Origin of the sequence: Acidovorax radicis (assembly GCF_020510705.1) — a bacterium.
GTDB classification, from domain to species: domain Bacteria; phylum Pseudomonadota; class Gammaproteobacteria; order Burkholderiales; family Burkholderiaceae_C; genus Acidovorax; species Acidovorax radicis_A.
Genome location: NZ_CP075184.1, coordinates 3,831,822 through 4,060,960, shown reverse-complemented (window position 1 = coordinate 4,060,960; position 229,139 = coordinate 3,831,822). Strand labels below are relative to the sequence as shown.

Here is a 229,139-nt window from a genome sequence, read left to right as displayed (position 1 = left end):
CAATGAGCTAGTGCGCCTGGGTGCGAAGATCCAAGTCGATGGCAAGGTGGCCGTGATCGAAGGCGTGGGTTCCACCACCAGCCGTTTGTCGGGCGCCACCGTGATGGCCACCGACCTGCGCGCCTCGGCCAGCCTGGTTATCGCGGGCCTGGTGGCCGACGGCGAAACCGTGGTGGACCGCATCTACCATCTGGACCGCGGCTACGACTGCATGGAAGCCAAACTGCGCGGCATTGGCGCGGACATCGAACGGATCACCGCATGACCATGATCACCCTGGCGCTTTCCAAAGGCCGTATTTTTGAAGAAACGCTGCCGCTGCTGGCCGCAGCCGGTATCGAGGTGCTTGAAGACCCCGAGAAGTCGCGCAAGCTCATCCTGCCCACCAACCAACCCAACGTGCGCGTGGTGCTGGTGCGTGCCACCGACGTGCCCACCTATGTGCAGTACGGAGGTGCCGACATCGGCGTGACCGGCAAGGACACACTCATTGAGCACGGAGGCCAGGGCCTGTACCAGCCGCTGGACCTGCGCATTGCCAAGTGCCGCGTGAGCGTGGCCGTGCGCAACGACTTTGACTACGAGCGCGCCGTCAAGCAGGGCTCGCGCCTGAAGGTCGCCACCAAATACACCAGCATCGCCCGCGACTTCTTCGCGACCAAAGGCGTGCATGTGGACATGGTCAAGCTCTACGGCAGCATGGAACTGGCGCCGCTCATCGGGCTGGCCGATGCCATCGTCGATCTGGTCTCCACCGGCAACACGCTCAAGGCCAACCACCTGGTAGAGGTTGAACGCATCATGGACATCAGCTCCTACCTCGTGGTCAACCAGGCCGCGCTCAAGCTCAAGCAGGCGCCGCTGCGCCGCATCATCGATGCGTTTGCCTCGGCCATACCGGCCGAAAAGAACTGACCTTCATCCCAACGACTGACACTATGACTTTGGTAGCTGCTCCCGCCCGTCTGTCCACCGCTGCGGCCACTTTTGAGGCTGAATTTGCAGCCCGCCTGCATTGGTCTGCCGACACCGACGCGGCCATCGAGCAGCGCGTGGCCGATATCCTGGCGGATGTGCAAAAGCGCGGCGACGCCGCGGTGCTGGAGTACACCGCCCGCTTCGACGGCCTCAGTGCCCCCAACATGGCGGCGCTGGAGTTGACGCAAGCCGACTTCAAGGCCGCTTTCGACGCCATCCCGCAGGCCCAGCGCGACGCGCTGCAGGCCGCTGCCAAACGCGTGCGCAGCTACCACGAGGCGCAGAAGAAGGCCTCCGGCGAGAGCTGGAGCTACCGCGACGAAGACGGCACCTTGCTGGGCCAGAAGGTCACGCCGCTGGACCGCGTGGGCATCTACGTGCCAGGCGGCAAGGCCGCGTACCCGTCCAGCCTGCTGATGAACGCCATCCCTGCCCATGTGGCCGGTGTGCAGGAAATCATCATGGTTGTGCCCACGCCCGTGCGCGGCAGCGTGGCCACGGGCGGAACGGGCGAGGGCACCTCGACGAAGGGCGAGCGCAATGAGCTGGTGCTGGCAGCCGCCTATGTGGCGGGCGTCACCCGCGCCTTCACCATCGGCGGCGCGCAGGCCGTGGCCGCGCTGGCCTACGGCACGGCCAGTGTCCCCAAGGTCGACAAGATCACCGGCCCCGGCAACGCCTACGTGGCCAGCGCCAAGAAGCGCGTGTTTGGCACTGTGGGCATCGACATGATCGCGGGCCCGAGCGAGATCCTGGTGCTGGCCGACGGCAGCACGCCGCCCGACTGGGTGGCGATGGACCTCTTCAGCCAGGCCGAACACGACGAGCTGGCTCAGTCCATCCTGCTGTGCCCCGACGCCGCCTACCTCGACGCCGTGCAGCGCGAGATCGACCGCCTGCTGCCCACCATGCCGCGCGCCGAGATCATCGCCAAGAGCCTCACCGGCCGGGGCGCACTGATTCTGACGAAGGACATGGAAGAAGCCTGCGCGATCAGCAACCGCATCGCGCCCGAGCACTTGGAGGTCAGCAGCACCGACCCACACCGCTGGGAGCCGCTGCTGCGTCACGCGGGTGCGATCTTCCTCGGTGCCTACACCTCCGAAAGCCTGGGCGACTACTGCGCCGGCCCCAACCACGTGCTGCCCACCAGCGGCACGGCACGTTTCTCTTCGCCATTGGGTGTTTACGACTTCCAGAAGCGCAGCAGCCTTATCGAGGTGAGCGAGGCCGGTGCCCAGGTGCTGGGCACCATCGCCGCCGAGCTGGCCTATGGCGAGGGACTGCAGGCCCACGCGCAGGCGGCCGAGATGCGATTGAAGTAAGGTATGTCTCGCAACATTGGTCATCCTCTGTTGCGGCGGATGAAGGGTCACGTGACTCTGACATGTTCAATGTCGCACGTGCGAATCCGCAATCTCTCTCTTCAGTTTGACCCTGAGTCGCTTGAATTCGTAGCTGACTTCTCTCCTCACCGAGCAGCCGTTGAAGAGCTTGAAGCGGTAGAGGACTTCGCATCGCTGACGTTTGAAGACTTGTTTCTGTGTGATGAGGCAGGTGATTTCGAATTTACTTCGCGCTCGGCGATTGAGGTGTGTCCACAAAAGTCTTGGTCTTGGCTTTGCGACTTCTGGTTCGGACTGGAAGAGTCGGACCAGTCCAATCCATGTCTGGTCACGTTCGCGGCAGCGAATTCGGTCGTCCGGTTGGACGCGCTTACACCGCTAAGCGCGCAGCATCGCTTTCAATACCACTGGGGAATTGCGCTGTGCGATATTCCTTTGCCATACAGCGTTTTTTCCGAGGGGGCTGTGTCAGCAGTATTCTTTGACAAGCATGCTTTGGCGAGGGGTGTTCTTTGTGCATTTAGCGACTCCGATTTTTCCCAGCAAAGCGACCGCATCAAGGCCGCGCTTGAACTCGTTTGCGGGCAGCCCCTCAGTTCGGTGATGGAGCGCTCTGGGGATTCGCTGACTTTCTATGGGTTGCCAGAAAAGAGTCGTTACAACTATTTGCCACTCCTATCTAATAGAAATTTTGAACAGGCGAGCCGTCTATGCATTGCATTGATTGACGGAGTGCTAGCTTTGTCAGACGAGTACTTTGACAAGATCCGTCCTGCTCAGCAATTCACTGTTCTTGGCAAGAATTCAGCCGTGCCCGTTGAAGTGCGCTTCTTGCAGTTGATGATGTGTGTCGAGGCAATGGACGGCAAGTACACGCTCGAAACCGAGGCGTCCAGCAACTTGCTGGGTATCAGTGCAACCGCAGCTTTTTTGTTAAATAGCTTTCGACATCAACTTACGCACGGACTTGGTGGATACCAGAAGGCCTTTATTGCGGTATCGCAGAACAAGTTCCGGAATCAAGACGGCGCACTGAAACGTGCTTTGATGGAGTGCATCCCAGTTCCTCCAAAAGAGAGCGCGTCTAACTGGGAGGAGTTGAGGTCACATCGCTTGCTGCGCCCTATCGAGAATCAAATGCTTGCGATGGAACTGGCGCTGAAATCCGATGGCGTGCACACGGATCAATGCAACTTCGCGCTGTTGTGGTTGCGGTTAGCGGAGCGATTGGACGCATTCTGGTGCGCCTACCTTGGAGTGCCGCCAGAACTATCGCAAAGTCGATACTCACCCTTGCCTGTTTTGTCGCAGGTAGTTCTGGAGACTGTGGCTTCGGAACAGGAGGCTGCGAATAGCTCTGATGCGAATCGTCAAATTGACGAACTCCGAGAGAAAAATAATGCTTTGAAGGCCGAAAAGCTCGAACTTCAAAAAAGGCTGCGGGAGCAGGGGGCTCTTCTGCGGTCGTGTAGGACTGCGCTTCAGCAGGCTGTTTGCGATGCCAAGAGCTGATGACCCGGCTGTGGCCTTGGTAGTTCGTTCAACTCACACTGATGCTCCGTTTGCCAGTTGAACTGGCGCGCTCCTGAAAGGCTGCGAAACCGCGATAGTTTTTTGTGGGCATGCGGCGCCTTCTCCAGCCCGGTGTTGCGCCCAGATCAGCCGTGCAGGCCGGTGGCCTTCGGCACTCACACGCAGCCGCACGGGCCCGGTGAACGACAGGCGCTGACCCGCCTCCAGAAAATAGTCCTCCAGCAGGCCATCACAGGTCACCCAGACGCGGCCCCGTTCGACTTCGAGCAGGGCGATGTCGCCCGCACGGAAATCCAGCACCTGGACCGCCTGCAGCGGCGGCAGGGGCTGGCGCTTCCATCGCAGGTTGAGGGGCACCGCAGGCTGGGTGGGCAGCGTGGGCGACGGCGGGGTGGGGGTGTGCAGTGTGTTCATGCCTTCACTGTGCGGCCAGCGGCCGCGCGTCACCAGCCACAGGCGCGTGCGATCTGGCCCAGTACAGAACAGCGAACCAGCCCATCTGTACTGTACGCACTGGGTCGTTTCTGTACTGTCTGCTTGCCAAGGTGCCAGTACAAAATGCAGCATGGCCACCGATGACGCACCCCCGCTGTACCTTCAAATCGCCGAGCAGCTCGCGCAGCTGATCCGCAACGGCACCCTGGCGCGTGGCGAAAAGCTGCCCTCGGTGCGCGAGCTGGCGCGCCAGCACGGCGTGGCGCAGACCACGGTGGTGCAGGCCTACCACTGGTTGGAGGATGCGCGCCTGATCACCGCGCGCCCGCGCTCGGGCTTTTTTGTGGCGGCGCGGCCGGTGAGCCTGCCCGAGCCCAGCACACCGCGCCCGATGCGCCGCCCACGTGAGGTGTCAGTGGACTGGCTGGGCCAGCGCATCCTGGGGCGCAAACAGCCGGTGGACATCATCTCGTACAGCAGCGGCACGCCCGGCCCCGAGCTGTTCAACCCCGACCGCGTGCGCCGCGCCGTGGTGCGTGCCGCGCAGCGCCACCGCAACCTGCTGTGCACCTACCCCGGTTCGTCAGGCCACGAGGATGCGCGCCGTGCCCTGGCGCGCTACGCCGTCAGCCTGGGCTGTAGCCTGGACCCCGAGAACATCGTGATCACCGGTGGCTGCATGGACAGCATTGCGCTGTGCCTGCGCGCCGTGACGCAGCCGGGCGATGTGGTGGCGCTGGAGTCGCCCACGCATTTTTCGTTTCTGGAGGTGCTGCAGGGCCTGCACCTCAAGGCGCTGGAGATTCCCACCCACCCGCGCAACGGCCTCTCGCTGGATGCGCTGCAGCTGGCGCTGGACACCCAGCCGGTCAAGGCCGTGATGGTGGTGCCCACGCTCAGCAACCCGCTGGGCAGTTGCATGCCCCAGGCCGAGCGCAAGCGCCTGGTGCAGATGGCGGCGCGGCACGACATGGCGGTGATCGAGGACGCGATCTACAACGACCTGGTCGAGGTGGATGAGATGCGGCGCACCGTCAAGTCGTACGACACCACCGGCCATGTGATGCTGTGCGACTCGTTCTCCAAGACGCTGGCGCCTGGCCTGCGCCTGGGCTGGCTGGAGGCCGGCCGCTGGGCCGACAAGCTGCGCGCCATCAAGGACCTGCAGGCGGGTGGCCAGTCCGCCGTGCTGGAGCTGGCCCTGGCCGACCTCATCACCCAGGCGGGCCACGCCGCCGCCATGCGCCAGCTGCGCGCGGCCGTGGCGGCGCGCATGGACGAGGTGCGCCATGTGATTGCCGCGCACTTCCCGCAGGGTACGCGCGTGAGTGACCCGCCCGGCGGCCTGCTGCTGTGGCTGGAGCTGCCGCGCGCGCTTGATTCGGTGCAACTGCACGAAGCCTGCCTGGCCCGGCAGATCCTGATCGCACCCGGCACGGTGTTCAGCGCCAGCGGACGGTTCCGCAACTGCCTGCGCATCGGCGTGGGAGGCGACTGGACGCCCGCCCACCTGGAGGCGCTGCGCACCGTGGGTGACATGGCGTGCCAGATGCTGCAAAGCGGGGCACCCCGCAAGGCGGCTTGAATGTGGTGTTTTAATCAACACGAAGTTCGTGGCGCACGAAGTTCGTGTAATATTTAACCCATGAAAAACATCACCGTGACCATGGACGACACCGTTGCCGAATGGGTGCGCGTGGAAGCCGCCAAGCGCGGCAGCAGCGTGTCCCGCCTGCTCGGTGAATGGCTGGCCGAAAAGATGCGCCAGGAAGACGCCTACGCCCAGGCCATGCGCGAGGCGCTGGGGTTTGAGTCCTGGGGCGCGTCCAGCGGACCGTACGTGCCCCGCGAAACCCTGTTTCTGCGCTGAACGGGGCAGACCACATGGCCACCGTCCCCATCTTTGTCGATACCGAAATCCTGCTCGCCAGCGTGGACGACCGCGATGCCGAGCGACAGGCGCGGGCGCGTGAATGGATCAGCTTTTGCTGGCAGACGCGCAGCGGCCGCATCAGCTCGCAGGTGCTCAACGAGCTGTACAACCAGGCCATCCAGCGTTTTGACGGCCCCCATGTGCTGCAGCAGGTGCGCGCCCAGGTGCGCCGCCTGCGCGTGTGGCTGCCGCCGCACCTGGACTCGTACACCGTGGACGGCGCCTGGGATCTGCAGGACCGCTACCGCCTGGGCTACTGGGACGCACTCATCCTTTCGTCTGCCCACCAGCAGGGCTGCCGCTACCTGCTGACCGAGGCGCTGCCGCATGGCGAGCCCCTGGACGCCGTGCGCCCCATCAACCCGTTTCTTGTTTCCCCCAACGAACTGGACACTGCCGAATGACCCACGCTGATCCATCTTCCCCTCTCCAGGCCCTGGCCCGCATCCGCCCCGACGTGCGTGCGATGCATGCGTACGGCGTACAGCCCTCCACCGGCATGCTCAAGATGGACGCGATGGAAAACCCGTTCCGCCTGCCGGCCCATCTGCAGGCCGCGCTGGGCCAGCGCCTGGGTGGGCTTGCGCTCAACCGCTATCCCGGCGACCGCCTGCTTGATTTGAAGGCCGCTCTCGCCAAGTACGCGGGCATGCCCGAAGGCTACGGCATCGTGCTGGGCAATGGCTCGGACGAGCTCATCACCCTGCTGGCGCTGGCCTGCGCACAACCGGGCACGGGCCAACGCGCCACCATGCTCGCGCCCATGCCGGGTTTTGTGATGTACCCGCTGTCCGCACAACTGCAGGGTCTGGACTTTGTCGGCGTGCCGCTCACGCCCGACTTTGAGCTGGATGAGCCTGCCATGCTCGCTGCCATTGCCCAGCACCAACCTGCCATCACCTACATCGCCTACCCCAACAACCCCACGGCCACGCTGTGGGACGAGGGCGCGGTGCAGCGCATCATCGACGCTGCGGGCGCGCAGGGCGGCATCGTGGTCATGGACGAGGCCTACCAGCCCTTTGCCAGCCGCACCTGGATCGACCGCATGCGCGCAGAGCCCGCGCGCAACGCCCATGTGCTGCTCATGCGCACGCTCAGCAAGTTTGGCCTGGCGGGCGTGCGCCTGGGCTACCTCATCGGGCCCGCCGCATTGGTGAGCGAGATCGACAAGGTGCGCCCGCCCTACAACGTGAGCGTGCTCAACTGCGAAGCGGCCCTGTTTGCGCTGGAACATGCCGAGGTCTTCGCCGCCCAGGCTGCCGAAATCCGTGCCGAGCGCACCACACTCATCGCCGCGCTGCGCCAGATGCCAGGGGTCGAAAAGTGCTGGGACAGCGAGGCCAACATGGTCCTCTTGCGTGTGGCGGATTCCGCCAAGGCCTACGAGGGCATGAAAAACCGCAAGGTGCTGGTCAAGAACGTTTCTACAATGCACCCATTGCTGACCAACTGCCTGCGCCTGACGGTAGGCAATGCCGAAGACAACGCGCAGATGCTGGCCGCACTCCAAGCCTCCCTATGACTTCCTCCGCACTCGTACCTTCTACATCGGCTGACCCGATGGCCGACCGCATTGCCGAGGTCAGCCGCAACACCGCCGAGACGCGCATCAGCGTGCGCATCAACCTCGACGGTACCGGCCAGGCCAAGCTGCACACCGGCATCGGCTTCTTCGACCACATGCTCGACCAGATCGCCCGCCACGGCCTGATCGACCTCGACATCGATTGCGAAGGCGACCTGCACATCGACGGCCACCACACCGTGGAAGACGTGGGCATCACGCTGGGCCAAGCGTTTGCGCGCGCCGTGGGCGACAAGAAGGGCATCCGCCGCTATGGCCATGCCTACGTGCCGCTCGACGAAGCGCTGTCGCGCGTGGTGGTCGATTTCTCAGGTCGCCCCGGCCTGCACGTCGATGTGAAGTTCACCGCGGGCAGCATCGGCCAGCTCGATACACAATTGGTGTACGAGTTCTTCCAGGGCTTCGTGAACCACGCGGGCGTCACGCTGCACATCGACAACCTCAAGGGCATCAATGCCCACCACCAGTGCGAGACCATCTTCAAGGCGTTCGGGCGCACGCTGCGCGCGGCGCTGGAGCGCGATCCGCGCTCGGTGGGTGTCATCCCCTCCACCAAGGGTTCTTTGTGAGTTTTTTAATAAAATCGGGCGCTAGCGCTTGATGTATAAGCGCTGGCAGCTATGAATATGGAAGCAAAAACCGTTGCGGTCGTGGATTACGGCATGGGCAACCTGCGCTCCGTGTCGCAGGCCGTGCAGGCCGCCGCCGAGGGCACGGGCTGGACCGTGGTCGTCACCCAGCGCCCCGAAGACGTGCGCGCTGCCCAGCGCATCGTGCTGCCAGGGCAGGGCGCCATGCCCGACTGCATGCGCGAGCTGCGCGAATCGGGCCTGCAGGAATCGGTGCTCGAAGCCGCCGCCACCAAGCCGATGTTTGGCGTGTGTGTGGGCATGCAGATGCTGCTGGACCACAGTGCAGAGGGCGACACACCGGGCCTGGGGCTCATCCCTGGCGACGTGCTCAAATTCGACCTGGCAGGCCGCACCCAGCCTGATGGCAGCCGCTTCAAGGTGCCCCAGATGGGCTGGAACCAGGTGCGCCAGATGCCCCACGCCCGCCATGGTGGCGGCGTACACCCCGTGTGGGCGGGCGTGCCCGACAACAGTTACTTCTATTTTGTGCACAGTTTCTACGCTGTGCCGCAAAATTCGGCCCATTGCGCAGGGCAAACGGACTACGGCGGTTTGTTCGCTGCGGCCATTGCACGCGATAATATTTTTGCCACCCAGTTTCACCCGGAGAAAAGCGCGGAGCACGGCCTGGCCCTGTACCGCAATTTTCTGCACTGGAATCCCTGATTTTTTCTTAACCGCCACCCGTTCGGGCCGAGCTGCGTCTCGCCCTTTATCCCCCGAACTCCACCACCATGCTGCTCATTCCCGCCATCGACCTCAAGGACGGCCACTGCGTTCGCCTCAAGCAAGGCGATATGGACCAATCCACCACCTTTGGCGAAGACCCCGCCGCGATGGCCCGCAAATGGGTGGAGCAGGGTGCCCGCCGTTTGCATCTGGTGGATTTGAACGGTGCCTTTGCGGGCGTGCCGAAGAACTACACCGCCATCAAGTCCATCCTCAAAGAGGTGGGCGACGAGATCCCGGTTCAGCTGGGCGGTGGTATCCGTGATCTGGACACCATCGAGAAATACATTGACGGCGGCCTGCGCTACGTGATCATCGGCACGGCAGCGGTCAAGAACCCCGGGTTCCTGAAAGACGCGTGCAGCGCCTTTGGTGGCCACATCATCGTGGGGCTGGATGCCAAGGACGGCAAAGTCGCCACCGACGGCTGGAGCAAGCTCACCGGCCACGAAGTGGTCGACCTTGCCAAGAAGTTCGAGGACTGGGGCGTCGAATCCATCATCTACACCGACATCGGCCGCGACGGCATGCTGTCGGGCATCAACATCGACGCCACGGTGAAGCTGGCCCAGGCGCTGACCATCCCCGTCATCGCTTCGGGCGGCTTGTCGAACATGGCCGATATCGAGCAGCTTTGCGCCGTGGAGAGCGAAGGCGTCGAGGGCGTGATCTGCGGCCGCGCCATCTACAGCGGCGACCTCGACTTTGCCGCGGCCCAGGCCCGGGCCGACGCGCTGGGCGCTGCCTGATGCATTGCCGGCTGTGACGCCGGCATCGGGCGGGCGTGTTCTATTTAGCCCGAGGTTTTCTGGCCATCAGAACCACGAGGCGGGCACCCAGTCGAACCGGACGTCGAGCGGCAGCTGCTGGATGTGATAGCTCTCTGGCAGCGGTGTCACGGCCTGTAGCCGCACCACAATGGACGTGGTGCGCGGCGTCAGAGGGGATACCCGGTCGGCGGGGGTGCCCTGTACTTCCGGTGCCAGGCCCACGACTTTGGCCCGCACCCTTCCCCCGTCCATGAAGCGCAATGTGGCCTCGCGGCCCAGTTGGGCATAGCGCGCCTCTTTGGCCGGCAGGTAGGCGTAGACCAGGGGCTCGGCGTTCGTTTGCACAACAGCGATGTCGGTGCCTGGTGCAACCCAGTCGCCCTTGTGCACCAGGGTGCGCAGCACTTTGGCGCCCGCAGGCGATGCCACAGCTGTCGTCGCGGGCACGGGTGAGGGCGCCGTGGCCTCGGGCTTTGCCGCCAGGTTTGGCGCCGACGGCGCCTGCGTTTCAGTGGGCATGCGCTCCTGCACCAGCAGGGTCCGGTGTTCGCGGATGTCGGCGCGGGCCCGGCTGACTTCGACTTGGGCCTGCAGCGCTTGCAGGCGTGCGTTGTCGACCTCCTGGCGTGTGGCTGCGCCCTGGTTCCACAGGTCCTGCATCCTTTGGAGGCGGGCTTGCTGAATCGCCAGTTGGTCCTGTGCCAGCTGGTGTGCTTCATTCAGCATCGTTTGGCGTGCGTGCTGATTTTGTAGCAGCTTGGTGGGGGCCGGGGCCGGGGCCGGGGCCGGGGCTACCAAGGGGAGAGGCTGCACCATTTTTTCCTTGGCGGGGGCTTCGAGTTCCGCCACGGGCTGGCCTGGCTGAAGGGTTTCCCCCACCTGGGCAATGCGCACCACCCGCCCCACGGAGGGCGCCCGCACTGTGACCTGCTCGATCATCACCTGCGCGGGCGTTGTTTCCCACCAGTAGGCAACGCCAAAACGGGTCAGCAGATAGGCGGGTGGCAGCAGCACCATCGCGAGCAGCAAGTACCAGCGCCAACGCGGGACTTTGCGCTTCGATGCGGCGTAGCGGACTGCCAGCCCATTGGTTTCCTGCGCCGATTCCGGCGGAACATCGAACTGAATCTTCACGGCCGGGCCTCTCTATAGTCTTCTAACGACTGCACCACGATGCCGGCGAAGCCTGGCACGGGCGCGAGTTGGTGCATCAGATTGCGCCAGCGCTGCAGCGATGCCGCGCGGCCTGCGTTGAAACTGCTCTCCGGGCTGGGCAGTGCGCGTTCGATGCTTTGTGCCACCCACAGGCGCAAGCCTGACGGTGCTTGCAGCAGGGGGCGAACAATGGTTGCTGTGCGCTCTGGATTGTTGACATACACCATGGCCACCAATTCGCTGACGCCCGCCGCATGCAGCTGGCGTGCAAAGGCGGGGTCACGCAGCTCGCGGTAATGGGTGGTCAGTGCCATGGGCCACTGCGTGCGTGAGCGCACCGCACGCAGCGTGTCGAAGAGATAGGTCTCCCAGCGGCGTTGCTGGCTGGCCGGAAGCTGGCTGCGTTCCAGGTCCAGGTGCAGGCCGTCGAAGGGCAGGTCACGCAGCGTGTCTATCAGCGCCAACAGTTGGGGCCTCTCTTTGGGGAGCACCCAGGCGGGATCACCCAGTAGCAGGTCGATACGCAGATGCAGGGCATGTGCCCGGGCTGCAAAGGCGTTGAGCTGAGCGAGCCCGCCGGGCTGGCTCAGGGCGCGCAACTGGGCTGCCGTGAATGACAAGAGAAGACGCTGGCTGCCAACGGGTATGTCTTGCAGGCGCTCTGGCTGGTCCAGCAGCGCCTGGGCCTGCCAGACATACCAGCCCAGGCCGGCCTGGGTCTGGATCTGGATCTGGATCTGGATCTGGGCAGTGCTCACCGCGTCAGCGGTATCTGCGGTGAGTGCTGTCAACGTGGCGGTCAGTGGGTCGAGGGGGGCGGGCGCGCTCTCGGGCGATTCCAGCGGGCAGTCACCGCCCAGGCTCAGCACCTCCAAGGCGGCCAAATCGCGCCGCTCCGCGCCGTCAACGGTTTGCATGGCGGCTTGGTAGAGCGCGTAGCGCGCCGTCAGCAGTTTGGAATAGCCGTCGCCGTCAAATGCATCCACGCGCAACCGTGCCACGCGCACCGTTTCCAGCGCCGCTCGCTGGCGCAGCGCGTAGCTGGTCACTTCTCTGCTGCGCAGCCGGTAGTTGGCCAGCGCTTGCTGGCTGGATGCCTCGAACTCGCTGCGCCGCAGCAGCAACAAGGCCTGCGCACGGTCGCTGTCGCGCTGGGCCCGGGCAAGCGCTGCGTCGCGCTGCGCACGCCATTGCAGTGGCACGGAGAAATTCACGCCCACGCGGGTGCTGTGGCCTGGCTGGCCGCCCAGATCACGGCTGACGGACTGGGCCACCGACAGGCTGGCGTCCACCCCTTCCAGGTGCGCTTGCTCCTGCCGCCGCAAGGACGCGTCCACGTCGAGCTGAGCCAGCCTCACGGCGGGATGTTGGTCGCCTTGTGTTGCCACGAACTGAGGCGCCAGGCAGGCTTGCGGCCACAGCGGTTCCCGGGTCTCGACGGTGAGACGGGCTTGGCCCGTGAGGCGCGAGAGGTCGGCGCTGGCCAGCTGCTGTGCGGTGTCCTGGCTGTCGTATGCCGCCTGCACGCTGTCGAACAGCTGGATCAGCTCCAGCCGGTCGGCTTCCAGCAGAACCCCGGCCTGGCGTCGGCGCAGCAGCTGGTCTTCAACGCCCGAGCGTGGTTGCAGAAAGGCCTGTGTGATGCGCGCGCGCTGGTTGCTGCGCAGATGGCGCACATAGGCCCGGCGCACCGATTGCACGGCCTCATGGTCGACCTGAAGGCGCTGTATCCGGCTCTTGGTGAGGGCTTCATCTGCCTCGCGCACATCGCGCTGCTGGGCTGCGCGGCTGCCCAGCAGCGGCCAACGCACCCCCACTTCCAGTTGGGCTCGCCGGTAGTCGCGGCTGAGGGAGTCGGTCACCGCTTCACGCGTGTTGTCCAGGGCGGCCCCGCCAAAAAGCTGGGCTCCCTGGCGCGCTTCGGCGAACGCGCTGCGTTGTTCGGCCACTGCCACTTCGGTCTGGGCAAGTCGGGCCGCAGGGGCCTGCGTGCGCGCCCATGTTTCCAGCTGCGTCAGGGACGCGGGTGTGCCGCTGGCTTGAGGCGTAAAGGCCAGGGCCTGAGAGGCCTTCAGAACTGCCGCAGGGGGGGCTTCATGTGCGTTGGCCGCAGCCTGCGCCCATGAGCATGCGAGAGCGAGCGCTGCGACAAGCGTGGCGTGGAAGGGGCGAAGAAGGAGCATGTCAGAACTTCGTCTTGCGCAGCACCCACCAGGGCGCCATGGAGGAGTCGAGATGGGACTTCATGAACATCTCTTGCATGATGGAGAAAGAGCAATGCACGCGGTTGGCAAAGGCGAACAACGGAAACAGTGGCAGGAACAACAGATATTCCAGATCGTCCCGGGGACGCTCAGATACGGCAACCACGTAGAGCACAAAATAAAACACCAGGGCGAAAAAATAGGCGAGGTATATAAACGCCAGCCCGCCCAGCACCGCGCCCACAGGCAGCGTGAACAAGCTCATCCCGGTGTAGGCAACGATCATGAAAGGCATCACCAATTGCATGATCAAGCCGTTCACCAGCACAAAAAGAAAGTTGCGCCAACCCAGCAACCGTGGCCGCAGATTGAAACGGAACTTGCGGATGAAGATGTAGAACATGTCCCCGTCCCAACGCAGGCGCTGGCGAAAGAAGACGCGCCATGTGTGGGGGGCGTCGGTATGGCCTACGGCATGGGGATCGAACGCGATGCGCAGGTTGGGATGCCGGCCGAAGTACTGCTTGATGCGTGTCGTCATGTCCAGGTCTTCGGCTGAGCCGGCGTCCCAGCCGCCCAGATGGCGCAGAAACTGGGTGCGAAACACGCCGAATGCGCCCGAGATGTTGTTGACGATGTTGAACTCTGACAGGCCGGTTTTGCCAGCTCCAATGGAGAGCATGTATTCCAGCGCCTGCAGCCGTGTAACCAGGGAGCGCTTGGCGTTGCGCACCCGCAGGTTGCCCGCCACGCCCACCACGCCCGGGTCGTCAAAATGCCGCGTGGCGTTGCGCACCATGTCGTTGTCGAACGAGGTGTCGCCGTCCAGTGCCATCACGATTTCGCCGGTGGCAATCGCGAGCCCCGCATTCAGCGACGACACGCGCCCACCGCGTTGCCACTTGGGCAGCACGATCAGTTTGCGCCGTGGCGTGTCGGCCAACAGGGCCTGGGCACCGCGAGCGGCCAGCAGGGTGGGGCGGTTTTGCAGCGCGCCGTCGATCACGGGAATGATTTCTATGAACCCGGGGTACAGCTGCTGGGCCAGGGAGTGAATGGTCTTGCGGACATCCTCGCCCTCGGAATAGCAGGTAATGACGCAGGAGACGCTTGGGTAACGCTCGCGTTGGTGGTGCGGCAGGTGTTCACGCAACCCGTACTTCACCATGCCCACTGTCACCAGAAAGTAAAACGGGGCCTCCAGTAAAACCACGAACGGAAAGAACTTGAGGGCCAGCTCCAGCCAGTTCTGCTGGCTGGAGCTGGCAAACAGCATGCTGAAAGCGACAACCGCATACTCCAACATGCGATCAGGCCTGCTCTTGCAAGCGTGTCATCAAGGTGTCGGCCTGGTCGCCGGGACGTAAATCTTTCGGGATCTGGACGTGGCGTATGCGGGCGATCAGTGAGGGGCCGGCGTTCGAGGAGGCCTGGTCTGCCAGGGCGCTGCGAAGCCGCTGGGCCAGCCCTTCGGGTGCCGAGAACGGCAGAAAGAGCCAGAGCTTGTCTTCCTGTGTGCGCGTGGTGATGTCTGACGTGCGCAGCAGTTCGTGCAGGCGGCGTGCAAATTCATCCAGCAGCAAAAATACCCGCGCTGCGCCGCGTTTTTCGATGAGATCAGTGGCGTTGAGGAACTCCACCAGCATCAGGCCGAACTGCATTTCGGCATGCCGCGTGCTGGTGACCAATGCCCAGTCGAGCATGCGGCGAAAATGGTAAGGCTCCACGTAGTTGGCAGTGTCGAGTGCAGCGAACGATTCATGGATCTGCCCGGCGCGCAAGGCTGTGCGGCCATGTGCGCTCAACCGCAACGCGGCGATTTCACGCACATCCAATGCACTGGGATCGGATGTGGCATGGCAGTCCAGGCACCTTGCCTGCACCGAGGTTTCTACAAAGACATGGTGGCAACTGCCACAAGCGTATTGCGTGAGCGGCCGGTCATAGTCCACGCCGATGTGACGCAGTGCAGCATTGCACTGGGGGCAGGTGAGCGCGCCATCGTTGTTGAAGTCGTTTGCGGGCGCGATGTGGCCGCACGCAAAGCAATGCAGCGAAGGCTCCTTGCGGATGTGCAGGCTCGAGCAATGGGGGCAGATGTCGATGTAGTGGATGTGCGCACAACCGCACACACGGCAATGCCGGGTTCGGTCGATCAGGGTGGTCGGCTCGAGGAGCTTGCGCCGCACCAGTGTGACCAGGCAGTTGGCGGCGTCTTCGCCCTGCTGCGCCAGGGCATCCACCGTGGGGTAGCGATAGAGCGTGGCATTGCTGCGTTCGCACAGTGGCTGCAGTTCGGCATTGTCCCGGAGATACAGGAAATAGAGCACGCGCTCGTCAAGGCGCATGTCTTCCGTACGCAGTCTGAGGCTGCGGCGCACGGCCAGTGAGCGCTCGCTGATCGCCACCGCATCGGGGTACGGGGCGATCCCATCGACCAATAAGGGCGCTTCGTCCATCCCGGGGGGCACCAGCACCGGACGGTCCCACCAGACGCTTCGGCGAATCTGGACGATCATCGCATCCGCTATTTGCGCGCTCCACCCGTCCAGATAAAACCCCAGCGGCGACGCTCCAGACGCTGTGTACGCGTCCCATGAGGCGAATACCAAGGAATCCGGCTCCGCATGGGAGGGTGTGCCGGTGGGGCGCAGCACTACCATTTGCGCAGCGGGCGAGGCGAAATCGGAGGGGGAAGTCAGGGTGGACACGGGAATATCGGTGCGTGACGCGTTAAGAGGGCTGACATGGTGGCGTTGCCTTGGCGACGGTGAAAATGGGGCGACCCCACTGAATGGGAAGGCGCTGCGCCGCAGGAGGCAATGCAGACATGCTATTTTCCGCACCGCGAACGGTATTGGCTTTAGGCAAAATCAATGGCGCGCATCATAACAATGGGCCCCTTTCGAACCGATCCGGGGGCCAGGTGTATGGGGCAGCGGACATAGGTGGCCGTAGGCGGGAAGAAGTGGTGCAGGGCCCAGGCCCCGGCGCCTGTCTGCCGCCGTACAGCCGTACAGCCGTACAGCCGTACTTATCATTTTGAGGAGACCCATTTCGTGATTCTTGTCACCGGCGGCGCCGGCTTCATTGGCTCTCACACCTGCGTAGCGCTGGCAGCGGCAGGCATGCCGTTCCTGGTGCTGGACAATCTTTGCAATAGCCGCCGCTCGGTGCTTGAGCGTGTGCAGCGCATCACCGGCGCCCCCGTTCCCTTTGTCGAAGGCGATATACGCGACGCTGGATTGCTCCAGCGGGTGCTGGAGCAGCATCCCATTGATGCGGTGATCCACTTTGCAGGGCTCAAAGCCGTAGGCGAGTCAGTGCGTGAGCCTCTGCGTTATTACGACAACAATGTGGCGGGTACGGTGAATGTGCTGCGTGCGATGCAGGCGGCCAACGTGCGCACCATGGTGTTTTCCTCGTCCGCAACGGTATATGGCGAACCGGCTTCTGTGCCCATTCGCGAGGAAGCGCCGGTTTCTGCGCAGAACCCCTATGGCGCCAGCAAGCTCATGATGGAGCAGGTGCTTGCCGATGTGGACACCGCCGAGCCCGGCCAGTGGCATATCGCGCGGCTGCGTTATTTCAACCCTGTCGGTGCGCACGAAAGCGGCTGGATCGGCGAAGACCCCAGGGATGTGCCCAACAACCTGCTGCCGTATGTGGCGCAGGTGGCGGTGGGCGCCCGCGAGCGCCTGAGCGTGTACGGGGGCGACTACCCCACGCCCGACGGCACGGGCGTGCGTGACTACATCCACGTCTGTGACCTGGCAGAAGGCCATGTGGCGGCGTTGCGTTATCTGCGCAGCCACACGGGGGGGCTGACGGTGAATCTGGGCACTGGCAAGCCAGTGTCTGTGCTGGAGATGGTGCGGGCGTTTGAGCGGGCCAGCGGCCGCTCGGTGCCTTACCAGGTGGTGGAGCGCCGCCCTGGCGACGTGGCCCAGTGCTGGGCCGACCCCGCCCTGGCCGGGCGGCTGCTGGGCTGGCATGCCCACCATGGTCTGGAACGCATGTGCGAGGATGCCTGGCGCTGGCAAAGTGGTGTGGCCGCAAGCCTGCAAGGGTGAGGCCTCGCAGGCGCCACACCGACAGGCGTGTGGGTAGCCCGCGAGGCAGTGGACAATCGGTGTCGCAAAAGCGGTGTGTTTGTTTTTCTTGGCCTCCCAGGTTGCGTCGGCCGTGCCACCCGGTAGAACGCTCTGCAGCGAGATACTCACATCAACCAAGTCAACGCGCGGTGGAATTCCACCGCTTTTTGCCATTTTTTCCCTCTTACTTCATACCATTCACGCGCCATGCTTGCCAAACGCATCATCCCCTGTCTTGACGTCACTGGTGGCCGGGTCGTCAAGGGCGTCAACTTCGTCGAACTGCGCGACGCAGGCGACCCTGTCGAGATCGCCGCGCGCTACAACGCCCAGGGCGCCGACGAGCTCACCTTTCTGGACATCACGGCCACCAGCGATGGGCGCGATCTGATCCTGCCCATCATTGAAGCCGTCGCCAGCCAGGTGTTCATTCCGCTCACGGTAGGCGGGGGCGTGCGCACCGTGGAAGACGTGCGCCGCCTGCTCAATGCGGGCGCGGACAAGACCAGCTTCAACTCGGCGGCTATCGCCAATCCCGACGTGATCAACGCAGCCTCCGCGAAATACGGCGCGCAGTGCATCGTGGTCGCCATCGACGCCAAACGCCGATCCGACGCGGATGCGCAGCGCCCCGGGGCCGACGGCCAACCCGTCGGGCCGGGCTGGGACGTGTACAGCCATGGTGGCCGCAAAAACACCGGGCTTGACGCCGTGGCCTGGGCCACCGAGATGGCGCGGCGCGGCGCGGGCGAGATCCTCCTGACCAGCATGGACCGCGACGGCACCAAGGCGGGCTTTGACCTGGCGCTCACGCGTGCCGTGAGCGATGCGGTGAGCGTGCCCGTGATCGCCTCAGGCGGCGTGGGCAACCTCGACCACCTGGCCGACGGCATCCAGATCGGCGGTGCCGACGCGGTATTGGCCGCCAGCATTTTTCACTATGGCGAGTACACCGTGGGCCAGTCCAAGCGGCACATGGCAGAGCGTGGTATCCCGGTGAGGTTGTGATTGTTTTGCTATTTATTTTATAGCTTTTAGCGCTTATCCCATAAGCGCTACTGCCCGAAAAGGCTTCAAATGGTGGCGCTGACCACTTGGGCTGTCGTTCAAATCACCGACAATGCCGCCCATGAACTGGCTCAACGAAGTGAAATGGGATGCGCAGGGCCTGGTGCCCGTGATTGCGCAAGAGCAGGGCACGGGCGACGTGCTGATGTTTGCGTGGATGAACCGTGAGGCCCTCGCGCAAACCGCAGAGCTCGGCCGCGCTGTGTACTTCAGCCGCTCGCGCAAGAAACTGTGGTTCAAGGGCGAAGAGTCGGGCCACATGCAGACGGTGCATGAAATCCGCCTGGACTGCGACAACGACGTGGTGTTGCTCAAAGTCACCCAACTCGGCCACGAGCCCGGCATTGCCTGCCACACCGGGCGCCACAGCTGCTTCTTCAGCGTGCTGCGTGATGGCGTGTGGCAACCGGTTGATCCGGTCTTGAAAGACCCCGGTTCCATCTACAAGTAATGTCTATGAGTTCCAACGATTCCCTCGCCCGCCTGGCCGCCGTCATCGAAAGCCGCAAGCCCGCCAATGGTGGCGATCCCGAAAAGAGCTACGTCACGCGCCTGCTGCACAAGGGGCCGGACGCTTTCTTGAAAAAAATTGGTGAAGAAGCCACCGAGGTCGTCATGGCCGCCAAGGACGTGGACCACGGCGCCGACAAATCGAAGATCGTCTACGAAGTGGCCGATCTGTGGTTTCACTCGATGGTGGCCCTGGCCCACTATGGCCTTACGCCCGCCGACGTGTTGACCGAGCTCGAGCGCCGCGAGGGCACCAGCGGCATTGAAGAAAAAGCCTTGCGCAAGGCCGTTGCGCGTTCCACCGACGAGGGGGCTTCATGAGCGACATCATCGACGTGCAAACCCGGGAGCAGAAGGCGCAAGACCTCAAGTCGATAGGCTGGGTCAGCTACATCCTGCACCTGATCGTGGCCGTTGGGGCGGTGCTGCCGGGTGCGCAAGCCAGTGCGCTGCTGTTGGTCATTGCGCTGGTGATCGATCTGGTCAAACGTGGCGATGCCGAGGGGACTTGGCAGTCCAAACATTTTTCGTGGCGTATTCGCACAGTAATCTGGGCGGGCGTGCTGTACATCGTCACAGCGCCGTTTTGGCTGCTGGGCTTGTTCCTCTTCAACCCCGCGTGGATTCTGATCTCCATCTGGTTCCTGTACCGCATCGTGCGCGGCATGGTTGCAATGAGCAAAAGCCAGGCGGTCGATGACTGACGTGGGCGTGCCCCGCGTGCGCCTGAACCTGGCGTTGCAGGGCGGGGGATCCCACGGGGCGCTTACCTGGGGCGTGCTGGACGCACTGCTCGAAGACGGGCGGTGGCAGCTCGATGGGGTCAGCGGCACCAGTGCCGGCGCCATGAACGCAGTGGCGTTGGCGCATGGTTTTGCCCAGGCGGCCCAAACCTACAAAGACCCCGAAGAAGCCCACCAAGCGGGCTGCGCGCTCGCCCGTGAGTCGCTCGCGCGCCTGTGGGAAGGGGTGGGTGCGCTGGGTAGCCTGACCTGGGGCACGCCGCTGTCGGCAGCCAACCCCCTGATGGGCATGATGTCGCAGTGGTTCTCGCCCTCCCAGATCAACCCGCTGGGATTCAATCCCTTGCGCAAGCTGCTGGAGCGCGAGGTGGATTTCAGCCTGCTGTGCGCCACCCGCGCGCGCGTGGCCGGCCCCAAGGTCTTTGTGTGTGCCACCAATGTGCGTACGGGCCGTGGCGAAATTTTTTCTGGCCCCCGCCTGAGCGCCGACGCCGTGATGGCATCGGCCTGCCTGCCCATGATGTTCAAGGCCGTGGAGATTGAGGGCGAGCCCTATTGGGATGGTGGCTACTCAGGCAACCCCGCGCTGCATCCGCTTCTCTATCTGACCGAAACCGCCGACATTTTGCTGGTGCAGATCAACCCCATTGATCACCAGGGCGTGCCCACTACCGCTTCTGAAATCATGGACCGCATGAACGAGGTCACGTTCAACGCGAGCCTGCTGGCCGAGTTGCGCGCCATCGAATTTGTGCGCCGTCTGCTCGCCGAAGGCAAGTTGGACGCGCGTCGCTACAAGAGCGTGCGCATGCATCGCATCGACGGCGGTTCGGTGCTCGCCCCGTTTGGCTCCGACAGCAAGTTGCGCGCGGATCTGGCCTTTGTACGCCAACTGTTTGAACTGGGCCGTGTGGCCGGGCAAGCGTGGATTCACGTGCACCACAAGGATGTGGGCGTGCGCCCTACGATCAAAATCGCCGACAATGCCTGAGCCCCCGAGTCCGTCAAAAGCCGTGTACGAACCTGTATTCCCTTTGCCCACAATGCACGATCCGAACTGCCTTTTCTGCAAAATCACCGCGGGTCAGATCCCGTCGAAGAAAATCTATGAAGATGAAGAAGTCTTCGTCTTTCACGACATCAAACCGTGGGCGCCGGTCCACTTCCTGATGGTCCCCAAGCGGCATATCCCTTCGATGGCGCAGGTCACCGCAGCTGACGCAGGAATACTTGGGCGCATGATGGCGCTGGCGCCAAAACTGGCACTGGAGCAGGGCTGCAATCCGTATCCGGACGGTGGTTTTCGCGTCGTGGTAAACACGGGGCTTGAAGGTGGGCAGGAAATCCACCATCTTCATCTGCATGTGATGGGCGGTCCGCGCCCATGGCTCAAAGGCTGAACCAGGCTGACGGTGTCGGCGGCGCGTTCCTTGTGGCGATGCTGCAGTGGCGAAATCCTGTCATCGCCCCCGTCTAAAATGATTGCAATTCGTTAGGAGATATCTCATGGGCTCTTTTTCCATCTGGCACTGGCTGATCGTGCTGCTGATTGTGGTCATGGTGTTTGGTACCAAGAAGCTCAAGAACATGGGCTCTGATTTGGGGGGCGCCGTCAAGGGCTTCAAGGACGGCATGCGCGATGGCTCAGCCGACGCCCCTGCCACGCCACCTGCTGGCCAGGTGGCCAACAACCCGGCCACCGACAAGACCACCATCGATGTCGAAGCCAAGCAAAAAAGCTGAGCTGGCGGTGGTGGCCTGTCCCCGCATTGGCGCTTGATCCATGATTGATATTGGTCTGTCCAAGATGGCGCTGATTGGCGCCGTGGCGCTCATCGTCATTGGCCCGGAGAAGCTGCCGCGTGTGGCGCGCACCGTGGGCACCTTGCTGGGCAAGGCACAGCGGTATGTGGCCGACGTGAAGTCGGAGGTCAACCGGTCCATGGAACTTGACGAACTCAAGAAGATGAAGGACACGGTGGAGACCGCTGCACGCGATGTGCAAAATTCCATCCAGACCAGCGCCAGCGAGTTCGAGAAAGACTGGGCCGACGCGACTGGCACCGCCAACGCAGCGTCGTCGTTTGAGCCGTCCACCGTGGTGCCCGCCTACAAGCACCCTGGCAAGAACTGGCGTCTCAAGCGCGGTGCGATGCCCCAGTGGTACAAGGCCAAAAATGGCGTGCGCACCAAGGCACAGTCGGGCGCGGCCCGTGTGGCGCGCTACCGTCCCCAAAAATTCCACTGATCTGCATCCTGTGCCTCGCGCACTGAATGGGCGTTTCGCACGCCCCTGAAAATCCACCATGTCCGACACCCCCTCCCAAGAAGACGAGCTGGCTGGCACCGAGCAGCCGTTCGTGCAGCACCTGATGGAGCTGCGCGACCGGCTGATCAAGGCCGTCATTGCCATTGGCATCGCGGCAGCGATCCTGTTCTTCTTTCCGGGCCCTGGTGCCTTGTACGATTTTCTGGCGGCCCCGCTGGTGGCGCATCTGCCCAAAGGGGCCACGCTGATCGCCACATCGGTTATCTCGCCTTTTATGGTGCCACTCAAGATTCTGCTCCTGGCGGCCTTCCTGGTGGCTCTGCCGGTTGTGCTGTGGCAGGTCTGGGCGTTCGTGGCGCCGGGCCTGTACTCGCATGAGAAAAAACTGGTGTTGCCGCTGGTGGTTTCGAGCACGCTGCTGTTTTTTGTGGGCGTGGCGTTTTGTTACTTCTTGGTGTTTGGCCAGGTGTTCGCTTTCATCCAGAGTTTTGCACCCAAGAGCATCACGGCGGCGCCAGACATCGAGGCGTATCTGAGCTTCGTACTGTCCATGTTCCTGGCTTTTGGCCTGGCGTTCGAGGTGCCGATTGCGGTGGTGGTGTTGGCCCGCATGGGCATCGTCAGTGTGCAAAAGCTGCGCGAGTTTCGCGGCTATTTCATCGTGCTCGCTTTTGTGGCCGCAGCCATCGTGACGCCGCCCGATGTGGTGTCGCAGCTGTCGCTGGCGATCCCTATGTGCCTGCTGTATGAAGTGGGCATATGGGCGGCGCAGATTTTTATCAAACATACCCAGGCACCAGATGCCGAAGAGGACTCCGCGTCCTCTTCGACATCGTCCTGACAGCGTCACTCGGGGCCCGCAACGGGTCCTGCGCGCAAAACCCCTATGGCTCTCTTGCCCGGACGGGGTGCTCATAAAAATATAGCTGCTGACGCTTGTGTATCAAGCGCCAGTAGCTTTTTTTATGCCAATGTATTGGTTGCGATGGACTGGGTTGACAGCCCTGGGTGGGGCGGGAGCCTGACACGGTGCCGTCCCGATAAAACACCCATGCGGTTCGAGGCATGTCGGGCTGCCTTCCTTGACTGAAATGGGGCTTTGGCAAAGCCCCACACGCCGCTGGCCAACCGGCAGCCAGCGAGAGCAACGCTTAACGCCTCACGTTGCGCTGTGGCCGCGGGCGCACACCCGGGGTGATGCTCAGCTCCACCTGTTTGTCTGCGCGTTGGATTTCAAAGGTGGAGGCGGTGCCTGGCTTGAGGGCCGCTACAGAGGTCAGTAGTTCGGATACCGTGCCGACGTTCTTGCTGTCCACGCGCACGATCACATCGCCAGGGCGCATGCCCGCCTGGGCGGCTGGGCCGTCTTGCAGCACGCCGGTAATGATCACACCTTCAGTGGCCTTCTTTACGCCGAAGGTCTCGGCCAGCTCGGGCGAGAGTTCATTGGGCTCCACGCCAATCCAGCCGCGCGTCACCTGGCCGTCCTTGACGATGCCGTCGAGCACCAGCCGCGCCGTGGATACCGGAATGGCGAAGCCGATGCCCATGCTGCCGCCCGAGCGCGAGTAGATGGCGGTGTTGATGCCCATCAGGTTGCCGTTCACGTCCACCAGCGCTCCGCCCGAATTGCCGGGGTTGATGGCCGCGTCAGTCTGGATGAAGTTTTCAAACGTGTTGATGCCCAGCTGGCTGCGGCCCAGTGCACTCACGATGCCGCTGGTCACGGTCTGGCCCACGCCAAACGGGTTGCCAATGGCCAGCACCTGGTCGCCCACGTCCAGGGCGTCGGAGTTGCCCAGCACGATGACGGGCAGCTTGTCGAGTTCGATTTTCAGGATGGCCAGGTCGGTATCTGGATCGGTGCCGATGACACGCGCCCGCGCTCGGCGGCGATCTGTCAAGGTCACTTCGATTTCGTCGGCCCCTTCCACTACATGGTTGTTGGTCAGGATGTAGCCGTCAGGGCTCACGATCACGCCGCTGCCCAGGCCCGCTTGCGCCTGGCTTCCCTGGTCGCCAAAGAAAAACTGGAACCAGGGATCGTTGCTGCGTGAATTGCGAACTTCCTTGCTGGTATTGATGCTGACAACGGCCGGTGCCGCCTTGCGGGCCGCGCCGCTGAAGCTGCCGGTGGCGGGTTGTGACGTGGGGCTGGCCGGGGCCTCCAGCAAGGCGATGCCCGCCCCTGAGCGGGTGGTGCCCCGGCCCAGCCATTCGGGCTGGAGCGTGGCAACAACAAAATAGGCCGCAACGAGCACCGTTACGGTCTGAGAAAACAGCAGCCAGAGTCGTTTCATGAAATGTGAACAAGGGTGGGGCAATAGGGAGGGGGAGGGTGGCCTGCGCCAGGGCCTTCGTGTACGCATTGTCTCCGAATGTGGGTGGGGCACCGCGCGGGGTAACGCGCGCGACAATAGGCCGATGAGCATTTCCCGCACCCAACTTCTGCAGGCGTTTGATGGCCTGCTTCAACCTGAGCGCTTCAAGGATTACGGCCCCAACGGCCTCCAGGTCGAAGGCAAGGCCGAGATCCAGCGCGTGGTGAGCGGCGTGACGGCCAGCCGCGCGTTGATCGAGGCGGCCATTGCTGCGCAGGCAGACGCCATCTTTGTGCACCATGGCTTGTTCTGGCGCGGCCAGGACGGTCGCATTACCGGCTGGATGAAGCAGCGCCTTCAACTGCTGCTCGTGCACGACATCAACCTGTTGGCTTACCACCTGCCACTGGACGCCCATGCCGACCTGGGCAACAACGCGCAGCTCGGTCGTGTGCTGGGGCTCGCCGCCGATGCCCGCTTTGGGGAGCAGGACCTCGGGTGTATTGGGCCCGCCATGTTTGCCAGCAGCCAGGCGCTGGCAGACCATGTGGCCCAGGCGCTGGGCAGGCATGTGACGCTGGTGCAACCCGCTGGTGCCGCCGCGCAGCCTATCCGGCGCGTGGCGTGGTGCACGGGCGGCGCGCAGGGTTATTTCGAATCTGCCGTGGCGGCCGGCGCCGATGCTTTCATCACCGGAGAAATTTCAGAGCCCCAGGCGCACCTTGCGCGGGAAATGGGCGTGAGTTTCATCGCTGCGGGCCACCACGCTACCGAGCGGTATGGTGCCCCGGCTGTGGCGTCGCATGTGGCTGCGCAACTGGGGTTGGCGCACCAGTTCATCGAGATCGACAACCCTGCGTAGGGCGTCTTGCCTGTGCATGGTGCAGATCTGAATGCTCATCTATTGATAGCTGTTAGCGCTTATGGGTAAATCGCTTCAGGCCAATTTCATTAATAAACTGATAAAAACCATGCACACCATTGCCATCACCCAGGGGGACCCTTCAGGCATCGGGCCCGAGATCGTGGCCAAGGCATTCCGCGACGCTCCCGATGAATTGCGCCATTGTTTTGTGGTGGGTGACGTGGCCACCTTGCGGCGCGCGGCGCAGGTCATCGTGCGCCCGGGTGTGCCCATGGTGCCGGTGGCTCGCATCACCGAAGCGGCCGACGCTTTGGACGTGCCCCCCCGCTGCGTGCCGGTGCTGCAGGTGCCGGCCATCAGCGGCCCGCCGCCCTGGGGCCAGATCAGTGCCGCTGCGGGGCGTGCGGCAGCCGACAGCGTGCTTTGGGCCACACGCGCGGCATTGCGCGGTGAGGTGGCTGCGCTGGTCACAGCCCCGTTGCACAAAGAAGCGCTGGCAGCGGCAGGGGTGCTGTTTCCGGGTCATACCGAGCTGCTGCAGGCGGAAGCCGCCGCGCACCAGGGCGTGGCGCTGGCCGATATGCCGGTGCGCATGATGTTGGCGAACGACGAGTTGCGCACCGTGCTGGTCAGCATTCATGTGTCGCTGCGCGACGCCATCGCGGCCGTCACCCACGACAACGTGTTGCGGACGCTGCAGATCACCCATGCGGCCCTGTCACGCAGCCTGGGGCGTGCACCGCGCATGGCGGTCGCAGGGCTGAACCCCCATGCGGGCGAGGGCGGGCTTTTTGGCCGCGAAGAGATCGAAATCATCGCGCCTGCCATTGCTGCGGCGCAGGCATTGGGCCTCGATGCTCGTGGCCCGTTTGCACCCGACACGGTGTTCATGCGGGCTCGCAGTACGCCGCTGCGCGAAGGGGAGTTTGATGTGGTCGTCGCGATGTACCACGACCAGGGCCTGATTCCGGTGAAATACCTCGGCGTGGACAAAGGCGTCAACGTGACGCTGGGCCTGCCGTTGGTGCGCACCAGCCCCGACCATGGCACGGCATTTGACATTGCGGGCCAGGGCGTGGCGGATGCCTCCAGCCTGGTTGAGGCGGTGCGCATGGCCCGCAAATTGGCGTCGTGACAACGGTGCGTTTGATCTGGCGCAGCAAAAAATAAAAAACCCGCATGCACCAGAAGTGCAGCGGGTAACGCTGGAGCGGGATGAAAACAGCGATTAGCGTTTGTTGAGGCTGTCGCGAATTTCGCGCAGCAGCACGATGTCTTCGGGCGGTGCGGCGGGGGCGGCAGCGGCCGGTGCCGGCGCTTGGCGTTTGAGGCGGTTCACCTGTTTGATCATCATGAAAATGATGAACGCCAGGATGATGAAATTGACGGCCACGGTCAGGAAGTTGCCATAGGCAAAAACAGGCACTGCGGCTTTCTTGAGGGCATCCAGCGTCATGGAGGTGCCCGCAGGCACCGGCCCCAGCACCACAAAAAGATTGGAAAAATCAAGCTTGCCAAACACCAGGCCGACGACTGGCATGATGAGGTCGGAGACGATCGAATCGACGATCTTTCCGAAGGCTCCGCCAATGATGACGCCCACTGCAAGGTCTATCACGTTGCCTTTGACGGCGAACTCTCTGAACTCTTGCATCATTCCCATGTTGTTACTCCTTATATTGAATGGTGAGGGCTGAGTATTGCTCAGCGCAATGACCTGTCAAGGCAGTAAGCACATGGAAATACCCATTTTCACTCCGCTACAATTCGCGGTTGACCCTAATAGCGATGTAAATCGAGGACCCCCATGAGTGACACTCCAATCGACTCCAGCAAGCGGACGTGGCTGATAGCGTCCGGCTGCGCTGGCGCGGTGGGCGGCGTGGCAACCGCCGTTCCTTTCGTGAGTACTTTTCAGCCGTCAGAGCGAGCGAAGGCCGCCGGTGCAGCTGTTGAGGTGGATATTTCCGCGCTCAAGCCCGGGGAAAAGCTCACCGTGGAGTGGCGCGGCAAGCCCGTCTGGATCATCAAGCGCACGCCCGAGCAACTCGCCCTCTTGCCATCGCTGGATGGGCAATTGGCCGATCCGAAGTCCGAGCGCAAGCCTTCCGAGCTGACGCCTGAATACGCGCGCAACGAGGCTCGGTCCATCAAGCCTGAGATTTTTGTGGGTGTGGGCATTTGCTCGCACTTGGGGTGTTCGCCCTCCGATAAGTTCCAGCCCGGCGCGCAGCCCTCGCTGCCCGATGACTGGAAGGGCGGCTTCTTGTGCCCTTGCCATGGCTCCACATTCGACATGGCTGGCCGCGTCTTCAAGAACAAGCCCGCGCCTGACAATCTTGAAGTGCCTCCGCACATGTATCTGTCCGATACGCGCCTGATCATCGGTGAAGACAAGAAGGCTTGACGGAGAACCACATGGCCCACGAATTCAAAGAAATTTCTCCCAACGCCTCGGCTGGCGCCAAGGTCACGAACTGGTTTGAGAACCGGTTCCCGACGGCGTTCGATGCCTACAGGGTGCACATGTCGGAGTACTACGCTCCGAAGAACTTCAACTTCTGGTACATCTTTGGCTCGCTGGCACTGGTGGTGCTGGTCATCCAGATCGTGACCGGCATTTTCCTGGTCATGCACTACAAGCCCGACGCAAGCTTGGCGTTCGCTTCCGTGGAGTACATCATGCGTGATGTGCCCTGGGGCTGGCTGATTCGCTACATGCATTCCACAGGTGCTTCTGCGTTCTTCGTCGTGGTGTACCTGCACATGTTCCGCGGGCTCATTTACGGCAGCTACCGCAAGCCGCGCGAACTGGTCTGGATTTTTGGTTGTGCCATCTTCCTGTGCCTGATGGCTGAAGCCTTCATGGGCTACCTGCTGCCTTGGGGCCAGATGTCGTACTGGGGCGCCCAGGTGATCGTGAACCTGTTTGCTGCCATTCCGTTCGTCGGCCCTGATCTGGCGCTCTTGATCCGTGGCGACTATGTGGTGGGCGACGCAACACTCAACCGGTTCTTCAGCTTCCACGTGATCGCAGTGCCGCTGGTGCTGCTGGGCCTGGTGGTTGCTCACTTGCTGGCGCTGCACGATGTGGGCTCGAACAACCCTGACGGTGTGGAAATCAAGGGCCCCAACGCGCCCAAGGATGCCAATGGCAAGCCACTCGATGGCGTGCCTTTCCATCCCTATTACACGGTTCACGACATCTTTGGCCTGAGTATTTTCTTGATGGCCTTCACGGCGGTTGTGTTCTTCGCTCCGGAGTTTGGCGGGTACTTCCTGGAGTACAACAATTTCATCCCGGCTGATCCGCTCAAGACGCCTTTACATATTGCGCCGGTGTGGTACTTCACGCCGTACTACTCCATGCTGCGTGCCATCACCAGCGAAATGATGTACGCACTGATGGCTTGCGTGGTGCTTGGTGCTGGCTTTGGTGTGGTCAAGGCAAAGCTCCCGAATTTCATCAAGGTGGGTATCGCTGGTGCTGCTGCCGTCGTCGTGGTGCTGATGCTGTCGATCGACGCCAAGTTCTGGGGTGTGGTTGTGATGGGTGGCGCCGTGGTCATCCTGTTTTTCCTGCCTTGGCTGGACAACAGCCCGGTCAAATCGATTCGTTATCGTCCTAGCTGGCACAAATACCTGTACGGCGTTTTTGTGATCATCTTTGTGATCCTGGGCTACCTCGGTGTTCAGCCGCCATCGCCGATCGGCGAGCGTGTATCGCAGGCAGGGACCTTGTTCTACTTCGGCTTCTTCCTGCTGATGCCTTGGTGGAGCCGTATCGGCGAAACCAAGCCTGTGCCCGACCGCGTGAACTTTGTGGCGCACTGAGCCTGGAGATAGCAACAATGAAGAAAATCATCCTCACGTTGATCGCCGCAGTGGGCCTGGCCGCTGGCGCTGCCCATGCTGCTGGCGACACCCTCGCCTGGGACAAAGCTCCCAACAAGACCAATGACCTGGCTTCGCTGCAAAACGGCGCCAAGGTGTTTGTCAACTACTGCCTGAGCTGCCATTCGGCTGCCTACATGCGCTTTAACCGTCTGCGCGACATCGGGCTGACCGAACAGCAGATCAAGGACAACTTGTTGTTCACGACCGACAAGGTTGGCGAGACCATGAAGGCCTCGATTGATCCGAAGCAAGCCAAGGAGTGGTTCGGTGCGAATCCTCCCGATCTGACCGTGATCGCGCGTTCGCGTGCGGGCCATGGCGGTACGGGCGCTGACTATCTGTACACCTTCCTGCGCACGTTCTACCGGGACGAAACCAAGGCCACGGGCTGGAACAACCTTGTATTCCCCAATGTAGGTATGCCCCACGTCCTGTGGCAACTTCAAGGGGACCGTCGCCCCGTGTTCGAAGCACATGAGAGCCATGGCCACAACACCGAGGTTTTCAAGGGTTGGGAGCAAATCACGCCAGGCACGATGACGCCTCTGCAGTTCGATCAGAACATCGGTGATCTGGTGAATTACCTGCAGTGGATGGGGGAGCCTGCACAGAATACGCGCTGGAGAATCGGCGTCTGGGTGTTGATATTCCTGGGTGTCTTCACGGTCATTGCCTGGAGGTTGAATGCAGCCTTCTGGAAGGACATCAAGTAAACGCTGGATCCATCACAAGCACCCTTCGGGGTGCACTTGGATTTTTTACAGAGTGGGCGCTTTTGGCGTCCCACTCTTTTGATTTTTAGGAGTCTCCCACCATGATGGTGCTTTATTCGGGTACGACCTGTCCCTTCTCCCACCGCTGCCGTTTTGTCCTGTTTGAAAAGGGCATGGACTTTGAAATTCGCGATGTGGACCTGTACAACAAGCCCGAAGACATCAGCGTGATGAACCCGTATGGCCAGGTGCCTATTCTGGTAGAGCGGGACCTGATTCTGTATGAATCGAACATCATCAATGAATACATCGATGAACGTTTCCCGCACCCGCAGCTCATGCCTGGTGACCCAGTGGATCGTGCCCGCGTTCGCCTGTTTCTGCTGAATTTCGAGAAAGAGCTGTTTGTGCACGTGAATTCTCTGGAATCACGCGCCACCAAGGGCAACGAGAAGGCGCTGGAAAAGGCACGTGCGCACATTCGTGACCGCCTCACGCAACTGGCGCCAGTGTTTTTGAAGAACAAATACATGCTCGGCGACAATTTCTCGATGCTCGACGTGGCCATTGCGCCACTGCTGTGGCGTCTTGACTACTATGGCATCGACCTGAGCAAGAACGCGGCTCCGCTGCTCAAATACGCGGAACGTATCTTCTCGCGTCCGGCCTACATTGAAGCGCTGACACCTTCCGAAAAGGTCATGCGCAAGTAACCTGCAGTTCTCCAGCTTTTATTCATTTCACGCAGATCACTTCACTTTCATGACCGCACAGGAATCGACATCCACGCGCCCCTATCTCATTCGCGCCCTGTATGAGTGGTGCACCGACAACGGGTTAACGCCCTATGTTGCGGTGCGTGTGGACGATTCCGTGCAGGTGCCAAGGGAGTTCGTGAAGGACGGTGAAATTGTGCTGAACATCAGTTTCGACGCGACAAGCGCGCTGCAACTGGGCAATGATTTCATTGAATTCAAGGCGCGATTCGGCGGAAAACCCCGTGAGATATTGGTTCCGATAGGGCGTGTCATTGCCATCTACGCCCGTGAAAACGGGCAGGGTATGGCATTTCCGCCCCCTAACGACGTGCTTTCCGGCGCGGCGGACATTGCGACTGCCCTGGCGGATGTGTCGGCATCGTCGGACGCGATTACCCCACTGCCAACGCCCGACGATCGCGTGGTGCAACTCGTTGCGGTCGATGAGGCGAACAAAGACAAGGGAGACGATGCGCCGCGTCCTCCTCCCACATCGGGTGGTGCCAGACCCTCTCTCAAGCGGGTTAAATAGCAGCACATTCGAATTTTGGGCTCAAATCGCAGGGTAGAATCCTGCGTTCGCCGGTTTAGCTCAGTTGGTAGAGCACCCGCCTTGTAAGCGGTAGGTCGTCAGTTCGATTCCGACAACCGGCACCATCTTTTTTTGATTCGCTGCACTCAGTGCCTCTGAAGCAACCTGTCAGGTTTGAACTTTCAGGCGAATCGCGTTAACCTCCCACCCCCGAGTGCGCAAATGGGCCTGCAAGGCAGGTAGCAGTTGGCGTATTTTTGCTGCAGCTGCGTTGCTTTTGACGAGCAGGCACCAGTTGTCTCCATCAATGGGGCCCGCCTGCACGGCAGGGCGCAGTGCGGCGGGGATCAGCAATTCAATGGCTTTAAGCCGATCACTCGAGTCACGTGTCAGCGCTGTGAGCCTGGCCAGCGTGGGGGATTCCTCGCTGGCTTGCTGTAGCGTAACGGCATGGTGGCGGCGATTCATGGGGTGTGATGTGGCGTCTGTGGACGCGGAGAACTCGTAGTGCATTTGATTATCACGGACGCGAGGCTGGCACGCAGCCGAGCCATTCATCTGTCAGGAACGCGGCTGCTGCTGGCTGGTTTGGCGATATCACTGTGCCTCATGCTGGTGGCTGCAACCCTGTACCACTGGGTCTTTCTCAAAGGCGCCCGGGAGGGCTGGCCGATCGCGGGTTCGCTGATGGGGCTGGTGGCCAAGGATGAATTCGCCGAGCGTGACCGTTTCATGCGTGCCAACCTCGATGCCATGGCCCGCCGCGTTGGGGAAATGCAGGCGCGCGTGGCGCAACTCGAATCGCTGGGTGATCGCGTCCTCGGCCTGGCGGGCATGGCCCCTACGGATTCACGGAAAGCCGACGGACGGGGTGGCGTTTTGGTGAGTGCGCATAGCCTGTCGATGGAGGAGCTTCAGTCCACCTTGGACGAGTTGGAGCGACTGACCAACCAGCGCGTTGATTTAATGACCGTGCTGGAGTCCCGCCTGTTTGATCAGCACATTCGCAAAAAGATGATACCCACGCGTGCGCCGGTGACAGGGCGAACCGCAGGTTCCGGTTTCGGATGGCGCGTGGACCCCATCACGGGCCAATCGGCACTCCACACGGGTCTCGATTTTCAGGCCAGCACAGGAACGGATATTCTCGCTGCGGCGGGTGGCGTGGTGGTCACGCAGGAGTTTCACCCCGCTTACGGAAATATGATCGAAATCGATCATGGCAACCAGCTGGTCACTCGATACGCCCATGCCTCTCGTACGCTGGTGAAGCAAGGTGATATCGTGCGCCGCGGGCAAAAGATTGCCGAGGTGGGCACCACCGGGCGATCGACCGGGCCGCATCTGCATTTTGAAGTGCTGGTGCAGGGCGTTTTTCAGGATCCACAGAAGTTCCTGAGTGCCGGTGGGGCTGCCGTTGAAGCCCAGGTGGCGGCGCTGCAACCCGGGCCGTCGGCTGCTCCGACGGTGGCACCTGCATCGGGCAGGTAAAATCGCGGATCTGGTGTTTTGGCCACGTGTTGCAGTGCTTGCAATCGCGGTCAAAGCACCCACCTGAACTCAATTCATATTAGGGACTTCGGTCGCTTGACGCGCTGATTGCAGCGGGCCAAGCGGTCTTGCTCGCATGGCCACCAACTTTCTCACCAAAATATTCGGCAGCCGTAATGATCGGCTCCTCAAGCAGTACCGCAAGACCGTCGACCGCATCAATGCGATGGAGCCCGAGTACGAAAAGCTGTCGGATGAGCAGCTCCGCGCAAAAACGCAGGATTTCAAGGAGCGCGTTGCCCGGGGCGAGTTGCTGGACGACATTCTTCCCGAGGCCTTTGCGGTGGTCCGCGAAGGTTCCAAGCGCATCATGAAGATGCGGCATTTCGATGTGCAATTGCTCGGCGGCATGGCGCTGCATTTTGGCAAGGTTGCAGAAATGCGCACTGGCGAGGGCAAGACGCTAACGGCTACGCTGCCCGTGTACCTCAATGCGCTTTCCGGCAAGGGCGTGCATGTCGTGACGGTGAACGACTACCTGGCCAATCGCGATGCGCAGTGGATGGGGCGGTTGTACAACTTCCTGGGGTTGACGGTAGGTATCAACCTGCCCAACATGCCGCGCGAAGAAAAGCAGGCCGCCTATCGCGCGGACATCACCTATGGCACCAACAACGAGTATGGTTTTGACTACCTGCGCGACAACATGGTGTACGAAGCGAACGATCGCGTCCAGCAGGGCCTGAACTTCGCGATCGTGGATGAGGTGGACTCCATCCTGATTGACGAGGCGCGCACGCCGTTGATCATCAGCGGCCAGGCTGAAGACCACACCGCGATGTACGTTGCCATGAACAAGGTGGTGCCGCTCTTGACGCGGCAAGAGGGCGAGGCAGACCCTCGCACGGGCGAGGGTGTCACCAAACCCGGTGATTTCACGCTCGACGAAAAGACCCACCAGGTATTCCTGACTGAGCAGGGCCACGAGAGCGCCGAGCGCATTTTGGCCAGCCAGGGTTTGATCGCAGAAGGCGCCTCGGTCTATGACCCCGCCAACATCACGCTCATGCACCACCTGTATGCGGCGCTGCGGGCCAATCACCTGTATCACCGCGACCAGCACTACGTGGTGCAAAACGACGAAATCGTGATCGTGGACGAATTCACGGGTCGACTGATGTCTGGCCGCCGATGGAGCGAAGGCCTGCACCAGGCGGTGGAGGCCAAGGAAGGCGTGAACATCCAGGCCGAGAACCAGACGCTGGCTTCCATCACGTTCCAGAACTATTTCCGCCTGTACAACAAGCTCGCCGGCATGACCGGTACGGCCGACACCGAGGCCTATGAGTTTCAGGAAATCTACGGCCTCGAAACCACCGTCATTCCGCCCAATCGCCCGAGCAAGCGCGATGACCAGCTGGACCGCGTGTACAAAACCACACGCGAGAAATACGAAGCAGCGATCAAGGACATCCGCGAATGTCATGAACGCGGCCAACCCGTGCTGGTGGGCACCACGTCGATCGAGAATTCCGAAATCATCGACCAGTTGCTGAACAAGGAAGGCCTGCCGCACCAGGTGCTCAATGCCAAGCAGCACGCCCGCGAGGCAGACATTGTGGCCCAGGCCGGGCGCGAAGGCATGATCACCATCGCCACCAACATGGCAGGCCGTGGTACCGACATCGTGCTCGGCGGCAACATCGAAAAGGATGTGGCGGCGATCGAAGCCGATGAGACCCTGTCGGAAACCGACCGCGCCGCCAAGGTCAGCGCCTTGCGCGAGCAGTGGAAGATCGACCACGAGAAGGTCAAGGCCCTGGGTGGCCTGCGCATCATCGCCACCGAGCGCCATGAGTCGCGCCGCATTGACAACCAGCTGCGTGGCCGCTCGGGCCGCCAGGGCGACCCCGGCTCTTCGCGCTTCTACCTGAGCCTGGACGACTCGCTGATGCGTATCTTCGCTGGCGACCGCGTCAAGGCCATCATGGACCGCCTGAAGATGCCCGATGGTGAGGCCATCGAGGCCGGCATCGTGACCCGCAGCATCGAGTCGGCCCAGCGCAAGGTGGAAGCCCGTAACTTCGATATCCGCAAGCAGCTGCTGGAGTACGACGACGTTGCCAACGACCAGCGTAAGGTGATCTATCAGCAGCGCAATGACATCCTGGACTCCATCGACCTGTCAGAGATGATCTTCGCCATGCGCGAGGATTGCATGACCGATCTCGTGCGCCAGTATGTACCTGCCGAATCCGTGGAAGAGCAGTGGGACTTGCCCACCCTCGAACGGGTGTTGGCCGATGAATGGCACGTGGTGATCCCGCTGCAGCAGGAAGTGCAAGGCGCCAACGTCATTACCGATGACGAGATTCTCGAGAAGGTGGTGCGTGCAGCCCATGCGTCTTTCGACGCCAAGGTCGAGCAGGTTGGCCGCGAAAACTTCACGCAGTTCGAGCGCATGGTGCTGCTGCAGAATTTCGACTCCAACTGGCGCGATCACCTGAGCGCGCTGGACTACTTGCGCCAGGGCATTCACCTGCGCGGCTATGCCCAAAAGCAGCCCAAGCAGGAATACAAGCGCGAAGCGTTCGAGCTGTTCCGCCAGCTCATCGACCAGGTCAAGAACGAAGTCACCAAGGTTCTCATGACGGTGCAGATCCAGTCGCCTGCGCAGCTGGATCAGGCTGCGCAAGACATGGAAAACCGCGCCGAAAGTATCGCCAACGTGACCTATACAGCGCCCACCGAAACGGGTGGCGTGGAGGTCACGGCAGACACGCAAGGGGCGACGCAGGCAGCGTTGCCGGAAGGCATGCGGGTTGGCCGCAATGACCCATGCCCTTGCGGCAGCGGTAAAAAATACAAGCAGTGCCACGGCAAGCTGGCCTGAGCTTGGGCCCAATGATCTGGGCGGCATCGTCCCAGGGGTTTTGGTCCGGGGCCGGTCAAGCCGGGGCTAAAAATGGGTTGAGATTCTGACAAGAACCACATAACACGGGCTGCGGCCCGTGTTGTCATTTGTGCGGCGCGGTTTTCCGGATAATCGGCCGCAGTTTTTTAGAAAAGGCCAGCCTCCATGCCAGTCAATCTTGTTGCCCCTGTCGCCGCTGATCTTCATCCGATCGCGGGCATCCGTATCGGTGTTGCCGAAGCCGGTGTCCGCAAAGCCCATCGCAAGGACCTCACGGTGTTCCTGCTCGATGAGGGGGCGAGCGTCGCGGGCGTGTTCACGCAGAACCGCTTTTGTGCCGCCCCGGTGCAAATCAGCCGCGAGCACCTCGCTGGCGGCCAGGCAATTCGTGCCATGGTCATTAACACCGGCAACGCCAACGCTGGCACGGGCACAGACGGTCTGGCACGCGCGCGTGCTACCTGTGCGGCACTGGCGCGCCAGTTGCAGCTGGACCCGCAGCAGGTGCTGCCGTTTTCCACGGGCGTGATCATGGAGCCATTGCCGGTTGATCGCATTGAGGCCGGCCTGCCCGCAGCCATTGCCGATGCGCAGCCCGACCATTGGGCGCGTGCTGCCGAGGGCATCATGACCACCGACACCTTGCCCAAGGCGTGCTCGGCCCAGGTGAAGATCGGTGGTGCCACCGTGTCCATCACGGGCATCAGCAAGGGCGCGGGCATGATTCGCCCCAACATGGCCACCATGCTGGGTTTTCTGGCCACCGACGCCTGCGTGGCGCCAGCGGTGGTGCAACAGCTGGCCCGCGAGTTGGCCGATGGCTCGTTCAACCGCGTGACTATCGACGGCGATACCTCCACCAACGATTCGTTTGTGGTGATCGCCTCCAACAAGGCCAGCCATGCGCCCATCACGTCGTTGGGCAGCGCCGAAGGCCAGTCCCTCAAGGCTGCGATGCTGGCTGTGGCGCAGCAATTGGCACAAGCCATCGTGCGTGATGGCGAGGGCGCTACCAAGTTCATCACGGTGCGGGTAGAGGGCGGTAAAACCGGCGACGAATGCCGCAAGGTGGCCTATGCCATTGCCCACTCGCCGCTGGTCAAGACCGCTTTTTACGCCAGCGACCCAAATCTAGGCCGTATCTTGGCGGCCGTGGGTTATGCCGGCATTGATGACCTCGACCAAACCGGCATCGACCTTTATCTGGACGACGTGCATGTGGCCGTGCGCGGGGGGCGTAACCCGGACTACCGTGAGGAAGACGGACAGCGCGTCATGAAGCAAAGCGAAATTACCGTGCGCGTTGTGCTCGGCCGTGGTGACGCGGTGGACACGGTATGGACGTGCGACTTCAGCCACGAGTATGTGACGATCAATGCCGACTATCGCTCCTGATTTAATAGCTGGTAGCGCTTTCCAATAAAGCGCTAGAGGCCAAAATGAACGAAAAATTCGAACACCTCGTCGCGCGCGCCGAACAACTCATCGGCCGCATCGAATCCATCTTGCCGCAGCCCCTGGGAGCTCCCGACTGGAGCGCGGCCGTTGCGTGGCGCTACCGCAAGCGCAGCAGCGGCCATGGCACCCTGGAGCCTGTACGCCATGTGGCGGCCATGCAGCTGACCGATCTCAAGGAAATTGACGGGCAAAAGGACAAGATCGAGCGCAACACGCTGCAGTTTGTGCAAGGCAAACCTGCCAACAACGTGTTGCTGACCGGGGCGCGCGGGACGGGCAAGTCCTCGCTCATCAAGGCCTGTCTGAACGCGTATGCCGCGAACGGGCTGCGCTTGATTGAAGTAGACAAGGCAGACCTGATCGACTTGCCCGACATCGTGGACGTCGTCTCTGACCGGCACGAGAAATTCATCATCTTTTGCGATGACCTGAGCTTTGAAGACGGCGAGCCGGGCTACAAGGCGCTCAAGTCGATTCTGGACGGCTCGGTGGCGGCATCCACCCCCAATGTGCTGATTTACGCCACCAGCAACCGGCGTCATCTTTTGCCCGAGTACATGACCGAGAACCTTACCTACACTCACACGGAGGACGGCGAGGTGCATCCCGGCGAAGTGGTGGAAGAGAAGATTTCGCTGTCCGAGCGGTTTGGTTTGTGGGTGAGTTTTTACCCGTTCAGTCAGGAGGAATACCTGACCATTGCCGCGCAATGGTTGTCCTCCTTGGGTGTGCCCGAGGCCTCGATCAAATTGGCGCGGCCCGAAGCGCTGGTCTGGGCGTTGGAACGCGGCTCGCGCAGCGGCCGTGTGGCCTATCAGTTTGCGCGCGATTATGCAGGGCGGCACAGTGGCTGACTCCGTGCACCAGACTGCGCCCGAGGCGCGAAAACACACTGAAGTGGCGGTGGGTGTCTTGCTGCGGGGGGATGGCGAAATGCTGCTATCTACCCGCCCGCCGGGCAAACCCTACGCAGGCTACTGGGAGTTTCCGGGTGGCAAACTTGAAGCCGGTGAAACGGTCGAACAGGCGCTGCGCCGCGAGTTGACGGAAGAACTCGGCATCACCATCGGCCCCGCCAGCGTCTGGAAGGTGACGGAACATGACTACCCACATGCCTTGGTGCGCCTGCATTGGTGCAAGGTATGGGCGTGGACCGGGGAGTTTGAAATGCGTGAAGGCCAGCAAATGGCTTGGCAACAATTGCCGCTGACGGTGACCCCCGTGTTACCGGGTGCCTACCCCGTCCTGCAGTGGCTGGCCGAAGAGCGTGGGGGCGTGTTGTCGGCCCAATCACTGCAAAAATAATAGCTGGTGGCGCTTATCAAATAAGCGCCACAGCCCAATTAGCCTACAAATTCAACGTGTACCGAGCCGATCAATGCGACTGGGTGCGCGGATCTCCATAGGGCGCGTCCATGGGGGGAGCCTCGGTCGGCATGCGGAAGTCTTCGCTGGCCCAGGCACCAAGATCCACCTGCTTGCAGCGTTCGCTGCAGAACGGGCGAAAGGCATTGGCGGGGCTGTAGATGCTATCGCCACCGCAGGTGGGACATGCAACGATTCGTGCACGCGCAGTCGTGCTTTCCGGGGGCGTGGTGTTGGCCATCCTGGTTTTCGTCCTCAAAATTCCTGACTGTCTCGTGCCAACGCTGGGGTGGGGGTGGATGCTCAGGCACAGAGGGTCAGTTCAAAGGCCGCGTCTTCCGGGCAGGCATGCAGGCGTGCATCGTCCAGTTGGCGCATGAGCCTCACGGAAACGATCAACCGGTTACCGCTGATTTCCGGGATCAGATTCAGCGCCGGGTCGATGCGCAGTCGCAGCAACTGAAACGTGCGGCCTTGTGGCAGGTTCTGCTGAAACTGACCACGCTCGGCAGCCACCTTCTGGGGCACCCCCGAATCACGCAAGAGCTTGAGCAACACGTAGATGGATTCCGCCAGTGGAGCCAATGTGGACGCCCACTCTTCCAGCGCATGCTGGCGCGCATCGGGTGCGTGGTGTTGCCACGCATAGTAGGCCGGCAGATCGAACCCGCAGGTGCCCCCTGGGATGCCGATGCGGCTGCGAATGCTCATGAGCCAGTCGTTCTCGGTCAGCGCGTGGCCCGACTTGCCGGCCTGGGTGTTAAGCGCGACAAAGCAGCGGTCAAGCTGGGCGATCACCGCATCCAGTGCCGCTTCTGAGATGGAAGGGTTGCCTCGGTAACTGTCGAGCTGGTGCTTGTGCTTTTCGATGTCTTTGAGAACATCGGATTTAAGGTCGGCCCGGGCCGCCACGTCCATGATCTCGAAGATCGTGACCAAAGCAAAATGATGATCGAGCGCTTGCGGACGTGGAATCAACTCCCCCAACCGGCGGAACAATTGCTCAAGCCGCAGATAGGTTCTGAGGCGCTCGTTAAAGGGGTATTCGTAAAGGATCACGCTGGCGGGTTCCTGGTGCCTCAGGGAGTATTCGGATGCTGCTGGCACGCGGCATAGGGCTCAAAAGCACAAACGACTTCGCCCGCATCATAGCCCGAACAGCCGCGCTGCCTGTCCGACTTGATCCTGTAAAGCGTCCAGAGAACAATCGGCATCGTTGGTGATCACAACATCTGCAATGGCGCGACGCGTGTGGCGGCTTGCCTGGGACGCAATAATTCCGCGAACAACGTCTAGGGCGAGATCGCTGCGGCGAACGACGCGCTCTAGTTGGGTGTCGGTAGAACAGTCCACCACCAGCACCGCATCCAGTTGACGTGCCCATCGCCCTGATTCTGCGAGCAGGGGGATGTCATGCACGATCAACGGGGCACCGGCCGCCACGGCTTGCTGCGCATGGAGGCTGCTTTGTTGCGTGACCAAGGGGTGAATGATGGATTCCAGTTGTGCGCGGGCATTTGGCTGCCTGAATACCAATTCGCGCATTCTTGGCCGGTCTAGTGCCCCCGATGCATCAACATACTCGTCGCCAAACGTGGCGCGTATGGCTCCCATCGCTGCGCCGTGGGGGCCCGTCGCCTCTCGGGAAATCTGGTCGGCATCGATCAACACGGCACCCAGCGTGGCCAGCATATTGCCGACGGTGCTTTTTCCACTGCCGATCCCGCCAGTCAATCCAATGCGCACCGGGTGCGTGTGAGCGGCCGCCATCGAAGGCTTACAACCCAAAAAGCTTCAGCACGGTGCCAAGAATGGCCTGGGGACCAAAAACCATCGCCGTGAAACCCGCTCCCACAAGGAATGGGCCGAACGGAATATAGCCACCTTCTCGCAGACTGTTGAAGATCTTCATGGCGATGCCAATGATGGCGCCAATGACTGAAGACATCAGGATGATGGGCGCCAATGCTTGCCAGCCGAACCAGGCGCCGAGGGCTGCGAACAGTTTGAAGTCTCCGTACCCCATGCCCTCTTTGCCAGTGGCGAGCTTGAAGCCCCAATACACCAGCCAAAGCGACAAATAACCCGCGACTGCCCCCATCACGGATGCGTAGAGTGGCACATCGATCCATTGCATGGCGGCTGCCAACAACCCAGCCCACAACAAGGGCAGCGTGATGTCATCGGGGAGCAGCGTGGTGTCCCAGTCGATGAAGGCCAACGCCACCAGCGCCGCAGAAAAAGCGCACCAGGCCACCCCTGCAGGGCTTACACCCCATCGATAGATGCAAAAGAAAAACAGTGCGCCGGTCGCGATTTCGACCAATGGGTAGCGAACACTGATGCGTGTTTTGCACGCCGAGCAACGACCCCGCAAAAAGAGATAACTCACAACGGGGACGTTCTCATACCACTGAACCAAGTGCCCGCAGGAGGGGCAACGTGATCGCGGTGTCATCAGATTGAAGGTTTCGTGGGCGGGTTCCGTCACGTCTTGCCCTTGATCAGCAGCGTTCATTTGCGCGAGCTCAGTGGCCCATTGACGCTCCATCATTTTTGGAAGGCGGTAAATGACCACATTCAAAAAACTGCCCAACAGCAACCCGATCACGCCGCCGAAAGCGGCATCCCACCAAACGTCCAGAAACATTACACAACCTGCCCGAGCTTGAAGATGGGCAGATACATGGACACCACAATGCCGCCGATCAGTGTTCCCAGAAACACGATGATGATGGGCTCCATCAGACTCGATAAACCGGCCACCATATCGTCCACTTCGGCCTCATAAAAATCTGCGGCTTTCCCAAGCATGTGGTCGATGGAGCCAGACTCCTCACCGATGGCACACATCTGGAGCACCATGGACGGAAAAACGTTTGCGTTACCCATGGCCGCTGTAAGGCTGGTGCCCGTGGAAACTTCCTGCTGAATTTTGTCGGTCGCCATAGCGTATACCGAATTACCTGCTGCCCCTCCGACCGAATCGAGCGCTTCTACCAAAGGCACGCCAGCGGCAAACATGGTGGACAGTGTCCTGGTCCAGCGCGCAATGCACGATTTATTGATCAGTGCACCGAAAACAGGGATTTTCAGCAGCAATCGATCCATGAACATCTGCATTTTTTCGTTGCGACGCCATGCCTGCATGAAGAAATAAAAACCGCCACCGATGACGCCAAAAATCAGCCACCACCATTTGACAAAGAATTCGCTGATGGCCATCACGAACAATGTGGGCGCGGGGAGATCGGCTCCAAAGGAGGTGAATACTTCCTTGAACGCAGGAATCACGAAAATCATGATCACCGTTACCACAACGAACGCCACAATGACCACGGAGATGGGATACATCAATGCCGATTTGATCTTCGACTTGATCGCTTCGGTTTTTTCCATATAGGTGGCGAGCCGGTCCAGCAAGGCCTCCAAGATACCCGCAGCCTCGCCGGCTTCTACCAGATTGCAGTAGAGGCTGTCGAAATACATGGGATATTTTCTAAAGGCGCCGTTCAACGAGGTCCCAGTTTCGATATCTCCTCGGATATCGTTCAGCAGCTTGGTGACACTGGCATTGGTGTTTCCTCTGCCGACGATGTCGAACGACTGGAGCAATGGAACGCCAGCTTTCATCATGGTTGCAAGCTGGCGTGTGAAGAGGGCAATATCTTTCGGCTTGATCTTTTTGCCGGAGCGCATGCGGCGCTTCTTGATTTTGGTGGGAAAAACACCTTGTCGGCGCAATGTCGCCTGGACCTGGTTTTCACCCGATGCCCGTACCTCACCCCGGACAATTTTTCCGTTCCTGTCTTTGCCTTCCCACTCGAAGACAAAGTCCTTGATATCATTTTTTTTTGTTGTGGTAGCCATGCTGCCCTCGTCAGTGGATGCTATTCATTGGTGACGGCCAGAACTTCTTCAAGAGAAGTGAGCCCCAGTTTGGCTTTTTGAAGTCCCGATGTGCGCAAGGAGCGCACGCCTTCTGCACGTGCCTGTTCGGCAATTTCCAGCGCACTTCCATCCTTCAGAATGATGCGTTGGATTTCTTCGGTAATCGGCATGACCTGGTAAATACCCAGTCGACCTTTGTACCCATTGTTGCAAGCGCTGCAACCAACGGGCCGATATGTTACCCACGAACCATCGATTTCTTCTTCTTTATAGCCCGCATCCACCAAGGCTTCATGAGGAATATCTGCGGGTACTTTGCAATTGGGGCATAGCCTTCGTGCCAGTCTCTGGGCTGTGATCAATATGACGCTCGATGCAATATTGAAAGGGGCAATGCCCATATTGCGCATGCGCGTCAACGTGGTCGGAGCATCGTTGGTGTGTAGGGTCGAAAGTACCAAGTGCCCTGTCTGCGCTGCCTTGATCGAAATATCGGCCGTTTCAAGATCCCGAATTTCACCCACCATGATGATGTCGGGATCCTGGCGTAGAAAGGATTTCAAAGCCACCGCAAATGTGAGTCCCGCCTTTTCATTGACGTTCACCTGATTAACGCCAGGCAAGTTGATTTCAGACGGATCTTCTGCGGTGGCAATATTGACGCCAGGCTTATTCAGAAGATTCAAGCAGGTGTACAGGGACACGGTTTTTCCCGAGCCGGTAGGTCCTGTGACCAGAATCATTCCGTAGGGGCGTCCAATGGCCTGCAGCAGGCGTTCTTTTTCTACGGGTTCGTAACCCAGCGCATCAATACCCAGCTTTGCGCTGCTGGGGTCCAGGATACGAATAACAATTTTTTCGCCAAACAAGGTGGGCAAAGTGCTGACTCGGAAATCAATCACCCGATCCGGGCCGACTTTTAATTTCATGCGTCCATCCTGTGGAACGCGTTTTTCTGAAATATCCAGCCGCGAAATCACCTTGATGCGCGAGGCGAGTTTGTCTTTAATGGCGATGGGAGGGGATGCAATCTCTCTCAATTCGCCGTCAATCCGGAAGCGAACGCGATATTGATGTTCGTAAGGCTCGAAATGCAAATCGGATGCGCGCATGTTGAAAGCATCCAGCAGCATCTTGTGCAGAAACTTGACGATAGGCGCATCTTCGACTTCAGTGACGCCTGTGTCTGATTCTTCGGGCGCATCTTCTATCGATACGTCGTCAAACTCGAAGTCGCCTCCACCGCTGATCAGCGTATCCATGGATTCACTGGTGGATTTTGTCGTTGCATCCACCAGCCGACTCAGCTTGTCATACTCGGCAATAATCCAGTCCACACCCATTTGGGTCGTGAATTTGATTTTTTCAGCCGCCTCCTGGTCCGTCGGATCAGCCGTTGCGACGATAAGGCGGTTATTGCGCTTGCTCAGGACAACAACACGATAGGCCTGGCATATCTTGTTATCCAGCAGTTCTTTGGGTAACCGCAGGGGGTCAATCGCATCCAGGTCGAGAAGTGGTGCGCCAAAGACTGCGGAAACAGTATGGGCTAAATCGGCGGCCGATACTGCTCCCGAACCTGTTAATTCAGCAATAAAGCTGCTGCGACTAATTTGTGATTTTTTGTAAATGTCTTCGGCTGACTTTTGGGTCAACTTGCCAGCAGACATCAAAGCCCGCCCCAGGCCTGGAAGGGCGACTGCAGAGGCTTCTTTGGGGGCGGTATCAACAGCGGCCATGTAACCGGTAATGAGTTAGGTGTGGAAAAGAAACCATCCTATCATCACCGACTGCACCACAGGGTGCGCCGCGCAGGCTATTGGTAACTGCGCCACAGAAGCAACGCTGTTCTGGTAATTGCGAGTGATTTATGGTCGGGGTGAGAGGATTCGAACCTCCGGCCTCTACGTCCCGAACGTAGCGCTCTACCAGGCTAAGCTACACCCCGCCGACTGCGATAGCGCGCATGGTCGCCAAAATCGGCGTTTCAGTTGCGGCGCTCAAGCAGCTGTGCTGCCAATTCTAGCAAGCTCGCAGAGTATGCATTGGTGGGCAATTGCTCTGCGGCAGACATGGCTCTGCGAGCCTCGGAGAAGGCGGCTGCGCGTGTCACTTCGAGCGCTCCCGTGGCGCGCACGATTCCAACGATCTCTGCCAGTTGCTCCGTGGAGCCCTGCTCGATGGCGTGGCGAACAGTTTGTGCCTGCTCAGGGGTGCCCCGCTGCATGGCTGCGATCAGTGGCAACGTGGACTTGCCTTCCCGCAGGTCATCGCCCAGGTTCTTTCCCATCTCCGCGGCGTCGCCGTCATAGTCCAGGACATCGTCGATGATCTGAAATGCCGTCCCCAGCGCCTGCCCGTAGGTGGCGCAGGCTTCTTCAATGGCGGGGCTGCTTTGGGCCAGTACCGCACCGATCCGTGCGCTTGCCTCAAACAGCTTGGCGGTTTTGGACCGGATCACGCGCAAATAGCCTGCTTCGTCCAGTGATGCATCGTGCATGTTCATCAACTGGAGCACTTCGCCTTCGGCGATGACGTTGGTGGCCTGCGAGAGGATCTCCATGATCCGCATGCTTCCCGTATCCACCATCATCTGAAAGGATCGGGAATGCAAAAAATCGCCCACCAGCACGCTTGCCGGATTGCCAAATGTCTCGTTGGCGGTGGCGCGTCCGCGTCGCAGCGTAGATGCATCTACCACGTCGTCGTGCAGCAAGGTGGCGGTATGAATAAGCTCCACCACCGCTGCAAGGCTGAATCGGTGTGCGCCTTCGTAGCCCAGAGCCCCGCAGACCATCAGCAACAGTGCGGGGCGCAGGCGCTTGCCGCCGGCAGCAATGATGTATTGCGATATCTGGGCAACCAGCGGGACACTGGATGTCAGGCGCTCACCGATTACCTTGTCAACCTCGCGCATATCGTTGGCAACGAGCGTGAGGGGGGATGCTGCGGGGGCGGTATGGTCAGTCAAGATGATGGTCACAGAAAGTGACGAGATTATAGAAAGCCGGGGCCGCTTGCACGGCAAGGAGGCCGTGGCTTTTGTGTCAGAAGACCGCTGGACTAGCCGAGCAGACCGTGCTGTGCTATATTCTTGGGCTCTGCAGAAATTCGTCTGCAGAACTCATATCAAGAGGTCAACATGTACGCGGTCATAAAAACCGGCGGCAAGCAGTATCGCGTTGCTTCCGGCGAAAAAATTAAAGTAGAACAGATTGCTGCGGACGTAGGCCAGGAAATTGTGATCGACCAGGTTCTGGCTGTCGGAAACGGCGCTGAACTGAAGGTCGGTACGCCCCTGGTGTCCGGCGCAACCGTGAAAGCCACCGTTGTGGCTCACGGCAAGCACGACAAAGTGCACATCTTCAAGATGCGCCGTCGCAAGCACTATCAAAAACGCCAAGGTCACCGTCAGCAGTTCACCGAACTGCAAATCGGCGACATCGCTGGTTAAAGAAGGAGCTTAAGTCATGGCACAGAAAAAAGGCGGCGGCTCTACGCGAAATGGGCGCGACTCCAAGCCAAAGATGCTGGGTGTCAAAGCGTTCGGTGGTGAACTGATCAGCGCTGGCTCGATCATCGTGCGTCAACGCGGCACACGTTTCCATCCCGGCAACAATGTTGGCGTGGGCAAGGACCACACGTTGTTTGCCCTGGTGGACGGCCACGTGTCGTTTGGCGTCAAGGGTGCATTGTCCAAGTCCACGGTCAATGTGACTCCTGCCTGAGGTTTTTTCCTCTCGCACTCATCGAAGCCCCGCTTTGCCGGGGCTTTGTTGTTTGGTCGGTACGATGTGTACCGCACCAGACATCTGCGCTGCCGGAAAGGCGCTCCGGCGTCGCTGTTTCGCCAAAATTGCTCATTTGCGATGTGGTACAGCGCCCTTTTGTAAACTGGATATCCCATGAAGTTCGTCGATGAAGCCTTTATTGACATTGCCGCCGGTGATGGTGGCAATGGCTGTGTGTCGTTCCGGCACGAAAAATACAAGGAGTTCGGCGGGCCCAATGGTGGTGACGGCGGGCGCGGTGGCCATGTGTTTGCGGTGGCCGATCCCAACCTGAACACGTTGGTGGATTTTCGCTATTCGCGTCGGCACGAAGCCAAGCGCGGCGAGCACGGCATGGGCTCGGACATGTTTGGCGCCGCTGGCTCCGATATCACGCTCAAGATGCCTGTGGGCACCATCATCACCGACGCGGAAACCGGTGAGGTTCTGTATGAACTGCTCAATCCAGGCGAAGTCATCACCATCGCCAAGGGCGGAGATGGCGGGTTTGGCAATATGCGCTTCAAGAGCGCCATCAACCGTGCGCCTCGCCAGAAGACGCCTGGCTGGCCCGGTGAAAAGAAGAACCTGAAGCTCGAGCTGAAGGTTCTGGCCGATGTGGGGTTGTTGGGCATGCCCAATGCGGGGAAATCCACCTTCATCACGGCGGTTTCCAACGCGCGCCCCAAAATTGCCGATTACCCATTCACCACGCTGCACCCCAATCTGGGTGTGGTGCGCGTCGCACCCGAGCAAAGTTTTGTGGTGGCAGATATCCCTGGTTTGATCGAAGGGGCCTCCGAAGGTGCAGGGTTGGGACACCAGTTCTTGCGCCATCTTCAGCGCACGCGACTGCTGCTGCACATAGTGGATCTGGCGCCCTTTGACGATGCCGTGGATCCAGTCGTGCAGGCCAAGGCGATCGTGAATGAACTCAAAAAGTACGACGAAAAGCTGTACAACAAGCCCCGCTGGCTGGTGCTGAACAAGCTGGACATGGTGCCCACTGAAGAGCGTGAAGCACGCGTCAAGGATTTTGTGAAGCGCTTCAAATGGAAGGGGCCGGTGTTCCAGATTTCTGCGCTCACCCGCGAGGGATGCGAGCCGTTGATCCATGCGATCTTCCGGCATGTGCAGTCCGAGCAACGTATCGAAAACGAGCCGGTGGAAGTGGACCCTCGCTTTGCGGGCGACACGGCAGCGTGACACGATAGCGCCAGTGGGCTCGTCGATGTTGTCGATTGATAGCTATATTTTTAATAGCTGCTGGCGCTTTATTTATAAGCGCTAGAGGCCAAAAAGAATCAAAAAATGGTTTCCAGCGTATTGCGAGATGCACGCCGCATTGTGGTCAAGGTGGGCTCCAGTCTTGTTACCGATGAAGGCCGTGGTCTGGATGAGTCCGCCATTGGCGAATGGAGCCGTCAGCTGGCGGCGTTGGTGCGTGGTGACGGTGGCACACGGCGCGAGGTGGTCATGGTCTCCAGCGGCGCAATTGCCGAAGGCATGAAACGCCTGGGCTGGACAACGCGACCACAAGAAATTCACGAGCTGCAAGCGGCTGCTGCTGTCGGGCAAATGGGTCTGGCGCAGATGTATGAGACCAAATTGCGAGAGCAGGGCATGGGCAGTGCCCAGGTTTTGCTCACCCATGCAGACTTGGCAGACCGTGAGCGCTATCTGAACGCGCGGTCGACGTTGCTCACGCTACTGCGTTTGGGCGTGGTACCGGTGATTAACGAAAATGACACGGTTGTCAACGACGAAATCAAGTTTGGTGACAACGACACTTTGGGTGCGCTGGTGGCCAACCTGGTCGAAGCCGATGCCTTGATTATCCTCACGGATCAAAAAGGGCTGTACACCGCTGACCCACGCCGTGACCCCTCTGCGCAGTTTGTGCACGAGGCCAAGGCAGGTGATCCGACGCTGGAAGCGATGGCGGGCGGAGCTGGCTCCAGCATTGGCAAAGGGGGGATGATCACCAAGATACTTGCTGCCAAACGAGCCGCAGGGTCGGGGGCTTCCACCGTCATTGCCTGGGGGCGCGAGCCGGATGTACTGGTACGTCTGGTGGGCGGGGAGGCGCTTGGTACCTTGCTCGTCGCACAAACACAGAAAAAGCAGGCCCGAAAACAATGGATGGCTGACCATCTGCAACTGCGCGGTGCGGTGGTGGTGGATGCCGGGGCGGCCGCCAAGGTGCGTGATGAGGGTAAAAGCTTGTTGCCCATCGGCATGACGGCTGTTGAGGGCGATTTTTCGCGCGGCGACGTGATCGCTGTGCGTGACCCGTCGGGCACAGAGATTGCCCGGGGCCTGGCCAACTATGCAGCAGCAGAAGCCCGGCTACTCTGCCGCAAGCCCTCTGCCGAATTTGAAAAGCTTCTTGGCTACGTGGCAGAGTCCGAGATGGTGCATCGAGACAACCTGGTGCTCGCGCAGGTGTCTTGAGCCCGGGGTCGATCTTGCTGGCGGGGCCGGGTTTTGCCCCGCTGCGTATGCAACGCTGCTGCAGAGATTCGCAGTTTTGATATTTCCCGCGATTACTGCCCCGCTTTGATTGTTCCAAGAAAAACGCCTGCATTTGCAGGCGTTTTTGTCCGGTGGCGTTTCAGCGAGGCCCGCTCGTGATGGAGATGGAAGCGGGCAATTCATCAAGCGCCGCTGGCGTGCTGTTTTGGGGGTCGGGGTCGAAGCTCGCCCCAGGCGGCAGCTCCATGCCTGGATTGATAAGCAGCGAACTTGCACGGTACATGCCTGCTCCTGCATGCTCACCTTCCCTGGTGCGCATGCCGCTGCGCAGATAGCGGTTGCGCTGCTCCTGGCGAGGCAGATAGCGGGCAAGTTCGGTGAGCGCCATTTCATAGACGCCACGTTTGAATTCAACCACCACATCCAGCGGAACCCAATACTCGTTCCATCGCCAAGCGTCGAATTCCGGGTGGTTGGTCGCCCGAAGATTCAGATCCCAGTCGTGCCCCATCAGTTGCAGCAAATACCAGATCTGTTTTTGTCCCTTGTAATGTCCGCGTGCATCGCGGCGGATGTACCGGTCAGGCACCTCATAGCGCAACCAGTCCCGGGTGCGGGCTACCACGCGCACATGGTTCGGCATCAATCCCACCTCTTCATGCAACTCCCGGAACATGGCTTGTTCAGGGGTTTCTCCCCTGTCAATACCACCCTGCGGAAACTGCCAGCTGTGGGTGCGTATGCGTTTGCCCCAAAACACCTGGTTCTTCTGGTTGAGCAGGATGATGCCGACGTTCGGCCGAAAGCCGTCCCGGTCAAGCATAATCAAACCCCAAATTTTTAAACTATGTCCATTATGCACTGCACCTTGTGTGCGGCAAGTGGGCTGCGGTGCTCCCCCCGAAATCGATCCGATGAAAGCCTCCCAATTCTTTATTTCCACCCTCAAGGAAGCTCCGGCCGACGCCGAAGTGGTCAGCCACAAACTCATGATGCGGGCGGGGCTGATCAAGAAGCTGGGCGCGGGCATCTATAACTACATGCCTCTGGGGCTGCGCGTGATCCGCAAGGTCGAAAACATCGTGCGGGAAGAAATGAACCGTGCGGGTGCCGTGGAGCTGTCCATGCCCGTGGTGCAGCCCGCCGAGCTATGGCAGGAAACCGGGCGGTTCGAGAAAATGGGACCGGAGCTGCTTCGCATCAAGGATCGCCACGGCCGCGATTTCGTGGTACAGCCAACCAGCGAAGAAGTGATCACTGACATCGCGCGACAAGAGCTGCGCAGTTACAAGCAACTGCCCAAGAACTTCTACCAGATTCAAACCAAGTTCCGGGACGAACGCCGCCCCCGTTTTGGCCTCATGCGTGGGCGTGAGTTCATCATGAAGGACGCATACAGCTTCGACCGCGATCAGGATGCTGCCAAAGCCAGCTACCAGGTCATGGCCACAGCCTACCGCCGGATCTTCGATCGTTTTGGCCTGACTTATCGTGCCGTGGCGGCAGACAGTGGTGCCATCGGTGGCGACCTGAGCGAAGAATTTCAGGTGATCGCTGCTACGGGTGAAGACGCGATCGTCTACTGCCCCCAAAGCGACTATGCCGCCAATATGGAAAAAGCCGAGGCCCTCGCGCCTGTTGCTCCTCGCGGCGCAGCCACGCAGGTGCTGACCAAGACAGCCACTCCCGGCAAGAGCACCTGCGCTGATGTGGCGGACATGCTGGGCGTGCCGCTGGCTACCACCGTGAAGTCGCTGGTGCTGGCCACGGACACCACCAACGAATCGGGCGAAATCGTCAAAAGCCAGGTCTGGCTGCTGCTGCTGCGTGGCGACCACGAGATGAACGAGATCAAGACCGCCAAGGTGCCTGGGCTCGACGGCTTCCGGTTTGCCACGCTGGGCGAGATCGAAGAGTACTTTGGTTGCAAGCCCGGTTATCTGGGCCCCATCGGCCTCAAAAAACCCGTCAAGCTCGTCGTTGATCGCGAAGTGGCTGTCATGGCCGACTGGATTTGTGGCGCCAACGAAGCCGATTTTCATATGACCGGTGTGAACTGGGGCCGTGACCTGCCTGAGCCAGATGTCGTGGCCGACCTGCGCAATGTGGTGGCGGGCGACCGATCGCCCGATGGCAAGGGTGAACTTGCCATCGAGCGCGGGATCGAAGTGGGCCATGTCTTCTACCTTGGCACCAAATACAGCCGCGCCATGAACGCGACCTTCCTTGATGAAAACGGCAAGCCCCAGCCGCTGGAAATGGGCTGCTACGGCATTGGCGTGACCCGCCTGCCCGCAGCTGCCATCGAGCAGAACCACGATGAGCGCGGCATCATCTGGCCCGACGCGATTGCACCGTTCACCATGGTGATTTGCCCGGTAGGTATGGACCGCAGCGAGGCGGTCAAGACCACGGCCGAGTCACTGTATGCACAATTGTTGGCTGCAGGCGTGGATGTGATTCTGGACGACCGGGGCGAGCGCCCCGGCGCGATGTTTGCCGATTGGGAGCTGATTGGTGTGCCGCACCGCGTGACCATCGGCGACAAGAGCCTCAAGGAGGGCTTGGTGGAGTATCAGCACCGCCGTGACGCGGCGCCAACCAAGCTGGCCGTTTCCGACATCATGGCCCACGTGAAGGGCTGTATGACAGTATGAGTGCGCAACCAAAGACGATCATGGTGCAGCCCCCCGGTGCTTGCGGTGGCCTGTCGCGACGCGCCTGCATTGTGTCGCTGTCGTCCTTGGCGGCGCCCGCTGCGTGGCTGACCGCGCCGCAGGCTGCGCATGCGGGTGGGCAGGTAGAGGAGCCGCTGATGGACTCGGTGCGTACCGCACTGAGCTCTGCCGTTGGTAACCAAGCACCGCCCGAACCAGAGTTTGTCAGCACGGAAGCACGGTTGCATTATTTGCGCTGGCTGGGGACCCAGAGCGACCGCCTGCGCCGCCGCAAGCCTGAGTGGGAGGTGCGCCGCGATTTTCTGCAGACCGTCTGGTATGAGTCCAAACGTGCGGGGCTGGATGTCTCGTTGGTGATGGGGCTCATCCAGGTCGAGAGCGCGTTTCGCAAGTTTGCGGTCTCCAGCGTGGGCGCGCGGGGCTATATGCAGGTGATGCCATTCTGGACACGTGTGATCGGTGATGGCGATCCGGGCAAACTGTTCCACATGCAGACCAATCTGCGCTTTGGCTGTGTGATCTTGCGGCACTACATCGACCGGGAAAAAGGCGATCTGTTCATGGCCCTGGGGCGCTACAACGGTAGCCGTGGCCGGTCACCCTATCCTGATGCGGTGTTCAGCGCACAGCGCAACTGGCTCTTCACCGACAAGCCGCAGCAAACACCCGCCGCCTGATGCGGATTCAGCGCGGTGATGGGTCGTGTGGCCCGGCCGTTGGCCTAACCAGCGACAACCGGATTGGGGGCGCACGCTGGGGTTTGGTCGGGCATGGGAAACACGGATGCGCTAATCCGGAGCACCAACCGTTTCGACCGAGGATGCGGCCGGGGCAACCGGGCCGCCCTGTGCGTTCAGGCGGGACACCATGACCTGGTCGATGCGGAAACTGTCCACGTCGAGCACTTCGAATTTGTAGCCCCCCCAGCTCACGCTGTCCGTGCGTCGCGGCACGCGGCGCAGCATCACCATCAGAAAGCCTGCCAGGGTTTCGTACTCCTCGCTGTGGGGTAGCTCGTCAAGCGACAACGCGTGCAACACATCCTGCACGGGCGTCACACCGTCGATCAGCCAGGAATTTTCATCACGCTGCACGATCTGCTCTTCGTCGGCCGGCCCCACCAGATCGCCCATCACGGTGCTCATGACGTCGTTCAGGGTGACCACGCCCACCACCAGGCTGTATTCATTGACGATCACGGCAAAGTCTTCATGCACCTGCCGGAACTGCTCCAGCACTTCCGACAGCGTGAGGCGGTCGGGCACGATGAGCACCTTGCGCACCAGGCTGTCGTCGGCAAGGGAGATAGGCTGGCTGTTCAGTACGCGCTGAAACAAATCTTTCGCGTCCACATAACCCACCACGTGGTCGATATCGCCCTCGCACACCGGGTAGGTTGAAAAGGGCTCGGCCGCAATCCGCAGGCGGACCACCGCGTCGGGATCGTCGCGCAGAAAAAAAGCAATGCGGTCACGCGGAGACATGGCGCTGGACACCATACGGGTGTCGAGCTCGAACACGTTGGTGATGACCTGCTGCTCGCGCGCTGCCAGCACGCCTGCACGCGCACCCGCTTCCATCATGGCCAGGATGTCGTCGGACGTGATGCGATCGTCGCGCAGCGACGACAGCCCGAGCACGCGGAACAAGGCGTCGGCCCCACGGCTGTAAAACCACACCAGGGGACGCAGCAATGTGGTGCACCAGGCCATGGGCTGCGCAAGCCTCACGGCCAGCCGCTCTGGCTCTGCCATCCCCAGCCGCTTGGGGAAAAGATCCGCAAACAGGATGAACAGCGAGGTGATGACGACGAATGACGCCAGGAAGCCGGCTTTCTGCGCGCCCGACTCCGAAATCCACAACGCAAAAAGCGCGCTGAAGTGGGGGCTCAACGCACCTTCCCCCACGATACCGCCCAGAATCGCCACGGCATTCTGGCCCACCTGCACCACCGTGAAATAGTCCCCTGGCTGCTCTTGCATGCGCAACACGCGGTCCGCACGGGCATCTCCTTCATCGGCCATCTGGCGCAAGCGCAGGCGGCGCGCGGCCGCGAGCGAAATCTCGGCGATGGAAAAAAAGGCGCTGGCTGCAATCAGCAGTCCGATAACGAGGAGGCTTTGAAACAAGGTCATGGTGCGAAACGAAGGGTGGCGCTGCGGCACACCGGTCTGCAGAGTGTATCTGCGTGTTTTTCGCCACGGCATGCGCTGGCGCACCCAGACGGTGCCCGCGCGCCAAGGCAACACCTGTCGCGCCGAATGACCTGTCTGCACAGGTCTTTGCTGCCCGGTGCCGGCCAGCGTTAAGGCCCCATAGCGGGCCCCATAGCAGGCACCACGCTGCAGCCGCGCCGCGTCTGGCGCGGTGCCCCACCCAAGGGTAGATCCGGCCTACTGCATGAACCCGATACGCCCGCGCCCCGCAGCAGTCCGTGGCAAGTCTGCAATCTCTACGGTGGACCGACGGTCCAGCCGGGCGTTGCCGAACCCGGTCATCAGCGCACGCCGCATTTCGCGCGGCGGCATGTGCGCCAGGTGGTCCAGCACGTCATTCAGCGGTTCTGCGTCGAGCAGGCGCCCCCAGTCATGCCCGGCGCGGATGCCCTGGTACAGGTTGCGCGCGATGGTCCGCGCTTGCGCGAGCGTGGGCGCCTCCACCTCGAAGACATTCATGCGGTTCAGGATCGGGTCTGGAATACCCCGGGCGTCATTGGCCGTGGTGATCCAGATCACCTGACTGGCGTCGATGGCCACCTCGGCAAACTCATCCGTGAAGCTTTGCGCCGTGTCGACCTCCAGCAGGCTGTACAGCGCGCCGAGCGGGTCGTACTGCGCATCGCTGCTGGCTTTGTCGATCTCGTCCACCACGATCACCGGGTTGGCGTATTCGCCCTCCACCAGCGCTTCAAACACCTTGCCGGGCCGCGCGCCCTTCCATTGGGCGGACGAGCCCGACAGCAGCCAGCCCGCCGTCATGGAGCTCATGGGCAACAGGTTCATGCCCGTGCCCAGCAGCGCGGCCAGGTGGCGTGCAAAGTGGGTCTTGCCAATGCCGGGTGGGCCCAGCAGCAACATGGGCGTGACCTCCAGGCCGTCGCTGCTGTCCTGCGCCAGCGCCTCGTGGCGCTTTATGTCGTCCAGCACCTCGGTGAAGTTGGGCAACTGCTCATACAGGCTGGCCATGTCGGGCACGCCCGAGGGCTTGACCTGAAAGCGCTCCGGGCCGCGTTCCAGCATGCGTTCGTACACGGTGCGCAGGGTTTCATATTCGCGCTGGTTGCCCGACTCCTGCAACCGTGCGAGCTTGCGCTCGACGTCGCCGGGGTGGAACACATTGCGCATCTGGGCCACCGGCAAGCGCAGGGCAGGTGGCTGGGGAACAAGGCTATGGCTGGTCATCGCATGCTCCTTGGATTCCATTGCCCAACCAGCGGCTTTCTTGGCTGGCTAGCCGTGATCGAGAAATGGCGTGGGGTGGTTCACGCAATCATTCAAGCACACAACATGCCCGCTTCACTATCGGAAAAAGCCCCCGAAAGGTGCAGTTGTTGCAGGCAAACAAAATATCAATGGAGCACAAAAAAAGCAGAAAAAGCGCAAAAAAAGGCCGCTTGAAAGCGGCCGTTGTTGTTGTCGGCGGTGCGAGCGCGGCGCGCAGGCCACGCTGTGGCTATCAGCCCTCGGTGCCCAGCACCTGCTTGAGTTCGCCCGACTCGTACATCTCCATCATGATGTCCGAGCCGCCGATGAACTCGCCCTTTACGTACAGCTGAGGGATGGTGGGCCAGTTGCTGTATTCCTTGATGCCCTGGCGGATCTCTTCGTCTTCCAGCACGTTCACCGTGACCAGGCTCTTGGGGTCCACGCCGCTGGCTTTCAGAATCTGGATGGCACGGCCCGAAAAGCCGCACATGGGGAAGCTGGCGTTGCCCTTCATGAACAGCAGGACGTCGCTGGACTTGACGAGGGTGTCGATGCGTTGTTGGGTGTCGCTCATGGGAATGCTCCTAAAAAAAGGTCTGCACGGCAGGTGGCGCCGCAGTGTGGTGGCTTGGCGTGATTATTTCACTGTCTGGACCATGGGCCAGCACCCGCCGGTACATCGCGCGATGCCGGCAAGGTCATTGCGGCTTTGCACCTGCGCGAATCCTTGGGCTTTGAGCAGCGCTTGTACCGCCGCAGCCTGACCGTAGCCGTGTTCCAGCAGCAGCCAGCCACCGGGTACAAGGTGCCGGGGCGCCTGGGCCACGATGCTGCGAATGTCGTCCAGGCCATCGGGCCCGCTGGCCAGTGCCTGCAGGGGCTCGTGGGTCAGGGCGGCCAGGTGGGGGTCTTGCGCGGCGATGTAGGGTGGGTTGGAAACGATGAGATCGAACGGGCCGCGCGGGCTGCCATCCATGCCCGTGTTCGTGGTGGCATCTGCAACCGTTCCGTTGCCGTTGCCCAGCCCTTCAAGCCAGTTCGCTTGCGCAAACCACACGGGCAAATTCAGCCGCGTGGCATTGGCCTGGGCCACGGCCAGCGCCTCGGCGCTGGCGTCCACCGCCAGCACGTGGGCCGTGGGGCAGTGGTGCTGCAGGGCCAGTGCAATGGCGCCGCTGCCGGTGCCCAAGTCCACGATGTGGGGTGGAGTTTCTGGGAGGGAGCGGCCCGCCAACACTTCCAGCGCCCAGTCCACCAGGGTTTCGGTGTCGGGCCGTGGGTCCAGCACGCGGGCGTCAACCTGCAAGGGCAGTCCGTAAAACTCTTTGTGGCCTGTCAGGTAGGCCACGGGCTCACCGGCCGCGCGGTGCTGGCACAGGGCCATGAACTCGCCATAGGCGGGCGCATCCAGCACGTCGGTGTCGTGTGCCAGCAGCCAGGCACGCCCTGCATCCGCGCGGCGCAGGGCGTGCAGCAGCAGCAATTGCGCGTCAATGCGCGCCAGGCCCTGTGTGTGCGCCTGGGCCAATGCCTGTGCCAGGGTGGGAAAGGTGTCGTTCACTATAATTTTGATAGCTTCTAGCGCTTTATGGATAAGCGCTAGACGCTAATTTCATTCAATATTTCTCTGGCGTCACGTAGCAGGCGCAGGGGGTTGTCAACCCGCCGTGCTGTTCTCCAGCTCTTCGAGTTGTTCGGCCTCGCGGGCATGCGCCAGGGCCTGCAGCACGTCGCCCAGATCGCCCTCCATCACGTACAGCAGTTTGTAGAGCGTGAGGTTGATGCGATGGTCCGTCAGGCGCCCCTGCGGGAAGTTGTAGGTGCGGATGCGGTCGCTGCGGTCGCCGCTGCCGATCAGCCCCTTGCGCAGCGCGGCCTCTTTGGCGGCGCGTTCGCTGCGGTCTTTCTCCTGGATGCGCGCCTGCAGCACTTGCAGGGCCTTGGCTTTGTTGGCGTGCTGGCTGCGGCCGTCCTGGCATTCGGCCACGATGCCGGTGGGCAAGTGCACCACGCGCACGGCCGAGTCGGTCTTGTTGATGTGCTGGCCGCCCGCGCCCGATGCGCGGAAGGTGTCGATGCGCAGGTCGGCCGGGTTCAGCTTGATGGCCTCGTGCTCGTCGGGCTCGGGCATCACCGCCACGGTGCAGGCGCTGGTGTGGATGCGGCCTTGCGTTTCGGTCGCGGGCACGCGCTGCACGCGGTGGCCGCCGGATTCGAATTTGAGAGCGCCATAAACACCGCTACCAGAGGGGCCCGTTCCAGGCTGGCCTTCGAAGCGGAGCACGATTTCTTTGTAGCCACCCAGCTCGGCGGCGTTCTCGCTCACCACCTCGACCTTCCAGCCCACGCGGTCCGCATAGCGCATGTACATGCGCGTGAGGTCGCCCGCGAACAAGGCCGATTCGTCGCCACCCGTGCCCGCGCGGATTTCCACGAAGGCGTTGCGTGCGTCGTCGGGGTCTTTGGGCAACAGCAGGCGCTGCAGCTCGTCTTCAAGCTGCAGCAGCTCGGCCTCGGCGGCGGCGATTTCTTCCTGCGCCATTTCGGCCATGTCGGGGTCGGCCAGCATCTCGCGCGCGCTGGCCAGGTCGGCCTCGCGCTGCTGGTAACGGGCGTAGCGGCCGGCCACCTGCGTCACCTCGGCGTGCTCGACGGAGATGCGGCGGTATTGTGCCATGTCGCTCATGATGTCTTCGCGCGAGAGCAGAAAGTCGAGTTCGCCCAGGCGCTGTGCGTAGCGCTCCAGCTGGCTTCGGAGAAAGGGCTTCATGGCGTTCTGGAAAAGGAATTTGCTACGGATTTGGTAGCTGGTAGCGCTTATGGATAAAGCGCTGGAGGCCGATTTTGCTTGAAATCGGGGCGGCTGCGGAGCGGGCGAGCGCCGCTACAAGCCGTTGTTGGGGGTCTTGCTTTGCGAGCGCAGGAACAGGCGCGAGACAGTCTGGGCCGTCTGGGCGCGCATCTCGGCGTCGCCCGCGCGCAACTCGGCCAGGGTGCCATGCAGCATTTTTTGCGTGATGCCGCGCGAGAGGGCTTCGAGCACGGCATCCACATCTTCGCCCTTGGCCAGCAGCTTTTTGGCGCGCGCGATTTCCAGGGCCCGCCATTCGTCCGTCTGGGCGTTGAGTTGCTGGATCAGCGGCACTACGCCACCGCCGGCACCCAAGGTGCCGGTGGGGCTGCGCAGATCCATCCAGTGCATGAAACTTTGCACGCCCGCGTCGATGATCGCTTCGGCCTGGGCCACGGCGGCCTGGCGGTTGGCCTGGGCGGTCTGCACCACGGTGGCCAGGTCGTCCACGGTGTACAGGTACACATCACCTAGGGCCTTGACTTCGGGCTCGATGTCGCGCGGCACGGCCAGATCGACCATGAACATGGGGCGGTGGCGGCGCTTCTTGAGCGCGCGCTCGACAGCGCCCAGCCCGATGATGGGCAGGCTGCTGGCGGTGCAGCTGATGACGGCGTCGAACTCGTGCAGGCGCTCGGGCAGGTCAGCGAGGCGCATCACCTCACCGCCAAAACGGGCGGCGAGCTTTTCGCCGCGCTCGAGCGTGCGGTTGGCAATGGCGATGGCTTTGGGGTTCTTGGCGGCAAAGTGCGTGGCGCACAGCTCAATCATCTCGCCCGCGCCGACAAACAGAATCTTGGTCTCGGAGAGGTCTTCAAACAGCTGGCCCGCCAGGCGCACCGCTGCCGCTGCCATGCTGATGCTGTGGGCCCCGATTTCGGTGCTGGTGCGCACCTCCTTGGCCACGGCAAAACTGCGTTGAAACAGCTGGTTGAGTGTGCTGCCCAACGCGCCGGCGGTCTCGGCGGCACGCACTGCGTCTTTCATCTGGCCCAGGATCTGGGCCTCGCCCAGCACCATGGAGTCGAGCCCGCTGGCCACGCGAAACGCATGGCGCGCCACCAGGCTGTCTTCCAGCGTGTAGGAATGCGAGCGCAGCAGCGCGGGGCTGACGCCGCCGCTTTGGGCCAGCCAGCCCAGCGTGTGGTCCATGGCAGGCTGGTGGGCGGCGCAATAAATCTCGGTGCGGTTGCAGGTGGAGATGATGGCGGTCTCAATGCCCGGGTGGGCGCCGGTGCTGCACAACGACTGCCGCAAACCCTGCAAAGTGGGGGCGATCTGGTCGAGCGCGAACGCGAACCTGCCGCGCAGATCGAGCGGCGCGGTGGTGTGGTTGATGCCGAGAGCCCAGACTGCCATGACCGCCATTATAAAATTGTTGTCCGCAACAGGTACGAATGCTTGTTCAAGCCTTGATGTGCGTCAATCCAATGGGTCCGCTCGCAGTCGCCAACCACCTCCTCAACTTCATCGCCCCCGCCGCCGCTTTGGCGCTGGTGCTGGTGTTGTGTGGGCGCTGGGTGGGCGCGCGGGCCGCATCGGGCATGTCGGCCGGGCGCCAGTGGTTTGTTGTTTTTGTGATCGGTGTGCTGGTTCTGGGCGGAGGGCTGGCTTTGTGGGGGCACGATGGCAAGATGCTGACCTATGCCGCGCTGGTGGTGGCCACGGCCAGCTGTCAATGGGTGCTGGTGCGTGGCTGGAAGCCCTGAGCCCCGAGCCCCTAGAGCCCCTCCCGGACTGATCGCACGTGGCGGGTGGCCATCCACTTGCACCACCCGGCAGATACAGCAATAGATACAAAAATAGATATGAAAACAGCTGCTAGCGCTTATGGGGTAAGCGCTAGTAGCTATCAATAGCAGAGCAATTGCCTGTCTGGCCCCTCTGGTTAACCCCTGCCGCGTGTGCTGCCCGCATTGTCCGCCGCGCCCTGGATCTGTGGGACGGCCACCGTGGGCAGGGTGTCGGCCGATGCCTCCAGGCTGCCCGCCACCCCGGGTGATACGGCCATGGTCGCGGGGGGCGACAGCGCCAGCCCCGCGTCGCGCAGCCCCGCCAGGATGCTGAACAGCAGGTCGCTGCGCACGCCGCCCACGTTGCGTGGGTTGCTCACATAACCAATGGCCAAAAAGGTGAGTGTGCCGCTCTGGATGCCTTCGAGTTGCACGACGGGCTCGGGGGTCAGCAAAATACCTTCGTGTTGGCAGAACGCTGCAAGGATCACGTCGCGCATGCGTTCGGCGTCGGTATCAAGCGGCGCAGGCAGGCGCAGCAGCACACGGCCCGGCGCACCCGTGAGCGTCATGTTGCGCACGGTTTTGGTGATGAACTCGGAGTTGGGCACGATCACCGTCGACCGGTCGCCCAGCTGGATCTCGGTGGCGCGCACGTTCACGCGGCGCACGTCGCCCTCGGTGTCGCCCAGCACCACCCAGTCGCCCACCTTCACCGGCCGCTCGGCCAGCAGGATCAGGCCCGAGATGAAGTTCTGCACGATGGCCTGCAAGCCAAAGCCGATGCCCACCGACAGCGCGCTCGCCACCCAGGCAATGCGCTCCACGCTGATGCCCAGCCCCGCCAGCGCGACGGCAACCACCAGGATGCCCCCCACGTAGCCCATCAAGGTGACGATGGAGCTTTGCATGCCGGGCTCGAGCGTGGTGTTGGGGAAGTACCGGTCGCTGAGCCAGCGTTTGACCACGCGGATCACCACCAACCCCGCCACCATCACGGCCAGTGCTGTGAAGAGCGCCTGCGGGGCCAGCGTGAAGTCGCCCACCTTCAGGCTGTGATCGACCGATGTGCCGCGCCGAAAGACTTCGTCCGGCCCGGTGCCAAAAGGCGCCATGAGCGCAATCACCATGTAAAAGAACAGGGCCACACGTGCGATGCCCGAGACCAGCACGGCAGCCTGGTCCAGCAGCCGTGCGTCGATCCCCAGCCCCTTGTGCAGGCGCCCGCCAAAGTGGCCTTTGGACGAGAGCAGGGCGTCGCACAGATCATCGACGAGCTGGAACAGCAGGTAGGTCGTGGCAAAAACCACGCCCGTCCAGACCATCTGCCGCGCCAGCGTGCCTGCTAGCGCGACATAGCCAAAGGCCAGCAGCACCACCGAGGCGGCCGCCGCGATCCCGGCACACGCCATGACGAGGCCCACCCACAGCGGGCGTTCTGGTAGCGGCTCGATGGGGTTGTCGTTTTTGGCGCCATCGCCATTGCCGTCGCCACCGCTACCGTCATCGCCGTCGTTGGTGGGTGACGGGGCGGCTAGGGGCGTGGCGCGGGTATGGCGCAGCGCCAGGGCCACCAGGACAGAAATCAGCAGCGCCAGAACCACGTGCACCGTGACTTCCGCCGCCAGGCTGGCGCCCACGATGCTGTTCACCTTGGTCACCAGCCCGCCCAGGGACACCACCAGCGCCAGCCACCAGGGGTAGGGGCTCAGGCGCCGCGCCATGTCGTCGGGGATGTCGGGCAGCCGCCACGAGCTGCGTCTGCGCGACAGCAATGCATGCCCCAGGCCCACCACAAAGGTGGCAAACACGGCAAGCCCCACCGTGGCTGGCGCCAACTCCTTGAGGGCGTTGCTGAAGTTGTCATTCACCTCCAGCCCGCTCCAGGCCAACTGGGCTGCCGTGCCGACCAGTAGCACATACACCACCACCGACGTCGCCGCCAGCAGCGACCGGCGCAGCCGGCCCGCAGGCAGTCGTGTGGGCGCCAGGCGCACCAGCAGCCGCTCGGCCAGCCACGTGCCGGCCACGGCGAGCAAAAGCGCGGCGGCGAGGCTGCCCAGAAAGCTGCCGCGATGGCCGGGCTCCATGGCGGTGGCTGTGAGGGCGCGCAGCTCATCGGTCAGCACGTGCAGCCGTGCCGTGTCGCTGGGCAATGCACTGCGCAGGTTGCGCCAGAAAGCCCGGCTCAGCGGCGAATCGACGCGGGCCGTGAGGGAGGCCTGAAACTGCTCGCGGCGTTGGCGGATCAGCTCGGTGCCGCGTTGCTCGGCATCGACGCTGATGAGCCGTGCCAGCTTGGCTTCTGCGTCGATGGCGGCGCGTTGTTTGGCCAGGCTGGCCCGTTGCCCGGCCACGTTGGGGGCGTCCGGGGCGGCGCCTTTTTCAGGCGTGGGGCCCAGGCCCGCCAGGCGGGAGTCGATGTCGGCAAGGTCTTCGGTGCGGCGCTTGACGATCTGCTCCGCCGCTGCTCCGATGGCATTGGTGTCACCCAGCAGCTTGCGGCCATCGTCGTCTTCGCCGAGTTTGAGGGGCACGGCGTCGAGCTGCTTGCGCAGCTCGTCCACGCTGGGCAGCGGGGGCTTGTCACCGGTGGCGCGGCTGGCCGAGGATGTGGGGGCGCTGGCCGTGTTGGCCCCATTGGTCTGCGCCAGCGCATGGGCGCTCCAGCCCACCAAGCCCAGGGCCATGGCCAGGCACAACAACGCATGGAAGGCGGCGTGCAGGCGTGGTCTGCGGGGTGTCTGCGCCGTCGCGGTCTGGCTGGGCATCGGGGGTGTCGATGGCCATGGGGCGCAGCGGCGGGGTGGCTGGGACGGACTGGGGGGCTCTGCCCCGTGGCGGGGCGTCGTTGGCGACGGTTGCGATGTCATCCGCTGATTGTCTGCCGCCCCTGGCCCGCCCCTGACAACAATTTGTAGTCTCACGCCGTGCGCCATGGTGCGCCACCGTGCGCGGCCATATGCGGCCGTGGCGCGTCGTGTGATTGAAGGAGGGGGCGGGGCGACCCCGGGGCCTGAGGGCCCAAGCCCTTGCTCAGACGGGGCTGAACAGGTCCACGCGGTCGGTGATGATGCCGTCGGTGCGCAGGTCGGTGAGCCGTTGGGCGGCCCACTCGTCGTTCACGGTGTAGCTCAACGCACGCATGCCTTCGCCGTGGACCCTGGCCACCAGGGCGGTGTCCCACAGGGCGTGGTTGCACACGATGGCCACGCAGCCCAGCGCGCGCGCTTGCTCCAGCCAGCCATCCCACAGCGAGTCGACAAGCAACGCGCGCGGGATGTGGGGGGCGGTGCTGCGGGCTCCCGCCAGCGCATCGGGCTTGAAGGACGAGAACAGCGGCTGCACGGCCTGGCCCTGCCAGAGCTGTGCACACTGCGCGCCCACCACCTGTCCGGTTTTTTCTTCGACGCCCGGCGTGGGTTTGATCTCGACGTTCAGAAAGTAGCCATTGGCGATGCAGAAATGCGCCAGCGCCTGCAGCGTGGGCAGCGGCTCGCCCGCGTGCGCGCGGGAGTGCCAGCCGCCAGCGTCGAGCTGGGCCAGCGTGCCCCAGTCCAGGTCACCGCCTGTGCCGCTGCCGTTGGTCGTGCGCTGCAGCGTGGCGTCGTGCATGAGAAAGGGCACGCCGTCGCGGCTGAGTTTGGCGTCGCATTCGAACATGCGGTAGCCATGCTGCGCGCCCAGGCGAAAGGCTGCCAGGGTGTTCTCGGGAGCCAGCTTGCCGGCACCGCGGTGAGCGACCCAGCGGGGGTAGGGCCAGTGGGGCAGGGGCGCGACGGCCTCGTGAGGCGCGGTGGTAGGGTGGGTTTCGGTCATGCAGGCTCTCCGAATTTCAGCAGGTTGCCGTGGGGGTCTATCACGTACAGCTCTTTCATGCCCCAGGCGCGCATGGTGGGAGCGGCGAGCGACAGGCCGCGTTGTGTGAAGTCTGCGTGCAGCGCGGTGGTGTCGCCGCGCACGTAGCACGAGGTGTTTTCTGCGATGGCACGATCGGCGCAGAGCCAAAAATGCAGCTCGCAGCCATCGCGGGCCATGATCAGATAGTCAGGCGCCTGCTGCTGGCAGGTAAACCCCAGCCGCTCGGCATAGAACTGGCGCGACTGCGCGATGTCCAGCGACGCCAGCACCGGTATGGTGAACCGAATGCCCGCCATGGCGATCAGGCGGCGATGCGCTTGCCGGTGGTAACGTCAAACGCGTGCAGGCGATCCTGGCGGGGCATGACGTGGATCGTCGAGTCTGGTGCGGGCGCGTGGGTGCCTTCTTCGACGCGCACGATCATCTGCTCGCCGTTGATGCGGCCATAGATCAGGCGCTCGGCGCCCAGCAGCTCTACCGTCTCGACCTTGACCTCCCAGCCCTCGTTGCGCACATCCAGGTGTTCGGGGCGGATGCCCAGGATGGTGCCGGGCTTGGCGCTTGGCGCGTTTTTCAGCAGGTTCATGGGCGGCGAGCCGATGAAGCTGGCGACAAAGGTGGTCGCGGGCGTGTGGTAGACCTCTTCGGGCGTGCCGAACTGCTCCATGTTGCCGGCGTTCATCACGATCATGCGCTGCGCCAGCGTCATGGCCTCGACCTGGTCGTGGGTGACGAACAGGCTGGTGATGCCCAGCTCGCGGTGCAGCTTCTGGATTTCGAGGCGGGTCTGGGCGCGCAGCTTGGCGTCCAGATTGGACAGGGGCTCGTCAAACAGAAACACCTGGGGCTGGCGCACGATGGCGCGGCCCATGGCCACGCGCTGGCGCTGCCCACCCGAGAGTTCGCGGGGTTTGCGTTCGAGCAGGTGACCCAGTTCGAGGATCTTGGCGGCCTTGTCCACGCGCGCCCGGATTTCTTCCTTGGGCACCTTGGCGATCTTCAGGCCGTACGCCATGTTGTCGAAGTTCGTCATGTGGGGGTACAGCGCGTAGTTCTGGAAGACCATGGCGATGTCGCGCTGGGCCGGTTCCAGGTCGTTGACCACACGGTCGCCGATGCGCAGCTCGCCGCCCGAAATCTCTTCCAGGCCCGCCACCATGCGCAGCAGGGTGGACTTGCCGCAGCCCGAGGGGCCCACGATGACGACAAACTCGCCGTCCTTGACCTCGGCGTTGACGCCGTGGATCACCTGGTTGGCCTTGGGACCGTGGCCGTAGCGTTTGACGATATTGCGAAGGGAGATGGATGCCATGATTGCAATGAGTGGTGACTTACGCAAAGAAGGATGCAGCGAGGTTCTGCGCTGGGGGGCGAGCGGCGTGCATCGGCTTGTGGTACGTAAGTGGTATTGATTTGATAGCTGCTTGCGCTTATGGAATAAGCGCTGGGCAGTGTTTTGGTGCTTATTTCTCGGTATCGACCAGGCCCTTGACGAACCAGCGCTGCATGAGCACCACGACCAGGGCAGGGGGCAGCATGGCCAACAGGGCGGTGGCCATCACGATGTTCCACTCGTTGCCCGCATCGCCGCCGGCAATCATGCGCTTGATGCCGATCACCACGGGGTACATGTCTTCCGAGGTGGTCACCAGCAGTGGCCACAGGTACTGGTTCCAGCCGTAGATGAACTGAATCACGAACAGAGCGGCGATCGACGTGCGCGACAGCGGCACCAGGATGTCCTTGAAGAAGCGCATGGGGCCGGCACCGTCCACGCGGGCGGCTTCGACCAACTCGTCGGGCACCGTGAGGAAGAACTGCCGGAACAGGAATGTGGCCGTGGCCGACGCAATCAGCGGCACCGTGAGCCCCGCATAGCTGTTGAGCATTCCGAGGTCCGACACCACCTGGTACGTGGGGCCGATGCGCACTTCCACCGGCAGCATCAGCGTGATGAAGATGAGCCAGAAGCAGATGCCCTTGAACGGGAAGCGGAAGTAAACGATGGCGAAGGCCGACAGCAGCGAGATCGCGATCTTGCCCACGGTGATGACGATGGCGGTGACAAAGCTCACCCACATCATGCGGGCCACGGGGGCTGTGGAGCCTGCGCCCGAGCCGCCGCCAAACAGGGCGTCGTGGTAGGTCTGCCAGAAGTTATTGCCGGGCAGCAGGGGCATGGGCACTTGCACGATGTCTTGTGCAGTGTGGGTGGATGCCACAAACGCCAGGTACAGCGGAAAGCCGACGATGATCACGCCCAGCACCATGATGAGGTGCGAGAACGCGGTGAGATAAGGACTACGTTCAACCATTTCAGTACTGCACTTTCTTCTCAACGTAGCGGAACTGGATCACGGTGAGCACCACCACGATCGCCATCAGCACCACCGACTGCGCGGCCGAGCCACCCATGTCCATGGCCTTGAAGCCGTCGTAATACACCTTGTAAACCAGGATGGACGTATCGCGCCCAGGGCCGCCCTGGGTGGTCGAGTCGATGATGGCGAAGGTGTCGAAGAACGCATACACCACGTTGATCACCAGCAAAAAGAACGTGGTGGGCGAGAGCAGCGGGAACTGGATGCTCCAAAAGCGCCGCCATGGGCCGGCACCATCAATGGCGGCCGCTTCAATGAGCGATTTGGGAATGGACTGCAGACCCGCCAGAAAGAACAGGAAATTGTAGGAAATCTGCTTCCACACCGCTGCCACCACGATGAGCGTCATCGCGTGGTTGGAGTTGAGCATGTGGTTCCAGTCAAAGCCCGACTGGCGCAGCATGTAGGCCACCACCCCGAGAGAGGGCGAGAACATGAACATCCACAACACGCCAGCCACGGCCGGGGCGACTGCATAAGGCAGCAGGAGCGCCGTTTTGTAGGCCAGCGCACCTTTGACGATGCGGTCGGCAAAGATGGCCAGGATCAGCGACAGCCCGATGCCGCTGGTGGCCACCAGGATGGAGAAGAACGCCGTGGTCTTGAAGGATGCCAGGTAGCCCGGGTCTGAGAACAGATTTCGGAAGTTGTCAAAGCCCACCCACTCCCGGGAGAAGCCAAAGGTGTCCTGCATCTGAAACGACTGCACCAGGGCCTGGCCCGCAGGCCAGAAAAAGAAAACGCTGATGATGGCTAACTGAGGTGCCAAAAGCACCCAGGGTAGCCACGCAGAGCGAAAGAGAACGCGTTTTTCCATGTCCAGACTCTTAGAGCGTGTTGTGTGCTTGGTGTGCCCACAAAAAGCCGGGTAAAGGCCCGGCGGCCAAAAAGACAACCCGCCGCCCCAGTAAACCGGGTGGTTTACGGGGCGGCGGGCTTGAGATGTCACCCGCACCAAAGTGCGGGCGACACCAACAGAGGCTTGTCAGTGCTTACTTGTTGGCGCGTGCGAAGCGTGCCAGTTGCTCGTTGCCGCGGGTGACGGCGGTGTCCAAAGCTTCCTTGGGGGTCTTCTTGCCCGCCCAGATCTGTTCAGTTTCTTCGTCGATGATGGTGCGAATCTGCACGAAGTTGCCCAGGCGGATGCCGCGCGACTTATCGGTGGCCTTGCGGATCATCTGCGTCACGGCCACATCGGTGCCAGGGTGCTTTTCGTAGAAGCCGGAGGCCTCCGTCAGCTTGTAGGCTGCCGTCGTCACAGGCAGGTAGCCCGTGCGCTGGTGGCTGGCGGCCTGGATCTTGGTGTCGTTCAGGAAGTTCAGGAAGTCGGCCACGCCCTTGTACTCTTCAGGCTTCTTACCGGACATCACCCACAGGCTGGCGCCACCGATGGCGGTGTTCTGGGGCGCACCCTTCACGTCGGGGTAGTACGGCAGCGTCGAGATGCCGTAGGCGAACTTGGCCTCTTTGGCAACGCGGGCATACAGGCCGGCGGACCCGGTGATCATGGCGCATTCGCCCGAGGGGAACGATGCGTCGGGCGCGTTGGCGCGACCCTTGTAGACAAAGCTGCCTTCCTTGGATGCCTTGGCCAGGTTCTCAAAGTGGCGCACATGCAGCGGCGTGTTGATCATCAGCTGGGCGTCGTTGCCATCAAACCCGTTGTTCTTGGATGCGAACAGCGTGTTGTGCCACAGCGAGAAGCTTTCCAGTTGTGTCCAGCTGATCCAGCTGGTGGTAAATGGGCAGCTATGGCCGCTGGCCTTCAGCTTGGAGGCTGCGGCAAACACTTCGGGCCAGGTCTTGGGCGGCTTCTCGGCATCGAGGCCCGCCTTCTTGAAGGCGTCCTTGTTGTAGTAGAACACCGTCGTGGAGCTGTTGAGCGGGTAGCTCAGCATCTGGCCGTTGGGTGCCGTGTAGTAGCCGGCCACGGCCGATACGTATTGGGTGGGGTCGAACTTGAAGCCGCCGTCGTTGAGCACCTTGGCGACGGGCACGATGGCGCCTTTGCTGGCCATCATGGTGGCGGTGCCTACTTCAAACACCTGCAGGATGTGAGGGGCGTTGCCCGCACGGAAGGCGGCAATGGCGCCCGTCATGGATTCGTCATACGAGCCCTTGTAGGTGGGCACCACTTTGTATTTGGTCTGGCTGGCGTTGTATTGCTTGGCCAGGTCGTTGACCCAGTCGCCGAGCGCAGAGCTCATCGAGTGCCACCACTGGATCTCGACCGGTGCCTGTGCTTGAGCAGGCGCACAGACAGAAAGAGCGACGGCCGCAGCGAGCGCCAGATGCTTGAATTGCATGTATGAATCTCCAAGAATGACGAAATGCACAAGAGCCGGACCTTAGTCAGCTTTTGTGACGAGAGTGTGTCGTTGTCGCACAGCGCGGACGTCTGTAACAACGGGGGAAACCCCGTGGGGATTCCCAAGGGGTGTAATTGTGACTCTTTTGTGACAATGTTTTAACCATTTGCCGAGTGCTGCAAGGTTTTGTGCGATGCACCATGCTTGGTGCATAGTGGCATCTGCCACTTCGCCGGGCGGCCTGTTTGTAACGCCACCCTGTCTTTTTACTGAACCTCAGAACTGCCATGACCACCAATTCGCTGGACAAGAACAAGATCAAATTTTTGTTGCTTGAGGGCATCCATTCCTCTGCGGTGGATGTGATTCGCGGTGCGGGCTACACCCAGATCGAGACAGTGCAGGGCGCGTTGCCTGATGAAGAACTCAAACGCAAGATTGCCGACGTGCACTTTGTCGGCATTCGTTCGCGCACGCAGTTGACCGAAGAGGTTTTTGCCCAGGCTCACAAACTGGTGGCGGTGGGCTGCTTTTGCATCGGCACCAATCAGGTGAACCTCAACGCGGCCCGCGAGCGTGGTATTGCGGTGTTCAATGCGCCGTATTCCAACACCCGCTCGGTGGCCGAGCTGGTGCTGGCCGAGGCCATCTTGCTGTTGCGCGGCATCCCCGAGAAAAACGCAGTGGCGCACCGCGGCGGTTGGCTCAAGTCGGCCGACAACGCGTATGAGATTCGTGGCAAGACCCTGGGCATCGTAGGGTATGGCTCGATCGGCACCCAGCTGTCGGTGCTGGCCGAAGCCCTGGGCATGCATGTGGCGTTTTTTGACGTGGTCAACAAGCTGCCGCTGGGCAATGCCCGCCAGGTGCAGCATCTGCACGATCTGCTTGGCCAGAGCGACATCGTGAGTCTGCATGTGCCCGAGCTGCCGTCCACCGAAGGGATGATCGGCGCCGCCGAGATCGCCGCCATGAAACCCGACGGCATCCTGATCAACGCCGCGCGTGGCACGGTGGTCGATATCGCGGCCCTGGCCGATGCGCTCAAGGCCAAGAAGCTGCTGGGCGCCGCCATCGACGTGTTCCCGGTGGAGCCACGCAGCAACAAAGATGAGTTCCTGTCGCCCCTGCGCGGGCTGGACAACGTGATTCTCACCCCCCACATCGGCGGTTCCACCATGGAAGCGCAGGCCAACATCGGCCTGGAAGTGGCGGAGAAGCTCGTGAAATACAGCGACAACGGCACCAGCACCTCGTCGGTCAACTTCCCTGAAGTGGCGTTGCCCGCACACCCTGGCAAACACCGCCTGCTGCACATTCACCGCAACGTGCCGGGCGTGTTGTCGCAAATTAACCAGATTTTTTCAGACAACCACATCAATATCGCCGCCCAGTATCTGCAGACCAACGAGGCGGTGGGCTACGTGGTGATCGACATCGATGCCGCCTCGTCCGATCTCGCGCTGGACAAGCTGGCGAAGGTGGTTGGCACGTTGCGCACGCGGGTGTTGTTCTAAGCGCTCAGCCCAGCGGGTGCGGGCCTTCCTGGCCCGCACCGGGCAGACGGCAGACGGGTGTCATAAAATCACGCCCCCGAGTCATGGGCGCGCAGCGCCCAACCCAGGTAGATCCCCCATGAATGTTCCGATAGTGTTGGCTGCCTTGCAGGCGCAGGCTGCCGAGCCTGCGCGTCTGCGCGAGATTCCCTATAACTACACTTCGTTCTCCGACCGGGAGATCGTGATCCGCCTGCTGGGATTGCCCGCGTGGGATGTGCTCGACCAGTTGCGCACAGAACGCCGCACGGGCCGCTCCGCGCGCATGCTTTATGAGGTGCTGGGCGACATCTGGGTGGTGCAGCGCAATCCCTACCTGCAAGACGACCTGCTGGACAACCCCGCGCGCCGCAAGCTGCTGGTGGATGCCCTGCAACACCGCCTCGCCGAGATCGACAAACGCCGCACGCCCGACGACGACGCCGGGCGCGACCGCCTGGTGGGCGAGCTGGTGGTGGCTGCGCGTGGCGCGGTGGAGCATTTCAACGCTGCGTTCGAGCGGGCCGCGCAACTGCGCCGCCAGATCCACAAAACGCTGGGCCGCCTCACGGCCAAGGACAACATCAAGTTCGACGGCCTCTCGCGGGTCTCGCACGTCACTGACGCCACCGACTGGCGCGTGGAATACCCCTTCGTCGTGCTCACCCCCGATACCGAGGCCGAGATGGCCGGTCTGGTCAAAGGGTGTATCGACCTGGGCATGACCATCATCCCGCGTGGGGGTGGCACGGGCTATACGGGCGGCGCCATTCCGCTGACCTGGAACAGCGCGGTCATCAACACCGAAAAGCTCGAAGCCATGACCGAGGTGGAAATGCGCCGCCTGCCGGGCATGGACCGCGAAGTCGGCTCCGTGTGGACCGAAGCCGGTGTGGTCACCCAGCGCGTGGCCGATGCGGCCGAGCGCGCGGGGTTTGTGTTTGCGGTGGACCCGACCAGTGCCGAGGCCTCGTGCATCGGCGGCAACATTGCGATGAACGCCGGTGGCAAGAAGGCCGTGCTGTGGGGCACCGCGCTGGATAACCTGGCCAGCTGGCGCATGGTGACGCCCGAGGCGCAGTGGCTCGAAGTCACGCGCCTGGATCACAACATGGGCAAGATCCACGATGCCGAGATGGCCTGCTTCGAACTGCAGTATTTCGAGGCCGACGGCAAAACGCCCATTCGCACCGAGCGCCTGGACATTCCGGGCAAGACCTTCCGCAAGGAGGGCCTGGGCAAGGACGTGACGGACAAGTTCCTGTCGGGCCTGCCTGGCATCCAGAAGGAGGGCTGCGACGGCCTCATCACCAGCGCGCGCTGGGTGGTGCACCGCATGCCCGAGCACACGCGCACCGTGTGCCTGGAGTTCTTTGGCAATGCCAAGGACGCCGTGCCCAGCATTGTGGAAATCAAGGACTTCATGTTCGCCGAGCAAAAGCGCAGCGGTGTGCTGCTGGCCGGCCTGGAGCATCTGGACGACCGCTACCTGAAAGCCGTGGGCTACGCCACCAAGAGCAAGAAGCACGGCGGCGGCCTGCCCAAGATGGTGCTGTTCGGCGATATCGCGGGCGACAACGCCGACGATGTGGCGCGCGTGACCAGCGAGGTGGTGCGCATCGCCAACTCGCGCAGCGGCGAAGGCTTTGTCGCCATCAGCCCCGAGGCGCGCAAGAAGTTCTGGCTCGACCGCAAGCGCACGGCGGCCATCAGCCGGCATACCAACGCCTTCAAGATCAACGAAGACGTGGTGATTCCGCTGCCGCGCATGGCCGAATACACCGACGGCATCGAGCGCATCAACATCGAGCTGTCGCTGCGCAACAAGATCAAGCTGTGTGACGCGCTCACCGACTTTTTTGAACGTGGCAACCTGCCGCTGGGCAAACAAGACGACGCGAGCGAGATCCCGTCGGCCGAGCTGCTGGAAGACCGCGTGGCGCAGGCCCTTGCCCTGGTGGAAGATGTGCGTGTGTTGTGGTCAGGCTGGCTGCAAAACGTGGAAACGCTGTTCCCGCAACTGCAGGACCACACCCTGCGCGCCAGCTGGAAAACCCAGCTGCGTGCGCCGCTGCAGACCATCTTTGCGGGCGCAGCCTTCAAGCCCTTGCTCGACGAGGTCACGTCCATCCACAAGCGCGTGCTCAAGGGCCGCGTGTGGGTGGCGCTGCACATGCACGCGGGTGATGGCAATGTGCACACCAATTTGCCGGTCAATAGCGACGACTACGAAATGCTGCAGACCGCGCACCAGGCGGTCGAACGCATCATGGTGCTGGCCCGCAGCCTGGACGGCGTGATCTCGGGCGAACACGGCATTGGCATCACCAAGCTGGAGTTCTTGACTGACGATGAACTGCGCCCGTTCGCCCAATACAAGCAGAAGGTGGACCCGGACGGACGCTTCAATAAAGGCAAGTTGCTCCGAAATCAGGAGCTTCCAGCGCTTGGTGGACAAGCGCTAGAGGCCAATTTGGCTTCAAAACCCCTGTTGCATGCCGATTTGACCAACGCCTACACGCCGAGCTTCGGGCTGATGGGCCATGAGTCACTGATCATGCAGCAGAGCGATATCGGCGCCATTGCCGACTCGGTGAAGGACTGCCTGCGCTGCGGCAAGTGCAAGCCAGTGTGCGCCACCCATGTGCCACGCGCGAACCTGCTGTACAGCCCGCGCAACAAGATCCTGGCGACCTCGCTGCTGGTCGAGGCATTTTTGTACGAAGAGCAGACGCGCCGCGGCGTCTCCATCAAACACTGGCAGGAGTTTGAGGACGTCTCCGACCACTGCACCGTGTGCCACAAGTGCTACAACCCCTGCCCGGTGAAGATCGACTTCGGCGACGTCACCATGAACATGCGCAACCTGCTGCGCAAGATGGGCAAGAAGAGCTGGCGCCCGGGCAATGCCCTGGCCATGGCCATGCTCAACGCCACCAACCCGGACACCATCAAGCTGCTGCGCTCGGCCATGGTGAACGTGGGTTTCAAGGCCCAGCGTATGGCGGTGGACATCCTGCGCAAGGTGAGCCGCAAGCAGACCGCACACCCGCCCGCCACGGTGGGCACTGCGCCCGTGAAGGAGCAGGTGATCCACTTCATCAACAAGAAGCTGCCCGGCGGCCTGCCCAAGCGCACCGCGCGTGCGTTGCTCGACATCGAGGACAAGGACTACGTCCCGATCATCCGCAACCCGCAGGCCACCACGGCCGAGACCGAGGCGGTGTTCTACTTCCCCGGCTGCGGCTCCGAGCGCTTGTTCAGTCAGGTGGGCCTGGCCACGCAGGCCATGCTGTGGCATGCCGGCGTGCAGACCGTGTTGCCACCGGGTTACCTGTGCTGCGGCTACCCGCAGCGCGGCAGCGGGCAGTTTGACAAGGCCGACAAGATGATCACCGACAACCGGGTGCTCTTCCACCGCGTGGCCACCACGCTGAACTACCTGGACATCAAGACGGTGGTAGTGAGCTGCGGCACCTGCTACGACCAGCTGCAGGGCTACGAGTTCGACAAGATCTTCCCTGGCAGCCGCATCATCGACATCCACGAATACCTGCTGGAGAAAGGCATCACGCTGCCTGGTGGCCAGGGCGGTTACCTGTACCACGAGCCTTGCCACAACCCCATGAAGCTGGGCGATTCGATGAAAACCGTCAAGGCGCTCGTTGGCGACAACGTGATCAAAAGCGAGCGCTGCTGTGGAGAGTCCGGCACGCTGGGCGTCACCCGCCCCGACATTTCGACCCAGGTGCGTTTTCGCAAGGAAGAAGAAATCAGGAAGGGCGAAGCCCAGCTGCGCGCCAACGGCAGCGTTTCCGAGCAGGCCAATGTGAAAATCCTCACCAGCTGCCCCAGCTGTCTGCAAGGCCTCAAGCGCTATGAGGACGATCTGCAGAACGGTCTGCTGGAGGCCGACTACATCGTCATCGAAATGGCCAATCAGCTCTTGGGTGAGAACTGGTTGCCCGAATACGTGCAGCGTGCCAACAACGGCGGCATCGAGCGCGTGCTGGTGTAGCCATGAAGCTCCCCCTGAGTCGCTTCGCTCCCTCCTCCTCTCTCGCTGCGCGGGAGGGGAACGACGCCCTCGCTGCGGGGCGGCCCTTGCTCGGCGTCCCTGACTTTTGGCCACGCCAGGCTCACGCGTTATGGGCCTTGATCGGCGCCATAGGCCATTGAAATGGTGCAACCAATTTGTCCTTTGTGCGCTGAAGACGGTGGACAGCTGGTCTGGCGCGGTGAAAAATTGCGCGTCATCCGGGCCGATGAAGCGGGTTTTCCCGCCTTCTACCGTGTGGTGTGGAACGCCCACGTTGCCGAGTTCTCCGACCTGAATGCCAGCGACCGCCAGTGGTGTATGGAGGCCGTTGCCGTGGTGGAGCAGGCGCTGCGCCAGCACCTGGCGCCCACCAAAATCAACCTGGCGGCCTTGGGCAACATGGTGCCGCACCTGCACTGGCATGTGATTGCACGCTTTGACTGGGACAGCCATTTTCCGGCGCCGGTCTGGGCGGCGGCGCAGCGGACCAGTCCGGCAGCGCAAGAGGCCGCTGTGCAGGCTCTGTTGCCAGCGCTGGAGGCGCACTTGCAGTCCCAGCTGGCGCAGTGGGCGACCGGGTAACCTTGCTGGCAGCGTGTGCCGAGGCGGGTGGGACAACGGCAGCCGTCGTTTCTGACAACAGTTTTCTCAAGGTGATTCCATGGCAGGTTTGAAAGTGGGTGCGCCCACGCCGCAGGCCCTGACGGTGCATGAACAGTCGCGCGTGCTGGAGGTGGGCTTTTCGGATGGCACCACGTTCCGCATCCCGTTTGAGCTGATGCGCGTGTATTCGCCGTCGGCTGAAGTGCAGGGCCACGGCCCGGGGCAAGAGGTGCTGCAGACGGGCAAGCGCAATGTGACGCTGGTCAACCTGGAGCCGGTGGGCAACTATGCCGTCAAGCCCACGTTTTCGGACGGGCATGACAGCGGCATCTTCACCTGGGACTACCTCTACGAACTGGGCCAGCAGCAGGATGCGCTGTGGGCGCAGTACACCGGGCGGCTGGCCGCCGCCGGTGCCGACCGCGATGCGCCCATGGCGCCAAAAGGTGGGGCAGGGGGCCATGCCTGTGGGAGCCACTGAGGCTGCTGGCGGGGCGCATGCCGGGCCAGGCGCAGAATTTGCCCGCAGTCCCCGTGGTTCAATATGCTATTGAATATATAGCTGTTGGCGTAATATATATAAGCGCTGGCGGGTGTTTTTGTTCTGATAGCTTCGTTCAAATTGCGACACATGCCCCAATCCGGTGCGGGGTTGTCGCTGTACCTCTGGCGCTCGCGCGCCTAGCATGTTTCTATGAGCACTACGCATTTTGGTTTTCAGTCGGTGGACGAGCAAGAAAAGGCGCGGCGCGTTCGCGGCGTTTTCGACTCGGTGGCATCCAAATACGACGTGATGAACGACCTCATGTCGGCAGGCCTGCACCGTGCCTGGAAGGCCTATACGGTGATGGTGGCCAACCTGAGCGAAGGCAGCCAGGTGCTCGACATCGCAGGCGGCACGGGTGACCTGGCGCTGGCGTTCTCCAAGAAGGTGGGCGCATCGGGCCGCGTGGTGCACACCGACATCAATGAAGCCATGCTGCGTGTGGGCCGTGACCGGCTCATCAACGAAGGTGTGGTGTTGCCCACGCTGGTGTGCGACGCCGAAAAGCTGCCGTTCCCCGATGCCCATTTCGATGTGGTGAGCGTGGCCTTTGGCCTGCGCAACATGACCCACAAAGACAAGGCCCTTGCGGAGATGTGCCGCGTGCTCAAGCCCGGTGGCAAGCTCTTGGTGCTGGAATTCTCAAAGATCGCCAAACCGCTGGAGAAGGTCTACGACTGGTATTCCTTCAAGGTGCTGCCCCGGCTGGGCAAGCTGGTGGCGGGCGATGACGCCAGCTATCGCTATCTGGCCGAGTCCATTCGGATGCACCCGAGCCAGGAAGAGCTCAAAACCCTCATGCAGCAAAGTGGCTTTGGCCATGTGGACTATCACAACATGACTGGCGGCATAGCGGCTTTGCATGTTGGAATCAAGTGCTGAGCGTATCGCTCGGTCATTAACGGAGACGAAAAAGTCATGATGAAACTGTGGTCGGTGGTGTTGGTGGCAATGCTTGCGGTCGTGCATTTCGATGCCGAAGCCCGGCGAATGGGTGGCGGCAAATCGGTGGGCCGACAGTCGAGCAACGTGACCCAGCGCGAGTCGGCAACGCCGTCCGCAGCACCCGGCGCCCCCGCTCAAAATGTCACCAACTCTGCCGCAGCCAAACCAGCGACCGCCAACCCTGCGGGCGCTGCAGCTGCGGCACCCAAGAAGCCTTGGGGCGCCATGCTGGGCGGCCTGGCTGCCGGTCTGGGCTTGGCATGGCTGGCGAGTTCGCTCGGCCTGGGCGCCGGGTTTGGCAACATGCTGATGATGATCTTGCTGGCGGTGGCCGCGTTTGCCATCTTCCGGATGGTGATGCGCGCGCGCAATGGTGCCGCCAGCGGTGCCGGGGCAGGCGCGGGCGGATCCCCCTTCGCCTTTCAAGGGGCCGCAGCCGGTGCCACCACGCCCGCAGCGGCGCAGGTTCCCCCGCAGTACAGCCCCAACAATGTGGGCAACGATGCTTCGGCGCGCCCCTGGGAGCGCAGCAGCATGGCGTTTGATGCCACACGTGCCGCACAAGGTGGTGCAGGCGCCGGACTGGTGATTGGATCGGGGTTGTCGGGCTCGCAGAACTGGGGCGTGCCCGATGGTTTTGACGCGGAAGGTTTCCTGACTGCCGCCAAGCGTAATTTCGTCACATTGCAGGCAGCCTGGGACCGCTCTGACATCGGCACTTTGCGCTCCATGATGACCGACAGCATGCTGGACGAGATCCGCACCCAGCTGACCGAGCGCGAAGCCCATCGGGGTGCGCAGCCCAACCACACTGATGTGGTCATGATCGAGGCACAGCTGTTGGGTATCGAGGACCTGGGCGACGGCTACATGGCCAGCGTCGAGTTCTCCGGCATGATCCGCGAGGAGCCTTCGGCGGGCCCAAGCCCCTTCCGCGAGGTCTGGAACATGACCAAACCCAAGACCGGTCCTTCGGGCTGGCTGGTGGCAGGCGTGCAGGCTCTGCAGTAAGAACGTGTTCACGATCTCGCAGGAGCCGCGTTGGAGCGCAATCGGGATGAGTGGATGCTTCGGGTGCGCCGCATGGGCTCATGCCCATGCAAGCAGCCGGGGCGTCAAAATCTCCAAATTCATCGGCCCGATTTCGCTCCAACCCTTCGGGCAGTGGTCTTTGCGGGCGGTCTGCTGCGTTGCGGCGCTTGTGGATAGCTGGGTGGATAGCTGGCTATCCACTGCGCTCCGCGCCTTGCATCCCATCCCGCAAAGACCGCTGCGCGGCCTCTGGGAGATCGTGACCACGTTCTAAAGACTGGGCCCCCTGCGTCAGGGGCATTCGAGTTCAGGGAATAATCGGGGACTATGGCAACACCACAGTCCCCTTTCTCTTTCCTGGACGGCATCTTTGAGCGCGTGGCCGCTGGCCCTCAACCTCCACAATGGCTGGTGCATGAAGTGCAGCAGCGTATGGTGCTGTTTCTCAACCATGTCCTGATGCAGGAGAAAGAGGCCATGGACCGCCTGGTGCGGCAAAAGGGCCGCGTTGCGCGTGTGCAGTGGCGAGCGTATTCGCTGGCGTTGGTTGTTACGCCCGCAGGCCTGTTCAATGTGTCGCCTGACACCGCAACACCCGACCTGCGGCTGGAAGTGACGCAGACCTCTCCCTTCACCCTCGCTCAGGACGTGCTGCGTGGCGATAAACCCGCCATCCGCATTGAAGGCGATGTGCAACTGGCCGCAGAAATCAACTGGCTGGTGGATCACGTGCGCTGGGATGTGGAGGACGATCTTGCGCGTGTGATTGGTGATGCCCCGGCACACACGGTGGCGCAGCTGGCGGGCCGCGCTGCGCAGGCCCTGCGCCAGTTTGTAGGGTCTCGCATGGCGGCAAACGATGTGGCGCCTGCGCCGGCCCCATCCCCTGCTCCATTTGTGCCTGCCACGCCCGCGCCCTTTGCGGCCCCTGCTGCCGCACCCCGCGTCGACATATCTGCCGCTTCGGCGCCGTTGTCACCGACTGGCGGCGCCGACCGGGCCGACGCATGAAGCGCATTGTCCGGGGGGCCGCCATCCTGTGGGTGGTGTTTCGGTTTGGCCTGGATGGCCTGGTACTCGACAGCTTTCAGAAGCCTTGGCTGCGGATCATTTCGCGCATCGTGTCGGTGGGGCGCAATCTGGATGCTCCGCGCGGACAGCGCCTGCGTGAAGCGCTGGAGCGCCTGGGCCCCATCTTCGTGAAGTTTGGCCAGGTGCTGTCCACCCGGCGCGACCTGCTGCCCCCGGACATTGCCGACGAGCTGGCCCATCTGCAGGACAGGGTTCCCCCGTTTGACCCCAACATCGCCATTGCCACCATCGAGCGTGCATTTCGCCGGCCGGTGGACGAGGTGTTCACGTCGTTTGACCGCGTCCCTGTGGCCAGCGCATCGATTGCGCAAGTGCATTTCGCCACCTTGCTAGACCGCCAGGGCATCGCGCGGGAAGTCGCGGTCAAGGTATTGCGCCCCGGCATGCTGCCGGTGATCGAGAAAGACCTGAGCCTCATGCGCCTGATGGCCGGATGGGTCGAAAGCCTTTCGGCCGACGGCAAGCGCCTCAAGCCACGCGAGGTGGTGGCCGAGTTCGACAACTACCTGCACGACGAGCTGGACCTGGTGCGCGAGGCCGCCAACGCCGCGCAGCTGCGCCGCAACATGCAGGGTCTTGATCTGGTGCTGATCCCCGAGATCTTCTGGGACTTCTGCCACCACGAGGTCATGGTGATGCAGCGCATGAACGGCGTGCCTATCAGCCAGGTCGAGCGCCTGCGCAACGCAGGGGTGGACATCCCGAAGCTGGCGCGCGACGGGGTGACGATTTTCTTCACCCAGGTGTTTCGCGACGGGTTTTTTCATGCCGACATGCACCCGGGCAACATCCAGGTGAGCCTGGAGCCCGCAACGTTCGGGCGCTACATCTCGCTCGATTTCGGCATCGTGGGCACGCTTACCGAGTCCGACAAGGAATACCTGGCGCAAAACTTCGTGGCGTTTTTTCGCCGCGATTACAAGCGCGTGGCCGAGCTGCACATCGAAAGTGGCTGGGTCCCCCCCGAGACGCGCGCCAACGATCTGGAGTCGGCCATTCGCGCGGTGTGCGAGCCTTATTTCGACCGGCCGCTCAAGGAAATCTCGCTGGGCATGGTGCTCATGCGCCTGTTCCAGACGTCCCGGCGCTTTCAGGTGGAGATCCAGCCCCAGCTGGTACTGCTGCAAAAAACCCTGCTCAACATCGAAGGTCTGGGCCGCCAGCTTGACCCGGAGCTCGACCTGTGGAGCACCGCCAAGCCGTTCCTTGAAAAATGGATGCTGGAGCAAATGGGGCCGCAGCGGGTGTGGCGCGAGCTGCGCGCCGAGGCGCCGCATTACGCCAAGATGCTCCCCGAGCTGCCACGGCTGATCTATGACGCATTGCGCCGCCGTCCTGCGGATCAACAAAACGTCCTGCGCGATTTGCTGGAGGCGCAAAAACGCACCAACCGCCTGCTGCAGTCCATCATTTATGGCGGTGTGGGGTTTGTGCTGGGCCTTCTGGTCATGCAGCTTTTCGTGCGGATCCGCATTTTCTGAGCGCCTGCGGGCCAGAGCCACCGGACGGATAGACGGCGCCGTTTGCTGCAGGGTCAACGGCGTGAAGGTTGCCTTCATAATGCGCGGCAACATTTTTTAACTCATGGGGTGCGGCCAAGGGGCGCTTTGTGTCCTTGGCGGCCGTCGCCAGTGCCTGAAAAAGGCGTTGCGCGCCCCGATTTTCTTTGCACCCCGTTCTGCAGCTTCGGAGCAGCGCCATGTTGTTGTCATTCATCGTTCTGTATCTGATGGTTTCCATCGGTGTCGGCCTTTATGCCGCGACCCGTGTGCACAACACCGCCGACTATGCGGTGGCCGGGCGCAGTCTGCCGCTGGCGGTGGTGATCGCCACCACGTTTGCCACCTGGTTTGGCTCTGAAACGGTGTTGGGCGTGTCCGCCCGGTTTGTGGATGGAGGGCTGGGCGCTGTGGTGGAAGACCCGTTTGGGGCCTCCATGTGTCTGGTGCTCGTGGGCCTCTTTTTTGCCTACAAGCTATACCAGAAGAACCTCATCACGCTGGGCGACTATTACCGCCAGCGCTATGGACGCGTGATTGAGGTGTCGTGTTCGGCCATCATCATGTTCAGCTACCTCGGCTGGGTGGCCGCACAGATCACGGCGCTGGGCCTGGTGTTCAACTTGCTCACGCAGGGCGCGGTGTCGGTCACGATGGGCATGATCATCGGCACCCTGATTGTGTTGGTCTACACCTTGTATGGTGGTATGTGGTCGGTGGCCATGACCGATTTTTTCCAGATGATCGTGATTGGCCTGGGGCTGATCGCCATTGCCTGGTACGCCGCCGATCTGGCGGGCGGGGCTGGCAAGGTGATGGCGTTTGCAGCGCGTGAAGGCAAGTTCCACTTTTTTCCAGAAGGGGGCGTCAAAGATTGGACCTTCTTTTTCGCTGCCGCCATCACGATGATGTTGGGTTCGATCCCGCAGCAGGACGTGTTTCAGCGTGTGATGTCCTCCAACAGCGCCGAGACTGCACGCAAAGGCCCTGTGATTGGCGGGATGCTATACCTGTTGTTCGCGTTCATCCCGATGTTCGTGGTCACTGCAGCGGTGATGGTCATGCCCGAAACGGCGCAGGCCTTGCTCAAGGACGACCCGCAAAAGGTTCTGCCCACCCTGGTGATGGAGCGCATGCCGCTCATGCTGCAGGTGGCATTTTTCGGCGCGCTGCTGTCGGCCATTATGTCCACCGCGTCGGCCACGCTGCTGGCGCCTTCCACCACTTTTGTAGAGAACATCCTGCACAACCTGCGCCCTGGAATGACCGACCAGCAGACCTTGAGAGCAATGCGGATCTCTGTGCTGGCTTTTACCGGCTGCGTGCTCACGTATGCCATCACCATGCAAGGCACCTCGATTTATGAATTGGTTTCAGGTGCTTACCAGGTGCCGTTGGTGGGGGCCTTTGTGCCGCTGGTGTTCGGTTTGTACTGGAAACGCGCTACCACCCAGGGGGCTTTGATGGCTGTGAGCATGGGGCTCGGTGTGTGGTTGCTGTTTGTGGCCAGCCCGATGTTGGCAGAGGCATTTCCTCAGCAACTGGCTGGCGTGCTGGCGGCGCTGGTTGGCATGGTTGCCGGTTCGCTGGCGCCACAGTGGATTGACGACCACAAGGGGCACGTGACCCACTACGAGGGCAGCGCCGGTTGAGGGCCGTGGCCTGCCCGGGTAGCGCCAGCGGCGGGGATGGCGCAGCCGCCTATAATTAAAGGTTTTGCACGTTTGCTCAACACTCTGACATGCCTATTTACGCCTACAAATGCGGCTCCTGCGGCCATGCCAAGGATGTGCTGCAAAAAATCTCCGACGCACCGCTCACGGTCTGCCCCGCCTGTGGGGCCGAGGCATTCACCAAGCAGATCACCGCTGCCGGCTTTCAGCTCAAGGGGTCTGGCTGGTACGTGACCGATTTTCGGGGTGGCAGCAGCAATACCGGGGGGGCAGCGAGCCCTTCCGGCGACTCCAAGCCGGCGTCCAAGAGCGAAGCCGCAGCGCCTGCCAGTTCGGGCGATGCTCCTAAAAAAGAAGCTGCCAGCGCAGGTACATCCAGCGCAGGCAACACTTCTTCTTCCTCATCTACATCCTCAAGTTGAACCACCCCATGGCTTCCGTGCGCAAATGGCTGTTGACGGGTCTTTTGGTGATCGTGCCGGGCGTCATCACGGCGTGGGTGCTCAACTGGATTGTGGGCACGCTCGACCAGACGCTGCAGATCCTGCCTGGCGCATGGCAGCCCGACAAACTGCTGGGCTTTCACATCCCGGGGTTTGGCGTGCTTTTAACGCTGTTGATTTTGCTGGTGGTGGGTGGCATTGCCAGCAATTTTGCGGGCCGCAAGCTGGTGCAGTGGGGCGATGCACTGGTCAGCCGGATCCCGGTGGTGCGCTCCATCTATTCCAGCGTCAAACAGGTATCGGACACGCTGTTCTCCGAAAGCGGCAATGCCTTTCGCAAGGCCGTGCTGGTGCAGTGGCCGCGCGAGGGGGTGTGGACCGTGGCTTTTGTCACCGGTGCTCCCAACGGTGAGGTCGCCGCGTATCTGCGCGACGAGTTCGTCAGCGTGTATGTGCCCACCACCCCCAACCCCACGGGCGGGTACTTCGTGATGCTGCGCAAGAGCGATTGCGTAGAGCTTGAGATGAGCGTGGACTCCGCGCTCAAATACATTGTTTCGATGGGTGTGGTCGCTCCGGCGGACCCCACGCTCATTTCTCCCAAGTAATTGAACCCTTTTAACGCGCCACTGCGGCGCTGGAAGTTTCTGCCATGGCCATGCGTTCCCACTATTGCGGTCTTGTGACCGAAGCCCTGCTGGGCCAAACCGTCACCCTTTCTGGCTGGGTGAACCGCCGCCGCGACCATGGTGGTGTGATCTTTATTGACCTGCGCGACCGCGAAGGCTCGGTGCAGGTGGTGTGTGACCCTGACCGTGCCGATATGTTCGCCACCGCCGAAGACGTGCGCAACGAGTTCTGCGTACAGGTCAAGGGCCTGGTGCGCGAGCGCCCCTCTGGCACCACCAACGACAACCTCAAAAGCGGCAAGATCGAGGTGCTGTGCCACGAACTGAAGGTGCTCAACCCCTCGGTGACGCCTCCGTTCCAGCTCGACGAAGAAAACCTGTCGGAAACCACGCGCCTTACGCACCGCGTGCTGGACCTGCGCCGCCCCTACATGCAAAACAACCTCATGCTGCGCTACCGCGTCAGCATGGAAGTGCGCAAATTCCTCGACACACATGGGTTCGTGGACATCGAAACCCCCATGCTCACCAAGAGCACGCCAGAAGGCGCGCGCGACTATCTGGTGCCCAGCCGTGTGCACGATGGTCATTTTTTCGCACTGCCCCAATCGCCCCAGTTGTTCAAGCAGCTCTTGATGGTGGCGGGCTTTGACCGCTACTACCAGATCACGAAGTGCTTCCGCGACGAAGACCTGCGCGCTGATCGCCAACCCGAGTTCACCCAGATCGATATCGAAACATCGTTCATGGAAGAGCAGGAGATCCGCGACCTGACGCAAGAGATGATCAAGACCGTGTTCCAGAACACGCTGGGTGTGGACCTGGGCGAGTTCCCGGTCATGACCTACCAGGACGCGGCCCACCGCTTCGGATCGGACAAGCCGGACCTGCGCGTCAAGCTTGAATTCACCGAACTCACCGACGTGATGAAGGACGTGGATTTCAAGGTGTTCTCGGGCGCCGCCAACATGAAGAAGGGCCGCGTGGTGGCGCTGCGTGTGCCTGGTGGCGCGCGTGAAACCGGCGGCCTCTCGCGCGGCGAGATCGACGGCTACACCGAGTTCGTCAAGATTTACGGCGCTAAGGGCCTGGCCTACATCAAGGTCAACGAATTGGCCAAGGGCCGTGATGGCCTGCAAAGCCCCATCGTGAAAAACATCCACGACGCAGCGATTGCCGAGATCTTGAAGCGCACCGGTGCACAGGACGGCGATCTGCTGTTCTTCGGTGCCGACAAGGAGAAGGTTGTCAACGATGCCGTTGGCGCGCTGCGCATCAAGATCGGTCACAGCGAATTCGGCAAGAAGAACGGCCTGTTCGAAGACCGCTGGGCGCCACTGTGGGTGGTGGACTTCCCCATGTTCGAGCACGACGAAGAAAACGACCGCTGGGTGGCTGTGCACCACCCCTTCACGGCGCCCAAGGACGGCCACGAGGACTACATGGTCACCGCGCCCGAGAAGTGCATCTCCAAGGGCTACGACATGGTCTTGAACGGTTGGGAGATGGGCGGTGGCTCGGTCCGTATCCACCGCGCTGACGTGCAGCAAAAAGTGTTTGATGCGCTCAAGATCACGCCAGAAGAAGCGCAGCAGAAGTTCGGCTTCCTGCTCGACGCCCTGCAATACGGAGCGCCCCCGCATGGCGGCCTGGCGTTTGGTCTGGACCGCATCGTCACGCTGATGACGCGTGCGGAGTCCATTCGCGACGTGATTGCGTTCCCCAAGACCCAGCGCGCCCAGTGCCTGCTGACCCAGGCGCCGTCGCCGGTGGACGAAAAGCAGCTGCGCGAGCTGCACATCCGCTTGCGCAATCCCGACGCGGTCAAGGCCGAATAACCGGGTTGTGCGGGCTGAACGCCTGCGGGCCTTCGGGCAGAATCCACAGGGCGCCTTCGGGCGCCCTTTTTTTATCCCCCGCCGTTTATTTTAATTTTTCAAAAAAAGCAATGAATCCCCACCGTCTTGTGAACCCCCGTGTCGTCATCGCGCTGGCCGGCTTGCTGGCGCTTGCAGCGTGTGGGGAAAAGAAAACCGAGCTGGGCGAGGGCGGCTCGGTGGTCAAGGGCTCGGCAGGCCCTGCGGGCGCGCAGAACGCGGCGCGCGAGCTGGTGCGTTGTGACGCCCCCGTGGCCACGCTGGCACTGGCAGAAAACCCGAACGGCTATGTGATGAGTTCCGCATACCAGTTGCCCGCGTCGCCCGTGCCGCTCATCAAGCTGCTGGCACAGCAAAGTGGGTGTTTCCGCGTGGTGGACCGCCATGCGGGCTTGCGCGGCACGATCCAGGAGCAAGAACTCAAAGAAGCAGGGGTGTTGCGCCAGAAATCGACGGTGGCCAAGGGCAAAGGGTATGAGGCCCAGTACACGCTCACGCCCAGCCTCACCTTCAGCGAGCAGGACGCGGGTCGTGGCCTCGCGGGCGTGGTGGCGATGATTCCCGTGTTGCGCGACATTGCGGGGCTGGCTGGCCTGGTGGAGCAGGTCAAGTTCAAAGAGGCGCAAACGGCGCTGCTGCTGTCGGACAACGAAACCACCGAGCAGGTGGCTGCCGCCACCGGGTCGGCGCGCACAACCGACCTGGGTGTGGGCGGGCTGGTGTTTGGCAAACTGGGCGGCGGCGCGGGCGCGGGGTGGAGCAACACCAACGAAGGCAAGGTCATCGCCGCCGCATTTCTGGATGCGCACAACCAGTTGGTCACACAGGTGCGGGAGCTCGAAGCCAAAGAGCTGCCGCCGCCAGTGCCCACCCACAACCGCGCCGCAGCTGGCGGCTGACAGGGCGCAGAATAAAAGCGTGCACCACAGGCCTGTCTACAAAATCCCGGAGTCGGTGCTGGTGGTCATTCACACGCCAGCGCTGGGCGTGTTGCTGATACGCCGCACGGGCGGCGATGGCCACTGGCAGTCGGTGACCGGCAGCAAGGACACGCCGGACGAGGCTTTCGAGGAAACCGCCCGGCGCGAGGTGTTCGAAGAAACCGGCATCGATACACGCGCCGATGGATGTGTGCTGGTCGACTGGGCGCTCGAGAACGTGTATGACATCTGGCCGCAATGGCTGCATCGGTATGCGCCGGGCGTGGTGCGCAACCGGGAGCGTGTCTTTGGCCTCTGTGTGCCCCCCAGCACGCCTGTGGCGCTGAGCCCGCGCGAGCACGACGCCTTTGAATGGCTGCCTTGGCAGCGGGCTGCCGACCGCTGCTTTTCTGCATCCAATGCCGAAGCGTGTCTGCTGCTCCCACGCTTTGCGGCCTGTTCTCCAACCGACTCGCCCCCTCGCTAGATCGTGAACACGTTCTTAACTGGTCCCTTGATACCGGTGCCCGGATAGAACACCAGCGCGGGTGTCGCGTGGCGCGTGGCGCTACAGCGGGCGCAGGCGCAAAACGGAAGCGGGATCGGGTGCTTCGGGCTCTGCGCCGGGCGCCAGGCTGTCCTGGGGCGGCGGCGGGATGCGGATGGGGCTGTTGTCTGTGGTGCTGCGCACACGCAGCACCACGCCGCCCGGGTGCCGCTCGCTGTCTTGCCCCAGGATGGCCCGGGTGGGCGCGCTGCCCATGCGCAGGCGCAGCGTGTCGATGGCTTCTTGCTGCGCCTGGGGGCTTGCCATGCGGGCAGAGTGCCGCAGCAGCACCTGTTGTGACATGTCCAGCAGCTTGGAGTTGAGCGTGTGTTCGGCGTGCTGCAGCAGGTTGTTGACCGCGCCGGTGGGGTCGCCAGCCAGGCTTTGCGCCATGGCGACTTCGGCGGTCTTGTTGATCTGCTGCAGGCAGTCGCGCACGATGTCGCCATACGGGGCGTGCAGGCCACAGGCGTTGGCCATCAGTTCTGTCAGGCCCCGCGTGTTCGCGTAGCGCATGCCCAGATCGCGCACCCAGCGCTCACCGTCAGCCAGATCGATCGATGTGGTGGCCAGCACCGCCAGCAGGCTGCCCAGGTTGCAGGCGGCCTCGAAGTCGAAACTGCTGGCCGTGATCTCCCGGACCAGGGCACGCACCGAATCCACTGCCTGCGACAGCTGCCGCTGCTGGATGAGCTGCAGCGTGCGTGCCACCTCGGCAAAACGCTGCACCCGCGCGCTGGCGTGGTGGCGCTCCAGAGTGCGGCTGAAGTCGGCCATGCAGCGCTCGATTCCCTTGCGGTCGTTGTCGGCAAAGTAGGAAAACGTCAGCAGCACCAGCGACTGGAAGTCGAACAGCTTGGAGTCAATGCCCAGCACCGCCGCACGCGCCAGAACCTTGGTGGCGGTGTCGCGATCGCCCATGTAGTACGACATCATTCCCAGCTTTTGCAGCCGCACCACCGAGTCGGGCGTGAGTGCGCTGGCGGTGCGGTAGGTCTCTATCGCCTGCGCAAAGTGCCCCAGTTCCACCTGCGCGCGCCCCAGCACGTCATAGGCATCAGCAAACGAAGCGTCTTCGCCAATAAGCCCTTGCAAGGTGGTGATGGCGCGTGCCGCCTGGCCCGATTCAATTTGCGCGCGCGCCACACCGAGTTTGGCCCAGGGCAGGGCGCGGGCATCGATCACGGCCTCGAACAGGGTGCGCGCCTCGTCATGGCGGCCCAGCCGCAGCAGCAGCTCCGAGCCAATGCGTGCGGCATACAGCCAATAGGGTGCGCGGGCCTCGAAGCGCTGTACGCACAGGCTGGCGGCGCTTTCAAAATCCTCGGCCTCAATGGCGTCAAAAATCGGGCGCAGATGGATTTTGCGCAGCCGCGCCAGCCCCAGCCGCTCGAACAACGCGCTTGGAGTGAAGGGCTTGAGCAGATAGCCGTCGAGCGCCGACTCGGCCGCCTCGGCCACGGCGGCATACGACGCCTCGGCGGTCACCATGAAAAACACGGTCGAAAACGGCAACAGCTGCGCGCGGCGCAGGTCGTCCAGCAGGGTCTGGCCTGAATAGCCGCCTTCACCAAAATACTGGTCGCAGAGCACGTAGTCGAACACCGTGTGTTCCAGCCGTGCCCGGGCGTCCTGCACGCGGGTGCATTGCACGATGCGGGTAACGCCGTATTCGCGCAGTTGCCCCACCAAGATGCTGCGTGAGGTCGCATTGCTGTCGACAATCAGCGCCAACACAGGGGGTGCGGCGGGGGTTTCGTTTTCGGTGGCCATCGTGGGGGTGGGCCGGTCCTGCCGCTGTGCCGTGTGGGAATGGGTTGAGTGTAACGTTATGCAACAAAATTATTGCATCGGGCAAACCCGCTCTTCGTCATAGGGGCATCGCCCTGGCTGCTTCACAATCAGGCCATGGAACACGACGATATCTTGCGGGTAGCCACCTACAACATCCATAAGGGTGTGCAGGGGCTGGGGCCCGCGCGCCGGCTGGAGATTCACAACCTGGGCCTGGCGGTCGAGCAGCTCGATGCCGACATCGTCTGCCTGCAGGAAGTGCGCAAGCTGCACCGGCGCGAAGCCGCGTATTTTCAGCGCTGGCCCGATGTGCCCCAGGCCGAGTACCTGGCGCCCGAGGGCTATGAGGCCGTGTACCGCACCAACGCATTCACCAAACATGGCGAGCACGGCAATGCGCTGCTGTCGCGCTGGCCGGTGATGGGGCACCAGCACGAAGATATCTCCGACCACCGCTTTGAGCAGCGCGGCCTGTTGCACGTCGAGGTGGATGCCCATGGGCGCCGCCTGCACGTGATCGTGGTGCATCTGGGGCTCATCCCCGGCAGCCGCTTGCGCCAGATCTCGCAACTGCAACGCTTCATAGAGCGTGAGGTGCCAGCGGGCGCGCCGGTGGTGGTGGCGGGGGACTTCAACGACTGGGGCCTGCAGATCAAACGCATGCTCGCGGGCTTTTCGTTGTATGAGTTCGATGCTCCCCGCACCTTCACCTACCCGGCCCGACTGCCGCTGGCACAGCTCGATCACGTGTATGTGCGGGGCCTCACGCCGCTGTCGCTGCACGTGCCCAGGGGGCGCATCTGGTGGCGCATGTCAGACCATCTTCCGTTGATCGCCGAGTTTCGGCTGTGAGGGTGAAGCACCCCCTGAGCCGCTTCGCGCCGTCCCCCTCCCCTTCGGGAGGGGGACGCACCCAGTGGCCTGGCAAAGCCAGTTCCACGGGTGCACTGGCCTGGGCAGCGCCGGTTTCATGGGCTGCGGGCGGTGCGCAGCGCGATGGATCGTTGCGATGAGACAAAAGCCTTTTCAGCAAGACCGTCGTTTTGATTTTGCGAATGACCACCAGGTGCGCTTGCTGCAGGGGGCCGAGGAGTTATTTCCGGCGCTGATCGAGGCCATGGACGCCGCGCTCTCGGACATCCAGTTCGAGACCTACATCTTTGACTTCACCGGCAGCGGTGCGGACGTGGCCGAGGCGCTGATGCGCGCCGCCCAACGCGGCGTGCGCACCCAGCTCGTGGTGGATGGCGTGGGCACCGGCACTTTGTCGCCGGCCTGGGCGCAGCGCCTCGCGGCTGCGGGCGTGCAATACCGCGTGTATTCACCACTGGGCCCGCTGGGGCTGCTGTTGCCGCGGCGCTGGCGCCGGCTGCATCGCAAACTGTGTGTGGTGGATGGCCGCATGCTGTTTTGTGGCGGCATCAACGTGCTTGATGATTTTCATGACCCGAACCACGGCGCGCTCGATGCGCCGCGCTTTGATTTTGCCGTGATGGCCACAGGCAGCCTGGTGACCACCGCCAGCGACACCATGGACCAGCTGTGGTGGCGCATGCAGGCCGTGCGCGACGTGCGCCAGCGCCGCCTGCCTGAGGCGCTGCAGGCCCTGCGCGCTGCCAGCGCCGCCAAACATGCGGCCAGGGGCGGCAATGCAGGCCCGTCCATGCGCGCCGCCTTGGTGCTGCGCGACAACGTGCGCAACCGCAGCCGCATTGAAAAAGCCTACCGCCGCGCCATTGGCGGGGCGCGCAATGAAATCATCATCGCCAACGCCTACTTCATGCCCGGCGGCAAGCTGCGCAGGGCGCTGGTGATGGCCGCACGCCGGGGCGTGCGCGTGCGCCTGCTGCTGCAAGGGCGTTATGAATACTTCATGCAATACCACGCAGCCCGGCCCGTGTATGGCGCGCTGCTGCAGGCGGGCGTGGAGATCTACGAATACGCCCCGAGTTTTCTGCACGCCAAGGTGGCCGTGATCGACGCCTTTGGCGACAAACCCTGGGCCACGGTGGGCTCGTCCAACCTTGACCCCTTGAGCCTGTTGCTGGCCCGTGAGGCCAACGTGGTGGTGGAAGACGCCGCCTTTGCCACCGACCTGCACCAGCGCCTGGTGCAGGCCATGCAACACGCAGGCCACCGCATGGACCCCGCACGCTACGCGGGCCGACCCCTGCGCCAGCGGGTGCTCGACCGCATCGCGTTTGCGCTGATGCGGCTGGCCCTGTGGGTGACGGGCAACCGGTATTGATCTTTGGCGTGGGTTGGGGGCGGAGGGGGTTGGCGCCGATGGCACCTGCGGTGCATGAAACTCGATTGCTATTCAATTAATAGCTGCTAGCGCTTGTGTATAAAGCGCTGGAGGCCTAAAACCCTTGAAATCTGCGGCGCAGCGTTCGCTGTTACGATTCTGCCCATGTCCAGCCAACCTGCCGCCGATATGACGCCCATTTCACCGGACGAAGGCACGCCCGTCTCCGTCAAGATCCGAGAGCGCCTTGCCGCCGCACGCAAGCGTTTTCATGCCAACGACAACATTGCTGAGTTCATCGAACCCGGCGAGCTGGAGAAGCTGCTGGACGAGGTGGAGGTCAAGATGCAGGGCGTGCTCGACAGCCTGGTCATCAACACCGACAGCGACCACAACACCAACAACACCGCGCGCCGCGTGGCCAAGATGTACCTCAACGAGGTGTTCAAGGGCCGCTATGTGGCGCAGCCGCCCATCACCGAGTTCCCCAACGCCGAGCACCTGAACGAGCTGATGATCGTGGGCCCGCTCACGGTGCGCAGCGCCTGCAGCCACCATTTTTGCCCGGTCATCGGCAAGATCTGGATTGGTGTCATGCCCAACGAACACACCAACGTGATCGGCCTGTCCAAATACGCGCGGCTGGTGGACTGGATCATGGGGCGCCCCCAGATCCAGGAAGAGGCCGTGGTGCAACTGGCCGACCTGATCATGGAAAAGACGCAGCCCGACGGCCTGGCCATCGTGATGGAAGCCAGCCACTTTTGCATGTCCTGGCGCGGTGTGCGCGAGATGGACAGCAAGATGATCAACTCCGTGATGCGGGGTGTGTTCCTCAAGGACAGCGCCCTGCGCCGCGAATTCCTCTCCCTCATCCCCGGAAAGAACTGACCATGTTGGTACGCCTGCTTTATGCCAGCCGCGCAGTGGACACCTCTCCCGCTGCCATCGAAGCGATCCTGATGCAATCGCGCCAGCACAACCCCGGTTGTGGCATCACCGGTGTGCTGTGTTACGGCGGTGGTGTGTTTCTGCAAGCCATCGAAGGCGGCCGCTCGGCGGTGAGCGACCTGTATGGCCACATCCAGAAAGACCCGCGCCACAAGAACGTGGAGCTGCTGCATTACGAAGAAATCGCCGAACGCCGCTTTGGCGGCTGGACGATGGGGCAGGTCAACCTCTCCAAGATCAACCATTCCATCTTGCTCAAGTACTCCGAGAAGCCTGAACTCGACCCCTATGCGGTGTCGGGCAAGGTGTCGTTTGCATTGCTCGAAGAGCTGATGGCGACAGCCTCCATCATCGGCAGAGCTTAGAGATCACCCCCCTGAGGCGCTGCGCGCCTTCCCCCCGCTCTCGCACCGCTGCGCGGTGCGGGCAGGGGGACGCCACCGGTGCACGCAAGCGAAGCGCTGCCTGCGCAGCTTGGCGGCCCTTGCACGGTGGCAGCTTGTCTGGGCCGCGCCAGTTGCGGGCGTTGTGGGCGGTACGCAGCCCTTGAATCGATAAACTCTCTAGGCCACATCAAGCCGCAGTCGCCATGGCGCTGCGGCTTTTTTGCATTCAAGCTCTCTCTCTTTCTGACCCGTGACCCCCACCGCCTTCGCCCTCATCATCCTCGCCGGGCTCATCCACGCCTGCTGGAACATTGCCGCCAAGAAAGCCGGGGGCGATTCGCGGTTTGCGTTTTTCACGTCGGTGCTGATGATGTTCTTCTGGGCGCCGCTGGGCTGGTGGATGGGGCGCGATGTGGTGCCGCGCTGGGGCGCCGTGGAGTGGGGCTTGGTGGTGGCCAGCGGCCTGTTGCACGTGGCGTACTACGTCATCCTTTTGCGCGGCTACCGCAAGGCAGACCTCACCGTGGTGTACCCGCTGGCACGCGGCTCGGGGCCGCTGCTTTCGTCGCTGGTGGCCATCACGCTGCTGGGCGAGCAGATATCGGCGCTGGGCGCGCTGGGCATTGTGGGCGTGGTGGGCGGCGTGTTTCTGATTGCCGGTGGCCCCGGTCTGCTGCGCACCGCGCACGACCCTGCAGCCCGCGCGCGCGTGCACAAGGGCATGGCCTATGGCTTGCTCACGGGCGCCTTCATCGCCAGCTACACGGTGGTCGATGGCTATGCGGTCAAGTTTTTGCTGATGTCGCCCATCCTCATCGACTACATGGGCAACTTTGTGCGCGTGGGGCTGCTCGCGCCCGTGGTGTTGCGGGATCTGCCCGCCGCCCGCACGCTCTGGCTGGCGCAGTGGCGGTTTGCGCTGCTGGTGGCGGTGGTAAGCCCCGTGGCCTATGTGCTGGTGCTTTATGCGATGCAGCAGGCGCCCATGTCGCACGTGGCCCCGGCACGCGAGGTGTCCATGTTGTTTGCAGCACTCATCGGCGGCCATCTGCTGGGCGAGGGCGACCGAGTGGCGCGCATTTTTGGTGCCCTGTGCATCGCCGCGGGCGTCACGGCGCTGGCATTGGGATAGACCGTGACGGGCACCCACGTCACCCCCTTGCTGCTGGGCTGTGATTTCTCCAGCAGCCCCTCCCGGCGCAAGTCCATTGTGCTGGCCCTGGGCCAGCGCCAGGGCGCGCGGGTTCAGCTCGCCGCGCTGCAGCGCTTTGAAACCCTGGCCGCCTTGGGCCAGTGGCTGGCCGAGCCGGGCGACTGGGTGGGCGGCTTCGACTTGCCGTTTGGCCTGCCGCGCGAACTGGTGCAAGCGCTGGGTTGGCCCACAGACTGGCTGGCGTGCATGCATCACTACCGTGCGCTCAGCCGCGCGCAGATCCGCGACCAGTTCGCCGCGTTCTGCGACGCCCGCCCGGTGGGTGGCAAGTTTGCCCACCGCGCCACTGACGGCCCCGCCGGCTCCAGCCCGTCGATGAAATGGGTGAACCCACCCGTGGCCTACATGCTGCACGCGGGGCTACCGCTGCTGCTGGATGCGGGTGTCCACCTGCCAGGCCTGCATGCTGGCGACCCCCGCCGCGTGGCGCTGGAGGCCTACCCCGGGCTGCTCGCGCGTGAGGTGCTGCAGCGGCGCAGCTACAAAAGCGACGACCGCGCCAAACAGTCGCCCGACCGCCTGATTGCCCGCAAGGACCTGGTGAACGCGCTGGAGATGGGCCAGACCCGGCTGGGCCTGCGCCTCAAGCTCACCCACGCCCAGCGCGACCTGCTGATCGACGACGCCAGCGGCGACAGCCTGGACGCCGTGTTGTGCCTGCTGCAGGCTGCGTGGGCCCAGCAGCGCCATGCGGACGACGGCGACACGCTGTATGGCCTGCCGCCGGGGCTGGACCCGCTCGAAGGTTGGATCGTGACGGCCGATGCCGCCGCTTTTCAGGCCATTGGCCCCACGCAGGCTGGCTAGCATGGCGGCAGGCGCACCTGCGTGCCTGCTTGCTGGTCTTGCCTCGCCGCCTTTACCTTTACCCTCGTTCTTCTCTTCATGTCACTCATTTCACGCTTCGTGCTCACCGGGGCCATGGGCTTGCTGGTCACGCTGGCCCAGGCCGCGCCCGCGCCCTGGTACTACTGGCGCAGCAGGCTGGATGGCGCCCGGGTGTGTGCACAGACCTCACCCGGCCCCAACTGGGAGCGCGACAGCGCTGCCTACGACGGCCCGGGCTGCCACCCCCGGCGCAAGGTGCTGGTGATCCCCATGCGTTGAGGCGCGGGCGCAGTCGGGCGGGCGCTGCCGAGGTCGCCCTATGCGCCAACTGCAGCCCGCCGCCTCATGGCCGTAGGTGTTGGCTGGGGTGTTATAAAAATCATAGCTGCTAGCGCTTGCCCAATAAGCGCTGGCAGCCAAAAACACTTGCAATAGTGTGTCTGCGTTCGATAATGCAAGGCATGACCGAACTCATCCTCATCCGCCACGGAGAGACCGACTGGAACCGCGAACTGCGCTTTCAGGGCCACGTGGATGTGCCCCTCAACGCCACCGGCCATGAGCAGGCCCGCCGCCTGGCCGAGCGCCTGGCCGCAGAGCGCCCCGTGGTGCACCACCTCGTCTGCAGCGACCTCATCCGCACCCAGCAAACCGCCACGCCCAGTCTGCAGGTGCTCTTCCCCCAGGCCCGCATCGACACCCTGACCGACAGCGCCCTGCGCGAGCAAAACTTTGGTGTGGTGGACGGCAAGCGCGTGGACGACGTCAAACAGGAACACGCCGACGCCTGGGCGCGATGGCTGCGTTTTGAAGCCGACTACGGCATGCCTGGCGGCGAGACCACCCGCCAGTTCCATACCCGCGTGATGGACGCCGTCTACCGCATCGCCCAGCAGCACAGCGGCCAGACCGTGATGGTCGTCACCCACGGCGGCGTGCTCGACATGATCTGGCGCACTGCACGCGGCACCGGGCTGGACGGCCCGCGCCAGAGCGACATCCCCAACGCGGGGCTCAACCGCGTGCGGGTGCGTGGCGATGCCGTGGAGGTGCTGGACTGGGCCGATGTGCGGCACCTGGCGGATTTGCCGGAGCAGCCGGTGTATGACCAGACGAAGTTGGTGGTGCGGTGAGGGTTGATTTTGCTGACGTTGAGACGTAATAGTCTCTATTTCAGTCAAGGCGATTTTCAAACTAACTCAAACATTGACCGTCTCTGTTGCTCGCTGTGAAGTGGGTACTTGGCAATATGAGTCCACTGCGGAGCAATCGCAGACGACCAGAGTCGGAGCATCAAGTCCTCGGTCTGCACTTCTACGGCAACCGCATTCAGGTCGACCGCATAGCACTCCTCGTACGTGGCGTGCGCAGGACTTGGAAAAGAGTCTTTGTACTTGATGTTGAACTCAGGTCGAAAGTACTTGATAAGAGCTCCTTCAGTGAAATTGACCTCCTGTTGTTCCGACACCGGGTTGTAAATTACGTCACTTCTGTGGCGGTCATCCTCTTCCTCAGTCGTCTGATAGTTCTTTGTGATGCCATCGAAGCTCGCAAGCATGTAACGTTCAAAGCAAAGTAGAACTAGCCAGATTTCTTGGTCAGGGGATTGACGAATGGCCTCGGCATAAATACCTTGGAGGGTCGAGTGACTCTGAAGCCGTTCCACTGCTGTTCTGGAGCCCCCGTCGCCGTACGATTGCCCGACATAAAGGACTTCAAGATCCAAGTGCTCACAGTACCTTGGCCCGCAAAGTCCCAAAAGCATTGCTGACTTTGCGGAAAGCAGTGGTTTTCCATCTGACGCAACGAATGCCACTTCCGTATACGGATAGCTCGATTGCACAGATAAGTCCGTGCCCCCTAGGGAAGCTCTTCACGAATCGGTTCTGGCTATGTCACAGCGATGCCTGAACTAAAACAGCACTCGCTTTGAGTAATGAGGCGTGCGCAGCGCACCCAGCAGGCGTTTGGCGAGGGCCATTGCCCCTATATCGGAGGCTTTACGCCCCCTGCACGCGCACCTGCCCCATGCAGGCCAGCAACTTGTGCCTTGCCATCCACAGATTGCCCAGCGCAAACAGCGTGACGATCTGCGCCGTGTTCTTCATGAGCCCCCGGTAGCGCACCTTCACGTACCCGAACTGCTGCTTGAGCACCCGAAACGGGTGCTCCACCTTGGCCCGGATGCTGGCCTTGGTGCGTTCAAGTTGGTCGATCAGCGCATCCACAGGCTTGTTTTTGTCCAAAGCCCGGCGCAACCCCGGGCGCATGGCTACATGCCAGCGCACGTTCTTGTTGGCATCGGGCCGCTTGTCCACTCCTTGGTAGCCCGCATCGCCAAAGGCATCCGTTTCTTGCCCGTGCAGCAGGCTGTTGGCTTCTATCACGTCGTTCACATTGCCACTGGTGCCGCGCACGCTGTGCACCAGGCCTGAATCCGCATCCACGCCAATGTGAGCCTTCATGCCAAAGTACCACTCGTTGCCCTTCTTGCTTTGATGCATCTCGGGGTCTCGTGCCTTGCCTTCATTCTTGGTGGACGTCGGCGCCGCAATCAGCGTGGCATCCACCACCGTGCCTGCTTTGAGTTGCAGCCCTTTGGCTTGCAGCAGGGCATTGACCGTAGCGAGGATCTGATCGGCCAGTTTGTGGCGCTCCAGCAGATGCCGAAAACGCAGGATGCTCGATTCACTGGGAATGTGTTCGTCCCAGTGAGACAGGCCGGCAAAGTCCCGAAAGGCTGGCACGTCGTGCAGTGCCTCTTCCATGGCTGGGTCGCTAAGCTTGAACCACTGCTGCATGAAATGGATACGCAGCAGGGTCTGCACCGCAAAGGGCTGCTGGCCCCGGCGTCCGATCTCTGGGGCGTAGGGCTCAATGAGCGAGACCAACTCGGCCCAGGGCACCACCAACTCCATCGCATCAAGGAACTCGCGCTTGCGTGTGCGCTTGGTGGTATTGCTCAGGCCCAGGCTGCTTTGCTTCATGGCCTTATTGTCTCGGCTTCAAGCCTTCGTAAGCACATTACGCAGGGATTTGTGCAGAGAATCCCTAGCTCGTTTCTAGCAATAAATGGAATCTCAATCTTCTCGTCGCGCACATGTTTGAAGCAGCGTCCAGAGATAGTGTCAGAAGTGAAAACGACGGACCGAGGATCAATTGAAATTCTCGGTCGTCGTCCTACGATGTAAATATGAGGATCGTCCGGAAGATCGCTGAGCTGACTAAGTCCGTCTTGTTGCAGCAGCCAGCAGTAGCTTGTGCAGACGTGCAGCCCGAACTCCGAGATGAATTTGCGAGGGGAAGACATAGCTAGACCAATCTAAGACCGGGGCAAGTGGGCGAAACGGCGGCTCTTACCTGCGCCCTCAGCCTACAGGTAATTCCAACGCGGCACACACCACTCCCACCTGCATTGCCAACCGCACCGACTCCGGCTGCCCATTCACCAACGGCTGTAACAAATTCTGCACCGCCGCCCACTGCCCGTTGCGCTGCAGCGCATCCAGCCAGATCTGGTGAAACAAGTCCCGCTGCGCATGGCTGCCGCCAATCTCCACCAGCCGTGGCAGGGCCGTGCCCAGCTTCTCCACTGCCGTCGCCCAGTCGCCTTGCGCATGCGCCATCAGCCCCTGAGCGGCAGGCACGCACACCTGCTGCCATACGGTGCGTTCATGCGACTCGGTGCGGGTGGCGGCGTGGGCGGCGATGTTGTTGTGCAGCGTGCGTGCGGCCTCCATGCGCCCGGCGCGGGCCAGGCCGTAGAGGTATTGCAGGTCCAGAAACGGCAGCACATGGTCGGCCAGGCGCAGTGCGAGGTGGCCAGCCACGTCGGTCCAGCGGTCGCCCACGTCCACGCTCGCCAGCTCCAGCCGGGCGAGCAGTGACACGGCGCCGATCTGGTCCTGCGTGTATTCCTTGACCACACCCCAGACCTGCTGGTCATAGAGCGCCAGCACTTCGGCGTGGCGGTCTTGCTCCAGCAGGAACAGCGCCTGGTGCCACCAATTGTGCGTGACCATGAAGGAGTTCAGGCCCGTCCAGGTGTCGCTCACGCTGGCCATGAAGTCGGTACCTTCGCGGATGCGGCCCTGGGTCAGCATGACGTGGGCCAGCGCATGGTGGGCCCAGGGTTCTTTGCGGCACAAGGCGATGGCGTGGCGTGCGGCGCTTTCGGCCTCTGGCAAGCGGTGGCATTGCTCCCAGCCAAAGGCGAGCATGCCGTGCAGGTAGGGCACGTCGGCTGCGGCGGGCAGGGCCTGCAGGGCGATGCGCAGCATGCCGGGCGAGTCGCCACGGTTGAACAAGTGGTATTGGCCGAGCTTGAGGGAGGCGAGGTCGCGGGGAAACAAGCGGGCTTGCTCCTCGTGCAGCGCAACGGCGCGGGGCAGGTCGCCATCCACCCAGGCGGCGATGGCGGCTACGAAGCGTTGTTCGCGCTCGCTGGCCTCAGGGGCATGGGCCAACGCTTGGTCGATGAAGGGGCGGGCGTTGCGCGGGGCGTCGGCCGATTCGGCAAACATGTGCAGCGCGGCGCAGCTGGCCTGCACGATGGGGCTGGTGTCTGCCGCCGCGTTCAGCACATTCACCGCGCGGGCCTCGCAGGCGATGAAGCCTTCCACAAAGTCATTCAAGGCCGCCGCGCTGGCCGCGTCGTGCAGGGTGACGGGGTTGCCCAGGCTGTCGGTTCTTGGAGGCATGTCAGTGATCCACAGCGTTAAGCCTCACCCCCGATGCATGGGCTCGACACGGCGCAGGCCAGGGCTGCCGCGCAAGGGCCGCCCCGCCGCGCTGGCTGCGTCCCCCTGCCCGCAGCGCGCAGCGTTGCGAGAGCGGGGGGAAGGCCCGTAGGGCCTCAGGGGGGTGTCGCTTCATTTCAGCCGCCTTTGATCAGCGCCAGATAGGCCTTGCGTGTTTCTGCTGACACCGAGGCGACCAGTTGCTCGTGGGGCGTCTGGTGGCGCGCCAGCATGCGGGCGGTGGCCACGGTTTTGGATTTGCAGAACCAGTGGCAGGTGTGCTGCATGAGGAACAGTTCAGCCGTCATCATGTAGGCGCGGTCTTTGGGCGTGAGGTGGCCGGTGTCTTGTGCCACATGGGCAATGCCGCGTGCGTGGATGGCGAGCGCCTTGCGCATGTCGAAGGTCAGCGCAGGCAGGATTTTTTCGGCAAACGGAATGGACAGTGCGAGCCGGCTGACGCGGGTGCGGTCTTCGTCCAGCTTGGCAAAGTCTGCCGCAAAGCGGCCGAATTGCTCGCTCAGCTGCGATTCGGTGGTGCTGAGCAGGCTCCAGATCTGGCTGCGCCGCTCGTCGGTGCTTTCGCCCAGGGCACGCAGGTAGCCGTCGGTGAGGGCTTCCATCAGCTTTTCAATCTGGTAGTTGGCCAGGTGGCTGCCCAGCAGGACGATGCGTTTGCGCTGCTCTTTGGCGTTGAGCATGAAGGTGCCGGTGGCGATGAGGATCGCCAGGATGAGAATGTCCATGCGGTGATTCGGTGAGGTGTTGCGTGGTGGTGGTGGCCCCAAGCGCCGACCTTGCTCGAAGAATATGCCGAGCGGGCGAAGCCTGTAAGTCCTCAAGGGTACCAACAACCCGCCATGGGCCCTTGGTTACACCGCTGGTGGCTGGGGCCAGGCCCGTTGGGGCCCGCGGATCAACTCAAACGCATGCGCCACCTGCAGCACGCCCAGGTCGTCAAACCGTGCGCCTGCGATCTGCAGGCCAATCGGCAGGCCGTCGGCGGTGTAGCCGCAGTTGACCGAGGCGGCGGGCTGCTCGGACATGTTGAACGGCACGGTGAACCCGATGTGCTCCAGGGGGCGCAACGGGTCGTCGGTGGGCGAGGGCAGCTCGGCCTGGAAGGCGGGCATGGGGGCCACGGGCGAGATCACGTAGTCGAACGCGCTACAGGCCTTGACCGTGTTCACGCGCGTCAGGTGGAACTGGTGGCTGGCGTGGAAGACCTCGGAGCCGCTCATGCCCGCAGCGCTGTCGGCCCAGGTGCGGATGTAGGGCAGTACCTTGTCGCGCCGCGCGGCAGGCAGCGCCTGCAGGTCGATGTGCGAGCGCATGCGCCAAAAATGGTCCATGCCGTCGAGCATGGTCTGGGTCATGAAGGGCTGCATGGGCACGATGGTGGCGCCTGCCGCCTCCATGAGCCGTGCGGCGTGCTCTACCGCCGCCTTGACCTCTGGTTCCACCCCCAGGCCACAACCTGCCTCCAGCAGCAGGCCGATGCGCAGGCCGCGCAGGCGTTCGACCCCTTGGTTGAAGTCACCCCAGGCAATGTCCTGTGCGGGCAGGCTCATGCTGTCGCGGGCGTCGGGCTGGCTGAGCACCTGCATCATCAGCGCGGCGTCGGCCACGGTACGTGTCATGGGGCCAGCGGCGCGCCCGGTGTAGGGTGGGTCGATCGGAATGCGGCCCAGGCTGGGTTTCAAGCTGAAGATGCCACACCAGCTGGCGGGCAGGCGCAGTGAGCCGCCAATGTCGGTGCCGATATGCAGCGGGCCGTAACCTGCGGCAGCGGCTGCGCCGCCACCTGCGCTGGAGCCACCGGGGCCCTTGCTCACATCCCAGGGGTTGCGCGAAAGGGGGTGAAAGGTGGACAGTCCTGACGACAACATGCCGTAGTCGGGCATGGTGGTTTTTGCCACGATGACGGCGCCCGCCTCGCGCATGCGGGCAGCGGGTGGCGCGTCGGCGGCGGCGGGCACCAGCTCCACGGCGGCCGTGCCCAGCGGGGTGGGGTCGCCTTGGGTGGCGATGTTTTCCTTGATGGTGCTGGGCACGCCATCGAGTGCGCCTTGGGGCTCGCCGCGCAGCCAGCGGGCTTCAGACGCGCGCGCCTGCGCCAGGGCCGCGTCGGGGCGCAGCAGGTAGGTGGCCTTGATGTGGGGCTCCCACTTTTCGATGTGCGCCAGAACGGCCTGCGTGACCTCCACGGGGGACAGCGTGCGCTGGCGATAGGCAGCCAGAAGGTCGTGGGCGGGCAGGTCGTGTAGTTCGGTCATGGCGGGCGCGGGGAGTTTTTAAGTAAAAAAGGCTGTCAGCGCTTATGAATAAAGCGCTGGCAGCTATTGTTTCAGGAGCTAATGCTCCCGCTTCGGTGGGTGCAGCGTGTGGCTGTCAGGACCAGGAGAGCCCCGAGAGGTCGTTCACGAACACGGGCATGTCTTTCCACAAACCCTTGAGGTTCTTGTTGGCCACCGTGATCCACTGGTTGGAATACAGGAACGCATGCACCGCATCATTGGCCAGCAGGCGTTGCGCTTCGCCCAGCAGGCGCGAGCGGTCGGCGGGGCGGGCCGCGTTCTTGATCTGGTTGAACAGCTCGTTGAACTGGGGCGATTGGTAGCCCCAGTAGTAATCGGGCTTGGTGAAATTGGCCAGATCGAACGGCTCGACGTGCGAAATGATGGTCAGGTCGTAGTTCTTGTTGCCGTAGGTGCCGCTGAGCCATTGGGCCCATTCCACGTTCTGGATCTTGGCAACAATGCCGACCTTGGCCAGTTGCGCCGCAATCACCTCGCCACCCTGGCGCGCGTACGGCGTGGGCGGCAGGGTCATGGTGAGCTCCAGCGGCGTTTTGATGCCGGCTTCGGCCAGCAGCTTCTTGGCCTTTTCAGGGTCGTAGGGGTTCACGCCCGTGGTGTCTACATAGCCGAAGGCGCCAGGCACATAGTGGCTGCCGATGGGCGTGCCATAGCCGTCGCCCGCGCCTTCGATGACTGCCTTGCGGTCCACGGCGGCGGCGATGGCCCGGCGCACGCGCACGTCGTCGAGGGGCTTTTTGGCGTTGTTGATGGCCAGGATGGTCTTGGCGCGCGAGCCGCTCACCACCACCTGAAAGCGCGGGTTGCTCTTGAACTGGGCCACGCTGCGTGGCGTGACGCGGGGGAATGCGTCCACATCGCCCGCCAGCAATGCCGCCACCTGGGCGGCGGGGTCTGAGATGAAGCGGAACGTGGCGCGCTTGATCTTGAGCGCCGAGGCGTTGCGGTGCTCAGGCCAGGCCGTCAGCACGATCGATGAACCCTTGTTCCAGGTGCCCAGTTGGTAGGGCCCGGTGCCCACGGGCTTGTTGGCGTTGGTGTCTGCGCTTTTGGGCTCCACGATGATCGACGTGGCCTGGCCCAGGATGAACAGCAGGTCGGGGTCGATGTCCTTGTTGAGGACCACGACGGTGTAGTCGTCCACCACCTGTGTGGTGAGATTGGCGAATGTGCGCTTGTCCTTGTTGGTGCTCTTTTCACCGCCAGCGCGGTCGAACGAGAACTTCACGGCGGCTGCGGTGAAGGGCTCGCCATTCTGGAACTTCACGCCCCGGCGCAGCTTGAAGGTGTAGGTCTTGAGATCGGGCGAGACCTCCCAGCTCTCGGCCAGCAGGGGCGAGACGCTGCCGTCGGCGTTGATCTTGGTGAGCGTCTCGAAGATGTTGTACTGAACGATCTCGGCGATGGCAGAGGCCGCACCGGCTGTTGGGTCCAGGCCTGGGGGCTCCAGCGTCATCGCCAGCGTCACCGCATCTTTGCGGCCTTGCGCAAGGGCGCCAAACGGGGTGGACAAAGGCACGGCGGCAAGGGCGCCCGTGGCAAGGACGGTACGGCGGTTCAGCATGTTCGGACTCTCCAGACAAAAAACCAGACAAAACCAGACAGAAACCCCGGCGCAAAGTGTGGCCGGGGTGAACAAGCGCTTTTTACACCATCACATGCGCAATGGGTCATGCGGTTTTTGCAGCGTGTGCGGCGGCCAGGGCGGCCGTTGCCGCTGCGGCTGCCCGCCGCGCCCGTGCCCGGCCCGGTTGTATCTGGGGCACGGCGGCGACCAGCGACTGGGTGTAGGGGTGCTGCGCGTTGCGAAACAGCTCGGTCGGCGATCCGCGTTCGACGATGCGGCCCTGGTACAGCACCACCACTTCATCGCACAGGTGGTTGACCACCGCCAGGTCGTGGCTGATGAGCATGTAGGTGATGCCGAACTCCTGCTGCAGGTCTTGCATGAGGTTGAGCACCTGGGCTTGCACCGACACATCGAGCGCGCTCACAGGCTCGTCGGCCACGATGAGGCGCGGGCGCGTGATGAGCGCGCGGGCAATGGCAATGCGCTGGCGCTGGCCGCCCGAAAACTCGTGCGGGTATTTGCCCAGGTCGTTGGAGCGCAGGCCCACCTGCGACAGCACCTGGCCGGCCTGCTCGCGCTGGGCGGCGCGGCTGGTCTCGCCCTGGGCTTGCAGCGGTTCGGTCACGATGCGTTCCACCGTCTGGCGCGGGTCCAGCGAGCCGTAAGGGTCCTGGAACACCATCTGGAAGTCGCGCCGTGCATGGCGCAGTTCGGCCGGTGTCAGCGCATGCAGATTGCGCCCGAGCAGGTGCACTGTCCCGGCCGTGGGGGCATCCAGCGCCATCACCGTGCGCGCCAGGGTGGACTTGCCCGAGCCGGATTCACCGACGATGCCCAGGCTGCGGCCGGATGCGATGGAAAAGCTCACGCCGTTGAGTGCATGCACCTTGCCAGGTGGGCGAAAGAGGTGTTCACGCGGCAGCGTGTATTGGCGCACCAGGTCGTTCACCTGGAGCAGGGGTGTTCCGGTGTGCGCGGGCGGGGTGGTGGGCGTTGCGGAGGTGGGTGCCTGCGTCATGCGGTCACCTCGATGGGTTCCACGGCCTTGGCACTCTGGGCTTCGGCAATGGCTTCGCGGCGAATACAGCGCACCTCGTGGTCGCCATCCTCGTCGGTGGCCACCAGGGTGATCGGTGGCCGTTCGTGGTGGCAGGCATCCACGGTGTAGCTGCAGCGGCCCGCAAACGGGCAGCCTGCAGGCAGGTCCACCAGTTCCGGCACGGTGCCGGGGATGGTGGACAGGCGCGGGCGCTGCCCGGGTGCGTGCACGGCACCCAGGTGGGGTCTGGCCGCGAACAGCCCGCGTGTGTAGGGGTGTGCCATGGCCGAAAACACCAAGGCGGTGGAGCCGCTCTCGACCACGCTGCCGCCGTACATCACCAGCATGCGGTCCACGTTCTGCGAGATCACGCCCAGGTCGTGCGAGATCAGGATCAGCGCCATGTTGCGCTCTGCCACCAGGTCGCTGATGAGGTCCAGGATCTGCTGCTGGATGGTCACGTCCAGCGCTGTGGTGGGTTCGTCGGCAATCAGCAGGTCGGGCCCGCAAGCCAGCGCCATGGCAATCGTGATGCGCTGGCGCTGCCCGCCCGAGAACTGATGGGGGTAGGCATCAAAACGCTGCGCTGCGTTGGGGATGCCTACGCGGTCAAGCAGCGCAATGGCCTCGGCGCTGGCAGCCGCTGTGTTCATGCCCCGGTGCAGGCGCAGGGGCTCGGCCACCTGGCGGCCGATGGTGTGCACAGGGTTCAGTGCGGTCATGGGCTCTTGAAACACCATGCCGATGCGGTTGCCGCGCATCTTGCACATTTGCGCATCGGTGCGGCCCACCAGTTCCTGTCCGTCGAAGCGGATGCTGCCGGTGACCTGCGCGCTCTCGGGCAGCAGGCCCATGAGCGACATGGCGGTGATCGATTTGCCGCAGCCCGATTCGCCGATCAGGCCCAGGGTTTCGCCGCGTGCCAGCGAAAAACTCACGCCGCGCACCGCGTCGGCCGGGCCCCGGTGGGTCTGCAGGCGGATCTGGAGGTTGGAGACTTCAAGCAGCGTCATCGTGTTGTGGGTTTCCCGCAGATATCAGGAGTGCATTGCAACGCCCGCAGCCGACAAAACCGGCGCGGCGCCAAACCAGTGCGCCCGTGGAACTGGCTTTGCCGGGCCACCGGGTGCGACCCCCTCCCGAAGGAGAGGGGGAGGGCGCCGAAGGCGACTCAAGGGGTGTCATCTTTTCCTCGACAGGCGGGGGTCGAGCAGATCCCGCAGTCCGTCGCCCACAAGGTTCAGGCCCAGCACCGCCAGTGCGATCGCCACGCCGGGCCAGACTGCCAGTAACGGGGCCTGGAACATCAGCGTCTGGGCTTCGCTGAGCATGCGGCCCCACGACGGCTGCGGTGGCTGTGTGCCCAGCCCCAGATACGACAGCGCTGCCTCGGCCAGAATAGCCAATGCAAACTGAATGGTGGTCTGCACGATCAGCACGGACAGGATGTTCGGCAGCACATGTTCGAGTGTGATGCGCCATGTGCCTTTGCCGCACGCGCGTGCCGCCAGAATGTATTCGCGCCCCCATACCGCGTTGGCCGATGCACGCGTCACGCGGGCAAAAGTGGGTATGTAGAAAATGCCGATCGCAATGATGGAGTTGACGATGCCGGCACCAAACACGGCGGTGAGCATGATGGCCAGCAGCAGCGCCGGAAAGGCGAAAGTGAAGTCCGCCAGCCGCATGACCAATTCTTCCACCCAGCCGCGTTTGGCGGCTGCAAGCAACCCCAACGCAGTGCCGATGGTCAGGCCCATGCCCACGGCAATCACCCCCACCAGAATCGAATTGCGCGCCCCCACCATGATCAGTGAAGCCACGTCGCGGCCAAAGGCGTCGGTGCCCAGCCAGTGTGTGGCCGAAGGGCCCTGCAGTTTGTTGGCCAGGTCCATCTCATAGGGCGACGAGGGCGTCCAGACCAGCGACAAAGCCGCCGCCACGATCACCAGGAGCGAGAGCACGGCGCCGATTACAAAGCTGCGGTGGCGCAGTGCGCGGTGCAGCCAGCCGGGCGGCGGCGAGGGAAGGGCGGGTGAGATGGCGGTGCTCATGGAGAGGTGTGGATTTTTTCGGATGGCCCCTGGCGCTTGAAACCGGCGCGTCCGAAGGCCAGTGCCACCGTGGAACCGGCTCTGCCAGGCCACGGGTGGCGTCCCCTTGGGGGGATGGCGCGAAGCGACTCAGGGGGGCAACTCATATATCGCTGGCCTTTACCCGGGGGTCGATCACGGCGTAGAGCACATCCACGATGAAGTTCACGATGATCACCATGGCGGCCAGCAGCATCACGCAGTTGCGCACCACGATCAGGTCGCGGTTGGAGATCGACTGGAAGATTAACCGGCCCAGACCGGGCAGGTAGAACACGTTTTCCACCACGATGGTGCCCGCGAGCAGCGATGCGAACTGCAAACCCATCACCGTGATCACCGGAATCAATGCATTGCGCAGCACATGGCCCCACAACGTGGCGCGTTGCGACAGGCCTTTGGCGCGGGCGGTGCGCACAAAGTCCTCACGCAGCACCTCCAGCACGGCGGAGCGGGTGATGCGTGCCAGGATGGCGGCCTGAACCACCGCGAGCGAAATCGCGGGCAAAAGCAGGGCCTTGAGCGCCTCCAGGGGGCTGCCGCCTGCCGCTTCGGTCCAGCCCGGGAAACCCCCTGCCGAGAACCACTGTAGCTTGACCGAAAACAGCAGGATCAGCAGGATGGCGAACCAGAAATTCGGAATGGCGATGCCTATCTGCGCCAGGCCCATCACACCGACATCGCCGATCTTGTTGTGCCGTGCCGCCGCATAGACACCTGCGGCCAGTGCCAGCACCGTCGTGATGACCATGGCCATGAGGGCCAGCGGCACCGTGAGCGCCATGCGCTCCAGCACAAGGTCCAGCACCGGAGAGCTGTAGGTATAACTCTCGCCCATGTTCCCCACCACCAGCCCGCTGATCCACTGCCAGTAGCGCATCCCTGCAGGCTGGTCGAGGCCCAGTTTGCTGGCCAGCGCCGCGACCGCCTCGGGCGCCGCATCGGGGCCCATCAGCATCTGGGCGGCATTGCCCGGCAGGATTTCCAGCACCAGGAACACGACCACAGAGGCGCCGATCAGGGTGGCCAGCAAAGTGACGAAGCGCTTGAGAAAAAAGAGTCCCATGGGTGGGTAATTGGGCAGAAAGAAATGGGCTGCTGGCGCGATGCAATTAATGTGTATACACAGCATAGCGGCAATATTGCCCTGCCAGCGGTGTTGTGTTGGTGTGTGGCATGCAAGGCACATGCCAGGGGCGCGGGATAATACGCACCATGAATGCCGACTTGCCCACTTTTGCCATCATGGGTGGTGCTGCGGCCGGAGATGTTTTATGGCGCTGATGATCACCGATGAGTGCATCAACTGTGATGTGTGCGAGCCCGAGTGCCCCAACCAGGCGATCTATCTGGGGCCGGAGATCTACGAGATTGATCCGCACAAATGCACAGAATGTGTGGGCCACTTTGACGAGCCCCAGTGTGTGCAGGTTTGCCCCGTGGCGTGTATCCCTGTGAATCCACAACACATGGAAAACAGGGAAACCCTGTGGCAGAAGTTTGAGCGTCTGCGGGCCGTCACGTCCACTTGATTTTTAGGCTGTTTGGCCTATGGCGCTTATTCTGAAAGCGCTAGCAGCTATCAATTTTGTAGCTTTGGTGTCGCGTGCAAATGAAAACCGGGAAGTACGCTGCGCTCAGTCTTGCACCAGACGCGGCGGCTTGGGCCGTGGTGGCTTGGTGGTGTGGATGAGCAAGGTGGCCTTGTCCATCTCGCCTGCCAGCATCGCCGGATAGGCCTTCAAGGAATGGTCAATGCTTTCTTCGATCAGCGTACGCTGGTCGGGGGATGGTTTCTTGAGCACCCAGTTGGCGACTTCGCTTTTGACGCCGGGGTGACCAATGCCGATGCGCAGACGCCAGTAATCGGGGGAACCCAGTTGTCCGTGGATGTCGCGCAGGCCGTTATGGCCCGCATGGCTTCCGCCGCGTTTGAGCTTGACCTGGCCGGGGGCAATGTCGAGCTCATCGTGCACGACGAGGATTTCCTCCGGCAGTATCTTGAAAAAGCGCGCCAGCGAAGCCACCGCCTTGCCAGAAAGATTCATGAAGGTCTGTGGTTTGAGCAGCCACACGTTGTCGCCGTGCACCGTGGCGCGTGCCACAAGCCCGTGGTAGCGGCGCTCGGGAACCAGGGTGGTTTTGAGTTCGCGCGCCAAGGCATCAATCCACCAAAAGCCCGCGTTGTGCCGGGTGGCTTCGTAATCTGGCCCGGGGTTTCCAAGGCCTACAAACAGCTTGATCATCTGGGGGATTATCCGAGTAGATGGGGCGGTGCGAAGGTGAAAGCGGCGCGAAGCCGAAGCCAGAGGCGTATCGGCAGCTGCGATGCGTTTCCCCGCTGCCAACACCCCGAATCGGTTGGGGTGTGGACAAGCACATGCGTAGGGAAACGGCGACTGTGGTGCCCACCAACAAAAACGGCCCACCAAGGTGGGCCGCTGGTGGTCAGTGCCGCTGGGCAGGCTGCTGACCGAAATGCAAGCAAGGTCCGCGAGGGATTACTTCTTGCCCTTGCCCTTCTTGGCATCGGCAGCAGGAGCTGCTTCAACGGGGGTTTCAACCACCACGACTGGGGGCACCACGGACACCAGAACGGGATTGTTGTTCTGACCGCCACGGATCTTGGCCGTCACGCCCTTGGGCAGCTTGATGTCCTTCAGGGTCAAGGAAGAACCTTTTTCAAGTGTGGACAGGTCCACAGCAATGAACTCTGGCAGGTCCGAAGGCATGCAGGTCACGTCCAGTTCGTTCACGATCGGGTTGACCATGCACTTGTCCACCTTCACGGCAGGCGATTCTTCGGCACCGCTGAAGTGCAGTGGCACCTTCATGTGCAGCTTGGTCTTGGCGTCCACGCGCTGGAAGTCGATGTGCAGGACGAGTTGCTTGTAAGGGTGGTATTGCACGTCGCGCAGCAACACCTTGGCGGTGGTGCCGGCCACTTCCATGTCCAGCACGCTGGAATGGAAAGCTTCCTTCTTGAGAGCGTGCCACAAAGCGTTGTGGTCGATCTCGATCAGTTGGGGTTCTGCGGTACCGCCGTAGACGATGCCAGGTGTTTTGCCCGAATTGCGGAGACGGCGGCTCGCACCCGTACCCTGCTTGGCGCGCTCAAAAGCGACGAAGTTCATAACTAGCTCCTAAAAAGGTCGACCGCGACCAGTCGGACCCCGATTTAAAAAGGCCAATGCCACCTATTGGCGGCAGGCCCACGCAATGCCCCCGAACAGACAAGCCTCCCGAAGGAGGCTTGCGTGCAACCCGCCTGCTACGCTTTCAAAGAAGCGGTCAGAACAGATTGTCTTGGTCCGAGAACAAACTCATGACCGACTCACCCTTGGCAATGCGCTGGATCGTCTCTGCGATCAGCGGGGCCACGGAGAGTTGGCGAATCTTGGAACACCCCTTGGCGTTGTCGCTCAATGGGATGGTGTTGGTCACTACCACTTCGTCGAGGGCCGAGCCCTGGGCGATGCGTTCAATGGCAGGACCCGAAAAAATGGGGTGCGTACAGTAGGCGTACACCTTCTTGGCACCGCGCTCCTTGAGCACTTCGGCGGCCTTCACCAGCGTACCGGCGGTGTCGATCATGTCGTCCATGATCACGCAGTTGCGGCCTTCGATTTCACCAATCACATGCATCACTTCGGACACATTCGCCCGAGGGCGGCGTTTATCGATGATGGCCAGATCGCAGTTGAGTTGCTTGGCCAGAGCGCGGGCGCGTACCACGCCACCCACGTCGGGGGAGACCACAATCAGGTCCTCGTAGTTCTTTTGACGCAGGTCACCCAGCAGAACAGGAGATGCGTAGATGTTGTCCACGGGAATATCGAAGAACCCCTGGATCTGATCGGCATGCAGGTCCATGGTCAGTACGCGGGCAACGCCCACGGCCTGGAGCATGTTTGCCACCACCTTGGCCGTGATCGGAACGCGTGTTGAGCGGGGGCGACGGTCTTGGCGGGCATAGCCAAAGTAGGGGATCACGGCGCTGATGCGTTCAGCCGATGCGCGTTTGAGCGCGTCAACCATGATCAGCAGTTCCATGAGGTTTTCGTTGGTCGGCGCACAAGTCGACTGCACAACAAAAACATCTCGTGCGCGCACGTTCTGCTTGATTTCAACGGTGACCTCACCGTCAGAGAAGCGTCCCACATCGGCTGCACCCAGAGTGGTGCCGAGGTGTTGAGCAATTTCAGCAGCCATGCCAGGATTGGCATTGCCGGTAAAAACCATGAAGTCGGGGTGGTTGGCTTGCATGAGCGTCCCAGCAGTCTGAAAAAAAAGCCCGTACGCGAAAAGAAATTTGGCAGGGGAAGAAGGACTCGAACCTTCGCATGCTGGAATCAAAATCCAGTGCCTTAACCAACTTGGCGACTCCCCTACACCGGTCAATTGCCGAAAGCAACCAACCTTAATTTTCACTTGATGCCCATCCTGCCAGAGGATGAATCATCAGGTTGTCACATGTTCTGACTTGCCAGCCTTCAGGCGCTGCGTCCAAATCTATTGCATGTGACATATGCGCAAACACTGCACTGCCTGAGCCTGTCATTCGGCCTTGCAATCCAAAGGTGCCAAGCCATTGAATGGCTTTGGCAACGTCGGGGCAAAGTGCCTGAGCGACTGGCTGCAAGTCGTTTCGACCGAAGTCAAAGTGTGCTGCAGCAAAGCCTAAGATTGTAGCACTATCTGAATCGCGTTTTAGACTTGGTGACGAAAAAATTGCTTTTGTCTCCAAACCTGCTGCGGGCTTCACGATGGCAAAGCGCGCTTGCGGCAGTTGGTGCTCTTTCTCAAGCGGCACAATTGTCTCACCGATTCCTTGCACCCAAGCGTTGCGACCACGTAAAAAAAACGGAATATCTGCACCGAGCTGCAAACCGATCTTTTCCAGCGCCGAAAGGGGGAGTTGCAAGCCCCACAGCCTGTTCAGAACAAGCAAGGTGGTGGCCGCATCCGAAGATCCCCCGCCCATGCCAGCCTGCGCGGGAATACTTTTGAGCAAACCTATGTGCACACCTTGTCTGCATCCGGTTGCTCGTTGCAGTGCCCGGGCCGCCTGAATGGTGAGATCTACTTCGGGAAGGGGTGCACCCAGGTCCTCACGGGAAATGGTGCCGTCAGTGCGACGTTCAAAATGCAAGGTGTCGCACCAGTCGATGAGCATGAAAACCGACTGGAGCAAGTGATATCCATCGGCGCGCTGACCGGTGACATGCAGGAACAGGTTCAGTTTTGCCGGCGCCGGCACGTCATACAGGGCTTGCATCGCAGGAGTGAACGGAGCGTGAGCGCGTCTCTGGGGTAGGGTGGGGCGCGGCGCCTATGCGTCAGCGCGTTAGAGCAATGCGCAAAGTGGCCTTTGGTGCAGGATCGTCTCGGCGGGCGGTGAGCCGCCCGCTGGCAATCCCCGAGAGGTCTGCCTGCCACCCGGTGGCCGACACTTGAACGCCTTGGAGCCAGCCAAACAGGGCTTCAATAGGAATGCGGGTACCCGTCACCTCTTGCAAAAGGCTATCCAGCGAGTCCGAGCTGCGGGTTTCCTGACCGCTTTGCAGTTGCGCATGCCCGTTTTGCCAGTCCAGTTGCGCGAGCCGACTACCAAGAGGACTCAACAGCACCAGGCCACCGTTTTGGGCGTTGCCGTGCAACTCGAACATCGCAGAAAAGGACTGCGAAGACTGGTCTTCTACCTGCAAGGCGATGCGACCGCTCCATGCAGGCTCTTCGGCAGCGATCTGACGAGCGGGTTGTGCGCAGCCGGTCATCCACAACAGACCCAACACGAACCACCACATCCAGCGATGAGGGCGCGAGGCGGCACACACGGGCCGTGACTGCATCAGAGCTTCACTCCAAGGCGCTTCAAGGTTTCTTTGAGGGTGTCGTTGTCCGGGCTTGCGCGCAGCCCCTCTTTCCAAACCCTGGAAGCACCCTCGGTGTCGCCGATGCTCCACAGAACTTCGCCCAAATGGGCGGCTATTTCTACATCGGAACGTACCTTATAGGCTGCTTCAAGGTGCCGCCTGGCATCTGACTTGTTACCCATGCGAAATTCCACCCATCCGAGGCTGTCGATGATGAAGGGATCGTTCGGAGCGAATTCCAGGGCTTTCACAATCAGTTGTTTGGCCTCTTCCAAGTGCATGCCTCTGTCCGCGAGTGAATAGCCGAGCGCGTTGTATGCATGGTGATAGTTGGGTTGTCGAGCAATCACCTGTCGCAAAAGCTGCTCCATCACATCCGGTTTGCCCGCCTTCTCGGCAAGCATTGCTTGGTCGTAAAGCAGTTCGATATCGTCAGGGGCCAAGGCGATCAATTGACCTTGTACTTGGTACGCATCCTGGTAGAGGCGCTGATCGCGCAGCAGCTGGACTTCGGCCAGCAATTTCATCCGCTGCTCATCGGCTGATGTGCCGGGCAGATTTCGCAGCAGAGCCCTTGCCTCCTCAATTTTCCCTTGGCGCGCCAGCAACGAAGCGCGTCGCGTTTGTGCGCTGAACAGTTCGTCCGCGCCATCAATGCGTTGGAGCCACGCATCGGCAGCGGCAAAGTTGTTTTTCTTCTCTTCAATTTGCGCATACAGCAGGTAGGCCTGAGTCAGGCCCTTTTGTCGCAATTCAGCGTCAGCAGAGGCTGAAACGAGCTCCATGAAGCGCTGTAACGATGTTTCTGCGGCTGGCAACCTGTTGTCTTCGAGTTGCAATGTGGCTAACACAAGCCATGCTTCCGTGAGATCCGGTTTGTCCTTTGTTAGTACTTCAAGCTGGCGGCTGGCGTCGTTATAGCGCTGCAGGTCAAGAAGCACGCGTGCATAGGCCATGCGCAAATCGGGGGCGGGCTGCCTGGATAGCGCTTGGGTCACCAGCGATTCAGCTTGCGGCGTGTTTGCTTCCATCAGGTTCAGTGCCAAGCGTGCCGCGTCTTCATGGGCGTTGTCCAGCTCTTGCGCCTTTCGGGCGGCGCCGAGCGCGCCATTTTTGTCCCCAGCCGCAAGCCGCAACCGACCCAATGACACCCATGCCACGGGGCCTGTGGCGGGGTTTGTCAGTTCATCCGCAAGGGCCTGCTCGACAACCTTGGCTGCCAACGCTTTGTCGCTGGCACGTCCATACATCTGTGGCAAGGCTGCCAATGTCGCGGCCTTGCTTCGTGCTGGAGTGCGCGCAAGCTCCTGGCGCAGCGGATCGGGTGTTTCGCCAATCCGATTGAGCGCGACGAGTATCTGCAATACGTAACGATTGGCCTCGCGCGACTGAGGCAAGGCTTCCTTCCACGCCTTGGCAGCCGCCAAAGCGTACTCACCCGACCGAGACTGCAACGCGATGTCTGCAGCCCTTTGGTAGAGCTGGCCGTCAGCGCTGCGGCGTGCCGCTTCAAGCATGAATGCATAGCCAGCACCCGGATCACCTGTTTGCGAGCTTATTTCCCCCAGAAATATTTCATAGAACAACTCGGCGTCCAGCGCCGGGTTGGATTCTGGCGGGGTCTTGTTGGACGACGTAAGGTTGGCGCCGTCGGGCTGTTGCGCCCATGCCGGGTGACCGAGCACCGAAATCAGGGTGGCCAATGCGGCGATTCGAAAGCTGTGAAGTAGCACCATCGGGTCATAATAATCCATGCCAGTAAACCTATTGCCCGGTGCTTCGTATGCCTGAGTTGCCCGAGGTGGAAGTAACGCGTCGTAGTTTTGCCGAGGCCATCTCGGGGGCGCAAATTGAAGCGATTGTTGTAGGGAAGCCCCTGCGTTGGCCATTGGGGTGCGATCCCCAGCTTTTGGTGCGGCAGCAGGTGGTAGGGCTACGTCGCCGCGGCAAATATCTGCTTGTGGACATCAGTCATGGACTTTTGCTCTTGCACCTGGGCATGTCGGGCAGTCTGCGCTTTGGCCATGGTTTGCCATCCCCTGGCGCACATGATCACTTTGACTTGGTGACTGACAAGGGCATCTTGCGACTGCACGATCCGCGGCGGTTTGGCGCCGTTGTTTTTGCTGACGATGAGCAGTCGCCTGTGGCCACGAAGTTGCTTGGATCGCTGGGGATGGAGCCGCTTTCTGATTCGTTTTCGCTGCAAGCATTTCAAATAGGGTTCAAAAAAAGTCGGATGGCGGTCAAGCAGCTCCTGCTGGGCGGGCGATTGGTGGTTGGCGTAGGGAATATCTACGCATGTGAAGTTCTTTTTCAGGCGGGGATTCGACCGACTACTGTGGCATCGCGCATTGGGGCTGCACGAGTGAGCAAACTGTATGAGGCAATACGTGTTGTGCTCGCCCGTGCCGTGGAGATGGGCGGGACGACTTTGCGGGATTTTTCGAATGCGCAAGGCTTGTCTGGACACTTTCAGACGGCAACCAATGTCTACGGGCGTGATGGGGAACCGTGTTACGTATGCGGGACGGCCATACGCCTCATGCGACAGGGGCAGCGGAGCACGTACTTTTGCCCTCACTGCCAGCGCAGCTGATGCTTGATTTTCAGACATAGAAAACGCCGACAGTACGGAATGACACGCTGCGTGTCGTCGATGCTATATTTTGTATATGCCTGCCTCGTGGGCTATTCATAGATCTTTGGGAGCACAGTGGGACCTTCATTCAACGAACAGTTCGACCAGCACGGCATGTGGCGGCGCGAGTTTGCCCAGCAGATAAAGCGGCTGGGCGAGTGGATGTCTTCGCATGAGCTCATGGATGCCGCAGTGCAGGAGCGCCTGCACCGCCTTGAGGAGCAGGTCCGCAGTGATAAGGTGATGGTGGCCTTCGTTGCCGAGTTTTCTCGCGGCAAGTCGGAGTTGATCAACGCTATATTTTTCGCGGACTACGGGCGCCGCATCATGCCGGCGAGTGCTGGGCGCACAACCATGTGCCCCACGGAGTTGGGCTATGACGCGGCTATTGCACCTAGCCTCAGGCTGCTTCCCATTGAGACACGCCTGCAGATGCAGAGCCTTGCAGAGTGGCGGCTGAAGCCCGATCGCTGGCTGGAGATCCCGCTAGAAATTGGCAATGCCGACCAGATTGCCAAAGCGCTGGAGAAGGTTGCCGAAATTCGCAAGGTCAGTCTGGATGATGCACGAGCGCTTGGTTTTTGGCATGACGACCTGACAGATGAGAACCCTGTGCCCGATGCGCATGGTCTTGTGGAGGTGCCAATGTGGCGGCACGCTCTTATTAATGTTCCTCACCCTCTGCTCAAGCAGGGGCTCGTTATTCTCGATACACCCGGCTTGAACGCCGTGGGTGCCGAGCCGGAGTTGACGGTCAATCTGATTCCGCAAGCGCATGCTGTCGTATTTATTCTGAGCGCAGACACGGGCGTTACACGTTCCGATTTGTCGATCTGGCGTGAGCACCTCGCCATATCACCCGACAGTACAGATGCGCGGCTGGTGGTGTTGAACAAGATTGACACCCTTTGGGATACGCTGAATACAGCAGAACAAGTACAGACGCAGTTGGAGCGGCAGTGCAACACGTCTGCAGAAATGCTGGGCATTCCCCGAAGCAGGGTGGTGCCGGTGTCCGCTCAGAAGGGTCTGGTCGCGAAAATCACAGCGGACGACCTGTTGCTTGAGTCCAGCGGGTTGCCATTGCTGGAAGAAGCCTTGGCGCAAGGCATTATGGGGAGTCGGCAGTCCATCTTGCGAGCGGCTGTGGTCACTGGCGTGGCAAGTTTGCGTGCAGAAACTTCGCGCGTCATCAATATCCGGCGTCGGGATCTAGACGATCAGATGGCGGAACTTCGGAGCCTTAGGGGGAAAAACGCTTCGGTGATTGAATCGATGCGCCAACGCATTGAACAAGAGCGCAGCGAATTCGATCTGAGTGCGGCAAAAATTCAGGCCGTACGTGCTGTACACCTTAAGCTCCTTCGTGATGTATTCCAGCAATTGGGCGCTAAGGCGCTCAAGCTTGAGTTGGCTGAACTTGCGCAGACCCTGCAGCAAAAGGGTCTCAAGCTCGGTGTCAGGAAGATCTACGTTCAGACCTTTGACAAACTCCGTGGAACCCTGGACAAGGCGCAAGCATCTGGTACCGAAATTCAGGCCATGCTAGGCGGAACGTTCAGGCAGCTGAATGCCGAATTTGGTTTTTCGCTTCAGGTGCCGTCTCCGCCGCAGTTGGAGCACTTCACTCACGATCTCAGTCAGATCGAGCAAAGCCATTTGCAGTACCTCGGAATGGGCAATGCGCTGAAGCTGGCGCAGCCGGAGTTTTCCGAGCGGTTGGTGCGGGCTCTTGCGATGCGCTTGCGCGCGGTGTATGAATCGGCGGCCAATGATCTGGAGTTGTGGAGCAAATCTGCCACTGCGCAGTTGGATGCACAACTGCGTGAACGTCGACGCAGCTTCACGCGTCGTATTGAAGCCGTGGATCGCATTCAGCAGGCCGCTAGTGGCCTGGTGGAGCGCATCTCAGAGATTGAAGAGGGTGAAGGGGAACTGGTTCAGCTCGAGCAAAAGCTCACGGAACTCACATCGCAACTCATTGCCCTGCCGGGGATGGAGCGCGCGGCGTCTGATGCGCAACCAGTCCCCGCATGAACGTGTCGGGTCAATGGGTTTCTGAGCGTGTAGTGGCGTGGCAAGCTTCGCATGGGCGCAATCACCTGCCTTGGCAGCAAACCCGTGATCCCTATCGCGTGTGGCTTTCAGAAATAATGCTCCAGCAGACACAGGTCAGCACTGTGCTGGATTACTACGCGCGGTTTCTTGATCGGTTTCCCAATGTGCAATCACTCGCGCACGCCCCTGTAGACGAGGTCATGGGCTTGTGGAGTGGTCTTGGCTACTACAGTCGCGCTCGCAATCTGCATCGTTGCGCGCAGCAGGTCGTGTCTGATCACGGTGGCGAGTTCCCCGCTACCGCACAGGCCTTGGCGACACTACCTGGGATTGGTCGATCCACCGCTGGTGCCATTGCTGCATTTTGTTTTTCTCAGCGTGCCGCGATTCTGGATGCAAATGTTCGGCGGGTGCTGACGCGTTTTTTAGGGTTTGAGAGAGACTTGGCCTCAGCCAAGAATGAACGCTTGCTGTGGGACCTTGCCGAGAGCCTGTTACCCACGGAGGGCCTGGAAACCACCATGCCGCGCTACACGCAAGGGCTTATGGATTTGGGGGCTTCGGTCTGTGCATCCAAGGCACCGCGCTGCGAATTGTGTCCCTTGAGTCTCCAATGTGAAGCGTTCAAATCAGGCACTCCTGAACGTTTTCCCGTCAGAACGCGCAAATTGTCTCGTCGCTCTGAGTCTTGGCGGCTGGCGATTCTTCGCGACGAGCAAGGTCGGGTATGGTTGCAGCGGCGTCCCTCTAAAGGTATTTGGGCGGGTATGCACTGCGTGCCGGTTTTTGCTGATGAGGATTCGCTGGCTGTCTTTATCGCCTCATTGGGTGATGCATCTCATCGGGTGCAAGAGAGCCTGCAGCCATTTCTTCACGTATTGACCCACCGGGACTTGCACCTGCATCCTGTGTTGATTCGTGGGGCCGTCGGAGGGCGGCCCACGGAAGAAGGTGATTGGTTGGGGCCAGAGCAATGGACATCGGTGGGATTGCCTGCGCCAATCCGTAAATTGCTGGACGAGGCCCAGGCTCAACTGTGGTGACTGAGGCGAGTTGCGACTCAGCGACCGTCCAATTCTCGATGTCTTTTCAAGGCTGGCCACCGATTGCTGAAAGCTTCGGCAAGCCTTTCGACCAGATAGACCGAGCGATGTTGGCCTCCGGTGCAGCCGATAGCGACCGTGACATAGCTCCGATGGTTTTGATCCAGCATTTCCAGCCAATGGGCCAGAAATCGTTCGATGTGATCCTGCATAAGCACGACTTCAGGCTGGTGGTACAGGAAGTCTGCGACGGGTTGGTCAATCCCCGTGAGGTCGCGAAGTGAAGGCTCGTAGTGAGGGTTTGGAAGCATTCGCACGTCAAAAACGTAGTCCGCATCCATGGGGATGCCTCGTTTGAACGCAAATGACTGGAATACCAACGTCAATTGTCCTTTTGCGCTGGACATCAGGCTCTTGACGTAACTCTGCAATTGCGAGGCGCGTATCGTGCTGGTGTCGATGACGTGCGATTGCTCTCGCAAATTGGCGAGAAGTTCTCGCTCCAGTTCGATGATTTGTACAAGGGCCTTGCGCCCCTGTTGAAGATCATCGTGCGAGAGCGGATGACGGCGGCGTGTCTCAGAGAATCTCCGCACGAGCGTGTCAATAGTGGCATCCAGAAAAATCGACTGAACGGCAATTCCTTGACTGCGCATACGGTTCAATTCTTGCGGTACCTGGTGCAATGACGTCGCACTGCGCACATCCATCGCGATGGCCACCCGGTTTCCGTGGTGTCTGTGTTCCAACGCGACGAAGGCTGGGAGTAGTTCCGGTGGGAGGTTGTCCACACAGTAGTAGCCAGCATCCTCCAGCGCATGCAGCGCCACGGATTTTCCGGAGCCTGACATGCCGGTTATCAGGACTATTTCGAGAGCCATCAATCGCGCCTTTCCGACGTGGTGTGAACTGCAGTGCTCAGCATTTCACGTGCGTGCGCCAAGGTTGTGTTTGTTGTGCGCTCTCCACCGAGCATGCGCGCGATCTCATCAACACGTTGATCCTGTTGCAACAGAAAAACGGTACTCGTGGTTCCTTTCGAACTCTTTTGCTTTGACACCTTGAGGTGGTGGTGGGCGCAGGCTGCGACCTGAGGCAGGTGCGTTACCGCAAGCACTTGGCGGTCTACCCCTAGCTGTTGCATCAGGCGTCCAACGGTTTCCGCTACGGCCCCCCCGACACCTGCATCCACCTCGTCGAAGATGAGGGTGGGCGCCATTCCAATCTCGCTGGTGGTGACGGCAATGGCCAGGGATATACGCGACAACTCCCCCCCGGAGGCCACTTTACCTATTGGCTTGGGCGTCATGCCAGGGTGCCCAGCAACGAGGAAATCGACCGCATCCATTCCGTGCGATGCGGGCTCCTCCGCTTTCGCCACGCAAGCTTCGAATTTTCCACCTTCCATCCCAAGGCCTTGCATCGCCTGCGTAATGGCATTTGAAAGTCTGGGCGCAGCTTTGGTACGTGCTATCGACAGTGTGCGGGCTGCTGTGTGATACGCCTTGGCGCTTGTGGCTTCAGTCGCTTGCAGCTTCTCCAGATCGGTTGCCGCGTCGAGCTGGCGCATCTGAGTCTTCCAGCTGTGAAGTAGAGCCGACAATTCTCCCGGGGGGGTTTTGTATCTACGGGCCAAGCCCATCCACAGCGAAACCCTTGAATCAAGCTCTGCGAGCTTGGTGGGGTCGATGTCGGCATGCCGCAAATAAGACTGCAGAGAATGCGCCACATCACTCGCCTGCGCCAAGCTCGACGAAAGAATGTCTGCGAGATTCGCGAATTCCGGTTCAATATGTTCCTGGCTTTGCAAAATGGCCTGGATTCGCGAAAGACCGGTCAAAACGCCTGTTTCGTCCTCTTGCAGGATTTGTAGCGCCCCGTTTGCGCCGTCAAGAAGCGCTTGCGCATGAGAAAGGCGAGTGTGCCTTGCTTCTAGTTCATCCCATTCATCGTTTGCGGGGGCCAGTTTTTCCATTTCGGTGATTTGCCACTGCAGACGTTCGCGCTCCTGTTGCAAGGTCGATTGCGCCTGGAGCGCTTGCTGCAGCGCTTTTTGGTCTGAGCGCCACTTTGACCACTGGTCAGAAGTATGGGCAATGGAGATGCCTGCAAAGGCGTCCAGCAGGCCACGCACAGATTCGGGGCGGGTCAGGCTTTGCCATGCGTGCTGCCCATGAATGTCAAGCAGCATGTCACCCAAAGCCCTCAGTTGTGCGGCCGTGGCGGGTGTCCCGTTGATCCAGGCGCGACTTTTTCCCTGTATGTCCACCGTACGACGCAAGAGCAATAAATCCTCGACCTCAAACCCGGCTTCTTCCAGCCACGGTTTGGTGTGCGGGGGACAATCAAACTCCGCACAGACATCGGTCTTGGCGCATCCCTCCCGAATCATGCCGACATCTGCTCGGCTCCCCAGTGCCAACTGAAGTGCATCAATCAAGATCGATTTGCCGGCGCCGGTTTCGCCAGTCAGCACGGTGAAGCCAAGGTGTAGTTCAAGCTCAAGTGCCTGAACGATTGCAAAATCACGAAGCGTGATTCGCTTGAGCGCCATGATCAGGAGCCTCCCTCATTCCAGCGCAATTTTTTGCGCAGCGTTGCAAAGTAGTTCCAGCCTTTTGGGTGCAGGAACCGCACGCAGTGCGCTGATCTTTTAACAAGAATGCGATCTCCATGAAGCAATGAGGCCAGCGACTGCATGTCAAAGTTGGCGCTGACATCCCGACCGCTAACCACCTCGACAGCAATCTCCGTGGCGTCTGACAAAACAATGGGGCGATTGGAGAGCGTGTGTGGTGCAATGGGTACAAGTACCCAGCCGGGGATCGACGGGTGCAACATAGGCCCTCCCGCAGACAATGAATAGGCCGTGGAGCCTGTTGGCGAGGCAATGATCAACCCGTCCGCACGCTGGTTTGCGACGAAGCGCCCGTCTACCTCCACCCTTAACTCCACCATTCCTGAAGTCGCGCCTCTGTTCACCACGACGTCGTTCATTGCAAGGGCTTCGAAAACGACCCGCTCATCGCGCACGACGGTCGCGTGCATCAGAGGTCTCAGGTCCTCTTCGTACTCGCCGCGCAGCATGGGTGGCAGCGTTGTTTGGTAGGTGTCCAATGGGATATCGGTAATGAACCCGAGTCGCCCTTGATTGATACCAATAAGGGGCGTCCCGAAACGAGCAAGCCTGCGGCCAATGCCCAGCATCGTGCCATCTCCGCCCACCACCAATCCAAGATCACACTTGGTTCCGATGTCTTCAACTTTCAAAGATGGGTAGTGCAGGAGTCCTGAATTGCTGGCAGTCTCTGCTTCAAGCGCAACGTCGCAACCTTGGCGTTCCAGGAAATGCGCGATATCTTCTAGTGCTTGGCGCGAACTTTCGCCCACAGCGCTTGCAGAGGTAGTCTGGTACTTGCCGATAAGTGCAACATGGCGGAAATTGGACGTCATCTTGAAATTACATCACTAAAATCATTACATGCTCGATGACCGCGCCAAGTTGTTGCTCAAAGCCCTTGTAGAGCGCTACATAGCCGATGGGCAACCTGTAGGTTCCAGGACCTTGTCCCAGGCGTCGGGTCTCGATTTGTCACCGGCGACGATTCGAAACGTCATGGCGGATCTGGAAGAGTTGGGGTTGATTGCCAGTCCACACACTTCGTCCGGCCGCATTCCTACCGCCCGAGGGTATCGACTGTTTGTGGACACCATGCTGACGGTACAGCGTGACCCCCTGACGACACCGCAGTTGGCCGCTGAGCAGCCACAGCGGGTGATCGCCAACGCTGCGCAGTTGTTGTCGAATCTTTCTCAGTTCGTGGGGGTTGTCATGGCCCCGCGGCGCACTTCTGTGTTTCGCCACATTGAGTTCTTGAGGCTCTCGGAGCGGCGGTTCCTCGTCATCATTGTTTCTCCTGAAGGCGACGTCCAAAATCGCGTCATCTTCACCGATGCTGACTACACACAGTCACAGCTTATAGAGACATCCAACTTTCTGAACACGCACTATGCGGGGCTCGCCATGGAGCAAGTGCGTGAGCGTTTGAAATCTGAAGTGGATGTGCTGCGGGGAGAGATTGCGTCGCTCATGCAGGCTGCAGTCAATGTGGGTTCTGAGGCGCTCTCAGCCGCACAGGATGAAGTCGTGATTTCTGGAGAGCGCAATTTGCTGGCGGTCAGCGACTTCTCTAGTGATATGGGGAATTTGCGGCGTGCTTTTGATCTTTTTGAGCAAAAGACGCAGATCCTTCGTCTGCTAGACATATCCAGCCAGGCGGAAGGAGTGCGAATCTACATTGGCGGCGAGAGTCAGGTCGTGCCCTTCGAGGAGCTTTCTATCGTGAGCTCTCCTTACGAGGTCGACGGTCGGGTCGTCGGTACTTTGGGGGTCATAGGACCTACTCGTATGCCTTATGACCGGATGATTCAGATCGTCGATATCACGTCAAAGCTGGTGTCGAACGCGCTTAGCCATCGCAAGTAAACAACTTACAATACCGCGCTTGTCCTGTTGCTTGGCGGCAGAGCTTGGATGGGGGCGTTAGCTCAGTTGGTTAGAGCAGAGGACTCATAATCCTTTGGTCGTTGGTTCAAGTCCAACACGCCCTACCACTCGCTTGTTGTGCGGACGACAATGAGGACCGGAGCCTTTTTTTTGGCAATTTGATCGGTTTGTTTTTTTTCGGTCTATGGCCTGCATTACAATTCGGGCTTGCGTTGAATTACTTTGAGTCCACGTGCTTTTTTGAGCGTAGTAGGTAAAAAGATTGATGGTTTTTAGAGAGATCTGAAAAACATGCTATAATTCAAAGCTTAGCGGCTGTAGCTCAGCTGGATAGAGTACTTGGCTACGAACCAAGGGGTCGTGGGTTCGATTCCTGCCAGCCGCACCAATGTTTAAAGCCTGCAATCGAAAGATTGCAGGCTTTTTCATTTGTCTAAGCGCTTTGCGCTTATGGGGGAGATCTGGTGATGAGCAAGGCTTTTACCAAAGAGACCGATGGTGCTGACGACGATGAGTTGTCGTTGCCTGCGTTGCCTGCGCATGGCAAAAATTACATCACTCCGGCAGGATATAAGCGCTTGCGAGACGAGTTGCTAGACCTGATCGACAACGAACGTCCCAAGATAGTGGACGTGGTCCATTGGGCAGCTAGCAATGGTGATCGATCGGAGAACGGAGACTACCTCTATGGCAAGAAGCGCCTTCGGGAGATTGACCGGCGCATCCGGTTTCTGACAAAGCGACTGGAGATCGCCGAGGTCGTTGACCCCTCCGTACATTCCGGAAGTGATCAGGTGTTTTTTGGTGCGACGGTGACCTATGTAGATGACGAAGGGGGCGAGCGGACGATCACCATCATGGGTATTGATGAGGCCGACAGCAGCGAGTCGCAGGTCAGCTGGGTTTCACCTGTAGCACGCGCTTTGCTGAAGGGGCGCATCGGCGATGACGTGTTACTTCCTACGCCGGGTGGTGTTCGCAGTCTGGAAATCTTGAATGTGGTTTATCCACCAGCCCGATTGCAGATGCAGGGCGATCTGTAAATCGTGGCGCTGTCACGCTAATGGGCAGATCAATTAGGGTCCCTACCCATACCTGCGCATGTTAGCGCGTGCGGCCAGCGCTTCAGCCCTGTGGTGTGATCCTGCCAGTCCGGAGGACCGCGTGGGTCCGCCGAAGATTGCGCAGCGCAGACTCAAGATGCGCTTGGTCTCGCACGGCAACAATGAAACGCAAATCGGTGGTGTCGAGGGCTGCTTCGTCATCCATGTCGACATGGGTGATATCGGCTTCTGAATTGGCTAGTTCTGCCGCTACGCGTGCCAGTACGCCCTTGCCATTGGTAACGGTGACGACTACGCCTGTTTCGAACATGCGAGTAGGCTCATCGGACCAATCTACCGCAATGAATCGCTCGCTGTCTTTGTGTTGAAGCCGCTTTGCCACACCGCAGTGTGCGTTGTGCACTACGAGCCCTTCGCCGCGACCAAGATAACCGACGATGCTGTCGCCGGGGATGGGTCTACAGCAGTGCGCATATTGCACCGACGCATTTTCGCTGCCATCGAGTGTCACGGCACCTTGCGACAAGGTTTCATGTGATGTGTAGCGTTCACGGGACATGAGCAAGGCATCGGGGCGATGGCCGTGTTCTGACATCAACACCATGAGCCGCTTTGCGACGATGCTGGCGATGCGCTTGCCCAGGCCCAGGTCCGTCATCAATTCGCTACGTGTGCGGTTGCCGGTGAAGCGAAGGAGCTTGTCCCACATCGGTTGCGTCGCCGCGTCCAGGGGCGGCAGTCTTTCTAGTCCTTCTGCACGAATGGCCTGTGTGAGCAGCTTTTCTCCAAGTCCCTCGGACTCAGCTTGGGCCAAGGTCTTGAGGTAGTGGCGGATTTTGGAACGGGCTCGGCCAGTTCGCACAAAACCCAGCCACGCAGGGTTGGGCGTAGAGACTGGGGCAGTGATGACCTCGATCACATCGCCGTTCTTGAGCTCGGTGCGCAATGGCACCTGCTCGTTGTTGATCTTCGCCGACGTGGTGCGATCTCCCACATTGCTGTGGATGGCATAAGCAAAGTCCACCACCGTAGCGCCCCTGGGCAGGGCCAGGATCTGGCTCTTGGGAGTGAATACGTAGACCGCGTCCGGAAACAGGTCTACTTTCACATGGTCCCAGAACTCTGCGGCATCACGTGTCTCGTTCTGAATGTCCAGTAGTGATTGCAGCCATTTGGTCCCCAGGCGCTCAGCAGACGTACCGTCGCCGTCCTGGGCCTTATAGAGCCAGTGTGCAGCCACTCCAGCTTCGGCAATGACATGCATCTCATCCGTGCGCATCTGGAACTCAATGTTCACGCCCGAGGGACCTACCAGCGTGGTGTGCAGGGATTGGTAACCATTGAGTTTGGCGATCGCAATGTGGTCCTTGAACTTGCCAGGAACCGGCTTGTACATTTGGTGGAGCACACCCAGGGCGGTATAGCAGTCGGTTACTGTGGGGACGATCACCCTGAAGCCATAAATATCGGTGACTTGAGCAAAACTCAAATGTTTCAGCTCCATCTTTTGATAAATGGCGTACAGCGTTTTCTCGCGACCCGCGAGGCGCACTTTCATGCCGATTTTCGAGAATGCAGCATCTACTTCGACTTGCACTTTTTGAACCAGGTCGCGTCGGCGGTTGCGCGACTTGTTTACCGCCTTGGACAGCGTGGCGTATCGCCACGGGTGCAGGTATCGAAAGGAAAGGTCCTGCAGCTCGCGATAAGTCTGGTTCAACCCAAGGCGGTGGGCAATTGGCGCATAAATCTCCAGCGTCTCCGAGGAAATGCGGCCCCATTTGCTGCGTGGCATGTCTGACAGCGTCCGCATGTTGTGCGTGCGGTCTGCCAACTTGATCAGGATAACGCGCACATCACGCGCCATGGCCAGCAGCATTTTGCGGAAAGACTCTGCCTGATTCTCTTCGCGGGTGTTGAACTGGAGCTTGTCGAGTTTTGTCAGCCCATCCACAAGCTCTGCGACAGGGGCGCCAAAGCGATCAATCAGATCCGCCTTGGTCACGCCACAGTCTTCCATGGCGTCATGGAGCAGGGCTGCCATCAATGCCTGCGCATCAAGTTTCCATGTGGCGCATTGTGCTGCGACCGCAATGGGGTGCGTGATGTAGGGCTCTCCGCTGTTGCGCAGCTGGCCCAGATGAGCCTCGTCGGCAAAGCGATAGGCCTGGCGCACCTGCTCGATGCTTGTCGCATCCAGATAGTCGAGATTGTCTGTCAGCGCGGCAAAGCTGGCTGCTGCGGCATTGGCGGCCGCAGCGGCAACAGCCGGTCTACCGGACGTCGAGGAGTTGCCGGGCCTGGGTGGTGTCGCGCTAGAGGTGTTGAGCACCGCGTTCATGCCTTAAATGTAGCGCGGGCGCGCATCGGTAAACATCAGAGCAAAAAAAAGCACCGCGCTAGCGGTGCCTTTCGAGGGCGTGTTTCCCGGGGGAAGCAATTCAACCCGGAACCTTTTTCAGCATTTCCAGGCCCACTTTGCCTTCAGCGATTTCGCGCAGGGCGGTCACGGCTGGTTTGTTGCGGCTTTCGATGCGCGGTGCGTGTCCCTGGCTCAGCATGCGAGCGCGGTACGTGGCGGCCAAAACGAGCTGGAACCGGTTGGGGATTTTTTCCAGACAGTCTTCTACAGTGATGCGTGCCATCGTTTTACTCCGGGGATTCAGGTGATATTGAGCGACTGGAAGGTGTCAGCACGTGCGCGGCGCTGGGCGACGTACTTGAGTCGCTGGGCGTGAACTACGGCTTTCAGGTCGAAAAGCGCGCGCTCAAACAACTCATTGATTATAACGAAGTCGAATTTGCTCACCTGCGCCATCTCTATGGCCGCGTTCTTGAGGCGGACTTCGATGACATCCGAGGAGTCTTCGCCCCGGCGCTCCAAGCGCGAGCGCAGTTCTTCCCAGCTGGGCGGCAGGATGAAGACCAGCACAGCATTGGCAAAGGCCTGCTTGATCTGCAGGGCCCCCTGGAAGTCAATTTCCAGAATCACATCGGTGCCTTGGGCTATGCGTTCTTCAATTGCCTTCTTGGAGGTGCCGTAGCGGTTGCCATGCACATGGGCCCACTCTACGAAGGCATTGCCCTGGATCATCGCGTCGAATTCGGACTCCGACGCAAAGAAATACTCGCGGCCGTGTTTCTCCTGGCCGCGGGGAGGCCGGGTGGTGTGCGATATGGAGGGGTGAACGTGGGAGTCCAGCTCCAGCAGAGCCTTGACCAAACTGGACTTGCCGGCGCCGCTGGGGGCTGCCACTACGATGAGATTTCCTGGATAGTCCATAGTTGATGTGCGCCTTGCGCTATCAAAAAATGAGTTTTATTCGATATTTTGCACTTGCTCTCGCATCTGCTCGATCAGTACCTTCATGTCCACGCTGATGCGGGTGAGGTCCAAGGCCGCAGATTTGGAGCCCAGGGTATTGGCTTCGCGGTGCAATTCCTGGATAAGAAAATCCAGACGTTTGCCCACTTCCCCGCCCTTTTTAAGCAGGCGTTCGATTTCGTCGAGGTGGGATTCCAGTCGGGTGACCTCTTCGGCCACATCAATGCGAATGGCAAAGGCCGTGGCTTCGGTCAGGGCTCGGTCACGGGCCGCCTCGGGCAATACGGCTCCATCGGTCAGCGCCATGGCTTCCTTCCAGCGCTCCATGAATCGCAGACGCTGCTGCTCCACCAGCAGGGGCACCATCGGCACGGCTTGTTGTGCCTGTGAGCGAAGTTGCTTGAGCCGATCCATGAGCATTGCCGCCAAGCGCTTACCCTCACGCTCCCGTGCGGTCATGAGCGCGGTCAGGGCCTCTTCGGCCAGCGCTGGAACGGCCGCGCTCCAGTCTTCGGTGCCCGAGTGGGCGTTGGCGCACAGGCGCATTGCATCGGCCACCGTAAGGGGCGCAGCACTTGGCAGCCAAGCCTTGATGGAGTCTTGCAACGAGTTCAGACGCTGCAGCAACCGCGCGGGCGGGTCTTGCAGCGTGTTGCTGTCGTCATTTTCGAGTGCGGCCCTCACCTCGACCTTGCCGCGCTTGAGGCGGGCGGTGAGCAAGCTGCGCAGAACGGGCTCCATGGCGCGCAATTCGTCGGGAAGGCGAAATGAAAGATCCAGGAAGCGGCTGTTGACCGAGCGGATTTCCAGCCCCAGTCGGCGCGATTGGGGTGCGCGGGCGTCGGTATCAGCGCCAGTGGCGGGTGCGCCATGCTGTGCGCTGGCGTATCCGGTCATGCTGTAAACTGGCATTGGACTTTTTGATGGTTGCTTGCGATCCGGCGATTATCCGGGTTCCGCTCTACCCCCGAGTCATCTTCGCAAAATATGTCAAAAATCAAACCGGCCCCGTTGCCGCCCGATACCGCAATTGGCGGCTACCGCGTGGTACGCCGGTTGTCCTCCGGCGGGTTTGGTGTGGTCTATCTCGCCCTCGACGCCGAGGGCCAGCAGGTCGCCATCAAGGAATACCTTCCTTCATCGCTGGCCACGCGCGTCCCTGGCGAGTTGCTGCCCAAAGTGCCCTCCGAAAAGCTTTCGCTCTACCGCCTGGGGCTCAAGAGTTTCTTTGAAGAGGGGCGCTCGCTGGCGCAAATTTCGCACGCCTCTGTGGTGAGCGTGCTCAATTTCTTTCGCGAGAATGAAACGGTTTACATGGTGATGAACTACCTGGAGGGCGCGACCCTGCAGGACTTCATCATCACGGCGCGCGACCTCAAGACGCAGAAGGTTTTTCGCGAGTCCACCATTCGCTCGTTGTTCGACGAGGTGTTGCGCGGCCTGCGCATCGTGCACCAGCACAAGATGCTGCACCTGGATATCAAGCCTGCCAACATCTTCGTCACCGATGACAACAAGGCCGTGATGATCGACTTTGGCGCCGCACGAGAAGTGCTGTCCAAAGAAGGGAATTTCATCCGCCCGATGTATACGCCCGGCTTTGCCGCCCCCGAGATGTACCGGCGCGATTCGCAAATGGGGCCGTGGACCGACATCTACGCCATTGGTGCCTGCATCTACGCCTGCATGCAGGGTTTCCCGCCCAACGAGGCGCCTCAGCGCATCGACAAAGACCGTCTATCGCTGGCGCTGACCAAGCTGCGCGGTGTGTACTCTGACAACCTCATTGAGGTCGTGGAATGGTGCATGGCGCTCGACCCGCTGTCACGTCCCCAGTCGGTGTTTGCCCTTCAAAAAGAACTGTCGCGTGAGGGCGAGCGCCGCTACACCAAGCTCACCGTGGCCGAGAAGATGCGGCTGCAACTGGACACGCTGGTGTCCGACACCAAGAAAAATGTACAAAAGGTCGGTGAAGCCACTGGTATCGGAGCCAAGCCTAAATGAACACGACTCACCCCACGCGGGTTCTGGCAAGGTGCCTCTTCATTGGTGGTGCATTCGTGCATCCCTGTTTGCGTGAGTGCCTATGAAATTCTCCGTATTCCAGATCAGCCGCCGAGGTGGCCGCGAGAAGAACGAAGACCGCATGGGCTATTGCTACACGCGCGAGTCAGGTCTTTTTGTGCTCGCCGATGGTATGGGTGGTCACCCCGAAGGCGAGGTGGCGGCGCAGATTGCGCTGCAGACCATCTCTGCGCTGTTTCAACGCCAGGCCAAACCCCAGCTCAAGGATGTCCAAGAGTTTCTTTCGGGAGCTCTTTTGGCGGCACACCACCAGATATTGCGCTATGCCACCGATAAGGGCATGCTCGACACCCCTCGCACCACGCTCGTCGCGGCTGTGCTGCAAGGGGGCACCGCTACCTGGATTCACTGTGGCGATTCGCGCCTTTACATGGTTCGCGATGGCGATCTGCTCACCCGCACGCGGGACCATTCCTATATGGAGTTGCGCAACACGCCACCACCCGGCCTGGAGCGCATCAATCGCAACGTGTTGTTCACCTGCCTGGGTTCGCCGACCAAGCCCATCTACGACATCACCGGCCCCGTATACCTGGAGCAGGGCGACCGCATCCTGTTGTGTTCCGACGGCCTGTGGGGCACCTTGAGTGATGAAGAAATCGCCAAGCAGTTGGGGCACCACACGGTCTCGACCGCGGTACCCGATCTCGTGGAAGACGCTTTGCGCAAGGCGGGTGAAAGCAGCGATAACGTCACCGTGATCGCGCTGGAATGGGAAACCCCCGACGCCTTTGAATCCACCCAGGGCGTTTCGACCGACAGCATCAGCGACGGTGTTTTTGCCTCCACCATCCAGGCAGGTCCGCTCGACGGGTTGGTCGATGACCTGGACGATGCCGCCATCGAACGCTCCATTGCCGAGATCAACGAAGCCATTCGCCGCTCTGCGGCGCGCAAGGCGTGATGAGCCAGCATTGCCCGCCAGACCGCTTGGCGGGTGGCAGGGTTGTGTTTGCAAAGGTGATTCTGCGTACAGGCCGAGTCGAGTCGTTCAGCCGTTTCTTCACTGTCCCTGTTTCTCCCTCTGTGTGAATTTTGTGAGCCATTCGACCATGACCGATTTCGTTCGTACCGGAGGGCGGGCAACCGACGCGTTGCGCGCCGTGCGCATTACCCGCCACTACACCATGCACGCCGAAGGCTCGGTACTCATCGAGTTCGGCAACACCAAAGTGCTCTGTACCGCGTCGGTTGAAGAACGCGTGCCGCCCCACAAACGTGGCAGCGGTGAAGGCTGGGTGACGGCCGAATACGGCATGCTGCCGCGCGCCACACACACACGCAGCGACCGCGAGGCCGCCCGGGGCAAACAAACCGGGCGCACACAAGAGATCCAGCGGCTTATCGGCCGCTCGCTGCGCGCAGTGTTTGACCTCAAGCTGTTGGGCGAGCGCACCATTCAGCTCGATTGCGATGTGATCCAGGCCGACGGGGGCACGCGCACCGCCGCCATCACCGGCGCCTGGGTCGCCGCGCAGGATGCGGTCAACCAGTTGCTGGCCAGCGGCAAGATCACGCAGACGCCGTTGCTGCAACCGGTGGCGGCGATTTCTGTGGGCATCGTGCAGGGCACGCCGGTGCTCGATCTGGAATACGTCGAAGACGTGGGCTGCGACACCGACATGAACGTGGTGATGACCGCCGCAGGCCACTTTGTGGAAGTGCAAGGCACGGCAGAGGGCGCGGCTTTTACCCGGGCCGAGATGGACCAACTGCTGGCGCTGGCCGAAAAAGGCATTGCAGAGCTGGTGCACTTGCAACAGCGAGCGCTTCTCGCACCCCAATGACGGGTATTTACTCATTTATTGATAGCTGGTAGCGCTTTCTGCATAAGCGCTACAGGCTGTTTTGATCATGAAAATTGTTCTTGCATCCAACAACCGCGGCAAACTGGCCGAGCTGCAGGCCATGTTTGCACCGCTGGGCGTGGAACTGGTGCGCCAGTCCGACCTGGGCGTGGGCGAGGCGCCAGAGCCTTTTCGCACCTTTGTCGAGAACGCCCTGGCCAAAGCCCGATTTGCCTCGGCGCACACCGGCTTGCCCGCGCTGGCCGATGACGCAGGCATGTGTGTGGACGCCTTTGGCGGCCTGCCCGGTGTCGATACGGCGTATTACTGCACCCGGTTTGGCTACGAAAAAAGCGACGACAACAACGTGCGCGCGCTGCTGGAGCAATTGCAGGGCGTGACCAACCGGCGTGCTGCCATGGTCAGCACCTTGGTCGCAGTGCGCAGCCCGGAAGACCCGGAGCCCCTGATTGCCGTCGGTCGCGTGGTGGGCGAGATCACTGCGGAGCCCCGCGGCACCAATGGCTTCGGCTTTGATCCTGTGATGTTCATCCCGGAATTTGGCAAAACCTTTGCCGAGTTGCCGGTGGAAATCAAGAATGCCCACAGCCACCGGGGCCGCGCCGCGCAGCAGATGCTGACGCTGTTGCGTGACCGTTGGCTGCAGACGCCTCCAACGCGGCCATGACCACCATCCCCATCACCCCCGTCCCGCCCGCAGGGGACGCGCCTGCGGCGGTGCGTGACATCCAGCACTACATGCGTTCGGGCACGCTGCAGTTGTCCAGCCTGCCGCCCCTGTCGCTGTACGTGCATCTGCCCTGGTGCCTCAAAAAATGCCCTTACTGCGATTTCAATTCGCATGAATACCGCGACGATGCTGCTGGCGTTCAGGGCGCGGGCGCGGGGAGAACAGCCCATGTGCCAGAGCAGCGGTATATCGACGCGTTGATGGCTGACCTGGAGGCCGCCCTGCCATTGATCTGGGGCCGCACCGTGCACAGTATCTTCATTGGTGGTGGCACACCCAGCCTGTTTGCGCCCGCAGCCATTGACCAGTTGATCGGCGACATTCGCGCGCGCTTGCGCCTGGAGCCCGATTGCGAAATCACCCTGGAGGCCAATCCGGGCACTTTTGAGAAAGACCGTTTCCGCGCCTACCGGGCCGCAGGTGTCACGCGGCTGTCGGTGGGGGTACAGAGTTTCAACGACCGGCATCTGCAGGCGCTGGGCCGCGTGCATGACCGCGACCAGGCTCTGGCAGCCGTGCAGGAGGCCGCCGAGACCTTTGACACCTTCAACCTCGACATCATGTATGGGTTGCCAGGCCAGACCCTGCAGGAGCTGGAGCAGGACATGGGGACGGCGCTGGCCCACAAGCCACCGCATATCTCCATCTACCACCTCACCATCGAGCCCAACACCTATTTCGCCAAGTATCCCCCGGTCATTCCCGAAGACGACCAAGCCTACGCCATGCTCGATCGCATCACCGAGATGACGGCAGCGGGGGGCCTGGCGCGGTATGAAATATCGGCCTACGCCCGGCCCGGCCACACCTGTTTTCACAACACCAACTATTGGCAGTTTGGCGACTATCTGGGTATTGGTGCCGGTGCACACAGCAAGCTCAGCTTTGCGCACCGCGTGGTGCGGCAGGTGCGGTTCCGTGATCCACGTTTGTATATGGACCACGCGCTGGCAGGGCGTGCCGTGGCGCAAGACGACGACGTTCGCCGTGCCGATCTACCCTTTGAGTACATGCTCAACGCCCTGCGCCTGCGCGAAGGGTTTGCGCTGCAGGACTTCATGGCCCGCACGGGGCTACCCGTCACGGCCATCGCCAAAGGCCTGGAGGCCGCAGAACGCAAGGGCCTGATAGAGCGCGACATGGCCCGGGTGCGGCCGACTGAGCGTGGGTTTGATTTTCTGAGCGATCTGCAAGAACTATTCCTGGCAGATTGACGGCCGCCCGCGGTGCGCGCGCAGCGTTTCAGTCCCGTCCGGTCGGGCCAGGCGCTGCGTCAATGGTGTTGATTGAGGTGGTGTTGATCAAGGCCTGTGGTACATGGACTGCCGTCAGCCGCAGCGCACCGCCAGAATGCGGCCATTGGCATCCACGTCAAGGTTGAGGCGCTGTGGATCAAACTCCTTGGTAATGATCTGACCCGGACGCAGGATGCGGGCCAACTGCGCGCCAGAGCGCACCCGGGCAGACTCCACCACCGTCGCCGTGCTGTTTTGCCCCACCATCGATTGCGCGGGTTGTGCGTTGCAAACAACGACAGGTGCTGCTGCCGCATTGCCTTGGGCATTGGGTGCAGGGGCGCCGCCTGCAGGCTGCCCATAGCCCGAGCAGCCGGTCATCGCCACGAGGGTCACGGCGCCTAAGGTTCTCATTGGGAGTTTGGTCATGGTATGAGGTCGTGAAGGCAAAACCGCCACCATACCGGAAGCCCATGCCGCCGGGGTGACTGCGCGTAACAGGCCGCAAAAAATGGGATGGTGCTCATGCCGGTTTTCGGCGCCCCGCGCACTGCAAAACATCGGTTGTCATCCGTTTTTCATCAGCAGTCGCGACGTGCCGGCCGCTGAGCGCCAAGGTGAAAGGGGTCCATCGATAAAAATCGGCGACGTCCTACATCTTTGCCCCGTTCCCATCTTTACCATGGCGTTGTCGATACCCCTTCGACATCCCTCCCGCTTGCGATATGCAAGTGTTAAACCCGCTTCGAGCGGGTTTTTTTTCGTGTTATTTGGTCCCGCAGAAGCGCATAAGGCAGCTGTGTTTTGCTCTGTGGTGGATACGCAGGCGCAGCCGCAGACAGTCAAAATCAGCAACGCAATCTGAATTGAATATCGCGTGCAGACTTCCGCTCGCGCCTAATCCAATCCAGGTCATAGTGCAGACTCCCCGCACGCCCCATGCTGTCCAACTGCCTAACACGATCATCAAGTGCTGCGCACTCAGCCTTTCGGCTTGGCTGTTGCTGTTCTTGCCGGGGATATTGCACAGGTGCTACCGGAGGCAACGCCGCGTGCTCTGCCTGGCGCCTTTGTCGATCCGCCAAGCTAACCTGATCATCCCAATCCATGTTTATGGGAACGCGTTCTGTACGGTCCAAAGTCCACCCACGCGTATGGCATGGCTCAACGGTCCAAAACTGCTTTCCCTGCTTGCTTGAGCAGAAGTAAATGAGTTTTGTTTTTGGGCCTTGAAGGTCAGAAACTGCGGGCGACGCATCAATCTCCTTGCCACCCTTACACGGGTCGTCGGTATAGGTGTTGCCGCACCTATAGACCTGATCCATGTGAGTACGGCGGCGATCTTGCCAATGATCAGATTGAAGAATTTAGCGAGCATGTCACCCGCCGAAGATCAAAGAGCGAGCGAGCATCAAGGCCGAAATAATGACAATCGTTTTGGCGACATCCCAGATCCAGCAAGGTGGCGCAACGTCGCGTTCACCGTAGCTGGCCCACCAAGCGAACTCAAGGGTAATTGGCCATGTTGGGCAGGTGCCGGAAGTGAGGCCAGTAGGCATCAATTGCGATGCAAGGGTGAAGGCTGATGCTTGCTTTATCTGATCGCTTTTTTGGTTCCAAATGCCTATCAACCCATCAGGATATTTACGTTCGTAGAGGGTAGGAATGGAGGGCAGCGCGACATCATTGATATCGCCGTTTTCACAGGCAGCGATTCCGGGGTTTTTCTCGCAGAGGTCCGGCTGTTCTGCCTTGTCTCCTGGCTTTGTACCTGGAGAGTTTTCTGGCTGAGTTACTGGATCTTTTGTAGGCTGTGGCCGAGCTACTGGCTGATAGTCCACGCGCCATGGTTCACTTACGGTTGGACTTGGAACAATGCGCACTCCAGGCTGATACCAAGGCTGATTTTCTGGACTAGAGGGTGAGTTCGGGTCGTAGCTAGGGTTAGGCGCGGGGTCGCCAGTGGGGACAAATCGCGGCTTATGCTGCGGGTTTGGACCGGGGTCTGGGTTGATCCAAGGTGATGGCTGCTCGATTGGTAAAGGCGTTGGCTGCGGAAGCTCTTGTGGAACACGCTCAGGCATTGGTTTTGGGGCGAGTGCGTCCTCAAATTCTTGTTGAGTCAAGGTCTTAGGTGGTGGTGTCTGAACACACCCAGCAGGGGTTACAAACCAGCCAGCGGGACACGAAGACGGGCCAGCCTTCACCATTGAATAGTTGTATTCACTTACCGATGGACCAACAGTAAGACGCATAGTGAAACCGCCCGCATCACATCGAGCGATTGAATACGTCTTAGTTGGCAACTCGCCTTTTTGGCGGTTAGCTAAAGAAATGGCACAAATCTCTTGTGGGGAAGAATACGACCTACTGGAATCAATTCCTGGAGCATTTGAGCGATATAAGAAGCCATCAGACTCATAATTTCCGGCTTGATCTGAATTAGGTTTCGTCCAGACTCGATTGGCAGCATCCCAAACAAGCCCAGCCAAGCCAAGCCAGCTTGCTATTGCCACACCACCGCGAACATAAGGGTTTGCAAAGATTGCAGCGGCGGCAATACGAGGGGCATTTGCTGCAAGCCGGTAAGCGGCGGGCATTTTTACAGCCTGACCACCGACAGTAGCCGTCGGGCCATTTGGAGTGTGAATAACTCGGCCATAACTAGCATCGTTGGCAGATGGCGCGTAAGCACCGGGAGACCAACCGGGGGGCGGATTAAGCTGAGCGTACCCAGCATTTGCACCAGCGCAAAAATGAACCGCCCCGCGTTTTGAGGAGGCTCTTTTCTCTGAGAGGATTGAGCCATGAGCAAGAAGTCGAACCAGTTTTCACCTGAGGTCCGCGAGCGCGCTGTTCGCATGGTGCGTGAGCACCGAGGCGAGTACCCCTCGCTGTGGGCTGCCATTGAATCCATCGCCCCCAAGATTGGCTGCGTGCCGCAGACCTTGCACGAGTGGGTCAAGCGTGCCGAGGTCGATTCCGGCGTGCGTGACGACGCCCATGCTTTCACCGCTGGAGCTTTGCCCCATATCCACCGACAAATGGAACTGGGTGGAGTCAAAGGCGCGGCCTTCGTAATCACCTTTGCTGGACTTGATACCGTGCAGCACGGCTTTGCTTTGCATCTTCATTTTGTTGAGCTTTCGTGGCCGGGTTTAGTAGGCAAGCGCAGTGTGGCCAGCACCGGAGCCCGAGATTTTTTTGAACACTTTTTGGTAGACGCTTTCGACTTCGGAGCGCTTGAATTTCGACAGGCGACCGGGCAGCTCTGCTTCGTGTTCAACGAAGGAACTGAGGGTTTCCAGGTCCATGTAACGGAGCGCGAGAGCAACGGACTTGCCAGCCGTTGAAAAGAGCCAGCGGGCGTTTCGTGTGCACTCTGCAAGCAGGGTTTCGAGGGGCAGACGTGGCTCTGTTTTGACGGGTTCGGGGATTGCGATAGAGCCGTGCTCTTCGATCATTTGCGCGTGCCAGAGGCTGGCGCCTGCGAAGAAATCAGCGGGGCGGCGGAGCATTTCTGTAACCAACAGGCGCTTTTGGTTGCCATAGCGCAGCTCGATGCGTTGCCAGCCGGTGGCGTCTTGTTTACCGTAGAGCTGAACGCCCTTGTCATAGACGTTTGTCTGTTTACCTGCGGCTTTGCTGCCGAAGTAGAAAGAGCGGCCCACACCACCAGCACGCCATGCGCCGACCATGTTATGTTCGGGTCGGTGGCCGAGGTGGTCCATGCAGCCGTTGTCGTAGTCGGTGGCGATGCGGTCCATTCCGCCGCTGATGCCTTCGAAGAAATCGAGGGCGAGGTCGCAACGGGTTATCAGTCCGCGGTGTTCGTCCACGTAGTCAGCCATGGGCACGGACCAGCCGGGGGCAGCAAAGGTGCAGGCGACGCCGTACAGGTTGCAGTGGATGGTCTTGGACTGGGCACGCTGGCGAGGACTTTCACCAGAGGCGAGGAAGCCTACCCAGCCGCATTCGACGCCGGCACGCACGATGGACCAGCGATGACGATAGAAGTCGTGGCCCTTCTTCATTTCAGGGTCAACAGTGAAGCCTTGGCCGAGGATTTCGCAGACGTTGTTAGCGAGTTCTAGGGCTTGCGTGCTGGCGGCAAAATCAGGGTCTGGAATGTCGCGCAGGAGGTGGCAAAGCTTGTCTCGACGGCGGTCGTCTTCGCTTCGCTGGTGCTCTGATTGCAGGTCGAATTCATCGCGCTGTGCAGGCGGGAAAAGGTGCTCAACGGTGGACACTGGTGCAAACCGCAGATTGACGGTGAAACGGAGCCAATCGATATGCACCGACGAACGGGTGTGACTGCGCTCAGCCTGGAGGCGGAGCTTCACTTCGTTGCCGTCGAGAACAAGGGGGGTGGGATTGGTCATACGCCACGCCCTGAAAAGTTGTCCCCGTGATTACCATCGGGGCAACAAGCTGTGTTTGGCGCTACGCACCCCCCCAAAAATGATAGCAAGGGGGAGCGATGCGCTTCCGGCCACTTCCCCGCGTTGCGGGGCCCCTTCTGCCGGGCGCGCAGCTTGCATTGCACCTACAGAACGAGCGTGATCGAAAAGGTTGCGATCTGGGTGTTTGTCGAGGGCTGCAGCGATCTGGAGCCATGCGGATCGGTTGGCGGCGGTCATTGGGGAAAAAGCCCCAGCACATAGCACAGCAAGCAAGAGAAGCAGAAGCAGTAGGCGCAACCCAACATGAACTTCATGCCTCGACCACCTGAACGGAGCGGCAGGAGAGCCACATTTTTTCGACGTAACGCGTGACGTCAAAACGCCGATCAAATACGACAAAAGAAATGAGGCAGCGACCAGTACGAACACGCTGGACAGTCCCACGGCGACCGTACCAAGACACGAGCAAGCCGCGTTTTACGAGCTTGTCGTTCAGGTCAAGGTTTGGGCCTTTGAGGTTGCACACCCCCAGCAAAGGCGATGCAGGAGCCGCCACAGCGCGGGCAGCGCCTTGGGGTGCTGGGGGGGTGCGAACGGGATTTGATGGGGTCATGGCGGCTCCTGTGTGCTAACAGTTCGTTAGGCTAACGATGTGTTAGCAACAGGAGCAGCAAAAAATGCTAAAACCCCGTTATTCCAAACAGGTAATTAGCATGAACACGACGATGGAACTTTGGGCAAAAGCCCTAGAAAAACAGCATCCAGCGCAATGGGCGCGGGAGTTCAACGTAACGCCGGAAGCGTTCTACGTAGCCAAGAGCAAAGGACGCCTAAGCCCTGTCATGGCTGGAAATGTTGCTATGGAATTAGGAGAGAACCCAGAACACTGGGTAGCTGTGGCCGCGCTTGAGGCGGAGAAGGACAGCGAACTGCTCGCACGGTTGAAAAACCGTGTCAATAGCTGGCGGAGACTGTGAGATTCGAACTCACGGACGGTTGCCCGTCGGCAGTTTTCAAGACTGCTGGTTTAAACCACTCACCCAAGTCTCCGGGAGGGAAGGCGCGAATTCTAGCTGACTGCGGGGGCTGATTTTTGCAGCATGCCTCGGGTCTCGATGAACTTGACCACATCAGCCACGCCGGCCAGGGTCTTCAGGTTGGTCATCACGAAGGGCTTGAGGCCCTGGGCGTTGGTGCGCATGCGGGTGGTGTCGGCGTGCATTACCTCCAGGTTGGCGCCCACGTGGGGGGCCAGGTCGGTTTTGTTGATGATGAACAGGTCGCTCTTGGTGATGCCAGGGCCGCCCTTGCGGGGGATTTTTTCGCCGGCGGCCACGTCGATGACGTAGATGGTCAGGTCGCTCAGCTCGGGGCTGAAGGTGGCGGCCAGGTTGTCGCCGCCGCTTTCCACAAACACGATGTCGGCGTTGGGGAACTCGCCCAGCATGCGGTCGATGGCTTCGAGGTTGATGGAGCAGTCTTCGCGGATGGCGGTGTGGGGGCAGCCGCCGGTTTCCACGCCCAGGATGCGCTCTGCGGGTAGGGCGCCGCTCACGGTGAGCAGGCGCTGGTCTTCCTTGGTGTAGATGTCGTTGGTGATGGCGATGAGGTCGTAGTCATCGCGCATGGTCTTGCACAGCATTTCCAGCAGCGTGGTCTTGCCGGAGCCCACGGGGCCGCCGATGCCGACGCGCAGGGGGGGCAGGTTTTTGGTGCGGTTCGGGATGTGGTGCAGTGTGTTGGTCATGGCGTTGTTTACTATCAAATCAATAGCTGCTGGCGCAGGCGTTGCATGCGCTAGGAGCGGAAAAGTCTTGAATATTGCACTTCGTGCTGGGCGCTCAGGATGGCGAGCATGGGAGAAAAAGCCTGGCGCTCGCTGTCCATCAGGCCGATGGCGTGGTCTGCGGCAGGGGGAATAGCGTCGGCCAGCCGCGCCAGGATGCGCTGGCCCGCGCTTTGGCCCAACTGCATGGATTTGAGGGCGGCCTGCACCATGTTCTCCGCCCAGCCAAAGGCATAGGCCAGCAGCACATCGCGCACGGGCGCCTGGGTGGTGGAGGCGGCCAGCGCAAATGCCACGGGGTAGGTGGGTGGCAAAGCCGCCAAGTTGCGCACGGCAGGCATCAGGGCCTCGTCGCCCTGGTACTGGTTGCGCAGCCAGTCGGCCATCGACCGGCCCATCTGCTCGGTTTGCAAGCGCAGTTCGCTGGTCTCGCGGGTGTGTTGCACCCAGTCGTTGAGCTCGCGCACGTGCGCCCAGTCGGCGCGGCGCCAGGCGCCTACAGCCTTGGCGATGAGGGCCATGTCGCCACGGGCCTGGGTGATGTGAAGCTGGTCCAGCAGCCAGTCGCCCACGGCGGCCTCGCTGGCGACGCCTGCGTTTTCAATGGCGCTTTCCAGGCCTTCGGAATACGAGAAGCCGCCCACCGGCAGTGCGGGTGAGGCAAGCCAGATGAGTTGCAGCAGGCTGGCGGCGGGCAGGGGCGTGGCGCGGTCGAGACGCATGGCGGCGAAGGGCTCTCAGCCCATCAGTGGCTGTTGTGCCCGTGTTCTCCGTGGTCATGGTCGTGCCCGTGGTTGCAGTGGGGCCCGTGCACATGGCCCTGGGCCACGACCGGGATGGACACAGTGCGGGCGCGGGCCGGGGCGGCGTCATGGGGGTGCTCGTGCGCATGGTCGTGACCGGCACCGTGCGCATGCCCGTGGTCATGGCTGTGCCCGTGGTCATGGCCGCCGCTGTGTCCTGCTGCATAGGCGCCGCCTTCGGGCTCAAACGGCAGGTCTTGCGCTTTGACGATGAGGTGCATGGCGCGCAGCATGTCGGCCAGCACGTGATCGGGCTCGATCTTGAGGTGGTCGGGCTGCAGCTCAATCGGCACATGGCGGTTGCCCAGGTGGTAGGCAGCGCGGGTCAGGTCGAACGGGGTGCCGTGGTTGGCGCAGTGGGTGATGACCAGCACCGGCTGCGGGGCAGCGATCACGCGGACCATGGAGCCGTCTTCGGCCACCAGCACGTCGCCGCCACGCACCAGCGTGCCACGCGGCAAGAAGATGCCCAGTTCGCGCCCGGCGGAGTCGGTGGCCGCAAAGCGGCTTTTTTGGCGCACGTCCCAGTCCAGTTCGATGGTGGTGGCGCGTTTGAGCAGCACGGGGGCGAGGCCTTGGCCTTGGGGGAGAAGTTTGGAGACCTGGATCATGGCTGAAGGGGATGACGGTGCCGGAAGGGCGAGGACAACATTGTGGCCTTGGCCGGAAGGTGATGGGCGATGGGCGGATGCTCTACAGCGCGCGGCTCATGTAGCGGCTGTGGGGGTCGAGCCGGTAGCTGCCGAACGGGGCGCAGTCGGCAAAGCCATAGCGCAGGTACAGCTGGTGCGCGGGTTCAAAGAAGGGCTGGGTGCCCGTCTCCAGGCTGATGCGCTGGTAGCCCAGGTCCACCGCCTGGCCCAGGATGTGTTCCAGCACGGCGCGGCCTACGCCCTGGCCGCGCACGCTGGCTGCTGTGCGCATGGATTTGAGTTCGGCATGGTCTGCATCCAGGTGCTTGAGCGCGCCGGTGCCCACCAGCTCGCCGTCGCCCCGCCAGGCTGTCCAGAAGCGGATATCAGGCTGGCGCAACTGCGCCATGTCGAGCGCGTGCACGCTCTCCGGCGGCGAGGTGGCACGCATGTCCTTCAAATGCTCCTGCATGAAGGCTTCGATGCGCGGATCGCTCAGGTCGTCCAGGCGGATCCGCAGGTCGTGCCGCAAGGTGTTCATGGGCCGCGACCTCAGAACAAAAAGTAGCGCTGCGCCATGGGCAGCACCGTGGCGGGCTCGCAGGTGAGCAGCTGGCCGTCGGCGCGCACGGTGTAGGTCTGCGCGTCGATCTCCATCTTGGGCGTGTAGCTGTTGTGCACCATGTGCTGCTTGCGCACGCCACGGATGTTGCGCACCGCGCTCAAGGTTTTGCGCAGGCCAAAGCGCTCGCCAATGCCAGCGTTCAGGCCCGCTTGCGAGACAAAGGTGAGCGACGTTTTGGCGATGGCACCGCCAAATGCGCCAAACATGGGCCGGTAGTGCACGGGCTGGGGCGTGGGGATGGAGGCATTCGGGTCGCCCATCGCGGCCATGGCGATAAGGCCGCCCTTGAGGATGAGCGCGGGCTTCACGCCAAAGAACGCGGGTTTCCAGATCACGATGTCGGCCCACTTGCCCACCTCCAGCGAGCCCACCTCGTGGGCAATGCCGTGCGCAATGGCGGGGTTGATGGTGTACTTGGCCACGTAGCGCTTGATGCGGAAGTTGTCGTTGCGCTGCAGGATTTCGGCCAGCTCATCGCGCCCGGCGGTGGGGGCCAGCCAGCCGCGCTGCACCTTCATCTTGTGCGCTGTCTGCCAGGTGCGCAGGATGACTTCGCCCACGCGGCCCATGGCCTGGCTGTCGCTGCTCATCATGCTGATGGCGCCCAGGTCGTGCAGGATGTCTTCGGCGGCAATGGTCTCTTTGCGTATGCGGCTTTCGGCAAAGGCCAGGTCTTCGGCGATGCTGGCGTCGAGGTGGTGGCACACCATGAGCATGTCCACATGCTCGTCCAGCGTGTTGTGCGTGTAGGGCATGGTGGGGTTGGTGGACGATGGCAAAAAGTTGTCTTCGCCCACCACGCGCAGGATGTCGGGCGCGTGCCCACCGCCCGCGCCTTCGGTGTGGAAGGCGCAGATGCCGCGCCCGCCCACCGCGGCAATGGTGTTCTCCACAAAGCCCGATTCGTTGAGCGTGTCGCTGTGGATGGCGACTTGCGTGTCGGTCTCGTCCGCCACATCCAGGCAGTTGCTGATGGCCGAGGGCGTGGTGCCCCAGTCTTCGTGCAGCTTGAGGCCAATGGCGCCTGCGTTGATCTGCTCGTGCAGCGCATCGGGCAGGCTGGCGTTGCCTTTGCCGAGAAAGCCCAGGTTCATCGGGAAGGCGTCGGCCGCTTGCAGCATGCGCTCCATGTTGAACGGGCCTGGCGTGCAGGTGGTGGCCAGTGTGCCCGTGGCGGGGCCGGTGCCGCCGCCCAGCATGGTGGTCACGCCGCTGGCCAGTGCCTCTTCGATCTGCTGCGGGCAGATGAAGTGGATGTGGCTGTCGATGCCGCCTGCGGTGACGATGTTGCCCTCGCAGCTGATGACCTCGGTGCCGGGGCCGATGATGATGTCCACGCCGGGCTGCGTGTCGGGGGTGCCTGCCTTGCCGATGGAGGCGATGCGGCCAGCGCGCAGGCCGATGTCGGCCTTGAAGATGCCGGTGTGGTCAATCACCAGGGCATTGGTCAGCACCGTGTCCACCGCGCCCTGTGCGTTGGTGCGCTGGCTTTGCGCCATGCCGTCGCGGATGGTCTTGCCACCGCCAAACTTCACCTCTTCGCCGTAGCTGCCCGCGCGCAGTGTGTAGTCGGCCTCGACTTCGAGGAGGAGTTCGGTGTCGGCCAGGCGCACGCGGTCGCCCACGGTGGGGCCGAACATTTCGGCGTAGGCGCGTCGTCCAATGGTTGCCATGGTGGGGTGCTCCGCTTTTCCGGTGGGCGATAAATACTATTGTTTTAATAGCTGCTAGCGCTTATCCATCAAGCGCTAGAGGCCAATTTGGCTTAAATTTTGGTGGTTCAGTGCTACAGCGCACCCTGCGTCAGGCCCTGAAAGCCGTACACCTTGCGCTCGCCCGCGTAGTCCACCAGCTCCACGGTGCGCTCCTGGCCGGGCTCAAAGCGCACGGCGGTGCCCGACGCAATGTTCAGCCGCATGCCGCGCGCAGCCGCGCGGTCAAAGCCCAGGGCGTTGTTGGTTTCGGCAAAGTGGTAGTGCGAGCCGACCTGGATAGGCCGGTCGGCGGTGTTGCGCACCACCAGCGTGACGGTGCGGCGGCCGGTGTTGAGCGGGTGCTCGCCGGGTTCGGTAATGAGTTCGCCTGGGATCATGGTGGGTTATCCATGGTTGGGGGTTGCTCCCTCTCCCCTTGTGGGAGAGGGGCTTGTGTGCCTGGCATGCGTGGTGAGGGTCAAGGCCATCACGCCACCTGCTGCAACAGCAATGCACCTCCGAACGCGGCCACGCCAACACCTGCCGCGCGCGCTACCCATACCGTGCGGTTGCGCAGCGCCCAGCCCGTTGCCAGACCCGCACCATGCAGCAGCACGGTGGCAGCCAGCATGCCCGCCAGGGTTTGCCAGGCGCTGTTGCTGCCTGCTAGCTCATAGCCGTGGGCCACGCCGTGGAACACGGCAAACACGCCCACGCCCAGCGCGGCCACCAGGCCGGGCACGCGCAGGCGCGACACCACGAGCAGCCCGGTGACGAGCAGCGACGCAGCAATCATCGGCTCCACCGCAGGCACGGCCACGCCCTGCAAGCCCAGCACTGCGCCCGCCAGCAGCATGGCTGCAAAGCCCACGGGGCCCCATAGCAGTTCGCTACCGGCCTTGCGCGCAGCCAGTGCGCTCCACAGGCCCACGGCCACCATGGCGGCCAGGTGGTCCAGACCAAACAGCGGGTGCACAAAGCCGCTGGTGAAACCGCTGTGGCTGTGCGTTTCTACGCCTGTATGGGCGCTAGCGCTCATGGATAAAGCGCTAGAAGCTATCAAAAAAAGAGCGGATTTGGTGCGGGTGGAAAGCATGGGTGAATCTCCAAAAAGGGACAGGCGACGGCGGCGGAGCGCGTCAGACGATCGGCTGATGGACGGTGACGAGCTTGGTGCCGTCGGGGAAGGTGGCCTCCACCTGGATGTCCGGGATCATCTCGGCGATGCCGTCCATCACGTCCGCACGGGTCAGCACCGTGCGGCCTTCGCTCATGAGCTGCGCCACGGTCTTGCCGTCGCGTGCGCCCTCCATCACGGCCGCGCTGATCAGGGCCATGGCCTCGGGGTAGTTGAGCTTGAGGCCTCGGGCCTTGCGGCGCTCGGCCAGCAGGGCGGCGGTGAAGATCAGCAGCTTGTCTTTCTCACGAGGGGTCAGTTCCATGTCGTTCTGCTCAATGTAAGGAGGGGTGGGCTCGTGTGGCGGGTTGTCCAGGCCGGACACACGGGGCAATCGTCATCGATGGCCGTGTGGTCCGAAGGGCAGCGGATTCATCATAGGCAGCAAGCCCCGTGCCCGCCATACGCCAGAGGGCGCAGGGGTGGTGCCCACCCGGGGCGGCCGTGGCATGGAAACTGCACTTGCAGGGCTTGTCGCAACCCCTGTCCATGCCCCCTTCCACCGCCTCTCTTGCCCCGCCCGACGTGGCCTCGGCGCCCGCATTGGGGCCGGATGCCGACGCGCAGGCGCCCCAGCAGGTCGTCAAGGTCCGCCGCGACTACAACAGCTGGGTGGCCACCGAGACCATGGAGGACTACGCGCTGCGCTACACCCCCCAGCGCTTTCGCAAGTGGTCTGAATGGCGGGTGGCCAACACGGCGTTTGGCGCGGCGTCGTTCCTGATTCTCGAAGCCGTGGGCGCAACGCTGCTGGTGCAGTACGGCTTCATCAACGCGTTCTGGGCCATCGTGGCCACGGGGCTCATCATCTTCCTGGCGGGGCTGCCGATCAGCGTGTACGCGGCCCGCTATGGCGTGGACATGGACCTGCTCACGCGCGGCGCGGGCTTTGGCTACATCGGCTCCACGCTCACCTCGCTCATCTACGCCAGCTTCACCTTCATCTTCTTCGCGCTCGAAGCCGCCGTGATGGCCTATGCGCTGGAGCTGGCGCTCGACATTCCGCCCACCTGGGGCTACCTCATCTGCGCCATGGTGGTGATTCCGCTGGTCACGCATGGCGTGTCGGCCATCAGCCGGCTGCAGGTGTGGACGCAGCCGCTGTGGCTGGTGATGCTGGTGGTGCCGTTTGCCTATGTGTTGGTGCGCGATCCTGGTGCGTTTTCTGGGGTTGCGCACTACGGTGGTGAATTCATGCGGGGCGCCTCGTTTCAATTGCCCTTGTTTGGTGCGGCGCTCACGGTGGGTATTGCACTCATTACCCAGATGGGGGAGCAGGCCGACTACCTGCGCTTCATGCCCGCCAGCACACCCGCCACGCGTGGGCGCTGGTGGCTGGGTGTGCTGGTGGGTGGGCCGGGCTGGGTGGTGCTGGGCGTGCTCAAGATGCTGGGCGGCGCGCTGCTCGCCTACCTGGCGCTCACCCACATGGTGCCCGCCGACCGGGCGGTGGACCCGAACCAGATGTACCTGGCCGCGTATGAATATGTGTTCCCCAACTATGGCTGGGCGGTGGCGGCCACGGCATTGTTTGTGGTGATCTCGCAGCTCAAGATCAATGTGACCAACGCCTACGCGGGCTCGCTGGCCTGGTCCAACTTTTTCTCGCGCCTTACGCACAGCCACCCGGGGCGCGTGGTGTGGGTGGTGTTCAACACGCTGATTGCCTTCATGCTGATGGAGATGAACGTGTTCCGCGCCATGGGCGAGGTGCTGGGGCTGTACTCCAACATCGCCATCGCCTGGATCATGTCGGTGGTGGCCGATCTCGTCATCAACAAGCCGCTGGGTCTGTCGCCCAAGGGCATCGAGTTCAAGCGCGCGCATTTGTACGACATCAATCCGGTGGGCGTGGGCTCCATGGCGCTCGCGTCCATCCTGTCCATCAGCGCGCACCTGGGCCTGTTCGGACCGCTGCCGCAGGCGTTCTCGGCGGTGATTGCGATGGCGGTGGCGTTTGTGTCGGCGCCGCTCATTGCCTGGGCCACCGGGGGGCGCTACTACATTGCGCGCCAGCCTGAGCCCGCCACATTGACCGATGTGGTGGCAGTGCCCATGCACGGCCCGGGCAAATTGGGGCAGGACATGGGCAGCACCATGCGCACCACCGTGCAGCGCTGCGTGATCTGCGAGCGCGAATACGAAGCGCCCGACATGGCCCAATGCCCCGCCTACCGGGGTGCCATCTGCTCGCTGTGCTGCACGCTCGATGCGCGCTGTGGCGACCTGTGCAAGCCCCACGCGAGCATGGCGGTGCAGTGGTCTGCCGCGCTGCGCTGGGTGTTGCCACGCGCCATCTGGCGCTACCTGGACACGGGCCTTGGCCATTTCCTGCTGTTGATGCTGGTGATTGCGCCACTGCTGGCGTCCGTCATGGGCCTGCTGTACCACCAGGAACTCAACACCATCGCACAGGCCGCCACCGACACCGAGGTGATGGCTGCACCCGAAGTGGCTCTGCGCTCCGGCCTGCTCAAGGTCTATCTCGCGCTGCTGGTCATCTCGGGCATCGTGGCGTGGTGGCTGGTACTGGCGCACAAAAGCCGCCAGGTGGCGCAAGAGGAATCCAATCGCCAGACCGGCCTTTTGGTGCGCGAGATCGAATTGCACCGCCAGACCGACGAGGCCCTGCAGACTGCGCGCAGCGTGGCCGAGCAGGCGCGCCAGGTGGCCGAAGAAGCCAAGCGCGCCGCCGAGCAGGCCAACCAGGCCAAGAGCCGCTACATCAGCGCCATCAGCCACGAGATCCGCACGCCGCTCAATTCCATCCTGGGCTACGCGCAGCTGATGGGCGAGGATGCAGGCGTGCCGCCCCACCGCAAGCAGGCGGTGCACGTGATCCGGCGTGGTGGCGAGCACTTGCTGTCGCTCATCGAAGGCACGCTCGATATTGCGCGCATCGAATCCGGCAAGCTCACGCTCGATGTCACGCCCATGCGCTTTGCCGACGGCCTGCACGAGATGGCCAGCCTGTTCGAGCTGCAGGCCGCCGCCAAGGGCCTGGCGTTCCAGTTCGACGTGCTGGGCGTGATCCCGGAAGTGGTGCGCGCTGACGAAAAGCGCCTGCGCCAGATCCTCATCAACCTGCTGGGCAACGCCGTCAAGTTCACCGCGCACGGCACCGTCACGCTGCGCGTGCGCTATGCCCGCGAGATGGCGCGCATCGAGGTGCAAGACACGGGGCCAGGCCTCACGTCCGACGAGATCGAGCGCATCTTCGAGCCCTTTGCGCGCGGTGGCTCGGGCGGTGGCAGCACCGCAGCCGCTCCGGGTGCGGGCCTGGGCCTGACCATTGCCAAGATGCTCACCGCGCTCATGGGTGGCGAGCTGACGGTGAGCAGCACCCCGGGCGTAGGCTCGGTGTTCCACGTCAAGCTGTTCCTGCCCGAGGTGCATGGGGATGTGCTGGGCAAGGCGGCGGCGCCCGTGGCGGTGCAAGCCCAGCGCGCCCGCAGGGGGTATGAAGGCGAGCGCCGCCGCATCCTGGTGGTGGACAACGAGGAGCCCGACCGCGAACTGCTGCTGCAACTGCTGGAACCCCTGGGCTTTGAGCTGCGCCAGGCCGCCAGCGGCCACGATGCGCTGGACCTGCTGGCCACGGGCTACCGGCCGCACGCCATCTTCATGGACCTGGCCATGCCGGGCATTGATGGATGGGAGACGCTGCGGCGCGTGCGGCAGATGCACCTTGCTGGCATCCGTCCGGCGCCGGGCCGCCCCAAGCCGGACGGGGCCCCCTCGGGGGGCAGCGACGACACGGAGTGCGGAGCGTGGGGGTCAATCCATTGCGCCATCGTCTCCGCCAATGCGTTTGACAAGGCGCTCGACAACGACGTGGGCATCCGCCCCGAGGACTTCATTGTCAAGCCCGTGCGCCACAGCGAGCTGCTCGACTGGCTGGAGCGCCGTTTGGGCCTGCAGTGGCAATACGGCGAAGCCGATGTGACTCCCGCCTTGCCTGCGGCAGCGGATGCGCCCCTCACGTACCCCGACACCACCGCCCTGGCCGCCTTGGCGCAGGCCGTGGCACTGGGCTACTACCGTGGCATCCTCAACACCCTGGACGACATCGAACGCAGCCAGCCCGCGCACAGCGCCTTTGTGCACACCATGCGGCAACTGGCCAAGCAGTTCCAGTTCGATGCCATGGGCCAGATCCTGGAGCAGGCGCCACCGTGATGACCACCGCAATTCCCCCTTCCTTTCCGGCGCCAGCAGCGCCCGGTGCCGCGCTGGACCGCAGCGACAGCGACGTGGTGCTGATCGTGGACGACGTGCCCGACAACCTGGCCGTGCTGCACGACGCGCTCGATGAATCGGGCTACACCGTGCTCGTGGCCATGCACGGCGAGGCCGCGCTGCAGCGTGCCGCCCAGGCCCTGCCCGATATCGTGCTGCTCGACGCCATGATGCCCGGCATGGACGGCTTCGAGGTCGCGCGGCGCCTGAAGGCATCGCCCCTGACGGCGCACATTCCCATCATCTTCATGACCGGCCTGACCGAGACCGAGCACCTCGTGGCCGCGCTGGAGGCGGGTGGCGTGGACTACGTCACCAAGCCCATCAAGCCGCGCGAGGTGATGGCCCGCATGGGCGTGCACCTGGGCGCGGCGCGCAAGGCCCGGCAGGACGCGCGCCAGGCCCGCGAGGCGCGCAACGCGCTTGATGCCTTCGGCTACGCCAGCATCACCGTGCGCGCGGTGGACGGCCGCATCGTGTGGCAGACCCCGCTGGCGCGCGAGCTGCTGCAAAGCTACTTCGGCGAGGTGGGCCCGGACGGCACGCCCGCCGCCCTTGGCCAATGGGCGCCCGAGCCCGTGCAGGCCTGGCTGCGCCGCCATGTGCTGGCCGACAACGCGGCAGAGCTGCTGGCCGCATCGCTGGCCGAGCCACCGCGCCTGGCGGTGGAGCAGGGCGCGCGCCGGCTTACCTTCCGCCTGCACCAGCAGGCGGGCGACAGCGCGGGCGGCGGCGACTGGCTCATCGTGATGCGCGAGGTGTCGGACGCGAAGATCATCGAGTCCATGAGCCTGTCGTTCAGGCTCACCGCGCGCGAGGCCGAGGTGCTGTACTGGGTGGTCAAGGGCAAGATCAACCGCGACATCGGCGACATCCTGGGCGCCAGCCCCGCCACCGTCAAAAAGCACCTGGAGCGCGTGTTTGCCAAGCTGGGCGTGGAAACACGCACGGCAGCGGCGGCCATGGCCATGAACCGCATCCGGCAATTGCATCCGCAATTTGAAGGGTAGATGGCTGGACGTTCTGGATCGATGCCTTGGCGTGCGCGCTGGCGACCTGCGTGAGTGGCCGGTTGCACCGGGTTTGCTACGCTCGCGGCCATGTCTGCATCCCCCCCCTGCCGCCACGCGCGGCGCTTTCTGGCGCAGCCTGTACCAGCGCCCCGCACTTCTCCTCATCGTCACCACCCTCATCTGGGGCAGCAATGCCGTCGCGGCGCGCATGGCCGTAGGTCACGTTTCTCCCATGATGCTGACCACGGCACGCTGGAGCATTGCCTGCATGGCGCTGTGGTTCGTTGCGCGCCAGCAGGTGGCGCAACACCTGCCCGCGCTGCGGGGGCGCTGGACGTATCTGGCCCTGATGGGCACCAGCGGCTTTACCGCCTTCAACGCGCTGTTCTACGCGGCGGCACACCACACCACGGCCGTCAACCTCCGCTGATTCAGGGAATCATCCCGGTGCTGGTGCTGCTGGGCGGCGTGTTGTTCCTGCGCCTGCGGGTCACTGCGCTGCAGATGCTGGGCGTGGTCATCACGCTGGCGGGCGTGGCCATCGTGGCCTCGCGGGGCACCTGGGCGGTGATGGCTGCGCTCGACTTCAACCTGGGCGATGTGTGGATTTTGCTGGCCTCGCTGCTCTATGCCGGCTACACGCTGGGGCTGCGGGCGCGGCCGTCCGTGCCCCCGCTGGTGTTCTTCTCTGCCGTGGCGGGCGTGGCGGCGTTGGCGTCTTTGCCGCTGCTGGCGGCCGAAGTGGCGGCGGGGCGGTTTTTTTGGCCCACGCCGCTGGGGTGGCTCATCCTGGTGTATGTGGGCTTGCTGCCGTCCTTCGTCTCGCAGATTTTTTTCATCCGTGCGGTGGAGCTCATTGGCCCGGCGCGCGCCAGTGTGTTCCTCAACCTGAACCCCGTTTTCGGCCCTGCACTGGCCGTGGGCATGCTCGGCGAGCCTGTCGGGGCCTATCACGCCGTGGCGCTGGCGATGGTGCTTGGCGGCATCTGGATCGCGGAGCGACTGGGCGCGCGGCGTTGACCCTGCCCATGCCCCTGACAGGCAGCGCTGGCGATGGGCTGTCGCCCGCAGCGGTATCCGCCGCTGCAGTTTCAATGGTGAACGGGGGCTCAACAGGGTGTGAATGCCGCGTCGGTGGAATGCCGAATCACTGGCTGCAAACCGCGATGGGGTCCATTCCTGGCGCCTCGTTTTTTTATGCGTGCGGCGGGTTGACCCTCAAATGCTGCAGTGCAATAATCGCGCACCTTTATTTCCGGAGCCCCAGCGTGGAATGTGCCAGTTGTCGCAGTGAACACCAGCAAGCCGTGACGGTTGCTGCCTGCCAGGCCTCCTGACGCCCGCTCCCGGGTCATGGGTCGCCTTGTGCAGACCCAGGCCCCGTCCCTTTCAGCCATCTGCCGTCCTGTCTGCGCAGCCCCTTGCGTCTGCCATGCAGCGATGGGAGGTTGATGGTTTCCCCGACTTGTCGTTTCCCCTGCGTGTGTGCCGTGTGCACAGGCAAGGCCCTTGGTTGGGCCGTGATTGCCTGTGCAGACGCGCTCCGGCGAACACCCGCGTCTGTCTGCTCCGTGAACCCTGCCAAGGACCACGGCCATGCCTCGTTTTGTTGATTTGCAGATTCTTTTCAGGCGTGCGCTTGCGCTGCGCGTTGGCCGTGCGGTGCTGCGCCAGCCCCCGCTGGGTGCACAGCTAGCGCCCGCATTTCTTGCGCAGGCGCCGCAGGCAGGTCTTGCGACTGGCCGCACTCACGGGCGTAACGATGGCAATGACCCGATCCAGGCCCTGGCCGATCTGGATCTCAGCACCGCCTGGCCTACCCACCGCATTCGGTGTTTTCTGCACGCGCAGCCCGCGCGTGGCGTGCCCCGCTGGCGTTGAACGCTGCACCATCAGCGCGCGCCCCTTTTCCCATTCTTACCGCAGGAGGCTCCATGGACCCAGACCCGCGCTGGCGCTCTGAAGCGCCGCTCCATTGCACCGTGTGTTTACGGATTGTTTGTTTGTTGTCGATTTCTGCAAATTTGGCCAGGGCCTACACCCAGAAGCGCCTGCTTGCGTGACCGCGTGAGCAAGCCCTTCTGGCAGGCGCAGGCCAGAAGGGTTTACCCATCATGTTTCGTTGTATTGTTTTTCCAGCGCGCGCCGCATTGCCTAGCGTGCTGCGCACAGCCACTTTGACCACTGCGGTTTTTGGGCGTCGCACCAGATTTGCGACGCGGTAGGGAGCGGGCCATGAACTTCTTTCACCACCTTTTCGACCGTTTCCTGCGCAGTCGGCATGTCACGCGCCACTTTGCGCGGCGACTCATGCTCGACACCCTCACCCTGGGCCGCGCCGCGACCCCGGCCACGATGCCCGACCCGCTCACCCGCGATCTGTTGCGCGCCGCGACCGACGATGTGCCCACCTTGCTGGACCGGCTGGGCTCGGACAAAAACGGCCTCACTGACACGCAGGCCGCCGCCGCACTCGCATTGCATGGCCCTAACGAGGTAGAGCACGAAAAGCCGCTGCCCGGCTGGCTGCACCTGTGGCACTGCTACAAAAACCCCTTCAACGTTTTGCTTACCGTGCTGGCGTTGATCTCTTACCTGACCGATGACCGGGAGGCCACGGTCGTCATTTTGGCGATGGTGGTGTTGTCCACCTTGTTGCGGTTTGTGCAGGAGGGGCGGTCCAACCGAGCCGCCGAGCGCCTGAAGTCGCTGGTCAGCAACACGGCCACCGTGCTGCGGCGCCCATCGGCGCAAGGGGATGCATATGTGCCCACGCCAGCCACTGTGCCCGCGCCCGCGCCCGCACCCACGCCTGGCGGGGGGCATGCGATGACGCTCAAGGCGGCCGCTGCTGGCCAGCGCGAACTACCCATCAGCCAACTGGTCCCCGGCGACCATGTGGTGCTGTCGGCGGGTGACATGATCCCCTCGGACTGCCGCGTGCTGACGGCCAAAGACCTGTTCGTGAGCCAGTCGGCCATGACGGGGGAGTCGCTGCCAGTGGAGAAATTTGCAGAAAGCTCCGCACCGGGCGCCAGCGTGCTGGATGCGCGCAACCTGCTGTTCATGGGCACCAACGTGGTCTCGGGCTCGGCCACGGCGCTGGTGGTGGCCACAGGCAACCACACCTACTTTGGCACGCTGGCCACGCGCGTCACAGCCATAGACCGCGCGCCCACCGCGTTCCAGGCGGGGGTCAACAGCGTGAGCTGGTTGCTCATTCGGTTTGCACTGGTGATGGTGCCCATCGTGCTGGTGGTCAACGGCTTTACCAAGGGCGACTGGCTGGAGGCCTTTCTGTTCGCGCTGTCGGTGGCCGTGGGTCTCACGCCCGAGATGCTGCCCATGATCGTGACCAGCACGCTGGCCAAGGGCGCGGTGCTGCTGTCGCGCAAGAAGGTGGTGGTCAAGCGGCTGGATGCGATCCAGAACTTTGGCGCCATGGATGTGCTGTGCACCGACAAGACCGGCACGCTCACGCAGGACAAGATCTTTCTGGAGCGCCACACCGACGTCTTCGGCCACGAGTCCGACGAAGTGCTCACCTTTGCCTACCTCAACAGCCATTACCAGAGCGGCCTCAAGAACCTGCTGGACCACGCCGTGCTGGAGCATGTGGAGCTGCAGGCCGACCTGCGCCTGGCGCAGGACTACCGCAAGGTGGATGAAATTCCCTTTGACTTTGTGCGCCGGCGCATGTCCGTCATCGTCAGTGAGCGCGACGACCACCACGAGCTGATCTGCAAGGGCGCCGTGGAAGAAATGCTGGACATATGCACCCGGGTGCGTGTGGTGGAAGACGCTGGCGCGCAAGACCTGCCGCTGGATGAAGCCCTGCGTGCGCGCGTGCTGGAGGTAACCCGGGGCCTGAACAACGAAGGTCTGCGCGTGGTGGCCGTGGCCATGAAAGAAACCCCGCCCCACCAGAGTGTGTACGGCGTGGCCGACGAATCTGGTTTGACCCTGATTGGCTACGTGGCTTTTCTGGACCCACCGAAAGAATCCACCGCGCCCGCGCTCAAGGCGCTGGCCGCGCACGGGGTGACGGTGAAGGTGTTGACCGGTGACAACGAACTGGTCACGCTCAAGGTCTGCCGCGAGGTGGGCCTGGCGGTGCAGGGGGTGCTGCTGGGCAAGGATGTGGACGCCATGGACGATGCGGCCCTGGCGCAGGCGGCCGAATCCCATAACGTGTTTGCCAAGCTCTCGCCGCTGAACAAGGAGCGCCTGGTGCGTGCACTGCGCGCCGGCGGCCATGTGGTGGGCTTCATGGGCGACGGCATCAACGATGCGCCCGCGCTGCGTGCTGCCGACATTGGCATCAGCGTGGACAGCGCGGTGGACATCGCCAAGGAGGCGGCCGACATCATCCTGCTGGAAAAGAGCCTGATGGTGCTGGAAGAGGGCGTGATGGAAGGCCGCAAGACCTTCAGCAACATGCTCAAGTACATCCGCATGACGGCCAGCTCCAACTTTGGCAACGTGTTCTCGGTGCTGGTGGCCAGTGCGTTTTTGCCATTTTTGCCGATGCTGCCTTTGCATCTGCTGGTGCAAAACCTGCTGTACGACGTGTCGCAGATCGCCATTCCCTTTGACAATGTGGACGAGGAAGTCATCCGCAACCCGCTCAAATGGAATCCCGGTGATATCGGGCGCTTCATGGTGTTTTTTGGACCGATCAGCTCGGTGTTCGACATCACCACCTTCGTGGTCATGTGGTACGTGTTCGGCGCCGACAACGTGGGCGCGCAGACCCTGTTCCAGTCGGGCTGGTTTGTGGTGGGCCTGCTCACGCAAACCCTCATCGTGCACATGATCCGCACGCCCAAGCTGCCTTTTGTGGAGAGCATTGCGTCGGTGCCGTTGCTCACCGCCACGGCGCTCATCATGGCCGTGGGCATCTTCATCCCGATGGGGCCGTTGGCGGGGCATTTCAAACTGCAGGCGTTGCCTTGGTCCTACTTCCCCTGGGTGCTGGGGATTCTGGCTGGCTATGTGGTGCTGACGACCGTCATGAAGCGTTTCTACATTCGCCGCTATGGCTGGCAATAGATACTGCGACCTGCGACGCCACGATGGGGCCCCGTGCTGGGGGCCGCCCATTTGAGCCTTTTTGGCTGCTAGCGCTTATGGGATAGGCGCTAGCAGCTATGAATTTTGATGTGATTCGTCAGGTGTCACATCCCCGGCATCACATCCCCAGCGACTTCAGCAGCGCGTCCGTATCGTCCTGGCCCGCTGGGGCGGGAGCGGGCACGGCAGGTGCACCCTGTGACTGGGCCATGAGCGCATCGGCATCGGGCACTTCCTGGGCCTCGAAGTCATAGAGCTTGATGAACTCGGTGCGGTCGATGGCCAGTTCGAGGTAGAAGATGTTGTTGTTGCTGGTGTAGAAGGTCACGCGCCGGGCTTCGGGCTTGTCCAGGTTGGCGTCCACGCTCAGCATCACCTGCTTGTTCAGCACCAGCATCTTGGGCTGGTTCTGGGTGATGTGGGTCTGCAGCTCGCGGCGCACCTTGCCGGTGAAGTCGCCCACCACCTGGTTCATGAGCTCGCCCATCACGTTGCTGACTTCATCAGACGTGTAGGAGCTGACTAGGTCGTCCTTGGACATGCCCATGTTCAACAGGTAATTGGCATACAGCTCCATCGCCGCCTGGGCCGAGAAGTTGATGATGACCAGGCCCGAGAAGCCGCCATCGAACAGCACGAAGCATCCGATATCGGGTTTCAGGCAGGTCTTGCTGATGCGTTGCACCATGCCGGAGTAGTGGATCTGGCTGTGCGTGGCGACGTTCAGCACCCGCGTGACGGAATTGCACAGGCTGATCAGCAGGTCTTCGGTGCCGTATACGGTGTTTTTTTCTGGAAGGCTCATGGTGTGGTCTGGGGAGTGTTTTGTCAGGATATACGCGCTGTGCAGAGCATAGGCGAAGGCGCGTTGCTCGAACAGAGTGGTTTTCGGTTATCGCCGGTGTGCTGTCGCCTCGCTGTGGTGTTGATGACAGAAATATGGCGCCCCCTGCCATGGCGCTGGCTTGTTGCCTTGGTGCTGCGCGGGATGCTGCGGGTTGACAACCCATAGCGCAGGCGTATCGTTCCAACCATACAAGAGGGGGCGTGCGATGGGCGCAGAGAGCTACGGGTTGACTGATTTTCAGGCGGTTGCCACGGGCGCTGCCGTGCTGGCCAGTGGGGGCGGCGGCAGTTATCACGATGCTTGCGGGGTCCTTCAGCAGTTGGCCGACCAGGGCTGGAGCGGCACCGTGCCGGTGCAGGACTATGACGGCGCCACCAATGCCTGTGTGCTGGCCATCATGGGCTCGCCGGACGCAGCGGACGGCCTGACGCTGGCGGCCATCCAGAACTCCATTGCCAACACCGTGCAAGTGCTGCAAGCGAGCACCGGCGCCGCGCTCGGGGCGTTCATCCCTGTGGAGATCGGCCCCATCAACTCGCTGGTGCCGCTGATTGGTGCCGCGATGTGGCCAGGCGCCCTGTGGGTGGTGGACGGTGATGGCGCCGGACGCGCCGTGCCCGAGCTGCCGCAAACCACGTTCACGGGCGCGGCGTTGCTGGCGCCGTGTCCCGCCGCGCTGGCCAGTGATGCCTCGGTGCCCGCCTTTATGGAATCGGCCGTGCTCGGTGCGTCCACGGCGGCGCGGGTGGAGACACTGGCGGGCGGGGTGGTGGCCGGGTTTGGCGGCTATTCAGGCATCGCCATGTGGCCATCCAACGCCAGCAATGGTTTTGCTCTGTCGGGCAGCTACATCAAGGGCACGCTGGGGCAGGCGCGCGCGTTGGGGCTGCAACTCCTGCAGGCGGTCACGCCACTGGCCACCAGCGCGGTGGCCAGCGCCATCACCACCATCACCGGCCGCGCGGCCACTGCGGTGGTGACCAACTTTTTCATCACGGCGGTCACGCAGTCCACCTCCAGCGCGTCGCTGGACTCCGGTGTCATCCGCCTGGACAACACCCCCGACCCCGGCCAGAGCACGCAGACGCACTATCTCTACAACCTGAACGAGAACCTCATCATGTACTCGTCCTCCAGCCCGGTGCCGGACATCATTGCGCCGGACTCCATCTGCTACTACTCCGAGAGCACGGGCCGTGGGTTCTCCAATGCCAGCGATGACCTGGCCCTGTACTTTGATGCCGCCACCGGCAAGAGCACCGGCCAGGCGGTGAGCGTGATTGCGGTCGAGGCCGCACCGCAGCTTTACAACACACCAGGCGTTGTCGCGTCATTTGCGGCACTGCTGCGCAATATGGGGTATGCCGGCGCCATGCCGTCGGTCTGATGGACACGCCGGAACTGATGTTTGTCTCCATGGCTGATGACGCAGACCTGAACAAGGAGCGGCTGGAGCTGGTGCTGGAGGCCGCCGGGCTGGATCTATGGGAGAACGACCTGGTCTCAGGCCAGGTCACCCACAAGGCGATGAAGACCTTTCTGGAGCTGGGCTTCACCGAAGACGAAATCGTGTCGGGCGTGCAGGATATTTTTGGCCTGTTTCACCCCGGCGACCTCGAAATGGTGCGCCAGGCGGTCGCCGATCATGTGGCGGGCGTTACCCCGCAATACCGTGCCGAGTTTCGCCTGCGCTCCAAGGCCGGCGAGTGGGTGTGGTTTGCCAACTACGGCCGCATCATGGACCGCAGCAGCGCCACCCCGGGCAAACGCCTCATCGGGGTCACCTTCAACATCCATGACCGCAAGCACAAGGAAGACGAGATCGCGCAGATCAACCGCCAGTTGGTAGAGCAGAACCGGCTGCTGCAAGAACTCAACACCACCCTGGAGCTCTTGGCGGCGAACGATTCGCTGACGGGGCTGTCCAACCGGCGCACGCTGATGGAGCTGGGCGCCAACGAATGCAAGCGCACCGAGCGTTTTGACCACCCCCTGTCGCTGCTGGTGGTGGACATCGACCTGTTCAAGGCGGTCAACGATGTCTGGGGGCATATCGCGGGCGACCGCGTGATTTGTGCCGTGGCCCAGGCCTGCGCGGCACGCAAGCGCAGCGGGGTGGACATCGTGGCGCGTTTTGGCGGTGAGGAGTTTGTCATCGTGCTGCCAGAGACCGATGGCGCGAGTGCGCTGTGCGTGGCCGAGTCGCTGCGCCACGAGGTGGCCGCCCTGGCCGTTCCTGTCGATCATGGCGGTGCCAGCATTTCTGTCACCGTCAGCATTGGCGTGGCCACGTTGCACAAGGGCTCGGGGCTCGGTTTTGAAGATCTGGTGAACCGTGCCGATAAGGCCCTCTACCGGGTGAAGGAAGCGGGGCGCAACGCTGTGTACTGTGCAGACCTGCCGCAAGGCGCTTGTGCTGCGGGGCAGATGCACTGCAGCGATCCGCAAGATTGCGCAGGCGGCTCGCTGCTTTCCTGATCGGGCGTGCCGCTGCGGGCGCACGGGTGCCCTGGTTGACCCTCGCAATACCATTGCCTGCGCACCCGCTGCGCAGTGCTCTGCCAAGCAGCGCTGTGATGTATGGGCCGGCCAGGTGTTGTCTATTGCTTACTCGATTACTTGCTTTATTTGGCTTCTGGCGCTTTTAAAGTAAGCGCTGTTAGCTATCAAAAAAAGAGCATTTCAGCAAGCGCTGCACCGCCCTCAATGCTTGCGCCTGCCGCTCGCCGGTGGGGCCAATCGGCCCTCTCGGGCTGTGCCGGATGCCACGGTGTACGCCACCCGGCGTATTCCCCCAACGCGCCTCGCTATCCAGAATCCATTCCATCGCTCGATCACACGGGGCTCCTTCAAGGGCCTGCCGGGCGAAGCGATTGGATGGATTGAACCCCCCTACTGGAGAAGCACACATGCAACGTCGTTATTCCCTCAAGGCCCTTGCGGCCGTCGCTACGCTCGCTGGCCTGTCTGCGCTGCCAGCCCACGCGCAGGAGACCATCAAGGTCGGCATCCTGCACAGCCTGTCGGGCACCATGGCCATCTCCGAGACCGTGTTGAAAGACACCGTGCTCATGGCCATCGACGAGATCAATGCCAAGGGCGGCGTGCTGGGCAAGAAGCTCGAACCCGTGGTGGTGGACCCGGCCTCCAACTGGCCCCTGTTCGCTGAAAAGACCAAGCAGCTGCTGGGCCAGGACAAGGTTTCGGTCATCTTCGGCTGCTGGACCTCGGTGTCGCGCAAGTCGGTGCTGCCGGTGGTCGAAGAAATGAACGGCCTGCTGTTCTACCCCGTGCAGTACGAGGGGGAAGAGCTGTCCAAGAACGTGTTCTACACCGGCGCTGCGCCCAACCAGCAGGCCATCCCCGCGGTGGACTACCTGATGAGCAAGGACGGCGGCAGTGCCAAGCGCTGGGTGCTGCTGGGCACCGACTATGTGTACCCCCGCACCACCAACAAAATCCTGCGCGCCTACCTCAAAGCGAAGGGCGTGAAGGACAGCGACATCGACGAGAAGTACACCCCGTTCGGCCACTCTGACTACCAGACCATCGTGGCCGACATCAAGAAGTTCAGCCAGGGCGGCAAGACGGCCGTGGTCTCCACCATCAACGGTGACTCCAACGTGCCCTTCTACAAGGAACTGGGCAACGCCGGCCTGAAGGCCAAGGACGTGCCCGTAGTCGCCTTCTCGGTGGGCGAGGAAGAGCTGCGCGGCGTGGACACCAAGCCCCTGGTGGGCCACCTGGCTGCCTGGAACTACTTCCAGTCCATCAAGAGCCCGGCCAACACCGAGTTCATCAAGAAGTGGAGCGACTACGCCAAGGCCAAGGGCATTGCAGGCCACAAGGACAAGCCGCTCACCAACGACCCGATGGAAGCCACCTACATCGGCATCAACATGTGGAAGCAGGCGGTTGAAAAGGCCAAGAGCACCGATGTGGACAAGGTGATTGCCGCCATGGCTGGCCAGACCTTCAAGGCACCGTCGGGCATCGTCTCCAAGATGGACGAGAAGAACCACCACCTGCACAAGAGCGTGTTCATCGGCGAGATCAAGGCCGACGGCCAGTTCAACGTGGTGTGGAAGACCCCCGGCCCCGTGAAGGCCAAGCCATGGTCTCCTTACATCGAAGGCAACGACAAGAAAAAAGACGAACCCGAGAAGAAGTGATCTCCCCCTGAGCGGCTACGCCGCTTCCCCCTCTCTCACGCTGCGCGTGGGAGGGGGACGCCCCCAGCGCGGCGGGGCGGCCCTTGCGCGGGGGCGCTGGCATGGGCTGCGCTCACCGCAGAGGCTGGTCGTTTCTTTCACCCACTGGCCCTTCCATGCTTTTCTCTTTTTTCTCCCGTCTGATCGCCTGCGTTCTGCTGTGTGCAACTGCGCAGGCGTACGCACTCACCGCCGAGCAGGCCTTGGCCATGGCCGCTGGCGAGACCGACGACCGCGTGGCTGCTGTGCAGCAGGCCGTGGTGGAGCCCAGTGAGCGCACCGCCGCTTTTTTGCAGGCGCTGGCCGACGATGCGGTGAAGGTTGCCGCAGGCAAGGCGCTGATCGTGCGCGATGACAAGGGCATCGACCCTGTCACCGGCGCCGAGGTGCCCGTGCCCTCCGATGCCGAAGACATCATCAACAACAACCGCATGCGCGGCGAGATCGACACGGCCCTGGCGGGCCTGGCGCTGTTTGGCAAGGACGAAACCCAGCGCATGGCCGCCGCCAAGGCGCTGACCAAAGAACCCGACGCGGGCCGTCTGCCTTTGCTGGACAAGGCGCTGGCGCAGGAAACCAACGACAAGATCAAGACCCAGCTGCAGCTGGCCCGCGCCGCCACGCTGCTGGGCAGCGACGACGCTGCACAGCGCATTGCCGCCGCGCAGGCACTGTCGCTCAGCGCCACGCCTGACACGCGGCTGCTGCTCAACGAACGCGTTACCGTGGAAGAAGATGCCAAGGTCAAGGCGGCCCTGCAAGCCGCGCTCAAAGCCATTGACGGCCAGCTGGCCTGGGGCGAGCGCCTGGGCGCAGCGTTCTCGGGCATCAGCCTGGGCTCCATCCTGCTGCTCGTCGCACTGGGGCTGGCCATCACCTACGGTCTGATGGGCGTGATCAACATGGCCCATGGCGAGCTGATGATGATTGGCGCCTACGCCACCTATGTGGTGCAAGGCATCTTTCAAAAGTATTTTCCGGGCGCGTTCGACTGGTACCTGGTTGCCGCGCTGCCGCTGGCCTTTGGCGCCTCGGCCGCCGTGGGCGCGGTGCTGGAGCGCGGCGTGCTGCGTTTTCTGTACGGCCGCCCACTGGAGACGCTGCTGGCCACCTGGGGCATCAGCCTGGTGCTGATGCAACTGGTGCGCACGATTTTTGGCGCGCAGAACGTGGGTGTGGAAAACCCTGCGTGGATGAGCGGTGGCGTGCAGGTGCTCTCCAACCTCACGCTGCCCTACAACCGCCTCGTCATCATCGGCTTTGCCATCGCCGTGCTGCTGGGCATGGGCTACCTGATCGGCCGCACGCGCCTGGGCCTGTTCGTGCGTGGTGTGACGCAGAACCGCCCCATTGCCTCGTGCATGGGCGTGAACACTGCGCGCATCGACACCATGGCCTTTGCGCTGGGCTCGGGCATTGCGGGCCTGGCGGGTTGCGCGTTGAGCCAGGTGGGCAACGTGGGGCCGGACCTGGGGCAGAGCTACATCGTCGATGCCTTCATGGTGGTGGTGCTGGGCGGCGTGGGCCAGCTGGCGGGCACGGTGTATGCCGCGCTGGGCCTGGGCATCCTGAACAAGTTCCTCGAAGGCTGGGCGGGCGCGGTGCTGGCCAAGATTGCGGTGCTGGTGTTCATCATCATCTTCATCCAGAAGCGCCCCCAGGGCATCTTCGCGGTCAAAGGGCGTACGGCCGACTGAAGCACCAGAGACGACTGATCATGACTACGCCAACCTCTCCCAACATCCAACTGCCCGCACCTGCGCCGCTGCTCACGCGCGGTGGCTGGTCGGCCTTTATCGTGGCACTCATCGTGGTGTGCGCCGTGGCACCCGTGCTCAACCTCTGGGTGCCCGCAGGCAGCATGTTCCACCTGTCGGACTACGCCGTGGCGCTGCTCGGAAAGATCATGTGCTACGCCATCTGCGCGCTGGCCATGGACCTCATCTGGGGCTACTCCGGCATCCTGAGCCTGGGCCACGGCCTGTTCTTTGCGCTGGGCGGCTACGTGATGGGCATGTACCTCATGCGCCAGATCGGCCGCGACGGCAACTACAAGAGCGATCTGCCGGACTTCATGGTGTTCCTGGACTGGAAGGAGCTGCCCTGGCACTGGGCGCTGTCCGACAGCTTCATCGCCACGCTGATCCTCATCGTGGCCGTGCCGGGCGTGATCGCGTTTGTGTTCGGCTACTTCGCCTTCCGCTCGCGCATCAAGGGTGTGTACTTCTCCATCATCACGCAGGCCATGACGTATGCGGCCATGCTGCTGTTCTTCCGCAACGAAACCGGCTTTGGCGGCAACAACGGCTTTACCGACTTCAAGCGCATCCTGGGCACGCCCATTGCCACGCAGAACATGCGCATGACGCTGTTTGTGCTGACGGGCATCACGCTACTGGGCTTCTTTTTGCTGGCGCGCTGGCTGGTGCGCAGCAAGTTTGGCCGCGTGCTGCAGGCGGTGCGCGATGCCGAGAGCCGTGTCATGTTCTCGGGCTACTCGCCGCTGCCCTACAAGCTCACCATCTGGACCATCAGCGCCATGATGTGCGGCGTGGCAGGGGCGCTGTATGTGCCCCAGGTCGGCATCATCAACCCCGGCGAGATGAGCGCCGCCAACTCCATCGAGATAGCGGTGTGGGCGGCCGTGGGTGGCCGCGCGACCCTCATCGGGCCCATCGTGGGGGCGTTCATCGTCAACGGTGCCAAGAGCTGGCTCACGGTGACGGCGCCGGAGTTCTGGCTGTACTTTCTGGGCGCGCTATTCATTGCCGTGACGCTATTCCTGCCCGATGGCGTGGTGGGGCTGGTCAAGAAGCTCAAAGCAAAAATGACAACCACGAAGGGAGCTGCGCAATGACGCCCGATCTGATGGAAGAAGGCGCGCGGCGGCTGCAGAAGACGCTGGCGCCCGTCGCACTGGGCCAGACCGAGTCGGGTGGCCGCGCTGCAGGCTTCTCGCGCATTGCCACGCCGGGCGAAGTGGACGTGACCCACGGCCGCATCCTGTACCTGGAAGACGTGCATGTCAGCTTTGACGGCTTCAAGGCCATCAACGGCCTGAGCCTGGACATCGCCCCGGGCGAGCTGCGCTGCATCATCGGCCCCAATGGTGCGGGCAAGACGACGATGATGGACATCATCACCGGCAAGACCCGGCCCGACAAAGGCACGGTGTTCTTTGGCTCCACCATCGACCTGCTGCGCCACAACGAACCCGAGATTGCCAGCCTGGGTATCGGCCGCAAGTTCCAGAAGCCCACGGTGTTCGAGCAGCTCAGCGTGTTCGAGAACCTGGAGCTGGCCTTGAAGACCCACAAGGGCGTGAAGTCCAGCATGTTCTTCAAGCTCGACTCCGCACAGTCGGACCGGCTGGCCGAGATCCTGCACACCATTCACCTGGCCGACAGCGTGACGCGCCAGTCGGGCAATCTGAGCCACGGGCAAAAGCAGTGGCTGGAGATTGGCATGCTGCTGATGCAGGACCCGAAGTTGTTGCTGCTGGATGAGCCGGTGGCGGGCATGACCGATGAGGAGACCGCTCGCACGGCGGAGCTGTTCCTCACGCTCAAGGGCAAACATTCGCTGATGGTGGTGGAGCACGACATGGGCTTTATCCGCACCATCTCCGAGAAGGTGACGGTGCTGTGCGATGGGTCGGTGCTGGCCGAAGGCACGCTCGACCAGGTGCAGGCGGATGAGCGGGTGATTGAGGTTTATTTGGGGCGGTGATGGTGTTGTGCCGCTCTGGTTCTTCTGATCTTGTGGCCGTCCGCTATCCGTTCGGGCTGGGCTTGTCGAAGCCTGGGTGTACTTGTCCTCCGTCCGTTCGGGTGGAGCTTGTCGAAGCTTGGGCGTGCTCCTTGATCTGGACGCATGCCTGCGTTCAGGGCTGGAGCCGGGTTGTCGCCCCGGCGGGCGAGGTACTTTTCTTTGCTTCGCCAAAGAAAAGTACCCAAAAGAAAGGCGACCCCCAGTCTGCGACCCCTTCGCGGAGCGAAGGGGCAAACCTGCGTCGGGGCGGTTGCGGGGTGCGCCGTGGAACTCGCTTTGCGCTGCGCGCGCCGCTCGGACAGCCACGGCGAGTCAGTTCACGAAGCATGGGCGCTTCGACGCCCATGCTCACCCCGCAACCGCCCCGCCGCAGGCGCAGCCAGCAGGGGGTTGGACAGCCGAACACCCAAACAGCCGAACAGCCACACGGGCCTTTGCTTCGCTCGGCCTCGTGGTCGCGGCGCGCAGCGCACGCGCGTTCGGGGCCGAGCGAAGCAATGGCCCGAATGGATGTTCGCTGGGTTCCCTTCTGTGCGTGCCGAGAAGCGCAGGGCAGGGTGTGCGTGCGTGTGCCGCAGGACACACGCACTTCGTGCACTGACTTGCCGCAGTTGTTTGAACGGAGCGCGCAGCACGCAGTGAGTTCTGCGGCGCACCCCCTGACCGAGCATCGCAGGTTGCCCGCAGCGCAGCGGAGGGACACGCACAGTAGGGTCGCCCTTTCTTTGGTTCCTTTCTTTCGGCGACACGAAAGAAAGGGACTCGCCCGCCGGGGCGACATCCCGGCCTCCGACCTCCACCATGGCATGTGTCCAGATCAAGGAACAAGCCCCAGCTTCGACAAGCTCATCCCCAACGGGCCGGACAAACCAAATAGCTATAAAAACAATAGCTACTGGCGCTTGATGAATAAGCGCTAGCGGCCAAAACACTCAAAACGCCACCATGCTCACCGTCCAAAACATCAACCAGTACTACGGCGGCTCCCACATCCTGCGCGACGTGAGCCTCACCGCCCAAACCGGCAAAGTCACCGTTTTGCTAGGCCGCAACGGCGTGGGCAAGACGACCCTGCTCAAAAGCCTCATGGGCCTGGTGCCCATCAAAAGCGGCAGCATCAGCTTTGATGGCCAACCCATCGACAAAGCCACGCCGTACGACCGGGCCCGTGCAGGCATCGGCTTCGTCCCCCAAGGCCGCGAGATCTTCGGGCGCCTCACGGTAGAAGAAAACCTGCGCATGGGCCTGGCCTACAAAAGTGGCTCCACCCCCGTGCCCCCGCACCTGTATGAACTGTTCCCCGTGCTCAAGCAAATGCTCAAGCGCCGGGGCGGTGATCTGTCGGGTGGGCAACAGCAGCAACTGGCCATCGCGCGTGCGCTGGCACCCGGCCCGCGTTTGCTGATCCTGGACGAGCCCACAGAAGGCATCCAGCCCAGCATCATCAAAGACATCGGCCGCGTGATCCGCATGCTGGCCGACAAGGGGGAGATGGCGATCCTGCTGTGCGAGCAGTACTACGACTTTGCGCAGGAGCTGGCCGATGACTACCTGGTGATGGAGCGCGGCGAAGTCATCGCACGCGGGCCGGGCTCCGAGATGGAAGCCAAGGGCATTCGCAACCTCGTTGCCATCTGACGGCTCATGGCGGTTGAACCGCAGCGCCGAAGGCAGGGCGGCGCCAGCGCGACACGCTCTCCATGATGAGCACCGTGCACACCATCCACGTGCCGCCCAGCAGCCACCCTGCCAGCACGTCGCTGGCGTAGTGCACGTGCAGCACCACACGGCTCCAGCCGGTGGTGAAGATCAGCGCACCGGCCAGCATGGCCACAGGCAGGTGCCAGGTGCGGGGCAACAGCCGCGTGGCCAGGTAGGCCAGCATGGCGTAGGCCACCATCGATGCGCTGCTGTGCCCGCTGGGAAAGCTGTAGCCGCTGGCCTCGGCAATGCCGTGCGTGTGCTCGGGCCGCACGCGCTCGAACAGATGCTTCAGCACCTTGGTCAACGCGCCGTTGCCTGCCATGGCCACCAGCCAGCCGGTGGCCAGCAGGCGGTGCCGACGCAGCCACAGCGCGGCGGCCACGCCCAATGTCAGCACGGTCAGCACCCAGGTGTCGCCCAGGTGGGTGAGGGTGGCAAACCATTGCAGCACAGCGGCGGATGCCTGTGCTTGCAGGCCTGCGGCCAGTGCGTCGTCCAGTGCGCCCCAGGTGCCCGGGGCGCGCCCGCTTTCGGCCAGCTCTGCCAGCGCGGCACCCGCCAGAGCCAGCGTGCAGGCCGATGCCGCCATGGCCGCCACCAGCACCCAGCGCGCCTGCGCCGGAAACACGCGGCCCAGCGGTGCGCCCACATGCTGTCGCAGGCTGCGCAAGCCGGTCAACGCGGCGCTGCCCAGCAGGGCAAAGGCCAGCACGCCCGCCATCCACCAGCCCAGAGGGTGCTGCGCCAGCAGGGCGCCGATGTCGGCGGCCAAAACGCTGGAGGTTGTGGTCATGGAGATGGTGGGGCCTTTCTGTTGATGCACCCGCAGGGTGGGCTGCCCATGGAGAGAAACCGTAGGTTGTACCGAAGTTCCCAGCATCTCGGTGCGCAGTGGGGGTATTGCACTGTCACTGCAGCTGTCGGAGCCGGCTGACAAAGGGTAGGCGTGGCTACCGGCTGCGCGGGTGGCGAGCGCTTGTCACCATGGAGTGCCCTGCAACCGGTGTTGGCGTTGGCGTTGACGCTCGTGGCGTGGTGTGGGCCTGCGGGCTCGCCCAGCCGTGTGATTGGTTCATCGCGCTGTGGGGTTGCTCTTGTTTGTTGCAGAGTTTTTGCATGACACCTTCGGAACGCTCCCTCCCTCCCCAACCCCGTGGCCCCATCCATCTGGTGGTGCCCCGGCGGCCCGGTGCCGACCTGGACCTGCTGCGCGCCAAGCTTGAAGGTGTGCCCGCCCTGCAGGCGCACGACGTGGTGTGGCACGTGCCCGACCGGCGCGCCGACATCGTACAGCTGGCCGAGCACGCCGCCCAGGCCGCACAAGACGATGGCGGACTGGTGGTGGCAGCCGGGGGCGACGGCACCATCAACGCCGTGGCGTCGGCCGCGCTGCGCGCCGGGGTGCCGCTGGGGGTGGTGCCCATGGGCACGTTCAACTATTTCAGCCGCGAGCACGGCCTTGCGCTGGACCCCGAGACCGCCGTGCAAGACCTGCTGCAGGCGCTGCATGCGGGCGACCTGCGGCCGGTGCAGGTGGGGTTTGTCAACCGCCGCATGTTTGTCGTCAATGCCAGCGTGGGGCTGTACCCCAAGATGCTGGCCGACCGCGAGATGGCCTCGCGCCGCTTTGGCCGCAAGCGCTGGGTGGCCATAGCGGCGGCGGTGTGGAGCCTGTTTCGCCCCGCGTCGGGCCGCCGCTGGCGCGTGGTGATGAAGACGCACCAGGGCGCCGAGGCGCAGCAGGAGGAGCATCTGGTCACCACCCTGTTTGTGGGCAACAACCCCTTGCAGCTGGACCGCATGGGCCTGCCGCAAGCGCAGAAGGTGGCCGATGGTGGGCACCTTGCCGTGGTCATGCTCAAGCCGCAGGGGCGCTGGGCCACCGCCCGCACCGTGTGGAACGCGGCCACAGGCCAGTTGCACAAAGACAACGCGGTGGTCAGCATGGCGTGTGCCGAGCTGACCGTGACCCCCGCCAGCTGGCGGCCCCCGCAGGTCAAGGTGGCGTTTGACGGCGAGCGTGAGTGGATGGCACCGCCCCTGCATTTCCGCATCAGCGCGCGGCCGCTGTGGCTGGTGGCGCCCAGCCCGCTGGCGCGCGATGGCGCAGCGCAGACCCAGCCCACTGCCGATGCCCAGTACGCCGCACCCCCGCCCGATGCGCCTGAGCCCGGCCCCGCTGCCGCCCCCGGCTTGCTACCCGCATGATGGGCCACCCTTGCGTATGACCACTGCCTGCGACCCCTTGCCATGACGGTTCTGATGCACCTGTCGGACCTGCACTTCGGCGCGCACGACCCGGTGGTGTGTGCTGCTGTCCAGCGGCTGGCGCAGCGCCTGGGGGTGGCGATGGTGGTGGTGTCTGGCGACCTTACGCAGCGCGCCACTGCGCAGCAGTTTGAACAGGCCGCGCGGTTTGTGCAGGGCCTGCATGCGCGCAGCAATCTGGTGCTGGCGGGCAACCACGACCTGCCGCTTTTTGCGTGGTGGATGCGCTGGGGCCGTTCGTACGAAAGGTTCTCCGAGCAGTTCGGCATGGACCAGGAGTCTGTGCGGCAGATGGGGGCGTTCTACGTGGTGGGCGTGAACACCACCCGCGCCTGGCGGCACGAGCGCGGCAGCCTGTCGTCCGCCCAGATCGAGCATGTGGCCCAGCTGCTGGCGCGTGCACCCCCGGGCGCGTGGCGCATTGTGGCCAGCCACCACCCCCTGGTGGCGCGCGATGCCGAGGACCGCGACCACCGCCCCCACCGAGCGGACGAGGCCGTGGAGCGCTGGCGCATTGCCGGTGCGCAAATGCTGCTGTCCGGCCACGTGCACCAGCCACGCCTGTTGCAGCCATTGCCCGGGCTGTGGGCCAGCAGCGCGGGCACGGCGGTGTCGCACCGCCTGCGGCACGGCAGCCCCAACAGCCTGGTGGTGCTCAGCACCGAGGCCTCTGGCACCGCGCCAGACGGCCAGGCGCGCCATGCCGCACGGTGGGACTTTGACAGCGACCTGGGAGAGTTTGTGCGTGTGGACCGGGTGGAGGCGGGGTAGCGGCCTATGCGCATTTTCTGTGGTGTGGAGGCATCTCTTTATGCGCCTCTTCGTGCGCATTGCACGCTTGTGAAGTGAGCGATGGACTCGCATTGATGACTATCATTTTTATAGCTGCTATCGCTTGATGGATAAGCGCTAGGTGCCAAAAATACATCAAACCTGACCAGTCTGTGCATTGCGCCGCTCAGGGTTGCGTGTTGCTGTTTTGCCCGAGGTGTTTTCACCGGTTGACCGGCCGGTGGTCGCCGCCTATTCTGGTTGCCGAGGGGTAGGCGATGCCCTCTGCACAGAACCATCCGCCGCTCCACCTCCCTTGCCGCCATGCACAAAGAATTCCACCACGATGCCGTGCGCCGCCTGCAGGCGCTGATTGAGCGCGAAACCGGCAAGCCCTTGGGCGAAGCAGCGCAGGCCGAAATGGCGGACATCCTGCACGGCATGGAAAACCCTGCAGGCGCCGCCGCCAGCGGGCTGGCCGTGGCGCCGCGCGAGGTCACCATTGTGCTGGCCGATCTGCGCGGCTTCACGGCGCTGTCGGGCTCGCAACCGGCGTCGGTGGTCATTGCGGCGCTCAACCGCTGCCTGGCCCGGCTCAGTGAGGTGGTGTTCAAGTACCAGGGCACCATCGACAAGTTCATGGGCGACTCGATCATGGTGCTGTTTGGCGCACCTGTGGCCCGCGACGACGACGTGGCCCGTGCGTTGATGTGCGCCGTGGAGATGCAGATCGCCATGCGCGAGCTGAACCTCGCGCACCTGAGCGAGCGGCTGCCCGAGGTGTTTCTGGGCATTGGCGTGAACACCGGCACGGTGATGGCCGGACGCTTTGGCTCGGATGTGTATTCCGAATACACGGTGATTGGCGAGGCCGTGAACCTGGCCTCGCGCATCGAGGCACTGAGCCTGCGCGGCCAGGTGCTCATTAGCGACTCCACGTACCAGCGCTGCTGGGGCCTGGTGTCGGCATCGGCGCCCATGCAGGTGTATGTCAAGGGCCGCACGCAGCCCGTCAGCCTGCGCGAGCTGATCGCCATCCCCTCGCACAAGCTCAAGGTGCCCCGCCAGGAGTTCCGCCGCAGCCACCGCGTGGATGCGCACCTGCCCTGCCTGTGCCAGCGCATGCAAGGCGAGATCGTCGTGCCCCACATCGTGCATGGCGCCATCCGCGACATCGGCTACCACGGCCTGCTGGTGGAGCTGATCGAGCCGCTCGAACCCCACAGCGAGATCAAGCTGGAGTTTGAGCTGCCGCTGGTGGACTACCGCGTGGCCGATGTGTATGCGCGCGTCATCACCCTCAAGCGGGAGGGCGACGAGTGGGTGGCAGGGCTCGAATTCACCGCCATCAGCGCGGACTGCCGCGCCAAGGTGCAGATGTTTGTGCAGCTGCTGGTGGCGCACTGACGGAGGCTGATCGCTTGCGCATCCGCAGCGCTCCTCGTGTCCCCTGCCGCTCATTGCAGCAGGATGGGCGTGGTAGGGGTGAACTGTAAATACCCGTTCGGACTGAGCTTGTCGAAACCCTGCGCAGCGCTTCAACCCTCTCGGCGTGATCGGTGTCGGTAGTGGGTTGATTCCGACTCCACACGGCTTTCATGGCCGGAAGGCGGCCCACGCTTTTTGGCAGTGCCGGGGGCGGTTGCCCCCTTCGCAGCAAAACTGTGCGGTGCATGCTATGGTTACAAAGTTCGGGTTTACCCCTGTAACTCTGTTTCTTTTTCCACCTTCCCAGCCCCGTTTCCTGCCCCTTGCTCGCACCCTGTGCTGCTCCGTCGCCTGCCGGGGCGGCCTGCCCCTGTTGCTTCTCCGCCATGACCGCGCCTTTGATTTCCACCCCCGTCACCCACAACCCCACCGACGAACGCACGCTGGTGCGGGCCGTGCTTGCCCTCGGTGTGGGCGGTTTTTCCATCGGTACGGGCGAGTTCGTCATCATGGGTTTGTTGCCCGAGGTCGCTCGCGACATCGGGGTCAGCATCCCAGAGGCAGGGCATGTGATCAGCGCCTATGCCCTGGGCGTGGTGGTGGGCGCACCGGTACTCGCCGTGCTGGCCGCCCACTGGGGGCGGCGTGCGCTGCTGATGGCGCTGATGGCGGTGTATGCGCTGGGCAATTTTGCGTCGGCCCTGGCGCCGGGCTACGGGTCGCTGGCCGCCATGCGTTTGCTGACGGGTCTGCCGCACGGCACCTATTTTGGCGTGGCCGCGCTGGTGGCCGCTGCGCTGGCACCCCCGGGGCGCCGCGCCCGCGCCGTGGGCTGGGTGATGCTGGGGTTGACCAGCGCAACCCTGGTGGGCGTGCCCATCGCCGCTGCGCTGGGTGAGCACTTTGGCTGGCGCGCGGCCTTCGTTTTTGTGGGCCTGATCGCCGTAGCGGCCGTTGCCATGGTGCGCCTTTGGGTGCCCGCCATGCCCGCATCGCACGGTGCCAGCCCGCTGCGCGAGCTGGGCGCGCTGGCGCGCAAGCAGGTGTGGTTCACGCTGGGCATTGGCGCCATCGGTTTTGGTGGCATGTTTGCCGTGTTCAGCTACATCAAGCCCACGCTCATTGAGGTGGCGGGCATGCCGCCCGCGTTGATGCCGTTTGTGCTGTCGCTGTTTGGCCTGGGCATGGTGGTGGGCAACGTGGTGGGCTCGCGCATGGCCGACAAGGCGCTCATGCCCACGGTGGGCAAGGTGCTGCTGTGGTCCATTGTGGTGATGGCGCTCTTCGTGCCCGCCGCTCACCACCCTGTGAGCGCTGCCTTCGCCACCTTCTTCCTGGGCACGCTGGTGGCCATCGGCCCTGCGCTGCAGATTCGCCTCATGGATGTGGCGGGCGATGCACAGACGCTGGCTGCCGCGCTCAACCATTCGGCATTCAATGCGGCCAATGCGCTCGGTGCCTGGCTGGGCGGCGTGGGCATTGCGGCAGGGCTGGGTTGGACGTCCACCGGCTGGGTGGGGGTGCTGCTGGGGCTGGGCGGCGTGGCAATGTATGGCTGGGCGATGGCCAGTGAGCGGGCAGCCAAGAAGGTATCGGCAGCGTTGCCCTCTTGAGTCGCTGGCATTGATCTATCTGCGCTTGCGCGTTGGGCTGATGGTGGCCCGCGCGATGGACCGCCATGGACCGTGATGTGCCACGATAGGCTGAGAGTCTTTGTGATAGTCCACCGGCCATTCGCGCAAAAAAAGGGGCGCCACGAGGACGCCCCAACCTTGGAAATCACGCGAAAAACGGGCTGGCCATCCCTTTCTTGAAGGGTGGGTGGCCCATCAGAAAGTGTGCCGTATGCCTACAGCATAGCTCGTGCCGTTGGCGTTGACCATCCCTGCTCCTACGGTGTTGGTGCGCGTGGTGTCGCGCATGGCCAAGGCATACAAGTCGGTGCGCTTGGACAGCCAGTAGTCATACCCCACCGTCAAAATCTTGCGCTGCACGTTGCCGCCTGCAGACGTGGCGGGCACAGGGCCTACGGCGTCGCTCGTGCGGCGCGATGCATAACCTGCCAGGATGTTGCCCGCGCCCACAGGCATCGACGCGCTGACGTCCCATATGCGATACGCAATGTTCTGCGGTGCAGTCTCGGTGCCCTTGTTGTCGATGCGGCCCAGGTGGGCAAACACCTTCACGGCGGTGAAGTCGTAAGAGCCCGCCCACTGCCATGCGCGGGTGTTGTTGGGCGATGTGCCGTCAGCGAACGTCAGTGGGTTGCGGTTCACGCTTTGCCATACCAGCGACGTGGCCAATGGGCCCTTTGCGTAGGCCAGGCGCAGCGCGCGGTTGCCACCGCCTTGGCCTTCCGACGCGGCATAGGCAGCAGAGCCCGTGAAGCCGGCAAAGCTGGGTGTGTCATACACCACCGAATTGGTCCAGGCGGTGCCCCCGGTCAACGGCCCACCCACAAAAGTGACGAGATTCAAAGGGCCGAGCACCGTTGCATCGCCAAAGGCGTTGGAGGAGATCGCGTTCAAGAACAGCAGTGTGGTGACATTGCCCATGCGCACACGGCCAAAGTCCTTGTGCGACAGGCCCAACCATGCGGCGCGGGCAAAGAAGGGGTCTGCCGCCACGTTGACGGGCGCAGGGATCGCATCGTTGCGGCCTGACGCACCGGTGTCATTGCGAATAAAGGACGACAGCTCAAAGCTGGCCGACAACCCGCCGCCCAGATCTTCATTGCCCCGCAAGCCCCAGCGGCTGGTGGACAAACTGCCGCCCTCCATCTTGCTCACGGCCGTGTTCTGTGCGTTCACGCCAGTTGCCGCACCGGTGAACCGGCCCACCGATGCATCGACCAGGCCATACAGCGTGAGGCTGGAGTTGCCGGTGGATTGCGCCTGGGCAGCCAGGGACACCGTGGCCAGCGCGGTCAGGCCCAGGGCTCGTCGCCACTGCGCGCCGCGCCGCTGCAGGCGTGTGGAGGGCAAAACGGTGTTGGCGCCTGAGGGCGAGTGAAGGTGAGTTTGTCTCTGCATGATGTGGATGTCTTTCTGGGTGGGTTCGGGGTGGCGTCAAGGCCGCGCATCGTCTTGTGAACGTCGCGCGGCCCGGCTGCACACGGCGCACACAGACCACGCAACAGCGCGGGGGCGGCAACACAGGCAGCAATGAATGGAGGTTGAGATGCATCAATACATGGTTATAAGTAGTAACTAAATAGTTGACCACGCGTAGAAACCCGCATCGCGTTTTGCTGGCGCCTTCAGCGCAGCCCCATGCGCCGTAGACGCCCTGAAGCCGGGGTGTTGCCAGTCCGTGGCGGAGTGCCCTTTTTGCCCAGGCGCTGATGAATGAATGGGCCACCCTGCGCGCCACCAAACGCGCCACGGGCTGCGCTGCCAAGCACCGTAGCGGCGGCGCGACAGCGCTGCGATGTGGGGGTTGAAGCCCCGCGTTGTGAGCTACATTGAACGCGGGCCGGCCTTTCTGCCAGCCACGTCGCTCGGACGGTTCCGGGCGCTTACGTGAAAGTTCACCAGCATGTCTGCTTCTCAGGGCAAGCGCCGCTTTGCGCGCATCGATCGCCTTCCTCCCTACGTCTTCAACATCACGGCCGAGCTCAAACTCGCCGCCCGCCGCCGTGGCGAAGACATCATCGACATGAGCATGGGCAACCCTGACGGGGCCACGCCGCCGCACATCGTCGCCAAGCTCACCGAAGTGGCCCAGCGGCCTGACACCCACGGCTACAGTGCCAGCAAAGGCATTCCGCGCCTGCGCCGCGCCATCAGCCACTGGTACAAAGACCGCTACGCGGTGGACATCAACCCCGACACCGAGGCCATCGTCACCATCGGCTCCAAAGAGGGCCTGGCCCACCTCATGCTGGCCACGCTGGATAGGGGTGACACCGTGCTGGTGCCCGACCCGAGCTACCCCATCCACATCTACGGCGCCGTCATCGCAGGTGCCGACATTCGCAGCGTGCCCGTGGCGCCCGATGTGGACTTTTTTGCCGAGCTGGAAAAAGCCATTCGCGGCAGCTACCCCAAGCCCAAGATGATGATCTTTGGCTTCCCGAGCAACCCCACGGCGCAGTGCGTGGAGCTATCGTTCTTCGAGCGCGTGATCGCCCTGGCCAAGAAGCACGACATCCTGGTGGTGCACGACCTGGCCTATGCCGACATCGTGTACGACGGCTACCGCGCCCCCAGCATCATGGAAGTGCCCGGTGCCAAGGACGTGGCCGTGGAGTTCTTCACCCTGAGCAAAAGCTACAACATGGCCGGCTGGCGCATCGGCTTCATGGTGGGCAACCCCGACCTGGTAGCCGCGCTGGCCCGCATCAAGAGCTACCACGACTACGGCACCTTCACCCCCCTGCAGGTGGCCGCCATTGCCGCGCTGGAGGGTGACCAGCAGTGCGTGAAAGACATCGCCGCCCAATACCAACGCCGCCGCGACGTGCTCTACAAGGGCCTCACCGAAGCGGGCTGGGCCGTGGAATGCCCCAAGGCCAGCATGTACATCTGGGCCCGCATCCCCGAGCCCTACCGCGCGCTGGGCTCGCTCGAGTTTGCGCGGCAGCTGCTCGATAAGGCCAAGGTGTGTGTGTCGCCGGGCATCGGCTTTGGCGACCAGGGGGATGAGTACGTGCGGTTTGCGCTGATCGAGAACGAGGCGCGGATTCGGCAGGCGGTGCGGGGGATTCGGGGGATGTTCAAGGCGGATGGGTTGTTGAAGGAGCCTGCGGCAGCAGGCTCCTGACAGGTATCACACATCGAACAACGGGTGGATCATTGCAGCTAGAAAACCTCTGCGGAAATCGTGGGGGCTTGCTGGTGTTTGTGAGTGGTGACCCGCCTCTTATGATGCTTTTAGCTTAGCGGCGTAATCGGTGTTGTGCCAGCGTTCATGCAGCTCGGTTGCCCTATGAGTTCATCGGGCTAGCACGGGGTGGTTTTCTTGATTGTGACTTCCATGGCCCTAAGCAGAACACCAAAACGCTGTGCGTTCTCGGGAATGTAGTTAACCATAAAAAACTCAGCGAAATAGCCTTGTGCTATCTGCGGCCTGTCCCTGACGAGCTGTCTTTTTGTCTCCCCGAGGGTCAACGTTGAGCCCTCACTTCTTGCCTTGCGAAAGATACGCATAGCTGCCGCTTTCAGCTCTTTTGGATGCGCTGCGTTAGTCAAATACTCCAGCATCAATTCCTCGAACCAGCCTTCCGCGGAAACGAACACCATTTGTCCACGTTCTAGCTTGTCTTTGTTCATTGTGGCCAAGGCCAGATCCAAGTCCTGCGAGTGAATGATTTCGCGATAAAAGCTCCTGAACCTATTCAATAGATCGCTCGGTGAGAGGTCTTTCGAGGGCCCAAGTAATGCATAACAAGGCGCTCCTCTGCACAATGACACTCCCGAGATACAGCTCACGCCAAAGCACGCAGAAACAGATAGAAGTAGGTTGAATCCGCTGGCTCTATTTAATGGAATCAGCGCATCGCATATCTCCCGCCAGTGGATTTTTCCTTCCCGGAAGTGAAGCCCGAAATCGTCTTCTCCGTGAGCTTCTATATGGACGATCGGGCGCAGACCTTCTCGATCGGCCTGCATCGCTAGATTCGCTATGGCAGACCGGAATTCGTTAGGCGTCGCAACGTCAACATGCGACACACTAATCGGCGTCTGCAAATCTTCAAGCTGGCCATTGAGGTAGCCTGCCAGTTCTCTGCCGGTCTGCAATTCTCGGGACGGCAGGGATTCGATGATGGCAATGCGATTGACCAGAAAAGTGTGCGTTAAAGCTTTCTCAGTGTTCATTCTTGAACTGTAGACGGACTGTGCGAGAGCGCACGGTGGGGCTACATCGCCCAAATCCTAGGCGCTTCCCCCTCCAACCCCCACAACACCTCCCGCCAGGCCATCCGCACGGCCTTGAGCAGTTTCATCGCAGGCTCCACCTGCGGCGCCAGCACGCGCACCACCACCATGCGGTCGTTGGGGCTGGTGGCGCCTGCGGTGGCTCTGACCTGGGGGTGTTGATCCATCACCGTGCGGGCTGCGTCCAAGGCTGCGTCGCGGCGGGTGCGGTCCAGTGGGGTGCCTGCGGCAAAGAATAGGCTGGCCATACAACGGTGGCCTGCCAAGCCCAGCGGGCTGCTCAGCAGGCGGTCATCGGCGGCGTCGATCACGCCGCGCTCCAGCCACAGGCCGGGCACTTCCAGGTGCTGGGTGAAGCGGCCTTGTTCAAACGGCTGGCCCGCGTGCGGCAGGCCCAGCGCGGTCACGTCCCAGGCGATGCATTCGGCACCGGGGGCCAGGTTCAACGTGAGGTGGTTTTCTGCGTGGCAGGCGCTGTAGCACAGGGCTTCGAGCGGCAGCCATTCCAGGCGTGCGCCTTCGGCCAAGGTGAGGTGGCTGCGCTGCAGCGCCAAAGGGCCGTTGGATCGGTAAAAGCGCGTGGCGCCGGGCGTGGTGACCAGGCCGTGGGCGCCGGGGCCCACGGTGGTGGTGATGTCCAGCGTGTCGCCGCCCACCAGGCCGCCGGGTGGGTGCACCAGCACGTTGTGGCAAATGGCGTCGCCCTCGGGGTACAGGCTTTGCAGGATGCGCAGGGGCCCGTGGTGCTCAAAGCGCGCCACGGTACGAGCGTTTTCAACGGTGTAGTTCAGCTGCAGTCGGGCGTGCCAAGGCATGGGTGATGATCGCTTTAATGCGCACCTGCATTGCAGGCACATCGAATGGCTGGATCTGGCAGCGGCTCGTCTTCACATTTTGGCGCGCTCATTCCCCTTGCGAGCCCCGGTGTGCCCAGCCGGTGGTGCGTTTTTCAATCGCGCTGAACAGCTCGTACATCGCCATGGCCATCGCGCCCACCACCATCAGGCCCGCAAAGGCCAGGCCCATCTGCATGGATGAGCCCGCACTGATGAGCAGGTAGCCGATGCCCTCGTTGGCCGCCGTCATTTCTGACACCGTGGTGCCCACAAAGGCCAGGGTGATGGCCACCTTGAGCGAGCCGTAGAAGTACGGCATCGAGCGAGGCAGGCCCACCTTGGTCAGCACGTCCCAGCGCTTGGCGCCCAGCACGCGCAATACGTCTTCCAGCTCGGGTTCCAGCGTGGCCAGGCCGGTGGCGATGTTGACCATGATGGGAAAGAAGCTGATGAGAAACGCCGTGAGGATGGCAGGCCCCACGCCGATGCCGAACCACACCACGAGGATGGGAACGAAAGCGGCCTTGGGCAGCGCGTTGAAGGCGGTCATCAGCGGGTACACGGCGGCATAGGCCAGGCGCGAGCTGCCGATGACAAAACCCAGCAGCACGCCCACGACGATGGCAATGCCAAACCCGGACATGGTGACCCAGTAGGTGCGCCAGGCGTGGGCGGCGATCACGCCACCAAATTCGACCAGCTGCGTGGCTATGGCCCAGGGGCTGGGGAAGATGAATTCAGAGACATTGAATGCCGAGCAGATGATCTGCCACAGCAGGATGATCGCGAGCAGAAGGATCCAGGGCGACCAGCGTTCTACGGTTTTTTTGTGCATGGATGTGGCGTGGGTCTATTGCGGAATGGGCGCACCGACCGTGCCTGCACTTTGTCGGATGGCGCCAATGTGGCCGCGCAGCTCATGCACGATGTCGGTAAATTCCTTGGTGTAGGTCACCTCCAGGTCGCGTGGACGCGGTAGATCGATATGCTTCTTCACCACAAAGCGCCCGGGGCTCTTGCTCATCACATACACCGTGTCGGCCAGAAAGACCGACTCACGCAGGTCGTGGGTGACGAGGATGACGTTGAACCGCTGCTCGGTCCACAGGTCGCGCAGGATGCACCACAGCTCTTCGCGGGTGAAGGCGTCGAGCGCACCAAAGGGCTCATCGAGCAGCAGCATCTTGGGCTCGTGGATCAGCGCACGGCAGATGCTGGCGCGTTGCTGCATGCCGCCCGACAGCTGCCAGGGGAACTTGTCCTCGTAGCCTGCCAGCCCCACCTTTTGCAGCAGCCTGCGCGCGCGCTCTTCGTATTCCTTGCGCTTTTGCTTGAAGTGGCTGCGGTAGGGCTCGACGATCTCCAGCGGCAGCAGCACGTTGTCGACCGTGGTGCGCCAGGGCAGCAGCGACGGCGCCTGGAAGGCCATGCCCGAGATCTTGAGGGGGCCGGTGACGGGCTGGCCGTCGATGAGGATCTTGCCCATCGACGGCATCTTCAGGCCCGTGGCCAGTTTCATGAAGGTGGACTTGCCACAGCCCGAGGGGCCGACGATGGCGATGAACTCGCCCTGGCGCACCTGCAGGTCGATGGCTTCGACGGCAAACTGGTTCTTGGCGCGCAGCTCGTCGTTGTAGGCGAGCCAGACGTCGCGGAAGTCCACAAAATGGGAGGCGTCAGTGGACATGCAAAGTTATGATGAAAATAGGCTCTGGCGCTTATTCATAAAGCGCAAGTAGCTATTAAAAAAATAGCGTTTTTATTTCTTGGGCAGAATGTTCAGCTCGGCTGTGCTGGGCAAAAAGCTGCCATTCCACACGTCGTCGGCTTTCACGCGGGTTTTGGTGTTGAACGCATCGGACACCTGCGAGGCCATCAGCGAAAGGCGTGCGGGCTTGACCTGGCCGAAGCCTTCGGCGCGGGCATCGGGGCTGTTGATCACGGTGTCGATGGCCAGTTGCAGGCGGCGGGTTTCGAGTGGTACGTTGACGATGCCGTCCCGGGCCTTCACCGAGGCGATGGCGTCGGCGGGGTTGATGATGACGTCTTTCGCCCCCTTGGTGAACGCCTGCAGGAACGCCTTGATCGCGGCCGGGTTCTCCTTGATGAGCTTGGGGCTGGCGATGATCACGTTGCCATACAGCTTTACGCCAAAGTCGGCATAGGGCAGCACCACCACGTCAGCGGCCTTGGCGCCACGGGCCTCCAGGTTCAGCAGCGAGGTGAAGGTGAAGCCGGTGATGGCGTCCACGTCGCCGCGCACCAGCATGGTCTCGCGCAGTGGTGGGTCCATGGCGGTCCACTGCACGCTGCCGATGCCGTTGGCTTTCTGGAAGATGGGGAACGCGCGGCGGCCCGCATCGAACACCGGCGCGCCCAGCTTCTTGCCGGCCAGATCGGCGGGCTTGGTGATGCCGCTCTTCTTGAGCGCCATGACCGAGGCGGGCGTGTTGTTGTAGACCATCATCACCGCCACGGGCTTGTTCTGCGCGTCGGGGTTGTTGGCGTGAAACTCCATCAGCGCAGCGAGGTCTGCGAACCCCATGTCATACGTGCCCGAGGCCACACGTTGCACGGCCCCACCGGAGCCGTTGCCTGCATCCACCGTCACATCGAGCCCGGCGGCCTTGAAGTAGCCCTTGGCAACGGGCTGCAGAAACAGCGCGGCCGGGCCTTCAAAACGCCAGTCGAGCTGGAACTTGATGGGTGTGGGCGTTGGTGTCTGTGCCTGCGCTGGTGTCAGCGCGAACGTGCTGGCAGCAGCCAGCAGCGCCGCAGATTGCAGGAACGATCGTTTCTTCATGGGGGCTCCAGTCGGGGAAGGCGTTGGACGATGCTGTCATCACGGCCGCATGGCCATAGGGCTATGTGACCATGGTGAGCAAAATCAATGCCTGCTTTCTCTGCAGCGAAGCCAGGCAGGACGCCATTTTTCCCTGAATTGGTGCATGCGGGCATGGTGGATTCCCCGACCGATGCCGGCCCCCAGTGGCCCGCACCACAGAACATAGCGCACAGAGTACGTAAGGTAAGGGCGCGCCCCCCAAGGGGCCAGGTGGGGCCGCGCCCCTGGGCGGCTCCACCTTCCTCTTTTCGTTTGCGCTTTTCCTTTTACCTGGGGCGTGCCGCTGCGCTGGCCACGGCCAGTGCCGTCATGTTGAGCACCCGGCGCACCGTGGCGGCGGGGGTCAGGATGTAGGCCGTGGCGGCCGCACCCATGAGGATGGGCCCCACCGTGACGCCGCCGCTGGTCGTGGTCTTGAGCACGTTGTAGAGGATGTTGGCGGCATCCAGGTTGGGGCAGATCAGCAGATTGGCCGAGTCCGTCAGGGTCGAGTCCGCCATGTAGGCGTTGCGGATGTTCGGCTCCAGCGCGGCATCGCCATGCAACTCGCCATCGCATTCGATCTCGGGGTGGGCGGCCACGAACAGGTCGCGTGCCAGACGCATCTTCTTGGCCGATGCGCGCTTCGATGATCCATAGCTGGAGTGCGACAAAAACGCCACCTTGGCTGGCAGACCAAAACGCTGCACCTCCTGCACCGACATCCAGGCGATGTCGGCCAGCTGCTGCGCCGTGGGGTCTTCGTTCACATAGGTGTCGGCGATGAAGAGGGTGCCGCGGCTGGTCATCAGTGCGTTGAGGGCGGCGTAGTCGTTCACACCGTCCTGGCGGCCGATGATGCTGTGGATGCGGTCCAGGTGCGTCTCGTACGTGCCCACCAGGCCGCAGATCATGGCATCGGCATCGCCGAGCTTGACCATCAGCGAGGCAATGATGGTGTTGGAGCGGCGCACGGCGGCCTTGGCCACATCGGGCGTGGCGCCGTCGCGCTTCATAAGCTGGCGATAGTGCTCCCAATATTGGCGAAACCGTGGGTCGTCCTCGGGGTTGCACACCTCCACGTCCTTGCCCAGTTGCATGCGCAGGCCAGCCTTGGCGATGCGGGCGGCGATCACGGCGGGGCGGCCGATCAGGATGGGCTGGGCGATCTTGTCGTCAATGGCCATCTGCGCAGCGCGCAGCGCACGTTCGTCCTCGCCGTCGGCATAGGCCACGCGCTTTTGGGCATCGGGCAAGGCTTTGGCCGCCATGATCACGGGGCGCATCAGCATGCCGGTCTGGTACACAAAACGCGACAGGGTCTCTTTGTAAGCCTCCATGTCGGTGATGGGGCGCGTAGCCACGCCGGACTCTGCCGCCGCTTTGGCCACAGCGGGCGCGATTTTCAGAATCAGGCGCGAGTCAAAGGGCGTGGGGATCAGGTAGTCGGGGCCAAACGTCAGTTCTTTGCCGGCATAGGCGTTGGCCACTTCTTCGCTGATATCCGCCTTGGCCAGGTCGGCAATCTGGCGCACGCAGGCCAGCTTCATGGCCTCGGTGATCTTGGTGGCGCCGCAATCGAGCGCGCCCCGGAAGATGTACGGGAAACACAGGACGTTGTTGACCTGGTTGGGGTAGTCCGAGCGGCCCGTGGCAATGATGCAGTCGGGGCGGACGGCCTTGGCCAGCTCGGGGCGGATCTCGGGCTCGGGGTTGGCCAGCGCCAGGATGATGGGCTTGGGGGCCATGGTCTTGACCATCTCGGCCGTGAGCACGCCGGGCGCCGAGCAGCCCAGGAACACGTCGGCGCCGTTGACCGCATCGGCCAGCGTGCGCGCAGTGGTCTTCTGGGCGTAGCGCGCCTTGGACTCGTCATAGCCGCCGGGGCGGCCTTCGTAGATCACGCCCTTGGAGTCGCACATGAAGATGTTTTGCACCTTCACGCCCAGGCCCACCATCACGCCGACGCAGGCAATGGCCGCAGCACCGGCGCCCGACACGGCGATCTTGATCGCGCCAATCTCCTTGCCCACCAGCTCAAGACCATTGAGCAGCGCCGCGCTCGAGATGATGGCTGTGCCATGCTGGTCGTCATGGAACACGGGGATGTTCATGCGCTTGGACAGCTCCTGCTCGATGTAGAAGCACTCGGGCGCCTTGATGTCTTCGAGGTTGATGCCGCCCAGCGTGGGCTCCAGCGCCGCGATGATGTCGATGAGTTTGTCGGGGTCGCGTTCAGCCAGCTCGATGTCGAACACGTCCACACCCGCAAACTTCTTGAACAGGCAACCTTTGCCTTCCATCACAGGCTTGCCAGCCAACGGGCCGATATCGCCCAGGCCCAGCACGGCGGTTCCGTTGGTGATCACGCCCACGAGGTTGCCCCGTGAGGTGTAGTCGAACGCCTTGGACGGGTCGGCCTGGATGTCCAGGCAGGGGTAGGCAACACCCGGCGAATACGCCAGGGACAAGTCACGCTGGTTGGACAGCGGCTTGGTGGGTGTCACCGAAATCTTGCCCCGGCCGGGGTTGCGGTGGTATTCGCGTGCAGCGTCGCGCAGCGCCTCTTCGGCGGCAGAAAGTGTGTGGGTCATACGGAAATCCTGGAAGTCCTTGGTGCAATACAAAACAAGGGTACCCGCCGAAGCGGGGGGCTGGCATGCTGGCTTACGCGCATGGGGCATGGCCAAACCCTGCGGCAGACCACACAACATGGTCTGCCGCCATGGGCTCACGGGGGGCGGTGGTGCTTCCTGGCAACGGGCAGGTGAGGCGCTGGTGGGCGTCGGTCTGGCGTGTGGCGTTGACAGTGGCGCAGGTATCGCCGCTGACGCCATGGAGGAATAGGTACAGGGCCGCGGCCATGAGCGAGGCGGACAGGATACCGGATTCAACGACCCGGTGGGCAGGCCAGGTGTCCATGACCGCAGACACTGTGCAATCACCAAGGCTGGTGCAGGGCCGCGCCGTGGGTGTCGGTGCCACCGCTCCGTCCGCAGTGTAGATGCGCTGGTGCGTGGGTGTTATGCCGATGGCATGTGTGGGTCATGCGCTCCCGTCATGCGTGCGCTGCCTGTGCACCTTTCCCGTGCACCTGTCTCGTTCACCTTTCCCTTGCACTCGTTCCGAGTACGCGTCTCGTGAACTCGTCCAGTGCATGGGGCGAGCAGGCATGCCGGGCTCGCTCAATCCCTTGTCAGGCCAGCAGGTCGTGCAGTGTGCGTGCGATGACCTTGGTGGCCCGGCGCAGGTCTTCGAGCTCCAGGCGCTCGTCGGCGCGCTTGGCATGCGAATCGAGCACGGTGCGTGGGCCTGCGCCATAAATGACGCCCGGAATACCCTGTTCAACATACAGGCGCACATCGGTGTAAAGCGGGGTTCCCACCGCTGGCACGGCCTCTCCCATCACGGCCAGCGCGTGTTTCTGGATGGCATCGACCAGCGGGCGATTGCCTGCCAGTGGTGTCATTGCATGGGCCAGCAGCAGGCGTTTGATATCGATGCTGATGCCCGCGCGCTCGCCTGCGGCCTGCTCGATCACCCGGCGGATGGTCGCTTCCACCTCCACCGGGTTTTCCTCGGGGATCATGCGGCGGTCCAGCTTGAACATGACCTTGCCGGGCACCACGTTGGTGTTGGTGCCGCCTTCGATGCGGCCCACGTTGAGATAGGGGTGTTTGATGCCCGTCACCTGGGACGTGACCTGCTGGTACAACAGGTTCTGGGCATACAGCGCGTTCAGGATATGGACAGCGCCTTGCAATGCGTCCACCCCGGTGTGGGGCACCGCGGCGTGGGCCATCTTGCCGTGCACGGTCACTTCCATCTGCAAGCAGCCGTTGTGGGCGGTGACCACTTCGTACGAGAAGCCCGCTGCAATCAGCAGGTCGGGGCGGGTAAGACCGTGTTTGAGCAGCCAGCCCGGGCCCAGCTCGCCGCCGAATTCTTCGTCGTAGGTGAAGTGCAGTTCGACCGCACCTTTGCCGGGCCTGGCAACGGCCTCCAGCGCACGCACGGCGAAGGTGAAGCTCGCAAAGTCGCCCTTGCTCACGGCCGTGGCGCGGCCATACATGGCGCCATCGACCACCTCTGCGCCATACGGGTCATGGGCCCAGCCTTCGCCCGGGGGCACCACGTCGCCGTGGGCGTTGAGCGCAATGGTGCGGCCCGAGCCCGGCGGCCCATAGGGGCGGCGCACGATGAGGTTGGTGATCGACTCCATGCCATAGGCGTGCACTTCATCGGCGGGAACGGGGTGTTTTTCGGCCTCGTAGCCAAAGTCCTTGAGCAACTGTGCCGTGTGCTCTGCGTGGGGTGCATTGTTGCCGGGTGGGGTGTCGGTGGGCACACGCACCAGTGCTTGCAGAAAGCGCACCTCCTCATCAAAGTGCTGGTCGATCCAGGTGTCGAGTAGGGTGTAGTCAATGGTCATGGCAGGGGCTCCTCGGCAAGCTGGTGTAGAACCTCGGTGAACGCGTCCACCGCCAGCTGGATGTCGTTGTTGGTGGTGGATTCGAGGGGGTTGTGGCTGATGCCGGCGTTTTCGCCACGCACAAACAACATGGCCTGCGGCATGATTTCGTGCAGCTTCATCGCATCGTGTCCGGCGCCACTGGGCATGCGGAACACGGGCACGCCCAGGGTGTCCACGGCACGTTCCCATTGGTGCTGCCAGGCGGGCGCGCTGGGCGCTGCGGCGGCGCGCATGGATTCCTCCAGCGTGTAGCGCAGGCCACGCCGCGCGGCGATCAGGCCCAGCTGGTCGACCACGTCACGCACCAGTGCGTCGCGTTGGGGGTCGGTGGGCGCGCGCAGGTCGAGCGAGAACTGGCAGCGCCCCGGCACCACGTTGATGGATCCGCCGGGCACATTCAACAGGCCGATGGTGCCCACCGAGTCGCCGTCCTGGGCGGCACGCTGCTCGACATACAGCGCCAGTTCGGCCACGGCCACGGCCGCGTCGCGGCGGCGGTCCATGGGTGTGGTGCCCGCATGGCTGGCGGTGCCGATCATCTCGCCAATGAAGCGCACGCCGCCGTTGATCGAGGTGACCACGCCCAGCGGCAAATCCAGCTCGTTGAGCACGGGCCCCTGTTCGATATGCACCTCGATGAAGCCCAGGTAGTGCGCCGGGTCGCGCTGCAGCTTCGGGATGTCGTCGATGCACAGGCCTGCGTGCTGCATCGCCGAGCGCATCGTGATGCCGTCCGCATCTTTTTGGACGAGCCAGGCGGGGTTGAAGTGCCCGATGAGTGCGCCCGAGCCCAGAAAGGTGGCCTTGTAGCGCTGGCCCTCTTCTTCGGCGAAAGCCACCACTTCGATGTCAAAGGGCAGGCGCTTGCCGGCACGGTGCAGTTCGCGCACGCAGGCCATGGGCACAAAAATGCCCAGCCGGCCGTCGTATTTGCCGCCGTTGCGTACGGTGTCGTAGTGCGAGCCGGTGAGCAGTGTTTTGGCATGGGGCGCAGCCGCGTGGTAGCGCCCCACCACGTTGCCCACGGCATCGATCTGGACCTCGTCAAACCCGCAGTCGCGCATCCAGTGGCTGATGCGCTGCGCGCACGCGCGGTGGGCGTCGGTGAGGTAGGTAACGGTGAGCTGGCCCTTCTCGGCAAAGCCGGGGTCCGAGTGCTCGGCCAGTTGCTCGTGCCAGTCCCACACGTCGTTGCCCAGCACGGGTTCTGCCGCGAACCTGTCGTTCAGGCGGATCTCGGCAATGCGGTGGATGTTGCGCAGGGCCTCTGCGCGTTCAACGTCGGGGTGGTGGTCCAGCCGCCTTGCAAAGGTGTCGATGATCTGCTGCTTGCCCAGGCCGGTGCCTCGTGGCCCGCGCACCGCCAGGATGAACGGAAAGCCAAAGCGCGCGTTGTACGCTGTGTTGAGCTGCTGGATGCGCTCGAACTCCTGGGGCGTGCATTGCGTCAGCCCCGCTTTGGATTGCTCGTTGGCCGATTCTGCGGTGAGGTGCTGGGCCACCATGGCCTTGCCCGCGAGTTCGGGGTGGGCGCGAATCAGGCCCAGCTGCGCCTCGGCGCTGGCGGTGCGCACGGCATGTGCCATGGCGTTCTGGAGATGTGCCAGCGAACGAAATGGGCGCTGCGCCAGGGCGCGCTCGGCAATCCAGGGGGAGTGTTCATACACGCCGTCGAGCAGTTGCCGTGCGTCGGCGGCACTGGCGGTGTTGAGTTGTTCCAGCGTCAAAGGCATGTTGTGTGCTTCAAAAAAGTGAGCTGATAGCGCTTGTGGAATAAGCGCTACAGGCATATTTTGTTCAAAAAATGGGGGCCGGAAACTGTTGCTTCCAGTGGCGGGCGATGTCGATGCGGCGTGCCACCCACACGTGATCGTGCTGCGCGATGTGGTCCAGAAAACGCTGCAGCGCCGTGATGCGCCCCGGTCGTCCCAACAGGCGGCAGTGCATGCCAACGCTCATCATCTTGGGGGCGTTGCCGCCGGCCGGGTCGCCCTCTGCATACAGTGCATCGAACGTGTCCTTCAGGTATTGAAAAAACGGGTCGGCATGCGAGTAACCCTGGGGCAGCGCAAAACGCATGTCGTTGCAGTCGAGTGTGTACGGCACGATCAGTTGTGGCACGGCCGTGCCGTCGGTGCGCTGCATCTTCATCCAGAAGGGCAGGTCGTCGCCGTAGTAGTCGCTGTCGTATTCAAAGCCGCCAAAGTCGGCCACCAGGCGGTGCGTGTTGGGGCTGTCGCGGCCGGTGTACCAGCCCAGGGGGCGTTCGCCCGTCATGCGCTGGATGATGTCCATCGCTTCTTGCATGTGCGCGCGCTCCACGGCTTCGGGCACGTGCTGGTAGTGGATCCACTTGAGGCCGTGGCAGGCAATCTCATGGCCCAGTTGCACCAAGGCCTGCGTCAGTTCGGGGTGGCGCTGCAGCGCGGTGGAGACGCCAAACACCGTCAGCGGCAGCGCCCGCTTTTCGAATTCGCGCAGGATGCGCCACACCCCCGCGCGTGCGCCGTATTCGTAGATGCCTTCCATGCTCATGTGCCGCTCGGGGTAGCTGGCGGGGTTGAACATTTCGCTCAAGAACTGCTCGCTGCCGGCGTCACCATGCAGCGTGGCGTTCTCGCCGCCTTCTTCGTAGTTCAGCACAAACTGCACGGCGATGCGCGCGCCGCCGGGCCATTGCGCGTGGGGTGGGTTCTTGCCGTAGCCGATGAGGTCGCGGGGGTAGGGGGCGGTGGCGTCGTAGATCATGGTGGGGCAGGTTCTCAGGAAGCCAGCGCTGCGGCCAGGTCGCTGGCCGGGCGCTTGCGGTCAAACGTGAGGCTGGCCTCAACGTGGGTGAGGTGTGTTTGCATCAGTTGCACTGCGCGTTCTTCGTCGCGGGCGGCCAGGGCGGCCACGATGTCGGCATGCTCCTCATGGGAGTGTTCGGCGGCGCTGGCCGACTGGTACATCAGCGTGACGAGCGCACAGCGCGAGATCAGATCGCCCAACAGTTGCGCCAGCACCTCGTTGCCCATGAGTTCGGCCATGCGCACATGAAAGTCGCCCAGCAGTTCGGTGCGGCTGCTGGCGTCGCCGGTGCCCATGGTGGCCTTCTCGCTGGCCACGTGGGCGCGCAGCGCCTTGATCTTGGTGGGCGTGACGTTGCGCACAAACGCGCGGGTCATCTCGGTCTCCAGCATGCGGCGCACGGCAAACACCTGGCGGGCTTCTTCAACGGAAGGGGTGGCCACAAAAGCGCCGCGTGCGGGTTCCATGCTGACCAGCCGGTTTTGCGCCAGCTGAAAAAGGGCTTGGCGCACCAGCGTGCGCGACACCCCAAAGTGGTCGGCCAGCTTTTGTTCGGCGAGTTTGGTGCCCGGCTGCAGGCGGTGCAGGGCGATGGCCCGGGTCAAGGCTTCGACAATCGCGCTGGTGGATGAGGCTTCCATAGGGCCGCATGATACGGTGGGGTGGGTAAAAGTGTATACACTTTTGGTTCACACGCTGCGATCACACCGTCATCCCGGGGCCTTTCCGGAGCCGTCATCGTTGCCTTTCAAGGAGATTCCCCATGGGACTGACCACCCACGTACTGGACACCATGAACGGTTGCCCAGCAGCCGGTATGGAGATCGCGTTGTATTCCACCGATGGCGATGGGGCCACCCTCCTCAAGCGCCTGGTGCTGAACCCCGATGGCCGCACCGAGGCGCCGCTGTTGGACAACGCCAGCCTGCGCGCGGGCACCTACCGGTTGCGGTTTGATGTGGCGGGGTATTTCAAGGCGCGGGGCGTGGACTTGCCCGAGCCCCATTTTTTGAACCAGGTCAGCCTGGATTTTGGCGTCGCCCATGCCGATCAGCATTACCACGTGCCTTTGTTGGTCAGCCCCTGGAGCTATTCCACCTATCGTGGGTCCTAGAAGCTGTTCTCGGTCAGAGCTGGCCTTCCGTCAGGGTGTCGAGCTGAAAATGTCCGCCCTTGTCCCACAGCCAGGTATCGGTGTAGGTGACTTTGCCCAGGCGTGTGGGCACCGGAAATGGTGCTGCGGCGCGCACGGTGCGCTCGATCTCGGCGACCACTTCGGGCGCATGGCGTGGGGCGCGCATCCAGTGCAGGCGCGTGACTTTGCCTGCGCGGTCGATGTCCACCTGCAGCACGCCAATGGCATACAACTGCGAAGGCAGCTTGCCCTTGAAAATGCGCTCGCCGTTGAGGCTGTAAAGGTGCGTGGCTGCATCCTTGCGGTAGGCAAGGGCGGTGGGGGCGGCCGAAGGACGTGCGGGTGCGATAGCGGCGGTTGCCGGGCCGCTCACACTGGCCGGCCCGGCCTTGTCGGACAAATGGCTGTCGGGGGCGCTGTTGGGCTCGGGCGGGGATTTGCAGGCAGACACCAGCGCCGCGCCAGCGGCCATGATGCCAGCCAGCAACCAGTGGTTGCGCTTCGCGGGGGGGCGTGGGATGGGCGTATCAGTCATGGTCTAGGGTGCTTGGTGGGCCGTAGGGGCCCGGCGGCCCGCAATGGGTATGGTGAAAGGGTTGTGTGACGAATCTGCGTTTGTTGCTGAGGGGCCTGGAGGCCGCACCGGCCTGCCTAGTGATTGTGGAGTCTACCCAAGGCTCCGTGCCGCGCGAAGCCGGGGCGTGGATGGCTGTGTTTGCCGACCGCGTGGTGGGCACCATCGGAGGAGGACATCTGGAGCTCCAGGCCATTGGCGAGGCGCGCCAGCGCCTGCACGGCACACGCGGGGTGGATGCTTCCCCCCTGCGGTTTGCGCTGGGGCCCGCTTTGGGCCAGTGTTGCGGTGGCGTGGTGTATCTGGCGTTTGAGCGCCTGGTGGCGGCGGATGCCCCCGCCGTGGCTAGCCGTCTGGCGCCACGCCTGCACCCGGTGGCATTGTTTGGCGGCGGGCATGTGGGGCATGCGCTGGCGCGGGTTCTGGCGCCGCTGCCCTTTGCACTGACCTGGATCGACAGCCGGGACGGCATCTTTCCGCCCACCGTCCCCGACGGCGTGGTGTGCGAGCACTCGGAACCCGTGCAACTGGCCGTACCCGCCCTGGCCCCAGGCAGCAGGGTGCTGATCATGAGTTTCAGCCACGCCGAAGACCTGGAGGTGGTGGTGGCCTGCCTGCGACGCCAGCGCGAGCAGCAGGACCTGCCCTTTGTCGGGCTCATCGGCAGCCAAACCAAGTGGGCCACCTTTGCCAGGCGCCTGCGCACACGCGGCTTTGCACCGCACGAGCTGGCGCATGTCACCTGCCCCATCGGTATCGCCGGCATTGACGGCAAGGAGCCCGAAGTGATTGCCGTGGCCGTGGCCGCGCAGCTGCTGCAAACCCTGAACGCCACCAACCGAGGGTAAGCACGGCCCATCAATCCCTACCCAATGGCTGGAAGTGGGAACAATTCCTGCATACACTTTTTACGGATGTACCGGTCGCAGCGGTGCCCCGGCCAAACCGGTGTTTGGCCAAGGTGCGCGGCCCTTATTTCTGCTCAGAGCGCCCGCAGTGGTGAGCAGGTTGTCAGACGTTCTTTCGCTCCACCGCCCCCTTTGGGGATGTCGTGAATGCGTTCTATGGCGGCGCCTATGGCGCTGCGAAGGTTGAGACATGGAAAGCTACTTTCTCGACTGGGCCAACCTGCTTTTGCGCTGGGTCCACGTCATTACCGCCATCGCCTGGATTGGCTCGTCCTTTTACTTCGTGTTTCTGGACAGCAGCCTCACCCCGCCCGAGGACGAAGACCTCAAGAAGCAGGGCGTGAGCGGCGAACTTTGGGCCGTGCACGGCGGTGGGTTTTATCACCCGGTCAAGTTTGCCGTGTCGCCGCCGCAACTGCCCAAACATTTGCACTGGTTCTTTTGGGAGAGCTACAGCACCTGGCTCAGCGGGTTTTCGCTGTTCACCGTGTCCTACCTTTACAGCGCCAGCACGTACCTCATCGACAAGTCGCGCATGGACTGGGCGCCCGCCATGGCCATTGGGGTGGCACTGGCGTTTTTTGTGGTGTTCTGGCTGCTGTACGACGGGATCTGCCGTCTCTTTGGCCAAAGGAAAAACGGCGATGCCATCGTGGGCGCGCTGGTGCTGGTGCTGGTGTGTGTGGCCTCGTGGCTGGCCTGCCACTGGTTCGCAGGGCGTGCGGCGTTTTTGCTGGTGGGGGCCATGATCGCCACGGCCATGAGCGCCAATGTGTTCTTCTGGATCATCCCCGGCCAGCGCACGGTGGTCGCGCAGATCAAGGCCGGCGCGCCCGTGGACCCGATCCACGGCAAACGTGGCAAACAGCGCAGCGTGCACAACACCTATTTCACGCTGCCCGTGCTGTTTGCCATGCTCAGCAACCACTACAGCTTTACCTGGAGCCACCCGCAAAACTGGCTGGTGCTCATCCTGATGATGTTTGCGGGCGCGGCCATCCGCCAGTTCTTTGTGATGCGCCACGGTTACAAGCTGGGCCGCAATGGCAATCCGCTCCCGTACGCGCTGGTGGGTGTGGCCGTGATCGTGGGCGCCATCGTCTGGATGCGGCCCGCCCCAGCCGCAGTGTCTGCGGGCGGCGGTGCTCCTGTTTTGGTAGCTGGTGGCGCTTATCCATCAATCGATAGTGGCCAAAATGACTATCAAGCGGTGCGCGCAGTGCTGGCGCAGCGCTGCACCCTGTGCCACGGCGAGCAGGTGCAAATGAAGAACCTGCGCCTGGATTTGGCTGACAGCGTCAAACAGCATGCGCAGGCCATCTACCAGCAAGCCGTGGTGCAAAAGCTGATGCCCTTGAACAACGCCACGGGCATCACCGACGCCGAGCGCGCTCTGATTGGCCGCTGGTTCGAAGCGGGGGCGGTGGTGAACCCGCCGTGATCAGGGTGATCAGGCTGCCAGTGCGTTTTTCAGCGCGCTCGTGGTGCCCAACGCACCCCAGCGGGCATCGTGCGGGCCGCTGTGCAACACCACGCCGGTGCCGGCCAGCTTGGCTTCACGTTTCGCTACAGCGGCCAGATTGGCCACTTCTTCGGCATGCCGAAAGTGCCCGGGCGTGATACGCACGGCCCCGATGGCCAGCGTGGTGCAGGGAAAAAACCGGCGCACACCGTGCCGGTCTTCGGCGTGGATGCCCCCGGCGCTGCGGGCCACGTCATCAAACAGCGCAAGCGCCTCGCGGGCAAAGTCCTGCACGATGTTCTTGCTGCGTTGCAGCCAGTTGGTGCTTTGAAAGATCAGCATGAAATCGTCGCCACCCACGTGCCCCACAAAGTCGCGCCGCGCATCGCAATGGGCTGTGGCAAGCCGTGCCACCAGGCGAATCATCTCGTCGCCGCGCCAATAGCCATATTGGTCATTGAAGGGTTTGAAGTGGTTCAGGTCGGCATAACAGGCCACAAATTCGGCCCCGGCGTCCAGCAGCCGCTGCATGTGCAGGCTGATGGGGATATTGCCCGGCAGAAAGGTCAGCGGGTTGGCGTGGCGCGCCGCCTCGATGCGGGTCTCGGTCACTGCGCGCACCAGCTGGTCGCCCGTGCCCAGGCCCAGGTAGCGGCCGTTGTCGGTCACGATGTACCCGTCGCTCAGGTAGCGCTGGTCTTGTGAGGTGAGGATGCCCACCAGCTGGTCTACATCGCAATCGAGTTCGACCACCCGCGGCGATGGATTGGCAAACGCCAGGCATGGCTTGCGGCCATGCACTTCGCGAAAGTACAGCGTGGCGTAGTGGTTCATGAACTGCTGGCGGTTGATGAGCGCCACGGGGCGGGTGCCGTCCACCACGGCCAAAGCGTGCAGCGCGGTGCGCTCGTGGAACATGGCGGCCACCGCGTCGTTGGTGGTGGCGGGGGCAGCGGTGGGGGCCTGCACCACCAGCAGGCTGCGCAAGATGCCCGGGCGCGCTGTCTGCCCCAGGTGCGGCAGCACGGCCACGCGGCGGTCCTGCAGCACATCGAGCGCGGGGCCGTCCACGGCATCACGCGCGGCCACGGCGGGGCGGCCCAGCAGCCAGCCCTGGCCATAGGGAATGTCCAGGTCGCGCAAGGCGCGCAGGTCGTCGCTGGTCTCGATGCCCTCGGCAATGAGCTGCGTGCCGAACACATCGGCAATGCCCTTGATGGCCTGCAGCATCTGCAGGTTTTCGGGGTGCTCGCTGATGTTGTGGACAAAATATTTGTCGATTTTCACGAAGTCCGGTTTCACTTCGGACCACAGGCGCAGGCTGGAGCGGCCATCGCCAAAATCATCCAGCGCCACCCGTGCGCCACTGGCATGCACGGCCTTGATGGCCTGGCGCAGCGTGGGCATGTCGGTGACGCGCTCGTGTTCGGTGATTTCAAGCACCAGCATGCGTGCGCTCATGCCAAAGCCCCGCACCGCCTCGCCCAGTTTGTCGGCGCCCAGCATGGCCACGCCGTGGACGAGCGCATCGGCGCTGATGTTGACAAACAGGCGGCCGGCTATGGCATGGCGCCCCCATTGGCTCAGAGCCGCAACAACACACAGCAACTCAAAATCGCGCAGGATGCCTTCGCGCCGGGCGCTTTCCAGCAGCGCATCGGGGGTGTGCAACGGCGTGCCCTGGGGCCCCCGGATCAAGGCCTCGTGCGCATACACGCTGCCTTCACGCAGATCGGCCAAAGGCTGAAAAACGCAATAAAGCCCCCCCTCGCGCATGAGTTGCGCCAAGGGACCCGCGCCTTTGCGCGCAGCCGGTGACAGCATGGCCATCAGCGCCTGCGGCTGGCTACATGGGGTGTGGTGCATTGTGTGGGTGGGATACCTTGCCAAGGGCCAAAGATACCGGTGGTTTATGACAATGAAGTTACTAATTTGTGTCAAAAGAGACCACGCGGAGGGTGGAGCGGCGGCGGCCAGAGGGCGGTGGCACCGCGGCAAAAGTGCCTCCAGAACAGCCCCCCAGAAGTGCGCCGGCCACGGTGCGGCGGCCCCGGCCGCCAGGCGGCACAATGCACGCCATGCATGAAACACCCTCAGAGTCTTGCGCTGCGCAGCCCCCCTTCGGGTTGCCGGATTTCCATGGCGATCCCCGCGCATTTTTGCGCGCACTGTATGAAGCGGCGGTACACAACGCCCAGCCTTTGCAGGGGATGCGCGAGTGGCTGCCTGCGCCCCCCAAAGGGCGCACGCTGGTGCTGGGCGCGGGCAAGGCGGGCGGCGCCATGGCGCAGGCGCTGGAGTCGCTGTGGCCCGCTGATGCGCCGTTGTCGGGGCTGGTGGTGACGCGCTATGGCCACACGCCGCCGCGGCCCGCAGGCTTGCCCCAGCGCATCGAGGTGGTGGAGGCCGCCCACCCCGTGCCCGATGCGGCAGGGCTTGCTGCGGCAGAGCGCGTCATGGGCCTGACCCAGGGGCTCACCGCAGACGACCTCGTGCTGTGCCTGATATCGGGTGGGGGCTCGTCCCTGCTGACCTTGCCCTGCGACGGCGTGACGCTTTCAGACAAGCAGCGCATCAACCGTGCGCTGCTGGACAGCGGCGCCCACATTGGCGAGATGAACTGCGTGCGCAAGCATCTCTCGCGCATCAAGGGCGGGCAGCTGGCGGCGGCCTGCGCGCCTGCGCGGGTGGTGACGCTCACCATCAGCGATGTGCCGGGCGATGACCCGTCGGTCATCGCCAGTGGCCCCACGGTGCCTGACGCCACCACCTGTGCCGATGCGCTGGCGATTCTGGCGCGTTATGGCATCGAGATACCCGGGGGCATTGAGGCCGCGCTGCGGGCCGCAACGCTCGAAACCCCCAAACCCGGCGACCCTCGGTTTGTGGGCCATGCCGTGCACCTCATCGCCACCCCCTGGCAGGCACTGCAAGCCGCCGCCGCCGTGGCGCGCGCAGCAGGCCTGCCCGCCCATGTGCTGTCGGACGAGATCGAGGGGGAGTCGCGCGAGGTGGGCAAGGTGCACGCGGCGCTGGCGCGCTCGGTGGCGCGCCGTGGCCAGCCCTTTGCTGCGCCGTGCGTGATTTTGTCTGGCGGTGAAACCACCGTGACGGTGCGGCCCCGGGCGCCGGGTGTGGAGCGGGGGCGCGGCGGGCGGGCGGGTGAGTTTTGCCTGGGCCTGGCGCAGGCGCTGCAAGGCGAGACGAAGGTGTGGGCGCTGGCGGCCGACACCGATGGCATCGACGGCAGTGAAGACAATGCAGGGGCGTTTGTGTGCCCCGATACGCTGGCGCGCGCGGGCGATGCCAAGCTGCGCGTCGACGACCATCTGGCGCGCAACGACGCCTGGGGGTTCTTCGCGGGGTTGGGTGACCTGCTGGTCACCGGCCCCACTCACACCAATGTGAATGACTTTCGGTTGCTCTTGATTTTATAGCTGCTAGCGCTTTGTGGATAAGCGCTAGAGGCCAATTTCATGCACATGCGAATCTCTGCGCGTGCATGACAGGGGCCAGCGCCCCCGCGCAAGGGCCGCCCCGCCGCGCTGGGGGCGTCCCCCCGGGGGGAAGACGCGAAGCGGCTCAGGGGGGGGTTAAAACCTGTGGCGAATCCCCAGGCCGACGCTGTTGCCGTTGGTCTGGTGGGTGATGCGGTCGTTCATGGCCATCACATACACGTCGGTGCGCTTGGACAGGAAGTAGTCATACCCCACGGTGAAGGTCTTGCGCGAGATGTCCGTGTCGGTCATCTTGGTCTGCGCAAACGATGCCAGCACCTTGCCTGCAGCACCCGTGGGCACCGACACACCCAATTGCGTGGTCTTGGCCTTGTTGCTGGTGTTGTCGGCCTTGGCCTGGCCGTAGCTGGCAAACGCCTTCACCACGGCAAAGTCGTAGGCGCCGCCCAGCATCCAGTCGGTTTTGGTGGTGCCCAGGTAGGTGTTGGGCACGGCGGGGTTGCTGATCTGGTCACGCTCATAAAAACCGGTGAGCGTGATGGGGCCGTTGAAATACAGCGCGTTCACGCCGACGTTTTTCTTGCCGTTGCTGCCCGCGACCTCTCCAAACTGGTAGTGCATGTTGGCCGTGAGCCCGCCCATGTTGGGGGTGCTGTAGACGATTTCGTTGGACCAGCCGGTGTCGGACGGCGTGGTGGAACCCCAGCCCGTGCCGTTGAACAGCGGCACATTCATGTGCACGATGAGGGGCGAGAAGGTGAACGAGTCTCCCAGCGGGTTGGCCACGACGGACGGCACGAAATTGGGGGCGAGCCCGCGACCGAGCGAGACACTGCCGAACGAGCCCGAGAGGCCCACGTTGGCATCGCGCGAGAAGAAGGTGTCATTGGCAAAACGGCCCTGCGAGCCGGTATCGACCTTGATGAAAGACGTGAGCGCGAAGTTGGCCTTCAGCCCGCCGCCCAGGTCTTCGGTGCCCTTGAAGCCAAACCACGAGGTGGTCATGCCGCCACTGTCAACGGCCGAGCGGCTGCCGGCGTCGCCCGCGTTTTTCATGGAGCCGACAAACACGTCTGCCAGGCCCATCACCTGCACGGAACTCTGTGCATAGGCGCCTGTGGCACACAGCAATGCGCCGCCGAGCGATAAAGAAAGTGCGATCCGGGTTTTTTTCATGAAGACATCCTGGTTGTGAAGGTGCCGGATATCCGGCGTTTGCGTGGGGTGTGGCTGCCGCCCCTGGCGCACCGTGGTGCAGGGCCTGGCCAGCCCACAGTTTGTCGCAATTTCCGTGCCTTGGTCCACAACGATGCGTGCGTGCCTGCCCATGGCCCCAGCCGTTAGATAGCAGTTAGGTAGCAGTTGGGTAGCCGTTACGTGTATTAGGCCGCAGGCCCAAGCCGCCTGCCCCCGTGTTTTTCCGGGTGGCGGTGGACGCGGTGTTGGGCTGTGTGCGCGGGCGTTTTAGTGTGTTCTTGCTCAAACCCTGGCGTTTCGAGGCTTTCGGCGGGGTTGTGATTTGATCTTGCTCAATGCCTGCAGCGTGGCGGCGCGGCAAAGTGCTTTTCATGCTGCCATCTACACTATTTTCTCTGCCCGCTGAAACCGAGGTCATCGCCCCCGGTGAAGTGCTGCGCCGACGCAACGAGGTCCTAACCTCTGTTCTGCACCTGGAAAGCGGCCGCGTATTGCGCGGCGTGCTGGACGACGGCTTCCTGCGCCACCAGCTGGGTGCGGTAGAGGCGCCGTTCTGGCTCGATGCGGCATCGGCCCTGATGGAGCAGCCGCTTCCGGTGGATATGGTGGCCGATACGCGCGTGCAGATTCGCCGTGTGCCGATTGAAGCGTTTCGTCGCAGCCTGGCTGAAATGCCCGCAGGTGCGCGCAGCCTGTTGCTGGATATGGCGCAAGGGTTCCGCCAGCAGTCCGAACTGGCGGTGAGTCGCCTGGCGCAAGACGCGGAGTCGCGTTGCGCGCAATGGCTGCTCAAGAATGCCGAGCCTGACCACAGTGGCTCGATGCAGGTCACGCTGCGCCTGCGCAAGCGCCTGATCGCGGCCCAACTGGGCATTGCCCCCGAGACATTCTCGCGGGTGCTGCGCCATCTGCGCGAGATGGGCCTGATCCACGGCACAGGCAACGTGCTGAACCTGCCCCAGCCGATGGCCTTGCAGTCCATGGCCGGCTGTTGACGCAGCGGGGCGTGCGGCCCCGTGCGGGCGCGCGTTCACTCAGGGTTTTTCCCCGGCGTTGACCGAGGGTTCCACCCAAGCCCCGGGGCGAAGGGGCTGCGTATATTTGTTGGGACATGTCCTTTTTGACCCGCCCCACCTTGACCAAGCCTGTCACGCGTTGTGTGCCTGAAAACAGGGCGCTGGGCTGTTTGGCGGCGCCTTGCCCACTGCAGGGGCCAGGGCGCGGGCTGCATCGTGTGCCGTCGGGTGGCGCACCCCAACGCACGCAACGGACGGGTGTTTGCGCACATGGCAAGGGCATCACCCCTTTTGCGCGGGCGCGCAGTGCTTGTGCACCCAAGGGCCCATGACGCTCCCCAACAGTAGCCCCTCCATAGCCACCGCGCCGAATGATGCGCCGGGCTGGCTGATGCCGGGGGCCCTGGTGCTGCGGCTCATGCTGGTGGCGGCGCTGGCCGTGGCCCTGTCGGGGGCCGTATCCGCCTGGCTGGTGGCGCGTGCGTCGGGGCAAGAGGCATTGAGCCGTATGGTCAGCCAGCAAAACGACGAGGTCGAGGTGGTGGCGCGCCTTTTGGCCAGCAAGATCGAACAAAGCCAGAAGGTGCTGCGCACGGTGGCTGCGGGCATCACACCTGCCGTGCTCGACTCCCCCTCGTCGCTGGAGTGGCTGCTTCAGCAGGGCCTTCCGGCGGTGCAGTTTTTCGACACCATGCAGGTGGCCCGCAGCAATGGTGATCTGCGCCTGAACCTGCGTGGTGGACGCCTTGAAAAAGCCTCCGATCTGGACCCGGCCGAGCGCGATGCGCTGCGGCGCACACTGATGGATGGCAAGCCGCTGGTGTCAGAGCTCATTGCCGGCCGCACCAGCGAGGCCCGCGTGATGTTCACCATGCCGCTGCACCGGGACGATGGCACCGTGCTCGGCGTGGTGGCGGGAGGGTTGCGTTTGCAGTCGCAAAGCCTGCTGCCGCCATCGATGGCCTTGCCCGCACGCGAGGACTCCAAATTGATCGTTTTCACCCGCGACGGCACCATCCTTTCGCACTCTGATCCCGCGCGGATCATGGGCAAGGCGCAGGACGAAGCGGGCCTGGCGCCGGTGTACACCCGCTGGCTGGAAGAGGCCCACCCCATGGCGGGGCGCGGCGTCACCCAGGTGCAATCGGACCACATCGTGAGCATGGCGGGCATGCCGCTGCCGCAATGGATTGTTGCGCGGGTGAGTGCCTCGCAGGCGCTGCTGGCGCCACTGCGGGGCGCACAACGCAAGGCGTGGTGGCTGGCTGCCACAAGCATGGCACTGTGTGTGGTGCTGGCGGTGGCCTTGATGGGGTGGATGGCCCGGCCGCTTGCGCAACTGCGCTACAAGGCCCGCCACCTTCTGGGCGCCCCCAGCGACGAAGAGCCCCCCGATGCCATGGACTGGCCTCGCGGAATCGGCAGCGGTGGCGAGGTGAGCGAGCTGGTGCGTGTGTTTGAGGCCCTGGTTGTGCAGCGCGCAGAGCAGCAGCTTCGCCAGGACACCCTGGATGGGCAATTCCAGGCCGTGCTCAACAGTGCATCGGTGGGCATCGTGATTTCACGCGCTGGCGCACTGGATGTGGTGAGCCGCGCAGCCTGCATGATGCTGGGCTACACCCCCCAAGAGTTGCAGGGCCGGCCTGCCCGCTGCCTGTATGCAAGCGACGCCGACTATCGCCAGGTGGGTGAGCGCGTGCGCAGCGAGGTGGCGGCGCACGGGGCGTTTGATGGCGACATCTGTTTCATGCGCAAGGATGGCGCGCCGGTGTGGGCGCGCGTGCAAGGGCAGGGGGTGCGCCAGGGCGACATCCATGGTGGCACGGTCTGGATACTGGAAGACATCACCGCCACCCGTGAAGCCCAGGTGCAGCAGTCCTGGGAGCGTACCCACGACGCCCTCACCCAGCTGTTGAACCGCCGGGCCTTCGACGAGAAGCTGGGGCAGTTGCTGGCAGAGCGCTTTGCCAGGGCCCCTGTGGCCGATCTGCCAGCCGGGGAGGCGCCGGGTGATGGGGTGGTGCTGTTTCTGGACCTGGACCATTTCACTGTGGTGAACGACATCGCGGGCCACGACGCGGGCGACGATGTGTTGCGCCATGTGGCACGCCTGCTGGCTTCGCAGGTGCGCCAGATCGGCTGGGCGGCCCGCCTGGGTGGCGACGAGTTTGCCGTGGTGCTGCCCGGGTTTGCCTTGGCGCGGGGCCAGGCGGTGGCTGAGCAGCTGCGCGTCGCCGTGCAGGCCTGGGAGCCCGCATACCACGGTCGCAGCTTCAACTTGGGGGTCAGTATTGGCCTGGTGGTGCTGGATGCCACCTTGCAGGACGTACCGTCGGTGCTGTATGCGGCCGACATGGCCTGCTATGACGCCAAGCGGGCGGGGCGCAACCGGGTGGAGACGCGGCATGCGCGGGATGCCTCGGTCACTTCGTCGGGGCGGATGGCGTTGGGGCCTGTTTGAGGGGGTTTTGGCTGCTGGCGCTTATGGGATAAGCGCCAGCAGCTATTGTTTTTGTAGTGTTTTGTTGGGCTGTCATGCCGGCTTTCAGGCCGCTCGGGCTGAGCTTGTCGAAACCGGGGCTCGCTCGCTGATCGGATGGCATGCCTGTGCCCAGTGCGGGAGCCGGGGAGTGCGCCCGGCCTCCGTCCTTCAACCAGACAAGCGACCAGACCAGCACGCAGGCCTACACCCCGGTACATCAGCAAAGAAATTCTTCAAAAATGATAGCTGCTACCGCTTTTCCCACAAGTGCTAGCGGCCAAAAAGATCAATTCTCCAACCGCCCCAAAGCTCTCAGCACGTTCTCCGCAGTCGCTGGCGCAGTCAGCACCACGGGCGCCGTTGCATCCCCGCTCCGCCCGGCCGCCACCGCATTGCGCAGGGCTTCATACACGCTGATCGCCAGCATGAACGGCGGCTCACCCACCGCCTTGCTGCCGCCCACGTTGTCCTCGCGGTTGGCCTCGGGCCACAGGTTCACGCGGAAATGCGCGGGGATGTCGCCCGTGGCCGGGATCTTGTAGGTGCTGGGTGCATGGGTGGTCAGAGTGCCTTTGTCGTTCCACACCAGCTGCTCGGTCGTGAGCCAGCCCATGCCCTGCACGAAGCCGCCCTCGATCTGGCCGATGTCGATGGCCGGGTTGATGCTGTGGCCCACGTCGTGCAGGATGTCCACGGCCACCACGCGGCTCTCGCCAGTGAGCGTGTCGATCACCACCTCGGTGCAGGCCGCGCCGTATGAGAAGTAGTAGAACGGCCGGCCCGTGAGCGTGGTCTTGTCGTAGTGGATCTTGGGCGTGCGGTAGAAGCCGTCGCTCCACAGCTGGATGCGGTTGGCGTACGCCTCCTTCACCACGTCGTCGAAGGCGCGCACCTTTTTGGGTGAGATCACCTGGCCCCCCGCGAACCGGATGGCCCCCGCACCGCAGCCGTCCAGCCCGCACACGAACGACGCCAGGTTGTCGCGCACGTTGCGCGCGGCGTACTGGGCGGCGCGGCCGTTCAGGTCGGTGCCGCTACTGGCCGCCGTGGCGCTGGCGTTGGGCACCTTGCTGGTGTCGCTGGCCGTGACCAGCACGCGGTGCAGCGGCACGCCCAGCTCGTCGGCCACGATCTGCGCCACCTTGGTGTGCAGGCCCTGGCCCATTTCGGTGCCACCGTGGTTCACCTGCACGCTGCCGTCGGTGTACACATGCACCAATGCGCCCGCCTGGTTGAACAGCGTGGCCGTGAAGCTGATGCCGAACTTGACCGGCGTGATGGCCAGGCCGCGCTTGAGCACGGGCTGCAGGGCATTCCACTCGGCGATCTTGGTCTGGCGTTGGCGGTAGTCGGCATCGCGCTCGAGCTGGGGCATCAGCGCGTGCAGGATGTTGTCCTCCACCGTCATCTGGTAGTGCGTGACGTTGCGGCCGTCCGCCGCATCCTTGCCATACAGGTTGACCAGGCGCACGTCTTGTGCGTCGCGGCCCAGCGCGCGCGCTATGTCGCCCAGGATGGCCTCGATCACGATCACACCCTGCGGGCCGCCAAAGCCGCGAAACGCCGTGTGGCTCTGGGTGTTGGTCTTGCAGCGGTACGAGGCGATGTCGACGTCGCTCAGGTAGTAGGCGTTGTCGGCGTGGAACACGGCCCGGTCGGCCACAGGGCCCGACAGGTCGGCACTGAAGCCGCAGTTGGCCGCCATCTGGAGCTTGAGGCCCGTGATGCGGCCCGTGTCGTCAAAACCCACGTCGTACTCGTAGGTGAACGGGTGGCGCTTGCCGGTGACCATGAAGTCTTCATCGCGGTCCAGCCGCAGCTTGACGGCGCGGCCGAACTTGTGGGCGGCCACGGCGGCCCACACGGCCAGGTGGCCGGCCTGCGTCTCCTTGCCGCCAAAGCCGCCACCTATGCGCCGGCATTCCACACGCACGGCGTGGTTGTCGATGCCGAGGGCGTGCGCTACCCAGTGCTGCACCTCGCCGGGGTGCTGGGTGCTGGAATAGATCCACCACTGTTTTTGCTCCAGCGGCAGCGCGTAGGCGATCTGGCCTTCCAGATAAAAATGCTCTTGCCCGCCCACCTCGAACGCGCCTTGCAGGCGGTGTGCCGATTGCGCAAGGCCCGTAGCGGCATCGCCCCGGCGCACGAACACCGGCGGCAGCACATAGCTCTCGGCCTTCAGTGCGTCGTGCACCGAGAGCACGGCGGGCAGGGGCGTGATGTCGAGCTTCACGGCACGCGCGGCGCGGCGCGCCTGCATAACCGAGTCGGCCACCACCAAGCCGATGACCTGGCCGATGTGCTGCACGGTGTCGTGCGCAAACACGGGTTCGTCGTGTGCAAAAGCGGCCAGCAGCTTGTCGCCGGGCACATCAGCGGCCAGCACCACGCCGCGCACGCCGGGCAGGGCGAGGGCCGCGTCAGCATGAACGCCGTTCAAGGTGCCGTGCGCCACGGTCGAGAGGATGGGTGCCGCATACAGCGTGCCCTTCACCTCGGGCAGGTCGTCGATGTAATGGGCGGCGCCCGCCACCTGGGCGCGGGCGCTTTCGTGGAAGTGCGACTGGCCCATGGCGCGCGCGCTGGCGAGGGGCTCGGATGCCTGGGTGTCGGCGGCTGCGGCCACCGGGCTATCCACGGCGTCGCGGCTCACGGCGAGGCTTGTGGAGAGAGCGTCGCGCTGGTTCATGCCGCTTCCTCCAGGCGAAAGTTCTCCACGCTCACCGTCTGTTCGCCCTGGCTCTCCAGCCAGAAGCGTTGCAGCAGGTTGGCCAGCACCGTGCGGCGGTACGCACCGCTGGCGCGCATGTCCGAGATGGGGCTGAATTCGCCTTGCAGCGTTTGCGTGGCACGGGAGATGGTGTCGGCGTTCCAGGGCTGGCCGGTCAGCGCGGCTTCGGTCTGGCGCGCGCGGGCCGGGGTGGCGGCCACGCCGCCCGCGCCGATGCTGGCGCGGCGCACCACGGCGGCTTCGATATCCAGATTGATGACCAGGCAGACGGCGGAGATGTCGTCGTCGAAGCGCTTGGAAATTTTGTAAGCCCGAAGCACTTCAGTGACCCCGGGCCGGGGCACGACGATGCGCACCAGCAGTTCGTCGGGCGCCATCACGTTTTGCCGATAGCCGGTGTACAGGTTCTCCAATGCCAGCGTGCGCTCGCCGCGCTGGCTGGCCAGCACCACCTGGGCGCGCAACGCGATCAGCAGCGGCATCGAGTCGCCAATGGGCGAGCCATTGGCCACGTTGCCGCCCAGCGTGCCGGAGTTGCGCACGGGCAGGCCCGCAAAGCGTGTGGCGAAGGTGTGCAGCTGGGGCCATTGCGCCGTCAGGGCCGCAAAGGCCTCGGTCAGCGTGACGGCGGCACCGATGGCGATGTGCTTTGGCGTGGCCTCAACCGCGCGCAGCTCGGCCACGCGTGTCACATCCAGAATCTGTACGTACTGCTTGTGCTGCTTGGTCACCCACAGGCCGACGTCGGTGCAGCCGGCCACCACTTGGGCGGCTGGGTGCGCGGCGCGCGCGGCCAGCAGGTCGGGCAGCGTGGCGGGGGAAATATAAGAAGAATTGGCCTCCAGCGCTTGATGATTAAACGCTAGCTGCTCTAGTTTTTGTAGCAAAAGAGGCTCGTTCACCGCCATGGCGGGCAGGGCGGCCATGTGCTGTGCGGCGTCCAGAATGGGGCGGTAGCCGGTGCATCGGCACAGGTTGCCCGAGAGTTCCTCTTGGGCCAGCTCGCGGGTGATGGGTTGGCCGTGGCACACATGGTCGAGCGCCGACGGGCCGCCCCTAGGCGCGAGGGCCCCCTCGGGGGGCAGCGAACCACACGCAGTGGGGAGCGTGGGGGCGATGTACTTTTGGTACATGCCGAAAAGGCCCATGACGAAACCCGGGGTGCAGAAGCCACATTGGGAGCCATGGCACTGAACCATCGCCTCTTGTGCGGGATGCAGTGTGGTTGACTGGCGCGGCGCTGATGTGGCGTCGCGCACGGGCTGGATGTCGCTGACGGGCTGGATCAATGGGTCTTCCGCCAGGTCCTCCACCGTCCACAGCGCCATGCCGTTGACCGAGTGCGCCAGGCGGATGCAGCTGTTCACCGCGCTGAAGTGCAGTTGGCCATCCCGTGCCTCACCCAGCACCACCGTGCAGGCGCCGCAGTCGCCTTCGCCGCAGCCTTCCTTGGTGCCGGTGCACCCTAGGTCTTCGCGCAGCACCTGCAGCAGCGTGCGGTCGGGTGGTACATTGCCCAGCGCCACGGGCTGGCCACGGCGCAGGAATTGCAAGGGTTGGATGGTCATGACGGATGCCGCTTCTTCGATTGCTATCAATTCATCAGAGGGTAGGGCGCACTGAGGCCACCTGCATAAGTACAAGCTTATGACATCAATGCACGCACTGCTATGAGAGACCACGCCCTTTTCGACAAGATAGACCTCCATCTCATCAGGGTCTTGCACACCGTGCTCACAGAACGCAGCGTATCGAGGGCCGCCGTCCGGCTGGGCATGCACCAGCCGGCGGTGTCGGCTGCGCTCAAGCGGCTGCGTGACCTGTCGGGCGACCCGCTGCTGGTGCGCTCGGGCGCCAGCATGATGCCCACCGACGCGGGGCTGCGCATGGTCGATCCGGCGGGCGCCATTTTGCGGTCTGCCGAGGCGCTGTTTTCGGATGCACGCGGGTTTGACCCGCGCACCGCCACCCGCACGTTTCGCCTGGCTGCCAGCGACTATCTGGACCCGCTGTTCCTGCCGCAGCTGGTGGCGCGCATCAAGGTCGAGGCGCCCCTGTGCCCCATCGAAATACTGCCCCTGTCGGCCGACGCGCACTACCACGCGCATCTGGCCCAGGGCGAAGTCGATGTGGTGATCGGCAACTGGCCCCAGCCGCCCGATGACCTGCACATGGGACGGCTTTTCGGCGACGAAGTGGTCTGCCTGGTGGGGAAGGACCACCCCGCCGTGCGGCGCGGCTGGGACGTGGAGAGCTGGCTGGCGGCCGAACACATTGCGCCCACGCCCACCCACCCGGGCGCGCGCGGCGTGATCGATGCCCACCTGGACAGTCTGGGGCTGCAGCGCCACATCACGGCGCGCTGCGCGCATTTCAGCCTCATCCCCAACATCGTGGCATCAAGCTTGCTGGTGTTGACCACGGGCCGACAGTATTGCGAGCGTTACGTGACGCAGTTGCCGGTCGCCATCCTGCCGTGCCCCGTGCCGTTTCCCCGGCTGATGTATTACCAGCTGTGGCACGCGCGCACGCACCACTCGGCTGCTGCCATGTGGCTGCGCGACTGCGTGAAGACGGTGGCTTCATCGCTACGAAAAGAATAGCTGCTTGCGTATGCTGAACAAGCGCCATCAGGTGTTTTCACTCTTATAACAAGTTGTAAAACTGAGAGACAATCCTCCGCATGAGTTCACCCCCTAACCCTACCGCCCCGGGTGCGTCGCCGCCGCCCCGGCTGCAGCTGGCAGGCATCACCAAGCGCTATCCCGCCGTGGTGGCCAACAGTGGTGTGTCGCTCACGGTATTGCCGGGCGAGATCCATGCCGTGCTGGGCGAAAACGGTGCGGGCAAGTCCACGCTGATGAAAATCATCTACGGCTCGGTCAAGCCCGACGAAGGCAGCGTTTTCTTCAACGGCCAGGCCGTGCAGGTGCGCAACCCGCAAGAGGCGCGCGCTTTAGGCATCGCCATGGTGTTCCAGCACTTCAGCCTGTTCGACACCCTCACCGTGGCCGAAAACGTGTGGCTGGGCCTGGACAAGAGCCAGGCCTTGGCCGAGGTGACGCAGCGCATCACTGCAAAGGCCGCCGAATACGGCCTCGACATCGACCCCTTGCGCCCGGTGCACACGCTCAGCGTGGGCGAGATGCAGCGGGTGGAAATCATCCGCGCGCTGCTCACCAACCCCAAGGTGCTGATCCTGGATGAGCCCACCTCGGTGCTCACGCCCCAGGCGGTCGAAAAGCTCTTTGTGGTGCTGCGCAAGCTGGCCAGCGAGGGCTGCAGCATCCTCTACATCAGCCACAAGCTGCACGAGATCCGTGCGCTGTGCACCGCCTGCACCGTGCTGCGCGGCGGCAAGGTCACGGGCGTGTGCAACCCGTCCGAAGAATCCAACGCATCCCTGTCGCGCCTGATGATCGGCGCCGAGCCACCCGCGCTGGAGCATCGTGCCGTGCAGACCGGCGCCACCGTGCTGCGCGTGCAGGGCCTGTCGCTGCCGCGCGCCGACCAGTTTGGCGTTCAACTCGTCGACCTGCAGTTTGAGGTGAAGGCGGGCGAGGTGGTGGGTATTGCGGGCGTGTCGGGCAATGGGCAAAAAGAATTGCTCTACGCCCTGTCGGGCGAAGACCAACGTGCCGAGCCTGCGAGCATCCAGGTGGCTGGCCAGAACGCGGGCCGCATGGGCCCCGGCCAGCGCCGTGCGCTGGGCCTGCACTTTGTGCCCGAAGAGCGCCTGGGCCGGGGCGCTGTGCCCACCATGGGCCTGGCGCACAACCTGCTGCTCACACGCACCAATTCGGTCAGCGGCAGCGGCTGGATCAAGGTGGGCGCGTTGCAAAAACATGCCGAGGACATCATCCGGCGCTTCAACGTGAAGGCGGGCGGCCCCAACGCAGCGGCCAAGTCGCTGTCGGGGGGTAACCTGCAAAAGTTCATTGTGGGGCGCGAGATCGACGCCAACCCGAAGCTGCTTATCGTTTCGCAGCCCACTTGGGGTGTGGACGTGGGCGCGGCGGCGCAGATACGGGGATCGATTTTGGCGCTGCGCGACGCGGGCTGCGCCGTGCTGGTGGTCAGTGAGGAGCTGGACGAATTGTTTGAAATCTGCGACCGGCTGCATGTGGTGGCCAAGGGCCACCTGTCGCCCTCCGTGGCGCGCGCCGAGGCCACGGTGGAGCGTATTGGCGAATGGATGAGCGGCCTGTGGCATGCCGATGTGCAGGCGCACTTGTCGCGCGATCTGTCGAGCGATCCATCGGCACGGTACGCGCCGCCAACCCAGGCGGGGGAGGCGCAGCATGTTTAAGCTCGAACCGCGTCCCCAGGCCTCGAGACTGTGGACCTATGGCTCGCCGCTGCTGGCCCTTGCCATCACGATCGCGATCGGCGTGGCATTGTTCATGGCCTTGGGCAAAGACCCGGTGCGGGGCCTGCAGGTGTTCTTCTGGGAGCCCGTGAAGTCGCAATACGCGCTGGGCGAACTCATGGTCAAGGCGACCCCGCTGCTGTTGATCGCGCTCGGCCTGGCCGTGTGTTTTCGCTCCAACGTCTGGAACATCGGCGCCGAGGGGCAATTTGTCATCGGGGCCGTGGCTGCTGGCGGCATGGCGCTGCTGGCCGACAAGACCACGGGCCCCTGGATCGTGCCCGCCATTTTGCTGGCCGGGGTGTTGGGCGGCATGGCGTGGGCGGGCCTCACGGCGCTGTTGCGCGACAAGTTCAATGCCAACGAAATCCTGGTGAGCCTGATGCTGGTGTATGTGGCCACGCTGGTGCTGGGCTATCTGGTCTATGGCCCCTGGAAGGACCCCATGGGCTACAACTTTCCGCAAACCAAGACGTTTGAGAAGGTCACGCAGATCCCCCGGCTGATGCAGGGCTCGCGCATGTCCATTGGCCTGCTGCTGGCGTTGGCCGGTGCGGGGGCGTTGTGGGTGTTCCTGTTTCGCACCCGCGCGGGTTTTGCCCAGCAGGTGGGGGGGCTTGCGCCTGCGGCGGCGCGTTATGCGGGGTTTTCATCGCGCAGGGCGCTGTGGACGGCGCTGCTGATATCCGGCGGCGCTGCGGGCCTGGCCGGTGCCCTGGAGGTGGCCGGGCCCATTGGGCAGCTCACGCCGTATGTGCCTGCGGGCTATGGGTTCGCGGCCATCATCGTGGCCTTTGTGGGGCGCCTGCACCCGGTGGGCATGATTCTCTCGGCCATTCTCATGAGCATGTTCTATATCGGTGGCGAGCTGGCGCAGTCGCGCCTGGGTCTGCCCAAATCGCTCACGGGCGTGTTCCAGGGCCTGCTGCTGTTCACGCTGCTGGCCTGTGACACGCTGATTGCCTACCGCATTCGCTGGGTGGCCTCGAAGGGAGGCAAATGATGGAATCCTACGCACTGCTGATCGGCGCCACGCTGAGCGCGGGCACCGTGCTGGCCATCGCGGCCCTGGGCCTGCTCATCAACGAAAAGGCCGGCATCGTCAATCTGGGCGCCGAAGGCATGATGCTGTGCGCTGCCATTGCGGGCTATGCCACCGTGGTGCACACGGGCAACACCTGGCTGGGTTTTGCGGCGGGCATGGCCGCGGGGGCATTGTTGGCCGCCGTCTTTGGTGTGCTGGTCATCTGGCTGAACACCAACCAGTACGCCACCGGCCTGGCGCTCAGCCTGTTTGGCGTGGGCTTTTCGGCGTTTGCGGGCATCAGCTACGTGCAGGCCAAGCTGCCCGAACTGCCCAAATACGCGATTCCCGTGCTGGGCGATGTGCCCTTGCTGGGGCCGGCGCTGTTTCGCCAGCATCCGTTGGTGTATCTCACCATGCTGTTGGTGGCGGGGTTGGTCTGGTTTTTGTACCGATCGCGCGCCGGTCTGGTGCTGCGCTCGGTGGGCGAATCGCCCGAGTCCGCCCATGCGCTGGGCTACCCGGTGCGGCGCATCCGGCTGGCGGCCGTGGTGGTGGGTGGGGCCCTGTGTGGCCTGTCGGGGGCGTATATCTCCACCGTCTACACCCCGCTGTGGGTGGAGGGCATGGTGGCCGGGCGCGGCTGGATCGCGCTGGCGCTCACCACCTTTGCCACGTGGCGCCCGGCACGGGTGTTGCTTGGTGCTTACCTGTTTGGCGGCGTGACCATGCTGCAGTTCCATTTGCAGGCCTCAGGCGTGCAGGTGGCCAGCCAATTGCTGAGCATGCTGCCGTATGTGGCCACCATCGTGGTGCTGGCGCTGATCTCTCGCAATCCGGCGTGGATCCGCATCAACATGCCGGCATCGCTCGGCAAGCCGTTTTATCCGGGCTCCTGACAAGGCGGGCTGCCCGTTCAAAAGGGGGCTGCGCGGTGATAGCGCGCCCCATAATTGCTGTTTTCGTTCCTGAACTTTGTTCACTTTGCCAGCCTCACTTCTTCAACAAGGAAACCAACATGACTGATCTGCCCAAACGCTCTTTGCTTAAGGTAGCCGCGCTCTCCGCCATGGCCGCCGCCGCCCTGGCGGGCTGCGGCAAGAAGGAAGAACCGGCACCGGCCCCGGCGCCTGCACCCACCCCGGTAGCAGAAGCCCCCGCGCCCAAGGCCGAGCCTTTGAAGATCGCGTTTGCTTACGTCGGCCCGGTGGGCGATGGTGGCTGGTCGTATGCCCATGACAACGGCCGCAAAGCGCTGGAAAAAGAGTTCGGGGACAAAGTTATCACCACCTTTGTGGAAAGCGTGCCCGAGTCGGCTGATGCCGAGCGTGTTCTGCGCGACTTCACAGGCCAAGGCAACAAGCTGATCTTCGGCACCACGTTTGGGTATATGGAGTCGATGCTCAAGGTGGCCGCCGACAACCCAGGCGTCAAGTTCGAGCACGCCACGGGGTACAAGACCGCCGAAAACATGCGCACGTACGACAGCCGCACCTACGAAGGCGCGTACATGGCTGGTGTCATTGCGGGCGCCATGACCAAGTCCAACACCTTGGGCGTGGTGGGGTCGGTGCCGATTCCTGAAGTGATCCGCAACATCAACAGCTTCACGCTGGGTGCGCAGTCGGTCAACCCCAAGGTCAAGACCAAGGTGGTGTGGGTGAACGAATGGTTCAGCCCTCCGAAGGAAACCGAAGCCGCCACCTCGCTGATCAACGGCGGCGCTGACGTGCTGTTCCAGAACACGGATTCGCCCGCGGTGCTCAAGACAGCCCAGGAAAAAGGCAAGCGCGCGTTCGGCTGGGATTCCGACATGACGGCCTACGGCCCCAAGGCCCACCTGGCATCGGCGGTGATCAACTGGGGCCCTTACTACATCAAGGCCACCAAAGACGCACTCGACGGCACTTGGTCCACCGGCCAGAGCTGGTGGGGTGTGAAGGAAGGCGCCATTGACCTGGTGTCGATCGCCGACGACGTTCCCGCCGAAACCAAGGCCAAGGTGGAAGCGGTCAAGAAAGGCTTGGCAGATGGCAGCTTCGTGATCTGGAAGGGGCCGATCGTGGGCCAGGACGGCAAACCTGTGCTGGAAAAAGACGCCGTGGCTGACGACAAATTCCTGGGTGGAATCAACTTCTACGTCAAGGGCGTGGAAGGCAAGATTCCTGGCGGCGACAAGAAATAAACCGCCGCTGCGGCAGGCCCATTGGCCTGCCGTGATACAAGCCAAGGGCCACCACAGGTGGCCTTTTTTCATGGATACGGTCGCTGGCCGAATTCAAATGGCCCACTGACAATTTTCCAGCTTTTCCGCTCAGAATATGGTGGCGGTGGTCGGCCTGCTCCGGCGCGGCAATCACTGCATGCAGCGGCTGCCAACTGATCCGCGCGGCAGGTTGCATTGCATGGGCCGCCGTCCGGGCATCATCTGCCTATCGCCGCTTTCTGCGGCACGCCGATATCACTTTTGGAGTTTGCTGATGTTCAAAGTGCCCCCTATCTCAGCCCAGCGCCTGCCCGATCTGCTGCGTGCCATGCCCAAGGCGGAGCTGCACATCCATATCGAAGGTTCGCTGGAGCCCGAGCTCATCTTCGCGCTGGGCCAGCGCAACAATCTGAAGCTGCCGTATGCCACGGTGCAAGAGCTGCGCAGCGCCTATGCATTCAGCAACCTGCAGAGCTTTCTCGACATCTATTACGCGGGTGCCAGCGTGTTGCTGCATGAGCAGGATTTCTATGACATGGCACGTGCCTATCTGGGCCGCGCCGCGCTCGACAACGTGTTGCACACCGAGATTTTTTTTGACCCCCAGACCCACACCGCACGCGGTGTGGCCATGGAGACGGTCATCAACGGCCTGCACCGTGCCTGTGAAGATGCTCGCCAGGAGCTGGGCATCAGCGCCACATTGATCCTTTGTTTTCTGCGCCACCTGAGTGAAGAGTCGGCCTTTGAAACGCTGGAGCAGGCGTTGCCTCTGATCGACAAGGTGGTGGGCGTGGGACTTGATTCGAGCGAAGTCGGCCACCCGCCCGAAAAGTTTGCGAGGGTGTTCGCACGATGCAAGGAACTGGGCTTGCATCTCGTGGCCCACGCGGGCGAAGAAGGTCCGCCAGCGTATATCTGGAGTGCACTCGATGTGCTCAAAGTGGAGCGTATCGACCATGGCGTGCAGGCCGTACACGACGCCGCGCTGATGCGGCGCCTCGCCCAAGACCGGATTGCGCTCACCGTGTGCCCGCTGTCCAACCAGAAGCTGCGCGTGTTTCCGGACCTCGCGGACCACAACCTGGGCAAACTCCTTGACGCCGGGCTGGCCGCCACTGTCAATTCGGATGACCCAGCCTACTTTGGCGGCTACATCAACGAAAACTTCACACAGGTGTTTGCTGCCACCGGCATGTCCGTGAGGCAGGCCTACCAGCTGGCTTTCAACAGCTTTGAAGCCAGCTTTGCCAGCCATCCCGAAAAACGCGTGTGGGAGCACAAGCTCAAGGAAACCTTCGAGCGGTTTTTTGAGCAGGATTGACGCGCCGCCTCGACGCGTTGCATTGTCATTTGGATGCGGTGTGTTGACTTAAGGCAACACCCAGAAGCCCTGCTGAAACGGGACGGGTGACTTTGAAGCACCTTGCGAAAGGGCGATTGGGGTGCACCGGTTTGGGACATGACCGCCCGATTTTTGGGTGGCAATTTGCGGGTATACCCCGAAAAACCTAGAATTGTGAGTATTTGTAGCAGGATGTTGGTCGGTGGGGGCGTTGCGCGGCGTGCCGCCCATGCCGCCATGGAGATGCCTGTGCACATTCTTGGTGCGTTGTTCCTTTCTGGAGTGCTTTTATGTTTCTCAATCAACTTTCCATCGGCAAGCGGTTGGCCGTGGTGCTGGGCCTGATCCTGGCATTGTTTTTGGCCAGCAGTGTCGTGGCGGTGGTCAAGCTGGGCCAGCTTGGCAAAGAGATCGATGGCATGGTCAACGACAACATCAAGACGGAACGTGCGGGCTCTGACTGGCTGCGCCACACCACATCGGGCGTGCAGCGTGCGGCGGCCATTGCCAAAAGCAGTGATCCCGGCCTGATTCCTTATTTCGCACCGGCCACGGCCGCATCGATCAAGGACACCAATGAATTGCAGAAATTCATCGAGTCCAAGATGAATACCGCTGAGGAAAAGCAACTGTTTGCCAAAGTGGGCGAGTTGCGCAAAAACTATCTGGCTGCCCGCGAAGAGGTGAGCAAGTTCAAGCAGGCGGGTGACGCCGAGAGTGCCAACAAGGTCTTTAACGAACAGTTCGAGCCCACGTCGCGCGCGTATCTCGCCGGGGTGCAGCAAATGGTGGACGCCCAGCGTGCTGAGCTGGATGCGGCCGGCAAACACAGCGAAGAGCTGCGGGCACAGACCTCGATGCTGCTGCAGATCTGCACGGCCGTCTCGTTGCTGCTGGGTGCCTTGCTGGCCTGGTTGTTGACCACCAGCATCACGCGCCCATTGTTGCGGGCCGAAGCCATTGCCGAAGCCATCGCCGACATGGACCTCACGGGCGCACCGCAGGCGAGCTACGCTGGCGACGAAACCGGCCGCCTGCTGCGTGCGCTGGACGTGATGCGCACCGAGTTGCACACCTCCATGTCCCAGGTCCGGGGCGTGGTGGACAGCATCTCGACCGCCAGCACCCAGATCGCCACGGGCAATCAGGACTTGAGTGCACGCACCGAGCAAACAGCCAGCAGCCTGCAAGAGACTGCCAGCTCGATGGAGGAGCTCACCAGCACCGTGCGCCAGAGTGCCGACTCTGCAGGGCAGGCCAATCAGCTGGCGGCCTCGGCCGCCGAGGTGGCGCAGCGCGGTGGCGCGGTGGTGGCCCAGGTGGTCAGCACCATGGATGAGATCAATGCCAGCAGCAAGAAGATCTCCGACATCATCGGCACCATTGACGGCATTGCGTTCCAGACCAACATCCTCGCGCTCAACGCAGCGGTGGAAGCCGCCCGTGCAGGCGAACAGGGCCGAGGCTTTGCCGTGGTGGCCAGCGAAGTGCGGTCGCTTGCGCAGCGCTCCGCCGAGGCGGCCAAAGAGATCAAGATGCTGATTGGTGTGTCGGTCGAAAAGGTGGAGTCGGGCGCCGCGCTGGTGCAGAACGCCGGCAGCACCATGACCGACATCGTGGACTCGGTGCGTCGTGTGTCCGACATCATTGGCGAGATCAGTGCAGCCGCATCCGAACAGAGCCAGGGCATTGGCCAGGTGAACGTGGCAGTGAGCCAGCTGGACCAGATGACGCAGCAAAATGCGGCGCTGGTGGAGGAGTCCACCGCTGCAGCCGAAAGCCTCAAGGACCAGGCATCGCGCCTGGCGGATGTAGTGGGTGCATTCCGCCTGGGCGCCGTGTCCCATGCGTTGCGCTTGAAGTGATTCGTTGTTTCGCGGCATCTGACCGCGCTCTTCAACGCGCCGTCTTGGGCGCGCAGGAGTAACTTCCGGGCAACCCGTTGTTGCCATGGTGTTTGGCCATGGCGTTGTTCCACCAGCGTGTGGATGCGACGGCATTCCATGCCGGCTCGATCGCCGCGACGGCTGGGCCCCGAGAGCGCCACAAGGGCACGGCAACCAGGGACACGTGTTGGTTGCTGCGGGCCACATCATGGGCGATGCGCAGATTTTGCGGGTGAGCTGGCTCGGTGGCGGGGGCGCGGTGGCCTGAAATCCTGCGAACGTGTTTGTTCACCATTTCGTGGGTGCCGTGTGGGGGCATTCGGGGTGAGGGGCGTCCTGGATGTGCTCCGGCGTCAACAGATGCCGTGTGATGCCATGTGATGCCAAGGCGACAGGCGCATATTCTTCAGCAGGTAGGATTTGTTTCGCCTTCAGGAGACAACCCACCCATGCAGACCTTGCTCCCCGAGCGCAAAGCCGCGCTCCCTTTCAAGGCCATCCGCCCCATTCGCACTATGGCCGACGTGCGCGAGCTAGAGGCGACGCCGCTCGACCAGGCTGTCACGGTGCGCAGCACCTACGAAATCCTCTTTAACGCGGCCCATGCGTTTGGTGCCAAGACGGCGCTGACCTTTCTGCGCGATGCGGACCCTGCCACACCACCGATCCGCTGGAGTTACGCCGAGCTGCTGACGGGTGTCCATCAGACCGCCAACCTGCTGCACGCGCTGGGGGTGGGGCCCCAGGACGCCGTCGCCGTATTGCTGCCCGGTTGCCTGGAGCACCATTTGGCGCTGTGGGGCGGTGAGGCGGCCGGCATCGTGCAGCCGCTCAACCCGCTGCTGACGGACGAAAAACTGGTGGCACTGATGACTGCTGGGCGTGCCAAGGTGCTGATTGCCTATGGTTCGGACGAAGGCGCCGGCGAGGCGGGCATGTGGTCCAAAGCGCTGCGCTTGCGCAGCCAGGTCCCGACCCTCACCACCGTGTTGCGTGTGGCACCGCACGACGAGCTGCCAGGCGCCGCGCCCGTGCTGCCCGCAGGGGTGCTCGAGTTTTCGACGTTGCGTGCCGCGCAATCGGGTGACCATCTTGTCAGCGGGCGCCACATCGGGCCCGAAGATATTGCTGCCTACTTTCACACGGGCGGCACTACCGGGGCGCCCAAGCTCGCGCGCCACAGCCACCGCGCGCAGGTTTTCACGGCCTGGTGTTGCGTGCAGATGCAGGGGCTGTCGGCCGACGACATCACCATCAATGGGTACCCGCTGTTCCACGTGGCCGGGGTGCTGCCCGCTGCACTGTCGTCGCTATCGGCCGGGGTGGAAACCATCATCCCCACTACCTCGCTGCTGCGCAACAAGCAGGTGGTGGCCAACTACTGGCGCCTGGTCGAGAAGTTTCGCCCGACCTCGCTTTCGGCTGTTCCTACGGTGCTGGCTGCGTTGGCCAATGTGCCGTTGGATGGGGCCGATATTTCCTCCATCCGCTACTGCCGCACCGGTGCTGCGGTGCTCCCCCCTGAACTGGCCGCACGGTTTGAGCGCCTGTTCGGCCTGCATGTGCACGAAAGCCTGGGCATGACCGAGATGGCGGGTATTTCGACCGTGACGCCCCCTGGGGTCGTCGGGCCTGCGGGCTGTGTCGGGTTTCCCATGCCTTACACCCACATGCGCATCGTTGCACTCGATGCGCAGGGCGGCGCCAGTGACCAGGACGTGCCTGCGGGCGAACCCGGCATGGTGCTGTTCAAGTCGCCCAATGTGTTCTCGGGTTTTCTCGACCCGGCGGATACCGCCAAGGCCTTTACCCACGATGGCTGGCTGGCCACGGGCGACCTGGGATGGGTCGATGGACAAGGGCGGCTCCACCTCACGGGTCGGTCGAAAGACCTGATCATCCGCAGCGGGCACAACATTGATCCCAAAACCATCGAAGACGCATTGGGCGCGCACCCCGCCGTGCAATTGTGCGCGGCGGTGGGTGCGCCTGATGCGTATGCGGGCGAGCTGCCCGTGGTCTTCGCCACGCTGCGCCCTGGCGAACACGTCAGCGCGGAGGATCTGCTGGCGTTCACCGCACAGCGTGTGGACGAAGCGCCCGCCAAACCCAAGCTCGTCACCATCATCGCGCAGATGCCCATGACCAATGTCGGCAAGATCTACAAGCCACAGCTGCGGGCAATGGCCGCACGGCATGTGGTGCAGATGCGGGTCGATGAGGCCTGTCGCGACCTGGGCATCGACCCGCCCAAACATCCTGTCGTGGGCAGTGATGAACACCACGGGGTCACCGTGCAGATCGTGGCGGCCACGCCGCAGCACGCCGCCCTGCGGGACCGCCTGGAGCAGGCGCTGGCCCCCTTGCCCGTGAAGACGCGCGTGCTGGATGCCTGACGCGCGCCCTATTTTCATAACCATAAAGGAGACAAAAATGATTTCAAAATTCAAGCCAAATCGCCGTGTAGCGCTCTTGGGGTCTGCGCTAGCAGCTATATTTTCGATAGCTTCCACCGCCGTGGCGCAAACGGCTGCGTCCAGTGGGGCCGCAGCGCCGTACCCCACCAAACCCATCCGGATGCTGGTGCCGTTTGCCGCTGGCGGCGGCACCGACGTGTTGGCCCGCGTGCTGGGTGAAAAAATGGCCGTGGGGCTGGGCCAGCCCATCGTGGTGGACAACAAACCCGGCGCGGGCGGCATCATCGGCACCGATGCACTGGCCAAGTCACCCGCCGACGGGCACACCCTCATGCTGGGGCTGAGCACCTCGTTGATGATCAACCAGTTTTTGTATACCAAGTTGCCCTACGACACGCAGCGCGATCTGACGCTGGTGTACCGCGTGGCGATGGGCCCGATGGTGCTGGTGGTGCACCCCAGCGTTGCGGCCAAGAATGGGCCCGAACTGCTGCAATACATCAAGAGCAACCCGGCCAAACTGGCCTACGGCTCTTATGGCATCGGCTCGTACCCCCACCTGGGTGGCGCGTACCTGAGCGAGTCGCAGCAGGGCGCCATGAACCACATTGCCTACAAGGGCGAGGCTCCCATGGTGCAGGACCTGATCGGCGGGCAGATCCAGATGGCCTTTGCCAGCGCGCTGGCCGCCAAAGGCCACATCGACAGCGGCAGGTTGCGGGCCATTGGTGTCATTGGCGAAAAGCGGATGACGGTGTTGCCCAACGTGCCCACCCTGGCCGAGCAAGGGCTGACCGACGAGCCTTACCGCATCACGGGCTGGCTGGCCGTGGCCGCGCCGGGCGGCACCCCTAAAGCGGTGGTGGCCCGGGTGGCCAAAGAGATCGGCGCTGCGCTGAAGTTGCCCGACGTGCGCGAGAAAGTGGTGGCGATGGGCTTCGAGATCGAAGACAGCTCGCCCGAGAAATTCCAGGCGGCGTACCGCAAGGAAATGCCGGTGTGGGAGCGCCTGGTCAAGCAAACCGGCGCCCGGCTCGACTGAACTGCGGGTTTTCCCGTTTCGCGTAAGCGGCCGCCCCGTTGCACGGCGGCGCACCGCCGGCCCGACAAAGCCGGTGGTCTTGGGTCTGCGCAGGTGGGATTGCGCTGCGTTTTATGCGCGGGGTCTTGCATGAGCCTCCTGCGCTTTCATGGAAACCCCCTGACGCCAGATGGTGGGTATGCGGGCAGGCGTATTCTGCTGGCGAAGCTTTTCAGTAAGCTCGGCAGCACTATGCAAAAACAAAAAGCCTACCGCGCCTCCCTCTTGCGATTTGACTCTGCAGGCCATGCCATTTTTGAGGTGGACGGCCTGCTGGTGGTGGGGCCCGACGCGTCGGGGCGGCAGGTGGTGCTGGATGTCGGCGGCTATGCGGATGTGGCTAGCCGCCACCCCGAAGTGGCCGTGACCCATTGGCCGGGCCGGATCATTGCGCCGGGTTTTGTGGATATGCACATCCACTTTCCCCAAACCGACGTGATTGGTTCGCCCGCAGACGGGCTGCTGCCCTGGTTGGAGAACTACACCTTTCCCCACGAGTCACGTTTCGTGGCAGAGGACTACAGCGCGCAGGTGGCCACCTTTTTTGTGGATGAGCTGCTGCGCAACGGGGTGACAACGGCGTTGACTTTCTCCACCTCGCACCCGGCGTCGGTGAACGGGCTGTTTGCCGAAGCACAGCGCCGGCACATGCGGCTCATCACCGGCAAGGTGCTGCAAGACCGCCACTCGCCAGACGGCGTGCGCGACGATACCGAGCAGAGCCTGGTCGACACGGAAGACCTCATCCGGCGCTGGCATGGCGTGGACCGGCTCGGCTATGCCATCACGCCGCGTTTTGCGCCCACCAGCACCCCGGCCCAACTGCGTGGTGCGGGCGAGCTGGCTGCGCGGTATCCGGATGTCTGGATCCAGTCGCATGTGGCAGAAAACCGTGACGAGATCGACTGGGTACGCGCACTGTTTCCGGCGTCGCGCAGCTACCTGTCGGTGTACGACGACTTTGGCCTGATGCGCGAGCGCGCGGTGTATGCGCACTGCATCCACTTCGACGATGAGGACCGCGCCCTGATGCGCGACACCGGCTCGGTGGCAGCGGTGAGTCCCACCAGCAACCTGTTTCTGGGCAGCGGCTTTTTTGACTACGCAGGTGCTGATCGCATGGGTTTTGGCTATGGCCTGGCCAGCGACGTGGGCGGCGGCACCAGCTTCAGCCCGTTTCGCACCATGCTGGCGGCCTACTACGTGGGGCGCACCACGGTCGAGGGTGTGCAGGGAGCGAACGGCAAGCCGGGCCTGAGCCTGTCGCCCCAGCATCTGTGGTGGCAACACACGGCAGGTGCGGCCAAGGCGTTGGGCCTGGCGGGGGTGGTGGGCAATCTGCAGCCGGGGTGCGAGGCCGATTTTGTGGTGCTCGATCCGGCGGCCACTGCGCTGCTGGAGCGCAAGACCCGACAGGCCCGCAACCTGGATGAACTGTTGTTTGCGATGATCGTGCTGGGTGACGACCGGCTCGTCGAGCGCACGGTGATCAGCCAGGCATCCAGTGCTTGAATGGCCTCTGGCGCTTATTGGATAAGCGCTGGCAGCTATCAATTTTGAATTTTTCATGCGAACGCCATCACCACGTCGTCTGGAGGGTGGCGCGTGGTGCGGCCCGGGTGTACCCGCCCCGGCGGCTGGTCACGGGCCTGTGATCTGGCGCAATCTGTGCAAGCTGTGGGGCCCACCTGAGAGGGTTTTGCGCCATCTTTCAAGCAAAATACGGCTCCCGCGCTTGATAATCAAGCGCTACCAGCTACATATTTAATAGCGCCCAGCCGTCTGCCGGCAGACCACCTGGGCCCCAGTGCAGGGAGTTCTCCGATGAGTATCAAGAGCGACAAGTGGATCCGCCGCATGGCTGCCGAGCACGGCATGATCGAACCTTTCGAGCCCGGCCAGGTGCGCGAGGTCGATGGCAAAAAAATCATCAGCTACGGCACCAGCAGCTATGGCTACGACATCCGTTGTGCGCCTGAATTCAAGGTCTTCACCAACATCCACAGCACGGTGGTGGACCCCAAGAACTTTGACGAAAAGAGTTTTGTCGATTTCGAGGGTGACAGCTGCATCATCCCGCCCAACAGCTTTGCGCTGGCCCGCACCATGGAGTACTTTCGCATCCCGCGCAACGTGCTCACCATCTGCCTGGGCAAAAGCACCTATGCCCGCTGCGGCATCATCGTCAACGTGACCCCGTTCGAGCCCGAGTGGGAGGGTTACGTGACGCTGGAGTTTTCCAACACCACGCCACTGCCTGCGCGCATCTACGCGGGTGAAGGCTGCGCGCAGGTGCTGTTTTTCGAGAGCGACAAAGACGACGTGTGCGAGGTCAGCTACCGAGACCGGGGCGGCAAATACCAGGGGCAGGTGGGGGTGACCTTGCCCAGGGCTTGATACCCTGCGAAAGGGCTGTTCAACGCGGGGGGGGAGCCACCGTCTGTCGGGTGCGTCGGCCCGTGTCCTACATGCGCAGCACCTGTTGGCTGAATGGGTGTGGCGGGGGGATTTTTTAGCATGGACGATGCCACCGGGTTGTTCTGGGGCGCGAACCAGGAGTTCACCATGCTGACCTTTGCTGCACCCTCGGACCCCGCACAGACCCGGGGTCGTGCTCTTTCCGATGACAGGCCCCAGAGCGATGCCTCCAGCTTTGTGAAGGGCCTTGGCGCGTCACTGCCCGCCACCCATTCCTCCACCCATTCCTCCACCCATCCTGTGCTCACAAGGTATTGGCCTTGTGACTTGCTGAACACCTTCATCCTCAAGATGGCGGCGAATGGCCGGTGTGTCAACACCGCCATGATGCTGGGAGACTGCCAGTACGCCAAGGCGCAACTGGCCGCCGCAACGATGTCCCAGGATGATGAGCTGGTATCGCTGTCGGCGCGCCTGCAGGTGTATTTCGACACGGCGGCGGCCGATGGGTGCACCGTGGCGGCCGCTCTTTCTCTGGCGCAAGATGTGCGGCTGCTGGCGGTGTGAGGGCGCTGGCCGTGCTGCGCCGCACACGCCCCTGCGGCGCCCACGATCTCATGCATGCTGGGCGGGGGCTCGGTGCCGGTGGGTGGCCATGCCCCAGCGGGACCTCGCTCAGGCCCCGGATCTCCCCGTGCGCGCCCATGCGAATCCGTGCGCATGGGTGCGCATTGGTGCGTAGTACGGCGCCAGTACGCGCCCTCAAACGCGGCCTCAATCTTCTACACAGACCCGGTTGCGTCCCTGGCCCTTGGCCTCATAAAGGGCTGCGTCTGCTCGGCGCAGGATGTCTGCACCTTCTTCCTCCGCCCCCTTGAGCGTGGCGACCCCCGCGCTGATGGTGATGCGGCCCACCACCGGGTCCCGCTGCTCATCCATCGCAGCCACCAGGGTGTGGGCAATGGCTTGTGCGCCCGCCAGGTCGGTGTCGGGCAGCAAAACGACGAACTCCTCGCCGCCCAGTCGCGCCACCACGTCAGAGCTGCGAAGCCGCTCCTTCAAGGTGAAGGCGAGCCGTTGCAAAACGTCATCGCCTGTTTCGTGCCCATAGGTGTCGTTCACGCGCTTGAAATGGTCCACATCAACGGTGATCAGACTCAGTGGCCTGCCGCTGCGGTGTGCCAGCGCCAGTGCAAAGGCCATCTGGGTTTCAAAACCCCTGCGGTTCAGCAACCCGGTGAGCACGTCGGTGCGGGCCTGGCGGTCGAGCGCGTGGTTGGCCTCTTGCAGTTCTTGCGTGCGCTGGCGCACGGTGTCTTCCATGGCTTCGTGTGCGGACAGCAGGCGGTGCGTCATGCGGCCCAGCGCCTGCGACAGTTGCGTCACTTCCCGGTTGCTGTGAACGGCCGGGATGTTGGACCCTGGTGTGCCAGCCTCCACGGCTGATGCGGCGTCGGCGAGCGCATACAGATCAACGCTCAATCGCCGTGCGGCCAGCCAGGCCAGCAACGATGCCAGCAACGCCGCCGCCAACCCGATAGCGAGGGCCATTCGCACGGTGTGGTTCGCCTCGGCAAACGCCAGCTCTATGGGTTGCCGTGCCACGATGCGCCAGCCCAGGTCGCTTTCAGCGCTGCGTGCCTGCAGTTGGGTGGCCGCTGTGAGGTACTTTTTGCCGTCTTGCCAGCGCACCACGGCGGTGTGCAGGCTGCGGCCGTCGCGGCCGTTGTTGACGTTGATTCCCTCGGGTAGTCGCATGTCAGCGTTTTCCAAGGTCTTGCCGCGAGCGGCGGGCGCAAGAATCAGCTCACCGTCGCGGTTGAAGATGTACAGCTCCAATGCGCTTTCCTGCGCCGATGTCGGAGTGAGGCTTTGCAGCACTTCGCGCGTCCATTCCCAGCTGCCATGAATGCCCACCACGCCTACGATGGTGTGGCCGATGTTGATCGGCGCAGCAAAGTCGACAAACCGGTTGGGTTCTCCGTAGGCCGTGGGCGGCAACAGGGCATCGAGCAGTTTGGCCGGATGCACGTCACCAACATGGGCGCCCTTGAGACCGTGCTGGAACCAGGGCCGCTGGGCCACGGTCTGACCTACCAGCATCCCCCCGGTAGCGTTTTGCACCACCCCTTGGGCGTCGGCCACGCCAATCCATGCGTTGTAGGGTTCCATGGCCTTGCTGCGCTCCAGCATGTGCAAGGCTTCGGGCGAATGAAGCCCTTTGGCCCAGATGATTTCGGCGCTGGCGAGCACCGTGGCCTCGCGGATGCGTTGATGCAAACCGTTGGCGAGCAGCGTGCTGGCGTTTTCAGCCACCAATTGAAGGGCGGCGCCCGCATCGCGCTCGGTGCGCTGCTTGAGCAGCTCGCCAAAACCCAGCGACAGCAATACGGCCAAGGAGACGACCAGTGCGCCAAACACCAACGCGATCTGCGTGCGCAGCCCGTGGTCTGCGAAGCGGTTGATGCGGTTGACTGGCTTCATGGCATGCCCCAGGTGCCGTGCGCAAGTGGGCGGGCCAACCCGGGCGAAGTCCGTCCACCGTGCGATCTGGGCTGTGTTGGGATGTGGCGGCGCAATGCGTGCCGGGCAATGGTGGCCGTCGTAGTGGCTGCGGCAGTGGGGGTGGCAGCATCGATCGTGGCCTGGGCCTGCGGCTGAAGGCGGTGCGCAAAAGACATGGGCGCACTGTACACAGCGATCCCATCTTTGAAAGCGCTAACAAGCCCAATCACGTGCCATTGCAACGGGTTTTGCTGCAGGCGATGGGCGACCGTGGGAGCGCCGCAGTGGCTCAGAGTGGGGCGCAGATGGCGGTCTGCCCGACACACACCCTTCCTTCTTCGCAGCGCCTTGCTGGCGCGTAATATGCTAATGGGATCGCCCCTGTTGGGCGGGCTTTGGAGACATGCAATGAAATGGGAAGGCAATCGCGAATCCGACAACGTGGAAGACCGCCGCGATGGCGGCGGCGGCGGGGGATCGCCAATTTTTGGCGGACGAAGCATTGGCATTGGCACCATCGTGGTGGCCTTGGTGGGTGGCTGGGTGCTGGGCATCAATCCGTTGACGATTCTTGGCCTGCTCAGTGGCGGGGGCTCGCCTGCACAGGTGCAGCCCCAGGCGCCTGCACATCGCCCGCCCGCAGACGACAAGATGGCCCGGTTCGTCTCCACCGTTCTGGCCGACACCGAGGACGTCTGGCAAGGGGTTTTCCGCGAGGGCGGTGGTCAGTACCAAGACCCGCGCCTGGTGCTGTTTCGGGGGGCAACGCCTACCGCGTGTGGCACGGGGCAGGCGGCCATGGGGCCGTTTTATTGCCCGGGCGACCAAAAGGTTTACATCGATCTGGGGTTTTACGAAACCCTCAAAAACCGGCTGGGTGCACCTGGTGACTTCGCGCAGGCCTATGTGATTGCCCATGAAGTCGGCCACCATGTGCAAAATCAATTGGGCATCAGCGCCAAGGTCGACCAGATGCGCGGGCGGGTGAGCAAGACCGAATACAACGCCTTGTCGGTGCGCCTGGAACTGCAGGCCGACTGCTTTGCCGGTGTGTGGGCTCACCATGCGCAGTCTGCGCGCCAGATTCTGGAGCAGGGTGACGTGGAGGAGGCCATGAACGCAGCCGCCAAGATCGGTGACGACGCTCTGCAACGTTCCAGCGGCGGTGCGGTGGTGCCAGAGAGTTTTACCCACGGCACCAGTGCCCAGCGGCAGCGGTGGTTCAACAATGGGCTGCAGAACGGCGACGTGAAGGCTTGCGACACGTTTGCCGCCCGCAGCCTGTAGCCTGTTCGGCCAGTGCCGGCACAGGCTCTTGAAGCCATGGGCCATGCGCACCTATGCGCCCCTTTGCGCCACCGGCCGTCCCATGTGCACCGGCGGTGGCGCCTGGCTGGCGCCACGCGTGAGCCAGGTGGCCGTGTTGGGGCTCCATGCATGGTGTCGTTTGGTGTTGTTCAGCGCGGGCGCTGAACGAGGATCTGCGCACCTGGCGGGGCTATCGTGAGCGCGTTTTGGCGCGCGGGCCCACCCGCACCCCGCAGCAGCCCTGAAGGCGATGAATAACTTCGCCCAGATCGGGGCGAGACGCTTGGTTACCACAACCCGGCAGTGACGGGTCATGCTGAAGGATTTCCAAGAAAAGTGCAGAAAGCGCTTTATTTGTAAGCGTTGATAGCTATCAAAAAAATAGCATTTCTCTGGATGGAGGGCAAACGCGCGGTGCAGTTGCCGAGGCCAGCAAACCAAAAAAATGCGTTTTGGGCCAGCGGTGCGACAATAGAGGGCTAAATGACAAGTTCCTTTTCCAATTTATCGCTGGCAGAGCCGCTAGCGCGCGCCGTAGCCGAAATGGGCTACGAATCCATGACACCCATCCAGGAGCAGGCCATTCCGGTGGTGCTCACCGGGCAGGATGTGATGGGCGCGGCCCAGACGGGCACCGGCAAGACGGCGGCTTTTTCGCTGCCCCTTTTGCAGCGCCTGCTCAAGCATGAGAGTAGTTCCACATCGCCTGCCCGCCACCCTGTGCGTGCGCTGGTGCTGTTGCCCACCCGTGAGCTGGCCGATCAGGTCGCTCAGCAGATTGCCTTGTACGCCAAGTACACCAAGCTACGCAGCACTGTGGTGTTTGGTGGCATGGACATGAAGCCCCAGACCATCGAGCTTAAAAAAGGCGTTGAGGTGCTGGTGGCTACGCCAGGCCGCTTGCTGGACCACATCGAGGCCAAGAACGCGGTGCTCAACCAGGTTGAATATGTGGTGCTCGATGAGGCCGACCGCATGCTCGACATCGGGTTCCTGCCTGACTTGCAGCGCATCCTGTCGTATCTGCCCAAGCAGCGCACCACGCTGCTGTTCAGCGCCACGTTCTCGCCGGAGATCAAGCGTCTGGCGGGCAGCTACCTGCAAAACCCGATCACCATCGAGGTGGCTCGGCCCAACGAGACAGCCTCCACTGTCGAACAGCACTTTTACAGTGCTGGTGACGACGACAAACGCCGTGCCATTCACCAGGTGCTCAAGAGCCGGGGCATCAAGCAGGCGTTCATCTTTGTGAACAGCAAACTCGGTTGTGCGCGCCTGGCCCGCAGCCTGGAGCGTGAAGGTCTGAAGACCACCGCGCTGCACGGTGACAAGAGCCAGGACGAGCGACTCAAAGCCCTGGAAGCCTTCAAGAGTGGCGAAGTGGACCTGTTGGTCTGCACCGATGTGGCCGCACGCGGCCTGGACATCAAAGATGTGCCCGCGGTCTTCAACTTCGACGTGCCCTTCAACGCCGAGGATTACGTGCACCGCATTGGCCGCACTGGCCGTGCGGGCGCCTCTGGCTTGGCGGTCACGCTGGTGTCGGGCAGTGATGCGCGCCTGGTGGCCGACATCGAGAAGCTGCTGAAGAAAAAAATCGACATCGAAGCCCTCGAATACGACGAGGATCGCCCGAACATTCGCAACCAGGGCCGCATCAACGACGGCCGCCGTGCATGGCGCGAAGCGGGTGAAACGGGCGACCCGCGCGATGCCCTGCCATCAGCCAGCCCCCGTGATCGCAGCGAGCGCCGTGAACCCCGCGAGAACTACCGTGGGTTTCGCCCCGCAGTGGCCTCACGCGATCCTTTTTTCGAAAAACCCTATGAGGCCAGCAGCAGCCCCGACGCTGCGCCTGCTTGGGAAGCCGCCAAAGCGCCAGCTCGCAGCGGGGTTTCGGCCAACATCAAGCCCAAACGCAAGGTGGCCGCGTTGTTCAAAGCCATCGAGCCTGAAACCTCGACGCAGTGATCGGTTGGGCGTTCAAATAGCCTGTTGCGCCTTGCTGGTAAGGCTTGGTAGCTATGCTTTTTGAGGCGTTGGATGGGGCGGGCGCAACGCAGGGAGCGCGCTCAGTCCATCTCGACGCAGCGGTTTCGGACAGGCGCCGTGCTTGAGACCGTTCTGCGCTGCCCTACCCAAGCGGCGCGTCGTGGCCAGAAGACTTGTTGGGGGTTCCGCTCAAGCCACGCTGATCACGCCAGTCTTGCTGGTGTGTGTGCCGTGGTCGGGCCGCAAGGTAGGGGCCATCGACCGCAGCAGTGCCGCGTCGATTTCGTTGAATACCCGTGGTGTGCCACCGTGTTGCTGCGTGAAGTGCAACGCGGCCACACCATCCGCAAAGGCCGGCAGGTTGCCCGCCCGCATGGGGCCCATGAATGAAGATCCTGCTACATACACCGCCTGCAGCGCGTCCAACCACCTGCCGGTGGTCGTATCGCTCACGTACCGGGCGACGATGTCATCGGGGCGGCGGCCACGCGTGTAGTGGTCCACATTGCCCAGGTACATCATCAGACTCAGCGGGGAGTCGAAAAAATAGGCGTCACCATCCGCAAAAATGACCTGGGCTGCCCACGCGAGTGCACGGGCCGGGTACATGCCACACACTGGGCACCGAGCGTCGGTGGGCACCGCGCGCGGCGCTGTCAGGGGTTGGCCCAAGGTGGGGTCGTATGGCGTGGGGGGCGCAACGATGCACACGTCGTCCCCCGCCTCCATCGTGCGTGGCTTGACTGCTTGGGGTTGTGGCGACCAGCGCCATGCCACAAGACCCGTGGTGCCCAGCAGCAAGGCCGCCAGCGCGACGCGCCGACGGGTGGTCGTGCGTGTGCTGGCGCGCTGTGGGCGTGTGGGCGTTGACATATAGGTGTGACCCCGGCCGATTACATGCGCGTGTCGTGCCCGGCGCCGCCGCTCAAGTCCACCATGGCGGGCGTGATTTCTGAAAACCGCAACACCTTGCCGCCGTATTCAGCCGCAAACTTTTTTGCGTCGGTCTCTTGCGCAAAACTGCCGATGGTAGGCCCCATGGAACCCGTGCGTTTGCCGCCCACCACGTACACGGCGGCTTTGCCGTCGATCCAGTGACCTTGCGGGGCATTCCAGTCGGCTTTTCCCATGTCTTGCACGTACACCGCCTTGACCGCGCGGACCTGCTCGCCAGCCAGCAGCGTGTTGAACAGCTCGACGGTGTCGCAAAAGAACGAGGGCTTGTCTTGCCCCGCAAAGTGCACCTGCGCCTTGGGTCCGGGATAGTCGGCCAGCAGCATGCCGTCGAGCTCGCAACTGGTGCTGCGGTCAATCTCCACGGGCGCCAGGGCCTGGGCGCTGCTGCCATCGGTCTGGGTGCATCCCGCCAGACCGGAAAGGCCCGTAAGCGTGCCCAGCGATGCGAGCATGGCCCAGCCCAGCAGTTGGCGCCGCCCGCGGCAGCTGCATTCGGATTGGTATTGCGTTGTCATGGTTTGAATCTCCAGCTCGCCAGACCCAGCGGCACCACGATCCAGCCCGCCATCACCGCACCCATCAACCATGGCTTGGCCAGGGCAGGGGGGACGATGCTGGTCAAGCCGTACATGGTGCGCACGTCATCGAGCGAGAAAACGTTGAGGATGCGGAAAACGTCGGCCGGGTTGAGCAGCAGCAGATAGGCCATGGCCTCGCCGCCATAGCGGCCCCCCGTGGTCACCAGTGCGCCGAGCAGCAACAGGTCAAACACCAGCACAAAAAAGAACCAGGCGGCAATGGCCAGGCCTGAGGCGCGGGTGCGTTCGTGGGTGATGACGGACAGCAGCACGGCCATGCTCAGGAATGCCAGGCCCAGCAATACCGAGCTGATCATGAAGCCACCGTAGTGAAAGAGGCCCGCCCAACTGAACTGCCGGTACAGCAGCACAGCCACCAGACCGAATCCCGCCAGGGTGGACAGCGTGAGCGCGGCGGCCAGCCCCAGGTATTTGCCCAGCATCAACTCCAGCCGCGTGATGGGCAGCGACAGCAACAGATCAAGCGATCCGCGTTCGCGTTCGCCCACGATGGCGTCAAACCCCAGCAGCAGCGCGATCAGCGGAATGAGGTAGATGACCAGGCTGACCAGGCTGGCAATCGTGAATTCGATGGAGCGAAACCCCACGGTACCTTGCTGCGCGCCGCCAAAGTAGGCAATGGCCAGCGAAAAAACGGTGAACACGAGCGCTACCGCCAGCACCCACCGGTTGCGGATGCGGTCGCGAAATTCCTTGGCCGCGATGGTGAATATCTGTGTGAATTCCATGGTGTGTTGTCTTTTTATGGGCGGACCATTACGCGTCGCGCAAGCCAAAGAAAACGTCTTCCAGCGACGGTTCGTGGATGTTCACGTCCAGCACGCGAGCGCCCAGGGGGGCAAGGGCTGCGAGCACCATCATCTTGGTGTTGTGGGGGCAGTCCACCCGCAGGCCGTGAGGTGCTGCACTGCAGGTGAGGTCGGGCAGTGCACTGAGTGCGTTCTGTGCTGCGGCTACATCGGCTTCGGCCAGCGTCAGTTGGATCGAGAGTGGCATCTGTGCCTGTTCGCGCAGTGCCTGCACACTGCCCAGGGCCTGCAGCTTGCCTGCGGCAAGGATGGCCAGGCGGTCCACGCGTTCTTGCAGCTCGGCCAGGATGTGCGAGGTGATGACGATGGTGACACCTTCGCCCTGCAGGTTGCGCAGTGCGGCATAGAAGTCGCGGATGGCTTGCGGGTCCAGGCCGTTGGTAGGCTCGTCGAGCAGCAGCACCTGTGGCGAGCCCAGCAGGGCCTGCGCAAAACCGAGACGTTGGCGCATGCCCTTGGAGTATTCGCGCACGGCACGGTTGCCTGCATGGGCCAGGCCCACGCGTTCCAGCAGCGCGGGGCACTGTTCTAGCGGAGCACCTTTGAGCCGGGCGAAAAAGCGCAGGGTCTCCAGACCATTGAGGTTGTCGTAAAGCACTACGTTTTCGGGCAGATAGCCCACGTGGCGACGGGCGGCCCGAAAGTCGCGCCCCTGCACGCTGGTGCCGCCCACGCGGATATCACCCGAGGTGGCCGCTACCAGGCCGAGAATCATCTTGAACAGGGTACTTTTGCCTGCGCCGTTGTGGCCGATGAGTCCAAAAATCTCGCCGCGCTCAATGCGCAGGTCAATGCCATCGACAGCGTGTATTGCACCGTAGTGCTTGTGCGCACCCTGTACCTCGATGGCAGCGGGCTCGCGAAGGTCAATGGGAGGAGGATTGCGGGTCACGCCAGTGGCTCCGTTCAAGGTTGAAATGGCTCGGCTGCATGCGGGGGTGCGGGTCCACCACGGTGGGCACGCGCAGCACGGGAAATTGTTGACCCACCAAGCGCAGCGCCTGCACTGCCGGGCTGGCCAGCAGCAGCTTGATGGTGGGGTGGCGCCAGGTCAGGCGGTCCACCATATCGTTGGCTTCGTAGGGTACGTCGCCTACACCGTCACCGTCACGGTCCCAACCCAGATAGTTGCTCCAGTAGTTGCCGCTTTTGGCTCCCCAGCGTTCGTCGCGGGCACCCACATACCGTACCTGCTCGCGGTTGCCGATGAAGTCGTTGCCCTCCACCACGTTGCGCGTGGAGCCAGCTGACAGGTGTACCCCCACGGTGTTGCGAACCACGAGGTTGCCGCGCAGGGTGACGTATTCCACATCGTAGATGAAGAAGCCGCGCTGGTTTTCAGCGACCACGTTGTTCTCGATCACCGAATCCTGCACCGAGCGCAGCATGATGCCGTGGTCGGAGTTGCCCCAGGCGCGGTTGTTGCGCACTACCTGTTCGCGCACCTCCATCAGTGCCAGGCCGCCGCGGTTCAGGTACGTGTCGTTGTCCTCCCACAGGTTGTAGTACGACGTCATGTAGTGCGTGCCGTAGCGGCTGTGGTGCAGCTTGTTGCCCCGGAACACTGCATGGTGCGACACGTCCACATAGAGCGCGTCGCGCACGAAGCTGATGTTGTTGCCGATGATTTTCGCGCCCTGCGTGTTGAAGAGCTGGATGCCATTGCCGCGCCGCGCCGAATCAAAGTCGCGCTTGCCGGTAATGGTGTTGCCTTCGATGCGCACATCCGTCACCTTCTCGATCCACAGACCAAACAGGTTGTATGTGAGGTCGCAGTGCTGCACCACGGTGCGGTGTGCGCCAGGGTAGAGGTAGATGCCAGCGTTCTGGTCCTGCAGGCTGCTGCCCGAGTCGCGCACGATCAGCCCCTCGATCGTGACATCGGGCGCCGTCACACGGATGGTGTCGCCGACCAGGCCGCCACTGACCGTGGGACGGTCCACGCCGCGCAGCGTGAGCGGCTTGTCGATCAGCAGGTTGGTGCGGTAAAAGCCGCGTTGCACCTCCAGCACGTCGCCGGGCGCTGCAGCCCGCACGGCGGCTTGCAGGTCTTGCCCAGGCTGCACCACCACGGTAGCGGCGCGCGCTGACTGCGTAGCCGCAAGACACAGGAGCGCCGCGCATGCCAGGCGGACTAGGGCATCCTTCATATCACCAACCAGCCCATGGACTTGAGCGCCAGGAAAAGCGCAGCACCAATCATCAGATTCTTGAAGCCCACATAGCTCACCATGTCCACCACGCCGGCGACGCGGTACTGGTCGCGCCACCACGGCCCGTCCTTCACATAGCGCTTGCCAGACAGGCGGATCAGCACCTCGTACACGCTCCAGCCAAACCACCAGCCAATGATGGCACCCGAGGAGAGCGTGCCCATCGCCGTCATAACCCAGGCCACCGTGGCGGCCACGGCGAGCGAGAGACCGGCGATTTGCAGCGCCCGCTGCGAGTGCCAGCCTTCGCTGCTCCAGGGCCACAGGTGGTCGCGCACTTCCAGCCACAGCCACTGCAAGCCGCGCGCGCCGTTCTTGTGCGCTGGCAGCATGGGCGGCGTGGGCATGCGTGGATCGGGCCCGCCCACCGCCTTGGCGCTGATCTGCTCGGTGTAGCTGGTCGCCGGGTGGATCGGGATGAAATAGCCGTTCTTGCCGATGGGCGTCATTTCCAGGCCGTCCTTTTCGCGGCGCTTGCGCTCTTTGGCCAGGGGCGGGCAGCCCTTGGTGTCGGTGTAGAGAATCATGCAGTCGAGGCAGTGCAGGCACTCGCGGTGGTCGATACGGCCGTCGGCATCAATCGCCTGCGCGCCGCAGCCCACGGCGCAGGCTTTGCAGCTATTGCAATCTTGCTTGCGCTTGAGGCCAAACCACCGGAACGTGCTGGGCATGGCCAGCGATGCGCCCAGTGGGCAGATGTATTTGCAATACGGGCGCTCGATGAAGATGGACACGCCAAGGATTGCGGCGACGAACAACCCATAAGGCCAGGCCCGGTTCATCACTCCGACCAGAAAAGTGGTCTTGAAAGGCTCGACCTCGGATAGTTTCTCTGCCAGGCCCATGGAGAACATGGACACCGTGAGCAGGAAGAAGAAGATGGCGTACTTGAGCCACTTCAGGCGGTCGTGCCATTTTTGTGGCAGCTTGGTCTGAAAGCGCCCCAGGCCCACAAAACGGGCGATCTTGTAGATGGATTCCTGCAGCGAGCCAAACGGACACATCCAGCCGCAGAACAGGCCGCGTCCGAACAGGAACACGGTGACGATGATGAAGATCCAGAACAGGAAGATGAATGGATCGGAAAGGAAGAGCGACCAAGTCCACTGGAACAACAAGGCGTGGAACCACGTGAGAACCTGCGTGATGGAGGGCTGCGCCATCACGCCAAAGCCGACAAAAACGATGGAAAGGCCCCAGGCGGTGTACTTGAAGGCGTTGACCGGCCACTTGTTTTTGTGCGTGGACAGGCGGGTAAGCCGTTCGCGGTAGGCGTAGACCACGCCCACTGCCACCAGCAACACGATGAACAGGCCAATCGCCACTGCGCGCGACTTCCATATGCGCACCCAAGGGGCATCGGGCTCGACCACCTTGGGGCGGCCGCCTTCGAGCATGGAGGCTGGCAACCAATAGGCCGTGTCGAAGCTGGTGAAGCTTTTGGCACCCGTGGCCCGGTCAATACGATTGCCCAACAGGCTCAGCTTCCAGGGGTAAGCATCTGAAAAGGCCTGGGAACGGATGATGAAGATCGCCGACTCGTTGTAGCGGGGGGCACCTGCGGCTTGCACGCCGTAGAGGTTCAAATAATCGAGATCGCGGAAGGTGAACGAATCGGCACCTTGCTTGACCTGCACCCGGTCATACAGGCCGCCACGCACAAAACCCGAGCCTTTGAAAGACTCATGCCCTGCGGTCCGGATGACAAAGACCGCGTGTTCACCTTCCTTGATCTGTTGCCGCAGGTTGTCCCAGCCCGTGGCGCCGAGCACACTTTTGCCAATGTCGGGGTGGCTCAGGTCACCGAACCACAGCTCGATGAACGGGTCGGCGCTGCGGTCCTGGCCCAACTGCTCGGGCATGACGCGCAGGTGCTGCACGGCACCGCGTCCCACCAGCTCGTCCCAGGTGAGGGAGGCGCCCGTCACCTTGTAGCGTGCTGGCTCGCGCACGGTGGGCGCCAAGATGCCGACTTGCCGTGCCACGGCCGAGCCCGAGGCCATCATGACCTGGTTTTGCGCAATCACCGTGACGGTGGCGCCAGAGATGGCGTCCAGCCCGATGACCTCGTCGTCGGGGCGCGACTGGCCAATCTCCAATTTGTCGGAGACTGATTTTCCGAGGTACTGGTCGTTGAATTTCAGCAGCGCAGATTCTGGGATACCCAGCAGCAAGATAGGCTCGGAGTGCTTGAGCACCTTCACGCCGACAAAATGGCCGGTCTTGTCCATGCCGATCAGCGTGACCACGGGCTTGCCCGAGTAGGCGGGCGTGTCGGTGATGTCGGTCGAGAGCATCACATAGCCCAGCAACTGGCGGCCGTCGCCAGCCTTGTCATAGGCTTCAACGTAGGGCGGCTGGCCCTTGCGTTCTGAAAAATGGGTGGCCCCCGGGAACACGTCCTGGCACGGCAGCAGCGCGCACATGTCCTTGGCGGTGGCCAGGTCAGCCGGAAGTTCGGCTTCGTAAGCACCTTTGCCCGCCGCCGCCTGTACTCCTGGAGGGAGTGTCGTCAGCGCAAAAATGAGTGCGACCCACAGAATCGACAGGAGGCGGAATTTCGGCAAAAGCATCGGATGTCCTGAAAAGAAAAGGGCAGCACAGCCCGGTGACCGCGCTGCCCTGAGTGAGGCTTCTTAAGCCTCGACCAGCATGCGCGAGCGCATTTCAAGGTGCAGTGCGTGGCAGAAGTTGGTGCAATACGCCCAGTACACCCCCGGTTTGTCCGCAATGAAGGTGACCGACTTGGTCTCCTGGGGGTTGACGATGAAGTTGATGTCGTACTTCGGAATCGCAAAGCCGTGCGTCAGATCTTCCACTTTGTCGAGGTTCGTGAGAATGATTGTCACCTCGTCGCCACGTTTGACGGTCCATTCGCGCAAGCCGAACGTGGGCGCTTGGGACGTGAGGTACACGGTGACCTTCTTTCCCTTGCGCTCCACGCGGCATTCCTTGGGGTCCTTCACAGCGTTCGGGAACTCGTTGATGTCATACACCTGGCGCGTGCGAACGAGATTGCGCGGGATGATGATGGAGTCGTGTGGCTCGGAGTACACCGCATGGTCTGCCACCAGTTTCATCTTGTCGCCGCTGATGTCGATGAGCTGCGCGGTTTCAGGGTGCAGCGGGCCGACGGGCAGGAAGCGGTCCTTCGAGAACTTGTTGTCCGACAGGAAGTATTTGCCATCGGCG

Annotated in this window: 204 protein-coding genes, 6 tRNA genes and 2 pseudogenes (2 of these 212 cut by a window edge); 116 read left to right on the top strand and 96 right to left on the bottom strand. The window is 62.6% G+C overall.

Going from position 1 to position 229,139, the window contains the following annotated elements:
* The 4 genes in view from murA to KI609_RS18580 are tightly spaced (at most 23 nt apart) and all read left to right on the top strand, a layout consistent with a single transcriptional unit that may run on beyond the window.
* Positions 1-265, top strand: the 3' portion of a protein-coding gene (gene murA / locus KI609_RS18595; protein ID WP_226445031.1) for a UDP-N-acetylglucosamine 1-carboxyvinyltransferase. Its footprint begins 1,022 nt before the window's first position; the window shows 265 of its 1,287 coding nt (coding positions 1,023-1,287); its start codon lies beyond the left edge, outside the window; its stop codon occupies positions 263-265.
* Between the two features lie 2 nt (positions 266-267).
* Complete coding sequence (gene hisG / locus KI609_RS18590; protein WP_413463440.1) at positions 268-915, top strand: ATP phosphoribosyltransferase; 648 nt, start codon at positions 268-270, stop codon at positions 913-915.
* Positions 916-938: 23 nt separating this feature from the next.
* On the top strand, positions 939-2,303 hold the full coding sequence (hisD, locus tag KI609_RS18585) for a histidinol dehydrogenase (protein WP_226445029.1): 1,365 nt from the start codon (positions 939-941) through the stop codon (positions 2,301-2,303).
* Between the two features lie 3 nt (positions 2,304-2,306).
* Positions 2,307-3,836, top strand: a complete 1,530-nt coding sequence (locus KI609_RS18580) for a hypothetical protein (protein WP_226445028.1) — start codon at positions 2,307-2,309, stop codon at positions 3,834-3,836.
* Between the two features lie 33 nt (positions 3,837-3,869).
* On the opposite strand, the gene KI609_RS18575 is transcribed toward KI609_RS18580, so the two are convergent.
* Complete coding sequence (locus tag KI609_RS18575; protein WP_226445027.1) at positions 3,870-4,271, bottom strand: DUF2917 domain-containing protein; 402 nt, start codon at positions 4,269-4,271, stop codon at positions 3,870-3,872.
* 151 nt (positions 4,272-4,422) lie between these two features.
* Here KI609_RS18575 and KI609_RS18570 point away from each other — a divergent pair, with 151 nt between their 5' ends.
* The 7 genes from KI609_RS18570 to hisA all read left to right on the top strand — a co-directional run bounded on the left by KI609_RS18570 (position 4,423) and on the right by hisA (position 9,923).
* On the top strand, positions 4,423-5,877 hold the full coding sequence (locus tag KI609_RS18570) for a PLP-dependent aminotransferase family protein (protein ID WP_226445026.1): 1,455 nt from the start codon (positions 4,423-4,425) through the stop codon (positions 5,875-5,877).
* Positions 5,878-5,937: 60 nt separating this feature from the next.
* Positions 5,938-6,162, top strand: a complete 225-nt coding sequence (locus tag KI609_RS18565; protein WP_015012682.1) for a hypothetical protein — start codon at positions 5,938-5,940, stop codon at positions 6,160-6,162.
* 14 nt (positions 6,163-6,176) lie between these two features.
* Complete coding sequence (locus KI609_RS18560) at positions 6,177-6,629, top strand: PIN domain-containing protein (RefSeq protein ID WP_226445025.1); 453 nt, start codon at positions 6,177-6,179, stop codon at positions 6,627-6,629.
* Positions 6,626-7,750, top strand: coding sequence for a histidinol-phosphate transaminase (hisC, locus tag KI609_RS18555; protein WP_226445024.1), 1,125 nt, complete (start codon positions 6,626-6,628; stop codon positions 7,748-7,750). The genes KI609_RS18560 and hisC overlap by 4 nt, the downstream gene beginning before the upstream one ends.
* Positions 7,747-8,382: an imidazoleglycerol-phosphate dehydratase HisB gene (gene hisB, locus KI609_RS18550; protein WP_226445023.1), complete on the top strand. Its 636-nt coding sequence runs from the start codon at positions 7,747-7,749 to the stop codon at positions 8,380-8,382. The genes hisC and hisB overlap by 4 nt, the downstream gene beginning before the upstream one ends.
* 51 nt (positions 8,383-8,433) lie before the next feature.
* Positions 8,434-9,111, top strand: a complete 678-nt coding sequence (gene hisH / locus KI609_RS18545) for an imidazole glycerol phosphate synthase subunit HisH (protein WP_226445022.1) — start codon at positions 8,434-8,436, stop codon at positions 9,109-9,111.
* Between the two features lie 68 nt (positions 9,112-9,179).
* Positions 9,180-9,923 (top strand): 1-(5-phosphoribosyl)-5-[(5-phosphoribosylamino)methylideneamino]imidazole-4-carboxamide isomerase, encoded by a 744-nt coding sequence (gene hisA, locus KI609_RS18540; RefSeq protein WP_226445021.1) that lies wholly within the window; start codon positions 9,180-9,182, stop codon positions 9,921-9,923.
* Positions 9,924-9,989: 66 nt separating this feature from the next.
* Here hisA and KI609_RS18535 read toward each other — a convergent pair whose 3' ends face one another.
* Genes KI609_RS18535 through KI609_RS18520 form a run of 4 tightly spaced genes read right to left on the bottom strand, consistent with a single transcriptional unit; the run spans position 9,990 to position 16,014 of the window.
* Positions 9,990-11,078 carry an HlyD family secretion protein gene (locus KI609_RS18535; RefSeq protein ID WP_226445020.1) on the bottom strand — a complete coding sequence of 363 codons (1,089 nt, stop codon included), beginning with the start codon at positions 11,076-11,078 and terminating at the stop codon, positions 9,990-9,992.
* The gene (locus tag KI609_RS18530; protein WP_226445019.1) at positions 11,075-13,282 is read right to left on the bottom strand and encodes a TolC family protein; all 2,208 of its coding nucleotides are present in this window, start codon (positions 13,280-13,282) and stop codon (positions 11,075-11,077) included. The genes KI609_RS18535 and KI609_RS18530 overlap by 4 nt, the downstream gene beginning before the upstream one ends.
* Before the next feature lies 1 nt (position 13,283).
* On the bottom strand, positions 13,284-14,609 hold the full coding sequence (locus KI609_RS18525) for a glycosyltransferase family 2 protein (RefSeq protein ID WP_226445018.1): 1,326 nt from the start codon (positions 14,607-14,609) through the stop codon (positions 13,284-13,286).
* 4 nt (positions 14,610-14,613) lie between these two features.
* Positions 14,614-16,014 (bottom strand): hypothetical protein, encoded by a 1,401-nt coding sequence (locus tag KI609_RS18520; RefSeq protein ID WP_226445017.1) that lies wholly within the window; start codon positions 16,012-16,014, stop codon positions 14,614-14,616.
* A 348-nt stretch (positions 16,015-16,362) separates the two neighbouring features.
* Between KI609_RS18520 and galE the strand changes: the two genes are divergently transcribed.
* The 10 genes from galE to tatC all read left to right on the top strand — a co-directional run bounded on the left by galE (position 16,363) and on the right by tatC (position 22,828).
* Complete coding sequence (galE, locus tag KI609_RS18515) at positions 16,363-17,376, top strand: UDP-glucose 4-epimerase GalE (protein ID WP_226445016.1); 1,014 nt, start codon at positions 16,363-16,365, stop codon at positions 17,374-17,376.
* A gap of 228 nt (positions 17,377-17,604) precedes the next feature.
* Positions 17,605-18,405 carry an imidazole glycerol phosphate synthase subunit HisF gene (gene hisF, locus KI609_RS18510; RefSeq protein ID WP_226445015.1) on the top strand — a complete coding sequence of 267 codons (801 nt, stop codon included), beginning with the start codon at positions 17,605-17,607 and terminating at the stop codon, positions 18,403-18,405.
* 112 nt (positions 18,406-18,517) lie between these two features.
* The gene (hisI, locus tag KI609_RS18505) at positions 18,518-18,916 is read left to right on the top strand and encodes a phosphoribosyl-AMP cyclohydrolase (RefSeq protein ID WP_226445014.1); all 399 of its coding nucleotides are present in this window, start codon (positions 18,518-18,520) and stop codon (positions 18,914-18,916) included.
* A gap of 5 nt (positions 18,917-18,921) precedes the next feature.
* On the top strand, positions 18,922-19,296 hold the full coding sequence (locus tag KI609_RS18500) for a phosphoribosyl-ATP diphosphatase (RefSeq protein WP_226445013.1): 375 nt from the start codon (positions 18,922-18,924) through the stop codon (positions 19,294-19,296).
* Complete coding sequence (locus tag KI609_RS18495; protein ID WP_226445012.1) at positions 19,293-19,679, top strand: DUF4870 family protein; 387 nt, start codon at positions 19,293-19,295, stop codon at positions 19,677-19,679. Before KI609_RS18500 ends, KI609_RS18495 begins: the two co-directional genes overlap by 4 nt.
* Complete coding sequence (locus KI609_RS18490; protein ID WP_226445011.1) at positions 19,672-20,709, top strand: patatin-like phospholipase family protein; 1,038 nt, start codon at positions 19,672-19,674, stop codon at positions 20,707-20,709. The genes KI609_RS18495 and KI609_RS18490 overlap by 8 nt, the downstream gene beginning before the upstream one ends.
* 52 nt (positions 20,710-20,761) lie before the next feature.
* A complete protein-coding gene (locus KI609_RS18485) occupies positions 20,762-21,118 on the top strand; it encodes a histidine triad nucleotide-binding protein (RefSeq protein WP_226445010.1) in 357 nt (118 codons plus the stop codon).
* A gap of 106 nt (positions 21,119-21,224) precedes the next feature.
* Entirely contained in the window at positions 21,225-21,461 is a 237-nt protein-coding gene (gene tatA / locus KI609_RS18480) for a Sec-independent protein translocase subunit TatA (protein WP_226445009.1), read from the top strand.
* 40 nt (positions 21,462-21,501) lie between these two features.
* A complete protein-coding gene (gene tatB / locus KI609_RS18475) occupies positions 21,502-21,966 on the top strand; it encodes a Sec-independent protein translocase protein TatB (RefSeq protein WP_226445008.1) in 465 nt (154 codons plus the stop codon).
* A gap of 58 nt (positions 21,967-22,024) precedes the next feature.
* The gene (tatC, locus tag KI609_RS18470) at positions 22,025-22,828 is read left to right on the top strand and encodes a twin-arginine translocase subunit TatC (protein WP_226445007.1); all 804 of its coding nucleotides are present in this window, start codon (positions 22,025-22,027) and stop codon (positions 22,826-22,828) included.
* Positions 22,829-23,138: 310 nt separating this feature from the next.
* Here tatC and KI609_RS18465 read toward each other — a convergent pair whose 3' ends face one another.
* Positions 23,139-24,287 carry a trypsin-like peptidase domain-containing protein gene (locus tag KI609_RS18465; protein WP_226445006.1) on the bottom strand — a complete coding sequence of 383 codons (1,149 nt, stop codon included), beginning with the start codon at positions 24,285-24,287 and terminating at the stop codon, positions 23,139-23,141.
* A 124-nt stretch (positions 24,288-24,411) separates the two neighbouring features.
* On the opposite strand from KI609_RS18465, the gene KI609_RS18460 reads away from it, so the two are divergent.
* Entirely contained in the window at positions 24,412-25,170 is a 759-nt protein-coding gene (locus tag KI609_RS18460) for a Nif3-like dinuclear metal center hexameric protein (protein WP_226445005.1), read from the top strand.
* A gap of 109 nt (positions 25,171-25,279) precedes the next feature.
* Positions 25,280-26,308, top strand: coding sequence for a 4-hydroxythreonine-4-phosphate dehydrogenase PdxA (gene pdxA, locus KI609_RS18455; protein WP_226445004.1), 1,029 nt, complete (start codon positions 25,280-25,282; stop codon positions 26,306-26,308).
* A gap of 93 nt (positions 26,309-26,401) precedes the next feature.
* On the opposite strand, the gene mscL is transcribed toward pdxA, so the two are convergent.
* Entirely contained in the window at positions 26,402-26,836 is a 435-nt protein-coding gene (mscL, locus tag KI609_RS18450; RefSeq protein WP_226445003.1) for a large conductance mechanosensitive channel protein MscL, read from the bottom strand.
* A 144-nt stretch (positions 26,837-26,980) separates the two neighbouring features.
* Between mscL and petA the strand changes: the two genes are divergently transcribed.
* The 6 genes from petA to KI609_RS18420 all read left to right on the top strand — a co-directional run bounded on the left by petA (position 26,981) and on the right by KI609_RS18420 (position 31,198).
* Positions 26,981-27,580 (top strand): ubiquinol-cytochrome c reductase iron-sulfur subunit, encoded by a 600-nt coding sequence (petA, locus tag KI609_RS18445; protein WP_226445002.1) that lies wholly within the window; start codon positions 26,981-26,983, stop codon positions 27,578-27,580.
* An 11-nt stretch (positions 27,581-27,591) separates the two neighbouring features.
* Positions 27,592-29,007 carry a cytochrome b gene (locus KI609_RS18440; RefSeq protein WP_226445001.1) on the top strand — a complete coding sequence of 472 codons (1,416 nt, stop codon included), beginning with the start codon at positions 27,592-27,594 and terminating at the stop codon, positions 29,005-29,007.
* 17 nt (positions 29,008-29,024) lie between these two features.
* Positions 29,025-29,783, top strand: coding sequence for a cytochrome c1 (locus KI609_RS18435; RefSeq protein ID WP_226445000.1), 759 nt, complete (start codon positions 29,025-29,027; stop codon positions 29,781-29,783).
* Positions 29,784-29,884: 101 nt separating this feature from the next.
* Entirely contained in the window at positions 29,885-30,496 is a 612-nt protein-coding gene (locus tag KI609_RS18430) for a glutathione S-transferase N-terminal domain-containing protein (RefSeq protein WP_226444999.1), read from the top strand.
* Between the two features lie 49 nt (positions 30,497-30,545).
* Positions 30,546-31,073 carry a ClpXP protease specificity-enhancing factor gene (locus KI609_RS18425; RefSeq protein WP_226444998.1) on the top strand — a complete coding sequence of 176 codons (528 nt, stop codon included), beginning with the start codon at positions 30,546-30,548 and terminating at the stop codon, positions 31,071-31,073.
* A 49-nt stretch (positions 31,074-31,122) separates the two neighbouring features.
* A tRNA-Thr gene (locus KI609_RS18420) sits at positions 31,123-31,198 on the top strand.
* A 43-nt stretch (positions 31,199-31,241) separates the two neighbouring features.
* Here the strand turns inward: KI609_RS18420 and KI609_RS18415 are convergent.
* Complete coding sequence (locus tag KI609_RS18415) at positions 31,242-31,541, bottom strand: hypothetical protein (protein WP_226444997.1); 300 nt, start codon at positions 31,539-31,541, stop codon at positions 31,242-31,244.
* Positions 31,542-31,580: 39 nt separating this feature from the next.
* Here KI609_RS18415 and KI609_RS18410 point away from each other — a divergent pair, with 39 nt between their 5' ends.
* The 5 genes from KI609_RS18410 (at position 31,581) to KI609_RS18390 (ending at position 38,241) form a co-directional block, all read left to right on the top strand.
* On the top strand, positions 31,581-32,564 hold the full coding sequence (locus KI609_RS18410; protein ID WP_226444996.1) for a M23 family metallopeptidase: 984 nt from the start codon (positions 31,581-31,583) through the stop codon (positions 32,562-32,564).
* A gap of 136 nt (positions 32,565-32,700) precedes the next feature.
* Positions 32,701-35,457 carry a preprotein translocase subunit SecA gene (secA, locus tag KI609_RS18405; RefSeq protein WP_226444995.1) on the top strand — a complete coding sequence of 919 codons (2,757 nt, stop codon included), beginning with the start codon at positions 32,701-32,703 and terminating at the stop codon, positions 35,455-35,457.
* Between the two features lie 186 nt (positions 35,458-35,643).
* On the top strand, positions 35,644-36,873 hold the full coding sequence (gene argJ / locus KI609_RS18400) for a bifunctional glutamate N-acetyltransferase/amino-acid acetyltransferase ArgJ (protein ID WP_226444994.1): 1,230 nt from the start codon (positions 35,644-35,646) through the stop codon (positions 36,871-36,873).
* 44 nt (positions 36,874-36,917) lie between these two features.
* A complete protein-coding gene (locus tag KI609_RS18395; RefSeq protein ID WP_226444993.1) occupies positions 36,918-37,790 on the top strand; it encodes an ATP-binding protein in 873 nt (290 codons plus the stop codon).
* Positions 37,768-38,241 (top strand): NUDIX domain-containing protein, encoded by a 474-nt coding sequence (locus tag KI609_RS18390; protein ID WP_226444992.1) that lies wholly within the window; start codon positions 37,768-37,770, stop codon positions 38,239-38,241. The genes KI609_RS18395 and KI609_RS18390 overlap by 23 nt, the downstream gene beginning before the upstream one ends.
* A gap of 70 nt (positions 38,242-38,311) precedes the next feature.
* Here the strand turns inward: KI609_RS18390 and KI609_RS18385 are convergent, their stop codons facing one another.
* The 8 genes from KI609_RS18385 to KI609_RS18350 form a co-directional block, all read right to left on the bottom strand.
* Positions 38,312-38,542: a DNA gyrase inhibitor YacG gene (locus KI609_RS18385; protein WP_226444991.1), complete on the bottom strand. Its 231-nt coding sequence runs from the start codon at positions 38,540-38,542 to the stop codon at positions 38,312-38,314.
* A 62-nt stretch (positions 38,543-38,604) separates the two neighbouring features.
* Positions 38,605-39,360 (bottom strand): cell division protein ZapD, encoded by a 756-nt coding sequence (zapD, locus tag KI609_RS18380; RefSeq protein ID WP_226444990.1) that lies wholly within the window; start codon positions 39,358-39,360, stop codon positions 38,605-38,607.
* An 87-nt stretch (positions 39,361-39,447) separates the two neighbouring features.
* Positions 39,448-40,071 carry a dephospho-CoA kinase gene (gene coaE / locus KI609_RS18375; RefSeq protein WP_226444989.1) on the bottom strand — a complete coding sequence of 208 codons (624 nt, stop codon included), beginning with the start codon at positions 40,069-40,071 and terminating at the stop codon, positions 39,448-39,450.
* 7 nt (positions 40,072-40,078) lie between these two features.
* A complete protein-coding gene (locus tag KI609_RS18370; protein ID WP_226444988.1) occupies positions 40,079-40,951 on the bottom strand; it encodes a prepilin peptidase in 873 nt (290 codons plus the stop codon).
* Positions 40,951-42,171, bottom strand: coding sequence for a type II secretion system F family protein (locus KI609_RS18365; protein ID WP_226444987.1), 1,221 nt, complete (start codon positions 42,169-42,171; stop codon positions 40,951-40,953). Before KI609_RS18365 ends, KI609_RS18370 begins: the two co-directional genes overlap by 1 nt.
* A gap of 20 nt (positions 42,172-42,191) precedes the next feature.
* Positions 42,192-43,931 carry a type IV-A pilus assembly ATPase PilB gene (gene pilB, locus KI609_RS18360; protein WP_226444986.1) on the bottom strand — a complete coding sequence of 580 codons (1,740 nt, stop codon included), beginning with the start codon at positions 43,929-43,931 and terminating at the stop codon, positions 42,192-42,194.
* A gap of 132 nt (positions 43,932-44,063) precedes the next feature.
* Positions 44,064-44,140: transfer RNA gene (locus tag KI609_RS18355), tRNA-Pro, on the bottom strand.
* A gap of 39 nt (positions 44,141-44,179) precedes the next feature.
* Entirely contained in the window at positions 44,180-45,109 is a 930-nt protein-coding gene (locus KI609_RS18350) for a polyprenyl synthetase family protein (protein WP_226450526.1), read from the bottom strand.
* A gap of 225 nt (positions 45,110-45,334) precedes the next feature.
* On the opposite strand from KI609_RS18350, the gene rplU reads away from it, so the two are divergent.
* The 4 genes from rplU (at position 45,335) to proB (ending at position 48,416) form a co-directional block, all read left to right on the top strand.
* Positions 45,335-45,646, top strand: coding sequence for a 50S ribosomal protein L21 (gene rplU / locus KI609_RS18345; RefSeq protein WP_116003038.1), 312 nt, complete (start codon positions 45,335-45,337; stop codon positions 45,644-45,646).
* Between the two features lie 16 nt (positions 45,647-45,662).
* Positions 45,663-45,920, top strand: coding sequence for a 50S ribosomal protein L27 (gene rpmA, locus KI609_RS18340; RefSeq protein WP_226444985.1), 258 nt, complete (start codon positions 45,663-45,665; stop codon positions 45,918-45,920).
* Positions 45,921-46,097: 177 nt separating this feature from the next.
* On the top strand, positions 46,098-47,168 hold the full coding sequence (cgtA, locus tag KI609_RS18335; protein WP_226444984.1) for an Obg family GTPase CgtA: 1,071 nt from the start codon (positions 46,098-46,100) through the stop codon (positions 47,166-47,168).
* Between the two features lie 105 nt (positions 47,169-47,273).
* The gene (gene proB / locus KI609_RS18330; RefSeq protein WP_226444983.1) at positions 47,274-48,416 is read left to right on the top strand and encodes a glutamate 5-kinase; all 1,143 of its coding nucleotides are present in this window, start codon (positions 47,274-47,276) and stop codon (positions 48,414-48,416) included.
* Between the two features lie 160 nt (positions 48,417-48,576).
* On the opposite strand, the gene KI609_RS18325 is transcribed toward proB, so the two are convergent.
* The gene (locus KI609_RS18325) at positions 48,577-49,260 is read right to left on the bottom strand and encodes an RNA pyrophosphohydrolase (RefSeq protein WP_226444982.1); all 684 of its coding nucleotides are present in this window, start codon (positions 49,258-49,260) and stop codon (positions 48,577-48,579) included.
* 91 nt (positions 49,261-49,351) lie between these two features.
* Here KI609_RS18325 and KI609_RS18320 point away from each other — a divergent pair, with 91 nt between their 5' ends.
* On the top strand, positions 49,352-51,094 hold the full coding sequence (locus KI609_RS18320; RefSeq protein WP_226444981.1) for a proline--tRNA ligase: 1,743 nt from the start codon (positions 49,352-49,354) through the stop codon (positions 51,092-51,094).
* The gene (locus KI609_RS18315; protein ID WP_226444980.1) at positions 51,091-51,792 is read left to right on the top strand and encodes a lytic transglycosylase domain-containing protein; all 702 of its coding nucleotides are present in this window, start codon (positions 51,091-51,093) and stop codon (positions 51,790-51,792) included. The genes KI609_RS18320 and KI609_RS18315 overlap by 4 nt, the downstream gene beginning before the upstream one ends.
* A gap of 111 nt (positions 51,793-51,903) precedes the next feature.
* Here the strand turns inward: KI609_RS18315 and KI609_RS18310 are convergent, their stop codons facing one another.
* The 6 genes from KI609_RS18310 to hemA all read right to left on the bottom strand — a co-directional run bounded on the left by KI609_RS18310 (position 51,904) and on the right by hemA (position 58,750).
* A complete protein-coding gene (locus KI609_RS18310) occupies positions 51,904-53,250 on the bottom strand; it encodes a hemolysin family protein (protein ID WP_226444979.1) in 1,347 nt (448 codons plus the stop codon).
* 258 nt (positions 53,251-53,508) lie between these two features.
* Positions 53,509-54,516, bottom strand: a complete 1,008-nt coding sequence (locus tag KI609_RS18305; RefSeq protein ID WP_226444978.1) for an AAA family ATPase — start codon at positions 54,514-54,516, stop codon at positions 53,509-53,511.
* 274 nt (positions 54,517-54,790) lie between these two features.
* On the bottom strand, positions 54,791-55,114 hold the full coding sequence (grxD, locus tag KI609_RS18300; RefSeq protein WP_226444977.1) for a Grx4 family monothiol glutaredoxin: 324 nt from the start codon (positions 55,112-55,114) through the stop codon (positions 54,791-54,793).
* Between the two features lie 63 nt (positions 55,115-55,177).
* A complete protein-coding gene (prmC, locus tag KI609_RS18295; RefSeq protein WP_226444976.1) occupies positions 55,178-56,101 on the bottom strand; it encodes a peptide chain release factor N(5)-glutamine methyltransferase in 924 nt (307 codons plus the stop codon).
* 96 nt (positions 56,102-56,197) lie between these two features.
* Positions 56,198-57,310, bottom strand: coding sequence for a peptide chain release factor 1 (gene prfA / locus KI609_RS18290; protein ID WP_226444975.1), 1,113 nt, complete (start codon positions 57,308-57,310; stop codon positions 56,198-56,200).
* Between the two features lie 114 nt (positions 57,311-57,424).
* The gene (gene hemA / locus KI609_RS18285) at positions 57,425-58,750 is read right to left on the bottom strand and encodes a glutamyl-tRNA reductase (protein WP_226444974.1); all 1,326 of its coding nucleotides are present in this window, start codon (positions 58,748-58,750) and stop codon (positions 57,425-57,427) included.
* A gap of 71 nt (positions 58,751-58,821) precedes the next feature.
* Here hemA and KI609_RS18280 point away from each other — a divergent pair, with 71 nt between their 5' ends.
* Positions 58,822-59,100: a hypothetical protein gene (locus KI609_RS18280; RefSeq protein ID WP_226444973.1), complete on the top strand. Its 279-nt coding sequence runs from the start codon at positions 58,822-58,824 to the stop codon at positions 59,098-59,100.
* Positions 59,101-59,279: 179 nt separating this feature from the next.
* Here KI609_RS18280 and KI609_RS18275 read toward each other — a convergent pair whose 3' ends face one another.
* From KI609_RS18275 to ugpB, 7 genes are all read right to left on the bottom strand, one after another.
* Positions 59,280-61,814, bottom strand: coding sequence for a DUF3772 domain-containing protein (locus KI609_RS18275; protein ID WP_413463439.1), 2,535 nt, complete (start codon positions 61,812-61,814; stop codon positions 59,280-59,282).
* A 346-nt stretch (positions 61,815-62,160) separates the two neighbouring features.
* The gene (ugpQ, locus tag KI609_RS18270) at positions 62,161-62,943 is read right to left on the bottom strand and encodes a glycerophosphodiester phosphodiesterase (RefSeq protein WP_226444971.1); all 783 of its coding nucleotides are present in this window, start codon (positions 62,941-62,943) and stop codon (positions 62,161-62,163) included.
* On the bottom strand, positions 62,940-63,281 hold the full coding sequence (locus KI609_RS18265) for a bleomycin resistance protein (protein WP_226444970.1): 342 nt from the start codon (positions 63,279-63,281) through the stop codon (positions 62,940-62,942). Before KI609_RS18265 ends, ugpQ begins: the two co-directional genes overlap by 4 nt.
* A gap of 5 nt (positions 63,282-63,286) precedes the next feature.
* Complete coding sequence (gene ugpC, locus KI609_RS18260) at positions 63,287-64,297, bottom strand: sn-glycerol-3-phosphate ABC transporter ATP-binding protein UgpC (protein ID WP_226444969.1); 1,011 nt, start codon at positions 64,295-64,297, stop codon at positions 63,287-63,289.
* 151 nt (positions 64,298-64,448) lie between these two features.
* Positions 64,449-65,300, bottom strand: coding sequence for a sn-glycerol-3-phosphate ABC transporter permease UgpE (gene ugpE, locus KI609_RS18255; RefSeq protein WP_226444968.1), 852 nt, complete (start codon positions 65,298-65,300; stop codon positions 64,449-64,451).
* Position 65,301: 1 nt separating this feature from the next.
* Positions 65,302-66,183, bottom strand: a complete 882-nt coding sequence (ugpA, locus tag KI609_RS18250) for a sn-glycerol-3-phosphate ABC transporter permease UgpA (RefSeq protein WP_226444967.1) — start codon at positions 66,181-66,183, stop codon at positions 65,302-65,304.
* 175 nt (positions 66,184-66,358) lie between these two features.
* Positions 66,359-67,672: a sn-glycerol-3-phosphate ABC transporter substrate-binding protein UgpB gene (ugpB, locus tag KI609_RS18245; RefSeq protein ID WP_226444966.1), complete on the bottom strand. Its 1,314-nt coding sequence runs from the start codon at positions 67,670-67,672 to the stop codon at positions 66,359-66,361.
* 290 nt (positions 67,673-67,962) lie between these two features.
* On the opposite strand from ugpB, the gene serA reads away from it, so the two are divergent.
* The 8 genes from serA to ubiB all read left to right on the top strand — a co-directional run bounded on the left by serA (position 67,963) and on the right by ubiB (position 78,946).
* The gene (gene serA, locus KI609_RS18240; RefSeq protein ID WP_226444965.1) at positions 67,963-69,192 is read left to right on the top strand and encodes a phosphoglycerate dehydrogenase; all 1,230 of its coding nucleotides are present in this window, start codon (positions 67,963-67,965) and stop codon (positions 69,190-69,192) included.
* A gap of 118 nt (positions 69,193-69,310) precedes the next feature.
* Positions 69,311-73,228 carry a DUF3683 domain-containing protein gene (locus KI609_RS18235; protein ID WP_226444964.1) on the top strand — a complete coding sequence of 1,306 codons (3,918 nt, stop codon included), beginning with the start codon at positions 69,311-69,313 and terminating at the stop codon, positions 73,226-73,228.
* Positions 73,229-73,390: 162 nt separating this feature from the next.
* Complete coding sequence (locus KI609_RS18230; RefSeq protein WP_226444963.1) at positions 73,391-73,831, top strand: HIT family protein; 441 nt, start codon at positions 73,391-73,393, stop codon at positions 73,829-73,831.
* A gap of 79 nt (positions 73,832-73,910) precedes the next feature.
* Entirely contained in the window at positions 73,911-74,333 is a 423-nt protein-coding gene (locus KI609_RS18225; protein ID WP_226444962.1) for a gamma-butyrobetaine hydroxylase-like domain-containing protein, read from the top strand.
* Between the two features lie 213 nt (positions 74,334-74,546).
* Positions 74,547-75,278, top strand: coding sequence for a bifunctional demethylmenaquinone methyltransferase/2-methoxy-6-polyprenyl-1,4-benzoquinol methylase UbiE (gene ubiE, locus KI609_RS18220; protein ID WP_226444961.1), 732 nt, complete (start codon positions 74,547-74,549; stop codon positions 75,276-75,278).
* A gap of 36 nt (positions 75,279-75,314) precedes the next feature.
* On the top strand, positions 75,315-76,352 hold the full coding sequence (locus KI609_RS18215; protein ID WP_226444960.1) for a Tim44 domain-containing protein: 1,038 nt from the start codon (positions 75,315-75,317) through the stop codon (positions 76,350-76,352).
* A gap of 348 nt (positions 76,353-76,700) precedes the next feature.
* On the top strand, positions 76,701-77,384 hold the full coding sequence (locus KI609_RS18210; RefSeq protein ID WP_226444959.1) for a hypothetical protein: 684 nt from the start codon (positions 76,701-76,703) through the stop codon (positions 77,382-77,384).
* Positions 77,381-78,946, top strand: a complete 1,566-nt coding sequence (gene ubiB, locus KI609_RS18205) for a ubiquinone biosynthesis regulatory protein kinase UbiB (RefSeq protein ID WP_226444958.1) — start codon at positions 77,381-77,383, stop codon at positions 78,944-78,946. Before KI609_RS18210 ends, ubiB begins: the two co-directional genes overlap by 4 nt.
* Here ubiB and KI609_RS18200 read toward each other — a convergent pair.
* Complete coding sequence (locus KI609_RS18200) at positions 78,912-79,181, bottom strand: hypothetical protein (RefSeq protein ID WP_226444957.1); 270 nt, start codon at positions 79,179-79,181, stop codon at positions 78,912-78,914. The genes ubiB and KI609_RS18200 overlap by 35 nt on opposite strands.
* Between KI609_RS18200 and KI609_RS18195 the strand changes: the two genes are divergently transcribed.
* From KI609_RS18195 to nudB, 6 genes are all read left to right on the top strand, one after another.
* Positions 79,165-80,616, top strand: coding sequence for a sodium:solute symporter family protein (locus KI609_RS18195; protein WP_226444956.1), 1,452 nt, complete (start codon positions 79,165-79,167; stop codon positions 80,614-80,616). The two genes, KI609_RS18200 and KI609_RS18195, sit on opposite strands and share 17 nt — an antisense overlap.
* Positions 80,617-80,705: 89 nt before the next feature.
* A complete protein-coding gene (locus KI609_RS18190; protein WP_226444955.1) occupies positions 80,706-81,059 on the top strand; it encodes an FmdB family zinc ribbon protein in 354 nt (117 codons plus the stop codon).
* A gap of 8 nt (positions 81,060-81,067) precedes the next feature.
* Positions 81,068-81,688 (top strand): DUF502 domain-containing protein, encoded by a 621-nt coding sequence (locus tag KI609_RS18185; RefSeq protein WP_226444954.1) that lies wholly within the window; start codon positions 81,068-81,070, stop codon positions 81,686-81,688.
* Positions 81,689-81,732: 44 nt separating this feature from the next.
* On the top strand, positions 81,733-83,547 hold the full coding sequence (gene aspS, locus KI609_RS18180) for an aspartate--tRNA ligase (RefSeq protein ID WP_226444953.1): 1,815 nt from the start codon (positions 81,733-81,735) through the stop codon (positions 83,545-83,547).
* A 110-nt stretch (positions 83,548-83,657) separates the two neighbouring features.
* Positions 83,658-84,485 carry a CsgG/HfaB family protein gene (locus KI609_RS18175; protein WP_226444952.1) on the top strand — a complete coding sequence of 276 codons (828 nt, stop codon included), beginning with the start codon at positions 83,658-83,660 and terminating at the stop codon, positions 84,483-84,485.
* 19 nt (positions 84,486-84,504) lie between these two features.
* A complete protein-coding gene (gene nudB, locus KI609_RS18170) occupies positions 84,505-84,993 on the top strand; it encodes a dihydroneopterin triphosphate diphosphatase (protein ID WP_226444951.1) in 489 nt (162 codons plus the stop codon).
* Positions 84,994-85,074: 81 nt separating this feature from the next.
* On the opposite strand, the gene KI609_RS18165 is transcribed toward nudB, so the two are convergent.
* On the bottom strand, positions 85,075-86,826 hold the full coding sequence (locus KI609_RS18165; RefSeq protein ID WP_226444950.1) for a response regulator: 1,752 nt from the start codon (positions 86,824-86,826) through the stop codon (positions 85,075-85,077).
* A 135-nt stretch (positions 86,827-86,961) separates the two neighbouring features.
* Here KI609_RS18165 and KI609_RS18160 point away from each other — a divergent pair, with 135 nt between their 5' ends.
* From KI609_RS18160 to KI609_RS18125, 8 genes are all read left to right on the top strand, one after another.
* Complete coding sequence (locus KI609_RS18160; protein ID WP_226444949.1) at positions 86,962-87,699, top strand: endonuclease/exonuclease/phosphatase family protein; 738 nt, start codon at positions 86,962-86,964, stop codon at positions 87,697-87,699.
* A gap of 157 nt (positions 87,700-87,856) precedes the next feature.
* On the top strand, positions 87,857-89,095 hold the full coding sequence (gene clsB / locus KI609_RS18155) for a cardiolipin synthase ClsB (RefSeq protein WP_226444948.1): 1,239 nt from the start codon (positions 87,857-87,859) through the stop codon (positions 89,093-89,095).
* Positions 89,096-89,260: 165 nt separating this feature from the next.
* Positions 89,261-89,986 carry a GTP cyclohydrolase I gene (gene folE, locus KI609_RS18150; protein ID WP_226444947.1) on the top strand — a complete coding sequence of 242 codons (726 nt, stop codon included), beginning with the start codon at positions 89,261-89,263 and terminating at the stop codon, positions 89,984-89,986.
* A 2-nt stretch (positions 89,987-89,988) separates the two neighbouring features.
* Positions 89,989-90,411, top strand: a complete 423-nt coding sequence (locus KI609_RS18145) for a BLUF domain-containing protein (protein WP_226444946.1) — start codon at positions 89,989-89,991, stop codon at positions 90,409-90,411.
* Between the two features lie 271 nt (positions 90,412-90,682).
* Positions 90,683-91,564, top strand: coding sequence for a DMT family transporter (locus KI609_RS18140; RefSeq protein ID WP_226444945.1), 882 nt, complete (start codon positions 90,683-90,685; stop codon positions 91,562-91,564).
* Positions 91,565-91,567: 3 nt separating this feature from the next.
* A complete protein-coding gene (locus tag KI609_RS18135) occupies positions 91,568-92,452 on the top strand; it encodes a DUF429 domain-containing protein (protein WP_226444944.1) in 885 nt (294 codons plus the stop codon).
* 78 nt (positions 92,453-92,530) lie between these two features.
* Positions 92,531-92,752 carry a hypothetical protein gene (locus tag KI609_RS18130; RefSeq protein WP_226444943.1) on the top strand — a complete coding sequence of 74 codons (222 nt, stop codon included), beginning with the start codon at positions 92,531-92,533 and terminating at the stop codon, positions 92,750-92,752.
* A 182-nt stretch (positions 92,753-92,934) separates the two neighbouring features.
* Positions 92,935-93,606 carry a histidine phosphatase family protein gene (locus KI609_RS18125; RefSeq protein ID WP_226444942.1) on the top strand — a complete coding sequence of 224 codons (672 nt, stop codon included), beginning with the start codon at positions 92,935-92,937 and terminating at the stop codon, positions 93,604-93,606.
* A gap of 56 nt (positions 93,607-93,662) precedes the next feature.
* On the opposite strand, the gene KI609_RS18120 is transcribed toward KI609_RS18125, so the two are convergent.
* The 10 genes from KI609_RS18120 to KI609_RS18075 all read right to left on the bottom strand — a co-directional run bounded on the left by KI609_RS18120 (position 93,663) and on the right by KI609_RS18075 (position 105,298).
* A complete protein-coding gene (locus KI609_RS18120) occupies positions 93,663-94,199 on the bottom strand; it encodes a hypothetical protein (protein ID WP_226444941.1) in 537 nt (178 codons plus the stop codon).
* Between the two features lie 274 nt (positions 94,200-94,473).
* A complete protein-coding gene (locus tag KI609_RS18115; RefSeq protein ID WP_226443853.1) occupies positions 94,474-95,460 on the bottom strand; it encodes an IS5 family transposase in 987 nt (328 codons plus the stop codon).
* A 381-nt stretch (positions 95,461-95,841) separates the two neighbouring features.
* Positions 95,842-97,173: a tetratricopeptide repeat protein gene (locus KI609_RS18110; RefSeq protein ID WP_226444940.1), complete on the bottom strand. Its 1,332-nt coding sequence runs from the start codon at positions 97,171-97,173 to the stop codon at positions 95,842-95,844.
* Between the two features lie 176 nt (positions 97,174-97,349).
* On the bottom strand, positions 97,350-97,958 hold the full coding sequence (locus KI609_RS18105) for a hypothetical protein (protein WP_226444939.1): 609 nt from the start codon (positions 97,956-97,958) through the stop codon (positions 97,350-97,352).
* A gap of 126 nt (positions 97,959-98,084) precedes the next feature.
* Positions 98,085-99,488: an amidase gene (locus tag KI609_RS18100; RefSeq protein WP_226444938.1), complete on the bottom strand. Its 1,404-nt coding sequence runs from the start codon at positions 99,486-99,488 to the stop codon at positions 98,085-98,087.
* Positions 99,489-99,603: 115 nt separating this feature from the next.
* Entirely contained in the window at positions 99,604-101,094 is a 1,491-nt protein-coding gene (locus KI609_RS18095; protein ID WP_226444937.1) for an ABC transporter substrate-binding protein, read from the bottom strand.
* 106 nt (positions 101,095-101,200) lie between these two features.
* Positions 101,201-102,118, bottom strand: coding sequence for an ATP-binding cassette domain-containing protein (locus KI609_RS18090; protein ID WP_226444936.1), 918 nt, complete (start codon positions 102,116-102,118; stop codon positions 101,201-101,203).
* A complete protein-coding gene (locus tag KI609_RS18085) occupies positions 102,115-103,152 on the bottom strand; it encodes an ABC transporter ATP-binding protein (protein WP_226444935.1) in 1,038 nt (345 codons plus the stop codon). Before KI609_RS18085 ends, KI609_RS18090 begins: the two co-directional genes overlap by 4 nt.
* A 168-nt stretch (positions 103,153-103,320) precedes the next feature.
* Positions 103,321-104,193 (bottom strand): ABC transporter permease, encoded by an 873-nt coding sequence (locus KI609_RS18080; protein WP_226444934.1) that lies wholly within the window; start codon positions 104,191-104,193, stop codon positions 103,321-103,323.
* 142 nt (positions 104,194-104,335) lie between these two features.
* Complete coding sequence (locus tag KI609_RS18075) at positions 104,336-105,298, bottom strand: ABC transporter permease (protein ID WP_226444933.1); 963 nt, start codon at positions 105,296-105,298, stop codon at positions 104,336-104,338.
* A 208-nt stretch (positions 105,299-105,506) separates the two neighbouring features.
* Here KI609_RS18075 and KI609_RS18070 point away from each other — a divergent pair, with 208 nt between their 5' ends.
* Positions 105,507-105,764, top strand: a complete 258-nt coding sequence (locus tag KI609_RS18070) for a YfhL family 4Fe-4S dicluster ferredoxin (RefSeq protein ID WP_226444932.1) — start codon at positions 105,507-105,509, stop codon at positions 105,762-105,764.
* Positions 105,765-105,869: 105 nt separating this feature from the next.
* Here KI609_RS18070 and pth read toward each other — a convergent pair whose 3' ends face one another.
* From pth to KI609_RS18035, 7 genes are all read right to left on the bottom strand, one after another.
* Complete coding sequence (pth, locus tag KI609_RS18065; RefSeq protein WP_226444931.1) at positions 105,870-106,478, bottom strand: aminoacyl-tRNA hydrolase; 609 nt, start codon at positions 106,476-106,478, stop codon at positions 105,870-105,872.
* Positions 106,479-106,733: 255 nt separating this feature from the next.
* Complete coding sequence (locus KI609_RS18060) at positions 106,734-107,366, bottom strand: 50S ribosomal protein L25/general stress protein Ctc (RefSeq protein WP_226444930.1); 633 nt, start codon at positions 107,364-107,366, stop codon at positions 106,734-106,736.
* A 157-nt stretch (positions 107,367-107,523) separates the two neighbouring features.
* The gene (locus KI609_RS18055) at positions 107,524-108,498 is read right to left on the bottom strand and encodes a ribose-phosphate pyrophosphokinase (RefSeq protein ID WP_226444929.1); all 975 of its coding nucleotides are present in this window, start codon (positions 108,496-108,498) and stop codon (positions 107,524-107,526) included.
* A 47-nt stretch (positions 108,499-108,545) separates the two neighbouring features.
* Positions 108,546-108,622 (bottom strand) — tRNA-Gln (locus KI609_RS18050).
* A 30-nt stretch (positions 108,623-108,652) separates the two neighbouring features.
* Positions 108,653-109,510: a 4-(cytidine 5'-diphospho)-2-C-methyl-D-erythritol kinase gene (gene ispE, locus KI609_RS18045; protein WP_226444928.1), complete on the bottom strand. Its 858-nt coding sequence runs from the start codon at positions 109,508-109,510 to the stop codon at positions 108,653-108,655.
* Positions 109,511-109,571: 61 nt separating this feature from the next.
* A complete protein-coding gene (locus tag KI609_RS18040) occupies positions 109,572-110,084 on the bottom strand; it encodes a lipoprotein insertase outer membrane protein LolB (protein ID WP_413463340.1) in 513 nt (170 codons plus the stop codon).
* The gene (locus KI609_RS18035; protein ID WP_226444927.1) at positions 110,084-111,862 is read right to left on the bottom strand and encodes a tetratricopeptide repeat protein; all 1,779 of its coding nucleotides are present in this window, start codon (positions 111,860-111,862) and stop codon (positions 110,084-110,086) included. The genes KI609_RS18040 and KI609_RS18035 overlap by 1 nt, the downstream gene beginning before the upstream one ends.
* Before the next feature lie 29 nt (positions 111,863-111,891).
* Between KI609_RS18035 and mutM the strand changes: the two genes are divergently transcribed.
* The 3 genes from mutM (at position 111,892) to mutY (ending at position 115,850) form a co-directional block, all read left to right on the top strand.
* A complete protein-coding gene (gene mutM / locus KI609_RS18030) occupies positions 111,892-112,707 on the top strand; it encodes a bifunctional DNA-formamidopyrimidine glycosylase/DNA-(apurinic or apyrimidinic site) lyase (RefSeq protein ID WP_226444926.1) in 816 nt (271 codons plus the stop codon).
* A gap of 117 nt (positions 112,708-112,824) precedes the next feature.
* Positions 112,825-114,786 (top strand): dynamin family protein, encoded by a 1,962-nt coding sequence (locus KI609_RS18025; RefSeq protein WP_226444925.1) that lies wholly within the window; start codon positions 112,825-112,827, stop codon positions 114,784-114,786.
* Entirely contained in the window at positions 114,783-115,850 is a 1,068-nt protein-coding gene (mutY, locus tag KI609_RS18020; RefSeq protein WP_226444924.1) for an A/G-specific adenine glycosylase, read from the top strand. Before KI609_RS18025 ends, mutY begins: the two co-directional genes overlap by 4 nt.
* A gap of 17 nt (positions 115,851-115,867) precedes the next feature.
* On the opposite strand, the gene rapZ is transcribed toward mutY, so the two are convergent.
* The 3 genes from rapZ to KI609_RS18005 are packed head-to-tail and all read right to left on the bottom strand — an operon-like array spanning position 115,868 to position 119,303.
* Entirely contained in the window at positions 115,868-116,731 is an 864-nt protein-coding gene (rapZ, locus tag KI609_RS18015; RefSeq protein ID WP_226444923.1) for an RNase adapter RapZ, read from the bottom strand.
* Positions 116,731-118,404 (bottom strand): DNA repair protein RecN, encoded by a 1,674-nt coding sequence (recN, locus tag KI609_RS18010; protein WP_226444922.1) that lies wholly within the window; start codon positions 118,402-118,404, stop codon positions 116,731-116,733. The genes rapZ and recN overlap by 1 nt, the downstream gene beginning before the upstream one ends.
* A 2-nt stretch (positions 118,405-118,406) precedes the next feature.
* Positions 118,407-119,303, bottom strand: a complete 897-nt coding sequence (locus KI609_RS18005; RefSeq protein ID WP_226444921.1) for an NAD kinase — start codon at positions 119,301-119,303, stop codon at positions 118,407-118,409.
* Positions 119,304-119,331: 28 nt separating this feature from the next.
* Between KI609_RS18005 and hrcA the strand changes: the two genes are divergently transcribed.
* The 4 genes from hrcA (at position 119,332) to greB (ending at position 121,400) form a co-directional block, all read left to right on the top strand.
* Positions 119,332-120,336 (top strand): heat-inducible transcriptional repressor HrcA, encoded by a 1,005-nt coding sequence (gene hrcA / locus KI609_RS18000; protein WP_226444920.1) that lies wholly within the window; start codon positions 119,332-119,334, stop codon positions 120,334-120,336.
* A gap of 51 nt (positions 120,337-120,387) precedes the next feature.
* A tRNA-Ile gene (locus tag KI609_RS17995) sits at positions 120,388-120,464 on the top strand.
* A 204-nt stretch (positions 120,465-120,668) separates the two neighbouring features.
* Positions 120,669-120,745: transfer RNA gene (locus tag KI609_RS17990), tRNA-Arg, on the top strand.
* A 79-nt stretch (positions 120,746-120,824) separates the two neighbouring features.
* A complete protein-coding gene (gene greB / locus KI609_RS17985; protein ID WP_226444919.1) occupies positions 120,825-121,400 on the top strand; it encodes a transcription elongation factor GreB in 576 nt (191 codons plus the stop codon).
* Between the two features lie 82 nt (positions 121,401-121,482).
* On the opposite strand, the gene KI609_RS17980 is transcribed toward greB, so the two are convergent.
* The 4 genes from KI609_RS17980 to KI609_RS17965 all read right to left on the bottom strand — a co-directional run bounded on the left by KI609_RS17980 (position 121,483) and on the right by KI609_RS17965 (position 125,658).
* The gene (locus KI609_RS17980; protein WP_226444918.1) at positions 121,483-123,762 is read right to left on the bottom strand and encodes a RelA/SpoT family protein; all 2,280 of its coding nucleotides are present in this window, start codon (positions 123,760-123,762) and stop codon (positions 121,483-121,485) included.
* Positions 123,763-123,862: 100 nt separating this feature from the next.
* Entirely contained in the window at positions 123,863-124,066 is a 204-nt protein-coding gene (rpoZ, locus tag KI609_RS17975) for a DNA-directed RNA polymerase subunit omega (protein ID WP_005794722.1), read from the bottom strand.
* Positions 124,067-124,083: 17 nt separating this feature from the next.
* Positions 124,084-124,704 carry a guanylate kinase gene (gmk, locus tag KI609_RS17970; RefSeq protein WP_226444917.1) on the bottom strand — a complete coding sequence of 207 codons (621 nt, stop codon included), beginning with the start codon at positions 124,702-124,704 and terminating at the stop codon, positions 124,084-124,086.
* Positions 124,705-124,740: 36 nt separating this feature from the next.
* On the bottom strand, positions 124,741-125,658 hold the full coding sequence (locus KI609_RS17965) for a YicC/YloC family endoribonuclease (RefSeq protein WP_226444916.1): 918 nt from the start codon (positions 125,656-125,658) through the stop codon (positions 124,741-124,743).
* A gap of 75 nt (positions 125,659-125,733) precedes the next feature.
* Between KI609_RS17965 and KI609_RS17960 the strand changes: the two genes are divergently transcribed.
* The 5 genes from KI609_RS17960 (at position 125,734) to hemW (ending at position 130,583) form a co-directional block, all read left to right on the top strand.
* Positions 125,734-126,750 (top strand): serine/threonine protein kinase, encoded by a 1,017-nt coding sequence (locus KI609_RS17960; protein ID WP_226444915.1) that lies wholly within the window; start codon positions 125,734-125,736, stop codon positions 126,748-126,750.
* Between the two features lie 82 nt (positions 126,751-126,832).
* Positions 126,833-127,735, top strand: a complete 903-nt coding sequence (locus tag KI609_RS17955; protein WP_226444914.1) for a PP2C family protein-serine/threonine phosphatase — start codon at positions 126,833-126,835, stop codon at positions 127,733-127,735.
* A 148-nt stretch (positions 127,736-127,883) separates the two neighbouring features.
* Positions 127,884-128,618, top strand: coding sequence for a ribonuclease PH (gene rph, locus KI609_RS17950; protein ID WP_226444913.1), 735 nt, complete (start codon positions 127,884-127,886; stop codon positions 128,616-128,618).
* A 67-nt stretch (positions 128,619-128,685) separates the two neighbouring features.
* A complete protein-coding gene (gene rdgB / locus KI609_RS17945; protein WP_226444912.1) occupies positions 128,686-129,306 on the top strand; it encodes an RdgB/HAM1 family non-canonical purine NTP pyrophosphatase in 621 nt (206 codons plus the stop codon).
* Positions 129,303-130,583, top strand: a complete 1,281-nt coding sequence (gene hemW, locus KI609_RS17940; protein WP_226444911.1) for a radical SAM family heme chaperone HemW — start codon at positions 129,303-129,305, stop codon at positions 130,581-130,583. The genes rdgB and hemW overlap by 4 nt, the downstream gene beginning before the upstream one ends.
* Before the next feature lie 114 nt (positions 130,584-130,697).
* Here the strand turns inward: hemW and KI609_RS17935 are convergent, their stop codons facing one another.
* Together KI609_RS17935 and KI609_RS17930 are read right to left on the bottom strand one after the other, a co-directional pair.
* Positions 130,698-131,033, bottom strand: coding sequence for an I78 family peptidase inhibitor (locus KI609_RS17935; RefSeq protein WP_226444910.1), 336 nt, complete (start codon positions 131,031-131,033; stop codon positions 130,698-130,700).
* A gap of 950 nt (positions 131,034-131,983) precedes the next feature.
* Positions 131,984-133,204, bottom strand: a complete 1,221-nt coding sequence (locus KI609_RS17930; protein ID WP_226444909.1) for a hypothetical protein — start codon at positions 133,202-133,204, stop codon at positions 131,984-131,986.
* A 207-nt stretch (positions 133,205-133,411) separates the two neighbouring features.
* Here KI609_RS17930 and KI609_RS17925 point away from each other — a divergent pair.
* Positions 133,412-133,600, top strand: a pseudogene (locus tag KI609_RS17925) (IS3 family transposase); the annotation flags it as partial.
* Positions 133,601-133,762: 162 nt separating this feature from the next.
* On the opposite strand, the gene KI609_RS17920 reads toward KI609_RS17925, so the two are convergent.
* On the bottom strand, positions 133,763-134,986 hold the full coding sequence (locus KI609_RS17920) for a replication initiation factor domain-containing protein (protein WP_226444908.1): 1,224 nt from the start codon (positions 134,984-134,986) through the stop codon (positions 133,763-133,765).
* Positions 134,987-135,720: 734 nt separating this feature from the next.
* Here KI609_RS17920 and KI609_RS17915 point away from each other — a divergent pair.
* Positions 135,721-135,984, top strand: coding sequence for a hypothetical protein (locus KI609_RS17915; RefSeq protein WP_226444907.1), 264 nt, complete (start codon positions 135,721-135,723; stop codon positions 135,982-135,984).
* Here the strand turns inward: KI609_RS17915 and KI609_RS17910 are convergent.
* From KI609_RS17910 to KI609_RS17870, 9 genes are all read right to left on the bottom strand, one after another.
* Positions 135,970-136,057: transfer RNA gene (locus KI609_RS17910), tRNA-Ser, on the bottom strand. The genes KI609_RS17915 and KI609_RS17910 overlap by 15 nt on opposite strands.
* Positions 136,058-136,076: 19 nt before the next feature.
* Complete coding sequence (ureG, locus tag KI609_RS17905) at positions 136,077-136,754, bottom strand: urease accessory protein UreG (RefSeq protein WP_226444906.1); 678 nt, start codon at positions 136,752-136,754, stop codon at positions 136,077-136,079.
* Positions 136,755-136,804: 50 nt separating this feature from the next.
* Positions 136,805-137,515 carry an urease accessory protein UreF gene (locus tag KI609_RS17900; RefSeq protein WP_226444905.1) on the bottom strand — a complete coding sequence of 237 codons (711 nt, stop codon included), beginning with the start codon at positions 137,513-137,515 and terminating at the stop codon, positions 136,805-136,807.
* A gap of 23 nt (positions 137,516-137,538) precedes the next feature.
* Positions 137,539-138,207 carry an urease accessory protein UreE gene (gene ureE / locus KI609_RS17895; RefSeq protein ID WP_226444904.1) on the bottom strand — a complete coding sequence of 223 codons (669 nt, stop codon included), beginning with the start codon at positions 138,205-138,207 and terminating at the stop codon, positions 137,539-137,541.
* Positions 138,208-138,289: 82 nt separating this feature from the next.
* Positions 138,290-138,769 (bottom strand): GNAT family N-acetyltransferase, encoded by a 480-nt coding sequence (locus KI609_RS17890; RefSeq protein ID WP_226444903.1) that lies wholly within the window; start codon positions 138,767-138,769, stop codon positions 138,290-138,292.
* Positions 138,770-138,780: 11 nt separating this feature from the next.
* Positions 138,781-140,526, bottom strand: coding sequence for an urease subunit alpha (gene ureC / locus KI609_RS17885; RefSeq protein ID WP_226444902.1), 1,746 nt, complete (start codon positions 140,524-140,526; stop codon positions 138,781-138,783).
* A 113-nt stretch (positions 140,527-140,639) separates the two neighbouring features.
* On the bottom strand, positions 140,640-140,945 hold the full coding sequence (locus KI609_RS17880; RefSeq protein WP_226444901.1) for an urease subunit beta: 306 nt from the start codon (positions 140,943-140,945) through the stop codon (positions 140,640-140,642).
* 89 nt (positions 140,946-141,034) lie between these two features.
* On the bottom strand, positions 141,035-141,643 hold the full coding sequence (locus tag KI609_RS17875; RefSeq protein ID WP_226444900.1) for a HupE/UreJ family protein: 609 nt from the start codon (positions 141,641-141,643) through the stop codon (positions 141,035-141,037).
* Positions 141,644-141,686: 43 nt separating this feature from the next.
* The gene (locus tag KI609_RS17870; RefSeq protein WP_055399013.1) at positions 141,687-141,989 is read right to left on the bottom strand and encodes an urease subunit gamma; all 303 of its coding nucleotides are present in this window, start codon (positions 141,987-141,989) and stop codon (positions 141,687-141,689) included.
* 224 nt (positions 141,990-142,213) lie between these two features.
* On the opposite strand from KI609_RS17870, the gene KI609_RS17865 reads away from it, so the two are divergent.
* The 6 genes from KI609_RS17865 to mgtA all read left to right on the top strand — a co-directional run bounded on the left by KI609_RS17865 (position 142,214) and on the right by mgtA (position 152,028).
* On the top strand, positions 142,214-145,903 hold the full coding sequence (locus KI609_RS17865) for an ATP-binding protein (protein WP_226444899.1): 3,690 nt from the start codon (positions 142,214-142,216) through the stop codon (positions 145,901-145,903).
* A complete protein-coding gene (locus tag KI609_RS17860) occupies positions 145,903-146,973 on the top strand; it encodes a response regulator (RefSeq protein WP_226444898.1) in 1,071 nt (356 codons plus the stop codon). Before KI609_RS17865 ends, KI609_RS17860 begins: the two co-directional genes overlap by 1 nt.
* Positions 146,974-147,004: 31 nt before the next feature.
* Entirely contained in the window at positions 147,005-147,406 is a 402-nt protein-coding gene (locus tag KI609_RS17855; protein WP_226444897.1) for a DMT family transporter, read from the top strand.
* A 17-nt stretch (positions 147,407-147,423) separates the two neighbouring features.
* The gene (locus KI609_RS17850; protein WP_226444896.1) at positions 147,424-147,996 is read left to right on the top strand and encodes a DMT family transporter; all 573 of its coding nucleotides are present in this window, start codon (positions 147,424-147,426) and stop codon (positions 147,994-147,996) included.
* Positions 147,997-148,572: 576 nt separating this feature from the next.
* The gene (locus tag KI609_RS17845) at positions 148,573-148,857 is read left to right on the top strand and encodes a hypothetical protein (RefSeq protein WP_226444895.1); all 285 of its coding nucleotides are present in this window, start codon (positions 148,573-148,575) and stop codon (positions 148,855-148,857) included.
* Positions 148,858-149,211: 354 nt separating this feature from the next.
* Positions 149,212-152,028, top strand: a complete 2,817-nt coding sequence (gene mgtA, locus KI609_RS17840) for a magnesium-translocating P-type ATPase (protein ID WP_226444894.1) — start codon at positions 149,212-149,214, stop codon at positions 152,026-152,028.
* A gap of 139 nt (positions 152,029-152,167) precedes the next feature.
* On the opposite strand, the gene KI609_RS17835 is transcribed toward mgtA, so the two are convergent.
* The gene (locus KI609_RS17835) at positions 152,168-152,854 is read right to left on the bottom strand and encodes a DUF3334 family protein (protein ID WP_226444893.1); all 687 of its coding nucleotides are present in this window, start codon (positions 152,852-152,854) and stop codon (positions 152,168-152,170) included.
* A 268-nt stretch (positions 152,855-153,122) separates the two neighbouring features.
* Here KI609_RS17835 and KI609_RS17830 point away from each other — a divergent pair, with 268 nt between their 5' ends.
* From KI609_RS17830 to urtE, 7 genes are all read left to right on the top strand, one after another.
* A complete protein-coding gene (locus KI609_RS17830; RefSeq protein WP_226444892.1) occupies positions 153,123-154,283 on the top strand; it encodes a DUF917 family protein in 1,161 nt (386 codons plus the stop codon).
* The gene (locus KI609_RS17825) at positions 154,283-155,374 is read left to right on the top strand and encodes a GGDEF domain-containing protein (protein ID WP_226444891.1); all 1,092 of its coding nucleotides are present in this window, start codon (positions 154,283-154,285) and stop codon (positions 155,372-155,374) included. Before KI609_RS17830 ends, KI609_RS17825 begins: the two co-directional genes overlap by 1 nt.
* A 431-nt stretch (positions 155,375-155,805) precedes the next feature.
* A complete protein-coding gene (urtA, locus tag KI609_RS17820) occupies positions 155,806-157,068 on the top strand; it encodes an urea ABC transporter substrate-binding protein (protein WP_226444890.1) in 1,263 nt (420 codons plus the stop codon).
* Between the two features lie 155 nt (positions 157,069-157,223).
* Positions 157,224-158,804 (top strand): urea ABC transporter permease subunit UrtB, encoded by a 1,581-nt coding sequence (gene urtB, locus KI609_RS17815; protein WP_226444889.1) that lies wholly within the window; start codon positions 157,224-157,226, stop codon positions 158,802-158,804.
* A gap of 20 nt (positions 158,805-158,824) precedes the next feature.
* The gene (urtC, locus tag KI609_RS17810; RefSeq protein WP_226444888.1) at positions 158,825-159,964 is read left to right on the top strand and encodes an urea ABC transporter permease subunit UrtC; all 1,140 of its coding nucleotides are present in this window, start codon (positions 158,825-158,827) and stop codon (positions 159,962-159,964) included.
* Positions 159,961-160,836: an urea ABC transporter ATP-binding protein UrtD gene (gene urtD / locus KI609_RS17805; RefSeq protein WP_056060633.1), complete on the top strand. Its 876-nt coding sequence runs from the start codon at positions 159,961-159,963 to the stop codon at positions 160,834-160,836. Before urtC ends, urtD begins: the two co-directional genes overlap by 4 nt.
* A 987-nt stretch (positions 160,837-161,823) precedes the next feature.
* Positions 161,824-162,516 (top strand): urea ABC transporter ATP-binding subunit UrtE, encoded by a 693-nt coding sequence (gene urtE / locus KI609_RS17800; protein ID WP_226444887.1) that lies wholly within the window; start codon positions 161,824-161,826, stop codon positions 162,514-162,516.
* 4 nt (positions 162,517-162,520) lie between these two features.
* On the opposite strand, the gene KI609_RS17795 is transcribed toward urtE, so the two are convergent.
* Positions 162,521-163,375, bottom strand: a complete 855-nt coding sequence (locus tag KI609_RS17795; protein ID WP_226444886.1) for a phosphatase PAP2 family protein — start codon at positions 163,373-163,375, stop codon at positions 162,521-162,523.
* Positions 163,376-163,566: 191 nt separating this feature from the next.
* On the opposite strand from KI609_RS17795, the pseudogene KI609_RS23090 reads away from it, so the two are divergent.
* Positions 163,567-164,025: pseudogene (locus KI609_RS23090) on the top strand (diacylglycerol/lipid kinase family protein); the annotation flags it as partial.
* Here the strand turns inward: KI609_RS23090 and KI609_RS23085 are convergent.
* Positions 164,019-164,636, bottom strand: a complete 618-nt coding sequence (locus tag KI609_RS23085; protein ID WP_413463438.1) for a hypothetical protein — start codon at positions 164,634-164,636, stop codon at positions 164,019-164,021. The pseudogene KI609_RS23090 and the gene KI609_RS23085 sit on opposite strands and share 7 nt — an antisense overlap.
* Before the next feature lie 196 nt (positions 164,637-164,832).
* Between KI609_RS23085 and KI609_RS17780 the strand changes: the two genes are divergently transcribed.
* The 3 genes from KI609_RS17780 (at position 164,833) to KI609_RS17770 (ending at position 168,662) form a co-directional block, all read left to right on the top strand.
* Entirely contained in the window at positions 164,833-165,621 is a 789-nt protein-coding gene (locus tag KI609_RS17780; protein ID WP_226444885.1) for a metallophosphoesterase family protein, read from the top strand.
* A 324-nt stretch (positions 165,622-165,945) separates the two neighbouring features.
* Complete coding sequence (locus KI609_RS17775) at positions 165,946-167,028, top strand: adenylate/guanylate cyclase domain-containing protein (RefSeq protein WP_226444884.1); 1,083 nt, start codon at positions 165,946-165,948, stop codon at positions 167,026-167,028.
* A gap of 407 nt (positions 167,029-167,435) precedes the next feature.
* A complete protein-coding gene (locus KI609_RS17770) occupies positions 167,436-168,662 on the top strand; it encodes an MFS transporter (RefSeq protein WP_226444883.1) in 1,227 nt (408 codons plus the stop codon).
* A 216-nt stretch (positions 168,663-168,878) separates the two neighbouring features.
* Here KI609_RS17770 and KI609_RS17765 read toward each other — a convergent pair whose 3' ends face one another.
* Positions 168,879-170,081 carry a porin gene (locus KI609_RS17765; protein WP_226444882.1) on the bottom strand — a complete coding sequence of 401 codons (1,203 nt, stop codon included), beginning with the start codon at positions 170,079-170,081 and terminating at the stop codon, positions 168,879-168,881.
* 505 nt (positions 170,082-170,586) lie between these two features.
* Here KI609_RS17765 and alaC point away from each other — a divergent pair.
* Positions 170,587-171,813 (top strand): alanine transaminase, encoded by a 1,227-nt coding sequence (alaC, locus tag KI609_RS17760; protein WP_226444881.1) that lies wholly within the window; start codon positions 170,587-170,589, stop codon positions 171,811-171,813.
* 179 nt (positions 171,814-171,992) lie between these two features.
* On the opposite strand, the gene KI609_RS17755 is transcribed toward alaC, so the two are convergent.
* The 11 genes from KI609_RS17755 to KI609_RS17705 all read right to left on the bottom strand — a co-directional run bounded on the left by KI609_RS17755 (position 171,993) and on the right by KI609_RS17705 (position 184,493).
* A complete protein-coding gene (locus KI609_RS17755; protein ID WP_226444880.1) occupies positions 171,993-172,868 on the bottom strand; it encodes a hypothetical protein in 876 nt (291 codons plus the stop codon).
* Positions 172,869-172,909: 41 nt separating this feature from the next.
* Entirely contained in the window at positions 172,910-173,743 is an 834-nt protein-coding gene (locus KI609_RS17750) for an urease accessory protein UreD (protein ID WP_226444879.1), read from the bottom strand.
* 88 nt (positions 173,744-173,831) lie between these two features.
* Positions 173,832-174,599 carry an ABC transporter permease gene (locus tag KI609_RS17745; RefSeq protein ID WP_226444878.1) on the bottom strand — a complete coding sequence of 256 codons (768 nt, stop codon included), beginning with the start codon at positions 174,597-174,599 and terminating at the stop codon, positions 173,832-173,834.
* Between the two features lie 15 nt (positions 174,600-174,614).
* Positions 174,615-175,451: an ABC transporter ATP-binding protein gene (locus KI609_RS17740; RefSeq protein WP_226444877.1), complete on the bottom strand. Its 837-nt coding sequence runs from the start codon at positions 175,449-175,451 to the stop codon at positions 174,615-174,617.
* Positions 175,452-175,523: 72 nt separating this feature from the next.
* A complete protein-coding gene (locus tag KI609_RS17735) occupies positions 175,524-176,567 on the bottom strand; it encodes an ABC transporter substrate-binding protein (RefSeq protein WP_226444876.1) in 1,044 nt (347 codons plus the stop codon).
* A 308-nt stretch (positions 176,568-176,875) separates the two neighbouring features.
* Positions 176,876-179,182, bottom strand: coding sequence for an NADP-dependent malic enzyme (locus KI609_RS17730; protein ID WP_226444875.1), 2,307 nt, complete (start codon positions 179,180-179,182; stop codon positions 176,876-176,878).
* Between the two features lie 73 nt (positions 179,183-179,255).
* On the bottom strand, positions 179,256-179,510 hold the full coding sequence (locus KI609_RS17725; RefSeq protein ID WP_226444874.1) for a hypothetical protein: 255 nt from the start codon (positions 179,508-179,510) through the stop codon (positions 179,256-179,258).
* Between the two features lie 274 nt (positions 179,511-179,784).
* Positions 179,785-181,020: a M20 family metallopeptidase gene (locus tag KI609_RS17720; protein ID WP_226444873.1), complete on the bottom strand. Its 1,236-nt coding sequence runs from the start codon at positions 181,018-181,020 to the stop codon at positions 179,785-179,787.
* Positions 181,017-182,795, bottom strand: coding sequence for a 2-oxo-4-hydroxy-4-carboxy-5-ureidoimidazoline decarboxylase (uraD, locus tag KI609_RS17715; protein WP_226444872.1), 1,779 nt, complete (start codon positions 182,793-182,795; stop codon positions 181,017-181,019). Before uraD ends, KI609_RS17720 begins: the two co-directional genes overlap by 4 nt.
* Before the next feature lie 64 nt (positions 182,796-182,859).
* Entirely contained in the window at positions 182,860-183,810 is a 951-nt protein-coding gene (gene puuE, locus KI609_RS17710; protein ID WP_226444871.1) for an allantoinase PuuE, read from the bottom strand.
* A 14-nt stretch (positions 183,811-183,824) separates the two neighbouring features.
* Positions 183,825-184,493 carry a GntR family transcriptional regulator gene (locus KI609_RS17705; protein ID WP_226444870.1) on the bottom strand — a complete coding sequence of 223 codons (669 nt, stop codon included), beginning with the start codon at positions 184,491-184,493 and terminating at the stop codon, positions 183,825-183,827.
* A gap of 122 nt (positions 184,494-184,615) precedes the next feature.
* Here KI609_RS17705 and uraH point away from each other — a divergent pair, with 122 nt between their 5' ends.
* Complete coding sequence (gene uraH / locus KI609_RS17700) at positions 184,616-184,966, top strand: hydroxyisourate hydrolase (protein ID WP_226444869.1); 351 nt, start codon at positions 184,616-184,618, stop codon at positions 184,964-184,966.
* Between the two features lie 13 nt (positions 184,967-184,979).
* Here the strand turns inward: uraH and KI609_RS17695 are convergent, their stop codons facing one another.
* Positions 184,980-185,522 carry a hypothetical protein gene (locus tag KI609_RS17695; RefSeq protein WP_413463339.1) on the bottom strand — a complete coding sequence of 181 codons (543 nt, stop codon included), beginning with the start codon at positions 185,520-185,522 and terminating at the stop codon, positions 184,980-184,982.
* A gap of 65 nt (positions 185,523-185,587) precedes the next feature.
* Between KI609_RS17695 and xdhC the strand changes: the two genes are divergently transcribed.
* Positions 185,588-186,409: a xanthine dehydrogenase accessory protein XdhC gene (xdhC, locus tag KI609_RS17690; protein ID WP_226444868.1), complete on the top strand. Its 822-nt coding sequence runs from the start codon at positions 185,588-185,590 to the stop codon at positions 186,407-186,409.
* Positions 186,410-186,659: 250 nt separating this feature from the next.
* Positions 186,660-187,910, top strand: coding sequence for a urate hydroxylase PuuD (locus tag KI609_RS17685; protein ID WP_226444867.1), 1,251 nt, complete (start codon positions 186,660-186,662; stop codon positions 187,908-187,910).
* A gap of 9 nt (positions 187,911-187,919) precedes the next feature.
* Here the strand turns inward: KI609_RS17685 and KI609_RS17680 are convergent, their stop codons facing one another.
* Complete coding sequence (locus KI609_RS17680; RefSeq protein ID WP_226444866.1) at positions 187,920-189,797, bottom strand: EAL domain-containing protein; 1,878 nt, start codon at positions 189,795-189,797, stop codon at positions 187,920-187,922.
* 212 nt (positions 189,798-190,009) lie between these two features.
* Here KI609_RS17680 and KI609_RS17675 point away from each other — a divergent pair, with 212 nt between their 5' ends.
* Positions 190,010-191,368, top strand: a complete 1,359-nt coding sequence (locus KI609_RS17675) for a glycerate kinase (RefSeq protein WP_226444865.1) — start codon at positions 190,010-190,012, stop codon at positions 191,366-191,368.
* A 156-nt stretch (positions 191,369-191,524) separates the two neighbouring features.
* Here KI609_RS17675 and KI609_RS17670 read toward each other — a convergent pair whose 3' ends face one another.
* Positions 191,525-192,565, bottom strand: coding sequence for a porin (locus KI609_RS17670; protein WP_226444864.1), 1,041 nt, complete (start codon positions 192,563-192,565; stop codon positions 191,525-191,527).
* A gap of 392 nt (positions 192,566-192,957) precedes the next feature.
* Between KI609_RS17670 and KI609_RS17665 the strand changes: the two genes are divergently transcribed.
* Positions 192,958-193,581 (top strand): Crp/Fnr family transcriptional regulator, encoded by a 624-nt coding sequence (locus tag KI609_RS17665; RefSeq protein WP_226444863.1) that lies wholly within the window; start codon positions 192,958-192,960, stop codon positions 193,579-193,581.
* A gap of 412 nt (positions 193,582-193,993) precedes the next feature.
* On the top strand, positions 193,994-196,063 hold the full coding sequence (locus tag KI609_RS17660; RefSeq protein ID WP_413463437.1) for a diguanylate cyclase domain-containing protein: 2,070 nt from the start codon (positions 193,994-193,996) through the stop codon (positions 196,061-196,063).
* A 307-nt stretch (positions 196,064-196,370) separates the two neighbouring features.
* On the opposite strand, the gene xdhB is transcribed toward KI609_RS17660, so the two are convergent.
* Positions 196,371-198,776, bottom strand: a complete 2,406-nt coding sequence (gene xdhB, locus KI609_RS17655; protein WP_226444861.1) for a xanthine dehydrogenase molybdopterin binding subunit — start codon at positions 198,774-198,776, stop codon at positions 196,371-196,373.
* Positions 198,773-200,386: a xanthine dehydrogenase small subunit gene (gene xdhA / locus KI609_RS17650; protein WP_226444860.1), complete on the bottom strand. Its 1,614-nt coding sequence runs from the start codon at positions 200,384-200,386 to the stop codon at positions 198,773-198,775. Before xdhA ends, xdhB begins: the two co-directional genes overlap by 4 nt.
* A 102-nt stretch (positions 200,387-200,488) precedes the next feature.
* On the opposite strand from xdhA, the gene KI609_RS17645 reads away from it, so the two are divergent.
* The 12 genes from KI609_RS17645 (at position 200,489) to KI609_RS17590 (ending at position 216,131) form a co-directional block, all read left to right on the top strand.
* Positions 200,489-201,421, top strand: a complete 933-nt coding sequence (locus KI609_RS17645) for a LysR family transcriptional regulator (protein WP_226444859.1) — start codon at positions 200,489-200,491, stop codon at positions 201,419-201,421.
* A gap of 80 nt (positions 201,422-201,501) precedes the next feature.
* Entirely contained in the window at positions 201,502-203,127 is a 1,626-nt protein-coding gene (locus KI609_RS17640) for an ABC transporter ATP-binding protein (RefSeq protein ID WP_226444858.1), read from the top strand.
* A complete protein-coding gene (locus KI609_RS17635; RefSeq protein ID WP_226444857.1) occupies positions 203,120-204,190 on the top strand; it encodes an ABC transporter permease in 1,071 nt (356 codons plus the stop codon). Before KI609_RS17640 ends, KI609_RS17635 begins: the two co-directional genes overlap by 8 nt.
* Positions 204,190-205,110, top strand: a complete 921-nt coding sequence (locus tag KI609_RS17630; RefSeq protein ID WP_226444856.1) for an ABC transporter permease — start codon at positions 204,190-204,192, stop codon at positions 205,108-205,110. Before KI609_RS17635 ends, KI609_RS17630 begins: the two co-directional genes overlap by 1 nt.
* Positions 205,111-205,229: 119 nt before the next feature.
* Positions 205,230-206,396 carry a BMP family ABC transporter substrate-binding protein gene (locus tag KI609_RS17625; RefSeq protein ID WP_226444855.1) on the top strand — a complete coding sequence of 389 codons (1,167 nt, stop codon included), beginning with the start codon at positions 205,230-205,232 and terminating at the stop codon, positions 206,394-206,396.
* Between the two features lie 295 nt (positions 206,397-206,691).
* The gene (locus KI609_RS17620) at positions 206,692-207,741 is read left to right on the top strand and encodes an adenosine deaminase (protein ID WP_226444854.1); all 1,050 of its coding nucleotides are present in this window, start codon (positions 206,692-206,694) and stop codon (positions 207,739-207,741) included.
* A 311-nt stretch (positions 207,742-208,052) separates the two neighbouring features.
* Positions 208,053-209,627: a methyl-accepting chemotaxis protein gene (locus KI609_RS17615; protein WP_226444853.1), complete on the top strand. Its 1,575-nt coding sequence runs from the start codon at positions 208,053-208,055 to the stop codon at positions 209,625-209,627.
* A 470-nt stretch (positions 209,628-210,097) separates the two neighbouring features.
* Complete coding sequence (locus KI609_RS17610) at positions 210,098-212,044, top strand: acyl-CoA synthetase (RefSeq protein WP_226444852.1); 1,947 nt, start codon at positions 210,098-210,100, stop codon at positions 212,042-212,044.
* Positions 212,045-212,081: 37 nt separating this feature from the next.
* Positions 212,082-213,107 (top strand): Bug family tripartite tricarboxylate transporter substrate binding protein, encoded by a 1,026-nt coding sequence (locus KI609_RS17605; RefSeq protein WP_226444851.1) that lies wholly within the window; start codon positions 212,082-212,084, stop codon positions 213,105-213,107.
* A gap of 231 nt (positions 213,108-213,338) precedes the next feature.
* Entirely contained in the window at positions 213,339-214,658 is a 1,320-nt protein-coding gene (gene guaD, locus KI609_RS17600) for a guanine deaminase (RefSeq protein ID WP_226444850.1), read from the top strand.
* A gap of 312 nt (positions 214,659-214,970) precedes the next feature.
* The gene (gene dcd, locus KI609_RS17595; RefSeq protein ID WP_226444849.1) at positions 214,971-215,543 is read left to right on the top strand and encodes a dCTP deaminase; all 573 of its coding nucleotides are present in this window, start codon (positions 214,971-214,973) and stop codon (positions 215,541-215,543) included.
* A 120-nt stretch (positions 215,544-215,663) separates the two neighbouring features.
* Entirely contained in the window at positions 215,664-216,131 is a 468-nt protein-coding gene (locus KI609_RS17590) for a hypothetical protein (RefSeq protein ID WP_226444848.1), read from the top strand.
* Positions 216,132-216,338: 207 nt separating this feature from the next.
* Here the strand turns inward: KI609_RS17590 and KI609_RS17585 are convergent, their stop codons facing one another.
* A complete protein-coding gene (locus KI609_RS17585; RefSeq protein WP_226444847.1) occupies positions 216,339-218,048 on the bottom strand; it encodes a sensor domain-containing diguanylate cyclase in 1,710 nt (569 codons plus the stop codon).
* A 429-nt stretch (positions 218,049-218,477) separates the two neighbouring features.
* On the opposite strand from KI609_RS17585, the gene KI609_RS17580 reads away from it, so the two are divergent.
* Both KI609_RS17580 and KI609_RS17575 read left to right on the top strand, forming a co-directional pair.
* A complete protein-coding gene (locus KI609_RS17580; protein ID WP_226444846.1) occupies positions 218,478-219,356 on the top strand; it encodes a neutral zinc metallopeptidase in 879 nt (292 codons plus the stop codon).
* Between the two features lie 504 nt (positions 219,357-219,860).
* The gene (locus KI609_RS17575) at positions 219,861-221,348 is read left to right on the top strand and encodes a DEAD/DEAH box helicase (protein ID WP_226444845.1); all 1,488 of its coding nucleotides are present in this window, start codon (positions 219,861-219,863) and stop codon (positions 221,346-221,348) included.
* 210 nt (positions 221,349-221,558) lie between these two features.
* Here KI609_RS17575 and KI609_RS17570 read toward each other — a convergent pair whose 3' ends face one another.
* The 7 genes from KI609_RS17570 to nosZ all read right to left on the bottom strand — a co-directional run.
* Entirely contained in the window at positions 221,559-222,242 is a 684-nt protein-coding gene (locus KI609_RS17570) for a nitrous oxide reductase accessory protein NosL (RefSeq protein WP_413463338.1), read from the bottom strand.
* Between the two features lie 20 nt (positions 222,243-222,262).
* On the bottom strand, positions 222,263-222,841 hold the full coding sequence (locus KI609_RS17565) for a nitrous oxide reductase accessory protein NosL (RefSeq protein WP_226444844.1): 579 nt from the start codon (positions 222,839-222,841) through the stop codon (positions 222,263-222,265).
* Positions 222,838-223,653 carry an ABC transporter permease gene (locus KI609_RS17560; protein ID WP_226444843.1) on the bottom strand — a complete coding sequence of 272 codons (816 nt, stop codon included), beginning with the start codon at positions 223,651-223,653 and terminating at the stop codon, positions 222,838-222,840. Before KI609_RS17560 ends, KI609_RS17565 begins: the two co-directional genes overlap by 4 nt.
* Positions 223,654-223,681: 28 nt before the next feature.
* Positions 223,682-224,626, bottom strand: coding sequence for an ABC transporter ATP-binding protein (locus KI609_RS17555; RefSeq protein ID WP_226444842.1), 945 nt, complete (start codon positions 224,624-224,626; stop codon positions 223,682-223,684).
* On the bottom strand, positions 224,601-225,884 hold the full coding sequence (locus KI609_RS17550; protein ID WP_226444841.1) for a nitrous oxide reductase family maturation protein NosD: 1,284 nt from the start codon (positions 225,882-225,884) through the stop codon (positions 224,601-224,603). The genes KI609_RS17555 and KI609_RS17550 overlap by 26 nt, the downstream gene beginning before the upstream one ends.
* The gene (locus KI609_RS17545) at positions 225,881-228,520 is read right to left on the bottom strand and encodes a NosR/NirI family protein (RefSeq protein WP_226444840.1); all 2,640 of its coding nucleotides are present in this window, start codon (positions 228,518-228,520) and stop codon (positions 225,881-225,883) included. The genes KI609_RS17550 and KI609_RS17545 overlap by 4 nt, the downstream gene beginning before the upstream one ends.
* A gap of 63 nt (positions 228,521-228,583) precedes the next feature.
* On the bottom strand, positions 228,584-229,139 hold the 3' portion of the coding sequence (gene nosZ, locus KI609_RS17540) for a TAT-dependent nitrous-oxide reductase (protein WP_226444839.1). Its footprint extends 1,379 nt past the window's final position; only the last 556 of its 1,935 coding nucleotides appear in the window; its start codon lies off the right edge, out of view; it ends in the stop codon at positions 228,584-228,586.

Bases quoted from the DNA above. Each gene is read 5' to 3' on its own strand.
- KI609_RS17870 (WP_055399013.1), bottom strand. From the start codon at position 141,989: ATGGAACTGACCCCTCGTGAGAAAGACAAGCTGCTGATCTTCACCGCC.
- KI609_RS18390 (WP_226444992.1), top strand. From the start codon at position 37,768: ATGCAGGGCGGCACAGTGGCTGACTCCGTGCACCAGACTGCGCCCGAG.
- KI609_RS17735 (WP_226444876.1), bottom strand. From the start codon at position 176,567: ATGAAGAAACGATCGTTCCTGCAATCTGCGGCGCTGCTGGCTGCTGCC.
- KI609_RS18565 (WP_015012682.1), top strand. From the start codon at position 5,938: ATGAAAAACATCACCGTGACCATGGACGACACCGTTGCCGAATGGGTG.
- secA (WP_226444995.1), top strand. From the start codon at position 32,701: ATGGCCACCAACTTTCTCACCAAAATATTCGGCAGCCGTAATGATCGG.
- KI609_RS18425 (WP_226444998.1), top strand. From the start codon at position 30,546: ATGACCGCACAGGAATCGACATCCACGCGCCCCTATCTCATTCGCGCC.
- KI609_RS17865 (WP_226444899.1), top strand. From the start codon at position 142,214: ATGCCCCCTTCCACCGCCTCTCTTGCCCCGCCCGACGTGGCCTCGGCG.
- puuE (WP_226444871.1), bottom strand. From the start codon at position 183,810: ATGATCTACGACGCCACCGCCCCCTACCCCCGCGACCTCATCGGCTAC.
- rpoZ (WP_005794722.1), bottom strand. From the start codon at position 124,066: ATGGCACGCATCACTGTAGAAGACTGTCTGGAAAAAATCCCCAACCGG.
- KI609_RS17640 (WP_226444858.1), top strand. From the start codon at position 201,502: ATGAGTTCACCCCCTAACCCTACCGCCCCGGGTGCGTCGCCGCCGCCC.
- KI609_RS18130 (WP_226444943.1), top strand. From the start codon at position 92,531: ATGTCACTCATTTCACGCTTCGTGCTCACCGGGGCCATGGGCTTGCTG.
- KI609_RS18580 (WP_226445028.1), top strand. From the start codon at position 2,307: ATGTCTCGCAACATTGGTCATCCTCTGTTGCGGCGGATGAAGGGTCAC.
- KI609_RS18350 (WP_226450526.1), bottom strand. From the start codon at position 45,109: ATGCGCGAGGTTGACAAGGTAATCGGTGAGCGCCTGACATCCAGTGTC.
- KI609_RS17930 (WP_226444909.1), bottom strand. From the start codon at position 133,204: ATGCCCGCCGCTTACCGGCTTGCAGCAAATGCCCCTCGTATTGCCGCC.
- ugpB (WP_226444966.1), bottom strand. From the start codon at position 67,672: ATGCAATTCAAGCATCTGGCGCTCGCTGCGGCCGTCGCTCTTTCTGTC.
- urtD (WP_056060633.1), top strand. From the start codon at position 159,961: ATGACGCCCGATCTGATGGAAGAAGGCGCGCGGCGGCTGCAGAAGACG.
- KI609_RS17585 (WP_226444847.1), bottom strand. From the start codon at position 218,048: ATGAAGCCAGTCAACCGCATCAACCGCTTCGCAGACCACGGGCTGCGC.
- hisG (WP_413463440.1), top strand. From the start codon at position 268: ATGATCACCCTGGCGCTTTCCAAAGGCCGTATTTTTGAAGAAACGCTG.
- KI609_RS23085 (WP_413463438.1), bottom strand. From the start codon at position 164,636: ATGCGGAAATGCAGGGGCGGTGCCATCCACTCACGCTCGCCGTCAAAC.
- KI609_RS18570 (WP_226445026.1), top strand. From the start codon at position 4,423: ATGGCCACCGATGACGCACCCCCGCTGTACCTTCAAATCGCCGAGCAG.
- KI609_RS17570 (WP_413463338.1), bottom strand. From the start codon at position 222,242: ATGTCAACGCCCACACGCCCACAGCGCGCCAGCACACGCACGACCACC.
- ugpE (WP_226444968.1), bottom strand. From the start codon at position 65,300: ATGGTTGAACGTAGTCCTTATCTCACCGCGTTCTCGCACCTCATCATG.
- KI609_RS17880 (WP_226444901.1), bottom strand. From the start codon at position 140,945: ATGATCCCAGGCGAACTCATTACCGAACCCGGCGAGCACCCGCTCAAC.
- KI609_RS18275 (WP_413463439.1), bottom strand. From the start codon at position 61,814: ATGGCCCTGGGCTTGGTGGGCTGGAGCGCCCATGCGCTGGCGCAGACC.
- KI609_RS18370 (WP_226444988.1), bottom strand. From the start codon at position 40,951: ATGTTTCTGGACGTTTGGTGGGATGCCGCTTTCGGCGGCGTGATCGGG.
- KI609_RS18035 (WP_226444927.1), bottom strand. From the start codon at position 111,862: ATGGATTATTATGACCCGATGGTGCTACTTCACAGCTTTCGAATCGCC.
- KI609_RS17635 (WP_226444857.1), top strand. From the start codon at position 203,120: ATGTTTAAGCTCGAACCGCGTCCCCAGGCCTCGAGACTGTGGACCTAT.
- uraD (WP_226444872.1), bottom strand. From the start codon at position 182,795: ATGCCTTTGACGCTGGAACAACTCAACACCGCCAGTGCCGCCGACGCA.
- recN (WP_226444922.1), bottom strand. From the start codon at position 118,404: ATGGCGCTCAAGCGAATCACGCTTCGTGATTTTGCAATCGTTCAGGCA.
- KI609_RS17680 (WP_226444866.1), bottom strand. From the start codon at position 189,797: ATGCACCACACCCCATGTAGCCAGCCGCAGGCGCTGATGGCCATGCTG.
- KI609_RS17980 (WP_226444918.1), bottom strand. From the start codon at position 123,762: ATGAACGCGGTGCTCAACACCTCTAGCGCGACACCACCCAGGCCCGGC.
- dcd (WP_226444849.1), top strand. From the start codon at position 214,971: ATGAGTATCAAGAGCGACAAGTGGATCCGCCGCATGGCTGCCGAGCAC.
- KI609_RS18165 (WP_226444950.1), bottom strand. From the start codon at position 86,826: ATGGCCACCGAAAACGAAACCCCCGCCGCACCCCCTGTGTTGGCGCTG.
- gmk (WP_226444917.1), bottom strand. From the start codon at position 124,704: ATGGACTATCCAGGAAATCTCATCGTAGTGGCAGCCCCCAGCGGCGCC.
- KI609_RS18145 (WP_226444946.1), top strand. From the start codon at position 89,989: ATGTTGGTACGCCTGCTTTATGCCAGCCGCGCAGTGGACACCTCTCCC.
- KI609_RS17825 (WP_226444891.1), top strand. From the start codon at position 154,283: ATGGACACGCCGGAACTGATGTTTGTCTCCATGGCTGATGACGCAGAC.
- KI609_RS18075 (WP_226444933.1), bottom strand. From the start codon at position 105,298: ATGGGACTCTTTTTTCTCAAGCGCTTCGTCACTTTGCTGGCCACCCTG.
- KI609_RS18490 (WP_226445011.1), top strand. From the start codon at position 19,672: ATGACTGACGTGGGCGTGCCCCGCGTGCGCCTGAACCTGGCGTTGCAG.
- KI609_RS17605 (WP_226444851.1), top strand. From the start codon at position 212,082: ATGATTTCAAAATTCAAGCCAAATCGCCGTGTAGCGCTCTTGGGGTCT.
- uraH (WP_226444869.1), top strand. From the start codon at position 184,616: ATGGGACTGACCACCCACGTACTGGACACCATGAACGGTTGCCCAGCA.
- ureE (WP_226444904.1), bottom strand. From the start codon at position 138,207: ATGATCCAGGTCTCCAAACTTCTCCCCCAAGGCCAAGGCCTCGCCCCC.
- KI609_RS17705 (WP_226444870.1), bottom strand. From the start codon at position 184,493: ATGGAAGCCTCATCCACCAGCGCGATTGTCGAAGCCTTGACCCGGGCC.
- ugpA (WP_226444967.1), bottom strand. From the start codon at position 66,183: ATGGAAAAACGCGTTCTCTTTCGCTCTGCGTGGCTACCCTGGGTGCTT.
- rdgB (WP_226444912.1), top strand. From the start codon at position 128,686: ATGAAAATTGTTCTTGCATCCAACAACCGCGGCAAACTGGCCGAGCTG.
- KI609_RS17645 (WP_226444859.1), top strand. From the start codon at position 200,489: ATGAGAGACCACGCCCTTTTCGACAAGATAGACCTCCATCTCATCAGG.
- KI609_RS18280 (WP_226444973.1), top strand. From the start codon at position 58,822: ATGGGTCCGCTCGCAGTCGCCAACCACCTCCTCAACTTCATCGCCCCC.
- hisD (WP_226445029.1), top strand. From the start codon at position 939: ATGACTTTGGTAGCTGCTCCCGCCCGTCTGTCCACCGCTGCGGCCACT.
- KI609_RS17900 (WP_226444905.1), bottom strand. From the start codon at position 137,515: ATGCGTCTCGACCGCGCCACGCCCCTGCCCGCCGCCAGCCTGCTGCAA.
- KI609_RS18115 (WP_226443853.1), bottom strand. From the start codon at position 95,460: ATGAAGCAAAGCAGCCTGGGCCTGAGCAATACCACCAAGCGCACACGC.
- KI609_RS18100 (WP_226444938.1), bottom strand. From the start codon at position 99,488: ATGACCGAACTACACGACCTGCCCGCCCACGACCTTCTGGCTGCCTAT.
- KI609_RS17720 (WP_226444873.1), bottom strand. From the start codon at position 181,020: ATGACCATTGACTACACCCTACTCGACACCTGGATCGACCAGCACTTT.
- pdxA (WP_226445004.1), top strand. From the start codon at position 25,280: ATGCACACCATTGCCATCACCCAGGGGGACCCTTCAGGCATCGGGCCC.
- mutY (WP_226444924.1), top strand. From the start codon at position 114,783: ATGAACGTGTCGGGTCAATGGGTTTCTGAGCGTGTAGTGGCGTGGCAA.
- KI609_RS17730 (WP_226444875.1), bottom strand. From the start codon at position 179,182: ATGACCCACACACTTTCTGCCGCCGAAGAGGCGCTGCGCGACGCTGCA.
- urtC (WP_226444888.1), top strand. From the start codon at position 158,825: ATGACTACGCCAACCTCTCCCAACATCCAACTGCCCGCACCTGCGCCG.
- KI609_RS18385 (WP_226444991.1), bottom strand. From the start codon at position 38,542: ATGGCCAACACCACGCCCCCGGAAAGCACGACTGCGCGTGCACGAATC.
- KI609_RS17920 (WP_226444908.1), bottom strand. From the start codon at position 134,986: ATGACCAATCCCACCCCCCTTGTTCTCGACGGCAACGAAGTGAAGCTC.
- cgtA (WP_226444984.1), top strand. From the start codon at position 46,098: ATGAAGTTCGTCGATGAAGCCTTTATTGACATTGCCGCCGGTGATGGT.
- serA (WP_226444965.1), top strand. From the start codon at position 67,963: ATGACCACCAATTCGCTGGACAAGAACAAGATCAAATTTTTGTTGCTT.
- KI609_RS17775 (WP_226444884.1), top strand. From the start codon at position 165,946: ATGCACAAAGAATTCCACCACGATGCCGTGCGCCGCCTGCAGGCGCTG.
- KI609_RS18160 (WP_226444949.1), top strand. From the start codon at position 86,962: ATGGAACACGACGATATCTTGCGGGTAGCCACCTACAACATCCATAAG.
- KI609_RS17630 (WP_226444856.1), top strand. From the start codon at position 204,190: ATGGAATCCTACGCACTGCTGATCGGCGCCACGCTGAGCGCGGGCACC.
- rph (WP_226444913.1), top strand. From the start codon at position 127,884: ATGACCGATTTCGTTCGTACCGGAGGGCGGGCAACCGACGCGTTGCGC.
- proB (WP_226444983.1), top strand. From the start codon at position 47,274: ATGGTTTCCAGCGTATTGCGAGATGCACGCCGCATTGTGGTCAAGGTG.
- KI609_RS18080 (WP_226444934.1), bottom strand. From the start codon at position 104,193: ATGAGCACCGCCATCTCACCCGCCCTTCCCTCGCCGCCGCCCGGCTGG.
- ureG (WP_226444906.1), bottom strand. From the start codon at position 136,754: ATGACCAACACACTGCACCACATCCCGAACCGCACCAAAAACCTGCCC.
- KI609_RS17770 (WP_226444883.1), top strand. From the start codon at position 167,436: ATGACCGCGCCTTTGATTTCCACCCCCGTCACCCACAACCCCACCGAC.
- KI609_RS18320 (WP_226444981.1), top strand. From the start codon at position 49,352: ATGAAAGCCTCCCAATTCTTTATTTCCACCCTCAAGGAAGCTCCGGCC.
- KI609_RS18070 (WP_226444932.1), top strand. From the start codon at position 105,507: ATGGCGCTGATGATCACCGATGAGTGCATCAACTGTGATGTGTGCGAG.
- KI609_RS17915 (WP_226444907.1), top strand. From the start codon at position 135,721: ATGAACACGACGATGGAACTTTGGGCAAAAGCCCTAGAAAAACAGCAT.
- mgtA (WP_226444894.1), top strand. From the start codon at position 149,212: ATGAACTTCTTTCACCACCTTTTCGACCGTTTCCTGCGCAGTCGGCAT.
- KI609_RS18090 (WP_226444936.1), bottom strand. From the start codon at position 102,118: ATGACGCAGGCACCCACCTCCGCAACGCCCACCACCCCGCCCGCGCAC.
- KI609_RS18315 (WP_226444980.1), top strand. From the start codon at position 51,091: ATGAGTGCGCAACCAAAGACGATCATGGTGCAGCCCCCCGGTGCTTGC.
- KI609_RS17550 (WP_226444841.1), bottom strand. From the start codon at position 225,884: ATGAAGGATGCCCTAGTCCGCCTGGCATGCGCGGCGCTCCTGTGTCTT.
- KI609_RS18265 (WP_226444970.1), bottom strand. From the start codon at position 63,281: ATGGCGGGCATTCGGTTCACCATACCGGTGCTGGCGTCGCTGGACATC.
- KI609_RS18210 (WP_226444959.1), top strand. From the start codon at position 76,701: ATGGCAACACCACAGTCCCCTTTCTCTTTCCTGGACGGCATCTTTGAG.
- tatA (WP_226445009.1), top strand. From the start codon at position 21,225: ATGGGCTCTTTTTCCATCTGGCACTGGCTGATCGTGCTGCTGATTGTG.
- KI609_RS17890 (WP_226444903.1), bottom strand. From the start codon at position 138,769: ATGAACACCTTGCGGCACGACCTGCGGATCCGCCTGGACGACCTGAGC.
- KI609_RS18525 (WP_226445018.1), bottom strand. From the start codon at position 14,609: ATGTTGGAGTATGCGGTTGTCGCTTTCAGCATGCTGTTTGCCAGCTCC.
- KI609_RS17575 (WP_226444845.1), top strand. From the start codon at position 219,861: ATGACAAGTTCCTTTTCCAATTTATCGCTGGCAGAGCCGCTAGCGCGC.
- KI609_RS18305 (WP_226444978.1), bottom strand. From the start codon at position 54,516: ATGACCAGCCATAGCCTTGTTCCCCAGCCACCTGCCCTGCGCTTGCCG.
- KI609_RS18460 (WP_226445005.1), top strand. From the start codon at position 24,412: ATGAGCATTTCCCGCACCCAACTTCTGCAGGCGTTTGATGGCCTGCTT.
- hisB (WP_226445023.1), top strand. From the start codon at position 7,747: ATGACTTCCTCCGCACTCGTACCTTCTACATCGGCTGACCCGATGGCC.
- KI609_RS17750 (WP_226444879.1), bottom strand. From the start codon at position 173,743: ATGCCTTGGCACGCCCGACTGCAGCTGAACTACACCGTTGAAAACGCT.
- KI609_RS17675 (WP_226444865.1), top strand. From the start codon at position 190,010: ATGCATGAAACACCCTCAGAGTCTTGCGCTGCGCAGCCCCCCTTCGGG.
- KI609_RS17795 (WP_226444886.1), bottom strand. From the start codon at position 163,375: ATGACCACAACCTCCAGCGTTTTGGCCGCCGACATCGGCGCCCTGCTG.
- xdhA (WP_226444860.1), bottom strand. From the start codon at position 200,386: ATGACCATCCAACCCTTGCAATTCCTGCGCCGTGGCCAGCCCGTGGCG.
- KI609_RS17670 (WP_226444864.1), bottom strand. From the start codon at position 192,565: ATGAAAAAAACCCGGATCGCACTTTCTTTATCGCTCGGCGGCGCATTG.
- KI609_RS17965 (WP_226444916.1), bottom strand. From the start codon at position 125,658: ATGCCAGTTTACAGCATGACCGGATACGCCAGCGCACAGCATGGCGCA.
- mutM (WP_226444926.1), top strand. From the start codon at position 111,892: ATGCCTGAGTTGCCCGAGGTGGAAGTAACGCGTCGTAGTTTTGCCGAG.
- KI609_RS17685 (WP_226444867.1), top strand. From the start codon at position 186,660: ATGGAAAGCTACTTTCTCGACTGGGCCAACCTGCTTTTGCGCTGGGTC.
- KI609_RS17960 (WP_226444915.1), top strand. From the start codon at position 125,734: ATGTCAAAAATCAAACCGGCCCCGTTGCCGCCCGATACCGCAATTGGC.
- ugpC (WP_226444969.1), bottom strand. From the start codon at position 64,297: ATGGCATCCATCTCCCTTCGCAATATCGTCAAACGCTACGGCCACGGT.
- hisI (WP_226445014.1), top strand. From the start codon at position 18,518: ATGCCGCCCATGAACTGGCTCAACGAAGTGAAATGGGATGCGCAGGGC.
- KI609_RS18095 (WP_226444937.1), bottom strand. From the start codon at position 101,094: ATGCTGAACCGCCGTACCGTCCTTGCCACGGGCGCCCTTGCCGCCGTG.
- KI609_RS18500 (WP_226445013.1), top strand. From the start codon at position 18,922: ATGAGTTCCAACGATTCCCTCGCCCGCCTGGCCGCCGTCATCGAAAGC.
- KI609_RS18440 (WP_226445001.1), top strand. From the start codon at position 27,592: ATGGCCCACGAATTCAAAGAAATTTCTCCCAACGCCTCGGCTGGCGCC.
- hemA (WP_226444974.1), bottom strand. From the start codon at position 58,750: ATGGCAGTCTGGGCTCTCGGCATCAACCACACCACCGCGCCGCTCGAT.
- KI609_RS18435 (WP_226445000.1), top strand. From the start codon at position 29,025: ATGAAGAAAATCATCCTCACGTTGATCGCCGCAGTGGGCCTGGCCGCT.
- KI609_RS18325 (WP_226444982.1), bottom strand. From the start codon at position 49,260: ATGCTTGACCGGGACGGCTTTCGGCCGAACGTCGGCATCATCCTGCTC.
- urtE (WP_226444887.1), top strand. From the start codon at position 161,824: ATGCTCACCGTCCAAAACATCAACCAGTACTACGGCGGCTCCCACATC.
- KI609_RS17755 (WP_226444880.1), bottom strand. From the start codon at position 172,868: ATGAACACTGAGAAAGCTTTAACGCACACTTTTCTGGTCAATCGCATT.
- petA (WP_226445002.1), top strand. From the start codon at position 26,981: ATGAGTGACACTCCAATCGACTCCAGCAAGCGGACGTGGCTGATAGCG.
- coaE (WP_226444989.1), bottom strand. From the start codon at position 40,071: ATGGCGGCCGCTCACACGCACCCGGTGCGCATTGGATTGACTGGCGGG.
- KI609_RS17560 (WP_226444843.1), bottom strand. From the start codon at position 223,653: ATGGAATTCACACAGATATTCACCATCGCGGCCAAGGAATTTCGCGAC.
- prfA (WP_226444975.1), bottom strand. From the start codon at position 57,310: ATGAAGCCCTTTCTCCGAAGCCAGCTGGAGCGCTACGCACAGCGCCTG.
- KI609_RS18190 (WP_226444955.1), top strand. From the start codon at position 80,706: ATGCCTATTTACGCCTACAAATGCGGCTCCTGCGGCCATGCCAAGGAT.
- KI609_RS18465 (WP_226445006.1), bottom strand. From the start codon at position 24,287: ATGAAACGACTCTGGCTGCTGTTTTCTCAGACCGTAACGGTGCTCGTT.
- KI609_RS18110 (WP_226444940.1), bottom strand. From the start codon at position 97,173: ATGCCTCCAAGAACCGACAGCCTGGGCAACCCCGTCACCCTGCACGAC.
- ubiE (WP_226444961.1), top strand. From the start codon at position 74,547: ATGAGCACTACGCATTTTGGTTTTCAGTCGGTGGACGAGCAAGAAAAG.
- urtA (WP_226444890.1), top strand. From the start codon at position 155,806: ATGCAACGTCGTTATTCCCTCAAGGCCCTTGCGGCCGTCGCTACGCTC.
- KI609_RS18125 (WP_226444942.1), top strand. From the start codon at position 92,935: ATGACCGAACTCATCCTCATCCGCCACGGAGAGACCGACTGGAACCGC.
- KI609_RS17580 (WP_226444846.1), top strand. From the start codon at position 218,478: ATGAAATGGGAAGGCAATCGCGAATCCGACAACGTGGAAGACCGCCGC.
- hrcA (WP_226444920.1), top strand. From the start codon at position 119,332: ATGCTCGATGACCGCGCCAAGTTGTTGCTCAAAGCCCTTGTAGAGCGC.
- KI609_RS18215 (WP_226444960.1), top strand. From the start codon at position 75,315: ATGATGAAACTGTGGTCGGTGGTGTTGGTGGCAATGCTTGCGGTCGTG.
- hisA (WP_226445021.1), top strand. From the start codon at position 9,180: ATGCTGCTCATTCCCGCCATCGACCTCAAGGACGGCCACTGCGTTCGC.
- hisF (WP_226445015.1), top strand. From the start codon at position 17,605: ATGCTTGCCAAACGCATCATCCCCTGTCTTGACGTCACTGGTGGCCGG.
- KI609_RS18430 (WP_226444999.1), top strand. From the start codon at position 29,885: ATGATGGTGCTTTATTCGGGTACGACCTGTCCCTTCTCCCACCGCTGC.
- KI609_RS18235 (WP_226444964.1), top strand. From the start codon at position 69,311: ATGAATGTTCCGATAGTGTTGGCTGCCTTGCAGGCGCAGGCTGCCGAG.
- KI609_RS17860 (WP_226444898.1), top strand. From the start codon at position 145,903: ATGACCACCGCAATTCCCCCTTCCTTTCCGGCGCCAGCAGCGCCCGGT.
- KI609_RS17935 (WP_226444910.1), bottom strand. From the start codon at position 131,033: ATGACCAAACTCCCAATGAGAACCTTAGGCGCCGTGACCCTCGTGGCG.
- mscL (WP_226445003.1), bottom strand. From the start codon at position 26,836: ATGGGAATGATGCAAGAGTTCAGAGAGTTCGCCGTCAAAGGCAACGTG.
- ispE (WP_226444928.1), bottom strand. From the start codon at position 109,510: ATGCAAGCCCTGTATGACGTGCCGGCGCCGGCAAAACTGAACCTGTTC.
- KI609_RS18310 (WP_226444979.1), bottom strand. From the start codon at position 53,250: ATGACCTTGTTTCAAAGCCTCCTCGTTATCGGACTGCTGATTGCAGCC.
- KI609_RS17615 (WP_226444853.1), top strand. From the start codon at position 208,053: ATGTTTCTCAATCAACTTTCCATCGGCAAGCGGTTGGCCGTGGTGCTG.
- KI609_RS17565 (WP_226444844.1), bottom strand. From the start codon at position 222,841: ATGACAACGCAATACCAATCCGAATGCAGCTGCCGCGGGCGGCGCCAA.
- xdhB (WP_226444861.1), bottom strand. From the start codon at position 198,776: ATGAACCAGCGCGACGCTCTCTCCACAAGCCTCGCCGTGAGCCGCGAC.
- KI609_RS17660 (WP_413463437.1), top strand. From the start codon at position 193,994: ATGCCGGGGGCCCTGGTGCTGCGGCTCATGCTGGTGGCGGCGCTGGCC.
- urtB (WP_226444889.1), top strand. From the start codon at position 157,224: ATGCTTTTCTCTTTTTTCTCCCGTCTGATCGCCTGCGTTCTGCTGTGT.
- KI609_RS17620 (WP_226444854.1), top strand. From the start codon at position 206,692: ATGTTCAAAGTGCCCCCTATCTCAGCCCAGCGCCTGCCCGATCTGCTG.
- KI609_RS17590 (WP_226444848.1), top strand. From the start codon at position 215,664: ATGGACGATGCCACCGGGTTGTTCTGGGGCGCGAACCAGGAGTTCACC.
- greB (WP_226444919.1), top strand. From the start codon at position 120,825: ATGAGCAAGGCTTTTACCAAAGAGACCGATGGTGCTGACGACGATGAG.
- KI609_RS18415 (WP_226444997.1), bottom strand. From the start codon at position 31,541: ATGAATCGCCGCCACCATGCCGTTACGCTACAGCAAGCCAGCGAGGAA.
- alaC (WP_226444881.1), top strand. From the start codon at position 170,587: ATGTCTGCTTCTCAGGGCAAGCGCCGCTTTGCGCGCATCGATCGCCTT.
- pilB (WP_226444986.1), bottom strand. From the start codon at position 43,931: ATGGCCGCTGTTGATACCGCCCCCAAAGAAGCCTCTGCAGTCGCCCTT.
- tatB (WP_226445008.1), top strand. From the start codon at position 21,502: ATGATTGATATTGGTCTGTCCAAGATGGCGCTGATTGGCGCCGTGGCG.
- KI609_RS18085 (WP_226444935.1), bottom strand. From the start codon at position 103,152: ATGACGCTGCTTGAAGTCTCCAACCTCCAGATCCGCCTGCAGACCCAC.
- guaD (WP_226444850.1), top strand. From the start codon at position 213,339: ATGCAAAAACAAAAAGCCTACCGCGCCTCCCTCTTGCGATTTGACTCT.
- KI609_RS18485 (WP_226445010.1), top strand. From the start codon at position 20,762: ATGCACGATCCGAACTGCCTTTTCTGCAAAATCACCGCGGGTCAGATC.
- KI609_RS18575 (WP_226445027.1), bottom strand. From the start codon at position 4,271: ATGAACACACTGCACACCCCCACCCCGCCGTCGCCCACGCTGCCCACC.
- KI609_RS17725 (WP_226444874.1), bottom strand. From the start codon at position 179,510: ATGGACACCTGGCCTGCCCACCGGGTCGTTGAATCCGGTATCCTGTCC.
- KI609_RS17955 (WP_226444914.1), top strand. From the start codon at position 126,833: ATGAAATTCTCCGTATTCCAGATCAGCCGCCGAGGTGGCCGCGAGAAG.
- KI609_RS18175 (WP_226444952.1), top strand. From the start codon at position 83,658: ATGAATCCCCACCGTCTTGTGAACCCCCGTGTCGTCATCGCGCTGGCC.
- KI609_RS18230 (WP_226444963.1), top strand. From the start codon at position 73,391: ATGGTGCAACCAATTTGTCCTTTGTGCGCTGAAGACGGTGGACAGCTG.
- rapZ (WP_226444923.1), bottom strand. From the start codon at position 116,731: ATGGCTCTCGAAATAGTCCTGATAACCGGCATGTCAGGCTCCGGAAAA.
- KI609_RS17835 (WP_226444893.1), bottom strand. From the start codon at position 152,854: ATGAGCCTTCCAGAAAAAAACACCGTATACGGCACCGAAGACCTGCTG.
- ureC (WP_226444902.1), bottom strand. From the start codon at position 140,526: ATGGCAACCATTGGACGACGCGCCTACGCCGAAATGTTCGGCCCCACC.
- KI609_RS17745 (WP_226444878.1), bottom strand. From the start codon at position 174,599: ATGCACAAAAAAACCGTAGAACGCTGGTCGCCCTGGATCCTTCTGCTC.
- pth (WP_226444931.1), bottom strand. From the start codon at position 106,478: ATGATCAAGCTGTTTGTAGGCCTTGGAAACCCCGGGCCAGATTACGAA.
- ugpQ (WP_226444971.1), bottom strand. From the start codon at position 62,943: ATGACCGAAACCCACCCTACCACCGCGCCTCACGAGGCCGTCGCGCCC.
- KI609_RS18005 (WP_226444921.1), bottom strand. From the start codon at position 119,303: ATGACGTCCAATTTCCGCCATGTTGCACTTATCGGCAAGTACCAGACT.
- KI609_RS17765 (WP_226444882.1), bottom strand. From the start codon at position 170,081: ATGCAGAGACAAACTCACCTTCACTCGCCCTCAGGCGCCAACACCGTT.
- folE (WP_226444947.1), top strand. From the start codon at position 89,261: ATGTCCAGCCAACCTGCCGCCGATATGACGCCCATTTCACCGGACGAA.
- KI609_RS17845 (WP_226444895.1), top strand. From the start codon at position 148,573: ATGCCTCGTTTTGTTGATTTGCAGATTCTTTTCAGGCGTGCGCTTGCG.
- argJ (WP_226444994.1), top strand. From the start codon at position 35,644: ATGCCAGTCAATCTTGTTGCCCCTGTCGCCGCTGATCTTCATCCGATC.
- KI609_RS18060 (WP_226444930.1), bottom strand. From the start codon at position 107,366: ATGAACTTCGTCGCTTTTGAGCGCGCCAAGCAGGGTACGGGTGCGAGC.
- rplU (WP_116003038.1), top strand. From the start codon at position 45,335: ATGTACGCGGTCATAAAAACCGGCGGCAAGCAGTATCGCGTTGCTTCC.
- hisC (WP_226445024.1), top strand. From the start codon at position 6,626: ATGACCCACGCTGATCCATCTTCCCCTCTCCAGGCCCTGGCCCGCATC.
- hisH (WP_226445022.1), top strand. From the start codon at position 8,434: ATGAATATGGAAGCAAAAACCGTTGCGGTCGTGGATTACGGCATGGGC.
- KI609_RS17780 (WP_226444885.1), top strand. From the start codon at position 164,833: ATGACGGTTCTGATGCACCTGTCGGACCTGCACTTCGGCGCGCACGAC.
- grxD (WP_226444977.1), bottom strand. From the start codon at position 55,114: ATGAGCGACACCCAACAACGCATCGACACCCTCGTCAAGTCCAGCGAC.
- KI609_RS18365 (WP_226444987.1), bottom strand. From the start codon at position 42,171: ATGGCTACCACAACAAAAAAAAATGATATCAAGGACTTTGTCTTCGAG.
- KI609_RS18195 (WP_226444956.1), top strand. From the start codon at position 79,165: ATGTTGTTGTCATTCATCGTTCTGTATCTGATGGTTTCCATCGGTGTC.
- KI609_RS17545 (WP_226444840.1), bottom strand. From the start codon at position 228,520: ATGCTTTTGCCGAAATTCCGCCTCCTGTCGATTCTGTGGGTCGCACTC.
- KI609_RS18495 (WP_226445012.1), top strand. From the start codon at position 19,293: ATGAGCGACATCATCGACGTGCAAACCCGGGAGCAGAAGGCGCAAGAC.
- KI609_RS18225 (WP_226444962.1), top strand. From the start codon at position 73,911: ATGGCAGGTTTGAAAGTGGGTGCGCCCACGCCGCAGGCCCTGACGGTG.
- KI609_RS18200 (WP_226444957.1), bottom strand. From the start codon at position 79,181: ATGAATGACAACAACATGGCGCTGCTCCGAAGCTGCAGAACGGGGTGC.
- clsB (WP_226444948.1), top strand. From the start codon at position 87,857: ATGAGACAAAAGCCTTTTCAGCAAGACCGTCGTTTTGATTTTGCGAAT.
- KI609_RS17875 (WP_226444900.1), bottom strand. From the start codon at position 141,643: ATGCTTTCCACCCGCACCAAATCCGCTCTTTTTTTGATAGCTTCTAGC.
- KI609_RS17665 (WP_226444863.1), top strand. From the start codon at position 192,958: ATGCTGCCATCTACACTATTTTCTCTGCCCGCTGAAACCGAGGTCATC.
- tatC (WP_226445007.1), top strand. From the start codon at position 22,025: ATGTCCGACACCCCCTCCCAAGAAGACGAGCTGGCTGGCACCGAGCAG.
- KI609_RS17740 (WP_226444877.1), bottom strand. From the start codon at position 175,451: ATGTCCACTGACGCCTCCCATTTTGTGGACTTCCGCGACGTCTGGCTC.
- hemW (WP_226444911.1), top strand. From the start codon at position 129,303: ATGACCACCATCCCCATCACCCCCGTCCCGCCCGCAGGGGACGCGCCT.
- rpmA (WP_226444985.1), top strand. From the start codon at position 45,663: ATGGCACAGAAAAAAGGCGGCGGCTCTACGCGAAATGGGCGCGACTCC.
- KI609_RS18040 (WP_413463340.1), bottom strand. From the start codon at position 110,084: ATGCAGTCACGGCCCGTGTGTGCCGCCTCGCGCCCTCATCGCTGGATG.
- KI609_RS18560 (WP_226445025.1), top strand. From the start codon at position 6,177: ATGGCCACCGTCCCCATCTTTGTCGATACCGAAATCCTGCTCGCCAGC.
- KI609_RS17610 (WP_226444852.1), top strand. From the start codon at position 210,098: ATGCAGACCTTGCTCCCCGAGCGCAAAGCCGCGCTCCCTTTCAAGGCC.
- KI609_RS18530 (WP_226445019.1), bottom strand. From the start codon at position 13,282: ATGCTCCTTCTTCGCCCCTTCCACGCCACGCTTGTCGCAGCGCTCGCT.
- KI609_RS18185 (WP_226444954.1), top strand. From the start codon at position 81,068: ATGGCTTCCGTGCGCAAATGGCTGTTGACGGGTCTTTTGGTGATCGTG.
- aspS (WP_226444953.1), top strand. From the start codon at position 81,733: ATGGCCATGCGTTCCCACTATTGCGGTCTTGTGACCGAAGCCCTGCTG.
- KI609_RS18055 (WP_226444929.1), bottom strand. From the start codon at position 108,498: ATGCAAGCCAACCACCCCGACTTCATGGTTTTTACCGGCAATGCCAAT.
- KI609_RS17695 (WP_413463339.1), bottom strand. From the start codon at position 185,522: ATGACTGATACGCCCATCCCACGCCCCCCCGCGAAGCGCAACCACTGG.
- ubiB (WP_226444958.1), top strand. From the start codon at position 77,381: ATGAAGCGCATTGTCCGGGGGGCCGCCATCCTGTGGGTGGTGTTTCGG.
- KI609_RS18105 (WP_226444939.1), bottom strand. From the start codon at position 97,958: ATGGACATTCTCATCCTGGCGATCCTCATCGCCACCGGCACCTTCATG.
- KI609_RS18395 (WP_226444993.1), top strand. From the start codon at position 36,918: ATGAACGAAAAATTCGAACACCTCGTCGCGCGCGCCGAACAACTCATC.
- KI609_RS17625 (WP_226444855.1), top strand. From the start codon at position 205,230: ATGACTGATCTGCCCAAACGCTCTTTGCTTAAGGTAGCCGCGCTCTCC.